This is a genomic window from Vibrio sp. AH4, from assembly GCF_030710545.1.
Classification (GTDB): Bacteria; Pseudomonadota; Gammaproteobacteria; order Enterobacterales; family Vibrionaceae; genus Vibrio; species Vibrio metoecus.
Genome location: NZ_JALAIV010000001.1, coordinates 747,022 through 977,707, shown reverse-complemented (window position 1 = coordinate 977,707; position 230,686 = coordinate 747,022). Strand labels below are relative to the sequence as shown.

The following is a 230,686-nucleotide window of genomic DNA, read 5'->3' as shown; positions in this document are numbered from 1 at the left end:
TGGTAAAGTTTTACAATACCAATGGCTAACCACGAGAAGGGCGAGAGAGGCGTTGCCATAGTTTGCCAAGCAAGTTAAACAGTTCTTCATTGCTCAAATCTTGCGCGCTCTTTTTAGCAATGACAACAAAATCTTTATGAGCTAACTGATTTTGATGTAAGCGAAAGCTTTCTCGGCAGAGACGTTTGAAGCGGTTACGACCTACGGCCGTTTTTATTTGCTTTTTAGGAACTGCAAGTCCCAAACGAGGATGAGAAAGATTATTTGCGCGTGCGATGATTGTGAGATGAGGAGAACCAGCACTGTGAGCTTGCTGGAAGACTTTTTGATAATGTTCGGGAGTTAACAAACGTAACTCCCGATTGAATGCGTACGTACTCAAAATAATTCGAGATTATTTTGAAAGGCGCTTACGGCCTTTTGCACGACGTGCATTCAGAACTTTACGACCGTTCGCAGTCGCCATGCGAGCACGGAAACCGTGAGTACGCTTGCGCTTCAGAACTGAAGGTTGAAAAGTGCGTTTAGACATGATGTTACCTTTACTGATCAGTAGTTTTAGGTTCTTGGTTAACCCGGCGTGGGCATTAAGGTCTTCACTGAAGACGCCGACGCCTCTCAACAAAGAGGCGGAATTGTAATCACTGTCACAAAAGGTGTCAATGATTGGGTTTTCCCCAGTCAGAACTTACTCAATGAGAGAGTTCATTCTGGTTGCCGCTTTATTTCCGGTCGGCCGATTATACGGACAAACCGCAAAATCTCAAGGATCCTTAACGGATCCCGACTTGATTAAGAAATTTTCTTAAGCGTGGATCCTGTGGATGGTCAAAAATATCCTGTGGAGAACCTTGCTCAACAATGTTTCCTTGTGCCATGAAGATCACCCGTTCCGCCACTTCTTTAGCAAACTGCATTTCATGGGTGACCACCAGCATGGTTTGGTGCTGAGTCGCCAATTTTTTCATCAGAGCCAACACTTCACCCACCCATTCAGGATCGAGCGCGGAGGTGGGTTCATCAAATAACAGCAGTTCGGGCTGCAGCGCCATCGCACGGCCAATCCCAACCCGTTGCTGCTGGCCACCCGACAGTGCCGCAGGGTAACTATCCCCTTTGTCACCTAAGCCAATGTCATCGAGAATTTGCTGCGCTCGTTGGTGTGCTTGATCTTTTTTCCAGCCACGTACCGTGATCAAAGCCTCTGCGATATTTTGCCGCGCCGTTAAATGAGCGAATAACGCATAGTTTTGGAACACAAAGCCAGTCTTACGGCGCAGTGCGAGCACATCGGTTTTGGTATGTTTTTGGGTATCGACGGTGAGTTCATCAATACTGATGCTGCCTTGATCGGCTTGCTCAAGAAAGTTTACGCAGCGTAGTAGAGTGGATTTACCGGTACCACTAGAGCCGATGATGACCACGATTTCTCCGCGTTGGATTTCAAGATCAATACCTTTTAGCACTTCACTGGTACCAAACCTTTTGTGGATATTCTTCAGTTTAATCATCGTGCATACGCCTTATTGAGTTTCTGCTCAGCCCAAGATTGCAAGCGAGTTAATACCAGCACCACCACCCAATAGATGAGAGCAACCGCCAAGAAGGCTTCGAAGAAGCGGAAACTGGATGAGGCTTCCATTTGCGCTTTGGCCATGATCTCTGCTACGCCAAGGGTAAACGCCAGCGAGGTTGATTTGATCATATCAATGAAGTAGTTCATCAATGAAGGTAAAGCCACCCGTGCCGCTTGCGGCAAAATGATCCGGCGCATCGCTTGTGAGGTCGTCATCCCCACCGATAAGCTGGCTTCCATCTGACTGCGATCAATACCGATGATCGCGGCGCGAATACTTTCGGCCATGTAAGCAGCAAAATGCAGGGTTAAACCGATCACTGCCGCGCTAAAAGCATCGAGCCCCACTAATGGCGGGAAAATTTGTGGTAAACCGTAGTACAGCAAAAACAGTTGCACTAACAGCGGAGTTCCACGAAAGAAGCTGATATAGAGTTGGCTGAGGGGATCCAGAACCGGCACTTTGAACACTCGAATATTGGCTAAAATCAGCGCCAGAATCAGCGCGAAAACTAGCCCCCAACTCGCCATTTCCAGAGTCGTACCCAGATATTTGAGCAAGATTGGCAGCAGCTCAAGCATGTAGTGAAAGTCAAAACCCATCTGCTTTCCTTCCTAAAATAATCAAAGGTGGGAAAGTCCCACCTTTATAGAATAGAGTCTAGCTTGGTGAAGCAGAATTATTGCGAGATATCGGTACCAAACCATTTGATTGCGATCTGGCTTAACGTACCGTCAGCACGCATGGCGGCGAGCGCTTTATTGACTTCACCTTGCAGTTGCTGACCTTTTTCGTTATTCACAAATGGCCACGCGTTTTCGATAGTTTCAAACGGTGAACCCGCGAGTTGCAGTGGTAAACCGGTCTTTTCGATCAGCTCAAGCGCAGACAGACGATCCATCACAAACGCATCGGCACGGCCTAAAGCCACATCGTGTTCAATGCCGGTATCGTAGGTTTTGATGTTGATGTTGATTTTGCCGTCTTTATCATGGTTGCGCAGGAGCTGTTCAAAGTTAGAACCTAAATTAACCGCAACGGTTTTGCCCGCTAAATCGTCAATACCTTTAATCGCTTCATTGCCTTTACGCACCGTAATTTGTGCACCATCAATCACATACGGATCGGAGAATAGATATTTAGCCTTACGCGCATCTGTGATAGTGATTTGGTTAGAAATGGTGTCGATGCGCCCAGTTTCGAGCAGGCCAAACAAACCGGAGAAGTTCGCAGTAACAAACTCAACCTTATAATCATTACGTTTACCAATTTCATTCCACACATCCACTTCAAAGCCTTGCAGCTCGTCTTGTTTCACGAAGGTGAACGGGAAATAACGGCCCGACATGCCGACTTTCACCTCGGTAGCTGCCTGAACGGTGGCAGAAGAAAGGGCTAGGGCAGCCAGAGCGATGTTAAACAAGTGTTTCATTGTGTGACTCCTGTATAAATTATGTTTATATCCTACTGGCAATTAAATCATTAAAAGAAATAACCAGTAGTTATTAACAATAACTGATCAAAATCAAAAACATGGGGATAACTACTAAAGATCTTGAGATATGTGGATCTTTATGTGGGTAGCACGGGCAAAATGTGTGAGGATCTTAGTTATCGGTCGAAAAATAATGTGAATAACTTAGATCTTATTCACTGGATCGACGATCCAGCGCTGGCGATCTGAGTTATCAACAGGTAGAATTGCTCCTCTTTACCGATCGTTGATTTTTGAGTGAGGGAATCGTGTCATCTTCGCTATGGTTGCAATGTTTGCAACGGCTTCAGGAAGAGCTACCTGCCGCAGAATTCAGTATGTGGGTGCGTCCGCTTCAAGCGGAGCTCAATGACAATACTCTCACTTTATTCGCCCCGAACCGCTTTGTGTTGGATTGGGTACGCGATAAGTACCTCAATAACATCAATCGTCTGCTGATGGAATTCAGTGGCAATGATGTGCCTAATTTGCGCTTTGAAGTGGGTAGCCGCCCTGTGGTGGCGCCAAAACCTGCGCCTGTACGTACGGCTGCGGATGTTGCGGCGGAATCGTCGGCGCCTGCGCAATTGGCGCAGCGTAAACCTATCCATAAAACCTGGGATGATGACAGTGCTGCGGCTGATATTACTCACCGCTCAAATGTGAACCCGAAACACAAGTTCAACAACTTCGTGGAAGGTAAATCTAACCAGTTAGGTCTGGCCGCGGCTCGCCAAGTCTCCGATAACCCAGGTGCGGCGTATAACCCCCTCTTTTTGTATGGCGGCACCGGTTTGGGTAAAACTCACCTGCTGCATGCGGTGGGTAACGCGATTGTTGATAACAACCCGAGCGCTAAAGTGGTGTACATGCACTCTGAGCGTTTCGTGCAAGATATGGTAAAAGCCCTGCAAAACAACGCGATTGAAGAATTCAAACGCTACTATCGCAGTGTGGATGCCTTGCTGATCGACGATATTCAATTCTTTGCCAACAAAGAGCGTTCGCAGGAAGAGTTCTTCCATACCTTTAACGCGCTGCTGGAAGGCAACCAACAAATTATTTTGACTTCTGACCGCTATCCGAAAGAGATCAGTGGTGTAGAAGATCGTCTCAAATCGCGTTTTGGCTGGGGGTTAACGGTAGCGATCGAGCCGCCGGAGTTGGAAACCCGCGTCGCGATCTTGATGAAAAAAGCCGAAGATCACCAAATTCATCTGCCGGATGAAGTGGCTTTCTTTATTGCGAAACGCCTGCGCTCTAACGTGCGTGAGTTAGAAGGCGCGCTGAACCGCGTGATTGCCAACGCCAACTTTACCGGTCGCCCGATCACGATTGATTTCGTGCGTGAAGCGCTGCGTGACTTATTAGCGCTGCAAGAAAAGCTGGTCACGATTGATAACATTCAGAAAACCGTTGCCGAATACTACAAAATTAAAGTGGCGGATCTGCTCTCAAAACGCCGTTCGCGCTCAGTCGCTCGTCCTCGTCAATTGGCGATGGCACTGGCTAAAGAGCTGACCAACCACAGCTTGCCAGAGATTGGCGATGCGTTTGGCGGCCGTGACCACACGACTGTGTTACACGCTTGCCGTAAAATCGAGCAGTTGCGCGAAGAGAGTCACGATATCAAAGAAGATTATTCGAACCTGATTCGTACGCTTTCCTCTTAATTTGCGCTATGGTTAGCGCACTTGCGTATTTCGCTTTCACCCGTTTAAGAGAAGACTATGAAATTTACCATTGAACGTAGCCACTTGATTAAACCCTTGCAACAGGTGTCCGGCACTTTAGGTGGCCGCGCCAGCTTGCCGATCTTGGGCAATTTATTGCTTAAGGTGGAAGAGAATCAACTGTCGATGACCGCCACTGATTTGGAAGTGGAACTGATCAGCCGCGTGACGTTAGAAGGTGAATTTGAAGCAGGCAGCATTACTGTTCCTGCGCGTAAGTTTTTAGATATTTGCCGTGGTTTGCCCGATAGTGCCGTGATCACTGTGCTGCTTGAAGGCGATCGCATTCAAGTGCGTTCTGGCCGTAGCCGTTTCTCGCTTGCCACTTTACCTGCCAGTGATTTCCCGAACATTGAAGATTGGCAAAGTGAAGTGCAAGTTTCGCTCACTCAAGCGGAACTGCGTGGCCTGATTGAGAAAACCCAGTTTTCCATGGCCAACCAAGATGTACGCTACTACTTAAACGGCATGCTGTTTGAAATTGATGGCACCACCTTGCGTTCTGTGGCGACTGATGGTCACCGTATGGCGGTGGCGCAAGCTCAGCTCGGTGCGGATTTCGCGCAAAAGCAGATCATCGTACCGCGTAAAGGGGTGCTTGAGCTGGTGAAATTGCTTGATGCGCCAGAGCAGCCTGTGGTGCTGCAAATCGGTCATTCGAACTTGCGTGCAGAAGTGAATCATTTTGTGTTTACTTCGAAGCTGGTTGATGGTCGTTTCCCTGATTATCGCCGCGTATTGCCGCAACATACCAGCAAAACGCTACAAGCGGGTTGTGAAGAATTACGTCAGGCGTTTTCGCGTGCCGCGATTCTGTCGAATGAAAAATTCCGTGGTGTACGGGTTAATTTGGCTGACAACGAAATGCGCATTACTGCCAATAACCCAGAGCAAGAAGAAGCGGAAGAGCTACTGGATGTGAGCTTTGAAGGCGAGCCGATTGAGATTGGCTTTAACGTCAGCTACATCTTGGATGTGCTTAACACCCTGCGCTGCGACAATGTGCGTGTTTCGATGTCGGATGCCAACGCCAGTGCCTTGGTGGAGAATGTTGGTGATGACAGCGCCATGTACGTGGTGATGCCAATCCGTCTGTAAGGTATAACCAAGTTACCATGCCGCTTTCCCGGTTAGTGATCCAACAGTTTCGTAATATTAAAGCCTGTGATATTCGCCTATCAGCAGGCTTTAACTTTCTTATCGGGCCGAATGGCAGCGGTAAAACCAGCGTGCTTGAAGCGATTTATCTGCTCGGTCATGGCCGTTCATTTAAAAGCTCGCTGACCGGACGGATCATTCAAAATGAATGTCCAGAACTGTTTGTGCATGGCCGGATTTGTGAGCATTCTTTGAGCTCTGATCAATTTGAGCTACCCGTTGGCATTAATAAGCAGCGTGATGGCTCAACTGAGGTTAAAATAGGCGGCCAAACGGGGCAAAAGTTGGCGCAGTTAGCGCAGATTTTGCCACTGCAATTGATTCATCCGGAAGGCTTTGAACTGCTGACCGATGGACCGAAACAGCGTCGGGCATTTATCGATTGGGGTGTGTTTCATACCGAGCCTGCATTTTATGATGCTTGGGGTCGGTTTAAGCGACTCAGCAAGCAGCGTAATGCGCTGTTGAAAAGTGCACAAAGCTATCGTGAACTCAGCTATTGGGATCAGGAATTAGCACGTTTGGCAGAACAGATTGACCAGTGGCGTGAAAGTTACGTCAATCAATTGAAAAGTGTGGCAGAGCAGTTATGTCGCACATTTTTGCCAGAATTCGATATCGACTTAAAGTATTATCGAGGTTGGGAAAAAGATCAGCCTTATCAATCGATTCTGGAAAAAAACTTCGAACGGGATCAGCAGTTGGGTTATACCTTTAGCGGGCCTAACAAAGCGGATTTGCGGATTAAAGTGAACGCAACCCCGGTGGAAGATGTGTTGTCGCGGGGACAACTGAAGTTGATGGTGTGTGCGTTGCGTGTAGCACAAGGGCAGCACCTCACCGAGTTGACGGGAAAGCAATGCATTTATCTTATCGATGATTTTGCTTCCGAATTGGATAGCCTACGTCGCCAACGTTTGGCAGATAGCCTAAAAGGGACGGGGGCGCAGGTTTTTGTAAGTTCTATTACCGAAAGCCAAGTGGCGGATATGTTGGATGAGTCCAGTAAAACATTTCATGTTGCCCACGGTGTAATAGAGCAAGGATAAACAGAGTGAGAGAGTAACTCATGTCGAACAATTACGATTCATCGAGTATTAAGGTACTGAAGGGTCTGGATGCGGTACGTAAGCGTCCGGGTATGTACATCGGCGACACTGATGATGGCACCGGTCTGCACCACATGGTTTTTGAGGTGGTGGATAACTCAATTGATGAAGCGTTGGCGGGTTACTGTAAAGACATCGTGGTCACCATCCACGAAGACAACTCAGTGTCAGTCAGCGATGACGGTCGTGGTATCCCGACCGAAATGCATCCTGAAGAGAAAGTGTCTGCGGCAGAAGTCATCATGACCGTACTGCATGCCGGCGGTAAATTTGACGACAACTCCTATAAAGTCTCCGGTGGTCTGCACGGGGTGGGTGTGTCGGTAGTGAACGCGCTTTCTGAAAAAGTGCTACTCACCATCTATCGTGGTGGCAAGATCCATTCACAAACTTACCACCATGGTGTGCCACAAGCACCGTTGGCTGTGGTGGGTGATACAGAGCGTACCGGAACGACCGTTCGTTTCTGGCCAAGCGCACAAACCTTTACCAATATCGAATTTCATTACGACATTTTGGCTAAACGCCTGCGTGAGCTGTCATTCCTGAATTCTGGCGTGTCGATCAAGCTGACCGATGAACGTGAAGAAGATAAAAAAGACCACTTCATGTATGAAGGGGGTATTCAAGCGTTTGTGACCCACTTGAACCGCAACAAAACGCCGATCCATGAGAAAGTCTTCCACTTTAACCAAGAGCGTGAAGATGGCATCAGCGTGGAAGTGGCAATGCAGTGGAACGATGGTTTCCAAGAAAACATCTACTGCTTTACCAACAACATCCCACAGCGTGATGGCGGTACCCACTTAGCCGGTTTCCGTGGTGCGTTGACTCGTACTTTGAACAACTACATGGACAAAGAAGGCTTCTCGAAGAAAGCCCAAGCGGCAACCTCGGGTGATGATGCGCGTGAAGGCTTAACGGCAGTGGTGTCGGTGAAAGTACCGGATCCTAAATTCTCAAGCCAAACCAAAGATAAGCTGGTTTCTTCGGAAGTAAAATCCGCGGTTGAGTCAGCCATGAATGAAAAACTGGCGGATTTCTTGGCGGAAAACCCAAGCGAAGCGAAAAACGTTTGTTCGAAGATTATTGATGCGGCGCGTGCGCGTGAAGCGGCGCGTAAAGCCCGTGAAATGACTCGCCGTAAAGGCGCGCTGGATCTTGCAGGCTTACCCGGCAAACTGGCGGATTGTCAGGAAAAAGACCCAGCATTGTCTGAACTCTACATAGTGGAGGGTGACTCAGCGGGCGGTTCAGCTAAGCAAGGCCGTAACCGTAAGAATCAAGCGATTCTGCCGCTGAAAGGTAAGATCCTCAACGTAGAAAAAGCGCGTTTTGACAAGATGTTGTCTTCACAAGAAGTCGCGACTCTGATCACCGCTCTGGGCTGTGGTATCGGGCGTGATGAGTACAACCCAGATAAACTGCGTTACCACAACATCATCATCATGACCGATGCGGACGTCGACGGCTCGCACATTCGTACTCTGCTGTTGACCTTCTTCTACCGCCAAATGCCTGAGCTGATTGAGCGTGGTTACATCTACATTGCTCAGCCACCACTCTATAAAGTGAAAAAAGGCAAACAAGAGCAGTACATCAAAGATGAAGATGCGATGAACCAGTACCAAGTGGCACTGGCGATGGATGGCGCAGAGTTGCACGTGAATGCCGATGCGCCTGCGTTAGCGGGTGAACCGCTTGAGAAGTTGGTTCAGCAATACAACGCTGCGATCAAACTGGTTGAGCGCATGAGCCGCCGTTACCCTTACGCGATGCTGCATGAGCTGATTTACGTACCACGCATCAATGCCGACCTGTGTGCTGACAAAGCGGCGGTTGAAGCTTGGACCCAGCGTTTAGTCGAACAACTGAATGCTAAAGAAGTGGGCGCGAGCCAATACAGCGTTCTGGTTGAACACAATGCTGAGCTGAATGTGTATCTGCCAAAAATTCAGGTACGTACCCACGGTGTGACTCATGAATACCTACTGAGTGCTGACCTGATCAACTCGAAAGAGTACGCGAAGTTAGCGGAACTGTCAGAAGCGTTGGACGGTTTGATTGAAGCGGGTGCTTTCATCAAGCGTGGTGAACGTGTGCAGCCAATCAGTAGCTTTGCCGCTGCACTTGAGTGGTTAATCAAAGAATCGCGTCGCGGTCTGTCTATCCAGCGCTATAAAGGTCTGGGTGAGATGAACCCAGATCAGTTGTGGGAAACCACGATGGATCCAGACACTCGTCGTATGATGCAAGTGACCATCGAAGATGCGGTAGGCGCGGATGAGCTGTTCACGACGCTGATGGGTGATCAAGTTGAACCACGTCGTGCATTTATCGAAACCAACGCACTGAAAGTGGCCAACCTCGACGTGTAAGGGGTTGGTTGATTCACCGTGACAAAAAGCAGCGCCACAGCGCTGCTTTTTTTATCTCTGCAATTTGTGCCTTCCTTGGTGCTGGATGATTGCAACTTCGCGCAAGTACAAAAGACACAATAAAAATTTTGTGTCGAATATCTTCGGTTATTGGGCTAAAGCACCAGTATTGGATCATAAGTAAGGCTTTTCTATCCTAGAAAAGCTTTTCTTAGACTTTATTTTTTTCTCTAAATTTCATGTGGTTGCATTCATTTTTTTAGTCACTATAGTGGTCTGTGAACCCTATAGTTATTCCTCATTTTTTGACTGGAGGTCAGGATGGTCGCCTTTGTGAATTGAACCGGGAGTGTATTTCACTCCCGGGCATACTCATCGATTTGTCACTATTGGTAATGGAATGAGCAAAGGAAGTATCATGCTGAACCGGTTATCTTTGAATATTCGGCGTTTTCTCGCCGGTTGGTGGCTACGTAGCCGCTTTTTCACCTATCAATCTCCGCTGTTGCTGCTCGAATTGTTCGAGAAGCTGGAGCATCCTCGCTCGCCTATTGAACGAGCTCCACAGCGCATTAAGCTTGGGGATACGGTGAGCCTTGTTGATGCTCAGCGTAAATTGTCATTCCAAGTCACCTTAGTCACGTCTGGAAATCAGGACGAAGTGCACGGTGGCGTGACGTGTGACTCCCTGCTTGGTGCCGCTCTGCTTGGCCGTCGTCAGCATGAAGTGTTTACGTTGCCTATTTGGGGCCAACACCACTGCTTTGCCATTACTCACGTTCAGCACTCAATACAGGGTAAGCCAACCAAGCTCTGCCCATGCTTGTTATGTCAGTAATTAGGAGTTTGTCATGAGTAAACAAGAGATGAAAAAACCACAACTCAGCCTCAAAGAGAAGCGCAAGCTGAAGCAAGAAAAAGCGCAAGAGAGCTCAGTGATTAAGCCACGCAAAAGCAAAGGCCGTTAATTAAGGATAAAGTGCATTATCCCAATGTTAGCCCGACTCAGTGTTGGGCTTTTTTTTCAAAAATTTTTTTGGCAAAAACTTGAAATGGTTTTGAGCGACCTTATATCTGGAAATGAAGAGGATGCCGCTAGGACCTCTGAATGAGACTAACACCCTTGCTCAATGGAGGAGTGTGTTACCTAACTGAAATCACGCCGATTCAAGTCATAAGAATGGATCGGGCGACTTAACAAGTCATTGTTAAGACTATTGCTTAATTAAAGAGGATAGGATTATGAGAACTGTCGATTTTACTCCACTGTACCGCAACGCAATTGGCTTTGACCGTCTACTGAACATGATGGAAAACAGCGCGGCGAAAAACGCCCAAGGCGGATACCCTCCATACAATATCGAGCAAAAAGAAGACAACCAATATCGCATTACCATGGCGGTAGCCGGTTTTGGCGATGAAGAGATCGATATTACTCAACAAGAGAATACTTTGATTGTGCGCGGTGAGCGTAAACCTGAAGAGAGCAAAAACTACATCTATCAGGGCATTGCTGAGCGCGATTTTGAACGTAAATTCCAATTAGCGGATTACGTGAAAGTGACTGGCGCGACTATGGAACATGGTCTGCTGCACATTGATTTAGAACGCGAAATTCCAGAAGCGATGCAGCCACGCAAAATTGCGATTAACGGCAAGCACCTGCTGGAAAACAAATAACTCAGCGCAGCGTTTTAACGCACTGAACGCTAGATAAAACGAAGCCCGCGAATTTCGCGGGCTTTTTGCATTGATCAGTTTAGGTGTTTAAACGTTAGCTTGTTGATACGCTTTTTGTACTTCTTCGGCGATGATGGCAATGCCTTGTTCCATCGCTTGCTCGTTCTGCACATAGTTCATACGCAAGCATTCATGGGTATGTGGCCACTCTTGCGGCTGGCCGATAAAGAAATATTCGCCCGGTACAATCAATACTCCACGCGCTTTCAAACGTTGGTAAAGCTCCATCGTGGTGATCGGCAGTTCCTCAAACCACAGCCAGAGGAAGATCGCCCCTTCTGGTTTATGGATGCGAAAACGCGGGTCAGTAATCGCACTTTGCAGCAGTTCCACCGCATGTTGCGCTTTTTGGCGATAAAACGGCTTGATTACCTGCTCGCTGAGTCTCAGCAGATCGCCTTTTTCTATCATACGTTGCACCAATGCAGGCCCCATACTGCCGGGTGCTAAGCTGATGATGCCATTCATGTTGGTCAGTGCTTGAGTCACCGCTTCATTGGCGATCACAATGCCGCAGCGCAGACCGGGCAAGCCCAGTTTGGATAGGCTCATGCACAAGATGGTGTTGTCATTCCAAAACGGTTCAACGTCTTCAAAAATGATATTCGGGAATGGCACGCCGTAAGCATTGTCGATAATTAAAGGCACACCGTTATCACGTGCCAGTTGGTCGAGTTTGTGGATTTCCTCTTCGGTTAACACGTTACCGGTTGGGTTGGTGGGGCGAGAAACACAGATCGCCGCCACTGATTCATCGACTCTCAGCTCAGAAAAGTCCACATGGTATTTGAACAACCCTTGATCGAGCAGCTCAATCTCCGGACGGTAGGAGACAAAAATATCTTCATCAATGCCTGCATCACCGTAGCCAATATATTCTGGCGCGAGGGGCAGGAGGATTTTTTTGTGTGAACCATCGGGCTGTTTACCGGCAAACAAGTTAAACAAGTAGAAAAAGCCACTCTGGCTGCCGTTGGTTAAAGTGATGTTTTTTTCGCTGATATTCCAGCCATACGTCTCACGCAGCAGTGTGGCGAGCGATTTTACAAACACATCTTTGCCCTGTGGACCATCGTAATTGGTCATGGCATTGAGCAGTGAACCATCGGCCAGCATTTCGGCGCTGGTGTTGTGGAAATAATCGAGCATGGCAGGGATGGCAGCAGGATTACCGCCACCAAGCATGATCGCGCCTGGTGTGCGCAGACCATCGTTTAAATCATCCATTAACTGGGTAATACCGGAGTAGCGATTAAACTTTTCGCCAAAAGAGGAATACTGCATTGCTCGACTACCTAATGATTGCTGTGTTTGCGAAACGATATACCGGTGGAATCTCCGCCGTTTAGAATAGTTCTTGAACATACCGCAATGTATTTGCGAGGCAAAGCAATATTTTTGTGTCCCCTTCCTACTTGAAGCTGCAGCGGTGTTGGCTGCGTTCGTTCACCCCAATCACATAGTTTATCTATGCTCATGGGGATGAACTCACTTGCCGCCTACCTGCAACTCCAAGTCGTTTGGGGAGCGCGAGCAAAAACAAAGCCCAACTCAAAAGAGCTGGGCTTAAAGTTTGTTGACGAAATTATCGTGCTGCAGATTATTTTTGCAGCAGCGAAATGTCGGCAATTTGCAGGAACAGGTTACGCAGCTTGTTGAGCAGCGTGAGACGGTTCTTCTTCAGTGCTTCATCGTCAGCCATCACCATTACGTTGTCGAAGAAGGCATCGACAGGCGCGCGCAGGCCAGCCAGTTTGCTCAGGGCTTCTTGGTAGTTACCAGTTGCAAAGGCTGGTTCTAACGCTTCTGCCATGATTTCGACGGCTTCGGCTAAGGCTTTTTCCGCATCTTCTTGCAGCAGAGCGAGATCAATTTCTTCACCCAATTCGCCATCGTACTTAGCCAGAATGTTGCCTACACGCTTGTTGGCAGCAGCCAGTGCTTCGGCTTCTTCAAGAGCGCGGAAGTGCGATACCGCTTTCACACGCTGATCAAAGTCAGCGGGTTTGGTTGGGTGACGCGCCAGTACCGCTTGGATGATGTCGATGCTAAAGCCCGCATCTTGGTACCAGGTTGGGAAACGGCCAAGCATAAACTCGATCACTTCCTGCTCAACGTTAACATTCGTCAGTCGGTCACCAAATAGTGATTTGGCTTTGGCGATCAAATCCACCAGATCCAACTGGTAGCCGTACTCAACCAGAATACGCAGTACACCCAGTGAAGCACGACGCAGAGCAAATGGGTCACTGCCTTTCGGCGCCTGACCAATACCAAAGATACCTACGATAGTATCGAGTTTGTCAGCCATTGCGACTGCGGCAGAAACACCACGGCTTGGCAGTTCATCACCCGCAAAACGTGGCATGTACTGCTCGTTGAGCGCAACCGCCACTTCTTCTGCTTCGCCATCGTGACGCGCATAGTGCATACCCATCACGCCTTGGGTGTCGGTAAATTCAAACACCATCGAGGTCATGAGGTCACATTTTGCCAGTAGGCCTGCACGCTTAGATTTCTCTACGTCAGCACCGATCTGTTCTGCGATGTAGCCAGCCAGTTCAGTGATGCGGTCGGTTTTGTCTTTAATCGTGCCGAGTTGCTGTTGGAAAATCGCGTTTTCCAGCAGAGATAAGCGATCCACCAGTGGGCGCTTACGGTCAGTATTAAAGAAGAATTCTGCATCCGCCAGACGTGGACGAACCACTTTCTCGTTACCTTCCACAATGTGGCGAGGCTCTTTCGATTCGATGTTTGAAACGAAGATGAAGTTAGGCAGCAGTTTTTTGCTCGCGTCATAGACTGGGAAGTATTTTTGGTCACCTTTCATGGTGTACACCAAAGCTTCTGCTGGAACTTTGAGGAATTTTTCTTCAAATTTTGCCGTCATCACCACTGGCCATTCCACCAGCGAGGTCACTTCTTCTACCAGCGCATCTTCCAGATCTGCGATACCGCCGAGCTGCTGAGCCGCTTGTTGTGAGCCTTCAATGATCATCGCTTTACGAGTCGCGTAGTCAGCAATGACTTTGCCGCGCTCTTCAAGGATCGCAGGGTACTGCTCAGCCGATTCGATGGTGAATTCTGCTTCACCCATAAAGCGGTGACCACGGATGGTACGTGCAGAAGCCACACCCAGAATTTCGCCTTGGATCAGTTCGCTACCAAACAGAATCGTCAGTGTTTTCACTGGACGGATAAATTGGGTTTCTTTATCGCCCCAACGCATCGGTTTCGCAATTGGCAGGTTAGCCAGTGCTTTAGCTGCCATTTCTACAACTACAGAAGCGGTTTGTTGGCCTTGCACTTGTTCTTTGAACAGCAGCCATTCGCCTTTGTCTGTGACGAGACGTTCTGCTTGCTCTACCGTGATGCCATTGCCACGCGCCCAGCCTTCAGCGGCTTTGGTTGGCTTGCCATCGGCATCAAACGCAACGTTGACGGCTGGGCCACGTTTTTCAACGACGCGATCCGGTTGGCTTTCTGCCAAATTGGCGACTTTCAGTGCCAAACGGCGTGGAGTGGCAAACCAAGTTACGCCTTCATGGGCGATGTCGGCGGCTGCCAGTTCTGCTGCAAAGTTCGCCGCAAAGGCTTCAGCCAGCGTGCGCAGTTGCTTTGGTGGCAGCTCTTCTGTGCCTAGCTCAATTAAAAATTCTTTTGCCATGTGACGTCTTCCCCTTACTTCTGTTCTGACTTCTTACACATAGGGAAGCCCAGAGCTTCACGGGATGCGTAATAAGCTTCGGCGACCGATTTGGTTAGGTTGCGAATGCGCAGAATGTAGCGCTGACGCTCAGTCACTGAGATCGCTTTGCGCGCATCGAGCAGGTTGAAGGCGTGTGCCGCTTTCAAAATACGCTCGTAGGCTGGCAGAGGTAGTGGCTTTTCAAGCTCTAGCAGGTATTTACACTCTTTTTCGCACTGGTCGAAGTAAGTGAATAGGAAATCCACATCCGCGTATTCAAAGTTGTAAGTGGATTGCTCAACTTCGTTTTGGTGGAAGATATCACCGTAAGTGACTTTGCCCAGAGGGCCATCGGTCCAGACCAGATCGTAAACCGAATCCACGCCCTGAATGTACATTGCCAGACGCTCAATACCGTAAGTGATTTCGCCGGTCACAGGCTTACACTCAAGACCGCCAACTTGCTGGAAGTAAGTAAACTGAGTCACTTCCATGCCGTTTAGCCACACTTCCCAGCCAAGACCCCAAGCACCTAAGGTTGGGTTTTCCCAGTTGTCTTCCACAAAGCGGATGTCATGCACACAAGGGTCAACGCCCAGTACGCGCAGTGAACCTAAGTACAGCTCTTGGATGTTGTCTGGTGATGGTTTGATGATCACCTGGAACTGGTAGTAGTGCTGCAGACGGTTTGGGTTTTCACCGTAGCGGCCGTCAGTTGGGCGGCGTGAGGGTTGAACGTACGCGGTAGCGATAGGTTCAGGGCCTAATGCTCGTAAGCAAGTCATCGGGTGAGAAGTACCTGCACCCACTTCCATGTCGAGAGGTTGCACAATAGTACAGCCTTGTTGGGCCCAATAATCCTGCAGCGCGAGGATCATACCCTGAAAGGTTTTGATGTCGTATTTTTGCATAGTCAGGTTCGCGCGATTCTTCTGTCTGAATTGATAAAAAATAACACTGAAGTATACCCAGATATTCCCTGACAAAGTAGCGGAAATCTTGCTGAATTAATCGACAATAATTTCTTTTGCGCTCATTTTTCCCGACTTTTATGCCAATTTCTCTCTGAATCAGGGAAAAGTGGGTAAGTGAGGGTTGCGATTGTCGATTTCGGTGGCTAGAATTCGCTCCGTCTTTGGGGAGTAGCTGGTCGCTAAGTTGTCAACTTGGCGATTCACACATCAACATATTTGGTACTCAATTACCATGGTGTGTGAGACTTGAGCCTTCAGGTTTAGCAAGACCTTAGACAAACAACACGAACTGGGATAGGGCGTGATTGTTTGTCTACGGTTCGATAATAATCCCTGTCCCAAAGAGCATGTCATGAGCGTTTTAGCGATTTCAATTACTACGGTGGCTTTAGCAGAGATTGGGGACAAAACCCAGCTGTTATCCTTGTTACTCGCCAGTCGTTACCGTAAACCCATTCCGATTATTGCCGCGATTTTTCTTGCGACGATTGCCAATCATGCGCTGGCGGCTTGGCTTGGCGTGGTGGTCGCAGATTATCTTTCTCCCGACATTTTAAAATGGGTGTTGGTGGTCAGTTTCCTCGCGATGGCGGGCTGGGTTCTTATTCCTGATAAATTGGATGAAGATGAATCCATTTCATCACGAGGTCCTTTTGTTGCCAGTTTTATTGCCTTTTTTATGGCCGAGATTGGCGATAAAACCCAAATTGCCACCTCAATTTTAGGCGCACAGTATGCGGATGCTTTGAGCTGGGTGATTCTTGGCACGACCTTAGGTATGTTGCTCGCGAACGTTCCTGTGGTGCTGATTGGTAAACTGTCGGCTGACAAAATGCCGCTGGGGTTGATCCGTAAAGTGACCGCCGGTTTGTTTTTGGCGATGGCTCTGGCAACGGCATTTTACTGAGCGGTGAGCGCTTGATTTAGGCTGTGCAGCGTGACTTACCACCCATCCTAGTGCGGATTATCATGCTAGGGTATGAATAGGTATCAAGAGTAAGAGGACACCATTATGCTGACTCGTTATATGGGGATGACACCAAAAAGCCAGAGTTACTTATTCAGTTTTGGTTTGGTGTTAACTTTGCTCGGTATGGCGTTAACCGATTTATGGATGCCGATGGTGGTGGGCGCGATTGTGATGACGGCATTAGCCGTCGAATCTTGGATTCGCGTAGCACATATTATCCCACTGCATGATGACGTACGGACGATGAGAAAACAGATCTCTGAACTGCAACGTCAGTTACATCAGCGCGATGAAATGATGTGATCCGCTGTGACTCCCAGTGAAAAGCATTGATGCTTTCCAATGAAAAAAGACTGCCTAGGCAGTAATGCCGTTCACTTAAGGTGAGCGGCATTGTATTTTCTAGGGTATCGGCTTGGCTTCTTCTTCACGACTCTAGGGAAGGCTCTTTCTCGCCTTGGCTCAAGTATTAAGCTTCCACTCATTGCGTAGAAGTTTTGCAGTTGCCTTGGTATTGCTCCTGGTGACGAGTAGGGAAGTCCCACTATTAGGCGCATGATGTGGGCTAAGGCTCCATTGAAGCTCAGTTGGTATGGCAAGTAGTCTCCATTCAACGTATTACACATCTGCACCATTTGATATCTGACTAAGTTGTATGTCAGGAGTATTCCCCAGAGCTCTTGTCTCACCAGCTCTGGGAGTCGGCTTCGCAGTGTAAGACGGTTACCAAGCATGTATTGCTTTTGCTCTCGGTACCCCTGTTCAATTTCCCAACGGTATTCATATAAACCGACTATATCTGATTTCGGATAACGCATCGGGTCAACCATTGAGGTGAGAACATCGTATTGTTTCCCCTCTTTAGCTCTCGTGATTAAACGTACCACTACCTCTTCTTCTAGCTCTGGCCATTTCTTACGCGCTTGCGGGTTACTCTTCAGTTTTATCAGTTTATCTTGTCGGCCAAAAGACTGAACAACTTCATAAATCAGCCCTTTTTTCATGGGGATAAGCCAATGTCGATTGATGCCTTGCGAACACCATGCTTGAAGTAAACCTAGGGAGTAAAAGCCTTTGTCGAAGAGCGTTAAGCTGTTATCGGGGGTTGTGTCGATAAGCTGCTCTGCCAGCTTCATTTCATTAACGGTATAACAGCCAAAAGCGCTGCCTGTGATTAAGTGACTGCTCAGCTCCATCTGACAGACCATACGTACCTGTGGGTACTGTGTTTCTTTACCATCCCGATTAGTGGGCTTAGCAAACGCTTCAGCGTTATCTTTTGAGTCTTCTGTTCGCCATAAAACCCCATCAACACCCAGTAACGTAAGTCCGTTCCAGTTTGGTAAGTTAGCCTGTTTGAACCAATGACGTTGCGTACACTCAAAGAGCGCTTTAGCCGCTGACTCACCAAGGTTTTTTCTTCGCTGTGTTAATGCACTTGGAGCAACGAATGGCTTGCCTGTGCGGTCAACAATATCGAGCATATTTACAATGTCAGCCATGGATTTATCGTTATAGATAGCCATGCCAACCAGTAACCATGCCATCGACTCTAAAGTGAGCTTTCGTTTTCTTAGAGTCACGGTATCCGTAAGCTGATAAGCACTATTGATGAGTTCAATGGGCAGGAGGTCTGCGAGTGTTTCAACGTGATTGGGTTTATAACTGTTGATGATGTCGAGGGCTTGAGAAACGTGCATAAAAAAATCCGATAAACAGGGTCTACCGGATTTTTACATACAGGCAGGATCGTTCAACTGATCTGCCGATTAAAGTCTTAACTGATCGGCATTACTGCCTAGGCAGTCTTTTTTGTTATGCCAACCCTTTTTTGATCAGGTATTGATAGGGTAATGCATCGGTTTTTGCGTCAAGCAACTGGTGATCCATAAAGCGGCAGAAGCTGGGAATGTCACGCGTGGTTGAGGGGTCATCCGCCGTAACCAATAACACGTCACCTTCCTGCATCGTACGAATTGTCTTCCTGACCATCATCACTGGCTCTGGGCAGCGTAATCCTTGCGCTTCTAAAGTATGGGTCGCGATATCTGGATTAAAACTCATGGTCAAACCTTATTGGACGTCACTATTTGAGGCGTAGATATTACTGGTGAAGAAAAATTATTCAATAATCACTTGGCAAAAGGATCATTTTGTTATAACTTCGTTAACAAGTTAGTAACAAGTTAAGTGAGGAAATGATGTTAACCAAACTCGATAGACTGACCATCTACGCGGTTTTGTGTTTTATTTCCTTGTGTGCCTTGGGCTTGGGAGAGACTACACAAGCCCAATTAATGCCAGTGGTAGGAACGGCAGCTTCGATTTTCGGTATTTGGCTGGAAATGCGCAGTGAGCAAGATACTACCGAGCAACCACATCGTTAACCAACGTCACTGACTACGCTCAATTACATTCCGACACTATCCCCATTTTTCTTGGGCTTCCCCGCTGAAAGGCGGGATTTTTTTTATCTATTGGTTACACTCTGGTTTATCAGCTATCAACCTCGGAATAGGGTGTGGAATTAGAAGATATCTATCGGCGCGATCTCAATCTTCTGGTCGCTCTGCGTGTGCTCGTTGAAGAGTGCAGTGTTAGTAAGGCAGCAGAGAGATTGAATTTAAGTCAATCAGCCATGAGTCGGATTCTTGGCCGCTTGCGGCATCTGATTGATGATCCTTTATTTACACGCCATGGTCAGCATCTCATCCCGACAGAAAAAGCGTTGGCATTAAATCGTGAACTTGGCGAGCCTCTAGAAACGCTGCGTCAATTATTGTCACCAGCCGAGTTCAACCCTAAGTCTTGTGATCAAACCTTTACGATAGCGACTACCGATTATGCGATGCAGACCATTCTACCTTTTGCTTTGCCGCGTATTTATCAGGAAGCACCAAATGTCGCATTTGAATTCTTGCCGCTGCAACATGAGCGACTTGTTGATCAGTTGACTTATGATGGGGCGGATTTAGCGATTTGCCGCCCAATTCGCTCGGTGGAACCATTGCAAAGTGAGGTATTGGGGCGTGTTGGGGTGCTGTGTTTATTATCGGAACGTCATCCACTAGCTCAATCGTCAATGACACTGCAGGATTATCTCGATTATCCACACTCGATGATTGCGATCAGTGATGGTGTGAAAGCACTGCTTGAACAGGCGTTGGAGGGATTACCTGCACGTCGAATGGTTCTCAGGGCTTATCATCTGGAAGCTGCGTTGGCCATTATTGATACTATGCCGCTCATCATTACGGTTCCGGCTGACTTAGCTTATTTGGTTGCCGAGCGTTACAACCTAGTGGTGAAACCTCTACCGTTTGCTTTTACACCATTTGACTATTCGATGATTTGGCATCCGCGTTGTGAGCATTCACCCGCTCAGGAGTGGCTGCGCAGTATTGTAAAAGAAGAGTGCGGCAAGCTGATTGCCAAGCGAGTAGAAGATATGGGACTCGACAATTCAAGGCCCATATAGGGCCTTGAGTGGATGAAATTACAATTTAATCACCACGCGGCCTGTCACCTGACCATTCGTGATGTCTCCTGCATATTGCACTGCTTGCTCTAGAGTAATTTCGGTACACGCTTGCTCAAAGTAACTCGCAGGAAGCAGTTCAACCAGTTTTTCCCACGCTGCAATACGTTTTTCCAATGGGCAGTTAACCGAGTCCACCCCTTGTAGGCGTACGTTACGGAGAATAAACGGCATCACGGTGGTCGGTAGATCGAAACCGCCCGCTAAACCACAAGCAGCCACTACGCCGTTGTAATCCATTTGAGCCAGTAATTTTGCCAGAACTTTGCTGCCAACAGTATCAATGGCACCTGCCCACAGCTGCTTTTCCAATGGACGAGCGGGTTCTTCAAATTCGCTGCGATCAATGATGCGGCTAGCGCCAAGTTTTTCTAACAGCGGGCCATTTTGTTCCACTCGGCCTGTGACCGCGACCACTTGGTAACCCTGTGCCGCCAACAAGGTGACAGCAACGGAACCCACGCCACCACTGGCCCCTGTGACCAATATTTCGCCATCTTCTGGTTTGATACCGCCGTCAAGCAAGGCTTGCACACACAACATAGCGGTAAAGCCCGCAGTCCCAATCATCATGGCTTGTTTACTCGTGAAACCTTGTGGCATAGGAACTAGCCAATCTGCTTTAAGACGCGCTTTCTGCGCCATACCACCCCAGTGGTTTTCACCCACTCCCCAGCCAGTCAATACGACATCATCACCCGGTTGGTAGCGTGCATCTTCTGAGCTGAGCACTTTACCCGCCAAATCTATGCCTGGAACCATTGGGAATTGACGAATAATTTTGCCTTTGCCAGTGATCGCTAAGCCATCTTTGTAGTTGAGTGAGGAATAGTCGACAGCGATAAGCACCTCTCCATCCGGCAACTGGTTTTCGTTAATCTGTTCGATGCTAGCTAAAGTGCGCTTATCTTGCTGATTTAAAATCAAAGCTTGAAACATGGGGTTCTCCACACGTGGTAAACATTAACTCTAGTCTAGTTCTGATTGTTTTATGAATTAAATGAAACTTTAGCATTATATCTATGCTTAATGTGCATAGTGTTGGTAGGGGTATTGTTTGGGGTAGTAGAAAGGAAGAAAAAGCCCCACAACAAGGTGGGGCGGAGACTATTTGGCGAGGAAGAAACGATACGCAGGGTTATCGGTTTCATCTTTATAGCGATAACCGAGTTCAACTAAATGCTCTGAAAAGCGCACCAGATCTGGTGTATCCAGTTCAAAGCCACACAGCACGCGACCGTAGTCTGCGCCGTGGTTGCGGTAGTTGAACAAGCTGATGTTCCAGTGGGTGCCGAGCATGCTCAAGAATTTGAGTAGTGCGCCGGGGTATTCAGGAAACTCAAAGCTGTACAAACGCTCGGTCAGTGGTTTAGAAGGGCGACCGCCAATCATGTAACGAATGTGCAGCTTAGCCATTTCATCATCGGAGAGATCTTGCACCGGATAGCCGGATTGGCGCAGCTCGTGAATGATGGATTTCAGCTCTTCTGGACCGCCGACTAAACGCACACCGACAAAAATATTGGCCAGTTGGTCGTCACTGTAACGGTAGTTAAATTCGGTGACGGCGCGGTTACCAATAATTTGGCAGAAGTCGAAAAACGCCCCTTTGCGCTCTGGAATGGTCACCGCGAGTAAGCCTTCGCGTTTTTCACCCAGTTCGCAGCGTTCAGAAACATAACGCAAACCGTGGAAGTTGGTGTTGGCACCAGAAAGTACCGTCCCTAACTGCTTACCTTTGAGCTGTTGCTGTTCGGCGAATTTTTTCAACCCAGCCAGCGCCAATGCGCCAGAAGGTTCAGCGATTGCTCGCGTATCTTCAAAGATGTCTTTCACCGCAGCGCAGATTTCATCACTGGAAACCGTCACGTGCCCATCAATGTACTGCTGGCAGAGGCGAAAGGTTTCATCGCCAATTCGTTTTACTGCGACCCCATCAGCAAACATGCTGACTTGGTCTAGCACCACGGGTTTACCCGCATCCAAGGCGGCTTTGAGACAGGCAGAGTCTTCTGGTTCAACCGCGATAACTTGAATCTCCGGCATCAACTGTTTGACCAGTACCGCCACTCCCGCCGCTAAACCACCGCCACCAACTGGCACAAAAATGTAATCCAAGTGGCCATTTTGTTGCAGCATTTCCATGCCAATCGTGCCTTGACCTGCGATCACCAAAGGGTGATCGAATGGCGGTACAAAGGTGTAGCCTTGCTCTTTGGATAAACGTTCTGCTTCGGTTTTGGCTTCATCGAAATTGCTGCCGTGCAGCAGCACTTCGCCGCCAAATCCGCGTACCGCTTCAACTTTAATGTCTGGCGTGGTGCGTGGCATGACGATGGTGGTTTTGATGCCAAGTTTCGTCCCCGACAGTGCCATGCCCTGAGCGTGGTTGCCTGCGGAAGCGGCGATCACGCCCGCGGCTTTTTGTGCTTCGGTTAAGTGCGACACCATGTTGTAAGCGCCGCGCAGTTTAAATGAGTGTACTGGCTGGCGATCTTCACGTTTGATCTGCACTTGGTTACCAATGCGCGCCGAAAGGCGTGGCATGGTTTGCAGTGGCGTGACGTTAGCCACTTCATACACCGGAGAGCGCAAGATCTGGCGCAGATAATCTGCGCCAGTTTGATTGGTTGATCCCATGGCTTAGCCCTCAAGTTTGGACTTATCGCGCACTGCACCTTTGTCGGCGCTGGTTGCCATGCTGGCATAGGCTTTGAGCGCCAAAGAAACGGTACGTTGGCGATCCACTGGTTTCCAGCCGAGTTTATCTTGCTCAGCGCGGCGAACCGCCAGCTCAGACTCACTGACTTCCAGTGTGATCGAGCGGTTTGGAATATCAATCGCGATGCTGTCGCCACTGCGTACCAAGCCAATCGTACCGCCATTCGCGGCTTCCGGAGAGGCGTGACCAATCGACAAGCCGGACGTGCCACCCGAGAAGCGACCATCAGTCAGTAGCGCGCACTGTTTGCCCAGTCCCATCGATTTGAGGTACGTGGTTGGGTAGAGCATCTCTTGCATGCCCGGACCACCTTTTGGACCTTCATAACGAATGACCACGACATCGCCGGCTTTGACTTGGCCGCCAAGAATGCCGCTGACCGCATCTTCCTGACTTTCAAATACCACGGCAGGGCCACGGAATTTGAGGATACTTTCATCCACGCCAGCGGTTTTTACGATGCAGCCATCCAGCGCCAAGTTGCCTTTGAGTACGGCAAGGCCGCCATCTTGGCTGTAAGCATGCGCTTTATCGCGGATACAACCCTCTTGGCGATCGTCATCGAGCGTATCCCAGCGACAATCTTGCGAGAAAGCTTGGGTGGTGCGAATACCCGCAGGACCTGCGCGGAACATAGTACGTACGGCTTGGTTTTCGCTCTGTTTCACATCGTATTGTGCAAGCTGTTCTTGCAGTGACATGCCCAGTACGGTGCGGGTTTGATCGTTGAGTAAGCCTGCACGTTGCAGCTCACCCAAAATCCCCATCACACCGCCCGCGCGGTGCACATCTTCCATATGGTATTTCTGAGTAGAAGGCGCGACTTTACATAAGTGTGGCACTTGGCGAGACATGCGATCGATATCGGTCATATCAAACGCCACATCACCTTCCTGTGCGGCTGCCAACAGGTGTAACACCGTGTTGGTGGAGCCACCCATCGCAATGTCCAGCGCCATCGCGTTTTCAAACGCCGCTTTGTTGGCAATATTGCGTGGCAGAGCCGAAGCATCATCTTGCTCGTAGTAACGTTTAGTTAGCTCAACAATGCGCTGCCCTGCGCTCAAAAATAACTGTTTGCGATCGGCATGCGTGGCGAGTAGTGAGCCGTTACCCGGCTGAGAGAGACCCAGCGCTTCGGTCAAACAGTTCATCGAGTTGGCGGTAAACATCCCCGAGCAAGAGCCGCAAGTTGGACACGCTGAGCGTTCGATCTGCTCACTCTGTGCATCCGATACTTTGGGGTCAGCGCCTTGCATCATGGCATCGACCAGATCGAGTTTGATTATTTGGTCAGAAAGCTTGGTTTTCCCCGCTTCCATCGGGCCGCCGGATACGAAAATCGCCGGAATATTGAGGCGCATCGCCGCCATCAGCATTCCCGGAGTGATTTTGTCACAATTGGAGATACACACCATGGCATCGGCGCAGTGCGCGTTGACCATGTATTCGACCGAATCGGCGATCAGTTCACGCGATGGCAGCGAGTAGAGCATACCACCGTGACCCATAGCGATACCGTCATCGACCGCAATGGTGTTGAACTCTTTGGCAATACCGCCAGCGGCTTCAATTTCGCGCGCAACCAGTTGGCCAAGATCTTTTAAATGCACATGGCCGGGAACAAATTGAGTGAAGGAGTTGACCACCGCAATGATCGGCTTACCAAAATCCTCCTCTTTGACGCCAGTGGCGCGCCATAATGCGCGCGCACCCGCCATGTTACGTCCGTGTGTGGTGGTGGCGGAACGGTACTTAGGCATGGAAACTCCTTACTTCGCTGCTGGGTAAACGTAATCCAACCAGCCCCACTTATCTTCTGTGGTGCCTTTGAACAGGCCAAAGTAAGCATCTTGTACTACCTTGGTGATGGGGCCGCGTTTGCCTGCGCCTACGGTGATCTTATCCACGCTACGCACCGGAACCACTTCGGCTGCGGTACCGGTCATGAAAATTTCGTCGGCCAGATAGAGTGCTTCACGTGAGATGTTGGCTTCGCGCACTTCATAACCCATGTCGCGTGCTAGCGTCATGATCGAATCACGGGTGATACCCGGCAGGATAGAGCTGGTGGTCGGTGGGGTCAGGATCACGCCGTTTTTCACCACGAAAATGTTTTCGCCCGCACCTTCAGAAAGATAACCATCCACACTGAGCGCAATGCCTTCCGCGTAACCGTGGCGACGTGCTTCACCGCCAACCAGTAGAGAAGATAGGTAGTTACCACCCGCTTTTGCCGCGGTTGGAATGGTGTTCGGTGCCGCACGATGCCAGCTTGAAACCATGGCATCCACGCCATTTTCTAGCGCTTCTTCGCCGAGGTAAGCACCCCAAGGGAAAGCGGCAATCATCAGATCCATTTCGGTTCCGACTGGCGGACACACGCCAAGACCCACGTTACCCACATACGCCAATGGGCGAATGTAAGCGTTATCGAGTTTGTTGACGCGTAAGGTTTCGCGCGTCGCTTCCATGATGGTCTCAATCGAATAGGGGATTGGGAAGCGGTAGATTTTGGCTGAATCAAGCAGGCGCTGCGCGTGTTCGCGATGGCGGAAGATGATAGGGCCTTTTGGAGTGTTGTAGCAGCGAACGCCTTCAAACACCGAAGTGCCGTAGTGCATTGCATGGGTGAGTACGTGAACGGTCGCATTCGCCCATGGGATCATCTCGCCATTGAACCAAATATAATCAGCAGTTTTTGTTGCCATGATTGCCTTCCTTATGCGCAAATCTTTTGTTGTAAGTTGTTATTGGGTAGCTCGTCATTTCTGATCGCTGTGACTTCCACAGTACGCACATCCCACAGTTTTTCAATTTGATTGGTCAGGGTCGTGATCGGTCTGTCACTGTCGACAATGATCTCAACGCTGGCGATTTTGCTTTCATGATTTTGGGTTGCCGCGACTTGTTTGATGACAAATCCACGATGACGCGTCACGCGCAAAACGCGCTCTAATAAAACCGGTTTATCGTCCGCTTTAATATCGAGTAGATAACGTTGCATGTGGCCTCTCCCTAGGTGTTCTCAAGCATGTCAGTGTTGGATGCGCCCGGTGGCACCAGTGGCCACACGTTCTCTTCTTCATCAATCAGCACGTGCAGTAGATAAGCGGTTTTGCTGGCGAGCATTTCACGCAGTGCAGGCTCGACTTCTTCTTTGCGGCTGATGGTTTTGCCGGGGATGTTGAAGGCTTTGGCCAGCATCACGAAGTCTGGGTTGTCATCCAAAATGGTTTCGCTGTGGCGACCATCAAAGAACAGTGATTGCCATTGGCGCACCATGCCCAAACGTTGGTTATCCAGTAGCACCATTTTGACGGGGATCTGGCGACGCTTCAGTGTGCCAAGTTCTTGCACGTTCATCATGAAAGAGCCGTCACCGCTGATCAGGATCGATTGATCGTCAGGACGCGCAACCGCAGCCCCCATTGCCGCCGGTAAACCAAAGCCCATGGTGCCAAGGCCTGCGGACGAGATGAAGTTTTGTGGTGCGCGTGGCTGAATGTGCTGCGCTGCCCACATTTGGTGTTGGCCAACGTCGGTCGAGACAATCGAAGAGTCCGGCATCATGTCCGACAGTTGCTTGAGCAGCAGTGGTGCGAAGATGTTGTCGCCCGGATGATCGTAGCGCCATTTGAATCCGCTACGTAGGCTCTCACTATGATGCACCCAAGGGGAGATGTCGTGGCTCAGTTCCAACTGCGGCAGGATGAGGTTGATATCACCGCGCAGTGCCGCATGGGCATGGCGCAGTTTGTTGAACTCAGCGGCATCGATATCGACATGGATCACTTTGGCGTGAGGCGCAAAGGTATCGAGCTTACCTGTCACGCGGTCATCGAAACGCGCGCCAACCGCGATCAGTAAATCACACTCTTGTACGATCAAGTTTGCCGCTTTGGTGCCGTGCATGCCGAGCATGCCAAGATAGTGTGGGTCGTGACGCTCAATGGTGCCCAAGCCTTTGAGTGTGCTGACTGAAGGCATAGGATTGAGGCGTAAAAACTCACGCACTGTGTCTGTGGCATTCGCCAGTTGTACACCGCCACCGACATACAATACCGGGCGCTTACTTTGCGCGAGCAGCGCTTGTGCGTTGGCTAGCTGCGTTGCATCCACATGTGGCATAGCGGGTGGGGTAAAGCTTGGCAAAGCGGAGACCGGCGCTTTGCCGAGCTGTACGTCTTTGGCGATGTCTACCAGCACTGGGCCGGGACGACCCGTTTTTGCAACTTCAAACGCTTCTGCCAGAGTCGGTGCGAGCTCATTGATGTCGGTGACTAAGTAGCTGTGTTTGGTACAAGAGAGCGACATGCCGATCACATCCATCTCTTGAAACGCATCAGTGCCGATGTGTGAGCTGGCAACTTGCCCAGTGATGGCGACGAGGGGAACGGAATCAAGAAAGGCATCAGCCAAACCTGTCACCAAGTTGGTGGCTCCGGGGCCCGAAGTGGCCATGCACACCGCGACTTGTTGAGTTGAGCGCGCCATGCCAATTGCGGCCATGGCTGCACCTTGTTCATGGCGGCAGAGGATGTGCTCAACGCCTCCGTCATACAGCGCATCATAAATCGGCATGATAGCGCCACCAGGGTAACCAAAAACGGTTTTGATGCCCTGTTGTTTTAATGCGGCAACGATTAACTGTGCTCCGGTCATCGTGCCTCCTTATGGCAACAATACGTGTCGCTGCCTTCCTGTGTGTTGTGTTTGCACTTCATGTGCCGCTCCCATTCTTCCTGCTTATTCTGGAGTTATCCCAACTGAGGGTTACCGATTCGGTATTCATCAGTTGCTGGGTGTAACTTATTCAGAATGTGCTTTTTTTGGTCTGTCTGAGTTGTAAAAAAAACCCCCGGACTTTTCAGTGCGGGGGTTTCTTGGATTCGGTTACTTATTTTTCGCCCACTCGCCCCCGCGTCGTCACTAGAATGACCACGATAATTAGGTTAATTAGAGCGTTGATGCGAGCGTTCAAGTTCATAGTAAATTCGTTGTTAAGGTTGAACTAATATCTTACCAATGTGTTTGCGCTTCTAGTGGTAACACACATCTTCGTTACATGACAAGCAAAAACTCATTCTTTTTTCACATTCCCGTTTTATCTCATCACGCTATATAACCCATTCTGTGCTTTTTATCGCCACACCTTCAGGCGCTGAATGCTTTTTGATCAAACACTAAGGGATACAATGGGACTTGCGATCATTCACAGCCGCGCCAGTATTGGTGTGCAGGCACCTCCGGTCACGGTTGAGGTTCACATCAGTAATGGAATGCCGGGGTTTACCTTAGTTGGGTTGCCGGAAACCACGGTAAAAGAGTCACGCGATCGAGTGCGTAGCGCAATCATCAATTCTCGATTTGAGTTTCCGGCGAAACGCATTACGGTCAACTTAGCCCCTGCTGATCTGCCTAAAGAGGGAGGGCGTTTCGATCTTCCGATAGCACTCGGTATTTTGGCGGCCTCGGATCAAATTGCGCGAACTAAGCTGGAAAATTACGAATTTATTGGTGAACTGGCGCTATCGGGTGAAATTCGTGGTGTGAAAGGGGTGTTGCCTGCCGCGCTCGCGGCTAATCAAGTCCATCGCTGTTTAGTGGTGCCACACTGTAATGGTGATCAGGCGGCGTTAGTCGGGAGTGAGCGGCATAAATCGGCGCAAAGCTTATTGGAAGTATGTGCCGATTTGTGTGGCCAGCAGAACCTGTCATTGTTTCAAAGTTCGCCCAGTGTGCAGGAAGTGAGTAGTCATACGCGCGATCTGCAAGACATCATTGGTCAACAGCAAGGCAAACGTGCGTTGGAAATTGCTGCAGCTGGCAATCACAACCTGCTGTTTCTCGGCCCTCCCGGGACGGGGAAAACCATGCTCGCTTCACGGCTGTGCGATTTACTGCCAGAAATGAGTGACGAAGAGGCGATGGAGACGGCCTCGATTGCCTCTCTCACTCAGCAAGAAATTAATCAACACAACTGGAAGTTGCGCCCTTTTCGTGCGCCGCACCATTCAAGCTCAATGGCGGCTTTAGTCGGGGGTGGCACCATTCCGCGCCCTGGTGAAATTTCGCTCGCCCACAATGGACTACTGTTTTTGGACGAAATGCCGGAGTTTGAGCGTAAAGTGCTTGATTCACTGCGTGAACCGCTGGAATCGGGGGAGATTGTGATTTCTCGCGCGCAGGGGAAAACCCGTTTTCCGGCGCGCTTTCAATTGGTCGGCGCGTTAAATCCAAGTCCAACGGGCTACTACGAAGGCAGTCAGGCGCGTGCCAATCCGCAGAGTATTTTGCGCTATTTGAGTCGGCTTTCAGGCCCTTTGTTGGATCGCTTTGATATGTCGATTGAGATCCCAGCGTTACCCAAAGGTACGCTCGCCAATGGGGGCGATCGTGGTGAATCCACCGCGGCTGTGCGCCAGAGAGTGTGGGTAGCGCGTGAGCGTATGTTGGCGCGATCGGGCAAAGTGAATGCTTTGCTGCAAAGTCGAGAAATTGAACAGTATTGCCCTTTGCTTAAAGCGGATGCGGAATTTCTAGAAAGCGCGCTGCATCGTTTGGGTTTATCTATTCGGGCTTACCATCGCATCATTAAAGTGGCGCGAACCATAGCGGATTTGCAAGGTGAAGCGCAGATCGCTCGTCCACATTTGGCCGAGGCGTTGGGCTATCGAGCCATGGATCGTTTACTCAAACAGCTCAGTGCGCAGAACGTCTAGTACTCTGACCTGCTGAGTTCATGTTTCATTACGATGACAAGTTTGTATAATCACACGCTGTTTTTTTACTCATCTTTGAACTGAGAACTATGTTGGCTTACTTGCTCCTTGCGCTGAATGTGACTTTCGTGGTGCTGAACTCGGCACTCCATTCGCTGCTGATCTGCTTTATTGCTTTGATTAAACTCTTGCTGCCGTCAGCGACATGGAAAGCGCAGGCCACACAAGCTGCAAACTGGGTGATGTGGTCATGGGCGAGCGTAAACGCTTGGGTTTTGCAGCTTTCCAACCGCGTGGAATGGGATATTCAAGGCGGTGAAACCCTGACTAAGCAGGGATGGTATCTGCTGATTTCCAATCACTTGAGTTGGACGGATATTGTGGTGCTGTGCTGCGTGTTTAAAGACCGCATTCCAATGCCGAAATTTTTCCTCAAACAGCAACTGCTGTATGTGCCTTTCATTGGTATGGCGTGTTGGGCGCTGGATATGCCGTTTATGCGCCGCTACTCGCGTGAGTATTTGCTGCGTAATCCGCACAAACGCGGTCAAGATTTAGCGACGACGCGCCGTTCGTGCGAAAAATTCCGTTCGGTTCCCACCACAGTCGTAAACTATGTGGAAGGGACGCGTTTTAACTCACAGAAGCAGCAACGTAGCGGCATGGGTTATCAGCATTTATTGCAGCCGAAGACCGGTGGCATTGCCTACACGTTAGCCGCAATGGGTGAGCAGTTTGAGCATATTATTGATGTGACTTTAGCTTATCCCGATAACCGAGCAAAACCGTTTCGCGATTTATTGATGGGGCGTATGCAGCGCATTGTGGTGCACATTGATTTGCTACCGGTAGATGCCCAAGTACAGGGTGATTATTTCACCGATAAGCAGTTTAAGCGTCAGTTCCAGTTATGGTTGAGTGAGATTTGGCAACGTAAAGATCAGCGCTTAGAGCAGATTTATAAGTCCGAATAATGATGAGATTTGAATAACAAGAAGGGAGCCATTGGCTCCCTTCGTTTTTCCAACACTTGAGTATCGGTTTGAATTACTGCTTTTGAGTCAGCAGGAAATTCACTAGTTCAAAATATTCATCAAGCGACTTTACCGATTGACCTTGCACAAGGTAGCGATTATTGACGATAACGGCAGGTACACCCGTTAAACCACTGTCTTGGAATAGTTTGTCAAAACGGCGCACCATAGAGTCAACCGCAAAACCGTTGTAAGCCGCATCAAATTTCGCCGCATCCACACCCTCATCGAGGAAGATTTGACGCAGTTCTTGTTCGTCTTTCGGTGGCTTACGTAGCGTGTGGATACGGTTAAACATCACAGGAACCATTTTATCTTCCACTTCCAGTGCAATCATCGTAGCGTAAGCTTTGCTCATCGCCTTACCCATCGCACCGCCCATGAAAGAGACATGGTTTTTCTGCAGCTTCACGCCTTCTGGAAGCTTTTGCTTCAACTGAGCAATAATCGGCTCGAAAGTATTACAGTGTGGACAATAGAAGGAAAAGAACTCACTGACCATCGGTGTAGAAGATACGGGCGTTTTCAGTACTTGATAATGCTCGCCTTCTTTAAATTGAGCAGCATAGGCTGAAACGCTTAACATCAGAGTTGCAACCAGTGCAAACAGCTTTTTCATGACTTTCTCCATTGAATTTTATTGTGTTTGCTTACCACTGCGGTTGCAGTGACAGCGGGGATTCTTGCAGAGCGGCAATCTGCTCTTTGAAAGCGAGAATTTGATTCTCCCAATATTTCGCATCGTTAAACCAAGGAAATGCGACAGGGAAAGCCGGATCTTGCCAGCGTTTTGCGAGCCATGCCATGTAGTGCACCATGCGTAGACCACGTAAAGGCTCGATTAGTTTCAATTCTTGGTGATTAAAATCGCAAAACTCTTGGTAACCTTCAAGCAAGATATCCAATTGCAGCAGTTTTTCTTGCCGATCGCCGTGCAGCAGCATCCACAAATCTTGAATGGCTGGGCCATTACGTGCGTCATCCAGATCGACAAACATTGGGCCATCGCGCCATAGAATGTTGCCGGGATGGCAGTCTCCATGCAGACGGATCTGAGGTTGGGTCGTGACCCAATGCTGCTTGATTTCAGCAATCAACATATCGAGATCATGAAAAAATACCCGCTGCAAATGAGCAGGAATACAGTGGCTGTACTCAAGGATGTGCCTTGGTTGATGCAGATATTCATCCAGCGAGAGCGTGGGGCGATGGATGAATGGCTTGCTTGCCCCGACTTTATGAATGCGACCAAGAAAGCGGCCGACCCATTCGAGATGTTGTTCATTATCCACTTCGTATTGGCGTCCGCCCATACTGTTGAACAGAGCAAATCGATAGCCTTGGTAGTGATGTAAGGTCGCACCATTGAAAGCTAGCGGAGGTACGATAGGGATCTCTTCTTGCTCCAATTCTAAAGCGAAATCGTGTTCTTCTTGGATCTGTTCGTTGCTCCAGCGCTGTGGGCGATAGAACTTCACCACAAAACGACGGCGTTCTTCATCGGTAAACTGGTAAACGCGGTTTTCATAGCTGTTGAGCGGCAAAAAGCCCGACTCGGCGCGAATACCGATACTTTCCAGCGCATACCAAATGAGATCTGGGGTTAAAGCATCAAAGTGAAAAGTGGCTTGGATCATTGAATAAAAAGGGCTCATTACTGAGCCCTTTTCCATACTGATGTAGGTCAGAGCTTTTGAATAAACCGGCTCTCGACTTCAAGGGTAAATTGGTGGCTTTCATCGTGCAGTATAAACTGAATTGTGATTACCGCAGAGCTAAGATTTTCGGGTTTGACACCAAGGCTCATCGGGAGATTGAGGACTTCTCCAGGTTGAACGACGATCGTTTGTTTACCGTACCAAGAGACCTGATCCAATCCTTTTACCGAGAGCTGATAGGTTTGTGGCTGCTGGGTTTTATTGATCACTTTCAGGTTGTAAGTGTTTTCAATTTCACCGGAGCCGTTGGTTCTAAACAACTGGGTACGATCACGTAATACTGAGAGCCCGGCAGGGTCAACCGAGGCAACTTGGACAAAGAACAATCCAATCATGACCAGTAGCACGGCTCCATAGCCAAGCAGTTTCGGGCGCAATACTTTGGTGTGCTTGCCTGAGAGACGATGTTCGGTTGTGTAATTGATTAGCCCTTTTTCGTAGCCCATGCGCTCCATGGTGTTGTCACAAGCATCAATACACGCACCACAGTTAATACACTCGTATTGCAGGCCATCTCGAATATCGATACCGGTTGGGCAGACTTGTACACACAGATCACAATCAATACAGTCACCAAGCCCTAATGCTTTCGGATCCGCTTTACGAGCGCGCGGGCCGCGTTGTTCGCCGCGTGCGGCATCGTACCCCACGATAAACGTATCTTTATCGAACATGGCGGATTGAAAACGTGCGTAAGGACACATGTGGATGCACATAATCGAACGCATCCAACCTGCATTTCCGTAAGTACAGATGGCAAAAAACATCACCCAAAACACGGGCCAAAAGGTGGAGTTAAAAGTGAAGAAATCAATGACAAGTTCGCGAACAGGGACAAAATAGCCTACGAAGGTAAACCCAGTGACTAGCGCAATCGCAAACCAAGCCAGATGTTTAAGGGTTTTACGTGCAACAAGTTCTGCCGTCATTGGACTGTTGTCTTGTTTGCGTCTTTTGTTGGCATTGCCTTCCAGTTTCTCTTCAAACCAGATGTACATAAAAGTCCATACGGTTTGCGGGCAGAGATAACCACACCAGACTCGGCCTAAGAAGGTGGTGATAAAGAACAGACCAAAGGCGGCGATCATAAACAGCAGCGCGAGCAGAGTGAGATCTTGTGGGTAGAGAGTGGTACCAAAGAAGTTAAATTGTTGATTTCCGATATCAAGTAAGATGGCTTGTCGATCGCCATAAGAAATCCATGGTACTAACCCAAACAGGAGCAGCAGAAACCAGCCACCATAACGGCGTAATTTCTGATAAGTACCTTTACTTTCACGAACATAGATGCGATTGCTGGGGTTAAAGCGATCTCCGCCCTGGCCTTTGTGGGTCTTGGGGTTGAACACTTTGGGAGTCACATCTTTGACATCGATTTTATCCTGACTCATGACACTATCCTTTCTGGGCATTCGGTGTGATTTCTGTTGTTCACACTCAAATACATTGCTCATTCCCTCAGTAAGAAGGCTAGAGGGGGCTGATTACTTTTTAGGGCGTAAGTATAGCGTTAATCTCCAGTTTATTTCTTTAAGGCAATCAACCTTTAACAACAAATTTCCTTACATTTCTTCACGATATTAACCAAGTAATAAAAAAGCGGCCAAGGCCGCTTTTGTGCAATTTTCTGTCGATTAAACAGGGGAGTGGGATTATTTGATTACGCCACGGGCGCGTAAAATCGCCGTTTTGAAATCATCTTCATAATCCTTTTTCAGCCCAGGAATCACTTCATCTTTGGCGCTATTGCGCATTTTTAGATGATAGATCAGCACATCGTCGGTGAGATCTTCCAGTGCACCTTGATAACCCGCTTCTTGAGCCAGCTTCAGAAGAAATTGAATCAGATTAAGTTCGGAATCTTTGTGCCACTCGGGCTCAAGTAGTTGTAGCAGTTCTTCTACGCGATGACATTTCATGACTTTCTCCACAATTTTTATAGTGATTTGTGGCTAAAGGTATCAAAAGCGTTGGGTAATACCAATTCATCGGCAAGAAAAAAGCGCAGATTAACTGCGCTTTCTGATTAAGCTGCCTGAACCACTTTGGTTTCGGGGGATGCGGTCAACGCATTTCTTTCAACCAGCGTGGGGGCTGTTGCTGTCTTTTTTGCAACTGGAGCCACTGCAAAACCACTGCGGCGACGCATTGCACTACGGTTTGTGTGTGAAAACCTGACGGTTGTTGGGCGCATGACATAACCTAACTGTCAGGCATATCCATTGCCGATGGTAAACCCTGAATCATTATGAGTGGAGCTTAGTAACAGGACGAAACCTCGATTCACTCTTTTGGCGATTGCCGATCCGAACAATGAGACAGGAATAATGATATGCGTTCATATCGTTGATAGATTAGCACCAGTTACTAGAATGATCGATAGTTGACCAATTTTGCGTAACATTTATTTTTATCTGCGTCGATTGAGTGAGATTTCGGTTCGTTTTTACTATGCAGTTCTCACTGCTGGAGGTGTGTATGTCGTTTATCAAGAAAACCCTAGCGAGTTTTGGGATTGGTTCAGCCAAAGTGGATTCAGTGTTGCAGCAAGAAGTGCTCTACCCCGGTCAGTCGGTTAAAGTGATCATCCATGTTTATGGTGGTGCCTCTGCCCAAGAGATCGATAATATCGATCTTAAACTTTGCTGCCGGTATATCGCGGAAGCCGCTGATGATCGTGGTCAGCAACAGGGACAGCAGATCCGTCGCATCCCTCACACTTACACTCTCGCCAGTTGGTCACTTCCGTATGCATTTACGATTGAGGCAGGTGAAACCCGAGATTTTGATATTGAGCTCGATATTCCTTGGAACACGCCAGTAACAATAGGGGAGGCCAAAGTCTGGTTGGAAACGGGGTTGGATATCACGATGGCGCTCGATCCGACGGACAAAGATACTCTCACTGTGCGCCCTGATCCGATGATGGATGCTATTTTTAGTGCGCTTGAAGCACAAGGTTTGCGTTTACGTCAGGTGGCGTGTGAACAAGCACAAGGCTTTGCTTTGCCCTTTGTTCAAGAGTTCGAATTTGTCCCTACCACTGGGCCTTTTCACGGTCGTTGGCGTGAAGTGGAAATTGCAGCCTATCGTGATCATGAGAAACTTCAACTTTGGTTTGAGGTGGATCGCTATCAGCGTGGGGCATCTGGTATGTTAGCGAGTTTACTTAGCCGCGGAGAATTGAAGCGTGAGTTAACCTTGTCAGCACACTCGTCACCCCATGAGGTTGGCAAGCAAGTGGTTCAATTTCTCGATCAAACGTGCTGATCAGTGTATGAATTTTTAGCTAACACATGTACGCTCAATGTGCGATACTAACGGCAACTTTCAGGCTCGGATCGCGTGTATATGTCCAATAGTTACGGTTTTAAGGAAGAAGTCGCCAACGCCATTAGCCATGGTGTAGGGCTGCTTTTAGGGATAGTGGGTTTAGTGCTGCTGTTGGTCAAAGCGCTTGATCATCAAGCGGATGCTTTGACGATTACCAGCATGAGTATTTATGGCGGCAGTATGATTGCGCTATTTTTAGCATCAACGCTTTATCATGCTATCCCTTACCGACGTGCGAAGCGTTGGCTCAAAACCTTTGACCACTGTGCTATTTATCTGTTGATTGCCGGCAGCTATACGCCGTTTTTATTGGTGAGTTTGAGAACACCATTGGCGGTTGGGTTGATGATCGTTATTTGGTCGCTGGCATTGATTGGCATCCTAATGAAGATCGCGTTTGTTTACCGCTTCAAAAAGCTCTCGCTAGTGACTTATCTGACTATGGGTTGGCTTTCGCTGATCGTGATTTACCAGCTTGCCATTCATCTTGAGGTGGGTGGGCTAACTCTGCTGGCGGCGGGTGGACTTATCTATTCGCTGGGCGTGATTTTCTACGTGGCCAAACGGATTCCTTACAATCATGCCATTTGGCATGCCTTTGTACTGGCGGGGTGTGCGTGCCATTTCTTAGCCATCTATCTGTATGTTGATCCTATCTAACCTGGGCGTGCGCTATTCTCAAAAGGCGCGCTAACGGGTTAGCGCGTCTCGACTTGCTGAATGGTTACGTGCAGCGGGTACTCAGGTTGCTGGTCAACGATGAATTCCAGAGGTTTCCCTGCCACGGAGGTGTGTGGGCGTAGATAGGTCTCGGCCATGCGTTTGATCGACTGCCAAACCGTCACTTCTTGCTCATCACACCAAACCCCTTGTGCATCTTGCACTCGCACCGTTAAACGCACGGCAATCACGGCTTGACTGCTTTGGTTGGTGATGGCGCTATCGAGTTTGAGTTTACCTTGTTCATAGCGTGGGTTGCTGAGTACCACATCCACCCCCGAATCACTCAGTTGTAATATCGGTCTATTGTCCCCCACTTTGACGGTTACGGTAGAGAGGGTTGGTTGAAGAATGACTGGCACGACAGCTACGGACGTGGTGCTGCCGGCTGGGTTTTCTGACACATAATGCCAAGTGAAATCATCATTAAGCTGCACAGAACGGCCATCTTTCAGCTGCAGTATTTCTGTGGCGAAAGCCTGTAGAGTCAGGCTGGCTAATCCAACCGCCCAAACTAACTTTTTCATCATCACTTTTCTTCTTGTTAGTGGCGCCAGAAGGCGGGGAAAAACAGCACTAAGATGGTGAGAATCTCTAAGCGTCCCATCAACATACCGAAGCTCAATAACCATTTTGCCGCATCAGGCAACGGCGCAAAATTACCGGTTGGACCGATCACGGTTCCCATTCCTGGGCCGACGTTAGCCACCGCGGTGACGGCACCCGAAATGCTAGTGATGGAATCCAAACCCATTGCGGAGAGTGTGCCTGCCAGTACCACGATAGTGATAAAAAACGTCAAGCCAAACGCAACCACCGAGCGGATGATCTCCTCGTTGACTGGACGCTTGTTATAGCGCTGGATAAAAATGCCAGAAGGGTGGATAAGGTTCAGCAGTTGCTTTTTGAGTAGTGCCATCGCGATCTGGAAGCGGAATACCTTGATCCCACCAGAGGTCGAGCCAGAGCAGGCGCCGGCCATCAATAAGAACGCAAAAATCGTTGAGGGAAGAGCGCCCCAAGCGGTGAAATCATCCAGACCATAACCGGTTGTTGTGACGACGGAAACGATGTTGAACATCGAAACTCGGAGTGCGTCTAAGATGGTATAGCCGTTATGCAGCCATAACCAAGTGGCGACAATCAAGCTCGAAACCATAAACAGCCAGAAGAAGCCGCGGACTTGCTCATCTTTAAAGAGGGCGCGAGGGCTCTGTTTACGTAACACTTGCACGAAAAGTAAAAAAGGTAAACCGCCGAGAAACATAAAGAGTGTTCCCACCCAGTGTGCACCATGCGAAAAACGATTCATCGAACTATCACTGGTGGAATACCCACCAGTTGAAAGTGTGGTAAAGGCGTGGTTGATTGCTTCAAAAGGGGTCATCCCAGTGGCGATGTAACCGACAAAACATAAGCCAGTCAGTACGAGATAGACTGCCACAATATTTTTTGCCACGGTTTTTGCGCGTGGGCTGCTTTTATCCGACCAATCTGAGGATTCGGTTTGGAACAGCTTCATCCCCCCCACATTGAGCATTGGGAGTACCGCTACCGCCATTACGATAAAGCCCACACCACCTAACCATTGCAAGATGGAACGCCACAGCAGAATACTGGGTGGCATATCGTCCAAGCCGCTGAGTACCGTGGAGCCTGTCGTGGTCAAGCCAGACATGGTTTCAAAATAGGCATCGGTAAAGCTGATGTGGTTGATAAACACAAAAGGCAGAGCGGCAAACGCGCTGGCAATCGTCCATACCAAGCTGGTGATCAAGAACATATCGCGAACATTGAGGCGAAAACTGTCCGTACGACCAATGCTTAGGCAGAGAAAGGCAACCAGATGGGTAATGATCACCGCTTGTGCGAAATCAAGGAAACCACCGCTACCGGTGAAAAAAGCGACCAGTGTCGGCACATACATAAAGAGGGCGAGTTTCGATAACACCAGCCCGATGATAAAGGTAATGGGGCGTAAGTTGAGCATGACGCCAGCCCTTACAAGAAGAATGGGCTCGGCTGGAATAGAGCTTCCACGTCGGGCACATATTTTTTATCAACCAAGAACATGACGACGTGGTCGTCTTGCTCGATAACGGTGCGGTCATGGGCAATCAGCACTTCTTCACCGCGCACAATGGCACCAATGGTCGTACCCGGTGGCAGTTTGATATCACCCACTGCGCGCCCTACGACTTTTGACGTCGCTTCATCGCCATGTGCAATCGCTTCGATCGCTTCTGCAGCGCCACGACGTAATGAAGAGACGTTAACAATGTCGGCACGACGCACGTGAGTTAACAGGGCAGAGATGGTCGCTTGCTGTGGTGAAATGGCCACATCAATCACGCCACCTTGAACTAAGTCGACATAGCCGCTGCGTTGGATCAGCACCATGGCTTTTTTGGCACCCATGCGTTTGGCAAGCATGGCCGACATGATGTTGGTTTCATCTTCGTTGGTGAGCGCGATAAACACATCAACCTGATCAATGTTCTCTTCCGAGAGCAATTCCTGATCGGCGGCATCGCCACAGAACACGATGGTGTTTTCCAACTCTTCAGAGAGCTGCTCAGCACGCTGGTAACTTCGCTCAATCAACTTCACGCTGTAAGTGTGTTCCAAGCGTTTTGCAAGGCTTGCACCTATGTTGCCGCCGCCGACAATCATGATTCGGCGATAGGGTTTTTCTAGGCGCTGCAACTCACTCATTACTGAGCGAATGTGGTTGCTGGCTGCGACGAAAAACACTTCGTCATCGGCTTCTATAATCGTGGTGCCTTGCGGACGGATGGGGCGGCCTTGGCGGAAAATCGCCGCCACACGAGTATCGATGTGTGGCATGTGATCACGCAGGGCAGAAAGGGCGTTACCGACCAGAGGACCACCGTAATACGCTTTGACTGCCACAAGGCTAACTTTCTCTTCCGCGAAGCTCACCACTTGCAATGCGCCAGGGTATTGGATCAAGCGCTCGATATAACTGGTGACCAGTTCTTCCGGTGCGATCAAGTGATCAACCGGTACAGCCCCTGATTGGAACAGTGCTTCTTTTTCTGCCAGATACTGCGGAGAGCGAATACGGGCAATTCGGTTGGGCGTGTTAAACAGAGTAAAGGCCACCTGACAAGCCGCCATGTTGGTCTCATCAGTGTTGGTGACGGCAACCAGCATATCGGCATCTTGTGCGCCTGCTTCACGCAGTACATCGGGATGGCTGGCATGACCATTGACCACCCGTAAATCATATTTATCTTGTAAATCGCGCAGTCGGTCAGCGTTTTTATCGACAACAGTAATGTCGTTATTTTCGCCCACCAAGTTTTCGGCGAGCGTGCCACCGACTTGTCCTGCACCAAGAATGATGATTTTCATAACCTGTTCTCTTTGTTTACTTACGCCCAAGGTGAGTGAAGACTCACCTTGGTTGACCGAATCAGTTCTGTTTGCTTAACACGGCGTAATAGAAACCGTCCATTGCTTCTTCTCCCGGAAGAATCTGGCGGCCGGGCTGTGCAGGATCGGAACCTACCAAGCTTGCTTCTGGCGTGCGTTCAAGGAACGCTTTGACCTGTAAGCAGTTTTCTTGAGGTGTGATCGAGCATGTTGCGTACACCAAAGTACCACCGGGTTTGAGTTGTTGCCACATCGCATCCAAAATTTCGCGCTGTAGCTCGGCTAATGCGGTGATATCGTCTGCGCGGCGCAGCCATTTGATGTCTGGGTGGCGACGAATGACCCCAGTTGCTGAGCAAGGGGCATCTAGCAAGATGCGGTCAAACTGTTCGCCTTGCCACCACTGTTGCGGGTAACGCGCATCACCACAAATCACTTGGGCATTGAGTTGCAAACGCTGCAGGTTTTCTTGCACGCGTTTCAGGCGAGTTTCATCGCAATCAATGGCCACGACTTGGCTACCAGGTGTGTGTTCCAGAATGTGCGCGGTTTTGCCACCGGGCGCGGCGCAGCAATCTAAAATCAACTCTCCGGCTTTAGGGGCGAGGTAAGTCAGTGCTAACTGCGCGGCCGCATCTTGTACTGAAACCCATCCATCCGCGAAACCGGGCAGTTGGTGCACATCGCAAGGTGTTTCCAAGCAAAGAGCGTCTTCGGCTTGGGAATGTGGTGTGCAGGTAATATCCGCTTGCTCTAGCAGGGCTTGATATTCAGCACGGGTGTGGTGTTGGTGGTTAACACGTAGCCACATTGGCGCTTTGCTATTGTTGGCTTCTACAATCTGCTGCCACTGCTGTGGGTAGCTTTCTTTAAGGAGCTTGAGTAGCCAGCCAGGGTGACCGTAGCGACCGGCATCATGACTGGTCGCTTGAGTATCCAAACGTTCTTGATCGCGCTGATAGTTACGCAGTACGGCGTTAATCAATCCACGTAGGCGCGGGCCTTTTAGATCCTGTGCGCCTTCAACCGTTTCCCCAACAGCCGCATGGGCGGGAATACGCATAAAGCTTAATTGGTATAAACCCACCAGAATCAGAAAGTGGAATACGCGTTGTTTGCCTTTCAACGGTTTTTCCATCAGAGCTTGGCTGATGGATTCCAAACGCGGTAATTGGCGCAAAACGCCGTAGCAGATCTCTTGCAGCAGGGCGTGATCTCGCGGTCTGATTTGCTGCTGAGCCGCAGGCAAAGCATTGGACAGGGATTGCCCTAAATCAACCACTTGGTAAAGAGCCGACGCAGCAGCAGCACGAACATTCATAATAAAACCTAAACAAAAAGCGGAACCCTAGCGATGATAGGCTAGGGTTCGGGATTAACTGAGTTGAGCGCCGACACGAAACCAGTCAGCACGTGCATTGAGAATATCTTGTACTGGCAAGGCTTTCTTGCCCGGAATTTGCAGGCTTTCGAGCACCAACACGCCTTGTCCGGTTGCAACGTAAATTCCGCTCTTATCCGCTTGGAGAATCGTACCCGGAGCTTGAGTAACCGCTCGGGTTTCCACTCGGGCCTGCCAAACTTTGATGCTGTTTTCTGCGACTTCAAAGTGGCTCATTGGCCATGGATTAAAGGCACGAATACAGCGCTCAATATGTGTCGCTGCATCACTCCAGTTAATACGCGCTTCTTCTTTGCTGAGTTTATGCGCGTAGTTCGCCAATCCATCATCTTGTTTGACCGCAACCGCTGTGCCTTGAGCGATATCTTGTAAGCATTCGAGCAGCGCTTGTGGACCAAGTTCTGCCAGTTTGTCGTACATCGAGGCACTGGTGTCGCTCGCTTCAATCGGCAGCGTCGCGATTTTCAGCATATCGCCCGTATCAAGGCCGACATCCATCTGCATGATGGTCACGCCAGTTTCGCTATCACCCGCCCAAATTGAACGTTGGATCGGTGCAGCACCACGCCAACGAGGCAGAATAGAACCATGCACATTAATACAGCCAAGTTTAGGCGTATCCAAAACCACTTTGGGCAGTAGCAAGCCATAAGCGACGACCACCATTAAATCGGCGTTGAGTGCGGCAAGCTGTTGCTTAGACTCTTCAGATTTAAAGTTTTCAGGTTGATACACTGGAATGTTGTGTTCTAGTGCAAGGGTTTTGACTGGGCTAGCAGTGAGTTTTTTGCCGCGACCCGCTGGGCGATCGGGCTGGGTGTAGACCGCAATGATCTCGTGCTCCGAAGACAACAACGCCGCCAAGTGACGGGCGGCGAAGTCCGGAGTACCTGCAAAGACAATACGTAGTGATTGGCTCAAGGTTACCTCACAGTAAATTATTTTTTCTCGTTGAAGCGTTTGATTTTCTCTAGCTTCTCTTTAATGCGGTTGCGTTTTAGCGGTGACAGATAATCAACAAACAGCTTACCCGCGAGGTGATCGAGTTCGTGCTGTACACAGATAGCCAGTAGGTCATCTGCATCAAACTGATACTCTTGACCATTGCGATCCAGCGCTTTTACAGTCACTTCTGCGGCGCGAGGCACTAAAGCTCGCGCACCCGGGACGGACAAACAGCCTTCTTCAATGCCATCTTCACCGCGCTTTTCGATGATCTCTGGGTTAATCAACACCATTGGCTCATCACGGGTTTCAGAGATATCGATCACGACGATACGTTGATGAATATCGACTTGGGTCGCCGCTAAACCGATGCCTTCTTCGGCATACATGGTTTCCAACATGTCATCGACAATTTGTTGGATTTCAGGGGTGACTTTCTCGACCGGTTTCGCAACGGTGCGCAGCCGATCATCTGGGAATGTTAATACTTGCAATACAGACATATACACTCGAAATGTTGAACTGTGCCGAAACAGCTTAATGCGTGTTGGCTCAATTCTAGACATTTTATGACCCAAATGACAGCATCCGGACGTGATTTCTCCAATACCCCATTATTTTTTCGACCAAGGAAGCAAGGTCATGGCACGACTAACCCGTTATATTGCCTGCGCTTTATTACCTTTCACATTACTCGGTGAATCGGTAATGGCGGATGAGCAAACTCCACTGACTCTTAAACACAATGCTCCAACCACCTATACCGTGGTGAAAGGCGATACCTTGTGGGATATTTCTGCTTTGTACCTTGATAGCCCTTGGTTGTGGCCAAGGCTTTGGCAGATCAACCCAGAGATTGATAACCCTCATCTCATTTATCCTGGCGACAAACTGACCTTAATTTGGCGTGATGGGCAACCGGTACTGAGTTTAAAACCGATGCGTAAACTGAGCCCACAAGTGCGAGTGTTGGAAAAGCAGGCCGTTCCTACCGTGCAAGAAGGGTTAGTGTTACCTTATTTGCAGTCTGACCGCTTGATTGCGCAAACCGCCTTGCAACAGAGCGTGCGTGTGATTGGATCGAGTGATGGCCGTAAATATTTGACCAAGCAAGATCAGCTGTACATTACTGGGGTACAAACCGAGAAGAAGTGGGGGATTTATCGCGAAGTCGCACAATATCAGCGTGATGATGACGTCATGGTTGCGCTGCGCTTGGTGGCGCTGGGCGAGTTGGCGATGACTGGGGGCAATTTTAGTGGCCTCAGCTTGCAAGAGCAAAACCAAGAGATTTTGGCTAACGATATTGCATTACCAGAAGTGGATATTGAAGAGCGGCAACTCTCAACGACGTTTTATCCGCAGCCAGCTCCAGTGGGGAGCGAAGCGCATATTCTCGGTTCGCTAGAAGGCAGCCAGTATGCGGGGCAGAATCAAGTTGTGGTGATGGATCAAGGCAGTAGTGATGGCCTTGCGCAGGGCAGTATGTTTGAACTGTACCAAGCGGGTGTGAAAGTCAGCGATAAGGAAGGTCAGTTTACTTACCAACAAGAAGGTTCGGATGCGGATGTGCAATTGCCGAGTCTAAAAGTCGGTACTTTGATGGTGATCCGCCCTTATGAACGCTTTAGCTTAGCATTGATTACCAATAGCTCGGCACCGATTAACCAAGAGATCATTGCGGTTTCTCCGCAGTCGACAAGCTCTGAGCCCAAAACGGAGGTTGCCCAATCGACTGAACAAGCTCAATCGGTCGATGATGCGAGTTAATGAAGGATCAGGACTTAGCCATTTGGCTCGCGCTTAGCTTTACTCCCAAACTGGGTAGCAGGACGATTTCCCATCTCCTTGCTACCCAAACGCCAACTCAGTTGCAAAGCCTGACACCTAAACAGTGGCTAGCACTTGGGCTCAAATCAGAACAATTGGTGTATTTAACCACAGAAGCCGCCAAGCAAGCAGAACAGTGTTTGCAATGGCGGGATGGTGCGAAAAACCGCTACATAGTGACGCCGCATTGCGCGCTTTATCCCCGCTTATTAAAAGAAATTTCAGTACCACCTCCAGTATTGTTTATTGAAGGGTTATGGGAAGTTTTACATGATCCCGCTGTTGCCATCGTCGGCAGCCGTGACGCTACGATTGATGGTCGGCAGATTGCGCGGCAGTTTGCAGGTGAGCTAGCTCAATCAGGGTTAGTGGTGGTGAGTGGTCTTGCGTTGGGGATTGATGGATATGCCCATGATGGTGCTTTGCAAGCACAAGGGCAAACTGTAGCCGTGCTAGGCTCAGGCTTAACTCATATTTACCCCAAGCAGCATCAAGCGCTGGCGCAGCGAATTCTCACGCAAGGTGCTTTGGTGTCGGAGTTTGCCCCTTTTGTCCCCCCTAAAGCGGATCATTTTCCACGGCGTAACCGGATTATCAGTGGGTTATCGTTGGGGGTGGTGGTGGTTGAAGCGGCGGAGAAGAGTGGCTCTCTTATCACCGCGCGTTATGCGGCAGAGCAGGGGCGTGAGGTTTTTGTTATTCCTGGTTCGATTTACAATGCTGCTAGCCAGGGCAGTAATCAGTTAATTCGCCAAGGCGCCTGTTTAGTGCAAAGTGTGCAACAAATTCATCAAGAGCTCAAAAATGCGCTCACTTGGTCACTCTCTGAGCGGGTACCTTACCAACCCACACTTTTTTCTGCTCCGCAGGGCGATGAAGAATTGCCATTTCCCGAGCTGTTAGCTAACGTAGGAGTAGAGGCTACACCTATTGATATTCTTGCAAGCCGGACCCATATACCGGTTCAAGATGTCATGATGCAGCTCTTGGAGCTTGAGCTCCTTGGGCATGTGGTTGCAGTACCTGGTGGCTATATTAGAAAGGGGAGAGGCTAGCTATGATGATGGATATTTTGATGTATCTGTTCGAAACCTATATCCATAGCGATGCTGAATTGCAAGTGGATCAGGACCAGCTAGAAGATGAATTGCTGCGTGCTGGGTTTCACCAAAAAGACATCTACAAAGCCCTCCATTGGTTGGAAGAACTGGCGGCTTTGCAACAGACCGATGCACAAACCGCGATTGCGAAAAGCGCCCCAACCTCGATGCGTATTTATGCACCGGAAGAGATGGAGCGTCTTGATCTCGAATCGCGTGGTTTTCTGCTGTTTCTCGAACACATCAATGTATTAACTCCCGAAACGCGTGAAATGGTGATTGACCGTGTTATGGGGCTGGAAACGGATGAGTTTGAGCTCGATGACCTAAAATGGATCATCCTGATGGTGCTGTTCAATGTGCCGGGTAATGAAAACGCTTATACCTTGATGGAAGAGCTGTTGTACAGCCAAGAACAAGGCATTTTGCATTAAGCCTGTGAATTGTCTATGAGCAGTAAAATCGACCCACAATTGTTTGCCGCCCATGAACATGCGCTGCAATCTTCACCTTGTCCCCAATGTGGCGCAGAGTTACAACTGCGCCACGGTAAACATGGGCCTTTTCTAGGCTGTACTGCGTATCCGGATTGTGACTACATTAAGCCTTTGCATCAAAATGATGGTCATATCATCAAAGAGTTAGGCGTGCCTTGTCCTGAGTGTGGACATGAGCTGGTGCTACGCCAAGGTCGCTACGGGATGTTTATTGGCTGTAGCCATTACCCGCAGTGCCATCATATCGAATCAATGGACTCGTCCAATCAACCAGACGCATCACTGGACATCGCTTGCCCTGAATGTGGCAAAGGTCATCTCATCGAACGTAAATCTCGCTTCGGTAAACTCTTTTATGCTTGTGATGCTTACCCTAAATGCAAGTTTGCGCTCAACGCTAAGCCGATTGCTCAGGCTTGTGCCATGTGCGGCTTTACGGTGATGGTTGAGAAAAAGAGCGCGGCAGGTATCCGTTATCAGTGCGCCAATCGTCAGTGTGGGCATATTCAGGACAGTTAACCTCGGTTTTTGCCCATCGCATAAAAATTAAAGCCGCGTTAGACGCGGCTTTATTGCATTAGTGAAGTATGGATTAAGGCTGAATTTCCTTTGCTACTGCGTGTACGGCAGGAAAAGCCTTCTCATCTAACACGGTCGCTAATTGGCACAGTTTACGTTGCAACTCACCACTGTAATCGGCGGTCACATTGATGTGTCCCATTTTTCGCCCTGGACGTTTGGCCTTACCGTACCAGTGTACATGGCAACCTTCCATTGCCAATACTGAAGAGGGGAGTTGGTCTTCACCAAGGATATTGATCATTGCGGTTTCACGAACCAGTTTGGTGCTACCCAGTGGCAAACCACATACCGCGCGTAAGTGATTTTCGAATTGGCAGGTTTCCGCGCCTTGTTGAGTCCAGTGACCGGAGTTATGAACTCGTGGTGCGATTTCATTGATCAGTAACTTGCCTTGCACTTCAAAAAATTCCAGCGCTAATACACCGACATAGTTAAGCTGCTCAGCCACCGCTTTAAACATCGCTTCCGCTTGGGTTTGCAGTTCGGGTGCATCAATCGCAGTTGACAGGCTTAGCACGCCTTGGGTATGGACGTTTTCTGCTAAAGGATAAACCACAATATCACCTGCGACGTTGCGAGCACCCACTAGTGATACTTCGCGATCAAAAGCCACAAATTCTTCTGCCACAATCGCTTGTTCTGGATTTGCTTCAAGATACTGTGCTAACTCACCCCAGATATTGTCGACCTGAGCTTGTTCTTTTAAACGCCATTGCCCTTTGCCGTCATAGCCACCGAGTGCACTTTTCAGCACCATAGGCAACCCAATCTCAGAGATGGCTAAGGTCAGATCGTCTCGGCTACGAATAATTGCATAGCGAGCATTCGCCACTTGGGCACGATCTAATAAGGCTTTTTCTAATCGACGATCGCCACCGGCTTTGATCGCTTCAGCACTTGGGTAAAGCTTGCCGCTGCGAGCACAGAGATCGAGGATCGGATGGGGAATGTGTTCAAACTCAGCCGTGATCACGTCCGCTTGCTCAATCGCTTGCCCCAATCCATGGCCGAGCACGGTTTGAGTTAAGGGATGTACAATGTTTTCGCTACCGACATCAAACGCAATCGTCTCAATATTCAATGGTGCTCCGGCTAGAGACATCATGCGCGCCAGCTGGCCAGCTCCCAGAACTAAAACACGCATCCGTTATTCCTCCGCTGGATTTGGATTGTCTAACACGGACTGTGTTTGCTTGGCGCGGAAGGCTTCTACCTTGCTCATCACTTCTGGGTTGTGAATGCCGATGATTTGCGCGGCAAGTAATCCCGCATTCGCGGCACCTGCTTCTCCAATCGCTAAAGTACCCACCGCAATACCTTTTGGCATCTGCACAATTGAGTATAAGGAGTCGAGGCCAGACAGAGCGCGTGATTGAACGGGTACTCCGAGAACCGGTAGGCTTGTAAACGCTGCCGTCATTCCCGGCAGATGCGCCGCACCGCCAGCCCCAGCGATGATCACTTGTAAACCACGTTCTTTGGCGCTTGAGGCGTAATCGGCCAGCAGATGAGGAGTACGATGTGCCGAAACCACCTTGGTTTCATAAGCGACACCAAACTGGTCAAGCATCTCTGCTGCGTGTTTCATGGTTGGCCAGTCTGATTTGGAACCCATGATAATACCGACTGTCATCTCAAACTCCTTCAGTGTTTAAATTGGTCGGGTAAACCCGTATTGCGGCGCATTATACGGGGATTCTTATCTCAAGCAAACGTTTGCTTTTTATTGGTGGCGAGAATCACTGGTCAATCGCCATACTATTTGTACACTGCTATTGAGGAATAAAGAGGAGTCAATAAAGTGGGCAATCTGCAACAAGCGGTTGATGTGCTGCAACGTGGCGGTGTGATCGCTTATCCGACCGAAGGGGTATTTGGTTTAGGCTGTGATCCGGACAACCAAGCTGCGATGCTGCGTTTACTCGCGATCAAGCAACGTCCGATTGAAAAAGGGGTGATCTTGATTGCCGCAAACTATGAGCAGTTACGCCCTTACATTGATGAAGACCAACTGACAGAACAACAATTGCTGCAAGTTTTGGCTTCTTGGCCCGCTCCTTTAACTTGGGTGATGCCCGCAAGTGTTGATACTCCAAGCTGGGTGCGCGGTCAGTTTGATACGGTGGCGGTGCGAGTGTCTAATCATCCATTAGTGCAGCAATTGTGTTTGGCGTTTGGTAAACCATTAACGTCAACCAGTGCCAACTTGAGTGGGCAACCGGCTTGCACCACACGGCAAGAAGTGGTGGCTCAGTTAGGAAATCAAATTGAGACCGTGTTGGAAGGTGAAACCAGTGGCCGTTGTGGCCCGAGCGAAATTCGCGATGCACGCAGTTTACAAGTGTTAAGACAGGGATAACCCTGCGCAGGAGAGAACGTGAAGTCAAACATAGATAAACAAGCAGTGAAGAGCTTTTTGCTGCAGTTACAAGATCAAATTTGCCAGCAATTGGAAGCCGCAGATGGCCAAGCGCAATTTATTGAAGATGCGTGGCAACGTGAGTCGGGTGAAAAGTTGGGGGGCGGTGGCCGTACCCGAGTGATGCGCGATGGTGCCGTTTTCGAACAAGGCGGTGTGAATTTCTCCCATGTGTTTGGTGAACAGATGCCGGGTTCTGCGACGGCCCATCGTCCAGAATTGGCAGGTCGTCGTTTTGAAGCCATGGGCGTTTCTTTGGTCATGCATCCGAAAAATCCGTATGTCCCAACTTCTCATGCCAATGTGCGCTTTTTTATTGCTGAAAAAGAGGGCGAAGCCCCGATCTGGTGGTTTGGGGGTGGTTTTGACCTTACGCCGTTTTACCCCTTTGTTGAGGATTGTCAGTTCTGGCACCACACTGCAAAAAATCTCTGCGCACCTTTTGGTGCGGACATCTATAACCAGCATAAAGCATGGTGTGATCGCTACTTCTACTTACCGCACCGCAATGAAACACGCGGCATCGGTGGATTGTTTTTTGATGATCTGAATGAGTGGCCATTCGAACAATGTTTCGCCTATATGCAGGCGGTCGGTGAAGGTTATACCCAAGCTTATGTGCCGATTGTCGAAAAACGTAAAAACACATCCTTTACAGAGCGTGAGCGCCAATTCCAACTCTATCGTCGTGGTCGATATGTTGAATTTAATTTGGTGTTGGATCGCGGCACGCTGTTTGGCCTGCAAACCGGTGGGCGTACCGAGTCAATTTTGATGTCGATGCCGCCTCTAGCGCGTTGGGAATACGCTTATCAACCTGAGTCCGATACCCCAGAAGCCCAGTTGAGCGAGTTTTTAGTGCCGCGTGAATGGTGACACTTGAAGTTGTGAGTGATAGGGTCGAGCAAGTGACCCTTTTGATTGTGTAGGCAAGGATATGGCTTCTCAAATCGATCAGTATGTAGTTTTTGGTAATCCCATTAACCACAGTAAATCCCCCTTTATTCATACGCTGTTTGCGCGTCAAACCCAGCAGCCCATGACCTATACCGCGCAATGTGCGCCAGTCGATGGGTTTATCGAGGCCGCGAGTCACTTTTTTGCGCAAGGTGGCCGAGGCTGTAATGTGACGGTGCCTTTCAAAGAAGACGCCTATCGTTTTGCCGGGCGACTGACGGAACGCGCTCGGTTGGCTGGGGCTGTGAACACGCTCAAAAAGTTAGATGACGGTGAAATATTGGGAGACAACACCGATGGTGAAGGCTTGGTGCAAGATCTATTTGCTCAACAAGTGCAACTCAAAGGCGCGAATATTTTGTTGATAGGCGCAGGTGGTGCGGCGCGTGGCGTGCTCAAACCACTGCTGGATCAAAAGCCCGCCTCGATTACGATTACCAATCGGACGTTATCTAAAGCCGAACAATTGGCGGAACTACTGGCACCGTACGGTGCAGTGATAGCCAAACCATTCACAGAGCTTACTCAAAGCTATGATGTGATCATTAACTCGACCTCGGCCAGTTTAGAAGGTGAGTTGCCCGCGATTCAGCCAGTGATTTTCGCTGTCCATTCAATATGTTATGACATGATGTATGGCAAAGGGCATACTGTGTTTAACCAATGGGCTCTACAACACGGCTGCGCGCAGGTGATTGATGGTTTAGGTATGCTGGTGGGGCAAGCGGCGGAAAGCTTCATGTTATGGCGTGGGTTACGTCCGGGAACCAAACAAATTTTGCGCGAACTGCGTAAAAATCTCGAAGGTGCACTATGAATCAATCCATCCTATTTCCCGATTTACAGCATTGGGATGAGGCCAAACAAGCCGTCGTATTTTTTGCTCAGCAAAACGGAGCATTAATCGAATGTCTTGTGGCTCGTCAAGTTCTGCAAGAACTCTCAGGCGAAGCCTTAGCAGAATCGCAACACGTGATGACAGTATTCAGTGAGTGGCGTTTTGACCTAGAGGAACTCGCCGAACAGGCGATAGAAGACGAAATGTTTAACGCTCTAGGTCAAATTGAGATCACTCGCGAACGGTTTTAACGTCATTCAGATAGTCATTTTTACTCTGAACGTAGTTGCTTGAGGACTTTAAGAGAAAAGCACGCTCCTTATCATTGAGTGGGCGTGCTTGTTTTACTGGGCTGCCTATATAAAGAAAGCCACTTTCGAGTTGCTTGCCTGGAGGCACTAAACTGCCCGCGCCAATCATCACATCACTTTCAATCACAGCGCCATCCAACACGATAGAACCCATACCGACTAATACTCGATCATGAATAGTGCAACCATGTAGCATGACTTTATGCCCAACCGTCACATCCTCTCCTATCAGTAGAGGATAACCATTCGGGTTTTCAGCATTTTTGTGGGTGACATGCAATACAGAACCGTCTTGAATATTAGTGCGCTTTCCAATCCGAATGTGGTTTACATCACCACGAGCGGCCACTAAAGGCCAAATGCTGGCATCATCATCCAGTTCAATGTCACCCACGATGACTGCACTGGCATCCACATAAACCTTTTCTCCCATTTTGGGCGTAATACCTTTGTAGCTACGAATTGAACTCATGATTTCCCCTTTTAATAAGCAAGTAATAGGTATAGTAGATGGCTTAATCATTAACAAATAGCCAATAATGCCTAAAACATCACCAAGTATCCGAAATCTTTAAAAAACTTCTAAAAAGTGCTTGCCAATATAACTAGCTTCTCTATAATCCGCCCTCACTGACACGGCAGACGCAGCAAGCGTTAGCAGTGATTCAGTTCGGTATTTTAGGTGGCGAAATCGCCAACGAAAATAAACTGAAAAAAGTGTTTGACACGACAGTTTATCTCGCTAAAATGGCCGCCTCTTCTGAAGCAGACCGCCAAGAAGAACGCTCTTTAACAATATAAACCAATCAATCTGTGTGGGCACTCGTTGATGATAATCAAAAAAGATTTATCAATGAACTGAGTGACCATTTGAATGAGCAATCATTCAGCACAGTCAATTCAACATTACTTCGCTTTTTATTAAGCAAAGAATGTAATCAGTATTCATTGAGCCGAAGCGAAAGCTTCAAAAAACTTTTAATTGAAGAGTTTGATCATGGCTCAGATTGAACGCTGGCGGCAGGCCTAACACATGCAAGTCGAGCGGCAGCACAGAGGAACTTGTTCCTTGGGTGGCGAGCGGCGGACGGGTGAGTAATGCCTGGGAAATTGCCCGGTAGAGGGGGATAACCATTGGAAACGATGGCTAATACCGCATAACCTCGCAAGAGCAAAGCAGGGGACCTTCGGGCCTTGCGCTACCGGATATGCCCAGGTGGGATTAGCTAGTTGGTGAGGTAAGGGCTCACCAAGGCGACGATCCCTAGCTGGTCTGAGAGGATGATCAGCCACACTGGAACTGAGACACGGTCCAGACTCCTACGGGAGGCAGCAGTGGGGAATATTGCACAATGGGCGCAAGCCTGATGCAGCCATGCCGCGTGTATGAAGAAGGCCTTCGGGTTGTAAAGTACTTTCAGTAGGGAGGAAGGTGGTTAAGCTAATACCTTAATCATTTGACGTTACCTACAGAAGAAGCACCGGCTAACTCCGTGCCAGCAGCCGCGGTAATACGGAGGGTGCAAGCGTTAATCGGAATTACTGGGCGTAAAGCGCATGCAGGTGGTTTGTTAAGTCAGATGTGAAAGCCCTGGGCTCAACCTAGGAATCGCATTTGAAACTGACAAGCTAGAGTACTGTAGAGGGGGGTAGAATTTCAGGTGTAGCGGTGAAATGCGTAGAGATCTGAAGGAATACCGGTGGCGAAGGCGGCCCCCTGGACAGATACTGACACTCAGATGCGAAAGCGTGGGGAGCAAACAGGATTAGATACCCTGGTAGTCCACGCCGTAAACGATGTCTACTTGGAGGTTGTGACCTAGAGTCGTGGCTTTCGGAGCTAACGCGTTAAGTAGACCGCCTGGGGAGTACGGTCGCAAGATTAAAACTCAAATGAATTGACGGGGGCCCGCACAAGCGGTGGAGCATGTGGTTTAATTCGATGCAACGCGAAGAACCTTACCTACTCTTGACATCCTCAGAAGAGACTGGAGACAGTCTTGTGCCTTCGGGAACTGAGAGACAGGTGCTGCATGGCTGTCGTCAGCTCGTGTTGTGAAATGTTGGGTTAAGTCCCGCAACGAGCGCAACCCTTATCCTTGTTTGCCAGCACGTAATGGTGGGAACTCCAGGGAGACTGCCGGTGATAAACCGGAGGAAGGTGGGGACGACGTCAAGTCATCATGGCCCTTACGAGTAGGGCTACACACGTGCTACAATGGCGTATACAGAGGGCAGCGATACCGCGAGGTGGAGCGAATCTCACAAAGTACGTCGTAGTCCGGATTGGAGTCTGCAACTCGACTCCATGAAGTCGGAATCGCTAGTAATCGCAAATCAGAATGTTGCGGTGAATACGTTCCCGGGCCTTGTACACACCGCCCGTCACACCATGGGAGTGGGCTGCAAAAGAAGCAGGTAGTTTAACCTTCGGGAGGACGCTTGCCACTTTGTGGTTCATGACTGGGGTGAAGTCGTAACAAGGTAGCGCTAGGGGAACCTGGCGCTGGATCACCTCCTTACACGATGATTGTCGTGATGAGTGTCCACACAGATTGATTCGGTTTAGATTTGAGCATTAAGTGGGGCTATAGCTCAGCTGGGAGAGCGCTTGCATGGCATGCAAGAGGTCTGCGGTTCGATCCCGCATAGCTCCACCATCTTTAAGCGTTTTCGCTGAGAATGTTTAAAAATGGTTTTCATCAGAAAATCTTGCTCTTTAACAATTTGGAAAGCTGACAAAACAACAATGTATTGTTGTTTGTAAAGTTCTCAATGTTTATCGAAAGATAAACACCAACAACACATTCAAGTGTGCTTGGTATCGAATAAGACTTCGGTCTTGTTCAAATTTGAGTCCGGCAAAATCTGTCTCGCACTCATGTAAATTAAACGCGAGACAACTTAGGTTGTTTAAACAACAATCCGAAACTCCTTCGGGTTGTATGGTTAAGTGACTAAGCGTACACGGTGGATGCCTGGGCAGTCAGAGGCGATGAAGGACGTACTAACTTGCGATAAGCGCAGATAAGGCAGTAAGAGCCGTTTGAGTCTGCGATTTCCGAATGGGGAAACCCAACTGCATAAGCAGTTACTGTTAACTGAATACATAGGTTAACAGAGCAAACCGGGGGAACTGAAACATCTAAGTACCCCGAGGAGAAGAAATCAACCGAGATTCCGGTAGTAGCGGCGAGCGAACCTGGATTAGCCCTTAAGCACTCGGTGAAGTAGGTGAACAAGCTGGAAAGCTTGGCGATACAGGGTGATAGCCCCGTAACCGACGCTTCATCGAGCGTGAAATCGAGTAGGGCGGGACACGTGATATCCTGTCTGAATATGGGGGGACCATCCTCCAAGGCTAAATACTCCTGACTGACCGATAGTGAACCAGTACCGTGAGGGAAAGGCGAAAAGAACCCCTGTGAGGGGAGTGAAATAGAACCTGAAACCGTGTACGTACAAGCAGTAGGAGCACCTTCGTGGTGTGACTGCGTACCTTTTGTATAATGGGTCAGCGACTTATATTCAGTGGCAAGGTTAACCGTATAGGGGAGCCGTAGCGAAAGCGAGTCTTAACTGGGCGCTCAGTCTCTGGATATAGACCCGAAACCGGGTGATCTAGCCATGGGCAGGTTGAAGGTTGAGTAACATCAACTGGAGGACCGAACCGACTAATGTTGAAAAATTAGCGGATGACTTGTGGCTAGGGGTGAAAGGCCAATCAAACTCGGAGATAGCTGGTTCTCCCCGAAAGCTATTTAGGTAGCGCCTCGGACGAATACTACTGGGGGTAGAGCACTGTTAAGGCTAGGGGGTCATCCCGACTTACCAACCCTTTGCAAACTCCGAATACCAGTAAGTACTATCCGGGAGACACACGGCGGGTGCTAACGTCCGTCGTGGAGAGGGAAACAACCCAGACCGCCAGCTAAGGTCCCAAAGTATTGCTAAGTGGGAAACGATGTGGGAAGGCTCAGACAGCTAGGATGTTGGCTTAGAAGCAGCCATCATTTAAAGAAAGCGTAATAGCTCACTAGTCGAGTCGGCCTGCGCGGAAGATGTAACGGGGCTAAGCAATACACCGAAGCTGCGGCAATGTCCTTTGGACATTGGGTAGGGGAGCGTTCTGTAAGCCGTTGAAGGTGAATCGTAAGGTTTGCTGGAGGTATCAGAAGTGCGAATGCTGACATGAGTAACGACAAGGGGGGTGAAAAACCTCCCCGCCGGAAGACCAAGGGTTCCTGTCCAACGTTAATCGGGGCAGGGTGAGTCGACCCCTAAGGCGAGGCCGAAAGGCGTAGTCGATGGGAAACGGGTTAATATTCCCGTACTCAATCAAATTGCGATGGGGGGACGGAGAAGGCTAGGTGGGCCAGGCGACGGTTGTCCTGGTTCAAGTGCGTAGGCTTAAGAGTTAGGTAAATCCGGCTCTTTCTAAGGCTGAGACACGACGTCGAGCACCTACGGGTGTGAAGTCATTGATGCCATGCTTCCAGGAAAAGCCTCTAAGCTTCAGATTTGATGGAATCGTACCCCAAACCGACACAGGTGGTCGGGTAGAGAATACCAAGGCGCTTGAGAGAACTCGGGTGAAGGAACTAGGCAAAATGGTACCGTAACTTCGGGAGAAGGTACGCTCTTGATGGTGAAGTCCCTCGCGGATGGAGCTGACGAGAGTCGCAGATACCAGGTGGCTGCAACTGTTTATTAAAAACACAGCACTGTGCAAAATCGCAAGATGACGTATACGGTGTGACGCCTGCCCGGTGCCGGAAGGTTAATTGATGGGGTTAGCGTAAGCGAAGCTCTTGATCGAAGCCCCGGTAAACGGCGGCCGTAACTATAACGGTCCTAAGGTAGCGAAATTCCTTGTCGGGTAAGTTCCGACCTGCACGAATGGCGTAATGATGGCCACGCTGTCTCCACCCGAGACTCAGTGAAATTGAAATCGCTGTGAAGATGCAGTGTACCCGCGGCTAGACGGAAAGACCCCGTGAACCTTTACTACAGCTTGGCACTGAACATTGAACCTACATGTGTAGGATAGGTGGGAGGCTATGAAGACGTGACGCCAGTTGCGTTGGAGCCGTCCTTGAAATACCACCCTTGTATGTTTGATGTTCTAACTTAGACCCATTATCTGGGTTGAGGACAGTGCCTGGTGGGTAGTTTGACTGGGGCGGTCTCCTCCCAAAGAGTAACGGAGGAGCACGAAGGTGGGCTAATCACGGTTGGACATCGTGAGGTTAGTGCAATGGCATAAGCCCGCTTAACTGCGAGAATGACGGTTCGAGCAGGTGCGAAAGCAGGTCATAGTGATCCGGTGGTTCTGTATGGAAGGGCCATCGCTCAACGGATAAAAGGTACTCCGGGGATAACAGGCTGATACCGCCCAAGAGTTCATATCGACGGCGGTGTTTGGCACCTCGATGTCGGCTCATCACATCCTGGGGCTGAAGTCGGTCCCAAGGGTATGGCTGTTCGCCATTTAAAGTGGTACGCGAGCTGGGTTTAGAACGTCGTGAGACAGTTCGGTCCCTATCTGCCGTGGGCGTTGGAAGATTGAAGGGGGCTGCTCCTAGTACGAGAGGACCGGAGTGGACGAACCTCTGGTGTTCGGGTTGTGTCGCCAGACGCATTGCCCGGTAGCTAAGTTCGGAATCGATAACCGCTGAAAGCATCTAAGCGGGAAGCGAGCCCTGAGATGAGTCTTCCCTGACAGTTTAACTGTCCTAAAGGGTTGTTCGAGACTAGAACGTTGATAGGCAGGGTGTGTAAGCGTTGTGAGGCGTTGAGCTAACCTGTACTAATTGCCCGTGAGGCTTAACCATACAACACCCAAGGGGTTTTGTAGTGGACTCAGAGCTGAGCGCATAAGAATGTGTGTGAGAACGAAAACAGCTTTCCAGATTTTAAAATTTTGCTTGGCGACCATAGCGTTTTGGACCCACCTGATTCCATCCCGAACTCAGAAGTGAAACGAAACAGCGTCGATGGTAGTGTGGGGTTTCCCCATGTGAGAGTAGAACATCGCCAGGCTTTAATTTAGCACCAAGCGCTAACCAATGCGGAGCGGTAGTTCAGTTGGTTAGAATACCGGCCTGTCACGCCGGGGGTCGCGGGTTCGAGTCCCGTCCGCTCCGCCACTTATTCGAGCTTAGGCTCAAAGATCTACAGGGGTGTAGCTCCAATTGGCAGAGCAGCGGATTCCAAATCCGCGTGTTGGGAGTTCGAATCTCTCCACCCCTGCCATATATATAACCTCAGCAGAAATGCTGAGGTTTTTTCTATCTGTAATTTTTTAAATTTTGTAAGCTAATCACTCAATAAGTGATGCATGTAACTTTTAATAATTTTTACTCTTCCCTACCTTTTCCCTTGTTCCCCTTTGATTAAATTTATTGTTTTGCTGAAATTTCGCGCTTTATTTTGATGAATGTTTAAAATGGTACCTCTAATAAGGAGGATGAACATGCCATTATCTATGTTGGGGTTTATAGCTTTGGGTGGTGCGATAGGGGCTTGTGCTCGCTTTTTGGTCTCAGAAGTGTGCATTACTCTTTTTGGCCGCGGCTTTCCTATTGGCACGTTGACCGTGAATGTGTTTGGTTCATTCGTGATGGGGGTTTTAATTGCTTGTGTTGAAAATGAGTGGTTGAGTCCTTACCCTTGGAAACAAGTGATTGGGCTTGGTTTTCTTGGCGCGTTGACGACGTTTTCGACATTCTCGATGGATAATGTACTTTTAATGCAGCAAGGCGCCTTTTTTAAGATGGGGGCGAATGTGTTGCTCAACGTGGTTTTAAGTATTTCGGCGGCTTGGCTTGGGTTCTACTGGTTAATAAAAAGTTGATGAATGAAACCGCTATTTTACTTGGTTAACTAATAACCTTTATCTATAATGCTTCCACTTGTCGGAGTGCCATTGGGCTGAGACCGTTTATTCGGGATCCGTTGAACCTGATCAGGTTAATACCTGCGAAGGGAACAAGAGAAGACTCTCTTAGATGTCCTATTTCTTTTGGGCATTCTACTTGTCTACTCATCTCTCATAGCATCTTTCCGTCAAGCATTTCTCCCTCATGATTAAAAAGGAAATGCTATGTCGAATCGTAAGCAAGCAAGACTGGAAGCCAAGCGTTTTATTGATACTCTTTCAGTTGAACCCTATCCAAACTCTCAAAAGACCTATCTTGTAGGCTCGCGTACGGATATATGTGTTCCAGTACGTAAAATTACTCTCAGCGATACTTTGGTCGGTGGAAGTAAAGAGGCGCCGATTTTTGAGCCTAATGAGCCGATTTATGTTTACGATACCTCGGGTGTTTATACTGATCCTGAGCATGATATCGATCTCTATAACGGACTCCCTAAACATAGAGAATCATGGATCGAAGAGCGTCAGGATACACAGTTCCTGCCTAGTATGAGCTCTGATTTTGCACGTGAACGTTTGGCCGATGAAACGCTTGATGAACTGCGTTATGGCCATTTGCCACGCATCAGACAGGCTCAAAATCAGCGCTGTGTTACTCAGTTACATTATGCTCGACGAGGTATCATTACTCCTGAAATGGAATTCGTGGCTCTGAGAGAAAACTCTCGTCGTCTATCTTATCAAGACCCGAATTTGACTCAGCAACATGCTGGACAGAATTTTGGGGCGCACCTTCCTGATTTAATTACCCCTGAATTTGTACGCAATGAGGTTGCGCAGGGAAGGGCGATTATTCCATGTAATATCAACCATCCAGAATCGGAGCCCATGATTATTGGCCGTAATTTCTTGGTTAAGGTGAATGCTAATATTGGGAATTCTTCTGTTAGCTCCTCTATTGAAGAAGAAGTAGAAAAGCTAGTGTGGGCGACTCGCTGGGGTGCCGATACTGTGATGGACCTTTCTACAGGGCGGAATATTCATGAAACCCGCGAGTGGATTTTGCGTAATAGCCCTGTGCCAATTGGTACTGTGCCTATGTATCAAGCGCTAGAGAAAGTGAACGGAATTGCAGAGAACCTTAATTGGGAAGTGATGCGTGACACTTTGCTTGAACAAGCAGAACAAGGGGTTGATTACTTTACCATCCATGCAGGGTTATTACTGCGTTATGTGCCGATGACGGCCAAGCGTGTGACTGGCATTGTCTCTCGTGGTGGTTCTATTATTGCCAAATGGTGCCTTTCTCACCACCAAGAGAACTTTCTCTATACCCATTTTCGTGAAATCTGTGAGATATGTGCGCAATATGATGTCGCGCTTTCTTTAGGGGATGGACTTCGTCCCGGTTCAATAGCCGATGCTAACGATGAAGCACAGTTTTCTGAATTACGTACGTTGGGTGAATTAACTAAAATCGCATGGGAATACGATGTTCAAGTCATGATTGAAGGCCCAGGGCATGTGCCTATGCATTTAGTTAAGGCGAATATGGATGAGCAACTGAAACATTGTCATGAAGCGCCATTCTATACATTAGGCCCGCTGACCACCGATATTGCACCAGGCTATGATCACATTACTTCTGGTATTGGTGCCGCAATGATTGGTTGGTTTGGTTGTGCCATGCTCTGTTATGTCACGCCTAAAGAACACCTTGGGTTACCAAATAAAGAAGATGTGAAAACGGGGCTGATTACTTACAAGCTCGCGGCTCACGCTGCTGATTTGGCTAAAGGACACCCAGGTGCACAAATTCGCGATAATGCATTGTCGAAAGCACGTTTCGAGTTCCGTTGGGAAGACCAATTTAATTTAGCCTTAGACCCAGTCACTGCTCGTGCCTTTCATGATGAAACCCTACCTCAAGAATCTGGCAAAATCGCTCACTTCTGCTCTATGTGCGGCCCAAAATTCTGCTCTATGAAAATCTCACAAGAGGTGAGGGATTATGCGAATAACCAGCAAGCAGCGGACATTTCTGTAATTAAAGTGACGGAGCCCGATCAAGTCGCGCAAAAAGGCATGCAAGAAAAGTCACGAGAATTCTTAGCTTCAGGCGCACAGATCTATCATCCACTAGTGAAAGATCTGGTTGAGGAGTGATTATGACTCGACTGGTCTTTCCCCGTGGTTGCGCTGAATGGATTGGACGCGTGCAATATGTTTTGTTGCAAGCCAAAGAGCAAGGATTCGACATTCAAAATATCAGCCTAGATGTTGCTACTAGTGATTGTTTTGTTTTAGAAGCGAAATCCACTTTGCGAATTGGTTGTGACTTGTGCCCTAGTGAGGGCACTTCTGAGCCGTTGGATTATTACTTGCAATACTTATCTGAGCATCGAGATATTGAGGCTCGCTGTAAGGTAAAAATCGGCCTTCGCTCTCACAATGACTATGGTATGGATGAATGGCAAGTTGAGGGAAACTGTTGTCAGTGTATTACTTACCCATATCCATTACTTATATCTAATTGTCAATTAGATCAGCATGTTGCTTGGCTTTTGGCTCTGTTGGCATTGGGTTTTTCTATTGAAGATGCCTTGTGCGTTGCGCGTGCTGCTGTGTCTCAGAAACAGGGTGTTTCACGTGAAACGTGGCCGACAAGTCTGGAATTTTTTCCCTCCGTCTATTCAGGCTCAGAATTACAGTCAACGAAAGGATTTCCAGCTATAGATAAAACTCTATTCACACTTTATCCGGTCGTCGATGATGTGAGTTGGATTGAATTGCTACTTAAATTAGGTGTTAAAACCGTTCAGCTGCGCATAAAAGATCCGGCGCGAGTGGATTTGGAAACGCAAATTGTTCGAGCAATAGATCTAGGTCGAAAATACAACGCACAGGTTTTTATCAATGATTACTGGCAGATCGCCATTAAACATCATGCCTATGGTGTACACCTTGGGCAAGAAGATCTCAGCACGGCTAATTTAGCGGAGCTAGCTCAAGCAGGCCTAAGACTTGGCCTCTCCACGCATGGGTATTATGAACTACTTAACGTGGCATGTTTACAGCCGAGTTATATTGCTCTTGGCCATATTTTTCCTACCACAACCAAGCAAATGCCTTCTAAACCACAAGGGTTAGTACGCTTAGCAGCTTACCAAGGATTAGCGGATCAGCTTTCTTATCATGGGCAGAAAGGAATGCCTACCGTGGCTATTGGTGGTATTGACCACTCAAATATTGAGGAAGTCCTGCGCTGTGGAGTGACTTCGGCTGCGGTCGTGCGAGCTATCACCCAATCCGTCAATCCAGCTTTTGCTGTGCATCAATTGATGTTTGCTTTCAGTGGGCAGAAAGAAAGTGAGCTTAGAAAACAAGCGAGGTCTTACAGCATGGAATGGGAGGCGAGCAATGTTGAGTGATCCACAATTTATCCGCTATCAGCGCCAGATTAGTCTTGCCGAAGTGCAAGAAAATGGCCAACAAAAATTAATCAACGCACGTGTTTTGATCGTTGGTTGTGGTGGGCTAGGTAATGTTGTTGCGTCTTATCTAGTGGGTGCTGGTATTGGGCAAGTGATAATTGCCGATGGTGATGCGTTGGAAGTACACAACCTGCATCGCCAGATCTGTTATCGCGAGGAGCAACTAGGTAGCAATAAAGCAGAAGCACTGGCACACCACTTGAGATCTTTGAATTCTGATGTTCGTGTACGGACGGTCGCTCGACGCCTAGATGAGACTATTCTAGGTCTGGAGATTGGAAATGTAGATATGGTTATTGATTGCAGCGATAACTTACCCACCCGCCATATGATCAACCGAGTGTGTTTCTCTGCTCAAGTTCCATTGGTGAGTGGAGCTGCAATTGGTTGGGAAGGGCATCTGATGGCCTTTGACCATTCGCATGATTCGCCTTGTTATCACTGTGTTGTTCCCGATATAGCTGATAGGCAGAGTTGCAGTGAGCAAGGTGTTATTGGGCCTGTAGTTGGGATGATCGGTAACGGGCAGGCTCTTCTTGCACTGCATTTCTTGCTCGATAAGACACTCTTCCCAGCAGGCCAATTGATACGTTTTGATGGCAAGCAGCTGAGTTGGCAGACGCTTCAACTCCATCAAGATAAGGCTTGCCCTGTGTGCAGAGTGGTATCAATGGAGGAAGTGACATGTCAGTAACGATTTATCTTAATCAGCAAGCCATTGAGCTCATTGCATCTAGTTCTTTGCAACAGCTACACAGTCAGCTAAATCTGCCTGCACAAGGTTGTGTGTTTAGCATTAATGGGCATGTTGTTCCCAAGAGTGAGTGGGAGCAAACCATGTTGAGTTCGGGTGATCAAATTTCCTTATTCCAAGCGATAGCAGGAGGCTAGTTATCAGATGCTTAACATTGCAGATAAGACATTCAATTCGAGATTGTTAACCGGCACTGGGAAGTTCTCCAATCGACACGTAATGGCTAAAGCACTGGCTGCTTCTGGTTCAGAGCTGGTCACTATGGCGTTAAAGCGAATTGATTTGGCCCAGCGAAATGATGATATTCTTGCTCCGCTATTGGATATGAAGATGAATTTGTTGCCGAACACATCGGGTGCAAAAAATGCGGCAGATGCAGTTTATGCAGCGAAACTCGCGCGAGAGGCGTTAGGCACGAATTGGTTGAAATTGGAAATTCACCCTGACCCCAAATATTTGATGCCCGATCCCATCGAAACGTTGTTAGCGGCTGAGCAGTTAGTGAAGTTGGGGTTTACGGTTTTACCTTACTGTCATGCAGACCCTGTGTTATGTAAAAGATTGGAAGAGGTTGGCTGTGCGGCGATAATGCCACTGGGTTCTCCCATCGGCAGCAATCAAGGCCTAGCATCGAAAACATTCCTCGAAATCATCATAGATCAAGCAAATGTACCCATTATCGTTGACGCAGGAATTGGCTCACCATCGGATGCGGCGCTGGCGATGGAATTGGGTGCGGATGCTGTATTGGTTAACACTGCTATTGCGGCAGCGAGGGATCCCATTGCCATGGCTCGGGCATTTAAGCTTGCCGTCGAGGCGGGGAGAATCGCGTATGAGTCAGGTATGCCATCCAGAGTGAAAGCGGCAGCTGCTTCGAGTCCGTTAACTGGATTTTTGGATTTCGTATCATGAGTTTCATGCAGCATTTTCAACAATTGGACTGGGATGATTGTCGCCTCTCTATCTACGCAAAAAATTCGCGAGATGTTGAACTGGCTTTGTCTTCTCGAAAGAGGTCGTTAGAGGATTTTAAAGCTCTGATTTCTCCTGCCGCTGAGCCTTATCTGGAGGCTATGGCTCAAGCTGCTTATCAAGCGACTCGACAGCGATTTGGTAATACCATGTCGATGTATATACCTCTCTATCTTTCTAATCTTTGCTCTAATTCGTGTACCTACTGTGGTTTTTCGATGGATAACCGCATCAAGAGAAAGACGCTGAATTTGGATGATGTGGAGCGTGAAATCGTTGCGATTAAAATGATGGGTTTTGATAACGTCTTACTGGTTACTGGAGAGCACGAAACTAAAGTTGGAATCGAATATTTTCGCCAAGTACTGCCTATCATCAAGAAGGCTTTCAACTACGTTGCAATGGAAGTTCAGCCATTGCAGCAAGAAGAGTATGAACAGTTAATCGGGCTTGGGTTGGATGCCGTGATGGTTTATCAGGAAACGTATCATCCATCAACCTATGCTCAGCATCATCTACGTGGCAATAAAACCAATTTCCAGTATCGGCTTGAAACTCCCGATCGGTTAGCAAAAGCGGGGATCGACAAAATTGGTATTGGTGCGCTAATCGGTTTAGAAGATTGGCGAACGGATTGCTTTTTTGTTGCTGCTCATCTGGACTATTTAGAGCGTCATTACTGGAAAACGCGCTACTCGATTTCATTTCCTCGGTTACGACCTTGTGAGGGATCGTTGCAACCCAAATCGGCGATGACAGATCGACAGTTGGTTCAGTTAATCTGTGCTTACCGCTTGTTGAACGGTGAAGTAGAGCTTTCTCTTTCCACTAGAGAATCGCCCGTATTCCGTGATCAAGTCGCAAAACTTGGGGTGACATCGATGTCGGCGGCTTCGAAAACTCAGCCGGGTGGATACTCAGACCCTAAGGTGGAGTTGGAGCAGTTTGCTGTCAGTGATGAGCGTTCTGCTGCAGAAGTGAGTGCGGCGTTAATGCAGCAAGGCTTACAAGTGGTTTGGAAAGATTGGCATCGAGCTTATTCGGGCTAATGTTTCACGTGAAACCAACATGGTTTTACTTAGTTTGTTAAAAGCCAATGCTTCTAAAAAGTTATAGATAAAAGCAAACCGCCGATTGGCGGTTTGCTTTTATTAGTAGGTTCTTGCTAAACACATCAAACCCGTCGGCATTGAGTTATGGATGGCTCAGTGGGGAAGTTGCTTGAGCAAGCCATTGATGAGTCGCTTCATCTTTGATGAGCGGACTCACTTCATCCCATACCTTTTGGTGGTATTGGTTGAGCCAGTTTAGCTCTGGTTTGGTGAGTAAATTCACCTCGATAGCACGCTTATCGATAGGGCAACGAGTCAATGATTCAAAACCCAGCACAGAGAAATCCCCCTGCGTGTCGAACTCAGTCACTAACTCTAGGTTCTCGATACGAATACCGAAAGCATCCGCGCGGTAATAGCCTGGTTCATTGGATAGCACCATGCCAGTGCGCAAAGCCACGCCATTGTGTACTTTGGCAATACGCTGTGGGCCCTCATGAACACTTAAGAAATGTCCCACGCCATGACCTGTACCGTGGTCATAGTCATAGCCATGCGCCCATAAGTGTTGCCTTGCGAGCACATCCAACTGTGAGCCTGTTGTCCCTTTCGGGAAACGCGCGCGAGCAAGAGCGATGTGTCCTTTGAGTACCAAAGTAAACTGCTGCTTCATCTCATTGCTCACTTTACCAATCGCAATAGTACGAGTGATATCGGTAGTGCCATCTGTGTACTGGCCACCTGAATCGACCAAGTACAGGCTATTCATTGAAAGTTGCCCTGGCTGAACTTGATTCTGGTGATTGTAATGACACATGGCAGCGTTGGTACCAGCAGCGGAAATGGTATCAAAGCTCAAGTCGACCAAGGTTGAATCCTGGCGACGGAACGTTTCTAGTTCATCGGCCAGTTGTGCTTCATTATGTAAACGTCCATGAGCCACTTCATTGTCTAGCCATGCTAAAAATTGCACCATGGCGGCACCATCTCGAACATGGCAAGCGCGCATGCCAGCGACCTCAACATTGTTTTTGGCTGCCTTAGGTAACAAGCATGGATCGGCTTCATTCAACAGCTCAGCGCCTGCATTTTGCAAGGTGAGAGTGAACCAAGCATTGCTAGTGGCAGAGTCCAACATGACTCGACGACCGTTTAATTGCTGTAATTGTTTTTCAAGTTGTTCTGGGTGGTGTACACGAACGATGCCATCAACATGCGCATGGAACCCATCGGCCAAACGAGCGGGATCAAGGAAGAAATCAATGCTGCTGTCTTGGTGAGCAATCGCGTGAGAAAGCAAAACAGGTAGGCGTGAAACATCTAAACCACGGATATTGAGTAACCAAGCGATCGAGTCAAGTTCAGTGAGAACGACGCAATCCGCATTTTTTTCACGCAGGGTATTGGCGATCAACTGACGTTTTTCCAGACTCGTTTGGCCTACGCTAGAAAATGGCATCAAGCGCATTTCAGACACCACTGGTGCTGGGCGGTCGATCCACAGTACATCGATCGGATTGCTCGTCACAGGAACCAGAAAGACTCGACCTGCTAACAGCTTTTGCGCTTGAATGAGCCAACTACCACGATGCATGCGAGGATCGTAGCCAACTTTAGAACCTTGAGGCAGCGTTTGCACTAGCCAAGACAAGTAAGGCTCTTCAATTAAATGGCGATATTCAAACAATTCAGGAGAGACTTGCTTGCGAACCTGAACGGTATAGCGGCCATCAACAAAAATCGCTGCGTGATTGGTCGCGACGATGGCGGCACCCGCTGAACCGGTAAAGCCCGTTAGCCAATGTAGGCGTTCGTTGTGTTCTGGAACGTATTCACCTAAATATTCATCTTCATGTGGAACGATGAACGCATCGAGTTGTTGAGTCTGTAACCAATCGCGAAAATTGGCGAGGCGCTGAGTATAAGAGTTTGGCATCTGAGATTATCCTTTTTCTAAACAGTCCTTTGTTATTGCTTGTTGTATTGAAGGGTACAGCAAGTGGACGAGAGCGAATAAGCTACTCCTTTTGCCGACACGGCGCAAATATCCCACTATGGTTTCAGCGCAAATGGAGTGTATTGGTTTGTATCAGTTCACGTAGCCAACGGATTGCCGGATCGTTGGTTCGGTCACGATGCCAAAATAGCGTATAGGCCATCGGGGGGAGCTCGAAAGGCAATGGCAGCTCTACCAAACCAAGTTGTTTAGCCACTAGCTGGGTGAAATGGCTTGGCGCAGTAAAGACAAAATCAGTGTAAGTACACAAGCTTGCCGCGCTATTGAAATCCGGAACCGTGATGGCAATATCTCGCTCAAAACCAATATCGGCTAACCGATAATCTAATAGCCAGCGATCATTACCATCACAGCGTACTTGTACATGACGCTGATTTAAGTAGGTAGTGAGGTTCCACTCCTGAGTGAGCAGTGGATGATCTCGGCGTAGTACGCAGTGCTGCCGGTCTCGAAATAGCTCTTGCTCACAAATGTCTGCAGGGGGAAGCATTGTGAGTTTGGCATCGTTAATGTCGATGTCTTTTCCTGTCAGCCCAAAATCGAGCTCTCCCACTTGGAGCTTGCGAAAGGTTTGTTCGTTCCATGAATGAGTACTGATACTGAGATGTGGACCATGACGGAAAATGGTGGGTAAAAAGTAGGGCATGATCAGTGGATAAGCACTTTCTACCGCGGCAATTTGAAAGCGGTATTCGCTCGATTGAGGGGAAAAATGGGCTGGTTGTGTGAGCAATTCAAGTTGATTGACTAACACATCTAGCTTGGGCTTTAAAAACATGGCCTTAGGAGTGGCGTTTAGCCCATAGGATGTTCGCACAAATAATGGGTCATCAAACTGTTCTCGTAGCTTCGCTAGCGATTTACTGACGGCTGATTGGCTTAAGCACAAGCGAGCGGCTGCTCGTGTAACACTTAACTCTTCGATGAGCACTTTCAAACACACCAGCAAGTTAAGATCGATGCGCGCTAATTTTTCAATTTGCATGAGTTTTTCCAAATAAGAATAACAGCAATGACGATATGCCACTGTTTAGCATATCTCGCTGCATGTATCATGCACCGATCTTTAAAATTGAGTCGGAGTGTGAAGTGAAACAAGCAGTGCCTAGCCAGGTCAGTAAACAACAAATGGTATTACTGACGCTTTTGGTTCTTTTTAGCCCCTTAGCCATCGATATTTACTTACCGGCATTGCCACAAATTTCGCAAGCGTTTCACGTGGAACATGCACTCGCGCAAGATACGATCACTTGGTTTTTGTTTGCTATGGGTGTGGGGCAGCTATTTGCAGGCCCATTAGCAGATAAGTACGGTCGTCGAACGGTTGCATTAGGAGGCATCACCATCTATATCTTGAGCGCTTTATTGGCGTGGAGCGCGCAAAGTATTGAGTGGATGTTGATGGCTCGGCTGCTACAAGGCTTAGGAGCGTGTGCAACCTCCGTAGCAGCTTTTGCAACGGTTCGCGATTTATTTGGCCCTCAGAAGAGTGGCAAGATGATCAGCTACCTCAATGGGGCGATCTGTTTTATTCCGGCTCTTGCACCCATTATGGGAAGCTGGCTTACCCAACAATTCGGCTGGCGAGCTAATTTCAGCTTCATGGCAGGGTTTGCTTTGATCGTTGGTTCAGCCATTGCGCTACGTATGCAAGAGAGTAATCCTAATACAGGGAGTCGTCCGGCGGTATTTAAGCTTTCACGCTATGTGGCGGTACTGAGAGAGCCGACATTTCTTTTCCATGCGACACTCTGTTTGTTAGCGATGGCGGTGATTTTAGCCTATGTGACTTCGGCACCAGTGATCCTAATGGAACGTTTACAGCTCAGTATGAATGAGTTTACTTTCTGGTTTGGCGTTAACGCGGTGGTTAACATTATTGCTTGCATGACCGCTCCGAAAGTCATGGATAAATTGGGTACGCGCGTTTCATTGGTTATTGGGATTGTAACGCTGATGATTGCTGGATGTTTGATGATGATTTTGCAACATCAGTCAACAGCGTTAGCATTTATGCTCCCTGTGTTTTTATCCTCAATTGGTTTTGCTTGGATTCTTGGTGGCGCAGCGGGTAAGGCGTTAGCTCCATTTGGTGACAAAGCGGGTACGGCTGCGGCACTTTTAGGCTTATTTCAAATGAGTGGATCGGGTTTACTCGTCGGGACTTTGCAACGCTTCATCTCTGAGCCTCAACCATTGATTGGTTTGACGATGTGGCTCGCTGCACCGGCATTGCTTATTTTGTTCTCTCCGATAGGTTTTCGTTGGCATACCCAAGCATCTGAGTGCTGATTCAACAAGATAAATACACGCTGAGGCTATTTTACTCAGCGTGTATCCTGTGTATATTATTTGCCTCTTCGATACTGACTAACCGTTTGGAATTCAATACCCATGTCTTTAACCACCTATGAAATGGCTCGCATTCTGGAACAGCTTGATGAAGCACCAGAAAAGGTGATGTTTGGCAAATTACTCAATGAACTGGGTAATCAAAGCAGTGAACGCATCCGTAGTGCAGCAAAGCAAGTTCCAATTACCGTGTTGCGTGATCTGGTTTATCAGTTCCAGCAAGTGATTGAATCGCGTAAGGGTGAGCAAGTTGAAATTATGGCCAAGCAACTGGCGCAACAAGGTATTTCTGCCGAAGAGCTACTGAACTACTTACAAAAACGCTAGCGTTTATTTCTTCTAAGCAGCACCGTTCTCATCTTAAGCCTTGTTTTTCTTATTGTAGATGTCGAAATGACAAGGCCGAGAGCTTGGTCAATGCCATCACGGGTTCACGTTACGGTTAATCGGATTTTGTAAGGAAATCAGCGTTTCTGTCGACTGAACTTCATCAATGGCTTGCAGCTTATCGATCAGCACATACTGTAATTCTTCGATCGAACGACACATCAATTTCACAAAGATGTTATAGGCGCCCGTGGTGTAGTAGGCTTCCACCACTTCATCCAGTGCATTCAATTTGGCGAGTGCAGAATGGTAATCTCGCGCCGCATTCAGATTAATACCAATAAAGCAGCAGACGTCATAACCGAGCTTTTTGGTATTTACCACCACTTCCGTCCCTTGAATAATATCCCCGGCTTTCATCTTCTCGATTCGCACGTGAATCGTTGCTGGACTAACATTAAATTGTTTCGCCATTTCTGCATAAGGTGTACGCGCATCATCCATGAGAATTTTCAGGATGGCACGATCCAGATCATCGAGTTTGGTGTGGTTGGTTTGCATGGTCCTTCCTGATAGTCTGCCGACACAAAATAGAGAGCGCTGATTTTATCATCATTAACAATATTCTTTAACCTTGGAGTCTGGATTGAGCCTATCGCGAATCATGAGCCTAAGACCCCGCATTCCGTTTGCTCTTATGCTGAGTTGTTTGTTTTTTGCAGCGCTGGCACAAGGTCAAACATTGCCGGTGAGCCAAGCTGAATTAACGGAGAATCGCTATCAATGGGATAGTGATTCGGTTGGTGGCACGATGTTGTGGCTTGCCGTGATCGGTGGCGTATGCCTGCTGCTGATCATTGTTGTTCGACAGTATTACTACACTGAACGCCTACGTGCGAATCAAAAGTTATTGGAATCGATTTTCGATCAAAGCACGCATTACATCGGTATTTTTGATTTGGAAGGGCGAATTATTTCTTGCAATGGAAAGTTGCAAAGCCTGTTGTACCGACATGGGGAAAGCCTACTTCGGCCGATATGGTTGCACAAAGGTTGGGAAGACTCCGCAGTCGAGCATATACAAAATTACTTTGCCGAATCCATCCCGCAGACTCGGCAATTCAATGCAGAGATCTGGCATCCCGAGCTAGGTGCTATTGTGCTGGAGTGTCAGTTTAAACCATTACCCACTCGGGAAGAGTCGCAAATTCTGCTCGAAGCTCAGGATATTACTTGGCGTAAAATTACCGAAGATAAGCTATTTCAACGTGAAGCCAGTTTACGTCATTACTACGATCAGCAGCCTGTGATGATGCTGACGTTGGATGAACGAAATCATATCCAACAAGTCAATCAGTTTGCGGAACAGCTGTTGGGGTATCCGGCCGAGGCCATGTTAGGGCACCACATTCGTGATTTTTACCAAGATGAGGACGCATTAACACCAAGGCAAGTCTTGTTGCTGCCAAGCCGGCACGCTTCCTCGGTATGGCGACGAGAAGTCAGTTATCAGCACCATACGGGGGAAACGGTGTGGGTTCGTGAAAATATCCGCCCTCTGCTTGAAACGGGTACGCTATTGATTGTGGGTGAGGACATTACGGAAACTCGCCAACTCGCGGATCAATTGGCTTATCAGGCTCGTTATGATTCATTAACGCACACACTCAACCGTAACCAGTTTGAGTTGGAGTTAGCCAAAGCACTCAAAGAGACGGAAAGTCAGCTGCGTACACATGCGATGTTGTATCTCGATCTTGATCAGCTCAAAGTCCTTAACGATACCGCAGGGCATGATGCGGGTGATGGTGCTATTCAGTTTTGTGCCAGTATGCTGGAAGATGTATTACCGTTTAGAGCCACGTTGGCACGTATGGGAGGCGATGAATTCTCCATTTTATTGCGCGATTGTACCGAGCGAGATGCCGTGCTGGTGGCGCAAAGTATCATTCATGCGCTGAGTGAAGTGCCATTTGTGTGGGAGCACATTCGATTTAATCTGACCTGTTCGATTGGCATTCGCATGATGGATCATACGGCAACATCACCACAAATGGTGCATGCGCAGGCAGATACCGCTTGTCATGCCGCGAAAGAAGAAGGTCGTAACCGGTTTAACTTGTACCGACAAGATGATGCTGATTTACGCCGACGTCAGCAGGAAATGGAATGCGTCAACCTAGTGCATGATGCTTTGGCCAATGATCGAATTGAGCTCTTTGCACAGCGCATCGTGCCTCTTAATCACCCCGATGTGCAGCTCCATTTTGAAGTGCTCGTGCGAATCAAGAACGCTGTGGGGGAATATGTCTCGCCTGGTATTTTTGTACCGGCTTCTGAACGGTATAACCTAGCACATCGCTTAGATCGGCAGATCGTGGAACAGACGTTAAGTTGGCTTGAAGCACGCCCTGAGGTGATAAAGAAACTGGGCCGAGTGTCCATTAACCTCTCGGGGAACTCGATTGGCAATCCTGATTTTGTGGCCTTCTTGCTCGATCGCTTATGTCATGGGCGCATACCGTGCAACAAAATTTGCTTTGAAATCACTGAAACTGCCGCAATGTGTAATCTCAATCAAGCGATTACGGTATTTTCTCAGCTAAAAAACTTGGGCTGTATTTTAGCGTTAGACGATTTTGGTTCAGGGCTTTCATCATTCGGATATTTACAAAAATTGCCTGTGGATATCGTGAAAATCGATGGGATTTTTGTGTGTGATATGGATAAAAACGAGATGGATCGCTTGATGGTGCGCTCAATTCACGAACTGACCAAACAGATGGGTAAAACCACCGTTGCGGAATTTGTCGAAAACGAGCAAATTCTGCAGGCCTTGCAGCAGATTGGCGTCGACTATGCACAGGGATACCTGTTTAGTCGCCCACAACCAATCGCTGATTTGGTTGCTGCGCAGCTCAAAGAGAAAGCGTAGGGTTTGCCGACAAAATCCGCTACACTGAGCGCCGTTTTATCTAGGTTTTCGGAGTTCCCTTGTTGATACAACTGATTTGCGAAGCGCCACACCGTGCGCACGAGTTAGAGCAGATTGCTGCGCGTTGGCAGCTGCAAGCCAGTGCTGACAGTGTATTTGCTTTGGTGCTCACCGAGGAACGCCTTGAACTGCGCAAATTCGATGAGCCGAAACTTGGCGCAATCTATGTTGATTGGGTGGAAGGCGCAGTGGCGCATCGTCGCAAATTTGGTGGCGGTAAAGGGCAGTCGATCGCCAAAGCCGCAGGTTTGAATAAAGGCGTCACTCCTGTGGTGCTCGATGCAACGGCGGGCTTGGGGCGCGATGCCTTTGTGTTGGCATCCTTGGGTTGCCGAGTGCAAATGGTAGAACGTCATCCCGTGGTGGCCGCTTTATTGGAAGATGGCTTACAACGCGCCAAACAAGATAGTGAAATAGGGGTTTGGGTGAGTGAGCGCATTAGCCTACTGCACGCTTCAAGCCATGATGCTTTGCAGCAATTGGCCGCTGATCCCAACTTTGTTCGCCCCGATGTGATCTATTTAGACCCTATGTATCCTCATCCTGAGAATAAAAAGAAAAGTGCGTTAGTCAAAAAAGAGATGCGAGTATTTCAATCGTTGGTGGGAGCTGATAATGATGCAGATGCTCTACTCGAACCCGCCCTGCAACTGGCGCAAAAGCGAGTGGTGGTGAAACGGCCGGATTACGCGCCGTGGCTACAACATCGTAAACCAAGCATGGCGATAGAAACCAAGAAAAACCGCTTTGATGTGTATGTGCTCGCTGCAATGGATGGTGAATAACCTCATTCAACGCAAACATTATTGGTGAACAAGCGCGAACAGAATCTGACTTGTGTTTTCAAATGAACCACGTAATATCTGCGCCTGAGAATAATTCGTATTTTAGCTGGAGCAGTCAGTGGCTAAACGTCTATGTAAACTCAGCCGCAATGAGATTGCGACTTCCCTTGGTGAGATTGAACGCTTAGTGGCTGAGCCGCAGTTTTTGTGTCGAGCTTGTGCACGAGTGGCGGGTGATAAGAAAAGCCTGTGTAAGCCGCAAGCTCTGAGTGTGAGGTCTCCTGCTGCCAATATCTCCGCGTTATCGGAAAACGAAACCAATACCGGCGTGGCGAGTCTATTGCCGAAAGGCAGTTTGAAGAAACAGCAGAAGTTTCATAAAAAACTGGAAAAAGTGCTGAAGAAGCAGCGTAAGCTGATGAAAAAACAGCAACAGCTGGAAGGAAAAGTCGCGCAGACTAATCCTGCTCTGGTTCATGAGATCGCCGCTCAAGTCAGTATGCATTAAGCTTGCAACGCCGATAAATCGTAAGACAAAGCCCATCTAATGATGGGCTTTGGTGTTTTGGGCGATAGAGTCCGCTTAGGTTAAGTTTTGGCGTTGATAATCACGTTCAACGCGACGTTTTACCCAAGTTTCGTTGATCCACAAAGAAGCGAGAATAACGGCTCCGCCTAGAGAGAGACGGATGAGGTCGACATCGCGGTTCCAAATCAGAATATTCACCACTAAACCAGCTGGCACTAGCGCATTGTTCATGATCGCTAAGGCTCCGGCATTGACCATGCATGCACCTTTGTTCCATGCAAAATAGCCAAGCCCAGAAGCGATCAACCCCAAATAGAGCAAGATTCCCCACTGCAGTGAAGTTGTCGGGAGCTTTTCAGGGTTACCAAGCAGCAAAAACGCCACGCTGGCTACCACCAGTGCACCGAGGTAGAAATAACCAAACACAGTATGTGGCGGTAAGGCGGTTTGCTCACGCTCCATCAGGTATTTATAGCCGACTTGGCCAATCGCAAAGCAGAGATTGGCCCCTTGCACCACGAAAAACCCCGTCAGGAAATGGTCATTAATTCCTGCAAATTTAATCAATACTGCACCCAAAACGGCAATCAACGCGGTGACTAAATACCAAGGGGAAAAACGCCCTTTGAGAAAATCGTAAATCAAGGTGACGTAAATCGGAGTAAATACAGTAAACAGTAAGACTTCAGGAACCGAGAGCAGCAAGAAGGATTGGTAGTAAAAACAGTACATCAAGCCAAGTTGAATGCCACCAATTGCCATCAATTTGGCAATCAGAGCTCGCGGTACATCTTTAAAACGGAGAAAAGGGATGAACACTAAGCTCGCGAGAGCCACTCGCATCCAGACTGCAAACCAAGAATCTACCTGACCGGCGAGATAAACGCCGATCAGGCTAAATGAAAATGCCCACAACAGGGTGACTGCAGAGAGATAAACCATAACGCTATCGAATGAGTGAATGGAGTGCGCAGTCTACCTGAGTATTTTCTGCTCGTCAGTCGCAGAGTGGTACGACGAGCATATCCACGGGTGAGCTATTGATCAGCTGACGAGTGGAGGAGAGCAGTTTGCTCCAAAAATCTTGGTGATGGCCGCACACCAATAAATCCACGTTAAATTCGCTGATGGTTTCGCACAGTTCATTGGTCAAATCGCCGCTACCGACCAAGGTATGCTTAATCGGGTAATTGGCATGCAGCGCCAAATCCTGCAGTTGCTTTTGTGACGCTTCCATCGCGTGATGTTGTGTTTCGGCCAAATTAATGTCGATAAGGCCGGTGTACAGCTCAGCGTAGTTCACATCAATATGAATGAACGAGACTTCTGCATTGAGAGGTTTGGCCAGAGCCACCGCTTTTTCAACCAGCAGTTTGCTGTCTTCAGACAGATCCACCGCAACCAAAAGATGTTGATAACTCATTGTATGGACTCCTTTTCGGGTGACTAAGCACAGCGTAGCACTGGATTGGTGATTTTTTTGTCGCAGCGATCTCAGTTTGATGGCGATGCTTTGGGGTGGGGCTACAATAACTAGCGAACATGCTATAGTTCGTTCAAATAGTTACAGTGAATTAGGAGTTTTCTATGTTGTCGCAAGCGATGGTTGAACATCTCAATGAGCAAATTAACCTCGAATTTTTCTCATCCAATCTATACTTACAAATGAGTGCTTGGTGTGAAGACAAAGGATTTGATGGTGCTGCTGAGTTTTTACGCGTTCATGCGGTAGAAGAAATGCAGCACATGCAACGTCTGTTCACTTATGTGAGTGAGACGGGAGCCCTGCCAATCCTTGGTGCGATCGCTGCGCCACGCCACGAATTTGCTTCACTGGGTGAAGTGTTTCGTGAGACGTACCAACATGAACAGAAGATCACGCAACAGATTAACAAACTGGCTCATGTGGCGTTCACTTCCCAAGACTACTCAACATTTAACTTCCTTCAGTGGTACGTGGCCGAACAGCACGAAGAAGAGAAGTTGTTTAAAGGGATTTTAGATAAGCTGGAACTGGTCGGTGAAGATGGTAAGGCGTTGTTCTTCATTGATAAAGATCTGGCAGCATTGGCAAAGAAAGGCTCATCTTCTGTGATGGATGCTCCTGCTGAGTAAGATCGGCAAAAAGACAAACTGAAGCGATCGTCTTTTTCTCTGGGCATTCTCAACACAAGGTGTGTAGGGAGGAAAAGATGATCAGTGGAGATACCATTCTATTTGCGCTTATGGCCGTGACGGCGATTAACGTCGCACGTTATGTGACAGCGCTGCGCTCACTTATTTACATCATGCGTGAAGCTCATCCGTTGCTTTATCAACAAGTTGATGGTCGGGGTTTTTTTACCACTCATGGTAACGTGACCAAACAGGTTCGCTTATATCACTATCTTAAAGGTCGCGAGTATCACCATCATCATGATCCCGTATTTACCGGCAAGTGTGATCGGGTCCGTGAGCTGTTTATTCTGTCTGGTTCATTACTGGTTTTGACTACGGTCGTTGCCTTTATGCTCTAATCACATCGGTTGGCCGCAGATTGGCATTGCGTTGGCAGAGTGGCCATTTGCCGTTAGAATAGCCGCCCAAGTGAGTAAGGATGTGCACTCAGCACATCCTTTTTTTATGGTATTAGGTGGCCGTGATGAGCAAGAAAGTCGATGTAGTGATAATTGGCGCAGGTGCAGCAGGTTTAATGTGCGCGGCGCAGGCGGCACAACGTGGCCGTCAGGTATTACTGCTCGATCATGCTAAAAAACCGGGGCGGAAGATTCTGATCTCTGGTGGTGGTCGCTGTAATTTCACTAACTATGATGTCTCGTCGGCGAACTACTTGTGCCAAAACCCACACTTTGTGAAATCGGCACTGTCGCAATACACCAACTGGGATTTCATCTCGCTGGTCAGCAAATATGGCATTGCTTATGAAGAACGTGATCATGGCCAGCTGTTTTGCCTTGATTCGGCCAAAGAGATTGTGGATATGCTGCTCAGTGAGTGTAATCAACCCAATATCGAGCAGCGTTATCAAGTTGAAATCAGCACGATAGCCCACACTGAACAAGGTTTTACCCTGCAAACTACCATCGGTGAGATTGAGTGTGCGTCGCTGGTGGTTGCTACCGGCGGTTTGTCGATGCCGAAATTGGGCGCGACGCCGTTTGGCTACAAAATCGCAGAGCAGTTTGGCTTGCCCGTGATCAGTACCACCGCAGGTCTAGTGCCATTTACGTTGCATGTGCAAGATAAGGAAGATTTTGCGCCGTTATCGGGTGTGGCGATTCCCGTTGAGATGCGCGCAGAGTGCGGTAAAACTTTTAAAGAAGCCTTGCTGTTTACTCACCGCGGCTTATCTGGCCCTGCAGTGCTACAAATTTCCTCTTATTGGACTCCGGGACAAACCATCACCACCAATTTAGTGCCGGACGTGGATTTGGCGGAGCTGCTGAATAGCGAAAAAGAAGCGCACCCGAATCAGAGCTTGAAAAATACCTTATCGAAAGTGTTGCCTAAGCGTTTGGTGGAAGTGCTGATTGAGCGCCAACTGTTTGCCGATAAACCGCTGAAACAGTATTCCCCCAAAGAGCTCGACGCGGTGCAAACCAGTTTAGAACAGTGGTCGATTGTGCCAAACGGCACCGAAGGCTATCGCACTGCTGAAGTGACGCTCGGCGGAGTGGATACCGACTGCCTCTCATCCAAAACCATGGAGTGCAAAACCGTGGCAGGTTTGTTCTTTGTCGGAGAGGTGATGGATGTGACTGGCTGGCTCGGCGGCTATAACTTCCAATGGGCTTGGTCGAGTGGCTACGTCGCCGGCCAGTGGGTTTAATCTGTGCAGCAACAATAAAGTTTGTACATTGCTCATAAAGTTTGTACATAAGGCGATTCTGTAACAATAAAGTTTGTACACTGATCTATACTGCATTCTGTTTTCTGTAATGGAGTGAAGTTCCTTGGGCCGACGTAGAAAGTTAGAGGCACTAGCTGATTTTCAGCGAGCATTAAAGAATAAATACGGTCTTGGCGAAGGCGACAGCTACAAGCCATGGCTTCGGGTACAAGATGTTCGCTCTCGGGGTAATAGCGGGAAGATTCAGGGCATCAAGGTCAACCGAGAGCATCACATGCTTTCTGAACACGAAAGTTGCTTTTTCTACATTGCCGAGTTTTGCGATTCCGTCATAGATATCAGGGAGCAGTTCCCTCTCTTACCTCTAGACCTATCGGTAAAAATTGCCAAAACCTTTGGGGTGGATCATCCCATTGTACCTGGATCCAAGTCGCCTAATGTCATGACCACGGACTTTGTCCTGACTCGATCTGACGGGGTGAACACCTGGTATGAAGCCGTGAGTGTCAAACCTGCAGAGAAGCTGACCGATAAAAGGATTGCGGAGAAACTGGATATCGAGCGTAACTGGTGGCAGTTGCAGGGAGTTCCGTTCCATCTGTTCGTGATGACCAAACAAAACCAAATCCAGTCAAAAAACATTCAATGGGTAACGGCTCCTGTCCGGCAAGGCCGAAAATTTCCAACTGACTTAGTCGAAAGCGCTTTAGCACTGATTTCTCCCGGAACCATGTTGACAGAGGAGATATGCGATGAGTTTGTTCGAGAATTTAAAATTGAGCATGACGATGCTTTGGTCCTGTTAAAAACCTTGATTGCGACCAAGATGGTTGATGTTGATCTCGATAAGCCCATAGCTGATACAGGTATTTTGAATATCGTCAAAGTTACAGACTTTAAAGTGGTACGGCATCATGCAAGTTGAGCGTAACAGTGTTTGGCAGGTCACTAGAATTGACGGCATTAAGGACGGTATGTACAGAGTCCTTGAGCACTATGCAAATGATGACCTCTTGATTCTTTTTCGGCTGCATGATGGAAAAGCTCTGGAAAAGCCAGTTCCAGTAGAGCTTCCCCTATTTTTAGAGTCTGCCAAGTGTGGAAATAGCAAAATATCCAGTTATCCGATACCTTTTTACCAACTAATATCTGAAGAAGAGATCTCCCCTGCTCACAGGGATAAGCGGAATCAGCGCTTCGAATTGATACATGATTTGATCAGTAATCCGGAATTTTTGCTTGATGTAGCTTTAAATCAGCGTAGCAAAACCGTAGCTAGTCATGCCAAGGAACGAAAGGTCTATGTCCAAAAAATCTATCGCTCGCTAAATCAATACTGGCGATACGGTCAAGAAATCAATGCTCTACTGCCAGCATACAAACATTGTGGTGGCTCAGGTAAACCCCGGTTGTCCGGTAAGGCGAAAAGAGGGGCACCGATCCAACTGTCGACACCCAGTATGGTGGCCCCTTCGGGAGTGAATACAACGGAAGAAGATAAGGCCAAATTTCTTCTAGGCATGAAAAAGTATGGACTAAAGGGAAAGAAGGTTTCTCTAAGTCGTGTATATGAACAAATGCTTAAAGAGTACTATGCTGATGAACTCCGATCAGCCGAAAAAGAAAATCGAGAGCCTGAGATCCCTAGCCTTAGGTCATTTCGTTACTGGATTAAAAAGCTGATTCCTGAAGCCGAGTTGATCCGTAAGCAAACGACGGCTGGGGACTTCGAACGAAACAGGAGAGGTCTGCGAGGAGCGGCCACGGATCATACGGAAGTGCCTGGTAGCTGTTTTGAGCTGGACGCGACAGTTCTGGATGTCCATATAGTTTCAGAGTTCAACCGAAACCATGTGCTTGGGCGTCCTACAATTTACTGTGTGGTGGATAAAGAGAGCCGAATGATGGTCGGCCTTCATGTATCCATGGAGTATGCTTCCTGGCGAGCAGGAAGGCAGGCACTGGTGAATAGCTTTACCTCGAAGAAAGCTTATTGTGCCCGTTTTGGCATCGAAATTGAAGAATCGGAATGGCCCTGTCATCACATTCCCCAGCGCCTCCTGTGTGACCGAGGGGAATTCATCTGTAATAAGCCGGAAGAGCTTGCGGTCCCATTGATAGGGCATCTGAGCATTGCTCCTCCCTACCGTGCAGAGTTGAAAGGTATCGTCGAGCACCGATTCCAAATTCTGAACGAAAAGCTTGTCCATGAGCTGATGGGGACGACGAAGGGGCGCCATTATATCCGTGGAGACCGCGATCCTAGGTTGGACGCCACTTTGACTCTTTCTGAGGTAACCAAGCTTCTCATTGATCAGGTTTTAGAGCACAACAGCTCTATTTTTGATGGACTGGCTGGTCAAACACCTCTGCTAGTGGAGTCAGGGCTTCCCCCTACGCCACTAAACTACTGGAATACACATCTGAAAAGACACCGCCATGCATTAAATAAAGCGGATGAAGCAGATATCAGAGCCCGGCTGCTTCCCGTTGAGCAGGTTTCTATGACCAGCAAAGGAATCCGCCTCAATGATGATATGTATTACGAATGTGACCGAGCAGAGTTTGAAGACTGGAAGGTGATAGCTCGCTCGAATGGACGTTGGAAGCTGGAAGCCAGGATTGACCAAGATAACGCCTCCTTTATCTATGTGCGCCTTCGTCCAAGCGAAGGTTTTACTCGGTGTACGCTGATGACGCGCTCGTCTAGCTTTGAGGAGCGCCATAGAGCAGATGTACTGTACTTTGAGGATTGGAAAAAGGTTTCGAAAAAACGTTCTAAACCGACCAGTAAATCCATTGAAAGGCACAATCGAAGAAAAACCATCACGGCGAATGCTAGGGAAGAACTTAAAAAAGAACCTGCTCTCAAAACAAAGGCAGAAAAAACCCTCGGCATAGAAGAGCGGCGACGAGAAGCCATAATGGAAGCCAGGATTTCCAGTGATGATAGTAACTATACGGAGCCTTCAGAAAATCAGTCATCAGTTGATAAATTAGCTGCTGATAGAGCCAGCAAGGTCGTGTCGTTGCTGAAGAGGGAGCGGGGTTCTAATAGTGAAACTTGAGAAAGCAAAATACCGGCCTGCGATTCTCCCCGAGCATCGAGGTAACCCATTAATTGAGGCGCTACCAGCGAAGCATACTGATGAGGAGCTTGTAGACAAGCTCAGTTTTTACCCACCGCACTCATTTGAGGAAACTCAACTCGCCCCCTTCGAACGAGTTGAGTATCTGACCAGACTGAAAGATCTACGGCAACCATTACCCATCTATCTGGACTGTTTTAGAGCGGTGGAAATGGCAATAAAGGAGGGGTACTCGGTCAAGAATCCGCTTTCACCGACGACGATGAATTACCTACACTATCCAACAGATCGTCGTCCAAATATTGAACCAAGAACTGGATATTTCAAGCCAAAAGGATGCGGAATCACGGTAATAGGTGAAAGCGGTGTTGGAAAAACTTGCATGCTCGAACAGATATTAGGATGTTTCCCCGACACAATTGAGCACTCGCAATATAAAAATCATTCGATACCATTACGCCAAGTAGTATGGATCAAAGTAGATTGCCCGGATGACTCCAGCGTTAGAGCTCTGTGCCACAAGATTCTGTCCGAATTGGATAGCAAGCTTGGCTTTGAGCCGACTAAGCGAGCCGGAACTATCCCTCTTCTGCTAGACCAAATCGAAGCTCGTATCAAATCCAGCTTTTTAGGGATCTTGGTCATCGATGAGATGCAGAATCTGAATCTGGCAAAAACCGGTGGTGCTGACCGCCTGCTGGGTTTCATCCACAATCTGGTTAACAATCTCGGTATTCCTATCCTGTTCTGTGCCAACCCGCCGTTCAATCAGTTGCTCAGTAGAACGCTTAAAGCGGCACGACGGGCAGAAAGCAATGGTTACTTCGATGTTGTGCTGATGGAAAACGACGGTGTATGGGAACTGTTTATAGAGGAGTTGTGGGAGCTTCAATGGACCAACGTAAGGACTCCATTGACTGTAGAGTTGAACGACAAGCTTTATGAGCTATCTGTTGGCAACATGGATCTGGCCGTTCGAATCTTCCGTGAAGCACAGCGTTATATCATAGGTTGTGGCGATGAACGCATCACAGGAGAGTTGCTTGAACATGCCGCAAGTATTGCTATCAAGGCATCCAAGGCGGTCACCGATGAAATCAGGCGAGAACGCTCAATTACTGCGTTGAAAAGAAAACGGAACATTACTTCACTTCCGGCCAGCACAGATATGGCTCGTACACAGAAGACGGAATTGGTGGCAATTGAGGGAGTGCCTCAATCAATACCCGGTGACCTGAGTCGACCTCACCATCCTGAGTTTGCCGATGCGCTTACCATATTGCAAACTGCGGATGACCTTTTTGAGCGAATCGGTAATCCTGATCTAATGCAGCATGCGGCGGCTGAGGAGAAGCCACTGGAGCTGTTGCGGCAAGAAGGCGTTTTCTGTGAACATCCGCTGAAGGTCTTCGCGTAAAGGTCTTAAGGGCGTACCGCATGAAATTGCCCGTAAGCCTACCCGATGAATTACTACTAAGTCGCCTGATCCGCTATGTTACGGTTTCAGGCGATAAAGGGGATAACTTTGCTAGCAAGGTTTTTGGATCAAGAAAGGTGTCCATCCATCCCTTTCTGACAGCGAGGCTTGAGCAGCTGGCCGGATGGGGCCTTGAGAGTGCTGAAGTAATGTTGTTTCAGCAAACGCTGGCACCGTTGTTTCTTTTTTTTCTCCCGACTTATGCTGATAGGCTTAAGCGATCAATGCTGGCAGGTGATGGCGCAGAGGCACATCGAGCAAGCCAGCTGTCTTTATTTGGTTGCGGTAATTCGCTTTGCTTAAAATGGTGCCCGGTGTGTGCTCAACAAGATTTGCGCCTGTACGGTGTTGCCTATTGGCACCGGACACACCAGATACCTGGCGTAACGGCCTGTGCATTTCATCCCGTACTCCTGGAGAAGCTGGAACTGGTTAGGCGACAGCGGATCATTGCGGAATTACTCCCCACTCTCATCGACCAGCCACGAGTTGCTTTTGATGCTGAGGTTCAGGTAGCCAGGTTTGGCTTCAAGCTTCTTCAATTGGTCACGGGCGGTATCCCCCGTGTTGACACTGTATTAACCTACCGCTCGAAGCTGTCTGAGTTGGGGTTTATTACAGCTCATCATCGAGTAAGGCGTAAAAGTTTAATGGAGGACTTCTGTGCTGATATAAAGTACTACCGTCCAGGCCCTGATACCCCATTTCCTCGCCATCCCCATGACTATCGATACCTATCCCAGCTTTTGGATCCTCACACCAGTCACCACCCATTTCGGCACCTCTTGTTTGCCTATTGGCTATTTAGAGAGCCGGAAAAAATGCTTTCTACTAAGCATCTTTGTGCAGCATCGCTACAACCAATATCTTTGAAAAGTCTCGAAGGGGAAATTAGTACAGAGCAGCAGTGTTTACAGCTACTTCGAAAGCAATACTCATTGAGTGAGATTTATCGCCTTACCGGTAAAAGCCGCTGCTACCTAAGGCGACTTGCCCTACTAAATGATATTCCACTCAAGCTTAAACCCAAGAAACTGACAGGGGAATGCCAAAAAAGGATCATTGGGTTGGCCTACGCCGGGATGCACAGAAAGGCGATATCGGAGCGGTGCGGTATCGGTATTGGCTCAGTGGAGCAGGTTATTTCCAGCCAGCCGGGACTTGTCGAACACCGTAAGCGGTGTCATTGGGAGTCCAAGCGTCGGCGTTGTCGGCTTGAGATTGCCAAATATCTAAAATCGCATCCTGGAGCGCTTCGCAGGGATTGCAAAGCTCAGTGTAATGCGGCTTTCTTTTGGTTATATCTCAACGATCCTATCTGGCTGGATTCCGCTTTACCGGAGCCGATCAAACCAGCTGGGCGATATCCAAATTGTTGACAGCGTGAATACAAAGTCATTGATACCACTCGTTATCACTTCGTCGGGCAGCAATGACATCTCTGGTCTGTTCCGACGATTTTGGGATGATATTTCCGGCAGAAGAAGTAACAAATGCACTTCAACAAAATAGATGATAAAATCAAAACGATTTTAGACGACTTTCGCATATCAAAAAAGAGTCTTACCGATATGAGCACAGAACAGTGGGTTACTGCCGAGCACGTTGCCGAGCATTTGGGAATCGCTAAGGACACTGTGTATCGATGGAGAGAACATAAAGGACTGCCTGCACATCGTGTGGGGCGGTTGTGGAAGTTTCAGTTGTCCGAAGTAGACGAGTGGGTGCGTGCAGGCGGCGCTGGTGAAGACTCTGGTGAACAAGGAGGGCACCGAGCATGATTTGTACGGCTTTGTCCGCATATGTAGCGGCCGTTGAATAGCCAGTAGGGAATTTGAGGCAAGATTTATGACGACCACAGAACAACAAATCGAACTCGATCTGATCGCCAAGCTTGGTGACCTCAAGTACACCTATCGCTCCGATATTCGCGACCGCACCACGCTCGAAGCCAACTTCCGGGCCAAATTCGAGGCGCTTAACCGCGTGCACCTGACAGACAGCGAGTTTCAACGCTTGCTCGACGGCATCATCACGCCCGATGTCTACGGCGCTGCTCAGCGGCTTCGCAATATCAACAGCTTCGAGCGCGACGATGGCACGCCGCTGAACTACACCCTGGTCAACATCCGAGACTGGTGCAAAAACGACTTCGAGGTCGTCAACCAGTTGCGTATTAACACTGAAAATAGCCATCACCGTTACGACGTGATGCTGCTCATCAACGGTGTGCCTGTGGTGCAAATCGAGCTGAAGACCTTGGCAGTCAGCCCACGCCGGGCCATGCAGCAGATCGTTGATTACAAGGCCGATCCCGGCAATGGCTACAGCAAAACGCTGCTGTGCTTCCTGCAGCTCTTCATCGTCAGCAACCGCACCGATACCTGGTACTTCGCCAACAACAACGCACGGCACTTCAGCTTTAACGCGGATGAGCGCTTCTTGCCGGTTTACCAGTTCGCCAGCGAAGACAACAAGAAAATCACTCTGCTCGATAGTTTTGCCGAGAAGTTCCTGGCCAAGTGTACCTTGGGGCAAATGATCAGCCGCTACATGGTGTTGGTGGCCAGCGAGCAGAGGCTCTTGATGATGCGGCCCTACCAAATCTATGCCGTCAAAGCTATCGTAGATTGCATCCATCAGAATTGCGGAAACGGCTACATCTGGCACACCACGGGTTCAGGCAAGACGCTGACCTCCTTCAAGGCATCCACCCTGCTTAAGGACAACCCGGACATCGACAAGTGTCTGTTTGTGGTGGACCGCAAAGACCTGGACCGCCAGACCCGCGAGGAATTCAACCGTTTTCAGGAAGGCTGCGTCGAAGAGAACACCAACACCGAGACCCTGGTGCGCCGCCTACTGTCGGATGACTACGCCGATAAAGTCATCGTCACCACCATTCAGAAGCTGGGCCTGGCTCTGGATGGGGCCAACAAGCGCAACTACAAGGAACGGCTGGAGCCATTACGCAACCAGCGCATGGTGTTTATCTTTGATGAATGCCACCGTTCACAATTCGGTGACAACCACAAAGCTATCAAGGAATTCTTCCCCAACGCCCAGCTTTTTGGCTTTACCGGTACACCCATCTTCGAGAAAAACGCCAGCTACCAGCAAATCGAAGGTCAGCAGGCCAGCTACCGAACAACCGACGACCTCTTCCAGCGTTGCCTGCATCAATACACCATTACTCACGCCATCGAGGATCGCAACGTCCTGCGCTTTCACGTGGATTACTTCAAGCCCGAAGGCAAGAATCCTCCCAAACCTGGTGAAGGCGTGGCCAAGCCCAAGGTCATTGAAACCATTCTCGCCAAACACGATGCGGCGACCAATGGCCGCAAGTTCAACACGGTGTTGGCAACGGCCAGCATCAACGATGCCATCGAGTACTTCGAACTGTTCGCGGAGATTCAAAAACAAAAGACCGAGCAAGACTCGGAGTTCCGCCCGCTGAACGTTGCCTGCGTATTCTCTCCACCTGCCGAGGGCAACAAGGATGTACAACAGATTCAGGAAGACTTGCCGCAAGAGAAAGAAGATAACCAGCAAGACCCCGATGGCAAGAAGGCAGCACTCACGCGCATCGTGACCGATTACAACACGCGCTTTGGCACCAACCATCGCATTAGCGAGTTCGACCTGTACTACCAGGATGTGCAAAAGCGCATCAAGGATCAGCAGTATCCCAACAGCGATCTCCCCGCCGCGCAAAAGGTCGACATCACCATCGTGGTGGACATGCTGCTAACCGGTTTCGACTCCAAGTACCTTAATACCTTGTACGTGGATAAGAACCTCAAGCATCACGGCTTGATCCAGGCGTTTTCGCGCACCAATCGCGTGCTGAACGACAGCAAGCCCTATGGCAACATCCTCGACTTCCGTCAGCAGCAAAAGCCGGTCGAAGAGGCGATTGCACTGTTCTCCGGGGAGAAAATCGACAACCCTCGTGAAATCTGGCTGGTAGACCCTGCGCCCAAGGTCATCGACAACCTGCAAACCGCCACCCAGAAGCTGGCTGACTTCATGCAGTCGCAAGGCGTGGGCAATGCGCCGGAAGAAGTAGCCAACCTGAAAGGTGATGCTGCACGGGCGCAGTTCGTCAATCTGTTCAAGGAAGTGCAGCGTCTCAATACCCAGCTCGATCAATACACCGATCTTTCGGATGAGCAGAAGGCGCAGATCACCCAGATTGCGCCACCCGATAAGATGCAAGGCTTCAAGGGTATGTACCTGGAAACGGCCAAGCGTCTGAAGGAACAGCAGGATCGCGACCAGACCCCGCCTGAAGTGCAGCAGCTTGATTTCGAATTCGTACTCTTCGCCTCAAGTGTGATCGACTACGACTACATCATGGGCCTCATTGCCAAGCTGACTCAGCAGAAGCCCGGCAAGCTCACCATGAACCGTGAGCAGCTCATCGGCCTGATCCAGTCCGACGCCAAGTTTATCGATGAGCGTGAGGACATTGCCGAGTACATCCGAGGGCTGCCGGTCAACGTAGCACTGGACGAAAAGCAAATCCGCAGCGGATTCGAGCGTTTCAAAGCAGAGAAAAAAGCGCGGGAACTGGCCACTATGGCTGAAAAGCACGGGCTGGATGTGGTAGCGCTGCAAGCATTTGTCGATGATATTCTGCGCCGCCACATTTTCGATGGCGAACGCCTCTCGGAGCTGATGGCCCCGCTAGAACTTGGCTGGAAAGCCCGCACACAGAAGGAGCTGGCCCTGATGGAAGATCTGACGCCACTGCTGCACAAGCTCCAAGGTCGAGAGATCGCCGGTCTGGCTGCCTATGAGGAGGAGAGATAATGGGCACCGTCTTTGCACAAGGGGCGCAGTGGGTTCGTGCGGACTTCCATCTGCACACCCGCGCGGATCGAGAGTTCAAGTACACAGGCGATGACAACTTCTACAACAGCAATTATGTGGACGCGCTGGAGAAAGCAGGTATCCATCTGGCTGTCATCACCAATCACAACAAGTTCGATTTCGAGGAGTTCAAAGCGCTGCGCAAGACAGCGCAGAAGAAGGATATTGTGCTGTTGCCCGGCGTCGAGCTGTCGGTCAATGACGGGGCCAATGGCATCCACACCCAGGTTGTTTTTTCCGACGACTGGTTGGCCGATGGCCATGACCATATTAACCCCTTCCTGAGCGTTGCGTTTGAAGGAAAAGTCCCTGCCCAGTACGAGCAGGAAAACGGGCGTTCCTCTCTGTCGCTATTGGAAACCATCAAGAAGCTGGAAAGCTATCATCGCGACTTTTTCCTTGTCTTTGCCCATGTCGAAGCACCGAGCGGGCTGTGGGCCGAACTGGACGGGGGACGTCTTGCCGAGCTGGGCCAGAACGAATTCTTCCGCCGCCGCACGCTGGGCTTCCAGAAGGTACGCACGTACAACAAGCAGCAAGAGAAGAGCAAACCCTGCCGGACCAAAACGCAGCAGCATCTAGGGGACTGGTACCCCGCCGAACTGGAAGGCTGCGACGCCAAATGCATAGAGGACATCGGTCAGGGCAAAGCCTGTTACCTCAAATTGGGCGAGCTGTCCTTTGAAGCTGTCAAGTTTGCCTTGAGCGATCCTGCTTCACGCGTCGCCATGGAGCCCCCCAAGCATCAGGGGTCGTTTATCCGCGGTATTCACTTCGACGGTGGCATCCTCGACGGAAAAACGCTGCATTTCTCGCCCGAACTGAACACGCTGATCGGCATCCGGGGTAGCGGCAAGTCATCCATTCTGGAAGCAGTGCGCTACGCCCTCGATATTCCTCGCGGGGAGAAGGCGCAGGATACCAAGTACAAGGATGAACTGATCCGCCATACCCTGGGCAGCGGCGGCAAGGTGACGCTGACGGCCTGCGATGTATACGGACAGGAATTCACCATCTCCCGCATCTTCCGCGAAGCGCCGAACGTCTACCTAGACGGCAAGTTGCAGCCCGGTGTGTCGATCCGGGAGACCGTGCTGCGCCGCCCGATCTACTTCGGGCAGAAAGACCTTTCCAGCACAGGTGAAGGTTTCGAGACCGATCTGGTGGAAAAGCTGGTGGGTGAAAAGCTGCGCATGCTGCGAGACGAAATCGAAACCCAACGCCAACATGTGCGTGATGCAGCAAGCCGCTGGCTCAAGCTCAGCAATACCGCCGAACTCAGGCGTGATCACGAGTCCCAGCTCACGGATGCCAACTTCCGGCTGAAGAAGTTTGAGGAGTATGGGGTTGCCGACAAACTACAAAAGCGCCTTGGCTATCAGCAAGATGCCACTGCGCTGACCCGCATGAAGGATCGGGCAGACAGCTTCGTAATCGCCCTCGGGCAATTGATTTCCGAGCATGAGGACGATCTGCGTAACGCCACGAGCTACGTCTCCAAGCAGAATCCCGGCTTCTTCACAGCTTATTACGCCGAATTTGCCAACCTCGTTGCCAAGGTCGATCAGCTCAAGAAAATTGAGCAGGAGGCTCGCGCCATTACCGCACGGCTTCAAGCCAAACAAGGCGAGTTCGACGACGCGCGCCAGAGTCTTCAGGAAGAGTTTGCCCAAGTCGAACGTCAACTGGCTCAGGAACTCAAGCAGACCGGCATGACGGCAATCCAGCCGGATGACTTCCTGACTCAACAGCAGCGCAAAACCAAGGCGGAACAAATGCTGGAGGCGCTGGCCAAGCAAGAAACCCAGCAAAGCAGCATCCGCGATGTGCTGTTTGCCGAGATCGACAAGCTCAACGGGCTGTGGCTGCGCGAGTTCAGCGCCATCAAGGCCGAACTGGATCGCGTGAACGCCGGCCACACCGCCCTGCAGATCGAAGCCGACTTCAAGGGCGACAAGGAAGCCGCCATCGGCTTCATGCAGCAGCTCTTCAAGGGCAGCAACATCCGCGAAACCACCCTGCGCGCCGTGATGGAGGATTACGCCGATTTCGGTGGCCTGCTGCGTGATTTGCCAAACGCCTTGAAAAAAGCGGGCAGCACGCCGGAGGTCTTCGAAAAGACCTTCATGCAGAACCTAGTGGAGTTCGTCACCTGTCAGGTGCCCAACCGCTTCGTCATCCGCTATCGCGGCAAGGAGCTCAAGCACCACTCGCTCGGGCAGCGTGCTTCCGCGCTGCTGCTGTACGTACTCAGCCAGCGCCAGAACGACGTGATCATCATCGACCAGCCGGAAGACGATCTGGACAACCAGACCATCTACGACGATGTGATCAAACTGCTGCGCGAGATGAAACCGCACGCCCAATTCATCTTCGCTACCCACAACGCCAACTTTCCGGTGCTGGGTGATGCGGAGCAAGTGCATGCCTGCCGCTATCAGGACGAGCAAGTCGCCGTACAAAGCGGCAGTATCGACGCTCGCCCGGTGCAGGACGCTATCATCAACATCATGGAAGGAGGCCAGGAAGCCTTCAACCGACGCAAAGAGGTTTATAACTTATGGAAACCACAGAGCTGATCGAGGCGTTAAGCCGTGGCGAAGACAGCCGCCATCAGTTCAAAGAGAGCTTCACTAATGCAGACGCACTGGCGGCGGAGATCGTCGCCTTCAGCAATACCGCTGGCGGGCAGATTTTCATTGGCGCGCAAAACGACGGCACGGTGTTGGGCTTGTCTCACGCGGACATCGACCGCCTGAATCAGCTCATCTCGAACAGCGCTTCACAAAACGTGCGGCCTGCGGTGAACCCGCTCACCGAAAACGTGCCGCACCCCAATGGCACCGTGATGGTGGTCACTGTTGCGGAAGGCGTCAGCAAACCCTACATGGACAAGAACGGTGTCATCTGGGTAAAGAACGGCTCGGACAAGCGCCGCGCCACCTCGCGTGAAGAAATCCAGCGCCTGTTCCAGCAGGCGGGTCTCGTGCATGCGGATGAGACGCCCGTGGCGGGCTTGGGCGCGGGCGATGTGGACCTGCCCTATTTTGAAACCTTTTTCGAACAGCAATTCGGTGAGGCGCTGGCCCAGCACAAGCAACCGCTGCCGCAGCTCCTGACCAACATGAACCTGATGAACCAGGGGCTGCTCAACGTGGCGGGCAGTCTCTTGTTTGCCAAAGCACCGCAGTATGCGCTACCTGCCTTCATCGTCAAGGCGGTGGCCTTTGTCGGCATCGACATCGAGGATCAGCGCTATATTGACAGCCGCGATATCACCGGCAAGCTGGCTGATGTGTTCCAGCAGACACTGGGCTTTATCGTTGCCAACACCCGCGCCACTCAGGGTGAACAGGGTTTTAACTCACAGGGGCAGGCCGAGATTCCGCGCATTGTCTGGGAGGAGTTGGTCGCCAACGCTCTCATCCACCGCGACTACTTCATCAGTTCGCCGGTGCGCGTGATGGTGTTTGCCGATCGCGTCGAGATCATCAGTCCTGGCCATCTGCCTAACAACCTGACCATCGAAAACATCAAGGCGGGCAACTCCAATATGCGCAACCCGATTTTGGCGTCCTTTGCCGCCAAGCTGCTGCCGTATCGCGGACTAGGCAGCGGATTGCTACGCGCTCTTCGGGCTTGGCCGCAGATTGAACTCATCGACGACCGGGCTGGGAACTTGTTTAAGGCCATCGTGACACGACCACAGGTGCAAGCGGCATGAGTGGTAATGAAAAACAACAGCTGGTGCCACGGTTGCGGTTTCCGGAGTTCAAGAATACAGCCGAGTGGCAAAGTCCTACATTGGGCGAAGTATCTGAACCGGTTGAAGAACGGGTGGGCGAGCGAAAACTCACGCCAGTGAGTATCTCTGCCGGAATTGGTTTTGTACCACAGGCAGAGAAATTTGGACGGGATATTTCCGGGAGCCAATACAAGCTATATACCGTAGTGCGTGATGGTGACTTTGTTTATAACAAGGGGAACTCTCTCAAGTTCCCACAAGGTTGCGTATACGATCTTCAAGGTTGGGGTGAAGTTGCAGCACCTAATGTTTTTATCTGCTTTCGCTTGAAAAATGGATACGAGAATGGCTTTTATCGCCAATGCTTTGAGCGGAATACGCACGGCATCCAGCTGAGAAAGCACATCACAAGCGGAGCAAGGAGCAATGGACTGCTCAATATCAGTAAGGAAGCTTTTTATAGCGTGGCAATTCCAGTACCAAGCCATGCAGAACAACAAAAAATCGCCGACTGCTTGTCTTCGCTTGATGCTCTGATCGCAGCAGAAATCCAAAAGCTCGGCACCCTTAAGACCCACAAAAAGGGCTTGATGCAGCAGTTGTTCCCCCGCGAAGGCGAAACTGTTCCACGACTACGTTTTCCAGAGTTTCGAGATAATGATGTGTGGGAATCTGACTTACTTGGAAATATTTTCGATACAACCTCAGGCGGCACACCAAGTCGTTCAACAAAGGAATACTGGGATGGTTATATTCCTTGGATCACAACTTCATTGGTTAATTTTGGCATCATTACCCATGCGGATGAGTTTATCAGTGAGGCGGGATTAAAGAATTCCGCAGCAAAACTTTTCCCTCGAGGCACGGTTCTCATTGCGATGTATGGGCAAGGAAAGACCCGAGGTCAAGTGGCATTACTCGGTATTGAAGCAGCAACCAATCAGGCATGTGCTGCTATACTGCCTCGAAAAGAAATCGATCCTAACTTTGTGTTTTTAAATTTGGCAAGTCGATATGATGAAATTCGGCAACTGAGTAATAGCGGTGGGCAGGAAAATCTGAGCCAAGGTCTGATTCGTGAGCTTTCTTTCTCCTATCCGTTAAACCCTGCAGAGCAGCAGAAGATTACCGCCTGCCTAACCTCCGTCGACAATGTCATAAATGCACAAGTCCAGAAAATCGAGACATTAATATCCAATAAAAATGGCCTAACGCAGCAACTTTTCCCCTTCCTTGGTGAGGTTTCATCATGAAGCCTGGTCAGACCTTCGCTGACCTTTTAAGGCTGGCTGCTCATTTGCGTGGTGATCTGGAGAACAAGAAAGCCATCCTACTCTATGCCTACAACGGTACGGGCAAGACGCGGCTATCCATGACCTTTAAGGACATGGGCAAGCAGGCCGAGGCCCGCGATACCCTGTATTTCAACGCCTTCACCGAAGACCTATTCCACTGGAACAATGATCTGGTAGGCGATGAGGACCGGCGTTTGCTGCTCAATAGGGACTCGCGTTTTTTTCAGGGGCTGTTCGATCTGGAGATGGACAACCGTATCCGCCCATTGTTGCGGCGTTACGCGGATTTTGACTTCCGTATCGATACCGAGGGCACAGAGTGGGCGGTACGCTTTTCGCGCTTAGTGGATGGTCAGCCCGTCGACAACATCAAGGTGTCACGCGGCGAGGAAAACATCTTCATCTGGTGTTTCTTTTTGGCCGTGGTAGAACTAGCGATGGACGCCGATATCGAGGCTTACCAGTGGGTGAAGTACTTGTATATCGACGATCCGATTTCGTCGCTGGATGAACACAACGCCATTGCTGTCGCCAATCACTTGGCGCAGTTGCTCAAGCGGCAGGACAACCGGCTCAAGACAGTGATTTCCACGCACCACACCTTGTTTTTCAATGTGCTCTGCAATGAACTGGGTAAGGCGCGCCGCTATGTGGTCAACAAGCACTCGGCCAACGGCGGCTATCTGCTGCGACCCGAAGAGGGCGATACGCCCTTTTTTCACCATGTTGCTGCTTTGGCTGAACTGTATCAGGCCGCGCAGGAAGATCGTTTGTTCACGCACCATTTCAATATGCTGCGCACGATTCTTGAGAAGACGGCGAGTTTCCACGGCCACAAAAACTTTTCGGTTTGCATCAAGCAAGACGATGACGACCCGGACGGCATTTTGCATGCGCGCCTGATCAACATCCTAAGTCACGGCAACTATTCGTTGTATGAGCCGCAGCAGATGCTCGATGAGAACAAGGCTTACTTCAAGAAGATCCTGAACGAGTTCCTGAATCGCTATCCCTTCAATCCCGATTTGTTCCCTCAAGTTCCTGAGGCCGCAACAGCAGGTACACAATGACTGAATTCGAAAAACAAAAACTGGGCAAAATCCTCTGGGCCATCGCCGATAAACTGCGTGGCGCTATGAACGCGGACGATTTCCGCGATTACATGCTGGCCTTCCTCTTCCTTCGCTATCTGTCGGACAACTACGAGGCGGCAGCTCAGAAGGAGTTGGGGTCAGACTACCCGCGACAGATTGACGGTTCGGTCTCCACGCCACTGCAGCTTTGGTACGAAAGCAACTACGAAGATGTGCCAGAATTCGAGAAGCAGATGCGCCGCAAGGTGCATTACGTGATCGAACCCCAGTATCTGTGGGGTAATATCGCCGAAATGGCGCGCAAACAGGATGACGAGCTGCTGCGTACCTTACAAAAGGGGTTCAAGTACATTGAGGAAGAGTCCTTCGCCAGCACCTTCCGGGGCCTGTTCTCGGAGATCAATCTGGCGTCTGACAAGCTGGGCAAGACCTACATCGAGCGCAACGCCCGCCTGTGCAAGATCATCGCAGAGATCGCCAAGGGGCTGGTGCAGTTCTCTACCGATAGCGACACTCTTGGCGATGCCTATGAGTACCTGATCGGCCAGTTTGCAGCAGGTTCGGGCAAAAAGGCCGGCGAGTTCTACACGCCGCAGCGTATTTCAGACATCTTGTCGGCCATCGTCACGCTGGACAGTCAGGAGCCTGCCACGGGCAAGCGCTCGCATCTGGATAGTGTTTTCGACTTTGCCTGCGGCTCAGGCTCCTTGCTGCTAAACGTGCGCCGCCTGATGGGGCCGCACGGCATCGGCAAGATTCACGGGCAAGAGAAGAACATCACCACCTACAACCTGGCGCGCATGAACATGCTGCTGCACGGTGTGAAGGACTCGGAGTTCGATATCTTCCACGGCGACACTCTATTCAACGAGTGGGACATGTTGCGCGAGACCAATCCGGCTAAGATGCCGAGGTTCGACGCTGTGGTGGCTAACCCGCCGTTTAGCTATCGCTGGGAGCCGAGTGAGGCGCTTGGCGAAGACGTGCGCTTCAAGAATTACGGCCTGGCACCAAAGTCCGCCGCTGACTTTGCCTTCCTGCTACATGGCTTCCATTTCCTGAAGCAAGACGGTGTGATGGCGATCATCCTGCCCCATGGTGTGCTGTTCCGAGGAGGTACCGAAGCGCGTATCCGTACCAAGTTGCTGAAAGACGGACACATCGATACGGTGATTGGCCTGCCCGCGAACCTGTTCTTCTCCACAGGCATCCCGGTGTGCATCTTGGTGCTTAAGAAGTGCAAGAAGCCAGACGATGTGTTGTTCATCAACGCCGCCGAGCATTATGAGAAGGGTAAACGCCAGAACCAGTTGCTCAGGACGGACGAGATGACGGATGGTGGAATCGGGCATATTGAAAAGATCATCGATACCTATCGGTATCGAAAGGAAGAGCCTCGCTACTCGCGCCGGGTTAGCATGGATGAGATCGAAAAGAACGATTTCAACCTGAACATCTCGCGCTATGTGAGCACGGTGCAAGCCGAGGAAGAGATCGACCTGGCAGCTGTACACACTGACTTGCTCGTTGTGGAGAAGCAAATTGGTGCGGCAAAAGAACGGTACAACCAATACTTAGCAGAATTGGGTCTTCCTTTACTACCTTAACTTTTTTGAAAGGGTTTGCATCGTGAGAAACTTGCGTTTTATGCATCATGCAAACCCAATTATCAGGCTTATTCCGACCCTACGCATTTAGATGCTATTGGTAGTAGATAAGCTAACAGTAGCTTGGGTTCCTTTCGTTTTTAGAAACATCTCAAACGAGTCAATAAATTGATTAATTAATGAATCAGGCTAGTGGTATATGTCCCCAATCGGATGAGTCGCTTCAGAGCTTTATTCATAGGATGATGCTTCGTGTTGGCTGGAGCGATTTTACAACCCTTATAACTCATGGAGGATGGGGGAGTAATCCGTCTGTTCCATACGAGGTGAAACAGGAATTCGATGCATTTGATGCTTCCATACTCTTGGATCTCTTTGAAAACCAGTATTATGCAAATAATAATTACAGCTTATTTGATGGAAGATTTTCACATATAAGCCTATTCCAGGAAACCTTTTTCCCTCATAAGAAGAAAACCTTTTGCGGAAGCAGAGTACCATTACGTTTCTGTAGAGCCTGCATAGAAACACAACTTCACGAAAGGGGGTTCTCGTATTTTAAGTTGGATTGGTTGTACGAAGCCTTCTGTGAAATTCATGCGACACCTCTACTCAAAGTTAAGGAAAGCTTATCTCTTTCAAAAATTAAAAACACATTGAAGTTTGTTTTTCTGGCTGATTGGCATGAAATTTTAGATGTGGTTTCAGAAGAGGTGTTGCTGGAGGATGAACATCATAAAATCGAGGAGTCAGATTTAACAAGATATAACCGAATGCTAAGCTTCTCTCCTTGCGCCAAAAGGGGGCTGGTCGAATACTTTATGAGTAGTTCTGATTATTACCCAACAGGTTGCTCTTCAATTGCTGATTATGGTTTTCTCTCCAAAATCCAGAGAGACCTCCTGTTTAAAAAAAGGAAAAGGGATTCGTTACAAAGTCACCTTGAGGAAGCTTATGAATATGAATTGAGTAATAATTATCACTCATTAATTGAGCATTGCATTAAAGATCTTGAGATCATGGCTATTCACCATTTTGGTAAAGGACACTGGGTAATTAAATCTACTAGTAGAAAATGTGTAGACTGCTTAAGACACAACGTCGACGATTTCAGGTCTTGCCCAGCGGCTGGTATTATCAGTTGCACAGGTGGATATTTATCATCGGCAGAGAATCAATGCGATAAATCACTGGATAGTCTGGAATCAGATGTTGAATTACATCAAAGGCGATTGAAAGTAACCGATGGTGAGCGGTTTGTGCGAGACAGAATTGAGAAAAGTAGGGCTATTACTGCCGCAGGAGGACCGCAAGCTTATCGCAGAGAACGTGAAGCGCGCCTAAAGGCGGCTGCGAAAGCGTTGGACCCCCTGATTTCGTAGGAATCATCGCACTGCTACAATAGCGGAAACGCCCATCTGAACAAAAAACGATCAAAAGGTGATTCTATGGCTAGAACATTGGAAGAACTTCTCCAGCAGGAGAAACCTGAGGTGGTTGAAGCAGCAAAAGATAAAGCTGAAAAAATTCTCAGGGAGCTTGAGGGTGTAGATCAGGACACTCCCCAAGACGAGCTTGATGAACCGGCTGATAACCACTCCCCCGGATCAAGTTAGTGTACAAACTTTATTGTTCCAAGCAAGGATCTAGTGTACAAACTTTATTGTCGCTGCACATAATCCTAAGATTTAAATGACAAGCCGAGCGCTGACATGGCATCGGCTTTACTTTTCACATCCAATGCCAAATCCGCAACGGATTGAGCGTCTTGCAGTGTACGAATCGAAGCATCTTTAATGTTGAGCAGGTTCTGATTGATCTCTTTAGCGACAATACTTTGCTGTTCTGCGGCGGTGGAGATTTGGGTTGCTGCATCATCAATACTGCTGATCGCCTGATTCAGGGCTTGGATTTCTGAACGGGTTTCCTGCGTAGTATGAATGCAGGCATTAGCGAGTTGTGTGCCGCTGTTCATCGTGTTTTTGAGTTGTTGCAGCGCATCCAGAATTTCTTGCATCGAGACTTGGATCCCTTCTGTCGCTTTGTGAGTGCGCTGGCTTAAGGCGCGCACTTCATCGGCGACCACGGCAAACCCTCTGCCTTGTTCTCCCGCGCGAGCGGCCTCAATTGCCGCGTTGAGTGCCAATAAATTGGTTTGATCAGCAACGCCAAGAATCTCGTTCATCACTTGCCCAATCGCGGCAATTTTCTCAGCCATCACTTCAGTATTGGCTGAGGAAGTCTCAACCTCTTTTACCAAATGAGCCACTTGCTGTTCGGTATTATCGATTTGTTTGGCGGCATGGTGGCAAAGTTGAGTCGCTTGGTGCACTTGCTCTGAAGAGTGACTGCTGTTGCGCGCGACTTCGGCGATGGTGGCGACCATTTCTTCCACCGCAGTGGAGATGGTTTCAAGTTCTCCATTTTGCACTTCGACACTTTGGCTTGAGCTGTGTGAGATCTGTTCTAGCTCTTTCACTTTATCGCGCAGTGCTCGGCTGGCATCCAGCACTCGACCTAAAATCGTGCGGTTGCGCCCTTCATCCATTAACAGATGAAACTCCGCTTGGTTGCTGGGCGTATTGCAATAAACCCAACGTGACACACTATCGTATTGTTGGCGCAGTCGATCATTAAAATGAGGCAGGTTAATCACCTCACCATAAAAAAGCAGAAAATAAAACGCGGGAAGCAATAAACACCAGTATGGGGAATAGAAAATAGAAGCCAGCGCGAGAGCCCCAGTAACCAGTAATGAAATAAGTAGCTTATGGGTTGCCGAGAGTTGCAGCCTTGGCGTAATGCGTTGGCCATGTTGAATTGCGCGATAAGCTTTTTCGGCACGCTCTCGCACCTTGGGGTCTAATTGACGACGTACAGATTGATAGCCAACCAGCTGACCTTTTTCATAGATTGGTGTAACAAACGCATCAACCCAATAGTAGCGGCCATCTTTACAGCGGTTTTTCACCGCGCCGCGCCAAGCGTGTTTGAGTTTCAGGTGATCCCACAAATCTTGAAAGGCTGCCTTGGGCATATCAGGATGACGAATAATGTTGTGATTTTTATGCTGTAACTCTTCAGCGGTATACCCCGCGACCTGACAGAATGCTTCATTGGCGTAGGTGATAATCCCACGAGTGTCGGTGGTGGAGACCAGTTCGACATCGTTGGGAAACGTCACTTCTTCGTTGATCACGGATTGATTACGGCGATTCATCATCACCTCCTAAACACTAGCCTTGTGCTTAAAGTGTAATCAATTTTGATTGTTCTGCAGGTTTTACAGTGATTCGGTTTGTGTGGCAGATGCACCGTTGGCTTTACCTTTCCATTGCTGCACGATCAAACCGGCAATAATCAGCACTAAACCGATCAAGGTGGTTGGGTGGATCGCTTCACCAATGATGGTCGCGAGCAGAAACAACGAAATAAAAGGCGAAGCAAAAATCAGGTTACTGATGCGTGCGGTGTTCTGGGTATTTTTCAGCGCGCTGAGCCAAAGTACAAACGTGATGCCCATTTCAAACAGTCCCACGTAAGTAACCGCTAACCAACCTTGGGTGGTGATGCCTTGCCAATTGAGGTTTTCGTACCAACACAGCGCCAGTGCAAACGGGATGGCGAGCAGAAAGCCGAGTAACACCCCAACGATCGGGTCAGCTTTATTTTTGGTGTTGAGAATCCAATATCCCGCCCACAGCAGAGTCGACAGTAGTGCGAGCCCAACCCCGAGTGGGCTTTCAAATTGCAGACCGAGCAGATCGCCTTTTGTGGCAATCACCACCACGCCAAGGTAACTCATGACACAAGCGATCCAATCTTGTTTACGAATCCGTTGGCCGAGAAACAGCGCCGCCATCAAGGTGAGGGTGATCGCCCAACTGTAGTTGATGGCTTGTGCTTGTGACGCGGGCAGCAGCGAATAGGCTTTAAACAAAATCAGGTAATAGGCGAGTGGGTTAATCAGCCCAAGCAGCAGGTAGTAAAACGGATTGGCCAGCAAAGTGGGGACGATCAGCTTAAGCTTGCCCATCGCAGCACAAATCACCAGTAAAGCCAGTGCAGAGACAATGCTCGCCACCGTCACCATTTGCAGCGGGTTCAACTCGGCCAGTGTTAATTTAAAAGCAGTCGCGACCGTTGACCACAACAGCACCGAAGCCAAGCCCAAACCCAACGCGCGTTTCTCATTCATCCTGAATTTCTCTTATTCCGATTTGTGGCTAGTCTAGGGGAGAATAAACGCGCAACAAACTGGACATTTATCCAGTGTCGAAATACCATTTTGATCGAGATAAATCACAGTAAGTGTTCAACATGCAATGGATTTTTGAAAATCAAAGCGCCTTGTGGTCGGCGTTAGTGAGTGCTGGTGCCACCGGGGCGGCGATCGGTTGGTGGGTCAAGCTGCGCTATCAACTGAAAACTCAATTGCTTGAGCAACAACTTGAGCAGCAAAGCCACTGGCATGTGCAGCAAATTCAGCAACTTAATGAGCAGCTCACCACTGCTCAGCAAGAGTTGGATGAGCTAGATGCCTTACGTGACAAAAACGAATTTGAACTCAAGCAATCACACGGCAAGTTAATGGCGGTGCTGGAAAAGCTGCGTTACTTTGAGGCGGTAAAACAAGAGCGCCAGCAATACGCCGATGAGCTAAACCAAGTACGCGCGGCAAAAGCCGAGTTAGAAAGCCAATTGCGTGAACAAGAAGCGCGTCATCAGCAGCAGTTGGTGGCGAGCCAAGAAAAATTGCAACTGCTTGAACGAGCCGAAGATCGCCTAAAACAGCAATTTGAGCATTTGGCCAATCAAGTGTTTGAGCACAAAACCGCGACAGTGGATGTGCAAAACCGCCAGAGTTTAGATGGTTTGCTCAGCCCACTCAAAGAGCAGCTCGAAGGCTTTAAAAAGCAGGTCAATGATAGCTTTAACCACGAAGCCAAAGAGCGTCACACCTTAGTGCATGAACTGCGTAACTTGCAGCGTCTCAATGAACAGATGGCCAAAGAAGCACTCAACCTGACGCAAGCACTGAAAGGGGATAACAAACAGCAAGGCAACTGGGGTGAAGTGGTGCTAGCGCGCGTGTTGGCAGAATCTGGGTTGCGCGAAGGGCATGAATACCAAACCCAAGTCAGCTTACAAAACGAAGCGGGCAAGCGTTATCAGCCAGATGTGATTGTCCATTTGCCGCAAAACAAGCAGGTGGTGATCGACTCAAAAATGGCCTTGGTGGCGTATGAGCGTTACTTCCATGCTGAAACGGATAGCGAGCGAGATAGTGCATTACGTGAGCACTTACTTGCGTTGCGTAACCATATTCGTGGGCTAGGGCAGAAAGATTACCATCAACTCAAAGGCATTCAGAGTCTTGATTATGTGCTGATGTTTATTCCGGTTGAGCCGGCTTTCCAAGTCGCGATTCAAGCTGACCCAAGCTTGGTTAAAGACGCGATGGAGCAGAACATTATTTTGGTCAGCCCCACCACTTTACTGGTGGCACTGCGCACCATTGATAATTTATGGCGCAACGAACGGCAGAACCAAAATGCGCAGGTGATCGCCGAACGTGCTAGCAAGTTGTACGATAAGTTGCGTTTATTCGTAGAAGATATGGAAGGGCTAGGTGGCGCGCTGGATAAAGCCAACCAGAGTTATCAAGGGGCGATGAATAAGCTGGTGACTGGGCGTGGTAACGCCATTCGTCAGGCGGAAAGCTTCAAACAGCTGGGGGTTGAGATCAAACGTTCTATCCCTCAGCCATTAGTTGAACGCGCGCAACAAGCGCCGGATCTGGAAAATGCCCCTTTAGTAGAAAGACATCCGATTGAGGATAAAGTAAACTAATCGCCCGCAGTCGCCGCAGTGATGACGGCCAAAGAGGAAAAATAATGACGGACACCAACGTGCTAGCAAATTCGGCAACAGACAATCAGGAAACGACCCACTTTGGGTTTGAAACCGTACGTAAAGATGAAAAAGTACATAAAGTCGCGCAAGTGTTTCACTCTGTGGCGGCCAAATACGACATCATGAATGACTTGATGTCAGGCGGCATTCACCGTTTATGGAAGCGCTTTACTATTGATTGTTCTGGCGCACGTCCGGGACAACGTATCCTCGATTTGGGTGGTGGCACGGGTGATTTAACCGCCAAGTTTTCGCGCATCGTTGGCGACAAAGGCCATGTTATTTTGGCGGATATCAATAACTCTATGCTCAATGTTGGCCGCGATAAACTGCGCGACATTGGTGTGGTCGGCAATGTGCATTACGTACAAGCCAACGCGGAAGAGTTACCTTTTCCAGACAACTATTTTGACTGCATCACCATCAGTTTCTGTCTGCGTAACGTGACTGACAAAGATAAAGCGCTGCGTTCGATGTTCCGTGTACTGAAACCCGGTGGCCGTTTGTTGGTGCTGGAGTTTTCTAAGCCGATCCTCGATCCGCTGTCGAAACTCTACGATACCTACTCATTCCACATTCTGCCTAAGATGGGGCAGCTGATCGCCAATGATGCAGACAGCTATCGCTATCTCGCTGAGTCGATCCGCATGCATCCGGATCAAGAGACACTGAAAGGCATGATGGAAGACGCAGGCTTTGAACAAACCACTTATTACAACCTGACCGGCGGCATTGTGGCGCTGCATCGTGGTTACAAATTTTAAGGGCTGCTATGTCATTGCTTGCAACCATGCCATTGTCTCCTCTGCTGACTGCGGTAATTGAAACCACGCTCAACACGCTCATTAATGATGATCCGGCTTTAGGCCGCAAACTGCTGCGCCTGAAAGGCAAAGTGATTTCGCTACATCTGCGTGAATTAAATCAATCTCTAACGTTTGTTTTTAGTCAGCGCATCGATGTGATGACGGGTTTTGAAGGCCAACCGGATTGCTATCTGGCACTAAACCTCTCGATTCTTCCTCAGTTGCGTGAACAGGCCAACATCACTCGTCTTATCAAGCAAGATAAGCTGGAACTGGAAGGCGATATCCAACTGGCGCAGAAGTTTGCTGAGCTGATGACCGATTGCAAACCGGATGTGGAAGAGTGGTTATCGCGTATCACCGGTGATGTGGTGGCACACAGTGTCGTGCATGGTGTGAAAAGCATCGCCGGCGCTTTAAAACAGCAAGCGCATAAGCATCAAGACCACTTGGCGCAGGTTCTGACCGAAGAGTGGCGTATCGCGCCACCGCCATTGGAAATTGCTTATTTCTGCGATCAAGTGGATGAAGTGAAAAGTCAGGCTGCGCGCTTAGAAGTGCGTCTTAGCCAGCTATTGGAAAAAGCATGAAACCTGCAGAGCTGAAACGTTTATACCGCATAGTTAAAGTTCAACTCGAATATGGCTTGGATGAGTTGCTGCCTGATCATCATCTGACCCGAGCGCCTCTGCTTGCGCGCAAATCTCTGTTCTGGCTGCGCAATCAACACACCGACAAGCAGTTAGGTGAGCGCTTACGTTTGGCACTGCAAGAACTTGGCCCGGTGTGGATCAAGTTTGGGCAGATGATGTCGACTCGCCGTGACCTATTTCCGCCGCACATCGCCGATCCCTTGGCGATGTTGCAAGATAAAGTCGCTCCGTTTGATGGCCTACAAGCCAAGCAATTGATTGAAAAAGAACTCGGCGCACCGCTGGAAACTTGGTTCGATGATTTCGACATCAAACCGTTAGCTTCCGCGTCGATTGCCCAAGTACACACTGCCAAGCTCAAGAGTAATGGTCGTGATGTGGTGCTGAAAGTGATTCGTCCGGATATTCGTCCGCAGATTGATGCTGACATTAAGCTGATGTATCGCGTGGCACGCATTGTGGCTAAAGCGCTGCCGGAAGCACGCCGTTTAAAACCGGTGGAAGTGGTACGCGAATACGAGAAAACCTTGCTCGATGAGTTGGACTTGCGCCGTGAAGCGGCCAATGCCATTCAGCTGCGCCGCAACTTCGAAAACAGCGAAGAGTTGTATGTCCCTGAGGTGTTAACTGATTTCTGTAATGAAACTGTCATGGTTTCTGAGCGAATATACGGCATCCAAGTTTCTGACTTGGCAGGACTTCATGCCAACGGCACCAATATGAAGTTACTGGCGGAACGTGGCGTGAGTGTGTTTTTCACCCAAGTGTTTCGCGACAGTTTCTTCCATGCGGATATGCATCCGGGTAACGTGTTCGTCAATCCTAACCATCCTGAAAACCCGCAATGGATTGGTTTGGACTGCGGCATAGTCGGGACACTGAATAGCGAAGATAAGCGCTATCTGGCCGAAAACTTCCTCGCCTTCTTCAATCGTGACTATCGCCGCGTAGCGCAACTGCACGTCGATTCCGGTTGGGTACCACTGGATACCAATGTTGATGAGTTTGAAGTGGCGATCCGCATGGTGTGTGAGCCGATTTTCGCCAAACCGCTGTGTGAGATTTCATTTGGTCACGTGTTACTGAATCTGTTTAACACCGCGCGACGCTTCAATATGGAAGTGCAGCCGCAGTTAGTTTTGCTGCAAAAAACACTGCTGTATGTCGAAGGCTTGGGGCGTCAGCTCTACCCACAACTCGATTTATGGCAAACCGCCAAACCGTTTTTAGAAAAGTGGATGGCTAACCAAGTGGGGCCACAAGCTTTCTTGCATGCATTGAAAGAGCGTGCGCCCTTATGGTTTGAAAAAATGCCTGAGCTGCCAGAATTGTTATATGACAGCTTAAAGCAAGGTCGTAACTTGAATCAGCGTTTAGATAATCTTTATCAAGGTTATCGCCAATCCAAACGCCAACAAGGGACGGGAAAGTTTTTGTTTGGTGTTGGAGCCACATTAGTCGTATGCTCGGCGATATGGATCTCCAACCAATTAGAACCTTTAGCGATCGGTAGCGCGACCATTGGCGTGTTATGTTGGCTATTGAGTTGGCGAGCTTATCGCCAGTAAGCGCCTTGTTGCGTCGATAAGTTCGAAGATTTGTTCACACATAACCCGAGGTAAAAGAGATGGGTGGTATCAGTATTTGGCAACTTCTTATTATTGCAGTTATCGTGGTATTGCTGTTTGGCACTAAGAAACTACGTGGTATCGGTGGTGACTTGGGTAGCGCGGTAAAAGGCTTCAAGAAAGCCATGTCGGAAGAAGAACCAAACACCACAGCAAATCAGAAAGATGCTGATTTCGAAACCAAAAATCTTGAGCAGTCAAAAACCAATGCGACTGCTGAAGTGAAAAAAGACAAAGAGCAGGCTTAAATCGTGTTTGATATCGGTTTTTGGGAACTGGTATTGATCGCTATTGTGGCGCTGGTGGTGCTAGGTCCTGAGCGATTACCGCATGCAATTCGTAGCGTGGCAAAGTTTGTCTCTGCAGCGAAAAGCATGGCGAATAGCGTGAAGGATGAGTTAGCGCATGAGTTGAAAGTGCAGGAGTTGCAAGAAAACCTGCGTAAAGCTGAGCAGATGGGGATGCAAAACTTATCACCAGAACTGCAAAAATCGGTGGAATCACTCAAGCAAGCCGCGCAGGAAGTGCAGCGTCCTTACGCGGCAACACCTAGCAGCGAAGCTACATCTAGCTCTACCAGTGGCGACAACAGTTCTGCTACTGAGCCCGATGTGCGCCTCGATAGTGCACCGCAACCGGCTGAAAAAAAGGCCGACTAAGCTATCTTTCCAAAGAGTTATCCAGGCTTTAACGCTGATGTGATAACTCTTTTTTGATCTGTCACATGAGGTTTGCATGTCTTCCGTTGAACAGACCCAACCTTTGATCAGCCATTTATTAGAGCTGCGTAATCGCCTACTCAAAGCGGTGGCTGCGGTCATCGTGGTGTTTATTGGCCTGATCTATTTCTCGAATGAGATTTACGAGTTTGTCTCAAAACCCTTAGTGGATCGGCTCCCAGCAGGAGCAACCATGATTGCTACTGATGTAGCATCGCCATTTTTCACGCCTTTAAAACTGACGTTGATTGCCGCGGTATTCCTAGCGGTGCCTTTCATTTTGTATCAGGTGTGGGCGTTTGTAGCGCCTGGCTTATACAAGCACGAACGGCGTTTAATCTTCCCGTTGTTGGTCTCTAGCTCGCTGCTGTTTTACTGCGGTGTCGCCTTTGCCTATTTTGTGGTGTTTCCGCTGGTGTTTGGATTTTTCACCGCGATTTCACTCGGTGGTGTGGAATTCGCGACCGATATCGCGAGTTATCTCGATTTTGTACTGGCGCTGTTTTTAGCGTTTGGTATCGCGTTTGAAGTGCCGGTGGCGATCATTCTGCTGTGCTGGACGGGTGCAACCACGCCTAAAAGCCTATCGGAAAAGCGCCCCTACATTATCGTTGGGGCATTTGTGGTCGGCATGCTGCTAACCCCACCGGATATGATTTCGCAAACGCTACTCGCGATTCCTATGTGCTTGTTGTTTGAAGTCGGCTTGTTCTTCGCCCGTTTTTATACCCGTGACGAAGCCGATGAAGGACAAGAGGAAGAAGAATAAAGAGCCGTGCTTTGAGCGCTGCGTAAAGTCAAGAAGGGTACCTTATCGGTGCCCTTTGTTTTTGGAATAGCACAAAGTTTGACTGACTTCGCTTTTTGATGATGTTGTCATCGCCATCTTTGATTTAAAGCAAATCTATCTTGGTTAGTGTTCGCACCGCGGCGAATTTCTACTATTCATATAAGCAGGCTCTAATTTAAAGCGATTCGTAAACGCTTAGAGCATAGATTCAGTTGCACATCAGGAGCCGTAACACATGTCAGCAACGTAAAGCCACAATAAAACCAATAACATAAAACAAGGAAGCCATTATGAAAGTCGTTCTTACCTCGCTGAGCTTAGCGATATCCCTCTCCTTCGCTGGGTATGCTTTTGCGGCATCGCCAAGAAGCGAACCCGTTTCCCCCATTTTACCTGCGCAGGAAATCCACATTGGAAAAGCCGAGTTGGGTAAAAAACTGTACTTTGATCCGCGCTTATCCAAATCAGGGTTTATCTCGTGTAACTCATGCCATAACTTGAGCATGGGCGGCAGTGATAACTTAAAAACGTCCATCGGTCATAACTGGCAACAAGGTCCAATCAACTCACCGACTGTGCTCAATTCCAGTTTGAATATCGCCCAATTTTGGGATGGTCGAGCGGCCGATCTGAAAGAGCAGGCAGGTGGGCCGATTGCCAATCCGGGTGAAATGGCTTTTACGCATACGTTAGCCATTGATGTGTTGCAATCAATCCCAGCTTACGTGAGTGAGTTTCGCCTAGTGTTTGGTAAGCCAACCCTCGATATCGATCAAGTGACCGAAGCGATTGCGGAGTTTGAAAAGACCTTAGTGACCCCATACTCACGTTTTGACCAATGGTTAATGGGGGATGATAGCGCGATAACGGCTCAAGAGCTGGCAGGCTATGAGTTGTTTAAAAACTCGGGCTGCGTGGCTTGTCATAACGGCAGTGCGTTAGGTGGCAATTCGTTCCAAAAAATGGGTTTGATTGAACCGTATCAAACCAACAATAAAGTCGAAGGACTCAGTGCGGTAACCGGCGCTGACGCCGATCGCTTTAAATTTAAAGTCCCGACACTGCGCAATGTGGCGTTAACGTATCCCTACTTCCATGACGGAGAAGCGGCCACGCTTAAAGACGCAGTGGATATCATGGGGCGTTTACAGCTAGGGCGTAAATTTACCGATGATGAAAACGGTAAGATAGTGGCTTTCTTGCATACCTTAACAGGAGAGCAACCAAGCTTTGCTTTACCCATTTTACCGCCATCCAACGACAATACACCTAAGCCTCAGCCTTTTGATTAGTTGAGGTAAGCGCCTGCTGGCTCGGTGTTTTACCTGCCAGCGGGCTTTGCTATGTTTCGGGATGGCGATATCTAAACAGCTGCTACTTAAACGATCGGAGGTGGTTTAAATGGAAAAGCGAGCCGGTAAAAAAGTCCCCGCGCGCCATTGAGTATAAAAGGTAGCCCCTAAGGTAAAACCGCGCAGTGCCATAAAGCTGAGCATGGCTAGCCACAGGGCGTGATTACCGTAGTGGGTCATGAACCCGTAAATGGCAAAGAAGGCGACGGCCGAAATAGCCATGCTATTTCGCATCTCTTTGCCTTTGGTCGCGCCGATAAACACACCATCCAATAGAAAACACCACACGGCGATTAATGGCATGGCGACGAGCCAAGGCAGATAATGTTCCGCCGTTGCTTGAACGCTCGGAATGTTAGTGATCATCTGGATCAGATCCGATCCAAAACCTAAGAAGATCAGGCTTAACAGCAAACAGATCATGGTAGCCCAAAAGGTACTGCCAATCATGGAGGTACGCAGTTGGCGATCATCCTTGGCACCAATTGCTTTACCGACCATGGCTTCCATCGCGTAGGCAAATCCATCCATGCCGTAGGAAATCATCATCAAAAAGCTCATCAATACTGCATTCGCTGCTACGGTTTCATCCCCTAGTGCTGCACCTTGGAAGGTCATAAAGCTAAACACGGCTTGTAGGCAGAGTGAGCGTAGGAAGATGTCACGATTGAGCGCCACTAAACGGGAAAGCTCTTTGGTGATAGAAGGAATGAAAGAGAAAGGGGCTGGGAGCTGATGCTGCCGCCAGTAACGCACCACACACAGGAGACCAAACAAGAGTCCGGCATAATCGGCGATAACCGATGCAATGGCGGCTCCTTCGACTTTCAGCCCCAGTCCGAGTACCAACAGCAGATCGAGCCCAATATTGGTGAGGTTGGTGATGATCACCATCCACATTGGGGCGCGGGCATTTTGCGTACCCAGTAACCAGCCCAATAGCACAAAGTTAAGGAGTGCGGCTGGGGCGCTCCACGCACGAATAGAGAAATAGGCGTGCGCGTAGATTTTGACTTCGCTACTGGCATCGCTGAAGTGAAAAATCAGTTCGGCGACAGGGCGGTGAAACAGCAAAAACAGCGCGGCTAAACCAAGAGCAATGACGCTGCCTTGCAGTAAAACTCGACCAAGCTGCTGTGGATTTTGCGCGCCGTGCGCTTGGGCGGTTAAGCCTGTGGTCGACATACGTAAAAAGCCGAGCAGCCAGAACGTCACACTAATCATAGTGCTACCGAGCGCCACGCCGCCGAGATACCAAGCGTGTTCGAGATGACCGATCACTGCGGCATCGACTAAGCCAAGTAGCGGTACAGTAATGTTCGATAGCACCATAGGCAGTGCGAGCACCAAGACTTGGCGATGCACGCTCGGTTGTTTCAACGTTTGCAAAATCAGTGACACACAGAAAACCTCAAGAACGACTTGCGGTTAGTGTAACTGAGTGCAGATGGTTGGGCTATGACATGACCGAGATGGCGGGTTACCAATCTAGGTTAACAACAACAGGAGTTAAGCGTGTTTTGTAAATGCCAGAGCGTGCAATCGCGCGTTGCCAAAATTTCCAGCGATCACAATGGCGATCCAGTGGTGAGAAAGTGCGTACTGATTTCGCCCACGGCAAGCAATTGATGATGGCATCACCTGCGCAGGTAAACCCGTGGGCATAAGCTTCACAGCCCAGTTTTTGGCCTAGATAGCTGGAGGTTTTATCTCCCGCCACCACAAGGCAGGCGCTGGCTTTGGCAAAATGTAATCCGATAGAGCGCACGAAACGCGCCACTTGTTGTGCATCACAATCGAGTAGAGCGTGTTCGCACACTAACAAAACCGGAGCAAATTCAGGGATGGGCAGTTCCGCGAGCCCTTGTGGTTGCATCACATCACCACACACCAGTTGATAGCGCTCACTACGGTGAAATAGCTTCTCACGCCATAACAGGTTTTCAGTGATATCCCACTCAATCCAGTGGCAGCGGCCGTTATCTACTCGATAAAAACGGGTGTCGAGGCCTGCGCCGACATTAATGATCCAGCCATCAGGATGGTTATCGAGAAAATGGTGAACTTGTTGGTCACAAAGCTGAGTGAGTGTGACATGCAGTAACTGCTTTTGAGCGATATCGCCCGTCAGGCAGTCTTGCGCTAACGCACAGTGACGGCAAGCATTAGCGGCAATCGGATCATACACCAAGCCATTATCGACCAAGCTTTCTCGGCTGCGCAACCAAAGTGGCTGAACCAAATTCGCAGGAACTTGGTATGGGGTTGAAGTGGGTGAATCTGAGTGGCGCATGCTCATCTTCCTATACTGGGATAGGAAGATGATAATGAATCTCAAATAAGAAGGCAAGTTGTTGAGAATTTATCTCAACAATCCTTACATCCAAGTGCTGTTGCGAATGACGCCGACTGCAATGCCTTCAATGGTGAGTGATTGCGCGGCTAAATCGACTTCGATTGGCGCAAACTCTTCATTCTCCGCATGCAGGAAAACTTTGGAACCTTTGCGCTCAAGGCGTTTTACCGTGACGTCATCTTCTACGCGCGCCACCACCACTTGGCCGTTGCGTACGTCTTGTGTTTTGTGCACGGCAAGTAAATCACCATCGAGGATACCGATGTTTTTCATGCTCTCACCATGTACACGCAGCAGAAAATCGGCTTGCGGGCGGAACATGCTTGGATCGACTTGGTAATGCGCCTCTACATGTTCTTGGGCGAGAATCGGTTCACCTGCGGCAACGCGGCCAATCAAAGGTAAGCCGGTTTCGGCTTCTTCTTCGTTTGCAGCATTATCGACGAGGATGCGGATCCCACGTGAGGCGCCGGGTACCATCTCAATCACTTGTTTACGAGCTAGCGCTTTGAGGTGTTCTTCAGCCGCATTGGCCGAACGAAAACCCAGCTCTTTGGCAATTTCGGCGCGGGTTGGGGGCATTCCGGTTTCATCGATCTTACTTCTGATCAGATCAAACACTTCTTGTTGGCGTGGAGTTAACGGCTTCATGAGTCACCTGTCTTTTTATACAGTTGACTGTGAGTATATCCAGTGCCAAGAGAATTGCAAAGCCAATTGCTTGTTTTTTGTGTGATTGTGAAGTGAACCACCGGATGGTGTATCCATTAGCGGCTCTGTGAGCAGTGGTTTTCTTCCTTCATCAAGATCAGAAATGCTGCGGATGTAAGCAATAAAATTAAAAGGTTTGACCAGTTTCTGGTATTCTTGGCGCGCAAAAAAACAATACCGCACGATGGTGAACTCTCACAGCGAGCTGTGAAAGCAGAAGTACTGTCGCGCTTATTTCAAGAATCTTGAGGCTTTGAACTCTATGTCTTCAGGACACCTATTATCCCGTTCACTACTGAAGTTGCCGATGTCGGTGCTGGTGAAAGGGACGGCGATTCCGTCTAATCCAATCCAAGATCTGGATATCGACACGCAAAAACCGGTAATTTACGCCTTACCGTTTCGATCCAACGTTGATTTGCTAACGTTGCAAACGCATGCCAAAGAGGTCGGCCTGCCTGACCCTTTAGAACCGCTGGTAGTGAATGGAAAAGCTTTCCAACGCTATGTATTTATTGCCTCACGCCCAACGTTGCTGAGTAACGATCAGCATGTTCCGAATGATTCTATTGCGCTGTTTTCTGAGCTGCTGACCGAACATAAGCTCGACAGTGAGTTGGATGTGCAGGTGATCCCAGCGACCGTACTGTGGGGACGTAAGCCGGGTAAAGAAGGGCAAGAACGACCCTATTTGCAAGCGTTGAATGGTCCGGAAAAGGCGATTGCGGTACTGGTTGCTGGCCGTGACTGCTTGGTGCGTTTTAGCCCAGTGGTTTCGATGCGTTACATGGCGGACACCCACGGTACAGATGCCTCGATTGCGCACAAATTGGCTCGTGTAGCACGCATTCACTTCTCACGACAAAAGCTGGCTGCGTCTGGCCCTAATTTGCCGCAGCGTGCACAACTGTTTGCTCGTTTAATGAACTCTCCCGCGATTGAAAAAGCGATTGCGGATGAAGCGAAATCCAAACAGATCCCACTCGAAAAAGCGCGCAAAGAAGCGCACGACATCCTAGATGAAATCGCGGCGGATTTTTCCTATTCGCTGGTGAAAAAAGGCGATCGTATCTTGGGTTGGCTGTGGAACCGCATCTATCAAGGTTTGAACATCAATAACGCCGCGACGGTACGTCGCTTGGCGCAAGATGGCCATGAGATTGTCTACGTGCCTTGTCACCGTAGCCATATGGATTACTTGCTGCTTTCTTATGTGCTTTATCATGAAGGCATGGTACCGCCGCATATTGCTGCCGGGATTAACTTGAACTTTTTCCCTGCCGGGCCGATTTTCCGCCGCGGCGGTGCGTTTTTCATTCGTCGTAGCTTTAAAGGTGCGCCTCTTTACTCAACGATTTTCCGTGAATATCTCGCGGAGCTGTTTGCGAAAGGGTATTCGGTGGAATACTTCAGCGAAGGTGGCCGCTCGCGTACCGGTCGTCTATTACCTGCTAAAACCGGCATGCTGGCGATGACCATTCAAGCCATGTTGCGTGGTTTGAATCGCCCCGTCACGTTAGTGCCTGTCTACATCGGCTATGAGCATGTGATGGAAGTGGGTACTTACGCCAAAGAGTTACGCGGCAAACGGAAAGAGAAAGAGAACGCTGGTTTAGTGCTGCGCACACTGCGTAAGCTGCGCAATTTTGGCCAAGGTTACGTGAACTTCGGTGAGCCGATCCCACTCAACCAGTTTCTAAACGAAACCGTACCGCAATGGACGCAAGATATTGACCCAATGGGCGCCAGCAAACCGCAATGGATGACGCCGACGGTGAATAAGCTCGCGACACGCATGATGACGCACATTAACGATGCTGCGGCCGTGAATGCGATGACCCTGTGCGCAACCGCTCTGCTTGCTTCACGCCAGCGTGCCTTAGCGCGTGACAACCTAATTAAGCAAGTGGATTGCTACTTATCACTGCTGCGCAATGTGCCGTATTCTGCCACTTCAACGCTGCCAAGTGAGGGTGCAGAAAAGCTGGTAGAACATGCGGAGTCGCTGGATAAATTTGTAGTCGAAACCGATACCATGGGCGACATTATTTCGCTGGATCGCAACCAATCGATCCTGATGACTTACTATCGCAACAACATCATTCACTTGCTGGCGTTACCATCATTGATCGCGCAGCTACTCATCCGTCAGCAAAGCGTATCACTGGACAAAGTCCAAGCGACGGTCGCGCAAATTTATCCTTTCCTGAAACAAGAGCTGTTTTTGCGTTTTGAGGAAGAGGAGCTTAATGATCTGGTGCTGCGCTATGTGGCGGAGCTAGCGCGCCAAGATTTGGTCACGGTGGAAGGTAAAACGATCACCTTGAATCAAGCGCAAACCCAAGTGCTGATGTTGTTGGGGCGCATTATCTCGGAAACCCTGCAACGTTATGCGATTGCTTTGAACCTTCTGGTGAGCTGCCCACATTTGGGTAAAACGGAGCTGGAAGAGAAGAGTCAGGAAGTCGCGCAGCGCCTTGGTCGTTTGCATGGGATTAATGCGCCTGAGTTCTTTGACAAAGGGGTATTTGCTTCGCTGTTCGTGACGTTGCAAGAGCAGGGATATCTCGATGAGCAGGGTCGCTGCGTATTAGAAACGGCGAAGCCGCTGTCTCGTCAGCTTTATGCGCTGATCTACCCAGAAGTGCGCATGACGATTCAAGAAAGCCTGTGTCAGGTTGACGCGTAGCGATAGTGCTCTAGCCAATCGAAAGTGCTCTAGCCAATCGAACTGAATGAAAAAGGCATCCTACGGATGCCTTTTCTTTTGCCTTAAGCTGGGATCACAAGACGCTGAGCAGGATGCCTGCGGTGATGGCCATCCCCACATAGTTGTTATTCAAAAACGCCTGAAAACAAGGCATACGCTCACGATAACGGATCAAATGTTGCTGATAGGCAAACAGTCCGGCTGCGACCAGCAGACCCCAGTAGTAGCTTGTGCCAAGCGCTAAACCTTGGCCTAAAGCAACCAGTAAGCCCAGTGTCGCCAGTTGCAGCAAACCAATGATGCGTTTATCCCAGCGCCCAAATAAGATCGCAGTCGATTTGATGCCAATCTTCACATCATCATCTCGGTCGACCATTGCGTATTGAGTGTCGTAAGCAATCGTCCACAACGCATTAATCAAAAACAGCACCCAGACTTGTGGCGGTAGTGCATTGGCTTGCGCTGACCAAGCCATAGGAATCGACCAACTGAACGCGAGGCCAAGCACCAGTTGAGGCAGGTGAGTGAAGCGCTTCATAAACGGATAAATAAAGGCTAACAGAATGCCGATAACAGAGAGCTGGATAGTTAGGGTATTCATGGTCAACACGAGTAAGAACGAGCTGACAGCAAGAAGGGCAAATAGCAGTAACGCTTCTTTGGCTGAAACTAACCCTGCGGGCAATGGACGTTGGCTCGTGCGTTTCACGTGGCCATCGACATGGCGATCGGCGTAATCGTTGATGACACAACCTGCCGAGCGCATCAAAAACACGCCTAATACAAACACCACTAAGACGCGGAGATCCGGCAAGCCTTGTGCGGCCAAAAGCAGCGCCCACAGAGTAGGCCAAAGTAAGAGTAGGGAGCCAATCGGGCGATCCATGCGCATCAGTTGCCAGTAAGCGCGCGCTTTTACAGCGGTCATTTACACTCTCTCCTTAGAGTAAATCGGGGATGTGGCGAGAAACAACTCTGTGACTAACATGGGCTTGTGGTTCATCCAGAGACGCGAGCGACGTGCTAATAGCCGCCCAAAGTCAGTTTCAACCCAGCCTACTTGCAGAGCATCTCGCTTGACATTATCCGCACTAAATACGGTTAAGCCTAGTGGAATTTTTCCTTGTTGGGCTAAATCAAACTGTTGATTATGCATCGATGAGCGCGGGATCAAGGTATGGCCAAATACCCAAGGTTGTTGGTCGCCACAAATAATGACTTGGCGCAGAAGGTAGTCTTCTGCAGTGAGTAACAGGGCTTCATCGTGATTCAATGATTCTGCCGGCATGATTTGATTACTCAGTAAATCCACGCTGAGATGCTCACAATGTGTGGCCATCCGTCGTGATAAAGAACCTTGTTCAAGTAGCCACTGTTTGGCTAGAGGATCTGGATACTCAATCTCATCAGGTTGTTGCCAAACCACCTGATAGAGCGCAGCTAAATAGAGCGAAGTTAATTGATTCATACTATTATTCAATTTGACGCTTTACCCGATTATCCTTCTTACCTGCAACGCCAAGTAGTTTGGGTATACAATAAAGCTCAGATTTTGATTCCAAACCCAAAAGTTCGAACGCGGAAAGCATTTTATTTACCAAATGGATGCTCTATTGTAACAAGACTCCGACGGTTCGAGTATTGCGAACAGAATAAAGTGCAGACAGAAATATGCTAAAACGTTACGTCGTCCAAATAATGCTCGCTTTGAGCGTCATGCTTTCCTTTGCTAGCTATGCCGAAGATCCACCCGCTGCGCCCCAACTGGCTTATTTCACTTTAGAGCCTGATCTCACTACCAACTTTTTTACCAAAGGTAATAAGCTCGGTTATATCCAAGTGCGCATCGATATTATGGTTGCCAACGCGGCGGATTTACCAATTGTCGAGCAGCATCAGCCTTTGATCCGCGATGCGGTGGTTGAGCTACTGGGCAAACAAACCGAAGATACCATCAAATCCCTGGCTGGGCGTGAGGATCTACGTAAATCGTTAGTGAATCGTCTCAATAATATCTTGTTGCCTGAGGTAGGCCGCACAGTGATCGCCGATTTACTGTTTACCAAGTATATCTACCAATAGTTTGGTTTTTTCTTCATCGATTAAAGAGTAAAAAAGCGGCTTCAGCCGCTTTTTTACTCTGGTGCGAAGGGCGGGAATTACGCTTGCTGATAGCGTTTGCTATCTATCCACGCCAACACGACACCACTGATTAAACCCGCTAAATGCGCGGTGTTGGCAATGGCCATAAACGGTTGTACATAACCCAGCACTAACCAAATCAACATAAAACCCATTAATGATCTCGGGAGCGACAAGCCAAGCTGTGGCGCTCGTTGGCCAATAATCCATAAATATCCCGCTAAAGCGTAAACTACGCCAGACAAACCACCGAAATTAGCACCTTCTACCCAATACTGCCCTGCACCGGAAAGAATGGCAGAAACGAGAAACAGCTTAATCAGCGTGACACTGCCGAGGCGCTGTTCAAGATCACCGCCAAACTGCCACCACCAGAGTAAGTTAAAGGCGATATGCATGACGGAAAAATGCAGTAAAGCGTGGCTTACCCAGCGCCAGACTTGCCATTGTTGGCTTGCCTGAGCGGGAAAATGTAAGGCGGAAAAAATAGCTTCTCCAGCCCCGAAGGTTTGCAGAGCAAAAATGATGATACACAACGCCATAATCAGTAGCGTGAATACGCCTGCTTTGGCTTTGATGAGGCTGAGTAAGTTGGGAGAGGCGTAATGAAATTGAGGGCGTTTTTGATCAGCAATTTCCCACGAAGCCGCTTGATATTTTTCATGGTAAGGGTTTTGCAAAAATGCTTGTAGTTCAGCTTGAGCGCTCTCGATATCTTGATCATGCAACACCCATAAGCAGAACTGACCACTGGCATCCGGCATCATTTGAATCTCGATTTTATGAGCGGCCATATAATCGATAAAAGCTTGTGCTGCTCGCGGATTGTTCAAGGTGGTCAGTAATTGCATTAATCATTAACTCGCTTCGATGGGAAGATTGGCGCGTTGCCAGGCGTCAAAACCGCCATCCACACTATACACCTCTTCAAAACCTTGATTAACCAGATATTGGGCCGCCCCTTGGCTGCTGATCCCGTGGTAACACATCACTAAAACCGGATGATCAAATTCAACTTGTTCCATGAACTGAGTCATAGATTGATTGGTGAGATGAAAAGCGCTTTTAGCATGTGCAAGTTGGAAAGATTGTGGATCACGAATGTCGACTAAACGAGCTTGTTTTTTCTCTATCAAGCTTTGTGCGGCATTAACATCAATGTGTGAAAATTGGTCCATTAGTTGGCTCTCATTTGGCATGCGGGTTAATGATAAGTGTAACCTATTCAATCAGGAACAAGTACGGGACAAGAGTAAGGTTATCTACTTGTGATTAAAATGACATCACCTGTGAGTAATCCTGTGAATTGCGTTGATAAAGTGGTTTTCTGAGTTTCGATCCACAACATGTAGCGATGATCCTGATTTTGTTGTGGGTAATTTCAAAAGTATCCCCAATCCATTCCTGTGAAGAAAGCCTTGAAATAGGCGGTTTGATGACAATGAGTGAAGAAATTTATCACAGAGTTATCCACAGCTGGTTTGCGCAACGCGATCGAGGTTTCGATCCTCGCAGGGATCGTGAAGTCATCATGCCGCCGTGTGGGGAGGAGAGTGAGAAAAGGGAAGTCAGACGAAAACCAACAAAATAATTCGTAAAACAAATGATTTTGTTGGTATGAAATTCTATTTACAAAAACTTTGGAAGTGGGTGATGAGAGAATTTACTTTGATATTAATGTGCTATCTCACTTTTATTAGATGACCACAATCTTTACAAAGATAGACTTCTTTGATTCCGAGTATTTTTTGCCAAAATGTGCGTCGTTTACGTTGTAGTTGATTTGTATGAGTGCAATTGTTCATAGTGTATAAGTTGAATATGAAAATTTGTTGTGCATCATACAGTTATTGATTTAAGTTAAAAGTGATCCTGCTTCAATAAAATCATATGAAATTATACTTATAAACTTGTCATTTGTTGAGTCTAAACAATAAGTTGGCATTGTTGGTGGTGATGGTGTTTATCTCATCGATACTGAGTGAGTGTAGCTGAGCTATTTTCTCGCCAACTAATTGGGTAAACATCGGTTCATTACGTTTCCCTCGGTGGGGAGCTGGCGCTAAATAAGGGCAGTCAGTTTCTAAGATAACGTAATTGAGATCGAGATGGGGGATTACCAAATCCATTCCGCTATTTTTAAACGTGCTGACACCACCTAGCCCAAGATGAAAACCTAAATCATTAATGGCTCGTGCTTCTTCGATACTGCCGCCGAAGCAATGAAAAACACCACGCAAGTTGCCATCCTGAGCCTGTGTCAATAAAGCCAATGTTTCATTTAATGAATCGCGAGTGTGGATCACGACAGGTAAATTGAATTCTTTTGCCCAGTGGAGTTGAGTTAAAAAAGCCATCTCTTGTTCTGCTTTAAAGGTTTTATCCCAATACAGATCGATGCCGATTTCTCCGACAGCAATAAAGGAATGACGAGAAAACCAGTCATAAATGGTGGTTAAAGTTTGTTGGACGTTGGCATCAACATAACAAGGATGTAAGCCCATCATCGAATGACACTGGTTCGGGTAGGCTTTTTCTGTTGCCAACATCGGTTCGATGGAGTTGAGATCAATATTGGGCATCAGGATTTTTTCAATACCCGCTTGTTTAGCTCGTTCCATCACTGCATCACGGTCGTGGTCAAATTCACTCGCATAAACGTGGGCATGGGTATCAATCATGAAATGTTCTCTCATTATGGGGGGCAATGCTGAGTATACGTGAGTGTGAGCATTCGGTCATTTTTGGCTTTTTCCTCTATTGACGCTAGCATGCCGAGCCGAGAGTGATATGATTTTGCCCAACACTTCCCCCAGAACCTGATCTTTCAGGCTCTGACAATATAAGAAGGAGAGTAGAGTGTCGGTATCCATTCAAGGCCAATTCCCAGGACGTCGTTTACGTCGCCTGCGCAAACATGATTTCAGCCGTCGACTTGTGGCCGAAAATCAATTATCGGTGAGCGATCTGATTTACCCGATGTTTATCCTGATGGGTAAAGATCGCCGTGAAAAAGTGGATTCCATGCCCGGTGTTGAACGCTTGTCGATCGATTTAATGCTAGAAGAAGCACAATACCTCGCTAATCTTGGCGTGCCTGCGATTGCTCTCTTTCCAGTTGTTAACCAAGATGCCAAAAGTTTATGTGCAACAGAAGCCTACAATCCGGAAGGCTTGGTGCAACGAGCAGTGCGTGCACTGAAAGAACATGTCCCGCAAATGGGGGTGATCACCGATGTAGCGCTCGATCCATTCACTACTCATGGCCAAGATGGCATCATCGATGAGCAAGGCTATGTGCTTAATGATGAGACTACAGAAGTGTTGATCAAGCAGGCGCTCTCTCATGCTGAAGCGGGCGCGGATGTGGTTGCACCTTCTGACATGATGGATGGTCGTATTGGCCGTATTCGTCAGGCATTGGAAGAGGCGGGATACATTCATACTCAAATCATGGCTTACTCAGCCAAGTATGCCTCGAATTACTATGGTCCATTCCGTGATGCCGTTGGCTCATCCGCCAACTTAAAAGGTGGCAACAAGAAAAACTACCAGATGGATCCCGCTAATTCTGATGAAGCCTTGCACGAAGTAGCAATGGACATCAATGAAGGTGCGGATATGGTGATGGTGAAGCCGGGTATGCCGTATTTGGATGTTGTGCGCCGTGTGAAAACGGAGTTGCAAGTACCGACGTTTGCTTATCAAGTTTCTGGTGAGTATGCGATGCACAAAGCGGCGATTATGAATGGTTGGTTGAAAGAGCGCGAAACGGTGTTGGAATCGTTACTCTGCTTCAAACGTGCAGGTGCAGATGGCATTTTAACTTATTTTGCCAAAGACGTAGCTCAGTGGTTGGCGGAAGACAGCGCAAAAGCCGCGCAATACTTACCTAAAAAGTAAAAATACACTGAACCCATAAAGCAAAGATCAAGGCTGACGTAAGTCAGCCTTTTTAATTGAGGAAAAATGATGTTAATTCGTGAAGGCTCCCTGAGTGAAGTTGTACAAATTGTTGAAAAAATTCATGAGTTTGTACAGAAGGAAACGGAACAGAGCTTACAAGCTCGACTGAACAATAAGACTGGGTTAGTGCTCGTAGCAGAAAATGATAGCGAGTTGCTAGGTTTTAAAATTGGTTACGAGCTCGATGATGAAACGTTCTACAGCTGGTTTGGCGGTGTGGCGCCAACGGCGCGAGGCTATGGCGTAGCACAGCGCTTACTTGACGTTCAAGAAACATGGGCGTTAGAGCAGGGATATCAACGTATCAAAGTGAAATCTCGCAATCAGTTCCCTGCTATGTTGCGTTTATTGATTAGAAATAACTATCTTATTGAAGAGTATGAGAAAAAAGATCAAATCTTAGAAAGTCGAATCCACTTTGTAAAATCAATTAAAAAATAAATGAGATTTTTTCTCATTTGACCATTGACTATTAAATGAGAACTATTATTATTAACCGTGTCTTAGGGAACAAACGACAGTTCGTAAGGACGTGAAATGCCCCTCGGTTGAAGAACCAATGTGTGGGATTGAACGCCTGAACTTGAGCAGGTTCTTTTTGACACGACATTGCTCACATTGCTTCCAGTGTAATTTTTAGCTTTTTGGTAAAGCGAATCAATTAATTGGCTTTCACCTTGTTTGCTAGGCGACATCCTCGGGTGTCGCTTTTTCTTTTTCTGCGCAAGTGATTTTAGTTATCCACTTCATCTCATTCAGAATCCCTAATCAGTGGACAAGTTGCGCTTTTCGCGACAATCGTCCACCGCATGGTCAGGAGCGTTTACAGGGTGAGCAAAAGGGCAGCGAGTGTCTTTTCCACAATTGACGATCCGAAAAAGATCATTTCTTTTTCCACTGATCCATTTTTTTATTTTTTAAAAACATATAGTTAGATTTTATTTTTGCATGGTTTTTATGAGTTTTGGCGGTGGGCAAATAAATCTATAAACAGAGTTATCCACAGAATGGTGCAATCCACAAGTCAATAGAATATCCCCCGAGTGGAGCAAAACGGGGAACAACGTAGAATCCAAGCAGTAGTCATGGCATCCTAGGCTCATTAACTCACGTTTGGATAATCCTCTTATGGCTCGTATACCTGACAATCCGCTGATCTTGATCGACGGCTCCTCTTATCTCTATCGCGCGTTTCACGCTTACCCAGGCACCATGAGTAATGGTGAGATCCCGACCAACGCCATCTATGGTGTGGTGAATATGGTTCGCAGCATGATGCGTCAGTTTGCTTCCGATCGTATCGCGGTAATTTTTGATGCGAAGGGAAAAACCTTCCGTGATGAGATGTACGACCAATACAAGGCGAATCGTCCACCCATGCCGGATGATTTGCGCTGTCAGGTTGAGCCTTTACATCAAGTGATCCGAGCCATGGGTTTGCCGCTGCTCGCGATTGAAGGGGTTGAGGCGGATGACGTGATTGGAACATTGGCGAGCCAAGCCTCACAAGCGGGTATGCCGGTATTGATCAGTACCGGTGATAAGGACATGGCACAGTTGGTGGATGACAATGTGACCCTGATTAATACCATGACCAACGTGGTGCTGGATCGCGAAGGCGTGATTGAAAAATTTGGCATTCCACCTGAGTTGATCATTGACTACCTTGCGTTGATGGGGGACAAGGTGGATAACATTCCTGGCGTACCAGGCGTGGGTGAGAAAACCGCGACAGCACTCCTGCAAGGTATTGGTGGCTTAAATGACTTATATGCGAACTTGGATAAAATCGCGGCTTTAGGTTTCCGTGGCTCAAAAACCATGGCGCAGAAGTTGGAAGAGAACCGCGACAATGCCACTCTGTCTTACCAGCTTGCGACGATTAAATGCGATGTGGAATTGGCAGAGTCTCCGCAAACTCTGCTGAAGCAAACTCCCGATCGTGATGCCTTGATGGCGCTGTATGGGAAATTAGCCTTCAAAGCATGGCTGACAGAATTACTTGATGGCGGCACTGGGGTCGTAGCGGCGGATGAGCAAGCGAAAGCCTCTTCAATGACCTCGTCCAATTCAGCAAGCAATGCGGTAAGTCATGCCGCAGTCATTCCGGAAAGCCCAGCGGCACAGATCGATCGCAGCCAGTATCAAACCATTCTTAACGAGCAAGATTTCAATCTGTGGTTGGAAAAATTACAGCAAGCGGATCTGTTCGCCTTTGATACCGAAACCGATAGCTTGGATTATATGGTTGCAAACTTGGTTGGAGTATCGTTTGCGGTAGCGGAAGGTGAAGCGGCGTATATTCCAGTGGCGCACGATTATTTGGATGCACCACAGCAGCTGGATCGCGCTTGGGTGATTGCCCAACTTAAACCTCTACTTGAAGATGAAAACAAAGCTAAAGTCGGTCAGAATCTTAAATATGATGCGAGCGTGATCGCGCGCTATGGTGTTGACTTGCGTGGCATTCGTCATGACACCATGTTGCAATCTTACGTATACAACAGCGTAGGCGGCAAACATGATATGGATAGCTTAGCGCTGCGTTTCCTACAGCACAGCTGTATTTCCTTTGAGCAGATCGCGGGTAAAGGTAAAAATCAGCTCACGTTCAACCAAATCGATCTGCAAGAAGCCGCTCAGTACGCCGCGGAAGATGCAGATGTTACTCTGCGTCTACATAAGCGCATCAGCCCGCTGATTGAGCAAGACAGCAAACTTGAACAAGTCTATCGTGAAATTGAAATGCCGCTCGTGCCTGTGTTGTCTCGTATTGAACGCACAGGTGTCATGATTGACGACATGCTGCTCAGTGCTCAATCACAGGAAATTGCGTTGCGTCTCGATGAGTTGGAAAAAAAGGCGTATGAACTGGCTGGTCAGCCATTTAACCTCAGTTCACCGAAGCAACTGCAAACCATTTTGTTTGAGCAAATGAAGCTGCCGGTCTTGCAAAAAACGCCATCCGGTACCCCTTCAACCAATGAAGAAGTGTTACAAGAACTCGCCTTGGATTACCCACTGCCGAAAGTCCTGATTGAGTACCGTGGTCTGGCGAAACTCAAGTCGACCTACACTGATAAGCTGCCCAAAATGATCAATCCAAGCACTGGGCGTGTGCATACTTCTTATCATCAAGCTGTCACAGCCACTGGGCGCCTTTCATCGACCGATCCTAACTTACAGAACATTCCAGTGCGTAATGAAGAAGGTCGCCGCATTCGCCAAGCGTTTGTTGCTCCGCATGGTTGGAAAATCATGGCCGTCGACTACTCACAAATTGAGCTGCGCATTATGGCGCATCTGTCGGGTGATCAGGCGTTATTGGATGCCTTCCGTGAAGGGAAAGACATTCACGCCGCAACGGCAGCAGAAATTATTGGTGTGCCGATTGAGCAAGTCAGTAGTGAGCAACGCCGTCGTGCTAAAGCGGTCAACTTTGGTTTGATTTACGGCATGAGTGCGTTTGGCCTGGCAAAACAACTGGGCATTCCGCGTGGTGAAGCACAAGAGTACATGGATAAATACTTCGAACGTTATCCAGGTGTCATGCAGTACATGGAAGACACGCGCAGTCGTGCGGCGGAACAGGGGTACGTGGAAACCATTTTTGGGCGTCGCTTACATCTGCCTGAAATTACTTCGCGTAATGGAATGCGCCGTAAAGCGGCGGAGCGAGCCGCAATCAACGCGCCAATGCAAGGTACAGCAGCAGACATCATCAAAAAAGCGATGCTGCTGGTCGATGAGTGGATTCAGCGAGAGGGCGATGGTCGTGTCAAATTGCTGATGCAAGTACACGATGAACTAGTCTTTGAAGTTGCAGAGTCATCTTTATCCGAAATTGAAATTAAAGTACAAGAATTGATGGAGTCTGCCGCAGAGCTTGCTGTTCCATTAGTCGCGGATGCAGGACATGGTGATAACTGGGATCAAGCCCATTAGTTGATTTTCTTATCGATAATCGAGTGTTTTATGAGCCAGCGCACGTTCGCTGGCTTTTTTTATGGCTGAAAAAAGTTTACCTAGCTCAGATGTTTATGTTGTTTAATGAAAGTTTAATGAAAAAAAACTACAAAAAATATTTTCAATTCTGACCAATTGTTGTACATTAAACGACGTAGGGTACAGAGGTAAGATGTTCTATCTTTCAGACCTTTTGTTTCACGTTATTGGATTAGGCTGATTCAGCCGCCCCAGTCACCATTTGACTGGGGCGTTTTTTATTGGGCGCTATTTAAGTTTTCTATCCGCTTTGATGAGTGTCTTCTTTTCGTTTTTGGGTCGTGTTTCGTACAAATCTTGTTGGCGAAAATAATCAAAAACACACCATTCTGTAATTAAACTTCATTCACACTTTTATTATTTCTGGAAGGAAACTAAGTGTGTTCGCCACTGTTTATATTCAACCATAATTCACGTGAGCCATTGCAGCGCATGGGAGCGCTCGGTAAAGAGTATGATTTTAGGTGGGTTGAGTGCTGACTTGAAATCTGTGTGGCTTTGCGGAATGCTTGGCGACATAACAATAACAACCGATTTCTCTCCCGTTGCCCCACCAGGATGGTGGGGATTTTGTTTGTGGTTCCCTTCGCTTTTTAAGCGGTCTTCATTGTGCGAATAAAAAACCCCGCCAAGGCGAGGTTTTATCGTCGTTTGAGGTTGCCGATTATTCGCTGGCAGACTCTTCAGAGGACTCTCCATCGGCTTGTTCATTCAGAGCCGCCAACATTGGAGCATACCACTCATCTAATTTGGCGCGCAGTGTATCCACTCCGATACCACTTAGTGAAGAAAACGCATCAACGGCCACATCGCCACCAAAGGTTTTTGCCTCTTCACGAACTTTTAACACTTGTGCTTTGCGAGCACCACTCTTTAACTTATCCGCTTTAGTCAGCATCACTTGTACTGGAATGCCGCACTCCACGGCCCAAATGATCAACTGCTGATCAAGATCTTTCATCGGGTGGCGGATATCCATCAATACCACCAAGCCTTTTAAGCTTTGGCGTTTTTGCAAGTATTCACCGAGTGCTCTTTGCCACTTAAGTTTCATCTCCAGCGGTACTTGAGCAAAGCCATATCCCGGTAAATCGACGATATGGCAACCCTCTGCTACTTTAAAAAGGTTAATCAACTGAGTACGACCCGGAGTCTTACTGGTTTTTGCCAGGTTTTTCTGGTTGGTCAGGCGATTAAGGGAACTTGACTTACCAGCGTTAGAGCGTCCTGCGAACGCAATTTCGATACCTTCATCTTCAGGAAGATGGCGAATATCAGGCGCACTGGTAATGAAATGCGTGTTCTGGTAATGAATTTTTACGCTCACTGTGTTAACTCCATCTCGACTTTGTGTAGTCGATTGATTACTTTTTTGTGAAATTGTGTAAAATAACCGTGCTCGGCATAAGGTCGCCTATTGTACCATGAGTGGTACCCCAGAGTGGTACTGGAAGCTTGATAATTATAAATGGAATGTCATGAAGAAATTAGCGCTAATCTTGAGTGTTTTAGCCAGCTGCTCTGTATGGGCCCAAGGTAGTATCGAAGCTGGTAAAGCCAAATCTCTAACCTGTGCTGCCTGCCACGGTGCAGACGGTAACAGCCAATTAACTATTTACCCTAAACTGGCAGGGCAACATGAGAAGTACCTTGAAAAGCAACTCAAGGAACTGAAACTGGGTGCTGCTAGCGGTGGAAAACAAGGTCGTTACGATCCGGTAATGAGTGCTATGGCAATGCCATTGAGCGATGAAGATATTGCTGATTTGGCGGCGTATTTCTCCTCACTACCGACGGCTGCGAATACCACCCCTGAAGATGTCGTGGCGCAAGGTAAGGTTCTGTATACCGCCGGTGATGCTTCGCGTGGTTTGACGGCTTGTGTGGCGTGTCATGGCCCACGTGGTGACGGTACGGAGTTGTCCGGCTTCCCGAAAATTTCTGGCCAGCATGCTGACTATGTTAAAGCACAGCTAGAGAAATTCCGTTCAGGAACTCGTGCTAACGATATGAACGAGATGATGCGTGATGTGGCGCATAAGCTGACAGATACGGATATTGATATCCTATCGAAATACGTAGGTGGCCTGCACTAATTCGGCAATACGAGCAAAAAATACCAAACAGCCCTAGTGACCTTACTAGGGCTGTTGCTTTTCTGGCGCTGAGAATCTTATCTCTCCCCCTTACTCCATGTGATTTTGCGTTTTTTGTTTAGGTTGATGAGAAAATCGCCTTTTACACTCCACTCTAAGGGGAGTTTCTGGTATGTTGCGCATCCCGTTGGAGGAGGTCAGCATGCATTCGTGCCCGTTATGTCACAGTGAAAACAGCCAAGCGTATTTTGTAGATAAGCATCGTCGCTATTTTCAATGTCAGCAGTGTGCGCTGGTGTATGTCGATCCTGAGCAACGCTTAAGTGCGGAGCGAGAAAAAGGCTTCTATGACTTGCATCAGAACATTCCTAGTGATGAAGGCTATCGACGCTTTTTATCACGAGTCTGTTCGCCTATGCTTGAGAGACTGCCTCCCCAATCTCAAGGGTTAGATTTTGGCTGTGGGCCTGGTCCCACCTTATCGCTGATGTTAGAAGAAGCCGGACACTCCGTGGCGTTGTACGACATTTTCTATCATCCGGATACTGAGGTGTTAAACCGCCAATACGATTTTATGACTGCGACTGAGGTGATTGAGCATCTGCACGATCCTCACCGAGTGTGGCAGCAATGGTTAAATTTAGTTAAGCCAGGCGGCTGGATTGGTCTGATGACAAAAATGGTCAAAGACTTGGACGCATTTGCTGGTTGGCACTACAAAAATGATCTCACTCACGTGATCTTTTTCAGTCGTGCCACATTTCAGTATCTGGCGGAGCGGGATAAGCTCGAACTTGAATTTATTGGTAATGATGTAATTTTACTGAGGAAACCCCAGTAATGAGTCGCTCAAAGAAATCGAGAAAACCGGGTACCAACAGTAACGACCAACTGGTCGTGGTACGTACACGCAGCGAATCCGAAGTGGAGAGCCGTCTGCGTAAAAAACTGAAAAAGCGCAAAGGCTTAAAGTCAGGTAGCCGTCATTCAGAAAGCACTGAAAGCCAAGTGCGCCAAGGGACGCAGAAACGTGACCCACGTTTGGGCAGTAAAAAGCCTATTCCGTTGGTTGTTGAAGCACCGAAAAAACTCAACAAGCAAGAGCGTAAACTGGCGGCAGAGCAAGAACTGGCGATGTTGGAAAAAGATGCACAACTGAATGTGTTGCTCGACCGACTCGACAACGGTGAGAAGCTAGGCATTGGCTTGCAGAAATACGTTGATGAGAAGCTGGATCGTATCGAAGTGCTGATGGAGCAATTGGGTCTACTGGACGATGAGCCAGTGGAAGAGCCAGCACCACAAGCTAAACCAAGTAAAAAACGCAAAACGGAAGAGGATTTACTCTCCGAGTTTGAACAACTGGATGTCGATAAGTACCAAGATTAAGGAGCGATGATGAACGGGATGCTACTTGCCAGCGTAGGTGGTGCCATTATCGTGGCGCTCGCCAGTTACGCGGCCTATTTGCTGTGGCAAGTGAAAAAACAGCAAACGCTGCAGTTGCAACATCAGCAGCTAGCGATTGAAAAGCGTAATGCGAACATCTTTGATAGCGTAAATATTCTTTGCATGGCGGGGATTCAAGGGCAGTGTGATCTGTCGGAGATCAGTATCCGTGTTTATTGCATTATGGATTATGTGCAAGGTGAGCAGCGCATCAATTTTGAACAAGAGTATCCTGCAATCTCTGAGCTTTATCATTTGGTGAAAGACATGGCGCGCGGTGATGCACGCCAAGCATTACCCAAACAAGAGCGAATGAAGCAGAATCTGGAACGCACCAAAGCTGAAAGCCGTCTGCAAGAGGCAATCATTGATGAACTCACTGCTCTCAAGCAGCGTATCCAGCCGCTGAATAACCAAATCGCGATTCAAATGGTGTGAAACTAACTCGAAAGGGTGAGTGATCGCGCTAGCAGAATCGAATATTTTGTTGCCAAATCCTGTTCTGCTGCCCGACGTCGGTCAATGTCGTGTGGCAGAATAGCCCGTCAAGAATTGAGCAAAACGGAAAGATTCACTATGTCGTCGTATGTCGTACCCAGCCAACAGATCGTTTGGGATCAGGCCATTTTGGATAAGTACAACTACTCCGGTCCGCGTTACACTTCATACCCGACTGCGGTTGAGTTTCATGAAGCCTTCACCATCGCTGACTTTGATATGGCTTGTACTCAGTACCCAGAGCGCCCGCTGTCGCTTTATATCCATATCCCGTTTTGCCATAAGCTTTGCTATTACTGTGGCTGTAACAAGGTCATTACTCGTCACTCGCACAAAGCAGACGAATATCTTGATGTGCTTGAGCATGAAATTCGCCAACGCGCCTCTCTGCTGACAGGAAGATATGTGACTCAGCTGCACTTTGGCGGTGGCACACCGACTTTCCTGACCAATGCACAGATTAGCCGCTTGATGACGCTGCTACGCAGCGAATTTCATTTTACGGATGACGCTGAAATCAGCATTGAAATCGATCCGCGTGAAATTCAGTTAGAGGTGCTTGACCATCTGCGCCAAGAAGGCTTTAACCGAGTCAGCATCGGGGTGCAGGATTTTAATAAAGAAGTACAGAAGCTGGTGAACCGCGAACAAGATGAGCAGTTTATTTTTGCTCTGGTAGAGCGTGCCAAACAGCTTGGTTTCCGCTCGACCAACCTCGATCTGATTTACGGCTTGCCTAAACAAACCGCAGAAACCTTTGCCCAGACGTTGCAGCAAGTGCTCACGATGAAGCCGGGGCGCTTGTCGGTGTTTAACTACGCGCATATGCCGCAACTGTTCGCGGCGCAGCGCAAGATTAAAGATGCGGATTTACCTGCCGCCGAAGAGAAACTGGCGATTTTACAGCAGACGATTGCCACTCTGACTGGCGCGGGTTATCAGTTCATCGGTATGGATCACTTTGCCTTGCCGGATGATGAGTTGGCTGTTGCTCAACGTAACGGTATTTTGCATCGTAACTTCCAAGGCTACACCACCCAAGGTGAGTGTGACTTAGTTGGCTTTGGGGTTTCCGCGATTTCTATGGTGGGCGATGCGTACGCGCAAAACCAGAAAGAGCTGAAAAAATACTATGCACAAGTCAATGAGATGCGTCATGCACTGTGGAAAGGTGTGGCGCTCGATAAAGATGATTTGCTGCGCCGTGAAGTGATTAAGCAGCTGATTTGTAACTTCAAGCTTGATAAAACCGAGATTGAGCGCGAGTTTAATCTGCGTTTCAATCACTACTTCCGTCAGGATTTAGCTCTGCTACAAACCTTCATTGACGACGAGTTGGTGACGGTGGATGAAAAAATGATTGAAGTGACTCTGCGTGGTCGTTTGTTAATTCGCAACATCTGTATGTGTTTTGATAAATACCTGCGTGAGCGGGCGCGTCAGCAGCAGTTCTCACGAGTCATTTAAGACTGCATAAGAAACAACAAGGCCACCGCATGCGGTGGCCTTGTTGTTTCTTATGCTATGTAGTATCAGGATGACTGAACGGAAGGTGACTCCAGCAAAGAGAGCGCTTTACGAGAAACATCGTGTGCGGCACGCGTGAAATTCTGCTTTTCTAATGCATCGGCTAGATAAGCATAGTCGGAGACACAGGAACGTAGAGACAGCGCTTTTTCGAGATGTTTCTGCGCATCAGCCCAATGTTTCTCACGCAGATACAGTTGACCCAAAGCGCTATGTGCTTCCGCATTATTGCTATCGCGGCGCAGGGCATCTTCCAGCACAGCGATCAGGGGATGGCGATCAGAGATATTGAGCTCTGGCAGCAGGGCATACAGCTCAGCAGTCGGCTGTTTTTTCAAGCTCTCTTTGATCACTGAGAACGCCTCATAATCGGCTTTGCGTTCAATGAGCTGAGTGATGAAACACATCAACAATTCAGGCTCAGCTTTTAACTTGCGTGACATCTGCGCCCAATGCTGCACCAAACCTTCACTGCCTTTTTGGCTGGCAATGCTTTGTAACATGCCACGCTGAGCGGTAAGTTCAAGCTGCTGCGCTTCTTCATTGGTCAAACGTTTGGCCTTCATCAGTTTGGGAAGCAGTTCCAAGAGCGGCTGCCATTGGCCTAAGGCTTGGTAGCACTGTTTAAGCAGGTTCAATACCACAGTATTGTGTGGATGGCTGTTTTGCAGTTGCGTTAAGGTGGTCAAGGCGGCGGTATTATCGCCATCGCTGAGTTGTTGTTTCGCGCGTGTTAGCTCTACTGCTAATGTGGCGTTGTCCTGCTGCGCCGCCAGTGCTAAATAGTGATCGCGTTTCGCTCGATCACCCATGCCATTCGCAGCTTCCGATGCGACGAGATAACAGAGCAGCGGCATATCGTGATGGTTAGCCCATCGAGTGACTTTTTTCTCGGCTTGTTTCCAATCACCTTCAAGCAGTTTGATGATTCCTTCGTTGGTGTAGCGGCGCGAGCGGCGTAGCTTACGCACGCTGAACCAGTTCCATGTATGAAAACTGGTATAGAGAATTTTTTTCACCAAAAATTCAAGGGCAAACAGCGCGGCTAACGCAGCGATGATAAAGATCACCAGCGTGGTGACACTCATTTCGATAGTGCGATTGGCAATTGAGATCAGCACATAACCTTGCTGGCCAGCGTATTGAGTGCCGACAAACAGGCCAAGACCGAGCACGACAAATAGGAAAATCAGTCGAATCATTGCTGCGCCTCCGTAGTGATAGGAGAAACACTGCGGCGCAAGCGTTCGGTGATCACATCGGCTAACTGCTGCTGAGTTTGCAGTTTCACGGGATAGTTAACCTGTACCTGTTGTTTTGCGAGCAAAGCTAACTCAGCATTAAACGCTTGCACAGCTTTGTCTCCACGATTAAAGAAAGAGGCTGACCACTGTTCAGCGGTATTGAGTGAGGTGACGTACAGCGTTTGTTGTTCGGTGTACACCCCTTTGATTGCCGTTTCTAACTTGGCTTGCAGGTTCTCTTTTAAATAAAAATGCTGAGTTGGGGAGAGCAGAGGGATCACATTGCCATCACGAGAACGGAAAGTAATGAAGTTATCGGCAAAGGCTTTGAGTGAGCTTTTCAGGTTCGTTTGCCAATCATTGATGTTTTCCGATACGGCTGGATTCTCCTGTGGTTGATCGGCGGGCAGGATCGCATTAGCCAGCGGTAAGCTGTCGACTTGTTGCTGCAAACTGATCAGACGCAGCACTAAACCATCACGATCAATCAGTGGAATGTTTTTCAGTGCTGTGATGTCGTTGGCCATTGCCTTACGCAGTGGTGTTAGGCTTGGGTCATTGAGTGCAGCAATGCGCTGGTCGGCACTTTCCATCAATTGGGTTGCGGTTTCCGCATCATGCTCAAGAAACAGCTTACGACCCGCCAGTTTTACCAAATAATCGGCTTCCGCGAGGAGCCAATCATTCGGGCGGCGACCTTTAATATCCGCCACTGCGAGCTGCAAACTCTCAATACTTTTTTGCTGTTGTTCCAGTACGGTTTCTGCGCGATGAGTAATTTCTGTGGCTTGCGAGGTGGCACTGGCTACGGTTTGCTTAAGCTGTTCGTTGAGTGCTTCGCGGGTTTGATTCAGTTCGGCACGTATCGCTTGCAGCTCATTATTCAATTGGGCTTTCTGTTGTTGGTGTACATAAGCAAAGCCTGCACCGAGTGCTAAAACCAGTAGCAAAGCGACACTGGCCAGTTTTTTACCCTGATTATTGGGCGTTTGAGCCGGAGTTTGTGGTTGCGGCTGCGGGTTAGCGACTTTCTCGGCTGCCAGGTCTGATTGAACGGAAGCGTCGGCTTTTGATTCATGCTCGGTCGATGAAGTCTCGATAGGCGAGGGCACACTGGCTGTGGTTTCAGGTTCTTGTTGCGGTTTATTGTTGTTGGTCATTGCTCAGAGTTCCTGTTGGTTAGGGCATTAATGCCACCATTAAATCGCGATTGGCGGCACTTGGCGTCGTCACAATGCGATGAAATCCTAGGTTATGGGCGTGTTCAGTAATGCGCTGGCTAGGCACTAGCAAGGTTAACTGCTGTGCCCACGGCAGATAGCCGTCATTTAACTGGCTAACAAAAAAAGCCAACTGTTCGCTACTGGTGATCACCAGTGAACTGACTCCAGCGTGTTGCCATTGAGGAACACACTCTGCGGCAGAAAAAGGCAGCTCACTTCGACAATACGCTTCTTGATAGCGCACCGTTGCACCTCTTTCCACTAAGGTGGAATAAATCAGTTCGCGGCCACCATTGCCCCGTAATATCAATATCCTCTTACCTGCGACATGGCGTAATGCCTCTAATGCGAGCAGGTGTTCACTATCACTTATTTCTGGATAGTCTACTGATTGTTGGCAGGCTTTGCTGAAAACATGCGCGGTTTTTTGACCAACGGCAAGGTAAACCGCATGATTTGGCCAACAAATTCGCCGATGTTGCAGAAATTGGTCACTGAAGGTCACCGCATGTTGGCTGACCGCAATGATGATATCAAATGAGGATAAATCCTCTGCCAACTCAGGAAGTTGAGGGCTAGCGGAGATAGAGATCAGAGGATGATGCAGGGCTGTGATGCCCTGCTGCTGAAGAAGTTGGCACAGTTCAATGCCTTGCTCATTGGGACGAGTGACCAGTACTGTCATAGCACCCTCAATCAGTTACAGATGGGATGAACCATCTTGCGACTTATTATTCATGCTCGCCTTTATTCGTGTTCACAATAGAGACGGTCTAGAATCTCTTTTGCGCCTTGCTCAAGTAGCTGCTCTGCCAGAGTAATGCCGAGCTGTTCTGCTTCAGAACGTGGGCCACGAATTTCACCACGAACGATTTGTGAGCCATCGGGTTCGCCGACTAGAGCGCGCAGCCAAATATGGTCACCTTCAAGTAATGCATAGCTACCAATCGGCACCTGACAGCCACCTTGTAGAGTCAGGTTCATCGCGCGCTCACAGCGCACGCGATCCGCGGTGTCGGTATGGTTGAGTGGCGCAAGCAGTTCACGCACACGTTGGTCATCCAAACGACACTCAATGCCGACCGCACCTTGACCAACCGCGGGCAGCGACTGTTCAGGTTCAATGAAGTTACGAATGCGGCTCTCAAGTCCCAGTCGTTTTAGACCGGCGGCAGCTAAGATAATCGCGTCGTATTCACCCGCATCGAGCTTACTCAAGCGGGTTCCCACGTTGCCGCGCAGCTCTTTGATGACCAAATCTGGGCGTGCTGATTTGAGTTGGCATTGACGACGCAAGCTACAGGTACCCACAACTGCGCCTGAAGGCAGATCATCAATCTTGGCGTAGGTATTGGAAACAAAGGCATCGCGTGGATCTTCACGCTCGCAGATGGTGACTAAGCCAAGACCTTCAGGAAAATCAACTGGCACATCTTTCATCGAATGTACGGCTAAATCCGCACGGCCTTCGAGCATGGCGACTTCCAGTTCTTTGACAAACAGACCTTTGCCACCCACTTTGGCGAGTGGGGTATCCAAAATCACATCACCACGCGTCACCATAGTGACCAACTCCACTTGCAGTCCGGGATGGGCGGCCATTAAGGCGTCTTTAACATAGTTGGCTTGCCATAAAGCCAGTGGACTCTGGCGGGTTGCAATGCGAATCGGCGTCTCGGTCATTATGATGTTCCTATCCATCTGTCTAAAATCGTCTAATCCTATCACTTGGGGATAAAAATACTTACAACTAGTTCTGTTACGGATGGTTTCGTATCGAAGAATGCAGCATTAGGATGGAATAGTGTGATTGGCTTCGCATTTATTCATTTGTCTATGATTACAAAGTACAATTTAGCAACAACACTGTAATCATTTAGGTGATCGTTTGCGGAGAAGTGCCAACTTGGTGTGATGTGCTTCCAAGAGCGCTTTACCAAATGGTTAAGAAGTGTTAAATTGATCACGTTTTGTTGGCATGGTCGCGTAAAACATAATCAAAAAGCGGCTTGTATCTGTTATTCAGGGAAGCAACCTTGCAGGCTTATACTCAGACCTTAATCCATCGACTTGATAAGCTAAACCGGCAACGTATTGAACGTGCGCTGGCTCTTATGGATTTGCAAAGCCAACGTGTTTTTCATTTAATTCCCGCGTTATTCCAATTTAATCATCCCCTGATCCCCGGTTATTTTTCTGCAGATACCCCTTTTGGTATTCATCTCTTTGTCGCTAATGAAATTCAGCAGCAGTTTATCGATGATGCCCAATTGACGCTCGGCGCATCGTTAACTCAATCGGTGAATCCTGAGATTTTGGGTCTGTATACGATGGGGAGTACCTCATCGATCGGTCAAAGCATCTCAAGTGATCTGGATATTTGGGTCTGTGTCTCTGCTCACATGAGTTGTGAAGCGCGCGAGAACCTCTCCAGTAAATGTCTACTCATTACCGATTGGGCGAAAAGTCAGGGTGTCGAAGCCAATTTCTTCATCATGAATGAAGAGCGTTTCCGCCATAACCATTCCGAAGCGTTAACCGGTGAAAACTGTGGTTCATCACAGCATTTATTGTTGTTGGATGAGTTTTATCGCTCTGCGGTGCGCCTAGCGGGTAAGCGACTGCTGTGGCAAATCGTGCCGCCAGAAATGGAAGAGTGCTACGACGAATATGTTCACGAGCTCTGTTCAAATGGCTATTTGAACTGCAACGAATGGATCGATTTTGGTAAGTTGAACCGCATCCCTGCTGAAGAATATTTCGGTGCGAACTTGTGGCAGCTGTATAAAAGTATCGACTCGCCTTATAAGTCGGTATTGAAGGCGATCCTGCTTGAAGCCTATTCGTGGGAGTACCCACACACTCAACTGTTGAGCATTGATAGCAAACGACGTTTCTTTGCCGATGAGCCAGACCTGTATGGGATGGACTCTTACTATCAAATGCTAGAAAAAGTGACCCGCTATTTAGTGCGGATTGGTGACACTACGCGCCTTGATTTAGTGCGTCGCTGTTTCTACCTCAAAACCCATGAGAAGCTATCGCGAGATCCTGGGATCGGTTCGATGCCATGGCGTCGCGAGGCTTTGCGTGAACTCACCAGTGAGTGGCAGTGGGACGCAGATTTGATTGCAGAGCTCGATAACCGTCGCCACTGGAAAGTGGAGCAGGTGAAAGTGGTACACCATGCCCTGCTTGATGCGTTGATGCTCAGTTATCGTAACCTGATCCAGTTTGCACGCCGCAATGACATTACTTCGGCGATCAGCCCGCAAGATATCTCAATTCTGGCGCGTAAACTCTATGCCGCGTTTGAGGTGTTGCCGGGTAAAGTCACACTGCTCAACCCGCAAATTTCGCCTGATTTGCATGAGCCCGATTTAAGTTTTATTGAGGTCTGTGCCGGACGCACCAATAAGCCCGGTTGGTATCTCTATAAACAGCCATTACAGGCACAGCGCTTGATTGGTCAGCCGTATCTTGAACACAACGAATACCTGAGTAAGTTGGTGGCATGGGCGTTTTTTAATGGCCTGATCACTGAATCCACGCGCTTGCACGCCGTGGTGCGTGAAGCTCAGTTGGATATCGACAAGTTCTATCAGATGGTGAGCGATCTGCGTAACACCTTCTCTTTGCGTAAACGTCGTCCAACCATGCAAGCATTGGCTAATCCTTGTGAAATTAGCCAGCTCGCCATGTTCATCAATTTTGAGCATGATCCGACGAGTGAGCTGAGTGGTAAAGCACTGAAAGTCGATCTGAAAAACATCGATATTTTCAGCTTCGGTGCGGAACAAAAATGCTTAGTTGGCAGTGTCGATTTAGTGTATCGCAACTCGTGGCAAGAAGTGCGTACCCTACATTTTGAAGGCCAAACGGCGATGCTCGATGCCTTGAAAACGGTTCTGGGAAAAATGCACCAAGATGCGTTGCCGCCAGAATCGGTCGATGTGTTCTGCTATAGCAAAAACTTGCGTGGTGTGATGCGTAACTTGGTTTACCAACTGTTGGCCGAGTGCATCGATTTGCGTCTCAAGCCGATGGAACAAGAGAAGCGTCGCCGTTTCAAAGCACTGCGTATGGCCGACCAAATGTATGGATTGTTCTTCGAACGTCGTGGTGTTTCGGTTCAAAAATTGGAAAACTCGGTCGATTTTTATCGCAGTATTTCGAGCAATAAACTCAAAGGTTCCCCTTTGTTGATGCTCGATCGCGATGAAGATTATCCTTTACCTGCAGTGGTGGATAGTTTTGCCAGCGAAGGCTTGGTGCAGTTTTTCTTTGAAGATACGGAAAAAGGCTTCAACATCTATGTGTTGGACGAAGCCAACCGCGTTGAGGTGTATCACCAGTTCAATGGCGAAAAAGATGAGATGATTGCCAGCGTCAACAGCTTTTATACATCGATGTTGGATGACAGCAGTAAGCTGGCGGCGAAAAGCATCAACTTCAACTTGCCGCAGTATTACCAAATTATTCACCCAGAAGAGGGTGAAACGTATGTGGTGCCGTATCGTAACGACAGCGCCGTGTATTCCAAGCCTTCGCAAGTGGTCAATGCCTAAGCTTGTTAAGCCTCTGATTTTCTGAATAATTCCTTATAAAAAAGAGCACCCATGTGCTCTTTTTTATTGCATGACAAGTGCGCCAACTTAAGCCCAATCAATTGGCTCATCGGCGTGTTTATCACACTCTTGTTTTAGCAAAGTGAGCAACTCAAGCCCGGTTTTGGAGCATATCCACTCGCCATCAATCCACTTGAAATGGTAGCCGCCGGATTTCGAGGCTAACCAAATTTCACGCATGGGTTCTTGGCGGTTAATGATGATTTGGCTGCGGTCATCAAACTCCAAGGTCATCACATTGCCTGAGGTTTCGTAGTCGATATCGGCACCGGCCTCATCAATCGCCGCTTCTATACGCTCTAGTTGGCTGTCGACGAGTTGATGAAATTCAGTTTCGTTCATCCTATCTATCCTATTGCTTTTCCTAATCGTGGTGCGATTATAGGGGGCATTGATTCAATAAGCACGATATGCAAAATGAAAAAGAAATTCACTGCACTGTTTTTGTTGTCCATGCTCGCACTGGCGGGATGTGGGCAAACTGGGCCACTTTATATGCCTGATGACGCAAAACAAAGCGAGCAAAGTCAGTAAATCACGCGACTAAGAACAAAAGGGAAAGCATTTTGGATTACTTCAATTATCAGGAAGATGGTCAGTTGTGGGCTGAGCAAGTTCCACTCGCCGATTTGGCAAACCAGTACGGTACACCACTTTATATTTATTCAAGAGCCACGCTTGAGCGCCATTGGCATGCGTTTGATAAGTCAGTCGGGGGTTACCCGCACCTGATTTGTTATGCCGTGAAAGCCAACTCTAACCTTGGTGTATTGAATACTTTAGCTCGTTTAGGCTCTGGGTTTGATATCGTTTCGGTCGGTGAATTGGAACGTGTACTGGCGGCGGGCGGTGATTCGAGCAAAGTGGTGTTTTCTGGCGTTGGTAAAACCGAAGCCGAGATGAAACGTGCGCTGCAATTGAAGATCAAATGCTTTAACGTGGAGTCAGAACCTGAACTGCATCGCTTGAATAAAGTCGCGGCAGAATTGGGTGTCAAAGCGCCAATTTCACTGCGCATCAACCCAGATGTGGATGCCAAAACGCACCCTTACATTTCCACTGGTTTGCGTGATAACAAATTCGGCATCACGTTTGATCGCGCTGCAGAAGTGTATCGCCTCGCGCACAGCTTGCCGAATCTTGATGTGCATGGCATTGACTGCCATATCGGCTCGCAACTCACCGCGCTGGCTCCGTTTATTGATGCAACTGACCGTTTGTTGGCGTTGATTGATTCGCTCAAAGCGCAAGGTATTCATATTCGTCATTTGGACGTTGGTGGTGGCTTAGGCGTAGTTTATCGTGACGAACTTCCCCCACAGCCTTCTGAATACGCCAAAGCCTTGCTGGATCGCCTTGAGCGCCATCGTGATTTGGAACTGATTTTTGAACCGGGACGCGCGATTGCGGCTAACGCAGGTGTGCTGGTGACGAAAGTTGAGTTTCTCAAACATACGGAACACAAAAACTTCGCAATCATTGATGCGGCGATGAATGATTTGATTCGTCCGGCGCTGTACCAAGCGTGGCAAGACATCATTCCACTGCGTCCACGCCAAGGTGAGGCACAAACCTATGATTTGGTGGGGCCAGTGTGTGAAACCAGTGACTTCTTAGGCAAAGATCGCGACTTAGTGCTAGAAGAAGGGGATTTGCTGGCGGTGCGCTCTTCTGGTGCGTATGGTTTTACCATGTCTTCAAATTACAATACTCGTCCCCGTGTTGCTGAAGTGATGGTTGATGGTAATAAAACCTACTTGGTGCGTCAACGAGAAGAACTCAGCAGTCTGTGGGCGTTGGAATCGGTTTTACCAGAGTAAAGTTATCTTCTATGCATTTCCATTTTTCTAAAATGCACGGCTTGGGTAACGACTTTATGGTCGTTGACTGCGTTACCCAAAACGTCTTCTTCTCTCCGGAATTGATCCGTCGTCTGGCGGATCGTCATACCGGAGTGGGCTTTGACCAACTGTTAGTGGTTGAAGCACCTTATGATCCAGAATCGGATTTCCATTACCGAATTTTCAATGCCGATGGCAGCGAAGTGGAGCAGTGTGGCAATGGTGCGCGCTGTTTCGCCCGCTTTGTGCGCATGAAAGGGTTAACCAACAAATACACCATCAACGTCAGCACCAAAAAAGGCAAGATGGTGCTCAACGTGGAAGAGGAAGATCTGATCACCGTGAATATGGGTGTGCCGGAGTTCGAACCGAGCAAGATCCCATTTCGAGCCAAACAGAGCGAAAAAACCTATATTCTGCGTGTCGGTGAACACACCCTGTTTTGCGGCGCGGTGAGCATGGGTAACCCGCATGTGGTGACTGTGGTGGAAGATATTCGCACGGCAGCGGTAGAAACCTTAGGACCGCTTCTGGAATCTCACGAACGTTTCCCTGAGCGCGTCAACGCCGGTTTTATGCAGGTAGTGAGCCGTGAAGAGATCAATCTGCGCGTGTATGAACGCGGTGCGGGTGAAACTCAAGCCTGTGGTAGTGGTGCTTGTGGCGCGGTCGCGGTTGGGATTTTACAAGGGTTGCTGGATGAGCAGGTGCGTGTGCATCTACCCGGTGGTGAACTAGAAATCAGCTGGCAAGGCCCGGGTAAACCACTCTATATGACTGGCCCTGCAACCCATATCTACGATGGCCAAATCTCTTGCTAATTGAGGTTCAATTTTGTCTCAGGTAACGGCAGATGCTCTGACCGCCCAAGTGGTGGCAGAGTATCTTTATGAACACCCCGATTTTTTCCAGCATCATGCCTATTTGGTTGAGCGACTGGCTTTGCCAACCCAAACGGGAGCCGTATCGCTTGCTCATGTGCAGTTAGCACGCCAGCGTCAGCGTATTGAAGATCTCGAAGAGGAGATTACGGCCTTGATGTCGCTTGCCGCGAATAATGATCGCACCTTCCATGAATTTATGGATCTGCAAGAGCAAATTCTGAAATGTTCGTCTCTACAAGCGGTGTTACACGCGATTGAAACCAAAGCGCGTGAGTTGAATTTGCGTGCTTACGTGCGCCTTATGCAGCGGCATGATGAGAAATATGGTTTAGCTACAGAGGATTGGCAGCGTTTTGCGACCAATCATTTTAATGGTAAGCCCGCTTATTTAGGCCGTTTACGGCAAGCAGATCGTCAGCGTTTGCTCGGCGATAGACCTGCGCCAGAAATGGGCTCATACGTTGTGTTGCCGTTATCTCGTCAGATCCCGTTGGGTATTTTGGCTTTTGCCAGTGAAGATGGCGGCCACTTTCAACCGAGCATGGATACCTTGTTTTTACGTCACTTGGCGTTAGTCTTAACACATCTGATCGAGACGTTACCTTGGGCATCACACGATGAAGAACGAAGAACTCATCCCGCTTCCTAATGGGTTAGCCCAACCGCTAGAGCGTTTTTACACGTATCTGCACACTGAAAAAGGGTTGAGTCTCTATACACAGCGTAATTACAAACAGCAGTTAGAAACCATGGCGCGTTATTTAGCGCAGATGGGATTGGCTAACTGGTCACAACTTGATGCTGGTTGGGTACGGCAATTGGTGGTGCTAGGTAAGCGAAAAGGCATGAAAGCCAGTAGCATTGCGACTCGGTTATCGTCGCTGCGCAGTTTTCTCGACTTTCTGATTTTGCGTGGCGAGTTGCAGGCCAATCCCGCAAAAGGCGTTTCCGCTCCCCGTAAGCAGCGTCCGCTGCCGAAAAATCTTGATGTGGATGAAATGGCGCAACTGCTGGAAGTGACCGATGATGATCCGCTCTCGATTCGCGACCGTGCGATCATGGAACTGATGTATGGCTCCGGCTTACGTTTGGCGGAATTGGTATCGATCGATGTGAAAGATATCAATCTGCGTGATGGGGAAATCCGCGTGATCGGTAAAGGTAACAAAGAGCGCAAAGTGTGGTTCGCTGGGCAAGCACAAGAATGGGTGGGGAAGTGGCTCAAGTTGCGTAGCCAGTTGGCGGATAGTGGTGAACCTGCTCTGTTTGTTTCGAAGTTAGGGACGCGGATTTCGCACCGTAGTGTGCAAAAACGCATGGCAGAATGGGGACAAAAGCAAGCGGTAGCGAGCCACATTAGCCCGCATAAACTGCGTCACTCTTTCGCTACGCACATGTTGGAGTCGAGTAATAATCTGCGCGCGGTGCAGGAGTTGCTCGGTCATGAAAATATTGCGACCACGCAAATCTATACTCACCTCGATTTCCAGCATCTGGCTCAGGTGTACGATCAGGCGCATCCTCGCGCTCGTAAAAAGAACAAGGATTAACCATGCTGTTTTATCGCTCACTGGCTCCGATTCAGGCGATTACGTTTGATTTGGACGATACGCTTTACGATAACCATCCGGTCATCGCACAAGTGGAAGCCAAAGCCACTGAGTGGTTATTGACCCATCACCCATTGGCAGTCACACGATCTATGGAGTGGTGGCAAGCACTCAAGCGCGAAGTGGCGCAGGCTTTTCCTGACCAGTGTCATGATGTGAGTGAGTGGCGTTATTTGCAGGTAAAGCTGGGCTTGATGCAATTGGGGTATGCCCAACCTCAGGCGGAACAAGCTGCGCGTGAGACTCTGACCGAAGTGATGTATTGGCGCAATCAAGTGAATGTGCCAGCAGAAACCCACCGCGTGTTGGCTGAATTGGCGGCTAAGGTGCCGCTGATGGCAATCACCAATGGCAATGTGCAGGTGGAGAAAATCGGTTTAAGTGGTTATTTCCAATCGGTACTGCGCGCAGGTCCAGATGGACGAGCCAAACCTTATCCAGAACTCTTTGCGAAAGCAGCACAGCAGCTTGATCTTGAGCCCCATTCAATCCTGCATGTGGGTGACCATTTACAAACCGATGTGCTAGGGGCGCGGCAAAATGGTTTTCAAGCCTGTTGGTTTAACGATCAAGGGCAGAGTATTCGTCGGCTAGCTAAAGCGAGCGTACTGCCAGATGTAGAGATTCATCGCTTATCTCAGTTGTTGTTCATAGTTGACTGAGTGCATATTTTCGAGTCACAAAAATTACATTGCTTAAATATTGAGTATGGTCTGCGGTAAGGTTTGCGTTGCATAATGCTTAAACATTTCACCGACTTATCAGCTCTTTATGTTTACGGCATCTCGTCTCATCTCTGATTTAGCCTCCGCACGGGCGGTGCTTGAGACTCTGGATCTTCCTTATGGACAGTCGGTTCTTGTCCAAATCTTTTCGCCACTGAGTGCTGAGCAAGTTTTGGTGCTCGCCGAATGTGTTCGTGCTCAATATCCACAGGCTTGTTTGCTCGGTTGCAGTACCGAAGAGGTGATCTTTCAAGGCGAGATCCATTATCACACCACTTTGCTGCAGGTAACGGTTTTTGAACAGACGTATCTTAGTCGAGCGGTGGTCACTTATAGCGACGACTGTATTGCGGATGGTCAGCATCTGGCTCGCCGCTTGGAACTGAATGAATCTTCCAAAGCGGTGGTCTGTTTCTCTGAGCAAATGGATACCTTACAAGCCCCACGATTTACGTTACACACGGAGCATGGCACGGCAGTGCCGGTTGCTGGTGGTGCGGCGAAACAAACCGCTACTGGGCGTTGGATACTGCTGGATGACGCTTGCTACCAGCAGGCGAGCGTTGCGGTCGCGTTGCATGGTGAGGGCTTGTTCGTGGACATCGGTGGATACACCGAGTGGCAACCTGTTGGGCGAACTTATCGCGTGACTGCAGTGGAGGGAAACCGAGTCCTGAGTCTTGATGATGAGCCGATTGAAGTGGTGTATGAGCGCAATCTTGGGGCGCAGCTTGATCTCTGCCACGAGTGGCTGAACAGCTTCCCCTTAATGAAGGGCGAATGCCGCCAGCAAGATGTTTTCCTGCCACTGAGCTTAGATGTGCAAGGTGGGCTGCATTTTGATCGGCCGCTGGCGGTGCAAGATGAAGTGCGCTTTTGTTTTGACCATCCGTCACTCACGCTGGAAAAGGTTTACCTTAAAGCGCAACAACTGCAAGCTAAACAATGCCAACAGGTATGGGTGTTTAACTGCGCGCTACGCCTAAATTTCATGAACGAGAATCATGAGTTGAAACCATTTCAGGCAGTGGCTCCTACCGATGGTTGTTACTGTTGGGGGGAATTGCTGCATGTGCAGGGGCAGCAGCAGGTGATGCACCATAGCATGACGTTTCTGGCATTGCGCGAGGGGGAATTGCGCGATCTTGAACTGGCACCGCTACCGAATTATCCGGTAGGGATGACTTCACCGTTGTTCAATTTGATCCGTCATGCTTTTCACGACCTCGATATCATGACCGATAACTTGGCGCAGCAGATCCGTGCACAAACCTCATTGCTTACCGCGAGTTACCGTCGCGATCGTCGTACAGGCTTACCCAATCGGGTTGTGTTGCGTGAGCGCCTACAGCAGTTTGCTGAGCATGAGCACCTCATTGCGATTAAAGTCACTAACTTCAATCAGATTAATGAAAAGTATGGCTACCCCGTTGGCGATAAGCTGCTGCGCGATTTAAGTGATCAATTTCAATCGTATCTCGACCAACAACTGGCTGGTCGCAGTGTGTTGTACGCGATCGGTGTTGGGGAGTGGGCTACCGTCTTTTGTTCTCAAGTCGATGAGCAAATCATTCACAGCCATTTCTCTCAGTTTGTTGAGCAGCTGGAACACGTTAACTTCGAACCGTGGGGGTTGCCGAACGTCGATTATCTGTCAATTTCCTTATGTGCTGGTTTAGTGAGTCAACGTGATTTTGCTGAACACACGCCGGATGATTTGTTACTGCGAGCCATCGAAGCGCGGCGCAACGCCTTCAATAACAATCGTCATTTCTGTAATGCTTCACGGCTCAAATCACAAGAAACCGTGCGTCAGGATCGTCTGAACTGGTTATCGCGCGTGAGCCGAGCGGTTCTGCGTGATGATGTGGTGGTGTATGCGCAGCCGATCTGCGAGGCGCGCAGCCACGTGGTGGCTTCGTATGAATGTTTGGTGCGGATTGAAGATGAAGGCGAAATTATTCTTCCCGGTCACTTTCTGCCCATCATCACCGATACGCACCTGTATACCCGCTTAAGCCGCCAGATGATTAGCCATACCTTTACGATGATGCGCCATCGTCCGGAAGCCTTTTCCATCAATCTTTCTCCGCAGGATTTGATGAGTGAGCGTACCTTACAGCACTTGGAGGCTGCGATAAAATCGATGGCTGACCCTTCTCGCGTGGGCTTGGAAGTGCTGGAAAGTGAACAGATCAAAGACTACGGGCGTATGATCGAAGTGTGTAATCACTTTCGCTCACTCGGTGCGACCATCATCGTCGATGACTTTGGCAGTGGCTATTCCAATATTGATGAGATTGTAAAGCTGGAGCCGCAAGTGATTAAGCTCGATGGCAGCTTGATCCGCAACATTGATCAGGACATCAAGCAGCGCCGAATTGCTGAACAACTGGTGAAGTTGTGTCAGGTACTGAATGCGAAAACTGTGGCGGAGTTTGTGCATAACCAGACGGTTTGTCGCATCAGTGAAGATATGGGAGTGGATTACTTACAAGGTTACTTCCTTGGCCGTCCCTCACGGTTAGGTTAGGCCAAGTGTGATTTAGCGTTCAATCCAACGATGGCCGCTTTTGTCGGCTTGAAACGCGTTCATAGAATAGTGGTAAAACTGTTCTAACGCGTCAGCTTGAGGATCGGCGTGAAATTGGCGCAGCAATACGAGCCCCACTTCGAGCGTACACAAATGACCAGCTTGCTGATTGCGTCTTAGCCGATAAGCTGAAAGTGTTTGGGTTGATAGATGCACTCGCGGTAGGTCGGCAAGCCAAGGGCTTTTTCGCTCCATCTTTCTGGCTTCCTGCCAAGTGGCATCCAACACGATAAAGTGCGCACTCTCATCGCAAGTTAGGGTAGACAGTGCGTGCTCTAACTCTACGCTCTCTTCACTGGGATAAATCAAAAATGAGCGGGTATTAGGTTGCCTGATACGAGCCTGTAACTCTGGGTTGGCGGCGACTCGACTCCACGTGTAAGCATGACATTCGGTGAGTGATTGAGTAAGCCAGCGTCCGGTATTGGTCTCACGCTGCCACTCATTATCGTGAGTGAGCAGCGAGAGTTGAAAGGGCGCGCAAAGTTTTGGTATCGCTGCGCACACACATTGGAACTTAAGACCACAGTTTGGGCAGGTGGTACTCACAGTTTGACACCGGATTGTTGGGGAGATAACCCATCAGAAAACAGTACCACTTGGCTCATTTGTTCGATTGACGCTTCTGGGGCAATGCTCGGATTGGTCGGATAGCTGATGCCGTTATACTGCAAGCTGTGCAAGGCCGGTTTCGCTCCGCCACCACTGACGGTGAGCAGTAAATCTTGCCAGCCGTGGTGAGTTTGTTTGCCTAGCCGAATCGGATTTTGCACGAGAGTGATGCGGCTATTGAAGCGCCATTGCTGATTTTGCTGCTCAAAAATCAATAAAGTACAGCCACCGGTACCACACCAATCCAGTTGGACGAACAGTTCTGGCTGCTCATCGCCATTGAGATCGTATTTCAACCAGCGATATTGAGTATGGTCTGGCGCGGTTTGGTGTAGGGTAAAGTAGCGGCGAATTGCTTGATCGACCTCTTCTTCATAATCGGCACGTCCAGCGACTTGTTGTGCGTGGATTGCCGCTTGTCCTACGGCTGCGGGGGCGCCACTCTCACTGAGTTCAACCATAGAGCGAAAGAGCACCAAGCCGCCGTCTGCGATGTGATAAACCGACTGGCCGACCTTCTCTTGTTCGGCAGTGATCTGGTAGCCATCACGGGTAAAAATGCGCTCTGAAATCAAATACTGTTGTTGGTGGCGTGTCATGACCACTTGGATCTGATTGGGATTCAACTGTTGCCAGTAACCTTGCTCAATCACCGCCGGTTCACCATTGGCGTACTCATAGCGAGTTTGAGCGGTGTGGTCATTCTCCAGCGTGAGGCTAACACTAAACCCGGTTTGCTCGGTGGAGCTGGCAAAATAAACACCGCTCCATTCTAAGGTTGGGTCAATATTGGCGAGTGTTGCACAGCCCTGATATTGGCCACCTTTGAGTGAGAGTTTGGCCTGCCACTGGTAAAGATTATCGCTCATGCCATCTTGGCATTGACCCTGTTCAAGGCGTAGTTCTCCCTCTTCAAACTGGTAGCGGCGTTGATCGGGGCTCAGTTGAGTGCGGGTAATCGAATAGTGCTGTTTCTCGCCACCCATAGGTTGGAACTGTAATCCACCGTCTACAAAACGCATTGACCAAAATGGCTCATTGCCAAACGCTCGGGTGGCGGTGACGGGCTGCTCACAGCCACGACTTTCATTGCTTAATTGATTGATGCTTTGCACCTGAATGCGCGCGACATAGTCGCCATTAAACCCAGTTTGGCTAGGAGGCAGCAGAGTACCGACGATTTCTCCGTACAGCGGTTGATAAGGGCTACGGCTGAGTGCAAGGGCATCGCGTAGCTGCTCAGGAGAGAGGTTGAGCCAATATTGTTGATGGCTGCCACAAGGCGTAAAGCGCTGGACTTCATGGCCGACGACTACTTCACCCCGCAGCATAAAACTTTGTGGCTGAATGGTTTCGGGCTTATCGAGTGTCGCAGGGATAATCGGAGCTGGCTCTGGTTCATTACTGGGTAAGGAAAGGTGACTACAGGCTTGCAGCAGCATAGTGAGTGAAATAGCGCAGAGGGGTAAAGCTCTCATGGATCATTTCCTTTGGCTCGATATCAATGAGTGACAGAAAGGTTCAGTGGCCGAAATTATGGCATAAAGCGTCAGACAAGCTAAACCACCATCGGGTTCAATTGACAGAGTGCGGACACAAGTATGGGGTGGTTGCGAAGTGTTTCGCACTTTTCCCAACACTCAGGGGGATATAAAAAGTAAAGGCAGCCATAGCTGCCTTTTGGGGGGACGAATGAGCCCTAAGATCTACACCGGTTTAAAACAGATGCTGATGTAGGTAATGCGCCACCGCATCATCGGCGTTACTGCCGATCACTTCATTATTAGGAAGGGCGTTAAAGACTTTTGGGTGGGCGGTACCCATCACCAAGCCTTTACCTGCCATTGAAAGCATCTCAACATCGTTCATGCCATCACCAAAAGCAATGCAGTTTTCCAAGCCCAGCTGTAGTGACTCGGCCACGGCTTGCAGTGCATCCCCTTTTGATACGCCAGCACACATCACCTCCAAGCACCAAGGAGTAGAGAATGCCACGTTGATCTTATCGCCAAAACGTTGATTGAGCAGGGTTTCGTATTGAACCAGATGTTCATGGTCTTGATTTTCTTGAGTAAAGAAAATCTTAGCGATACCGTCGGTTGGTGCGTTATTGATATCAAAAACTCGGTAGGTAAACCCCGAGTCTTCATGGAAGTCGCGCAGAATGTCATCTTCTTTATTCAGCATCCACTCATCATCACGGTACAGATGAACGAACAGCTGTGGATCTTCTTTCACAACATCGATGATCGCTTGTACCAGCTCTTGCGGTACGTTTTTGCTGTACATCAACTGATCATTTTGGTCATGCACACGTGCGCCGTTTGCGGTGATCATATACGCGGGAATGCCCGCAATTTCACGAATTCCCGCCACATCAACATGGTGACGACCAGTGGCGAAAATAAAGGTAAACCCTTGGTCATGAAGCTGTTTCAGGGTCTGTTTAGAAAATTCGCTCAACTGATGGTTAGGGGCGAGTAAGGTACCGTCGAGATCCGACGCCACGATTTTATAAAGCTGTTTTTGTACTGAAGTGGTCATAAAACTCTCATGTTTCACTGTAGGCAGGATGACCCGTCACCCTAAGGCCTATTAGTGTAGTGGAATTAAATGCGGAAAAAGAGGGTAAACCTCTCTCACCGCTTTTCCTCAATTTTTCTGATTCACCGAGTGTGTGGTGAAAAAGCGTAAAATATGTGCCAATGCCTGATTTCGGTAAGCATCTTGCTCAAAAAGAAGTTCATGCCGCGCGCCCGAGATAACCTGTAAAGCGGCACTCTTTTGGGTTCGGATGAGTTTTTTAAACAACCGGTTTTGAGCGTGGTTACACACAATCGCCTCTTCACCGGCTTGCAAAATCAACATTGGGATTTTGATTTGGCGGGTTAATTGTAAGCATTGCTTGGTCGCGAGCAGACTTTGCCAAACCCAGCGATGGCTCGGGCCACCAATTTGTAGTTCAGGATGCGCTTCATACAGTTCACGAAATACGTGATAACGTCGCTCGCTGTGTGTGAGCAAGTTAAGAGGAAATGGTTTGGGATGATAAGGACCATAACCCGGGGCATAGCTAGGTTTAGTTGAGAACGCGGCCATCAGTTGAGTGATCAACACCGCAAGCGGCCGCAAATACCAAGGCATCGCTACGCCAAACATCGGAGCAGTGAGTGCTACAGCATGAAAAGGGTGATGGGGGGTCGTTTGAACATAGCGGGTTACCACCGCGCCGCCCATGGAATGCGCTAATAAAAAACGGTGTGAGTAACGTTCTAGGTGAAAGTGCTCGACTAAGCCGGCTAAGTCGGCGACATAATCTTGAAATTCGTGCACGTAACCGATTTGTCGATCCTCAGTCAGGCGTTCCGACAACCCTTGCCCGCGGTGATCATAGGTATATACATCAAAACCTTGGCGAAACAGGTCATAGCACAACTCTTGGTATTTCCAGGCCGACTCAATGCGCCCATTCACCACCACTACCGCTTTTTGGTGAGTTGGATGTTGCAGACTACACCAATAAATGTGCTTTTTATCAAAACTGCGATAAGTTCCTTCGTGGCGAGTGTGCCACACTTGAGCTATCTCAAAGTTGAGAGCTTGCTCCAAACTCGACTCTTGCGTATAAGGGGTAAGGTTTTTTTCAAGGTTCATAAGTTGGCGATGTGGTTGTGCGCGGTTGCGTTTAGCCTCTGTTGGCTAGCATAAGTCAGGAATGAGGAATTGCAATGGATATCCAAGTTTGGCTTGCCTATTTGCTTACTGCGGTTGTGTTTAGTCTGGCGCCCGGTTCTGGTACGGTCAACTCAATCAGTAACGGTTTAAGTTATGGTACTCGTCATTCATTAGGGGCCATCATTGGTCTGCAGATAGGCCTAGCTTGCCACATTGTATTAGTTGGGGTCGGTATTGGTGCTTTGGTCGCTCAATCGGCATTGGCTTTTACCATCATTAAATGGGTGGGCGCGGCGTATTTATTGTGGCTAGGGATTCAAAAGTGGCGCGATCGAACGCCATTGGCAGCGGTGACACCGCAAGCGGAATTATCACAATTGGCACTGTTGCGTAAAGCCGTGCTGATCAATTTGACCAATCCCAAATCCATCGTTTTTCTCGTGGCACTATTCCCTCAATTTATTGATCCACAAGGGAATCATTTGTCACAATTCTTGGTTCTCGGCCTGACAACCGTTACCATTGATGCGATTGTGATGTTCGGCTATACCGCATTAGCGGCGCAACTAGGCCGTTATATCCGTTCACCAAACGTGATGAGTCGAATGAATAAACTGTTTGGTTCGATGTTTATGGGCTGCGGAATGCTACTGGCTACCGCCAAAGCTTAAGTCTCGTAGCCTTTGAGGAATCCATGCACACTACTTATGTCGCACGCCAGCCAATACTCAACGCCAAGCGGCACACGCTAGGCTATGAGTTACTATTTCGCGATGGAGAAAGAAACGCGTTTCCTGAGTACATGGATGCGGATCGGGCGACATACCGCTTGATTGTGGAAAACTTTTTATCAATGGGCACCAATCCGCGTATTGCTCGTTCACGTTGTTTTATTAACTTTCCTCATAAAAGCCTGATTCGGCGTTTGCCCTTAACGCTGCCACGTGAGCAGATTGTGGTGGAAATTCTGGAAACGTGTCAGCCAACGGATGATCTATTCGAGGCAGTACAAGAACTGAGCCAACGCGGTTACTTATTGGCGTTAGATGATTTTGTTTACTCCCCTGCGTGGGAGCGTTTTCTGCCTTATGTGCAGATCGTCAAAATCGATATCATGGCGATGGGGCTCGATAAAGCGTGTGAATTTGTGCGTGGTCGCTTAGCTCAAGGGAGCCGCCGGCGCTTTTTAGCTGAGCGCGTAGAAACAGAAGATGAATTTCATCAAGCTCGTCATGCAGGGTTTACTTTCTTCCAAGGCTATTTTTTCAGTAAGCCAGAAATCATCAAGCAGCGCTACATCAGCCCCGAACATGTGATTGCGATGCAACTGTTTCGTGAAGTTTGTCAGCCTGAGGTCGATTATGTGCGGGTTGAGCGGCTGGTGGCGCAAGATATTGCCCTGTCCTACAAGCTACTGCGCTTTGTGAACACGATGTCGGATCGGCTCTCGGTGTCGATTTCATCCTTTCGGCAAGCATTGGTTTATCTGGGGCAAGACAAGCTACGCATTTTTGTTTCTTTGGCGGTCGCCTCCTACATTTCATCGAAAAAGCCTAAAGAACTGTACAACTTATCACTGCAAAGAGCGCAATTTTGTCAGCTGATGTCGACCCACCCACATTTTAAAGCTCACCGTGATCAGGCGTTTTTGATTGGCATGTTTTCAGTTTTGGACGCCTTGTTGGATACGTCTATCGAACAATTAGTGGAACAGCTTCCTTTGGCTGATGAAGTGAAACAAGCGTTGCGGGATCGTGACGGCCCGCTAGGCATGCTACTCGATCTTGAGGAGTGTTTTGAAAAAGCGGATTGGCAAGGGGTTGAAGAACGTTGTGATTTACTTGGTTTTGATCTAGAAGATGTTCGCCAAGAATTGATTGAAGCCCAGCGTTGGAGCCAGGACATCAATCGGTTTATTTAATGATTGGCCGGCCAGCCCGACTCTGAGGGTGTAGGTAATAAAGGCTGACCGACCAAATTCATTAACCTTCCTGCACCTTATGCTTTGCCTGTTTATCGCTCCGAGTATTTATTTCAGCCAAGCGTTAAGCATCCAAACCAGTTTCTCTTGTTCGCGGATGTAATCGCTCATCAGCGCGGAAGTTCCTTCATCGCCAGCATTTCCAGCCAATTCTAGAATCTCGCGTTGTTGATGAAGCAGAATACTAAATCCCTCTAACAGTCCTTGCATACTGCTGCGACCATCGATGGAGTCGGTATGTTCTTTGATTTGTGCTGTTTTGAGATAACCGCTAAAACTGTGCATGGGTTTGGCGCTGAGTGTCAGAATACGCTCTGCCAATTCATCAATTTTCAGTTGTAGGTCGGTGTAGATTTCTTCAAATTTGGCGTGCAATTCAAAAAACTCTTTACCTTGAATATTCCAGTGGTAACCACGAGTGTTCATGTAAAACACTTGGTAGTTTGCTAATAAGTGGTTGAGCGCATTCGCCAGTTTTTCGCTCTGTGTGGTATCAAGACCAATTAAATTCGTATTCATAGTACACCTCTCAGTTATGTGTTTTACCTTTCGGCTTGAGGAAAGAATAAGCGCATCGAGAGGTGAAGAAAATTTGCTTTTCTTGATTTATTCAATAGCCACAGACTATCAAGGGAGAATGTAGTGTGACCTTTGACAAGAGATTGACTCACCATTCACTCACTGCACTCAAGAGTCTTTATAGTGCAATGAAAAAGTAGGAACTGAATGTGCCGCAACGAGTCTTTTTCTTCGATTTATTAAGAGCGATCGCTGCTGTTGCTGTGATTGCTATCCATGTATTGGCCCCTTATCGAGATAGATTAGGCGAGATCCCTTTCGTGGAGTGGCTCATCGCGGTGACGGTTAATGGAGCAAGTCGTTGGGCGGTACCGGTATTTATTATGATTTCTGGAGCGCTCATGTTGAGCGATCGTCGGCCGTTTGAGCTGCGTTATTACCTAGAGCGTCGACTGGGCAAAGTGCTTATCCCTTTTCTGGTTTGGTCGCTGTTCTACGCTTTTTTATCTGGTTGGAGTCCGACGGGGTTTGATGGTGCCATGATATGGCAAACCTTACTCTCCAGTCCCCAGCATGAAACCTACTACCACCTAGGCTTTTTTTATTACTTTATTCCACTTTATTTCGTGATCCCATTTCTGCAGTGGGGCGCGCAACGCTGGGATAGTGCGGCACTTTACGCTTTCGTGGCGGTGTGGTTGCTAACCACTATGCTTTATTTGTTAAGGTTAGATGGACCTTGGAGTCATGATTTATGGTTATTCTCAGGCTATTTACCGCTTGGGTATCTGCTTTATCAAAAATGCTCATTAAAGCGCGGAAGTGTGTTGGTTATCACCTTAATGGGGCTAGTCTCACTTTATATCACGGTACAGGCTGTGGTGACGCTGAGTTTGGTCGAGCATGCATACCGCGTTGGGCGTTGGTTTTCATATAAGACGATCAATGTGGTATTGATGGCGAGCATGGTGTTTATTTTGGCGCGTGCCTTTGCTTCTAAGTTGCCGCTGAGTTGGCAGCAAGGCGTCAGCTTTGTCAGTCGATACAGCTTAGGCATTTATCTATTGCATCCCATTTTTCTATGGCCCATGAAAGCCTATGGCTGGTGGCAAGGCCATCCCGCATGGGTGATCCCACTTTGGGTATTGCTAAGTGGAGTGGGATCGTTATGGGTCAGTTGGTTGGTTTCACGCAGCCCGAAAACACGCTGGTTGCTGCCTTAGCGTTTTAGAGCAAAATGCAAAAATTGCGTGCCACGATAAGTAAGAGTGCCTTTATCGCCCGGATTTAAGGCATGAAAATAATGCACACCGACCTGAAACTCTCGTTTAGGCCCAATGTGGCCTTTTTGTACATAGATCCAAAACTCTTGATCGTCTTGACCGGGAAGCGGATTAGGAATGTCGATAACCTGTTTATCAAGAATCGTCACCTCGGCCGTTTTTTCCGGTGCATTTTCTCCATGAATGTGGCGACGGTAAAAGTGGCTGAAAAGCCAAAGTGCAGCAATAATCAATAAAGCTAAACAGATCAACAGAGTGTAGGGCATGTCCGCCTCCTATAGAAACTGGCTGTCATTTTAGCGAATGGCGTATTTTTCCAAGCAGTTTGTGACTAGAAAGAGAACTCCGGCAGCCGTCAGATGGAAATTTTCGGCGGATCTCACATTTTATCGGTCATCCAATGGCTAACAATTGGATAATGCAAGGCTGGCTGTTAGAAAGGAAGCAATTAACGAATAAAGTGCAGGAGGGCGCAAATGTCAGAAATTGAACAAGTTGTTCTACGTACACGCAAGCTCGAAACTTTATTGCGTGAACAATATCATGCCGACGGAAAGGGACTGCATCAACTCGTGACGAGCTGCGAAGAGCGTTTACCACATGATGTGATTAAAAAGCTTCGTTATGTGGCGACAATCCGCAATAAGATTGTGCATGAAGACGATTACCGCTTAGAAGATCGCAAAGCCTTCCTAGCGGTATGCCAAGAGTGTGAAGATGAGTTAACACCAAGAAGTGGAAAATTTGTTTGGCGATTGGCTTTTATGCTGATGACCTTGATGACTCTAGGCGCCATGCTGTTCTATTACTGGCATTGGGAAGAGTTGTCGCAGCATTTTCAATAAATAGAAAGACCGATAATAAAAAAGGACGCATTGCGTCCTTTTTTATTTATAAACAGCGACTTAGTACATCATGGGCAGTGTCATTAGGCCAATGATTACTGCGATCATAACGAGTCCTTGTTTCTGAGATGAAGAAATCATAACACTGCTCCTGTATTGGTTTCTGATTCTATGAAAAAAGAATAGAACATTTATCAGGCCTGATCAATAGATCTCAGGCTAAACTTTAAAAAAACACAGTTCTTTTGGCTTAATGTTGGTTTTTATCGAAAGAAAAGGCATGATTTTGAGGTGTTTTAATCATAATCAGTGTGAGTGTTTATTGTTCTTTTGTTTGTTTATATTATTGTTTTTAATGTATTTTAATGTTTTAACCTGTTGGTTTATCTTTGTTCATATTGCTCTTATGGGGCGTTGTGTCTACTTGGTGCTTAGGTTTTTGTAAATTACCACTTTGTGAGAAAATAGCATTGTCTGTTGATAGTTGTTCTCATCTTAAATCTGGTCTGATGAGGTTGTTTTTAACTTTACTTATTAAATATAACTATTGGTTTTAATTTTCATTAGATATTGCTTTTTGTTGTTGTTTTTTGTTTTATCTTTATGTTTTTACTTGTTTATTTTATTCTTTAATTTTATTTATATTGGTTATTTTTTTGTTTTTTTTGTTCTTTTTGTTTTGCTTATTTGGCTTTTGAATTTATTTTGTTTTTTGTTATGTGTTTGTTCTGGTTTTCTTCATTTTGTGTTCTGTGGAGATATTGGGGTTTTCGATAATGGTGAAGAGAATGATTCGCTAGCAAGATCCAATTTTTTACTTCGGCAACTGGACATCAAAAGTAAGATCCCTACACTGGCGGCAGTTTGAGTTAAGGGGATGTGCATGTTGAGCTGGATTTCTGTCGTGTTGTCGGGGTTTATCAGCATTTCTGCTTATGGACATCAGAAAGTGAAACAAGCGGTGTTCTTCCGAGTTCTCAGCCTGCTTCTATTGGTGCTGATCATTTGGACGCAGAACGTGAATGCTACGTCAGAGCTTATTTGGATCTCTTTGGGACTGATGGTTTCCATGTTAGCGCATGGAGCGCGTTTGAATGTTCGCTACCATCGAGCCAGTTTTGTCCTGTTTTTAGCTGCTCAACTGTTTTTTAGTAAAGCGTTTTGGGTTCAATTATCAGGAGCCATGGTGTGGTGGTTGCCTGCCTTGTTAGTTGCAGCGAGCATTGTGGCGTTTTTCTTGTTGTTGCCTCAAATCGATACCTTAATTTTTCCTGTCACTATCATGGGATTAATGTTGGTTCAAATGACGTGGGCGGCCGGTGAGCTGTGGCTACAAGAAGCAAGCTTGGCATCTGGTGCAGGTTTTTTAGGGTGCCTGTTGTATATCCTTTCGGCCACCTTACTGGCGATTCATGATTATCGCCGGCCACTACCTTTGGGGCATGCGCTTATCTCTAGCACTTATCTCGCGGCGCAAGCTCTTATCTCTGCTTCAATCATTCTCTAGCGCTGAAATTAAAAAAACCGCCTTGCGGCGGTTTCTTTACATCATATATTTACGGCGAATGTCCAACAGGGCAAAAATGCCGAAGATCAGTATCGACCATTTCTCCCAGCGTTTCAGCGGCACTTTATCGCCAAAGGCGCCAACGAAAATCAGCATTTGTAAGCCATGCATGAAGAGCAAGAATGCGGTCATGATGTAGAGTGCAATCGCCGCATTGCCCGGAAATGGGGTAATGATGTTGACTAGCAGAACCAGCCACACAAAACCGATAGCGGTTTTGGCTAACCAGAGTAGTGCTTTCATTGTTCTTCCCTTATAAACAGCCGATAACAGACTTGTCCGGCACTCTTTTCACGGTGCAGATGCCAGTGAGGCGGTAATTCCGTCAGTGGCAGCTCTTTTTCGCACTCAATATAAATCATTGCTTGTGGCGTGAGCCAACCGTTTTGCTCAAGTAACTGAGTGGTTTCCTGTAACAAACCTTGTCGGAATGGGGGATCGATAAACACCACGTCATAAGGTTTGCCTGATTGTCGCAGAAAGGCGAGTGCATCCATGTGAATAAGCTCAATATTTTCCGCTTTCAAGCTCTGTACATTGGTTTTCAACTGGTTAAATGCGAGAGGATTCAATTCCAGCATTGTCACTTGACTGGCTTGGCGTGATGCGCACTCAAAGCCTAAACCACCCGAACCGGCAAAAAGATCAAGACAGCGAGCCTTTGGCACTTCCTGAGCGAGCCAGTTGAAGAGCGTTTCTTTCACTCTATCGGTGGTTGGGCGTAGCCCTTCCGCATCATGTACGGGCAGTTTTCGGCCACGCCACAGGCCGCTGATGATCCGAACTTGCCCTGTAGGGGCCTTTTTTTGTGATGGGTTTGGCTGGCGACGTCTTTGCATAGATTTTTTGACCGCTAATTAAGTGTTACTATAACTCGCTTGTCTGCCATTGGCGGGACAACCCGAGTTAACATAAAAAATTGGGCAAAGTGTACCAAGCGAAGCAAAAAGTTTTCACTGCTTTGTCATTTTTCTTTTCTGGCCCGCGATAATGGCCAAGAAAAGTCTGTATTCAAATAAAGCGATTCAGGATAGCTCCAGATGACGGAAAAAAAGAAGCGTGGCTTGTTGTCATGGCTTGGATTTGGTGATGAAGAAAAAAGCCAAACCACTGCAACGGATACTCAAACGCAGGATGAACCTCAAAGCCAACCCGATGTTGAACCTATCGAGATTCAGGCTGAAACTGCGTTAACAGAAACAGAAACAGAAACAGAAACAGAAACAGAAACAGAAACAGAAGAAATTACGGCGGTTGAGCCTGCACGCATTGTGGAACAAGAGAAACCGACCGAAAGTTTCTTCGCTCGCTTAAAGCGCAGTTTGAGTCGTACCAAAGCCAATATTGGTGCAGGTTTCTTTGGCCTGTTTAAAGGCAAAAAGATTGATGATGATCTGTTCGAAGAGCTCGAAGAGCAGCTGCTGATTGCGGATGTGGGGATGGATACCACCACCAAAATCATCACCAACTTGACCGCGAAAGCCTCTCGTCAACAACTGCGTGATGGTGAAGCACTGTATGGCCTGCTGAAAGAAGAGATGGCTGAGATTCTCTCTCAGGTCGAGCAACCATTGGTGATCGATACTGAGAAAAAACCTTACGTGATCTTGATGGTGGGCGTGAATGGTGTGGGTAAAACCACCACGATTGGCAAACTTGCCAAACAGTTCCAAGCACAAGGCAAGAAAGTGATGCTGGCTGCGGGCGATACCTTCCGGGCTGCAGCGGTTGAGCAGTTACAAGTGTGGGGAGAGCGTAACCAAGTTCCGGTGATTGCTCAGCATACTGGCGCAGACAGCGCTTCGGTTATTTATGATGCGATTGAAGCGGCGAAAGCGCGCGGCATTGATGTGGTGATTGCAGATACCGCAGGCCGTTTGCAAAACAAAAGTAACCTGATGGAAGAACTGCGCAAGATTGTGCGCGTGATGAAGAAGATTGACGACAGCGCACCACACGAAATCATGTTGACGCTGGATGCGGGTACCGGACAAAACGCGATCAGTCAGGCCAAGTTGTTTAGTGATGTAGCGCCTATCACGGGCATTACCTTAACCAAGCTTGATGGTACCGCTAAAGGTGGCGTGATTTTCGCGATTGCCGATCAATTCCAGATCCCAATCCGTTATATCGGTGTCGGCGAGAAAATTGACGACTTACGTCCATTTGCAACACAAGAGTTTATCGACGCGCTGTTTAGCCGCGAAGAATAACCAAATCTGAGTTGGCATAGTGTGCCAGCCTTGTCAGGGGGAGACGGCGTGATCAGATTTCAGCAAGTCAGTAAAGCGTATCGAGGTGGGCGACAAGCGCTGCAGAAAGTGGATTTCCACTTGCGGCGTGGTGAAATGGCCTTCCTCGGCGGTCATTCTGGGGCGGGGAAAAGTACCCTGCTCAAGCTGATTTGTGCCATTGAGCGGCCAACCGACGGCAAAATTAGCTTCAATGGGCATGACATTACCCGAATCCCAAACAAGGATATTCCGTTTTTGCGCCGCAATATTGGGATTGTGTTCCAAGACCATCGCTTGCTGATGGATCGCAGCATCTATGACAATGTTGCACTGCCTATGCGCATTGAATCCATTTCGGAAAATGATATTAAGCGCCGTGTTTCGGCGGCGCTCGATAAAACCGGCTTACTCGATAAAGCCCGCTGTTTGCCAAGTCAGCTCTCTGGCGGTGAGCAACAGCGAGTTGGGATTGCTCGTGCGGTGGTTAACCGTCCAACACTACTACTGGCGGATGAGCCAACCGGTAACCTTGACCCTGAGCTTTCTAACCGAGTGCTGCGTTTGTTTGAAGAGTTTAACCGCGCTGGGGTCACAATACTACTGGCGACGCACGATATTCATCTGGTGAATTCGCGTCCGCAATATCGTCATCTGGAACTCAATCAGGGCTTTTTAAGTGAGGTCGCGGATTATGGCCGTTAAGCAGGGCAATAAGAAAATCAGCAAAGCCACCAAAAGCAAACCGCGCGATGTCAAACGAGCCAAAACCGATAGTTTTCTCGCGATTCATTTCAAGCAAGCCAAAGCTTCCTTTGCTGCTTTGTGGCGACGTCCACTGGGCAACATTTTGACCTTAGCGGTGATCTCCATGGCGTTGGCACTGCCCGCAAGCTTGTATTTGCTAAGTAAGAATATTGCTTCGGTTGCCGAGCGAGTCGCAGGGCCCTCTCAGCTGAGTGTTTACTTACAAACGGATATTGCAGAGCCCCGCGTGATTGTGCTGAAAGATGATCTTGAGCGGCGTGATGAAATTGCCAAGGTGAAATACATCTCGCCCCAGCAAGGTCTGGATGACTTAAGTCAGTACGCGGGTTTTGAGCAAGCGATCAGTCTGCTCGATAACGCGACCTTGCCAGCGGTGTTAGTGGTGACGCCTAAAGTGGATAGCCGAGAGCAGATCAAAGCTCTGGCAGAAACGCTGCAAGCAGAACAAGGTGTGACGGATGTGCGCATGGATGAGGATTGGTTTGCCCGCTTAGATGCGATTCGCCACTTGGCGACCATCGTGGTGATAAGTTTATCCAGCTTAATGCTGATGTCGGTATTTTTGATTGTGGGCAATACGCTACGTTTTAACGTACAAGCCAACAAAGAAGAGATCCAAACCATGAAACTCATCGGCGCGACCGATGCGTATATTCTGCGTCCTTACCTTTATTCGGGGATGTGGTTTGGTTTGCTCGGTGCCGTGGCGGCATGGCTATTGACAGCATTAATGACGGTTTTACTCAATGGCGCGGTGGAAGCACTCGCTCAGTTGTATGACAGCCGTTTCCGTTTGATCGGCCTTGGCTGGGATGAATCACTACTGCTGTTGATGCTCGGCGTATTTCTAGGGTGTGTGGCGGCAAACGTGTCGGCGAAACGACATCTGAAAGAAATTGAACCTGTTTAAGTGATGATGGTCATAAATGGGCGGCTGATTCAAAGTTGAGGCAGTGCTTAACTTGAGTTGCCCTTTTGTTTATGCATAATGACCAGTCAAACTTGAAACCTGTTCATTTTAGGTTCAAGCTTGTTGCGGTAAAACAGCGTATCCAGATCAGAGAATGATGAGGAATTGAATGACTAACCAAGCGTATCCAATGGCTCTTGTTTCCCAAGACAGCTTAGATAGCTACATCCGCTCAGTAAACGGTTACCCGATGCTGACTGCTGATGAAGAGCGTGAGCTGGCAGAGCGATTACATTACAAAGAGGATATCGAGGCTGCGAAAGGTCTGATTTTGTCGCACCTTCGATTTGTTGTTCACGTTGCTCGTGGTTATTCCGGTTATGGCCTGCCAATGGCGGATTTGGTGCAAGAAGGCAATATTGGTCTGATGAAAGCGGTTAAACGCTTTAACCCTGAGATGGGAGTAAGACTGGTATCGTTTGCGGTGCATTGGATTAAAGCCGAAATCCATGAATACGTTTTGCGTAACTGGCGTATTGTGAAAATCGCGACGACCAAAGCACAGCGCAAACTGTTCTTTAATCTGCGTAAATCGAAAAAACGCCTTGGCTGGTTTAATAACGGCGAAGTTGAAACGGTGGCGCGCGAATTGGGTGTTGAACCTTCTGAAGTGCGTGAAATGGAATCTCGTCTGGCGGCGCAGGATGCTGCATTTGAGATGTCCGCCGAGGATGATGAAAACGGCATGGCCTACACTGCGCCAGTGCTGTATCTCGAAGATAAGCATTCTGATTTAGCCGATAACCTAGAAGCCGAAAACTGGGAAGCACATACCACGCAGCGCCTCAGTATGGCTCTGGCGAGTCTTGATGAGCGTAGCCAGCACATTGTGCGTGCTCGTTGGCTGGATGATGACAACAAAACCACACTGCAAGATTTAGCAGAAATGTATGGTGTTTCTGCTGAGCGTATTCGTCAGCTTGAGAAAAACGCGATGCGTAAGCTGAAAGAAGCGGTGGGTGAGTTCTGATTTCACATTGTGTAACGGCTTGATAAGAAAAGGTCTGGTTAATACCAGACCTTTTTTGTCTTTATCCAGTCTCTTCCTACTCTAAGCGGTCACTCCAAGCAGGAAAGGGATAAACGCGAGTCTATTAAAACAGTCGGTTTAGGCCATTTAAGGCCGCGACGCGGAAGGCTTCGGCCATCGTCGGGTAGTTAAAGGTGGTGTTCACGAAATACTCAATAGTATTGGCTTCACCTTTTTGTTCCATGATCGCTTGGCCGATATGAATGATTTCTGCAGCTCGTTCACCAAAGCAGTGAATACCTAAAATCTCTTTGGTTTCGCGATGGAACAAGATTTTTAAGCTACCAATGTCTTTGCCAGCAATTTGTGCACGCGCCAAATGTTTGAAAGATGCACGCCCCACTTCATAAGGCACTTTAGCCGCCGTCAGTTCTTGCTCGGTACGGCCCACGGAGCTGATTTCCGGAATGGTGTAGATGCCGGTTGGGATATCTTCGGTCAGCAAATGGGCCGCTTGACCATGAATAATGGCTTGCGCGACAAAGCGTCCTTGATCGTAAGCGGCGCTAGCAAGGCTAGGGTAACCAATGACATCACCTACTGCATAAATGTGTTCAACTTGAGTCTGGTAGTTGGTGTTTACAACTAACTGACCGCGTGAATCGGCTTGTAAGCCAACCGATTCTAAATTGAGCTTATCGGTATTACCGGTGCGCCCGTTGGCGTATAACAAGCAATCGGCACGCATTTTTTTACCCGATTTGAGATGGATGATCACGCCATCACTGGTGCCTTCCACCTTCTCATAGGTTTCATCATTACGGATCACGACGCCGCTGTTCCAAAAGTGGTAAGACAGGGCATCGGAGACTTCGTTATCCAGAAATGACAACAAGCGATCACGGGTATTGATCAAATCCGTCTTCACATCTAAGCCACGAAAGATTGAGGCGTATTCGCAACCGATAACCCCAGCGCCGTAAATAATGATATGACGAGGGTCGTGCTCAAGACTTAAAATCGAATCGCTGTCATAAATGCGCGGATGACCAAAATCGACATCTTTCGGGTGATAGGGGCGTGATCCTGTGGCGATGACAAACTTATCTGCGCTGTAAGTGTCGATGCTGCCATCGGCTTTTTTTACCGCAACAGTATGAGCATCGATAAAGTGCGCGGCACCAAAAATCAGTGTGCATTGATTGCGGTCGTAAAAGCCTTGGCGCAGACGTGTTTGTTTATCGATCACGCTCTTGGCGTGGCCTAAGATGGTTGAAAACGTAGCGTGGACACTGGAATTATTTTTGCAAAAAAGTGGGTTGCTGTTGAATTCTATAATACGGCTCACCGCGTGACGTAGGGCTTTCGAGGGAATGGTTCCCCAATGGGTACAACCGCCGCCGACACTGCTCTCTTTTTCTATGATAGCGACATTTTTTCCCCCTTTGGTGAGCCCCATCGCAGCACCTTCACCGCCTGGGCCACTGCCGATCACAATGACGTCAAAGTGGCTTTTCTGTCCCATAGTTGATCCTTGTTATATTTGCTTAACATTGCTGTTGCGAGATTTTAACGCATTCTCGGTTCTGGCAACACGATGCAAGGCGCAGAGAGTGGGGAGGATCACGCCTTCGTTGTAAAAGCCTTGTTCCTCATTACTTTATTTCAATCGCTTTTCATTACATTGAGTTAGCGATAATTCGCAGATCCATCCCGTTGGAGTTTACGAAAATGGTGGCTGTCTCATAGCGGTGTACTTTGTTGCTTAGACAAGCCTGCCAATCAGGTTATAGTATGAACCAAATTATTCGACTTAGCTGAGAACTGACTGGGTATGAAATCGTTGGGAATCCGAGCACAACAAAAAGAAAAGACGCGACGCTCTCTAATTGATGCCGCTTTTAGCCAACTGAGCGCCGATCGGAGCTTCTCTAACTTGAGTTTACGTGAAGTGGCGCGCGAAGCAGGTATTGCGCCAACCTCATTTTATCGCCACTTTAAAGATATGGATGAACTCGGTTTAACCATGGTCGATGAAGGGGGCTTGCTGCTGCGGCAATTAATGCGTCAAGCTCGCCAGCGCATCGTCAAGGAAGGCAGCGTGATCCGCACCTCTATTGAAACGTTTATGGAATTCATTGAGAGTAGCCCCAACGTATTTCGCCTACTGTTGCGTGAACGTTCTGGTACTTCCTGTGAGTTTCGCGCGGCTGTCGTGCGTGAAATCCAACATTTTGCCGCTGAGCTCACCGAATATCTGGTTGCGACCGGTATGACGCGTGAAGAGGCGATGACTCAAGCAGAAGCTTCCGTCACCTTGGTCTTTAGTTCAGGCGCAGAAGCGCTCGATTTAGATCGCCGTGAACGCGATGAACTAGCCGAGCGCCTGATCATGCAGCTGCGTATGTTAGCGAAAGGGGCGCATTGGTATCGTAAAGAGCGTGAACGCAATCGCTTGAAGAGTACATTAGAATAGATCCATGTCGAAAAAGGAAAGGAAGATGCCGATGGAAAAAGAGATTCAATCAATGGGAGCGGAGCGTAAAACCTTAATTTTGGCATTGATCGCTGGCCTGTGTAGTGATGCTTTGCTTTCATGGCTCACCATGAGCTCGGTGCCGTTTTCTCTATTCGCTGTGATTGCTTTGGTGCTTTCAGTGCAGATGCTTTATCAAGAATATTTAACGCATCCAGTGGCAGAAGAAGTGCCATTAGTTGGTTTGGCTTGTTTTTTCGTCGGAGCCTTTGGTCATTCGGCTTTTATCAAAGCACAGTACCCGCAAGAGGGTTCTAACTTCTTATCGATTGTGATTGTGTTACTGCTGATCTTTTGGATTGGCCGCAAGCTCGGTTACATTGGTAGGCAGCCATAAACAAAAAACGAGCCTAATGGCTCGTTTTTTTATGCACTTACTTTTTACGCTCTAACATCACACCCGCTTCCATATGGTGGGTAAATGGAACTCTGAATCTTACAGCGTCCTATAAAATCCAAGTTAAAACTATAAATTATTGTTTTTGTTTGATTTTTAATTTCACTTTGTCCAATGGTGTCTTTCGCCGTACAATGAAAACTCGTCTTTTCCCGTACCCCGCGCCGTACCCAGAGCCGTACCCAGAAATGCAGAGGTTTTTGAACATGACCAAGCGAATTAGCACCAATGCCACGTTGCAATCATTGAAAGTACAAGACAAAGAATACTCAGTTCCAGATAAGAAAATTGAAGGATTGAATATTCGTGTTCGCCCGACTGGCACAATGACTTGGATCTTTCGCTTTCAGGTCGGCAAAAAACACGAAAGAATCACCATGGGGCGGTATGTTAAGTTGAAACCGGAAACGGGGATGACACTTGAACAGGCTCGAACAGAAGCGGGGCGTTACCGTAGCTGGCTGGAAAACAATAAAAATCCGAAGCAGGAGCTGGTACGTGAACAGCGTGAGCAAGATGAAGCAAAAACTTTTGATGATGCTTTTGCCAGTTTTGATGAGAAGCGTTTGTCCAAGCAACTACGAGGTGAACAGGCGAGGACAATCTACATCCGGGATATCAAACCATTTATTGGTCACATCAAACTAGAAGAGTTGAGAATTAATCATCTTAACAAAGTGTTTGATGCCAAGGTTGATGAGAATGGTAAGAGAAAGGCTGGTGCGATTGGTGCATGCCACAAAATCATCAATCAGGTGATCAACCATGCGCTGGCTTTGAATATGCTCGGCGCTCACCCTGCACCACATTTGAAATCCAAGGATGTCGGTGGTGGTTCTAAGGTCACAAAACGCAATTTGAGCTTTTCAGAGTTAAAGACTTTGCTAACCAGTTTGCCTTCCTGGCGTACAGAGCCCTCTAACGTCCGTTTAATGCAGTTTTTGCTTGGGTGTGGGCAACGTATTAGTGCTGTGCTTGAAATGCGCTGGAGTGAGGTAGATTTGCAAGAAAAGGTATGGTTGCTACCTGCCAGCTCAGAGGATCGTCACACCAAAAGCCAGGAGAGCCGAAAAGTGCCATTAAGCGATTATCTTCTGGCACTTCTTAAAGAGCAGCGTGAGAGTGTGCCAAGCAAATGGAAATTTGTTTGGCCTCAGCTTTTGGCCGATAAGGTTCAAGAACCCGCAGCAGTACGTGCGCTAATCAAACGTAACTTACCGGATGATTTTGAGCGTTTCTCACCACACGATCTGCGCCGCACCTTTATCAGTCGTTGCAGTGAAATGGGATTAGATATTGTGGCGATTGAAAAGACAGTCGGCCACCAGCTACCAGGTATGCTGAGGGTATATAACCACCACGATTACTTTGAAGAGCAGTCAGTGGTATTAGAAGCTTGGGGTGAGAAGTTGCAAGCGCTTGCACTACTTAACGTAGTGCCGTTGTCTCCTATGAAATCGGCATAGCTATACCTGAGTTCTTAACCACTTCGACGTGTAATGTCGAAACTATCACGAACACATCTTATTGATTATGCTACCTTATGCCCATTATTAGACGATGGGCATATACAGCTTGACCATACACACTCTTCAAGAACGGCATCGGTTTTTAGAAATGCTAGCCTTGTGGCAAGGCTATGTTCGGAACAAAGATCTGGTCGATCAGTTTTCGATTACCCGCCAACAAGCCTATCAGGATATCCGAGCCTACCAAGAGCAACATCCTGAACGGTTAAAGAAGATGGTGACTGGCCCTTATCAATTTAGCGCGCAATATCTCTTTGAAGCCCCCAAACACTCGCTTGAGCATTATTTGCAATGGTTCAGTACGGGTCAGTTTTATGCGCCTCAGTCATCATTCAATGCCGCGCTGGGTGAGCACTGCTGCGTTCCACAGCGCTATGTTGCACCACAGGTGATTGCAGTTCTAACGGCAGCGATTCGTCAGCAAAAACGCCTTGAGCTTGGCTATGTGTCACTGTCCAATCCCGAATGGGAAGGGCGAATTTTCCACCCCCATACCTTGGTTAAAACTGGTTTGCGTTGGCATGTTCGTGGCTACTGTGAAAAATCGCAGGACTATCGCGATTTGGTCTTAAGCCGTTGCCGCGGTGATGCAGAATTACTCGATACTTCAGATCACACCAAAGAGGACGATCTGGTTTGGAATACTCAGGTGGGTTTAATTTTCGCCCCTGATCCACGCTTAAATGACGAGCAAAAAGAAGTCATCGCCCACGATTACCAAATGGAAAACGGACAACTGCGTATAACCACACGTGCCGCATTGGTTGATTACCTACTCAAAGAGATGCAAGTCAAAACCCACTATCTCGAAGGCACGCCAGAAGCACAACAACTGATTTTGCTTAACCCATGTGACGTTAAACCTTGGCTATTTGAACGCGAGGGCAAGGGGCGCTTAGGTAAAGTTACTTTACCTGAATAAATGCGCAGGATTGAGCTTAGGAAACAGATGCATAAAGTAGATGCATGAACGCTAAGCATGGAGCAAAAAATGGACGATCTCTCACCCTCTGATCTTAAAGTCATCCTGCACTCAAAGCGCGCCAATATGTATTACTTGGAATATTGCCGCGTGATGCAAAAAGATGGCCGCGTGCTCTACTTGACCGAAGCCGACAAAGAAAACCTCTACTTCAATATTCCGATTGCCAACACCACCGTACTCATGCTCGGCAATGGCACCTCCATTACTCAAGCCGCCATGCGCATGCTCTCACAGGCTGGCGTATTGGTTGGATTTTGTGGCGGCGGCGGTACGCCACTGCACATGGCTTGCGAGGTCGAATGGTTCACGCCTCAGAGCGAATATCGCCCAACAGAATACTTACAAGGCTGGCTCTCATTCTGGTTTGATGATGAAAAGCGCTTGGCCGCCGCCAAACAATTTCAAAACGCACGGATTGATTACTTGCAGCGTGTTTGGCGATCCGACCGAGAATTAACGCTTGAGAAATTTAATCTACAAGATGAAGTAATAAAGCAATCCCTTGATACCTTTCACCAACGTACTGAAGCCGCGAGTAAACCAGCCGATCTGCTCCTCACGGAAGCGCTGCTCACCAAAGCCCTGTACAAGTACGCCGCCAATAACACAGGCAAAGAAGGCTTTACGCGTCAGCATCAGCCGGATAAAAAATGCACCGACAAAGCCAACGATTTTCTCAATCACGGCAACTATTTAGCCTACGGGCTTGCGGCAAGCTGCCTGTGGGTGCTTGGTATTCCGCACGGCTTTGCTGTCATGCATGGCAAAACCCGCCGAGGCGCTTTGGTATTTGATGTCGCGGACTTAATCAAAGATGCCATTGTGCTGCCGTGGGCTTTTGTTTGCGCCAAAGAGAACGCCAGCGAACAAGAGTTTCGCCAGCAAATTCTGCAAGCCTTCATCGAACACAAAGCGCTCGACTTCATGTTCGATACAGTGAAACACGTCGCACTGCAAGGTAAAGAGGAAGAAGAGCGCGAGGCACACCAATTATGATGGTCACCTTTGTGAGTCAATGCGAGAAAAACGCCCTCAAGAAAACCCGCCGTGTACTGGATGCCTTCGCCAACCGCATTGGTGATAACACCTGGCAAACCCTTATCACCGAAGAAGGGCTACTCACGGTGAAAAAAATGCTTCGCCAAACCGCCAGCCGTAGTACCGCAGTCAGTTGCCACTGGATCCGCTCTCGCTCAAGAAGTCAGTTGTTATGGGTAGTGGGCAATAAAAAGAAATTTAATAGTGAGGGCATTGTGCCGGTGAATTACACAGAAAAAGAGGTTTTTATGGATGTAGCAACAGACAAACCCAAGCAAAGTGTGTTGTATGCCAATACCCAATTACAGCCACTGAGTGAGCATTTATTTGCGGTGGGCTATGTTGCCGAGCAACTGCACCGTCAGTTATTTCCAGACAATACACAGCTTTCACTGACAAATTTTATTGCAGGTTGTTTGCATGATTTAGGGAAAATTGATCCTAAGTTTCAAGAGTGGGTAACCAATCCTAAAAAGAAAGAGTACATAGCAGACGATGGTCAGCATATTGATGATGCTAAATTTAGCTTCGACAAGCACCCAAGGCATAACGAAATCTCTCTGTTACTCTATCAATTGCTTGATAGCGCTGAACTTAAATTCCTAAACTCAAGTAATAAACGTTCAGTAAAGCATGCGGTGTATTGGCATCATGCGAAGCCATTTCGTAAAGAAAAAAATGGCTTTGACACCTATAAAGACATCAGCAAAAAGTTCTTGGCAAATCAGAAGAATATGGGTCTATGCGCTATTTTAGGTCAAGCTCAAACACTGCTTAAGCAGGTTATAGGTATTGATAAAAAATATCGTGATTTAACTGATAGTTTTCTTGAAAAAGTCTTCTTAGCTGAAGTTGAACAGGATGTAGAGGCGAATTTACCTGATGCACCAGCCCTGCCAAATTACAAAGAATATGAATTTGAAGAGTCGGTATCGGCTAATAGCGGCAATGTTAAAGTCAATGCACAAAACAACATTGTACGTGCTTGTTTGATCACCGCTGATCGTGCCATATCGGCATTAAGTGCAGAAGAGCTACACACTGCCATATTTGAGCGCCAGTTAGATCAAATAGTAACCAAGTTACTGGAAGTGGAAACCACACTTACCTCTGATATTGATACTTGCTTAAGTGCCTTTTTCCCAACGAGTGATCGCAGTAAAAAGCAACACGATATCGCCAAGCAGCTTACCTCAGCCGAAGATATTGCAGTGCTTGCGGGGGCCGCAGGCAGTGGTAAAACTAAAATTGCCTTAGAGTGGGCCAAATTGCAGGGCGCTAAACGCATTATTTGGGTTTGTCCACGCGTACAAGTTTGCCAAGGATTGTTTTATGAGTTGACCTCAGAGCAGTACCTACCTAACAGCCTCATTGAAATAAATACGGGTGAATTTAAATTTCATAATCAGTGGGATAACCCTATTGCGGATGACAAAAACTTTTCTGGCGATATTGTTATCACAACCATAGATCAAATACTTGGCTCAGTAATAAGTCACACTAAAGCGAATACGCTTATTGATTTTTTAAATGTGCATGTTGTATTTGATGAGTTCCATGAATACGTCAATATGCCAGCGTTTAATTTGCTATTTGCAGAATTAATTGCGGCAAAAAAAATGCAACAAGATCAAGCTAAGACCTTATTAGTGTCGGCAACGCCACATTATGTCTTTGTTGAAGATTTACTCGGTATTCATCCTGATGATATTAAAGTCATGCCCTCGTTCAACCCAAGCCAGTATCAGATTGATTTTAAAATCTTTGATGATACTAATTTAAGCGAGCTAAACCCGCTATTTGCTCAGCAAAGTGGGTGTACTTTTGTGATCAGTAATATGGCGCTCACTGCACAAAACAGTTTTATTGCAAATCAGCATAACGAGAATGCGGTATTGCTACATTCAAAATTTATCAAAAGTGATAAGCGTAAATGGTTTGCTGAAGTATACGAGGCATACAAGCGCGGGGGTACTCGTAAATATGAAGTGCTACGCAGTGGGCCTATAGTACAAGCATCGCTTAACATCAGCTGTGATTATATGGTGGCCGAAATCACCAGCGCTGAAGATTGCTTACAGCGTTTAGGCCGTTTAGATCGCTTTGGTGAAAATAGTCATGTCAATACTTATACGTTAGCCGTGCCAGAGACCATCGCTAATGGCAAAGGTAAGAGTCCGGCAGCGGGATTTCTATCAAAAATGTATACTTTGAGTTCTGTTCGGGCTTGGTATCAGTTTTTACAGAACGAATTGGCAGGCAAGACTTTTACGTTGCCAGAGATTTATCAGCTTTATTTTGCATTTCATCACACTGAACGTAATCGAGAGTTTATTGCGAGTGACTTAGTGTCCGCCCTAAAAAATAGTGTGCAGCAAATTCATTTAAAAGTAGTTGATCCTATAACCGTTCCACCCAAAAACAGCAAAGATAAAAAACGCACCAAAATCAGCAAAGTTTCACTGCGCGGTGATAATCGGTTTGTGCAATTGGCAGTGGTAGATTTAACTCAAGCTAAGCCGGAATATATCGAAGCTTACGCTTATTCAATTCCACTGGATGATATAAGTAATATCGACAATCTTACATACCCGACTGGTGCTATTTGTGGTTACGGCCAAAGTGATAAAGACCTTTTAGCACATATGTTTAAAAAGCATCACAATATTATTGGGGGCACGAGTAAAGCGTTTACCGATAAGATTTTACTCAATGAAGCGCGAGACCCTGAATCACCGATCTATTTAAGTTATACCTCCAACGATTTACTGCAAGTAGGCGGCGAAAGTGCTCGCCATCCTCATGCAATTTATTACGCCATTTGCGAGAAGCAAGCTATTGGCGCTATGTCCATTACACAAATTAATCAAACCACAGAAGATGAGGAATAAATTATGCAAAAAGTAACAGGAATTAAAAGTGTTGATTTTAAAATTAAAGCATTAGGTCATGGTGTAGTGAATTGGAATGGGCCTACAACCTTAACTGGAGATGATGGTAAAACAGTCGATAATCATACCTTGCCAAAATTGCGCGGCTATACCAACTTAACCGGTAAAGTGAAAGATGAAACTGGCTATAAATATAAAAAACAAGCAACTGACATTAATTTCAAAGAAACGCCACTGTATATAAGTCAAAATTGTATTCGACATCATTTGTTTCGTGAGCAAGCTTTTGATTTACATTTTGCTAGTGACAAAAACCTAAAAAACGTTCTGGCTTCAATTACGGGGTTGATCCGAGGTTATGTAGTTCCTGCAAGTCAATGTAAGCGCACCAGTCCACTATTGTTAGAAGATTTTGTTGATCAATTGGGGAATGGCAACTTTGAACAATATGGACAGGCAGGTGCTAGAGATAGCACATCATTTTTTTCAAAGACTACTTTTGGTGATACTGAATATATCTCTTATGGTTCCATCAGTATTGAACAGTTGCAGTTTATATCGTTGGATAAGAAGTTTGATCGTGCCGCAATGGTTATCAAAGAAGGCGAGGGTGAGGTTATTGCCGCTGAACTACAAAGCTATATTAAGTCACTTAATCCCTGTTTAAACCCACAGGCTATTTTTCACGGAAATTACGTCAGAATAGGCACGATATTTGAAGAGGGAGAGTGTGGAATTTTACTTAATGATGACGCAGTGAAAGCTTTAGTTGACGAAACATTAGATCGTTTGGCTAATTTGTCTATTCGTCAAGCGAAAGGTTATATGTATGTTGACGAAATTACAGTTGATTATAATGATAGTCATAAAATGATGCGCATTAAGCGTGATGAATCAGAAATTATCAATCAACAGTACACGTCATTTGCACAGTATTTTTATGCAAAATAGGAGGTTGCATGAAAATAACCGTTGAATATGACTCTTGTTGGCGTAATTCTTTTTTAGGTGGTTCAAATAATGAACCAGTACCTAAAAAGGGACGTGAATATTTAGGGTCAATGACGAGCTTAAAAAAAGAAGGGAACTTTAAGGTTTGTGAAACTACCTTAGATACAGTAATGGGTATTCTAAATCGTTTGATTGGTGATCAACGAAAGCTTTATCAGGCGCGCAGTAAAATGCACGAATCCACTTATTATTTCGAAGCACTTGAAGATAAAGTTAGCTTTATAGATAGGCCGCAGTTGACCAATGAAATATCATTTATTCGTAATATGAATGGTAGCACTGACCAGAATGCATTTACTGGAATGATCAAAGTGTCTGATCCTATCTTTACTTCGGAGTATTCACTGCAATTTTGGGGGGTGTTGGCTTTAGATTTTAAGCAGCTTTGTGATTTTATTATCATGCGATCAGAAGTTGTAGAGTTTATTGAGTTAAACCCGTTGAGTATTATCAATCGCTTAGAGAAGCTTAATCAGGAAAAAGCAGTAGAAAATAGTGAAGTTTTAATTCAAGTATTAAAAGTCTTAAATGAGAATTTTCCAGATATTGAATATTTAAATAACAAAGGCTTAATTACACCTATTAGCATTTATTGCTCAGCGCTTTATCTTCAGCTCGCCCGCTTAGAAGCCAGATTTAATATGAGTAAAGCTAAAACGAAGGCTGGTGGAATCAGTGGGATATCCAAACGAGGTTTCACTAAAAAAGACTTTATGGATAGATATACAACTGGACCCAAAAAAACAATTTGGGGTAACCCTTTTATCAAAAAAGAAAAGGTAAAAGGGCAAGGTGAAGTGACCTCTATGATGACCAAAGCTAGTGGGCAGTTGGAAATTACTATTGACGTGGATCGAGACAAAGCTCAAGAAATTAAAACGTTGATTGAAAATGCTGGGGTATCAAGCTTTTACCTTGGAAAAAAAGGGCTAGCTTACGTTTCAAGCATTCGACTTTAGGAGCAATGATGGACGCATACATTGATATACGGCTGATGCCTGATGCTGAAATGCGCGAGGCAGAATTAAGTAGTAAAGTCTTTATTAAATTTCACAAAGCACTGGTGAAGTTACAGAGCAATAAAATTGGTATTAGCTTTCCAGAAGCAAATATTAAACTAGGGCGATTATTTCGTTTACACAGTGAAATGAGCGCACTGCATGATTTGCAGGGGTTAAATTGGTTAGGCCCTTTGGCTGGATATTGCAAGATTTCTACGGTTAAGAATGTGCCAGACCAAGTGCAATATCGCATCATTTCAGTTAAACGCAGTAATTTAAGCAAAGCAAAATTAATGCGTTTAATTGCCAGAGGTAGCATAGATAAAGACGGTGAGAAACGTTACAAAGTAAAAATGCTTAGCCAAGGGTTTGATAATCCATACCTTGATCTGTGTAGCAGTTCAACAGGGCAGGTATACCGAAAATTCTTTGAGTTTAGTGATATTCAAGCTGACCCAGTTGATGGTGAGTTTGATAGTTATGGTCTTAGCAAAACAGCTACAGTACCTTGGTTTTAACCCTTTATTTTTGCTCTTTAAAAATGTGCTTTTAAAACAAATGGTTGCAACGGGTTGTTTTTAACAAGGTAAAAAGATGTTTTTTACCCTAACAGCTTGTTGCAGCTTATTTTTATCGGTTTATTCTATAGTTCACTGCCGCACAGGCAGCTTAGAAATTGCCCAAACAAGAAAGCATCTAGCCGTACCTGTTCACTGCCGCACAGGCAGCTTAGAAATTCAACGATAGACTTCATTGGTGTGTATGGTTGTTCACTGCCGCACAGGCAGCTTAGAAATTAAAGGGTGGCGGCTGGTCAGGCCGCCAAGTGTTCACTGCCGCACAGGCAGCTTAGAAAGTAACATGCGGTGCTGTTCCTAGCGCAGAACAGTTCACTGCCGCACAGGCAGCTTAGAAATGATCAATATCTAGGCTTTGATCCAGACGAACGTTCACTGCCGCACAGGCAGCTTAGAAAATTCGCTCTCTCGATGTGTACAACAACGTTGAGTTCACTGCCGCACAGGCAGCTTAGAAATAAATTAACCTTGACGGTTACTGATTTTCTGTGTTCACTGCCGCACAGGCAGCTTAGAAATGCAATCTTGCTAGCGTTTACCTGCTTACCAAGTTCACTGCCGCACAGGCAGCTTAGAAATTTTATTTATAAACATGCTAAAAATACGACCAGTTCACTGCCGCACAGGCAGCTTAGAAATCTAAACACTCAAAGTCGATCCACTTCATTCCGTTCACTGCCGCACAGGCAGCTTAGAAATTTGTGACCATCCAGTTAACCTCTGGTGTTTTGTTCACTGCCGCACAGGCAGCTTAGAAAATACAGCTCGACGTATGGCCATACCATGACTTGTTCACTGCCGCACAGGCAGCTTAGAAATAAATTAACTTTGATCTTGAGGGTTTATGTTTGTTCACTGCCGCACAGGCAGCTTAGAAAAACAAGGGAAACCACTGACAGAAGCGAAGGGGGTTCACTGCCGCACAGGCAGCTTAGAAATTTGGAAAATTGATAAACGTCTGACCATTTTAGTTCACTGCCGCACAGGCAGCTTAGAAAACAGTTAACACCACCATTCCGAGCATGACTTCGTTCACTGCCGCACAGGCAGCTTAGAAATTAATTAAGCTACTAAGCTAAATACATTGTCTGTTCACTGCCGCACAGGCAGCTTAGAAAAACCGAATCCTTGGCGCGCTGTAAGCGATCAGGTTCACTGCCGCACAGGCAGCTTAGAAAAAATATAAAAACCAGATTACGGCCATTGAGCAGTTCACTGCCGCACAGGCAGCTTAGAAAGTGCCATTAATTTCACGCTTCACCCAACGCATGTTCACTGCCGCACAGGCAGCTTAGAAAACAACAGGCCAATCAGACCCAACAGACTCAAAGTTCACTGCCGCACAGGCAGCTTAGAAAAGTGTTAACCAAAACCATTCAACTGACGGTTCGTTCACTGCCGCACAGGCAGCTTAGAAATCTCTCATCAAACGCAAGCTTGTACTCTTGCTGTTCACTGCCGCACAGGCAGCTTAGAAATGTTGAAATTGCAGCGGCAGCAAAAGCTCACCGTTCACTGCCGCACAGGCAGCTTAGAAAGGCCAACTCTTCACGCAGCGATTGCAGGGTGCGTTCACTGCCGCACAGGCAGCTTAGAAATGAGCGGATCGACTGTTTAGCCTAACGGGTGTGTTCACTGCCGCACAGGCAGCTTAGAAAGTTCTCTTTGCGCACAGGCACAGAGGCTTTGGGTTCACTGCCGCACAGGCAGCTTAGAAATGTTTGCCCTGCCGCCGCCAGTGCTTCCTGTGGTTCACTGCCGCACAGGCAGCTTAGAAAGTTGAACACCTTCGCCTTATCTTCTGGCGAGTGTTCACTGCCGCACAGGCAGCTTAGAAACAATCAAAAAAGTTCCATCAAAGAATGGGACAGTTCACTGCCGCACAGGCAGCTTAGAAATGTACCAGCTGGATCTGGCCATCTTTATATTCGTTCACTGCCGCACAGGCAGCTTAGAAATATTTATGCTGATTATCATAAGATGTACGGTTGTTCACTGCCGCACAGGCAGCTTAGAAACTTCGTTTCAACAAACGTCAGCTTAAACTCAGGTTCACTGCCGCACAGGCAGCTTAGAAAGATCCAAGACATTATTGACGACCTGGCTAAACGTTCACTGCCGCACAGGCAGCTTAGAAATATTCCTATATTTTTTGGCATTATTCCACCTCGTTCACTGCCGCACAGGCAGCTTAGAAAAATTCTAGGCTTAGTTTTCCAAGCTTTTGGGTGTTCACTGCCGCACAGGCAGCTTAGAAAACTCTTAGAAATCTACTCGATGAAAAAGGACTGTTCACTGCCGCACAGGCAGCTTAGAAAAGCCTTTCTCTAGCTCTGAAACCAAGCTTTCTGTTCACTGCCGCACAGGCAGCTTAGAAAGAGAGTGAACTTAACCCATGCATCGAACATGTGTTCACTGCCGCACAGGCAGCTTAGAAATCGTTATTTTCCAGACAAAGGCCGTTGCCATGGTTCACTGCCGCACAGGCAGCTTAGAAAGTATTTTTTAACGTTGCCCTCACCAGCGTTATGTTCACTGCCGCACAGGCAGCTTAGAAATCGATGAGATATCAGGCACTCAACGCAATGCCGTTCACTGCCGCACAGGCAGCTTAGAAAAAATGCCTAGTTGTTTAGCTTCGCGTTCAATTGTTCACTGCCGCACAGGCAGCTTAGAAATCTCCAGCGCAAACCGTGGGCGGCATAAAAGCGTTCACTGCCGCACAGGCAGCTTAGAAAAATCGGGTGGCGGCGCATCCTCAAGATATATTGTTCACTGCCGCACAGGCAGCTTAGAAATTACCTCTCGCGCTATGTGTGAGAACTGGCTCGTTCACTGCCGCACAGGCAGCTTAGAAATAAAAGGCAGCTTTGGTATTGTTGGAAAATGTGTTCACTGCCGCACAGGCAGCTTAGAAATCCCTGCATCTCTCTGCCATCATCAAAAACTCGTTCACTGCCGCACAGGCAGCTTAGAAATGGCGGGTACTTGGTTGCAATATGAGCAATACGTTCACTGCCGCACAGGCAGCTTAGAAATGTCGGCTCTGGCAAATCGGTAGGTTGTGTAAGTTCACTGCCGCACAGGCAGCTTAGAAAGTGACGGGTGGTTTGTCTCGATCTATCGTGAGGTTCACTGCCGTACAGGCAGCTTAGAAATTATCCAAAAGAAGCGCAACAGAGAATAAAACGTTCACTGCCGTACAGGCAGCTTAGAAATGTTGCTGGGTTAGCTGCTGCTGGAATACCTTGTTCACTGCCGTACAGGCAGCTTAGAAATTTTCGGAAATTATATCTAATATCTGAGATTTGTTCACTGCCGTACAGGCAGCTTAGAAAACCCCTCGAAAATTGGCGCTGCTGTCGCTGGGGTTCACTGCCGTACAGGCAGCTTAGAAAATCAAGTGCGAGCTTGAGCTTTTCAGGTAACTGTTCACTGCCGTACAGGCAGCTTAGAAAAGAGCTTTGCGTATGAGACTGATAAAAACCGAGTTCACTGCCGTACAGGCAGCTTAGAAATGCAAAGGGTAATTATCAAATTGTCACACACTGTTCACTGCCGTACAGGCAGCTTAGAAAACTGAAATTCACTGGTCACAAGATTGCGCTCAGTTCACTGCCGTACAGGCAGCTTAGAAATTGAGCGAGAGAGATTGATTACACAACAAACCGTTCACTGCCGTACAGGCAGCTTAGAAATTACAGGTTTGCGTACAACGCCGCCACGCCTGGTTCACTGCCGTACAGGCAGCTTAGAAATCACGAGCCTGTTTATCGACCATTGAGACATTGTTCACTGCCGTACAGGCAGCTTAGAAAGTAACCGACAGCATCGGTCGCAAACATCATCAGTTCACTGCCGTACAGGCAGCTTAGAAACAATTAGTGAGGCGATTTTGTGTTAACGGTAGGTTCACTGCCGTACAGGCAGCTTAGAAATCCGAGGAGGCCGCCGATGACTCCGCCAAATAGTTCACTGCCGTACAGGCAGCTTAGAAAGTGACGCTCGATGTGACGTCAGCCATTTACGCGTTCACTGCCGCACAGGCAGCTTAGAAAAGTATCAAGAATATCGTTGACGATGTCGGTGAGTTCACTGCCGCACAGGCAGCTTAGAAATCATCCAAAATAATTGTGTGGTTGACAGTTATGTTCACTGCCGCACAGGCAGCTTAGAAAAAAAGTAGTAGTTGTAGCTGCCATTTGCGTTTGTTCACTGCCGCACAGGCAGCTTAGAAATAATGAGTATTTCGGTTCAGCATTCACGCCAAGTTCACTGCCGCACAGGCAGCTTAGAAATCAAGGTTAGGGTTATCTGGGTCTGGAGATGTGTTCACTGCCGCTCAGGCAGCTTAGAAAATGCTTAAACTCACCACCTCTGGCCTGTAGACGTTCACTGCCGCACAGGCAGCTTAGAAATAACTTCTATTTACTAAAGGGCGGAAGCAAGCGTTCACTGCCGCACAGGCAGCTTAGAAATTGTGAAGTTTTTGGGCAGTGTGATAAGTCCAGTTCACTGCCGCACAGGCAGCTTAGAAATGGTACTAACACTGTTTCTCAAGATGCGGGTTGTTCACTGCCGCACAGGCAGCTTAGAAAAGAAGTCGTCAGCGAAGACATTCCACGCCTAAGTTCACTGCCGCACAGGCAGCTTAGAAATTTGAGCGCAAGATGGTTCTAATTCCTTTAGCGTTCACTGCCGCACAGGCAGCTTAGAAATCGATCTGCGGTGATGGTTTTAACCATTAAATGTTCACTGCCGTACAGGCAGCTTAGAAAAAGAAGTTTACTGCACCAGCTAAATATCCTGTGTTCACTGCCGTACAGGCAGCTTAGAAATTGTGCAGCAAATCACGATGCTCTGTTAGCGAGTTCACTGCCGTACAGGCAGCTTAGAAAGCGAACAAGCAATGCCGGATCGACAACTTCTCGTTCACTGCCGTACAGGCAGCTTAGAAATTGCGTTTCAAGTCATCCAATTGGAATTGAACGTTCACTGCCGTATAGGCAGCTTAGTTAGAAAGTGAACCAAACGATGCAGTTCACTTTCAACATTTTAATGAGGTTCCTACTTTATATTGTGCATATTCATTATGACCTGCCTAATGGTGCTTTCGATATCAGGAGTCACCTCTTTTCGAGGTGTTGCGAGTTTTTTCAAGAGTTCTGCCTGGCGGTAGTCGGAAACATCACCATAGCTGTAAAAAGTAGTCAGTACGCCTTCATGACCTAAGTTTTGGCTCCAAGCTTTAAACTCTTCCGCGTTGCTACATAATTGCTCCCCTAAACGAGCTAGTGTGTTGCGAAAGCTATGTGGGTTGTAATAAGGCAATCCTGCTAGTTTGAAACTTTGCTTGAAGATTCTTCTGATTGGGTTTGCTGTTGTCCAATGCTCTTTTGTTAATCCCATGGCTTCAAACTGAAAGTTGGGGCTGTTCTTCACTTTCGTTTTTGGGAAAAGGGGAGCTTCTGGGCCGAATGAAAGCTCATTTGTTAGATAACTCACCCATTCGGTAACTATTTGCAAAGGGAGCTCTCCCACTGGAAAGAAATAAGTGGTGAACGTTTTGCTGAACTTGGTTTTTACTTCCCTAGCATCTTGATACAAGCTGTGTTCTGCAAGGCTAATATGCTTGAGTTTTAGTGAGGCGATAGCACTATCTCGTGCGCCAGTGAGCAAGGTGAAAGCCACCAGCGCGCGATCTCGCATTTCAACATTGGTTGTACTTGGCATCGCTTGCAAAACTTGCGTGACTTGCTCAATGGTTGGTATGGGCTTTTTACGTTTCGCATTAGCAATACGCGCATCTTTTTCTGACAGGTTGAAATATTCGGTATCACTGTAATTAATGCGGGAACGGTAATGGCTTTGTAAAGCTAGCCATTGAAAGAAGGCTTTCAGGTGACGCAGTGTTGTATGGACGGTCGCTTTACTTAATCTTTCACCGGTAGCGATACTTTTTTGCTCCATCAAGTGCTTTTTAAATCCCACCGCCTGTTGGCGGTGAAACTGCTTAAAATCTTTGTACTTTGTGTATTCTTCAAAGCGATTAATAGCTTTGGATACGCCATCCACAGAAACGTCACTTTGCCGTTTGGCCTCTTTCAAAAATTCATAGTATTGACGGGTCACTCGTACGTTATTGGTATTGTGTTTATTCATGTTCTTCAATTCTCCAATCAAGGGATAACTTAAGAGAGGATTAACGCTCATACTTATGTGTTTTTGTGCCGCCGGTAATGTCCACCTGTAATGCTCGGCTAATTGTGGTTAATTGCCTCCAGCTAAAGTATTTATTGGACTTTGAACCACAGTCATTACAGGTTGCAAAAGCGCGTCCAGCGCCGTTAGGTAGCTGCAAAAAGTGAGCACTGCCTAGTGCAGGTATTCTTGGGGCTCTGCACTTAAGGCAATAGAGTTCATTGGGTTGGCAATGCTGTTGGTTTGCTTTTCGCTGCTGGCGAATGAAGAGTCTTAAATCCGTGCCTAATACGATGAGTGGTCGAGCACTGTCATAAACTGGCAAACCATTGGTTATCCAGTTGCGAACTGTTTTCTTGTGGACTTTGAATAAAGCTGCAATTTCCTCCACCGTATAGCTACGGTGGATTTTGCATAAGTTGGGATTTAGGCGCTTTTTCATTTCTCGTTCTCCTGGCTTTTGCTAGCAGAAATGCGCTCATCGAGCCATTGCTCAATGTCTTGTTCTAACCAACCAACAGCACGTACACCTAATGAGATTGATTTTGGAAAATCGCCTTGTGCAATGCGCAAGTAAATACTACTGCGTGATAGCCCCGTCTTTTGGATAACGGATGGAAGACGGATAATTCTGTGAGACATAAAAAAACCTCTTTGTTGCTTCTTAAACAACGAAGAGGTTAAAAGAAAAGATGAAAACGAATTCCTTATAAGGAAAAGCAAATTCCTTATAAGGAAATTAATTTGTGATTACATTTGTTTTTTCTCAATCGCATCATCGACTTGCATTAAGACGTTACGGATCGCCTCGTTGGATAGCTTAACGCCTATTTGTTCAACCATTTTTTCAACTGAGCTTGCGACACCGCGAGTTTTGGGATTGATATTCACTTGATTACATAGTGCTCCAATTATCGTAAGAAGGGTGGTGCGTTCTCTGGGATCTAAGGGCTTATCACAAGCTGATACAGGTTTATCGCTCAATTCGTGAATAAAGCGATTGAGCTCCTCGGTTCGTATAACAAGCTCATACTGACATTGTTCAAGAGGTACCACGTCAGTAACATCATGCCATTTGGAGTGTTTTTGTTGATGCGTGCAATTTGTTGTCTCGTCATATAGAGATAGTGCATCCACAATGACCATTACTCTTTCCATCTCAATGACATCAAGGTTGTCCATCACGGCACCACTTTCTTCATTCATCAGTTCATCTAGGCTGGAGCCCTTTAACTTCAGAAGGCTATTTAGCCTTGTTGCTAATGCATCGTAAGTATCATGATTTGCGGGTAACGGTAAATTATTCAGAACTTGGTATACATAGCCCTCTCTCAGAAGGTAGAGCTGGTGCTGAGTTGTCAGATCTGGCCATTCACCGAGTTTGCTGTGAAGAAGCGTTCGCAAATGGTTAACCCCTGAACCAAACATAGCAAGATCCCATACTCCTTGAAGCACTTCGATGTACTTATCAAATTCGATTTTGGTTTTGCTTTCTGTTTGATATTCATCAAACAGCTGTTGTGGCGAGAATGCCTGTGTACTTTTGATTGCGTACGTAACATTGATTAATTGAACGGAAGCTTGTAAGTGGCCATCAAGAATGAGCTGATAAAGATCAGCTAGTGAGACGTGTTCTTCTAGAGTAGTGGATAAATGATCAATGGCATCGGGAAAGGACAGAAACTTTTTTAACGTTAGTAGCTTGCTCATTGGAACCTGACTAAGGTAACTAGGTAATTAACAGAAGTCACTATGTTACTTAGCCATGCGGTAAAAACGATCAATTCAAGGAAGTATGATCGGAATTGATAGTCGGAGTCACACAATTCTGTGTGATGTTGAGTAAAAACTTAACGCTTGCGCATTAATGAAATGTAGTTGGATGTGCATCTTATCTTATAAAGACTGACAAGATGAAACATTGTTAAACTACTCATGAAAACAAAAACGCCACGAGCAAAGCTGGTGGCGTTAACATTAAATCCAATCATAGCAATCGAGCATCTTAGGTGCTCCCGTACCCCAAGCCGTACCCAGAGTGATTTTTACTATAATCGAAATGCCTTTAAATCCTTATTTAATGCGCTCTAGCATCACACCCGCTTCCATATGGTGGGTGTAAGGAAATTGGTCGAAGAGAGCAAAGCGCACCACTTGATGGGTTTCCCCTAGGACTTGTAAGTTCTCTTGCAGCGTTTCTGGGTTACAAGAGATGTACAGAATGCGCTCATAACCTTGCACCATTTTACAGGTGTCAATATCCATGCCTGAGCGTGGCGGGTCGACAAAAATGGTGTTGCAACGGTAGCTTTGCAGATCAACTCCCGCATCCTTCAAACGATTGAATTCGCGTTTACCTTCCATCGCCTGAGTAAACTCTTCTGCCGACATACGGATGATTTGTACGTTGTCGATCTGGTTAGCGGCAATATTAAATTGCGCGGCTTCTACAGAAGGTTTTGCAAGTTCAGTCGCCAGCACACGCTCAAAGTTTTGTGCTAACGCGAGTGAGAAGTTGCCGTTACCGCAGTACAGTTCAAGCAAATCACCGTTGCTCTCTTGAGTGCAATCGACCGCCCATTCCAACATTTTTTCGGCGACCTTTGCGTTAGGTTGGGTAAAGCTATTTTCGACTTGTTTATAAATGTATGGCTGACCGTTGACCTGTAATTTCTCGACCACGTAATCACGATCCAACACCACTTTCATTTTGCGAGCACGGCCGATTAAGTTCAGGTTGAACCCTTCATCGTTTAGGCGCTGTTTGAGTGCTTGCGCCGCGGTGGTCCATTCTTCGCTGAGCTGACGATGGTACAACAGTGAAACCAAAATCTCACCACTGAGGGTTGAGAGGAAATCGACCTGAAATAGCTTGTGGCGCAGAATAGGGCTGCCCTTCATGGCATCCATCAGCAGAGGCATCAAATCATTAATCAGGCGGCTCGCCGCCGGAAATTGGTCCACTCGGTACTTTTCGCGCGTCTCTTGATTAAACATGATGTAGTACATGTCATCGCCTTCATGCCAAATCCGAAATTCAGCACGCATGCGATAATTCGCCACCGGCGACTCAAACACTTCCAGCTCAGGCATCGAGTAATCAACAAACATCGCTTTTAAACGGGCGATTTTGTCTGCCAATTGAGCTTGGTAGAGTTCAGGGTTTACATCAAGAGTCGCCATTGGGGTACCTTTTTATGGGCTATTACAGAAAGAGCGCAGATTTTATTCAATCTCGGCCGCTTGTCCAGTTTTGCCCTAACATTGGTGGGATATTCAGTGTAAAGCCTAGCGGATTGGAATCTGTACTGGACAATTTTTCATTCACTCAATACTATCTGCGCCAAGCTGGTGCTATTTAGATGCCTGGATGGCTAAAAATGGCTGAAAAGGGAATCCGGTGTAAATCCGGAACTGACGCGCAGCGGTAAGAGAGAACGAACGCTCAAACGACACTGCTTTTCGAGTGGGAAGTCGAGCCAGTAGGCCAACAGTGCTCTCAAGTCCGAAAACCTGCCAGCAACTGAGTCATGCAGTGGTATTGCACTCAGTAGGATTCACGCGATTTAGGACAACATAATGCAAAAATCAGCACTGGCGATCGCTCTAGTATCGCTGCTTACCCCTATCTCTTATTTACACGCGAACGAAGCACAATCACAAGAAACGCTGGTTGTGACGGCGAATCGTTTTGAGCAAAAACAAGCTTCTGTTCTATCCGCGACCACGGTGATTAGTCGTCAGGAAATCGAACAGTACCAAGCTAATTCGCTCACTGAAGTGCTGCGTCGCGTTCCTGGTGTCGAAGTTGCCCAGAATGGTGGCCGTGGTCATAACGCGTCAGTGTTTATGCGCGGCACTAATAGCGGCCATGTGCTGGTACTGGTCGACGGTGTGCGTATTGACTCTGCAGCTGGTGGCGTGGCAATCAACCGTTTCCCTCTCGGGTTAGTTGAACGCCTTGAGGTTGTTCGTGGTCCGGGTGCTGCCGTGTATGGTTCTGATGCGGTTGGTGGGGTGATCAATATTATTACCCGCTCTCATCGTGGCAATAATCTTAAGCAAGTGACGGTTGGCATTGGTAGCAACCAGAGCCGTAAAGGCGATGTGGTTGCTAAGGCGGATGTGAATGAGCAAGGTCATCTGCAACTGGCGGCTGGTTTTGAGAAAACCGACGGTTACGATATCAAAAGCACACAGACGGGTATCGATTACGGTTATGAAAGCCAGAATCTGATGGGTGGTTACGAGCATCGCTTTAATGACAACTGGCTGGGTTATGTGTCGGCGAGTTGGTTTGATAGTGATGTGGAATATAACTCATCCGGTGCGCTTTACCACGGTTTCTCCGACAATCAGAGTTTTACTGGCCAGTTGAATTATGAAGGAAGCAAGTTAAAGAGTCTGTTTTCTCTTAACTATCAAAAAACTGATAAGCGAGATTATAGCCAGAGTGAGGGGAAGGATAATGCCAGCACACTAGCCAACATCGATCTGACCCAGATTCAGTGGGCTAACATGTATCAACTAAATGAGTACGTTGAGTTGGGTGGTGGTGTTGATGGGCGTCGTGAATCACTGGGTGATAATGCGTTAAGTTATGGCTATGCACATGCTCTTGCAGGAGAGAGCCGAGATACCAAAGGAGCATTCGGTTCGGGTCGAATTAGCGTGAATAACTGGGTTATCGAAGCAAACGTGCGTTATGACAAGCATGATAAGTATGATGACTACACCACGTGGTCGTTAGCAACGGGTTATCAAATCAACTCGAATTACCGACTCAGAGCGAACTACGGAACGGCATTCAAAGCGCCGACGTACACCAACTTGTCAACATCGCCAGACCTTCAGCCGGAAAAGTCGAAGAATATCGAAGTGGGTGTCGATGCAACATACTCTCTGGCTAGAGTTAGTTTGTCGGCATACGACAACAAAGTGGATAACTTGATCATCTGGTATTCCGATCCGAACGGTAATATTTGTGATGTGGTGAGTTACGGCGGCTGTTCATTGAATACGGACGCGCGTATTAAAGGTGTGGAATTGGAAGTGAACTTTGACACTGGCCCGATCAACCATACGCTAGTTGCAGAGTACAAAGATCACAAAGATGACAACGGCATTCAACTGGCTCGTCGTGCGAAAGAAAACTATAAGTGGATCACTTCGGCACAATTCGGTGACTTCGATATGAGCACTACCTACACTTTCACCGGTAAACGTCTGGATCTGCCAAAAACAGGGGCGACCGATGAGGATTACATTCCAGCTACTAATTTATGGGATGTGTCATTGGGTTATTGGGTCAGTGATGCTTTTGTAGTTCGCTCTCGTGTTGAAAACCTGTTCAACGAGCAATACGAGACAGCCCAAGGTTACCGCTCTCCAGAAAGAACATACTACCTGAACGCGAGTTACCAGTTCTAACCTTAAACCGCCTTCGGGCGGTTTTGTTTTGGGAATAACACAGTGAATAAAATGAAGGTCATCATCAGTTGGTCATCAGGTAAAGATTCGACCCTCACCTTAGAGCGATTACGTGAAAGAGCGGATGTTGAAGTCGTTGGCCTCGTTACCACGTACGTAGGTAATGAAGTTCCTTTCCAAGCGACACCCATTGAAGTGCTTGAGCTACAAGCTCAGCTCGTTGGTCTTCCTTTGATTAAAATTGAATTACCTACGGTCTTTCCATCTAATCCGATTTATCAAAGCCAAGTTGTGGAAGGGATACAGAACTCAGGCGTGAGATTTGATGCAATCGCTTTTGGTGATCTGTTTTGTAATGGCATTGCTGAGTATCGCAAAAGTTATCTAGAGCCAGCAGGATGGGAATGTCTGTTTCCTCTAATGGGTGAAAATTCAATGCAACTAGCTCAGGAAATTATAAATCGAGGTATTCAAACCTTGGTAGTGACTACGGATGGTGAGCAGATCAGTCCAGACTATTGTGGGCAATGGTATACCGCAGAATTTATACAAGCATTGCCACTCAGCGTCGACCCATGCGGAGAAAATGGAGAATTCCACACATTAGTAACACAAGCCCCATGCATGTCAGGACACTTAGAATTAGTGTTAGAAGGGAAAAGCCAAACCGAACGTTTCTGTTATCAAAGGTATCGGGCGTGGATTGCCTAATTTAGCAGAGAGAGTATGATCGACCCGTTTTTTCTAGCTAGGTTGTCGCACTCGTGTCATCTCAATCCTTTCCTCGTGTTCTGATTTTCGATTCTGGTGTGGGTGGTCTTTCCGTATATCGGGAAATTGAAGCTCGTTTGCCGCAACTTAGCTACATCTATCTATTCGATAATGCCGCGTATCCCTACGGCGAATTGGCTCAAGAGACCTTGATTGCGCGAGTCGATGCCTTAGTCACTCGTATGGTTGAACAAGAGCAGATTGATCTCGTGGTCATCGCTTGTAATACCGCAAGCACCATAGTGCTGCCAGTGCTACGTGCCAAACTCACGATACCCGTAGTGGGGGTTGTGCCAGCTATCAAGCCAGCCTCATTAATTGCCAGTAAAGCGATTGGCCTCATTGCCACCCCCGCAACAGTCAAGCGCCAATACACGCAAGAACTCATTCGAAACTTCTCTGCCAATAAAAATGTCGAACTATTGGGTTCAACTCGACTGGTCAATATGGCAGAAGAGAAGCTACGCGGTAAATCACTGGATCTCGAAGAGTTAGAAAACATACTGCACCCACTCAAACATACTATTGATGTTGCCGTGCTAGGCTGCACTCATTTCCCTCTAATAAAAGAAGAAATTCAGCAAGTGCTCGGAGAGCAAGTCCAACTGATTGATTCGGGTGTTGCGATTGCGCGAAGAGTTCAAGAGCTATTGGGAATAGACAAAGGAGCTAGGACAAATCAGAAACATCAAATTTATGCTAGCGCACCCCCTTGGGAGGAGAGTGCGCTAAATATCAAGCTCGAACAGTTAGGGTTTAATCCTGTTCAGCCATTTCCTCATCCGATTTAGGATCATTAGCAATTCGAACCTTTAATGTCCGCTGCATATATTCCTTTTCATTGAGAGCATCGATTGCGCTTTGAGCCTGGCTTGCAGCGATAACCACAAATCCAAACCCCCGCCGTTTACCCGTTCGCTTATCCTTCATAAGACGCACCGCAAAGACCTCACCATGCTCGGCGAACAACTCTTTAACGTGCGATTCATTGGCTTTATAGGGTAGGTTGCCCACATACAATGTTTTCGTTGTAGAAGAAGCCTCTTCATCTTGGCTTGAAATGGTGGATTGAGTAGAAAGTTTGCAAATTAAAGTCGTTGCAACCACACCAATTAAAAAAGCGAAAGAAGAGTGTAGAGTCAATTGAGATAAAATCCCGGCACCAATAACCGCAAGCAGGGCAATCCATAATATAGATTTGTCAGATTTCATATTGAATTACTACGCATCAGAGAAAAAGAAGAGTCACTGTCTATCGATGAATTAACAAAATAGACACAGGAATCTTACGTATATGCTTGATATTTTTCCAATCGAATGGTGTGACCCCCCTCAATATGTTGGAATTTTATTCGAAAAACAGCTCGTTGTTGGCTTTTTGAGCGAACGATTTTTTTTTAATAAAAAAAGCTTGTCATAAAAATCAACCTCCCTATAATGCGCCCTCACTGACACGGCGTGAGGTTCAATTCACAAAGTGGAAAGAAAATGAGAAGAAAAAGTTTGAAAAAACATTTGACACTCAAATGAATAAGCGTAATATACGCAGCCCTAGCGAACGAAGCTGAAAGGCGATTTCGATAGGTAAAGCTCTTTAACAATATAAACCAATCAATCTGTGTGGGCACTCGTTGATGATAATCAAAAAAGATTTATCAATGAACTGAGTGACCATTTGAATGAGCAATCATTCAGCACAGTCAATTCAACATTACTTCGCTTTTTATTAAGCAAAGAATGTAATCAGTATTCATTGAGCCGAAGCGAAAGCTTCACAAAACTTTTAATTGAAGAGTTTGATCATGGCTCAGATTGAACGCTGGCGGCAGGCCTAACACATGCAAGTCGAGCGGCAGCACAGAGGAACTTGTTCCTTGGGTGGCGAGCGGCGGACGGGTGAGTAATGCCTGGGAAATTGCCCGGTAGAGGGGGATAACCATTGGAAACGATGGCTAATACCGCATAACCTCGTAAGAGCAAAGCAGGGGACCTTAGGGCCTTGCGCTACCGGATATGCCCAGGTGGGATTAGCTAGTTGGTGAGGTAAGGGCTCACCAAGGCGACGATCCCTAGCTGGTCTGAGAGGATGATCAGCCACACTGGAACTGAGACACGGTCCAGACTCCTACGGGAGGCAGCAGTGGGGAATATTGCACAATGGGCGCAAGCCTGATGCAGCCATGCCGCGTGTATGAAGAAGGCCTTCGGGTTGTAAAGTACTTTCAGTAGGGAGGAAGGTGGTTAAGCTAATATCTTAATCATTTGACGTTACCTACAGAAGAAGCACCGGCTAACTCCGTGCCAGCAGCCGCGGTAATACGGAGGGTGCAAGCGTTAATCGGAATTACTGGGCGTAAAGCGCATGCAGGTGGTTTGTTAAGTCAGATGTGAAAGCCCTGGGCTCAACCTAGGAATCGCATTTGAAACTGACAAGCTAGAGTACTGTAGAGGGGGGTAGAATTTCAGGTGTAGCGGTGAAATGCGTAGAGATCTGAAGGAATACCGGTGGCGAAGGCGGCCCCCTGGACAGATACTGACACTCAGATGCGAAAGCGTGGGGAGCAAACAGGATTAGATACCCTGGTAGTCCACGCCGTAAACGATGTCTACTTGGAGGTTGTGACCTAGAGTCGTGGCTTTCGGAGCTAACGCGTTAAGTAGACCGCCTGGGGAGTACGGTCGCAAGATTAAAACTCAAATGAATTGACGGGGGCCCGCACAAGCGGTGGAGCATGTGGTTTAATTCGATGCAACGCGAAGAACCTTACCTACTCTTGACATCCAGAGAATCTAGCGGAGACGCTGGAGTGCCTTCGGGAGCTCTGAGACAGGTGCTGCATGGCTGTCGTCAGCTCGTGTTGTGAAATGTTGGGTTAAGTCCCGCAACGAGCGCAACCCTTATCCTTGTTTGCCAGCACGTAATGGTGGGAACTCCAGGGAGACTGCCGGTGATAAACCGGAGGAAGGTGGGGACGACGTCAAGTCATCATGGCCCTTACGAGTAGGGCTACACACGTGCTACAATGGCGTATACAGAGGGCAGCGATACCGCGAGGTGGAGCGAATCTCACAAAGTACGTCGTAGTCCGGATTGGAGTCTGCAACTCGACTCCATGAAGTCGGAATCGCTAGTAATCGCAAATCAGAATGTTGCGGTGAATACGTTCCCGGGCCTTGTACACACCGCCCGTCACACCATGGGAGTGGGCTGCAAAAGAAGCAGGTAGTTTAACCTTCGGGAGGACGCTTGCCACTTTGTGGTTCATGACTGGGGTGAAGTCGTAACAAGGTAGCGCTAGGGGAACCTGGCGCTGGATCACCTCCTTACACGATGATTGTCGTGATGAGTGTCCACACAGATTGATTCGGTTTAGATTTGAGCATTAAGTGGGTCTGTAGCTCAGGTGGTTAGAGCGTACGCCTGATAAGCGTAAGGTCGGTGGTTCGAGTCCACTCAGACCCACCACTAACGATGGGGTTATAGCTCAGCTGGGAGAGCGCCTGCCTTGCACGCAGGAGGTCTGCGGTTCGATCCCGCATAGCTCCACCATCTTTAAGCGTTTTCGCTGAGAATGTTTAAAAATGGTTTTCATCAGAAAATCTTGCTCTTTAACAATTTGGAAAGCTGACAAAACAACAATGTATTGTTGTTTGTAAAGTTCTCAATGTTTATCGAAAGATAAACACCAACAACACATTCAAGTGTGCTTGGTATCGAATAAGACTTCGGTCTTGTTCAAAATTTGAGTCCGGCAAAATCTGTCTCGCACTCATGTAAATTAAACGCGAGACAACTTAGGTTGTTTAAACAGCAACCCGAAACTCCTTCGGGTTGTATGGTTAAGTGACTAAGCGTACACGGTGGATGCCTGGGCAGTCAGAGGCGATGAAGGACGTACTAACTTGCGATAAGCGCAGATAAGGCAGTAAGAGCCGTTTGAGTCTGCGATTTCCGAATGGGGAAACCCAACTGCATAAGCAGTTACTGTTAACTGAATACATAGGTTAACAGAGCAAACCGGGGGAACTGAAACATCTAAGTACCCCGAGGAGAAGAAATCAACCGAGATTCCGGTAGTAGCGGCGAGCGAACCTGGATTAGCCCTTAAGCACTCGGTGAAGTAGGTGAACAAGCTGGAAAGCTTGGCGATACAGGGTGATAGCCCCGTAACCGACGCTTCATCGAGCGTGAAATCGAGTAGGGCGGGACACGTGATATCCTGTCTGAATATGGGGGGACCATCCTCCAAGGCTAAATACTCCTGACTGACCGATAGTGAACCAGTACCGTGAGGGAAAGGCGAAAAGAACCCCTGTGAGGGGAGTGAAATAGAACCTGAAACCGTGTACGTACAAGCAGTAGGAGCACCTTCGTGGTGTGACTGCGTACCTTTTGTATAATGGGTCAGCGACTTATATTCAGTGGCAAGGTTAACCGTATAGGGGAGCCGTAGCGAAAGCGAGTCTTAACTGGGCGTTCAGTCTCTGGATATAGACCCGAAACCGGGTGATCTAGCCATGGGCAGGTTGAAGGTTGAGTAACATCAACTGGAGGACCGAACCGACTAATGTTGAAAAATTAGCGGATGACTTGTGGCTAGGGGTGAAAGGCCAATCAAACTCGGAGATAGCTGGTTCTCCCCGAAAGCTATTTAGGTAGCGCCTCGGACGAATACTACTGGGGGTAGAGCACTGTTAAGGCTAGGGGGTCATCCCGACTTACCAACCCTTTGCAAACTCCGAATACCAGTAAGTACTATCCGGGAGACACACGGCGGGTGCTAACGTCCGTCGTGGAGAGGGAAACAACCCAGACCGCCAGCTAAGGTCCCAAAGTATTGCTAAGTGGGAAACGATGTGGGAAGGCTCAGACAGCTAGGATGTTGGCTTAGAAGCAGCCATCATTTAAAGAAAGCGTAATAGCTCACTAGTCGAGTCGGCCTGCGCGGAAGATGTAACGGGGCTAAGCAATACACCGAAGCTGCGGCAATGTCCTTTGGACATTGGGTAGGGGAGCGTTCTGTAAGCCGTTGAAGGTGAATCGTAAGGTTTGCTGGAGGTATCAGAAGTGCGAATGCTGACATGAGTAACGACAAGGGGGGTGAAAAACCTCCCCGCCGGAAGACCAAGGGTTCCTGTCCAACGTTAATCGGGGCAGGGTGAGTCGACCCCTAAGGCGAGGCCGAAAGGCGTAGTCGATGGGAAACGGGTTAATATTCCCGTACTCAATCAAATTGCGATGGGGGGACGGAGAAGGCTAGGTGGGCCAGGCGACGGTTGTCCTGGTTCAAGTGCGTAGGCTTAAGAGTTAGGTAAATCCGGCTCTTTCTAAGGCTGAGACACGACGTCGAGCTACTACGGTAGTGAAGTCATTGATGCCATGCTTCCAGGAAAAGCCTCTAAGCTTCAGATTTGATGGAATCGTACCCCAAACCGACACAGGTGGTCGGGTAGAGAATACCAAGGCGCTTGAGAGAACTCGGGTGAAGGAACTAGGCAAAATGGTACCGTAACTTCGGGAGAAGGTACGCTCTTGATGGTGAAGTCCCTCGCGGATGGAGCTGACGAGAGTCGCAGATACCAGGTGGCTGCAACTGTTTATTAAAAACACAGCACTGTGCAAAATCGCAAGATGACGTATACGGTGTGACGCCTGCCCGGTGCCGGAAGGTTAATTGATGGGGTTAGCGTAAGCGAAGCTCTTGATCGAAGCCCCGGTAAACGGCGGCCGTAACTATAACGGTCCTAAGGTAGCGAAATTCCTTGTCGGGTAAGTTCCGACCTGCACGAATGGCGTAATGATGGCCACGCTGTCTCCACCCGAGACTCAGTGAAATTGAAATCGCTGTGAAGATGCAGTGTACCCGCGGCTAGACGGAAAGACCCCGTGAACCTTTACTACAGCTTGGCACTGAACATTGAACCTACATGTGTAGGATAGGTGGGAGGCTATGAAGACGTGACGCTAGTTGCGTTGGAGCCGTCCTTGAAATACCACCCTTGTATGTTTGATGTTCTAACTTAGACCCATTATCTGGGTTGAGGACAGTGCCTGGTGGGTAGTTTGACTGGGGCGGTCTCCTCCCAAAGAGTAACGGAGGAGCACGAAGGTGGGCTAATCACGGTTGGACATCGTGAGGTTAGTGCAATGGCATAAGCCCGCTTAACTGCGAGAATGACGGTTCGAGCAGGTGCGAAAGCAGGTCATAGTGATCCGGTGGTTCTGTATGGAAGGGCCATCGCTCAACGGATAAAAGGTACTCCGGGGATAACAGGCTGATACCGCCCAAGAGTTCATATCGACGGCGGTGTTTGGCACCTCGATGTCGGCTCATCACATCCTGGGGCTGAAGTCGGTCCCAAGGGTATGGCTGTTCGCCATTTAAAGTGGTACGCGAGCTGGGTTTAGAACGTCGTGAGACAGTTCGGTCCCTATCTGCCGTGGGCGTTGGAAGATTGAAGGGGGCTGCTCCTAGTACGAGAGGACCGGAGTGGACGAACCTCTGGTGTTCGGGTTGTGTCGCCAGACGCATTGCCCGGTAGCTAAGTTCGGAATCGATAACCGCTGAAAGCATCTAAGCGGGAAGCGAGCCCTGAGATGAGTCTTCCCTGACGGTTTAACCGTCCTAAAGGGTTGTTCGAGACTAGAACGTTGATAGGCAGGGTGTGTAAGCGTTGTGAGGCGTTGAGCTAACCTGTACTAATTGCCCGTGAGGCTTAACCATACAACACCCAAGGGGTTTTGTAGTGGACTCAAAGCTAAGCGCATAAGAATGTGTGTGAGAACGAAAACAGCTTTCCAGATTTTAAAATTTTGCTTGGCGACCATAGCGTTTTGGACCCACCTGATTCCATCCCGAACTCAGAAGTGAAACGAAACAGCGTCGATGGTAGTGTGGGGTCTCCCCATGTGAGAGTAGAACATCGCCAGGCTTTTAATTTAGCACCAAGCGCTAACCAATGCGGAGCGGTAGTTCAGTTGGTTAGAATACCGGCCTGTCACGCCGGGGGTCGCGGGTTCGAGTCCCGTCCGCTCCGCCACTTATTTGAGAAACCCAGTCTTAGGACTGGGTTTTTTGCTTTGGGGCAATCCCTATCTCTGCTTCCTAGCATGCCCCCTCTCTCAAGTTCTATGCTTCTGACTTCTTATTTACTGATTTTGGGCTGATTCCCACCTTGGTTATCTTCGCCTTGGCGCTGTATCGTGACTCAAACTTCAAACTTCAAACTTCAAACTTCAAACTTCAAACTTCAAACTTCAAACTTCAAACTTCAAACGAATGTAGCGCTTTTGCTATTCGTGGTTGGGTGCGTACCGTGTTTAACTCTCTGCAGTTGGGCTGCAGAGTGAGAAGTGAATATGAGTGCAGGGTCTCATGCGAATTGGTCGTAGAGCGATAAGAAAAAGCCGACGCACAGGGCATCGGCTTCTTTTGTATCATTGATTGGTTCTAACCGCGTAGTGCTGCTTTGGTTAAGAGCGCTTTCTTATCTGAATCAGAGAGGAATGCCAATTCCAAGCCGTTGATTTGTGCTTGGCGGATCTGTTGCTGACTAAGTCCTGCTTGAGGTGCTGCCACTTCGTACTCATAAGGCAACTCGATCCCTTCAACGGCAGGATCGTCGGTGTTAATACACGCTAAGATCCCATGCTCTAAGAAGCGTTTGAGTGGGTGGGCTGCTAGACTTTCGACAGTACTGGTTTGCAGGTTGGACGTTAGACAAGACTCAATACCGATGCGATGTTGGGCAAGGTAGTCCATCAATTTCGGGTCATGAATGGCTTTTACTCCATGGCCAATACGTGTAGCGCCAAGCTCTTTAATCGCCTGCCACATGCTCTCTGGACCCGCAGCTTCGCCTGCATGAACGGTAACTTGTAAGCCTGCATTTTTGACTTGTCTAAAGTGCTGGATAAAACGATCGCCAGGTTGACCCAATTCATCGCCCGCTAAGTCAACGGCGACGATATGATTTTTCTGGCTCAGGATGGCCTCTAATTCTTGTTGGCAGGCATCAGTGCCGAAAGTGCGGCTCATAATACCAATGAGATTGGCTTTGATGCCAAAATCACGCACACCGGCCTGTACGCCATCAACGACCGCTTCTACTACCCCTGCGATTGGTAAACCATGTTTCATCGCCATGTAGTAAGGCGAAAAACGCAGTTCGGCGTAATCAATCCGAGCGTTCAGTGCATCTTCTACGTTTTCATACGCGACACGACGACATGCTTCAAGATCACCTAAGACAGCAACCCCCCAATCTAATTTAGAAAGAAACGCAACGAGTGAGGGTTCAGTTTCAACAATTTGCACATAAGGAGTGAGGGTTTCAATGGTGTTAGCGGGTAATTGAACCCCAAATTTTTGCCCTAATTCTAATATGGTTTGCGTGCGAATGTTCCCATCAAGATGACGGTGCAAATCAGTTAAAGGGATCGATGAAGTTATCATTATTGTTGTCCTTATCAGTATTTGCCGTTAAGTATAAAAACCAATCCATGAGCTGTCAGCTAACGAAAGGCAAGAAAAGGACATATTTTGTTTAACTTTACTTCATGTTAACCAGATTTGTTGGCCAATCATGATAGGCGATTGGTTTACTGAATAGAAAGCCCTGACCATGTGGGCAATTTAATTGAGTCAGTAAATCTACCTGCTCTTGAGTTTCTACTCCTTCGGCCACGAGCTCGACTTTAAATCCGCGAGTCATGTTAACGATGGCCGCCACGACACTGTTCTCAATATTCTGTGCATTGAGTTGTGCAATGAACTCTCGGTCTATTTTCAGGCAATCAAAAGGCAGTTTATGCAGATAAGCGAGGGAGCTATAACCCGTGCCAAAATCATCGATAGCGATGTGGATGCCGGCTTTTTTTAACTCCAGCATGTTATGCAAAATCACTGGGTCATTATCAACGATACGTGATTCTGTAATCTCCAATGTGAGATTTGACGGTGGTAGTTGGGATTTTTCGAGGATGCGATATAGCTGATCCATGAAATCAGGATGTGAGAGCTGATTGACGGAGAGGTTAACATGCATGTGGAAGCTAGCAGGCCATTTGTTTTCTTGTATGCCACGCACGGTATCGATGCAGGCTTGGCGGAGAATTTGTTCACCAATTGCGTTGATTAAGCCACTTTCTTCGGCGATAGGAATAAACTCCATCGGCGGAATCAAACCAAGTTCTGGTGAGATCCAGCGAGCCAGTGCTTCAGCACCTAAAACTTCACCACTATGTAAATCGACAATCGGTTGATAGAAAGGCACAAACTCGTGGTTATCGAGTGCCAATTTAATTTGAGTGACCATTTGCATCCTCTTACGGGATGCATTCGCCATTTCTGGGGAATAGAAACTGATTCGAGTGTGGTCAACTTTCGCATTGCTAAGTGCAATGCTGCCGTTGCGTAGCCATACGGTCATGTTCGTTTCTTCTAAAGAGACGATGCCAATCGAAACGTTCACGGCAATATTGTCACTAGGCATACTGAAAGGGGATGCAAACAGCTTGAGAATGTTGGTTGCAATCAGTTTTAAATCGTCTTGTTGATTCGTTTCTGGGAGATAAATTGCAAACTCATCTCCACCAATCCGTGCGATCCGAGCTGGGTATGGGAAGGTCAAATTGAGTCGTTGGGCTATTGCGATAAGTAATTGATCTGCCTGATGGTGTCCTAAGCTATCGTTAATATCACGGAATTTATCTATCCCAATCAGGATCAAGCCACCATTGAGTTGAGGAAGCTGATTACAATTTTCAACCAAGCCCTCTCTGCTCAGTAATTGGGTTAATGAGTCATGCACTAATTGAGATCGCAGAGCTTTAAACGATGTTTTTAAGTTATTGGTCATTTCGACAAAGGCTTGAACCAATAGACTAGTTTCGTAGATTTGTCCGGGTTTGGGCATGTTGGCTGCCCAGTTGCCATTTGCGAGCTGCCGAGCGGCAGATGCAGTCGAAATGATAGGATTTGCCACGCGATTTAACGTCATTAAGCCGATCAGTAGCCCAATAAGACTGACGGCAAGGCCAATCATCCAACTGGTTTTTTGGTTTTCAGGCAAGCTACCCAAAAGATCGGTTTCGGCAATAGAAACGCTGATGTACCAAGCTAAACCATACTGATCGGTAAAGGCTGAAACTTTATTAAAGTAGCGCTGGTTGGCGATGTGTGTCGTAAACATGCCACTATTGAGGTTTTGTTCATTGAGTTGTTCTGCGCTGCTTTTAATGACTGGATTGGGGTTTTCAACAGCAAGCAACCTTTCTCCTTTTGGGCTGAGTTCAGTCCCCCATGACACAACACTGCTGTCGTTGGAATGGGCAATTAAGCGATGTTGACTGTCGATGACGGACACATCGGCATTAATTCTTTGTTTAAGTTGGGCAAGAAATTGATTAAAAGTGTTGAGTTTGACATCCGAAACCATCACACCTACAAAGGAGTCATCTTGAAAAACAGGGCTGAGAGCGGAAAGCGTGATCTCTTGTTTTTCATCCACATTGGTATACACCGCAGACCATTGTGCTGACGGTTTTTCAGCAATAGGGACATACCAAGGACGAACCCGAGGATCGTAGTTATCGATGACCGTATGGTATTTTTCATCGATGATTGGGCTTTGATAAATAACCAATTTATTCTCAGTGCGCCCATCTTTAAGCATCAAGCTGTACTGATTGGGTGCATCTTTTCGTAACCCCACGTACTCGCCATTGATGCCACCAAAGCCAAGGACATCGATTTGTTGAATATTCTTGCCAATCGGTTGGGAGGCTGCACGGATAAAATCTTCGATTTTGCTCGCATCGTCCGCTTGGTAAAGGTGATGAAAGCCAACGTTATACGCGATCATTTGATTAGCAAAAAAGGGACGATCTAAAAAGTCCGACAAGCGTTGTGAGATACTGTCGGTCAAATAGGATAACTGTTTGGTACTGAGCTCTTTTACGGTCTGTTCATAGCGGTAAGTTTGAACAGCCGCCATAGCCAAAATTGTGAACAAAAAAATCAGTACAAACGGCAGTATGATGGCGGTTTTTAAACGAATTTGGCGTTTTAACGGCATACCCTTCTCTAGTCTCACTTCCTGTGCAGTAAAGTTGGGTAGGCCGTTCAGCTGACACTTAATATAACTCTTTGAGTTTACGTGTTAGCGTATTCCGTCCCCAGCCCAATACTTTGGCGGCTTCTTGTTTATGCCCATTAGTATGGTTAAGTGCCGCTTCTAAAAGTATACGTTCAAATTCTGGGAGTGCGTAGGCGAGTAATTCGGTTTCACCAGAAGCCAACGCAGACTTTGCCCATGTTTCTAATTGTTTCTGCCAACTTATATCATTATCAAAATGACTGGCTTTTCTTTCTGATAATAATTCGGGAGGAAGATCACTTGGCAGCACCTCACTACCGCTTGCCATCACTGTTAGCCAACGGCACATGTTTTCAAGTTGGCGAACATTACCCGGCCAGTCAAGTTTAGTGAGGATATCAACGGTTCGTGGGTTGAGTGTTTTCATCTCCACGCCCAACTCTTTCGCCGCTAAGGCTAAAAAGTGCTTCGTCAATTTCTCGATATCTTGTCGACGTTCACGCAGTGACGGGATGTGGATGCGGATAACATTCAGACGATGGAATAAGTCTTCACGGAACTTGCCTTGATGGACCAACTTCTCAAGGTTTTGATGTGTCGCCGCGACAATTCGCACATCGACTTTAATTGCGACATGACCGCCAACGCGATAAAACTGGCCATCGGCCAAGACTCGTAATAGTCGGGTTTGAATATCCAGTGGCATATCGCCAATTTCATCGAGAAATAAAGTACCGCCATTGGCTTGTTCGAAGCGCCCTTGACGTACCGTATTAGCTCCGGTAAATGCCCCTTTTTCATGACCAAACAGCTCTGATTCGATCAGATCTTTCGGAATCGCAGCCATATTGAGTGCAATAAACGGTTTCTGCGCGCGAGGACTATGTCGATGCAGTGCATGAGCGACCAATTCTTTCCCTGTACCCGATTCGCCGTTGATCAGTACCGAAATGGAAGAGCGAGATAAACGACCAATTGCGCGAAACACTTCTTGCATTGCTGGAGCTTCGCCAATGATTTCGGGGGCGGAATAGTTTTCGCTTGGGCGATGTGATGCCTTTCGCTGCTCTTGTCCGTGGGCAATCGCTCGTTCGACTAACGTAAGCGTTTCATCCACATCAAAAGGTTTAGGGAGATATTCAAAGGCCCCTTGTTGGTATGCGTTCACGGCTGCATCCAAATCGGAATGAGCCGTCATGATAATCACGGGAAGTTCCGGGATCTGCTGATGTACTTGATTTAGCAGAGCAATGCCATCCATTCCGGGCATACGGATATCGGACACTAAGACATCGGGAGTTTCTCGCTCAAGTGCAAGTAGCACACTTTCCGCATCGGCGAAAGTTTCGCATTTTATATTGGCGGAAGAGAGCGTCTTCTCCATCACCCAACGGATGGAGCTATCATCATCGACGACCCAAACGTATCCTCTACTCATAGACAATCCTTAACAGCAATTCAAAATTGGCAAATAAATGGTAAACATGGTGCGTCCTGGCCAGCTTTGCACCTCTATTTTTCCCTGATGTTGATCGATCAGATTTTGTGAAATAGATAAACCCAACCCCGTGCCGCCCTCACGGCCGCTCACCATGGGATAAAATAAGGTGTCTTGGAGTTCAGGAGGTATTCCGGGACCATTATCGATAATCTCAATACTGGCAACGAGCTTATAACGTTGACCATGGATATTCGCTTGGTGCACGGTTCTGGTGCGTAAGGTAATCACGCCATGCGGTTGATTCGCTAAAATCTGTGCCGCATTGCTGACAATATTCAACAAGGCTTGCTCGATCTGATCGGTATCCATCAAAATATTTGGCAGGCTTGGGTCATAATCCCGTTCAAAAACCAAATTGGATCCCGCTTCAAGAACCACGAGTTGACGCACTTTTTCTAAAATGAGGTGCAGATTCTCCCATTTCTTTTCACCAGGACGCTGTGGTCCTAATAAGCGATCGACCAAGCTACGTAACCGATCGGCTTGTTCGATGATAATTTGGGTATATTCTGTGAGTGCGGGATCCGGCAGCATACGCTCTAAGAGTTGTGCAGCACCTCTTAAACCACCGAGGGGATTTTTGATTTCATGGGCTAACCCTCTAACCAAAAGTTTCGCCGCTTGTTGCTGCGCGTGTTGATTCAACTCTTGGGTTAGGCGACGTTGCTGGCCAATCGTGCGCATTTCTGCCAGTAACAATAACTCTTTTTGCCATGACACCGGACTGACGGTGACCTCAAGCAACAAGGGTTTTCCATCGACGACTAAAGTGACATCACTATCGGTAATACTTTGCCCACTTTGCAATGGTTGTGTCAGCAGTTGCAGATCCAGTGATGAGTGCTGAACAAGTTGCCGTAAGCTTTGATGCATTAAGCGTTTCATGCTTTGCGAAAAGAGCTGCTCGGCCGCAGGGTTCGCATAGCGAATCATCAGGGACTCATCGAGAATGAATACCGATGTGACCTGATTATTAATAATGGTTTGATTCAGTTCTGCACTCACACTCATTCTCGCTCGATAATCACTTCACTACCTATGCACAAGTTTGGTGCATTAAGCATTAAGTATGGCGCAAGGGAGTGCAAACCCAAAGTGGAACTCCCTACGCAATCGAGCGAACGGTCACATCTTTTCGTTATTTCACCGTTGCTCGATGCAGATGCACCGTGATAATCGATGAAGATGCAATAATCTTGCCGTTTTCAATAGCTTGAATGGTGAAGGTGTGAGTCCCTCTGTCAATATTTTTTAACTCCCAATTCGGTTGATTGGTGGGGGCGCCATAAGGTCGGCCATCCATCAACAGTTGAAGCTGTTCGCCAATCGAGAGCTTTCGGTTGAGCTCGGACCGAATGTTGATCGTACCGCTATTGCTGCGCACCGTATCATCATGTTGAGGAGAAATCATGGTAACGGTGAGAGGGGGGAGTTGTTGTGGGGGGATGGGAGAGGCAACCTCACTCAACTCAGTATCTGTTGAGGTCGCTTCGCTTAATGTAGACGCGGTGCTTGTCTCCTCCACAGGTTGGGATGAATCGAAGCTGGGAGCTGGAGCTTGCGCTTCATAATCCGGTAAATGGATGGCTTTTGCTTTGTCACTCTGTGGGCTATCACTAAAGTTCAGGACACCTTTTTCATCAACCCAAGTGTAGATGTTTTGTGCTGTGACTTGCGGTACCCATAATAAACTGATGAGCAACCATAAGGGACGAGACGATGGCATATATCACCTCAATTACATGAAGTTTCACTCTATAGATCATGAGTTTATACCCATGACTGAAATTGTAAGCCACATGTTAAAACGAACCATGAAAGGACTAAATATGCAAAAGGCCCGCCTGCGAGGCGAGCCTAAATATTGATGTAACCTAAGTTACCTTTTACACAAGCTGAGAATTAAACTGAGTAGTACAGTTCGAATTCAAGTGGGTGTACAGCAACGTTCACGCGCTCTACATCTTTGGTTTTCAGCTCGATGTAAGAGTCGATGAAATCATCAGAGAATACGCCGCCAGCGGTTAAGAACTCACGGTCAGCATCCAAGTATTGCAGAGCTTGTTGTAGAGACTCTGCCACTTTTGGAATTTCAGCTGCTTCTTCTGCTGGTAGATCGTACAGATCTTTGTCCATCGCTTCTCCTGGATGGATCTTGTTCTTGATACCATCAAGACCTGCCATCAGCATAGCTGCAAACGCCAAGTATGGGTTAGCTGCTGGATCTGGGAAGCGAACTTCGATACGACGAGCTTTCGGGCTTGGTACCACTGGAATACGGATAGAAGCTGAACGGTTACGCGCAGAGTAAGCCAACATTACTGGTGCTTCGTAGTGAGGAACCAGACGCTTGTAGGAGTTGGTAGATGGGTTAGTGATTGCGTTCAGCGCACGTGCGTGCTTGATGATACCACCGATGTAGTAGATCGCCATTTCAGACAGGCCGCCGTACTTGTCACCCGCAAACAGGTTAACGCCATCTTTCGCCAGAGATTGGTGAACGTGCATACCTGAGCCGTTGTCGCCAACCAGTGGTTTAGGCATGAAAGTCGCTGTTTTACCAAATGCGTGAGCCACGTTGTGAACCACGTACTTGTAGATCTGGATTTCATCCGCTTTCACCGTTAGGGTGTTGAAGCGAGTTGCGATTTCGTTTTGACCCGCAGTAGCAACTTCGTGGTGGTGAGCTTCCACAACCAGACCCATTTCTTCCATGATCAAACACATCGCTGAACGGATGTCTTGTGATGAGTCAACCGGAGCAACTGGGAAGTAACCGCCTTTTACGCCAGGACGGTGACCTTTGTTACCATCTTCGTATTCAGTACCTGTGTTCCATGCCGCTTCTACGTCGTCAATCTTGAAGAATGAACCAGACATGTTAGTGGCGAATTTCACATCGTCAAACAGGAAGAATTCTGGCTCTGGACCGACAAGAACCGTGTCTGCGATACCCGTAGAACGCATGTACTCTTCAGCACGCTTTGCAATAGAACGTGGGTCACGATCGTAACCTTGCATAGTCGCAGGTTCTAAGATGTCACAACGGATGTTCAGTGTAGCATCTTCAGTAAATGGATCGAGCACAGCAGTCGATGGATCTGGCATCATTACCATGTCGGATTCGTTGATACCTTTCCAGCCTGCAACAGATGAACCATCGAACATTTTACCGTCTTCGAAGAAGTCAGCATCGATTTGGTGAGCAGGGATAGAGATGTGCTGCTCTTTACCTTTAGTATCGGTAAAACGCAGGTCAACAAACTTAACTTCGTTTTCTTGGATCAGCGATAGAACATTTTCTACTGACATCTTGGATAACCTCCGGTGTTTTTAAGCGGTATGGGCTCGAGTCTTAAATAAAGTCGGCAAAGATTACTACGTTGTACTATGGGTAACCGATGCTGAAATTACTAAAGCGAAAAGCGTGCCATGTTTATAAATCCAATATAAATCATGGTTTTGGTCGGGGTGCTGCTGGTTTTTGATGTTTCTTTGCACCAAAACGATCCCTTTGTGCACTGTTATGGTGCGCTGTGTTGTTGCTCTGCACCATGTTTTACCAAAACGTTTGCTATTTCGCGCTCAATTGCAGGGGTTGTCAATGACTCTTGAGCCTGAAACTGCTGGGATAAGGAAAGATGCGCAGCAAAATGAAGAAAAAGTGGGCTATTTCAGCGCGACAGATCACATATTTCTAGGTTTTCCGCTAAAATCTGGTACATTATTGGCCGTTTTTGAACCATGTTCGGCGACTGCTTTAGCAGTCCGCCTCAATGAAAAAGTGAAGCAAACCCCGATGACCACTCCGCAAATTGAAAAATTAAGAAACATCGCGATTATCGCGCACGTTGACCACGGTAAAACCACCCTGGTTGACAAACTGCTCCAGCAATCCGGCACGTTAGAGTCTCGCGGTGATGTTGAAGAGCGAGTCATGGACTCGAACGACATTGAAAAAGAGCGTGGTATCACCATCCTGGCGAAAAACACCGCCATCAACTGGAATGATTACCGTATCAACATCGTAGACACCCCAGGACACGCGGACTTCGGTGGTGAAGTTGAGCGTATTATGTCAATGGTAGACTCAGTGCTACTGATCGTTGACGCTGTTGATGGCCCAATGCCACAAACTCGCTTCGTAACCCAAAAAGCATTTGCTCATGGTTTGAAGCCAATCGTTGTTATTAACAAAATTGACCGTCCTGGCGCACGTCCTGATTGGGTTATGGATCAGGTATTTGACCTGTTCGACAACCTAGGTGCGACGGATGAACAGCTAGACTTCCAAGTGGTCTATGCTTCAGCTCTGAACGGTTGGGCAACTCTGGTTGAAGGCGAAACTGGCGAAAACATGGAACCTCTGTTCCAAGCCATCGTGGATAACGTTGCTGCGCCACAAGTTGACCTTGATGGCCCACTGCAAATGCAAATTTCTCAGCTCGATTACAGCTCTTACGTAGGTGTTATCGGTGTTGGCCGTATCAAGCGCGGTAAAGTAAAACCAAACCAACAAGTGACCGTTATCGGTGCGGATGGTAAGAAACGTAACGGCAAAATCGGTACGGTTCTGGGCTACCTTGGTCTGCAACGTTCTGAAACTGACCAAGCTACCGCTGGCGACATCGTTGCGGTAACCGGTCTGGGTGAGCTGAAAATCTCTGACACCATCTGTGATGTGAATGCACTAGAAGCGCTGCCACCACTGAGCGTTGATGAGCCAACCGTAACCATGACGTTCCAAGTGAACACCTCTCCATTCGCGGGTAAAGAAGGTAAGTTCGTGACTTCACGTAACATCCTTGAGCGTCTGGAAAAAGAACTTGTACACAACGTAGCACTGCGTGTTGAACAAACTGAAGATCCAGACAAATTCCGCGTTTCAGGTCGTGGTGAACTTCACCTATCGATCCTGATCGAGAACATGCGTCGTGAAGGTTTTGAACTGGCAGTATCTCGTCCTGAAGTTATCCTGAAGCACGAAGATGGCCAACTGATGGAACCGTTTGAAACGGTCACCATCGACGTGCAAGAAGAGCACCAAGGCGGCATCATGGAGAAAATCGGCATGCGTAAAGGCGAGCTGAAAGATATGTCTCCAGATGGCAAAGGTCGTATCCGTCTAGATTTCGTGATGCCTTCTCGTGGCTTGATCGGTTTCCAAACGGAATTCATGACTCTGACTTCAGGTTCAGGTCTGCTGTACCATACTTTTGACCACTACGGCCCACACAAAGGCGGTGTAATCGGTCAACGTGTGAACGGTGTTCTGGTTTCTAACGGTACAGGTAAAGCACTAACGAACGCACTGTTCAACCTGCAAGAGCGTGGTCGTATGTTCATTGGTCACGGTGTGGAAGTTTACGAAGGTATGGTTATCGGTATTCACAGCCGTGATAACGATCTGACAGTAAACCCTCTGAAAGGTAAGCAGCTGACTAACGTTCGTGCTTCTGGTACTGATGATGCGCAGGTTCTAACGCCGCCAATCATTATGTCTCTAGAGCAAGCTCTGGAGTTCATCGATGATGACGAACTGGTAGAAGTAACCCCAGTAAGCATCCGTATCCGTAAACGCTACCTGACTGAAAACGATCGTAAGCGTGCTTCTCGTGATGCGAAATAATCGCTGATTCTAGTCTTCTGACTCGATAAGTTATTTAAGCCCTTAGCTGTCACCAGTTAGGGGCTTTGTTTTTACGGTAAAGAGAAAGGGCAGACGATGTCGGTCGTGATTATTTCTGGTGGCCCAGGTGCTGGAAAAACTACTTTGTTGGATGCTTTGGCAGGACGCGGTTATCGCGTATATCCCGAGGTTCCCCGTCTACTGATTGAACGTGAGAGTTCAAAACAGGACGGTATTTTACCTTGGCATGATTTGCCCGCCTTTGCCGAACTCTGCTATGACGCCATGTTGGTGCAAAAACAGTCTGCGCAGAGTGAGACGATGGTGTTTTTGGATCGCGCGATCCCTGATATTTGTGCGTACTTATTGGGGGCAGAGTTGGCGGTGCCTGAGAAATATTGGTCAGCAAGCTCGGGCTATCATCCACACATATTGATGTGTGAACCCAACGCCATCACTTATCAACAAGATGATGTTCGCCCGTATTCGCTAGAAGAAGCGCGGCAAATCCATCATCGGTTAGTGCAGACTTACTCAGAACTAGGCTATCAATGTATTGAGGTGCCCATGATGAGTGTTGAGCATCGTGTGGAATTTGTATTGAACACCTTATCCGTGGCAGGATAACCGCAACGAAATGACAAGGATGAGCTATGAAATTGACTCACTCTTTTATTGAGCAGAAAGCTCGGCAAGGGCTGCATTTTTTCCGCTATCTACTGTCTCGGATGAACCATGACCGAGTCAATGTGAATGCGGGCTATCTGGCTTACATCACCTTATTATCAATGGTGCCAATGCTTACCGTGCTGCTGTCGATCCTCTCTTCCTTCTCTATTTTTGCCAGTGCTGGGGAGGTGATCCAAGATTTCGTGATCACCCATTTTGTGCCGGCAGCAGGGGAAGTGGTGAAAACCGCCTTGGTGGAGTTTGTGGCGAATACTGGAAAAATGACTGCGGTTGGTGGCGCTTTCTTGTTTGTTGCAGCCATCATGCTGATTTCCAATATCGATAAAAACTTGAATTATATCTGGCGAGTGCAGCAGAAGCGTCGCGCGGTGTTTTCATTTTCAATGTATTGGATGATTTTGACGCTCGGCCCCATTTTGGTGGGAGCAAGTATTGCGGCAACCTCGTACATTACTTCCTTAAAAATCTTAGATAACGAGACCCTTTCGGGGGCGTACAACCTATTTTTGCGCTGGCTGCCTTTTGCGCTCTCCTACTGTGCCTTCGTCGGGTTGTATCTATTGGTGCCGAATAAAAAAGTGCATTTACAGCATGCTATGACAGGGGCTTTAATTGCTGCCGTCTTGTTTGAACTGAGCAAAAAAGGCTTTGCCGCCTACATCACTCAGTTTCCTTCTTATCAGTTGATATACGGTGCACTTGCCGCGATTCCTATCCTGTTTGTTTGGGTGTATTTATGTTGGCTGATTGTGTTGGTGGGGGCGGAAGTCACCGCTGCGCTTGGCGAGCGTGAGCACTGGAGTGACGCACAAGACATGCTACACTTTGCGCCATCACCACAGAATGAAGTAGAGGAAAAACAGAGTGATAGCCCTGATCCAAAGAGTAAGTGAAGCCGCGGTGCGTGTTGATGGCGAAATCGTGGGAGCCATTGACAAGGGACTTTTAGTGCTACTTGGTGTCGAACGTGAAGATGATGAAGCGAAAGCCAAGCGATTGGTTGAGCGAGTGACCAGCTATCGAGTGTTTGAAGATAGTGAGGGCAAGATGAATTTAAGCGTGAAAGAGGTGGGGGGCAGTGTGTTAGTGGTGTCGCAATTTACGCTTCCCGCAGACACGAAAAAAGGTACTCGTGCCGGATTTTCGCGTGGCGCAGCCCCACAAGAGGCTGAGCGGTTATATGATTATTTCTCAGACCTTTGCACGCAAGTTTTACCGACGGAGCGCGGCCGTTTTGCGGCAGATATGAAAGTATCACTGATCAATGATGGTCCGGTGACTTTCTGGCTACAGGCCTGATCTGCCACCTTATCCAAGCAACCACCAAGCGTGCCTTGAATGAATTAAGGCACCTATTCAGGGATTGAGTATGTTCAAACTTATTACGCCGACTACGGATAACCAGCTCAATAAGTATTTCCATTTTCGTTGGCAGATGTTGCGTGAACCGTGGCGAATGCCGATTGGCTCTGAGCGTGATGAATACGATTCGATGAGTCACCACCGAATGATTGTCGATAGCCGTGGCTATCCGATGGCGATTGGCCGTCTTTACATTACCCCTGACAGTGAAGGGCAGATCCGTTATATGGCGGTGAAAGCCAATCGTCGCTCCAAAGGCATGGGTTCACTGATCCTTGTTGCGCTTGAATCCTTAGCACGCCAAGAGGGTGCGAAGCGATTAGTGTGTAATGCTCGTGAAGATGCCATTCCGTTTTATGCCAAAAATGGCTTCGAGCGACGCGGTGAATTGACGGATGAACGCGGCCCCGTGCGCCATCAGCAGATGGTGAAACCTCTCGACCCGATGGCTAATGTGCTACGTAAACCGGAATGGTGTACCGAGCTGCAAGATCGCTGGGGGAAGCAAATTCCGATCAGCGATAAAATGGGCATTAAAATTCAGCAATACACGGGTTATCAATTCCAGTGTTGTGCGCAGCTCAATCCCAATCTTAATCCGCACAATACCTTGTTCGCCGGTTCAGCGTTTACCTTGGCAACATTAACGGGATGGGGCATGGCTTGGCTATTAATGCGCGAGCGCGATCTGCATGGCGATATTGTGTTGGTGGATAGCCATATTCGCTATCGCCACCCTGTGGTGCAAAATCCGCTGGCATCGACTTCGCTTGATGGGATCAGTGGCGATTTAGACCGTTTAGAATCGGGCCGCAAAGCACGTATTGTGGTGCGTGTCATCATCTCTAGCGGTGACGTGGAAGCGATCGAGTTTATCGGTACTTATATGCTGATCCCGAACTATAAAGCGTTGTTGGCACAAAAATCCTGATGGTCACGCAGCGCATTATGGTGCGCTGCGACAGTCTTTACCAACCAGTCCCGCCTGTTTGAAATCCCATTGTAATTCCATGCATTGATCTGCCCAGCGCTGTGTGATCGCCAATAACCATTGGCCATGCTCCGGTTCGATAAGGTCGGTGCTGCCACTGAGTTGAGCTTGTAGCGTTGGCCCTTTGAGTGGCGTGGGAGTGATGGTTATCCGTCCTCGGTCTGCGTTCACTTTGAGATCCTCTAACTCAAACGGTTGGGTGATGAAAGTATGCTCACCGCGCAGTGAAAGTAATCCTTGGCGTAAACTCAATTGTAATTGTCCATCAAGTGAATGAGCGAGCATGTTGCGATCACCCGCCATACCTTGCGCTGTCAGGCTGACATCCGCCAATGCTTCAAGGCCAAACGGCAGCTTGAACCAAGGTTGCAGTGGGCCAATAGGTAGAGAATCAGTGTCGAGTGAGAGCTGCCAAGGCGAACTGAGTGACGATAAATCCCAGCTAGCACGAGCTTCAATATAACCGTGTTCCAGCGGTAAAAAGGCGCGAGTCAACTGCCATACACCCTGTTCACTGTGCATATTGAGCACGCTTTGGGTGCTCAGAATACCGGCATAACTGGCACTGTTGGCCGTTACTGCGAGTTTACCTTGCCAAAATCCCCATTGGCCATCCTTCGCCCATTGCAGTTGTTGTCCATCGGCATTTAGCCCCGAGGCTTGCCAAAAAGGCGGTTGAACGGTTTGGATGAGTTGTAGATTATTGACATCCAGCTTAGCAATGCTGACGTTCTGCCAATCGGGTAAGGCTTGGGTGAAGATCTGCCAATCTTGTGGCTGCTCTGCAATCCACTTCACGCCGCTGATGGAGAGTTGGGAGAGTGCGATACTCGTTTCGGAGAGCTTGCCCTTAAGTTGCACATCCCCTTGCCATACTTGAGTATGCCCTTCAATCTCGATGCCTGAGGGGGTGAAAGTCAACTCGGCACTAGGCTCCACCCACTGTGTGGCACGCCATTGTGCTGAATCAGCATTGAGTGATAGGTAACCTTGTGGTTGTTGCCAAAGGCTCTGTTGAAGACGGTAATCCTCAATGGAAAGGTTGAGGTTTTCCCACGCCACACCATTTATGGTCAGTTGGCTATTCAGCAGGTCTAAACTGTTAATGTGTTGAATATTTGGCGATATCTTTTGCCATAGCGGGTGGGTTTGCCACTGATCAAGATTGAGTTGAAGTCGGCTGATGGTCACATTGACCAGTGACCAGCCTTGCGGATATTGCTCTGCTTGTCCTGAAATTGGGCTCTGATGCCAGTTGAAAGAAAAACCATACACTGTGCTGTCTTGCGCTTGGTAATTGGCATCAACCAATACTTGGTTAAAGGCCTCACCATCAACGCTGATCTGTTCGGCAGAAAGCTGGATTTTACCGTAAGGTAACAACTGCTGTGGTGAAGCCCAAACCGGCTGTTTGATCTGTAAACTCACCCCACGCGCGATAATACCTTGGTCAGCCCAGTCAATATTGTGCAGCGCCAACTGGTTGAGATGGACGGAATCGGGCAAGGTGAAAGCAGGCAAGCCGTGGGCGAGGTTCGCACCATCAATCAAAACACTGTCGATTTCGAGTTTTTTCTCAAGTAATCCATAAGGGTTTACCCACAAATCCATTTGCTGTAATTCAATGGCGGGTTCCGAGGCAATTTGTACATCACTTAAGCGCAGCTTAAATGGGTACAGGTATTCTATCTTGGCAAAGCGCAGTGTTTCCGGCCACAACTGCTGCACTATCCATTGCGCAGAAGGCGTGAAATAGCGGGTATGCATAATGCCAAACCCCGCTAATACGAAAATCAGTAGCAGTGCGATACCCGCTACGCCCATGGCCAGTAGTTTTCTCATAATCTCTGCGTTGCCATCATTCAATGTTACTCATCAATCCACACCCAAGCTTGGAGTAAAGCACGAGAGACAGCAACAAAAAAAGCCCCTCGAAAGAGGGGCTTGCTACTCAGTTATCACTTTTACGCCAATTTGGCATTAATCGAGCTTAGGACCTGCCGCCACCAAGGCTTTACCTTCGGCGTTATCGGTGTACTTGTCGAAGTTGTTGATAAAGCGTGTTGCCAAGTCTTTGGCTTTGCTTTCCCATTGTAGTGGGTCGACATAAGTATCACGTGGGTCAAGGATCATCGGATCGACACCTGGCAATGCAGTTGGCACTTGCAGATTGAAGATCGGGATATGCTTGGTTTCCGCTTTCTCGATGGAACCATCCAAAATCGCATCAATGATGCCGCGCGTATCTTTAATCGAGATACGTTTGCCGCTGCCATTCCAGCCAGTGTTGACCAGATAGGCTTCTGCGCCCGCCGCTTCCATACGTTTCACCAACACTTCCGCATACTTGGTTGGGTGCAGAGTGAGGAACGCTGCGCCAAAACAGGCTGAGAAAGTTGGAGTCGGTTCAGTAATACCACGCTCAGTACCTGCCAGTTTGGCGGTGAAGCCAGACAAGAAGTGGTACTTGGTTTGCTCTGGAGTCAGTTTGGATACTGGAGGCAATACGCCAAAGGCATCCGCGGACAGGAAGATCACTTTTGTCGCATGACCGCCTTTAGAAACCGGTTTTACGATGTTGTCGATGTGATAGATAGGGTAAGAAACACGAGTGTTTTCTGTTTTAGAACCATCATCAAAATCGATTGAGCCATCGCTGCGTACGGTCACGTTTTCTAGCAAAGCATCACGGCGGATTGCGTTGTAAATGTCCGGTTCTGCTTCTTTAGACAGCTTGATGGTTTTTGCGTAGCAGCCACCTTCAAAGTTGAACACGCCATCATCATCCCAGCCGTGCTCATCGTCACCGATCAAGGCACGTTTAGGATCAGTTGACAGAGTGGTCTTACCGGTACCTGATAGGCCGAAGAAGATCGCAACATCGCCCGCTTTGCCCATGTTGGCAGAGCAGTGCATAGAAGCAATACCTTGCAGCGGCAGGAAGTAGTTCATCATCGCGAACATGCCTTTTTTCATCTCACCGCCGTACCAAGTACCGCCGATGAGCTGCATGCGCTCAGTCAGGTTAAACACGGTGAAGTTTTCTGAGTTCAGACCCTGCTCTTTCCAGTTCGCATTGGTGCATTTCGCGCCGTTCATGACTACGAAGTCTGGCTTAAAGTGTGCCAATTCGTCTTCGTTAGGGCGGATAAACATGTTTTTCACAAAGTGCGCTTGCCATGCGACTTCGGTAATAAAACGTACGCTCAGACGGGTATCTGCATTCGCGCCACAGTAACCATCTAATACGAATACGCGTTTACCTGAAAGCTGTTTGGTAACTTGTGCTTTCAGGTCATTCCAGACCTCTTGATTAATCGGTTTGTTATCGTTTTTTGCTTTATCTGATGTCCACCACAGAGTATCGCGGGTGGTATCGTCTTTTACGATAAACTTATCTTTTGGTGAGCGGCCAGTGAAGATGCCAGTATCAACCGCAACCGCGCCTAATTCGGTGACCACACCACGCTCATAACCTTCGAGGTCTGAACGGGTTTCTTCAGCAAATAACAATTCATAGCTCGGGTTACGAACTATTTCAGTTACGCCGGTGATCCCATATTGGGCTAGATCGAGTTGTGCAGCCTTAGTATGTTCCATAACGGTCATAGGTGCTCCTTGTAGGATTTTGTAGGGATTTTGTAATAATTTATGTAATTGTTATCTGCTCACCATGCTAGCAACGGACCTAGGAGAAAACAGGGAGGCAGTTCAAATATTGCCCACCGAGTTTCTGTGGTTTTAGGTAACTCGTCACATATATTGGCATTACTATTTTATCGTGCGCGCAAACCTTTGCGCCAGAGGCCAAAGATTAATACTTCTCAGAAATTAAGTACGGCGTACTGTGATTTGGATCGTTGATTTTATTGGTTTTTTATAAAGAAAAAGCCAGCGGGGAGCTGACTTTTTGGCGGTTTTTACGTGCTTGTTAAACGCGGCGAATTAATGCAGTACGGGACCATTTCCGCCTTGGGGCGCATACAATTCAGCCACTTGCGCAGCATCGAATGAGTAAGTGGTGCCACAATAATCGCAATGTAGAGCCACTGCACCCTCTTGGGCAAGGATGTCATTAATCTCATCACGTGCGACGGTCATGATCGCCGCTGCACTGCGCTCACGTGAGCAACCACAACGGAAGCTGACCGGATGCGGTGCGAACAACTGAACTTTCTCTTGGTTGTATAGACGGTACAGCAGTTCTTCGGCAGGTAGAGCAAATAACTCTTCGTTCTTAATGGTGTCAGTTAATTGTTCTAAATGTTCGAAATCATCGGCAGAGCCTTTACCATCGGGTACGATTTGCAGCAACATGCCAGCCGCACAGGCTTTGCCCGCATGCTCACCGACACGGATCCACAAACGAGTTTTGAGCTGCTCTGAACGTAGGAAGTAACCTTCGAGTACATCGGCAAGAGTCTCGCCTTCCAAACCGACTACCCCTTGATAGCGCTCGCCTTGTTTAGGTTCAATCGTGATCACTAGGTGACCTTTGCCCAGCATGTCATGCAGATTGGCATTGTCGGCAATATCGCCTTGCCAACGTGCTACACCACGCACTTGTTGGTTGTTATCACCGTTAATCACAACCAGAGAGACTGGACCATCGCCTTGCAGTTGCAGAGTGATAGAGCCTTCAAACTTCAGCGTTGCCGTGAGCAGCGATGTGGCAACCAGCAATTCGCCGATCAGGTGTTTTACCGCAGCAGGATATTCCTGACTGGAAATCATGTGCTGATAAGTATCGTCCAGTTGAACTAACTCACCACGTACGGAGAGGTCTTCAAAAAGATAGCGATGTAGCATGTTGTTCGCCATTGAGCTTGTCGTCATAAGGAATTGTCCGGCTAATTACTGATGGATAAATTTGAGTAGATCTCGGCGCTGTTTCTTGTCTGGACGTCGATCCGGACTCGGGTTGAGCTGGCGCATCATGGCATTGCGTTCACGCTTAGCGATGCTTTCAGCCGTTTCACGGTAGAGCTGCTGCGCTTCTGGTGCTCCACGGCGTTGGTCAGAGATCTTCTCGATAATGACAGTTTTCTCGTCATGTCCCTGACGTAGCGTGATCTGTGCACCAAGTTCTACCGATTTACTGGGTTTGGTGCGCTGGCCATTATAGTGGACTTTGCCACCTTCGACCATATTTCGCGCGAGCGAGCGAGTTTTGTAAAATCTTGCCGCCCACAACCATTTATCCAGCCTTACGTCATCTGCACTGGAACTCATTGCTCCTTTTCCTCTCTAACCTTGTTACGTTTTGGCCAATTTTCTTGATTAACAATGGTGTTTGCGGGGCAGTTTTTCAAGCAAGTCGACAATTTAACGTTTGAGACGGATCTCTTAATAAGGCTTGTGCTATATTGCCATGCCTGCATAAAGTCTTGAAAAACATCTGTACGGGCGAATTTGCGCGAAATGAAGCGTAAAAGTACAGAAAGGAATAACGTGGAAATTTATGGAATTTAAACAACTTCCTCCGCTTGCAACGTGGCCGCGTTTGATTAGCCAAAATGCACAGCGGTGGCAAAAGCCAATCAGTGAAGGATTGACGCTAGTGCTGCTGGTGGCCTCGGCTTGGACGTTGGGCAAAATGGTGTGGTTAATGCTGGGCGAACAAGCACAAGCGCCGAGTTGGAGCCCAACCCTATCAGGCTTAAAGCCGGATCGTCAGCCGCTGGATATTAGCGTATTGCAAAAAGGTGATCTGTTTGGTGTGTTTACTGAACCAAAAGAGCCTGTGGTTGAGCAGCCCGTGGTGGTTGATGCCCCCAAAACTCGTTTGAGCCTTGTTTTATCTGGCGTGGTCGCTAGCAATGATACGCAAAAAAGCTTGGCGGTGATTGCAAACCGTGGTGTGCAAGCCACCTACGGGATCAATGAGGTGATTGAAGGCACACAGGTCAAATTAAAAGCGGTGATGCCAGATCGTGTCATTCTGAGTAATGCTGGCCGTGATGAAACCTTGATGCTTGAAGGATTGGACTATTCTGCGCCAGCTGTACCGTCTACGCCTAACGCACCGATCCCACGTCAAGGTCAAGCCTCGACGCCTGCACCTCAGTTGGAAGAGAAGCTTGATGCTATTCGTGAAGCGATTACCCGAAATCCGCAGGAAATTTTCCAGTATGTGCGCCTGTCTCAGGTAAAGCGGGATGACAAAGTGCTCGGTTATCGAGTGAGCCCCGGAAAAGATCCGGCACTCTTTGAATCGATTGGTCTGCAAGATGGCGATGTCGCAGTGGCGATTAATGGCTTGGATTTGACCGATCCCAATGTAATGAACACCGTGTTTCAGTCAATGAATGATATGACTGAAATGAATCTGACAGTTGAACGTGATGGTCAACAACATGATGTATATATTCAATTTTAACGCTGAGGCGGGTGACAACGCGTTAGTGAGGCAAGGGAGTTCCCAGTGAAATTTTGGCTGAAAAAAAGTTCATGGCTGTTGGCAGGCAGTTTACTGTCCACACCTCTAGCGATGGCAAATGAGTTCAGTGCCAGCTTCAAAGGCACCGACATTCAAGAATTTATCAATATTGTTGGGCGCAATCTTGAGAAGACCATCATTGTCGACCCTTCGGTGCGCGGCAAAGTGGATGTGCGCAGTTTTGATACCTTAAACGAAGAGCAGTATTACAGTTTTTTCCTCAGTGTGCTTGAAGTGTATGGCTTCGCTGTGGTCGAAATGGACAACGGCGTGCTCAAGGTGATCAAATCCAAAGATGCGAAAACCTCAGCGATTCCAGTTTTGAGTGGGGAAGAGCGTGCCAGTGGAGACTCTGTCATTACCCAAGTGGTGGCGGTGAAAAATGTGTCGGTACGTGAACTGTCACCGCTACTGCGCCAACTGATTGATAACGCAGGCGCGGGTAACGTGGTGCACTACGACCCAGCTAACATCATCTTGATCACCGGTCGCGCTGCGGTGGTGAACCGTTTGGCGGAAATTATTCGTCGCGTTGACCAAGCGGGCGACAAAGAGATTGAAGTGGTTGAACTCAATAACGCGTCAGCAGCAGAAATGGTGCGGATTGTCGAAGCACTCAACAAAACGGCTGATGCGCAAAACACACCGGAATTCTTAAAACCTAAGTTTGTGGCCGATGAGCGCACTAACTCAATTCTGATTTCTGGCGATCCCAAAGTGCGTGAGCGCTTGAAGCGTTTGATTAAGCAACTGGATGTCGAAATGGCAGCCAAAGGCAATAACCGCGTGGTGTATTTGAAATATGCCAAAGCGGAAGATTTGGTTGAAGTGCTGAAAGGCGTTTCCGATAACCTACAAGCTGAAAAAGGTACTGGGCAGCAAACAACCTCAAAGCGTAATGAGGTGATGATTGCGGCACACTCCGATACCAACTCGTTAGTGCTCACTGCGCCGCAAGACATTATGAATGCGATGCTCGAAGTGATTGGCCAGTTAGATATTCGCCGTGCACAAGTGTTGATTGAAGCCTTGATTGTGGAAATGGCCGAAGGGGATGGCATCAACCTCGGAGTGCAATGGGGTTCGCTAGAAAGCGGCTCAGTCATTCAATACGGTAATACAGGCGCATCGATTGGTAATGTGATGATTGGCCTAGAAGAAGCGAAAGACACCATAGAGAAAAAGCCGATCCGTACTAGTGATACGGGGGAAATTAAGTATTACGAAGAGACCACAACGAAAGGTGACTACTCAACCTTAGCTTCGGCACTGTCCGGTTTGCAAGGTGCCGCGGTCAGTATCGCTCTGGGGGATTGGACGGCACTCATTAGTGCGGTGTCGAACGACTCTAAATCCAACATCCTGTCATCACCGAGCATTACCGTCATGGATAACGGTGAAGCCTCATTCATCGTGGGTGAAGAAGTTCCGGTGATCACCGGTTCCACCGCTGGCTCGAATAATGACAACCCATTCCAAACCGTGGATCGTAAGGAAGTGGGTATCAAGCTCAAAGTGGTACCACAGATCAACGAAGGCAACTCAGTCCAGCTCAAGATTGAGCAAGAGGTTTCCAACGTATTGGGGGCCAATGGTGCGGTAGACGTACGTTTTGCCAAGCGCCAACTCAATACCTCGGTGATGGTGCAAGACGGGCAAATGCTAGTGCTGGGTGGTTTGATTGACGAGCGCGCTTTAGAAAGTGAATCCAAAGTACCGCTACTGGGTGATATTCCATTGCTAGGACAACTGTTCCGTTCAACCAGTTCGCAAGTGGAAAAGAAAAACCTGATGGTGTTTATCAAGCCAACCATTATTCGTGATGGCATGACTGCCGACGGTATCACTCAACGTAAATACAACTACATTCGCGCTGAGCAGTTGTTCCGCGCCGAAAAAGGCTTACGTCTGCTGGATGATGCCAGCGTGCCGGTCTTGCCGAAATTTGGCGATGACCGTCGTCATCCACCTGAGATTCAAGCCTTTATTGATCAGATGGAAGCCGAGCAATGACCGAAATGGTGATCTCTCCAGCTGAACGGCAGTCGATTCGTCGTCTGCCTTTTAGCTTTGCTAACCGCTTCAAGTTGGTGCTGGATTGGAATGAAGATTTCTCGCAAGCCAGCATTTACTTCTTGCCGCCGCTTTCTATGCAAGCGTTGGTCGAAACCAAGCGGGTAGTGAAACATGCCTTTGAGCTGATTGCTTTGTCGCAAGCAGAGTTTGAAAGCAAGCTGACCCAAGTCTATCAACGCGACTCTTCAGAAGCGCGCCAACTGATGGAAGATATTGGGGCTGACAGTGATGACTTCTTCTCACTGGCAGAAGAGCTGCCACAAAACGAAGATTTGCTAGAAAGCGAAGACGATGCGCCGATCATCAAACTGATCAACGCCATGTTGGGTGAAGCGATCAAAGAAGGTGCGTCAGATATTCACATTGAAACCTTTGAAAAAACGCTGTCGATCCGTTTTCGAGTCGATGGTGTGCTGCGTGAAGTGCTGGCCCCTAGCCGCAAGCTCTCGTCGCTACTTGTTTCTCGCGTTAAAGTGATGGCCAAACTCGACATCGCAGAAAAGCGGGTGCCGCAAGATGGGCGAATTTCACTGCGTATTGGTGGGCGTGCGGTCGATGTGCGGGTTTCAACCATGCCTTCATCTCACGGTGAGCGAGTGGTAATGCGTCTGTTGGATAAAAACGCGACCCGACTTGATCTGCACAGCTTAGGCATGACCCCCAAAAACCATGACAACTTCCGTCGCCTGATCAAACGGCCGCACGGGATTATCTTGGTGACCGGCCCAACCGGTTCGGGTAAATCAACCACCTTGTACGCCGGCTTGCAGGAGCTTAACAGCAGCGAGCGCAATATTCTCACCGTGGAAGACCCGATCGAATTTGATATCGATGGGATCGGCCAGACTCAAGTCAACCCACGGGTGGACATGACCTTTGCGCGTGGTTTACGCGCCATTTTGCGTCAAGACCCCGATGTGGTGATGGTGGGGGAAATTCGTGACTTGGAAACCGCGCAAATTGCGGTGCAAGCTTCGTTGACCGGTCACCTCGTGATGTCGACGCTGCATACCAACACTGCGGTGGGGGCGGTAACGCGGCTACGTGATATGGGGATCGAGCCATTTTTGATCTCCTCTTCACTGCTTGGGGTGCTTGCACAACGCTTGGTGCGCACTTTGTGTTCAGATTGTAAAGAGCCATACGAAGCCGACAAAGAGCAGCGCAAGCTGTTCGACAGCAAGAAAAAAGATCCGCTGATTCTTTATCGCGCCACGGGTTGCCCTAAGTGTAACCACAAAGGTTACCGAGGCCGAACCGGCATTCATGAACTGCTGTTGGTCGATGAAGCACTGCAAGAGTTGATTCATAGCGAAGCGGGTGAGCAGGCGATGGAAAAACATATCCGTGCGACAACACCGAGTATTCGTGACGATGGCCTAGATAAGGTTCGCCAAGGCATTACTTCGCTAGAAGAAGTGATGCGGGTGACTAAGGAGTCCTAATGGCGGCGTTTGAATACAAAGCACTGGACGCCAAAGGACGCCATAAAAAAGGCGTGATTGAGGGTGATAATGCGCGTCAAGTGCGCCAGCGTCTGAAAGAGCAAGGCCTAGTACCCATGGAAGTGGTGGAAACGCAAGCCAAAGCCGCGCGCAATCGCAGCCAAGGTTTTGCTTTCAAACGTGGTATTAGCACTCCTGATTTAGCGCTGATCACACGCCAGTTATCGACCTTGGTGCAATCCGGCATGCCATTGGAAGAGTGTTTACGCGCGGTTGCCGAGCAATCGGAAAAGCCGCGCATTCGCACCATGTTGGTTGCAGTACGTGCCAAAGTCACCGAAGGTTATACCCTCTCCGATAGCTTGGGAGATTACCCGCACGTGTTCGATGAGCTGTTTCGTTCTATGGTTGCGGCGGGTGAAAAATCCGGCCACCTAGATTCGGTGTTAGAGCGACTGGCGGATTACGCTGAAAATCGCCAGAAAATGCGCTCCAAACTGCAGCAAGCCATGATTTACCCTGTGGTGCTGGTGGTGTTTGCCGTCGGTATCGTGGCATTTTTGCTGGCAGCGGTAGTGCCGAAAATCGTGGGTCAGTTTGTACAAATGGGGCAAGCCTTGCCGGCTTCTACTCAGTTTCTGCTCGATGCCAGTGATTTCCTGCAACATTGGGGAATTTGGCTGCTGATCGGGTTCATGTTATTGATTTACCTCGTGCGTTGGTTGTTAACCAAGCCGGATCTTCGCTTACGTTGGGATCGCCGAGTGATTTCGCTACCGGTGATTGGCAAAATTGCCCGCGGTTTGAACACCGCTCGTTTTGCGCGCACGTTGTCAATTTGTACGTCGAGTGCCATTCCCATTCTGGACGGTATGCGCGTTGCGGTTGATGTGATGACCAACCAGTTTGTGAAACAGCAAGTGTTGGCGGCGGCAGAAAACGTACGTGAAGGCTCTAGCCTGCGCAAAGCCTTGGAGCAGACCAAGCTCTTTCCGCCAATGATGCTGCACATGATCGCCAGTGGCGAGCAAAGTGGTGAGCTAGAAGGCATGCTGACGCGTGCCGCCGATAACCAAGACAACAGTTTTGAGTCAACGGTCAATATTGCGCTCGGTATCTTTACCCCAGCCTTGATTGCGTTGATGGCAGGCATGGTGCTGTTCATTGTGATGGCCACGTTAATGCCAATTTTGGAAATGAATAATTTAATGAGCCGTTAAGTCGTCACGCGCGGCAAAAACGGAATAGTGTGGAGTAACTATGAAAAAAATGCGTAAACAAACGGGTTTTACCCTTCTCGAAGTGATGGTCGTGGTCGTTATTTTGGGCATTCTTGCCAGCTTTGTTGTGCCTAACTTGCTAGGTAACAAAGAAAAAGCAGACCAACAGAAAGCCGTGACCGATATCGTAGCGCTAGAAAATGCGCTAGACATGTATAAGCTCGACAACAGTGTTTACCCGACAACCGATCAAGGGCTGGAAGCGTTGGTAAGCAAACCCACCAATCCAGAGCCACGCAACTACCGTGATGGTGGCTATATCAAGCGTTTGCCAAAAGATCCTTGGGGCAACGATTACCAATACTTGAGCCCTGGCGATAAAGGCACGATTGACGTGTTCACGCTAGGCGCGGACGGTCAAGAAGGCGGTGAAGGTACCAGTGCTGACATCGGTAACTGGAATATTCAAGACTTCCAATAAGCCCAGTTCTTCCCTTTTGGCATATTCGCTCAGAAGGGAAGAGTGATCCACAAACGGATGCCTGATTGAACTTATGACAGCGACACGCGGTTTTACTTTGTTGGAAATTTTGCTGGTGCTGGTGCTGATTTCGGTCAGTGCGGTGGCGGTGATCGCGACCTTTCCGGTGTCGGTGAAAGACGAAGCCAAAATCAGTGCGCAGAGCTTCTATCAGCGTCTGTTGCTACTGAATGAAGAAGCCATTTTGAGTGGACAGGATTTTGGGGTGCGAGTTGATGTGGATGCTCGGAGTTTGACCTTTTTGCAACTGACGGCTGATAAAGGTTGGCAAAAGTGGCAAAACGATAAGATGACCAACCAAACCACGCTCAAGGATGGCTTACAACTCGATTTTGAACTCGGTGGTGGCGCGTGGCAAAAAGACGATCGCTTGTTTAATCCCGGTTCACTGTTCGATGAAGAGATGTTTGCCGATAAGAAAGAAGAAAAACAAGAGCCCCCGCCGCAACTGTTTGTGCTTTCGAGTGGTGAGGTGACTCCCTTTGTGCTGAGTGTTTTCCCCAAAGGGCAACCACGTGATGAGCAGTGGCGAGTCGAAGCGCAAGAAAATGGCACTTTGCGTTTGTTAGCTCCGGGAGACAGTGATGAAAAGTAAACGTGGTTTCACCTTGCTTGAAGTCTTGGTTGCACTGGCTATTTTTGCTACCGCGGCGATCAGCGTGATCCGCTCGGTCAGTCAACATATCAATACCGTTAACTATCTAGAAGAAAAGATGTTTGCTTCCATGGTGGTGGATAACCAAATGGCGCAAGTCATCCTTAGCCCGCAATCCTTAGCGGCGCGAGAAGGCAGTGAGCAGATGGCCGGACGAACGTGGTACTGGAAACTCAGCCCCGTTAAAACTGCCGACAATCTGCTCAAAGCCTTTGATGTGAGTGTGGCCACAGAAAAAGGCGCGACCCCCGTCGTGACGGTGCGTAGCTATGTTCCGAACTAAGCCAAAACGCACTTTACAGACGTTGGCTCGCTCAAAAAGAGCAGGATTCACCCTGATTGAAGTGCTGGTGGCGATTGCGATTTTTGCGAGCTTGAGTATCGGTGCCTATCAGGTGCTCAATCAGGTGCAACGCAGTAATGAGATTTCTGCCGAACGCACAGCGCGATTGGCTGAATTGCAACGTGCGATGGTGATCATGGATGCCGATTTTCGGCAAATGGCACTACGCCAGTTCCGTACGGATGGTGAAGCACCGAGTGAGCAGATCTTGCAATGGAAAGAATCGCTGCTCGATTCGGATCAACACGGTTTGTTGTTTGCGCGCTTAGGTTGGCACAACCCACAGCAACAATTTCCACGCGGTGAAGTGGCGAAAGTGGGCTATCGCCTGTTTGAGCAGCGTTTAGAACGAGTTTGGTGGCGTTATCCAGATACGCCCGCAGGTCAACAGGGCTTGATTTCCCCCTTATTAACTGGGGTGGAAGATTGGAAAGTCCAGTTCTATTTGCAAGGACAATGGAGCAATGACTGGGTGCCGACCAATGCTTTGCCCGACGCGGTAAAAGTGACCTTGAGATTGAAAGACTACGGCGAGATCGAGCGAATTTATCTCACTGGCGGTGGCTCATTGAATATGCCTGAAGAGAGTGTTGAAAATGGTAGCTAAACAGCGCGGTGTTGCGCTGATTGTCGTTCTACTGTTGCTTGCGGTGATGGTTTCAATCGCGGCGACCATGGCTGAGCGGTTGTTTAGCCAGTTTCAGCGAGCTACGCATCAACTCAATTACCAACAAGCCTATTGGTATAGTGTTGGGGTGGAAGCGTTAGCCAAAAAAGGCATCGAGCAGAGCTACCAAGACAGCGAAACCGTCAATTTAAGCCAACCTTGGGCGCTTAAGGAGCAAACCTATCCGCTCGATTATGGGCAAGTGCGCGGTAAAATTCGTGATATGCAAGCCTGCTTTAACCTCAATGCGTTGGCCAGTGTAAAGTTCACGCCAGAGAGTGTGAAAAAACCGTATCTGTTGACGGTGCTGCAAGCCTTACTGGAAGGGTTGAACGTGGAGAGTTATCAGGCGGAAACCATCGCCGATTCGACGTTTGAATTTATTGATAAAGACGATGCCGTACGAACGGCGTATGGCGTGGAAGATAGCTATTACGAATCGATGTTGCCAGCGTATATGGCGCCCAATACTTGGTTGGCGGATGCCAGCGAGTGGCGTGCAGTACAGCAAGTGGGAGGGAAAGTGATGAACGATGCTTTGCCCTACCTCTGTGCCTTGCCAACCGATCAATGGCGTTTGAATGTGAACACCTTGCCTGCCGAGCAAGCCGCACTTTTAGCCGCGATGTTCAGCCCAACCTTGAGTGAAGAGAGTGCCAAAACCTTGCTCCAAGGTCGACCTTTCGATGGTTGGGCAAGTGTGGATGACTTTCTGGCGCAATCCGCACTCACTGGGGTAGACAATGCGGTGCGTGAAGAGGCAAAAAAATACTTGAGTGTGGATAGCCACTATTTTGAATTAGATGCACAGGTGCTGGTCGATACGTCCCGCGTACGGATCCGCAGCCTGTTTTACAGTAACGATAAGAAAACTGCGACGGTGATACGCCGCCGCTTTGGAGGGATCAGTGAGCGAGTTTCTGACCGTTCGACTGAGTAGTCAAAAAGAGACCACTATTCCTTGGTTGGTTTGGTCTGCCGAGCAGCAAGAAGTGATTGCCAGCGGTGAAGTGGCAGGTTGGGAAGCCTTGCATGAGCTTGAGTCCTATGCTGAACAGCGCAGCGTATTGCTGCTGCTGGCGGCAAGCGATTTAATCTTAAGTTCTGTCGAAATCCCACCCGGTGCCACGCGCCAACTTGAGAATATGCTGCCGTACCTGCTGGAAGATGAAATCGCGCAGGATGTCGAAGATTTGCATTTCTGTGTGCTCAGCAAAAGCCGTGAAACGGCCGATGTGGTTGGCGTCGATCGCCTATGGTTGCGTGCTTGCCTAGATCATCTCAAAGCTTGTGGTTTTGAGGTAAAACGCGTATTGCCAGATGTTTTGGCCATTCCACAGCCAGAGCCAGGCTTGGCGGCCATGCAACTTGGGGATGAGTGGTTAGTGCGCAAAAGTGCAACGCAGGGTATCGCCGTAGATGCACAATGGCTCAGCTTGCTTGCCGCTTCGGATTGGGTCAAGCAAGAGGATGAATTCCTTCCTCTACAGGCGTTCACACCATTGCCAGAATTGGCTTTGGCTGAAACACAAGTGTGGCGTAATGAACCAAGCGGCCTCGTTATGCAATTGCTGACGCAGGAGGCACTGAGCAACAAAATTAACTTGTTAACGGGCAGCTTTAAACCGAAATCATCGTGGCTACGCCACTGGCAAGTTTGGCGCAAAGTGGCGGTGGTAGCGGTGTTGTTTATGGCGGTATCCATCAGCTATTCGCTGTTTCAATCTCATCAATATGAAGCACAAGCGGACGCTTACCGTGCGGAAAGTGAACGTATTTTCCGCAGCCTCTTCCCCGATAAGCAGAAAATTCCAACCATCACTTATTTGAAAAGACAGATGAGTGATGAAATGGCTCGCTTGTCCGGTGGATCGAGTGTGGGCAGTGTGTTGAAATGGCTCAGCCCGTTGCCAGAAGCCCTGAAAGGGGCCAATTTGCAAGTACAAAGCATCAAGTTTGACAGTAATCGCAGTGAAATCCGTCTTGAAGCCACAGGGCGAGACTTCCAAGGTTTTGAACAGGCGCGAACTCAGCTTGAACAGTATTTTTCAGTCGAACAGGGACAACTCAATAAAAATGGCGAGCAAGTGTTTGGCGTTTTTGTGGTGAAACCCAAGTAAGGAGAAAGGATGAAAGAACAATTCGCTCCTGTGCAGGCTTGGTGGCGTAGCGTAACCCCGCGTGAACAGAAAATGCTCATGGGCATGGGCGTGCTGACGGTGCTCTCTACCGCCTATTGGGGCATATGGCAGCCACTGAGTGAGCGCACCGCCCAAGCCCAAGCGCGTGTACAAACCGAGAAGCAACTCCTCAGTTGGGTGAGTGACAACGCTAATAATATTGTGACCTTACGTGCGCAAGGTGGCAGTGAAGCTCCAAGCACTCAGCCACTGAATCAGGTGATAACCAATTCGACGCGTCAGTTCAATATTGAACTGATCCGTGTACAGCCACGTGGTGAAATGATGCAGGTGTGGATTCAGCCATTGCCTTTCTCGCAACTGGTGGCTTGGATTGCGTATCTGCAAGAGCGCCAAGGTGTGAGTGTTGACGCGATCGATATCGACCGCGGTAAAGTCAACGGCGTCGTTGAAGTAAAACGCCTGCAACTGAAGCGTGGAGGCTGATATGAAGCGTACCGTTGGGTATGGTCTCTTATTTGCTACGGTGTTAATCACCAGTGTGGTCGTGCATTTGCCTGCGCAAGTGGTGCTCAAGCCTTTACCTCTGCCTGAAGGCTTAGAGCTGAATGGTGTTGAAGGTACGCTGTGGCAAGGTAAAAGTGCTCAAGTACGCTGGCAGGGCATGAATTTAGGCGATCTGAATTGGGATTTGCATCTGTCTGCTCTATTGATGGCTCAGTTAGAAGCCGATGTTCGTTTTGGGCGTGGTAGTAACATGCAACTGCGTGGCAAAGGCGTACTCGGCATGGGAATCAATGGCCCGTATGCACAGAATTTCCTTCTTTCGTTGCCAGCCTCGCAAGCCGTACCTTGGTTGCCGCTGCCTTTCCCTTTAATGGCGCAGGGGCAACTGGAACTTACCGTACAACAATATCGCTTTGATGACCCTTATTGCCAACAAGCCACAGGCAATTTGGTGTGGTCTGCTGCACAGGTGGAATCACCACTCGGGGCGTTGGATCTCGGCACTGTGGTGTCGGATTTTTCTTGCCAAGAGAGTGTGCTGAATTTGCAAGGTGGGCAGAAAACTGCGCAGGTGAGCAGCGAGTTTACCTTGAACTTGCAGCCGGATAGTCGTTACCAAGCGCAAGCGTGGTTTAAACCAGAAGCGGGCTTTCCAGAGAGTTTAAATGAGCCGTTGAAATGGTTACCACAGCCAGATGGACAAGGTCGCTATCAGTTCAATCAGCAAGGTCAACTCTAGGATCATTCATTTCACGCCCGATTGGGCGTGAAATTTTATTGGCTAATCTTTGATTTTTAGGATCTCATTCCAAGGTAAATCCGCATCACCGAGCACGATGAAGTTCGGATTTTCCAAGGTTTCTCGTTCATTGTAGGAGAGGGGCGCTAATTGAGTGCTCAGGATGCGTCCTCCTGCTTCTTCGACAATGCACTGCGTTGCGGCAGTATCCCATTCACCGGTTGGGCCAAGGCGTAGATAGCAATCCACCGCACCTTCCGCCACCAAACAAGCTTTGAGCGCCGCAGAGCCGAGTGGAACTAGGTCATAATTCCATGCACTGCTTAAGCGGCTGGTGACTTTATTGATGTCTTGGCGGCGGCTGATAGCAATCGCAATCGAGCTACTCGGCAACTCGTGCTTGTGAGTCTGAATTTTTAGGCTCTGCGCCATGTCGGGAATCTTCCACGCCCCTTTGCCTGAGTAAGCGTAGTAAGTAACACCAGAAACGGGGCCATACACCACCCCCATCACCGGATGATTATTTTCCACGAGTGCAATGATGGTCGCGAAGTCGCCACTGCGTGCGATAAACTCTTGAGTGCCATCGAGCGGATCCACCAGCCAATAGCGTTGCCATTTCTCGCGAGTCGCAAGGTCGATATTGGCCTCTTCCTCGGAGAGAATAGGAATGTCTGGGGTGAGTTCGCGTAGCTGCTCGCACAAAAACTTATGTGCAGCCAAATCCGCACTGGTTACGGGCGTTGAATCACTTTTGGTGAACGCTTCGTACGATTTGTTTTGATAGATATCGAGGATGAGTTGTCCTGCTGCTCGCGCAATGCTAATCACATCGGGCAGTAGGTGAGAGAGATCCTGTGGTGTAGACATAGTGACTCCGAAGGCGCGCGATTTACGCCTGAAGAAAACGCAGGGCCAACAGTAGAGCAGTGATGCTGCGCGCTTCACAAAAATCGAGATGGGTGAGCAGATCTTCTGCTTGTGCTAAAGGCCAGCGAATGATCTCCAATGGCTCTGGCTCATCCCCCTCTAACTGTTCTGAGTATAGATCCTGTGCAACAAAAAGAACCATTTTGCTCGAAAAGTAAGAAGGGGCCAGCACCACCTCTTTGAGTGGAGTTAACTGGTGTGCACCAAAACCAATTTCTTCTTTTAACTCGCGATTAGCCGCTTGCTCGGCGGTTTCACCATGATCGACCAAGCCCTTTGGAAAGCCTAATTCGTAACGCTCAGTACCCGCAGCGTATTCACGCACCAGTAGTAGGTCACCTTGCGCGGTGATTGGCACCATCATGACAGCATGCCGGCCGCTAGGCTTCATGCGCTCGTAGGTTCTGTGTTCTCCGTTTGAAAAACGTAAATCCAAAGCTTCAATAGTAAACAGGCGCGATTGGGCGACCGTTTCACGCTCCAGAATTTCTGGTAAAGATTTGGATGGCATACGCGGCTCCCGAGCAAAAAAAGTTTTCTTAATATATGAGAAATAATCGCAGTTTGAAATGCTCAATATGCAGACACCAATAAAAAAGCTGATGTGGAGACATCAGCTTCAAATAGGAAGTCTATGCAGACTAAGTGCTTAGTAGTAAGAGTGCTCACCACGATCGTGCTCGGTGGAGTCACGTACCGCAGTCAGTTCACCAGCAAATTGAGCCAGTAGCTCTTTTTCAATGCCCTCTTTAAGCGTCACATCGACCATAGAGCAACCGTTACAACCGCCACCAAATTGCACCAGAGCCACACCATCATCCGAAATGCTGATCAGACTAACATGGCCGCCATGGCCTGCCAGTTGTGGGTTGACTTGAGTTTGTAGTGCGTATTCGACACGCTCCATCAGCGAGGCATCGTCAGAAACTTTGCGCATTTTCGCGTTAGGGGCTTTCAGGGTCAGTTGTGAGCCCATTTTGTCGGTGACAAAGTCAATCACTGCCTCTTCCAAAAATGGCAGGCTGAGTTCATCAACGTAAGCTGAGAAACTACTGAAAGGGTATTCCGTATCGGTGGCTTCTACCGCTTCTGGTGGGCAGTAAGAAACGCCGCATTCAGCGTTTTGTGTACCTGGGTTTACCACGAACACACGAATATTAGTCCCTTCTGGCTGCTGTGCTAGCAGCTTAGCGAAGTGTGATTGGGCAGATTCAGTAATAGTAATTGGATTTGACACGACGAATACCTGAGTAAAAGAATAGGTTATTGCTCACCATTCTACTCCTGAGTTAGCGATGATCCAGCCCTTTTGCGTTAAAAAACGTCAACCTTGGTTGTCTTTCGGCTCGGGAGTGCGGCAGATGCAGTAAATATCGATGCTTTGTACGCCGACATCAAGCAGTAAATCACATAAATGTCGGATGGTGCTACCCGTAGTGACAACATCATCCACAATCGCTACATGTTGTTGGTTTGGTGGATGATTTAGTGTAAATGCATCACGCAAATTTTTTATTCGCTGCGCTTTGCTGAGCCCTTGTTGGTGGGGTGTGGCTCGGCGGCGTGCAAACAACAAAGGGTCATAGTGAGTATTGAGTGAGCGTGCTAACTCGCGCGCCAGCAGATCACTTTGATTGAAACCGCGTTGCCAACGTCGCCGCCAATGTAGCGGAACACTGCACAACAAAGGGGCGGGCTCGCTAATTTTTGTTGCGAGCAGATTAGCCAAGCGTGGCGCTTGCCAAAACTGGCGCTGATATTTGAGTTGATGCACCGCATCACTGAGTGGAAAGCGGTAATCACCGACACACATCAGTTTTCGCCACGGCGGAGGCTGATGCAGACACTGTCCGCACTGTTCGACTGGGGTAAGAGTCGGTAAACCGCAGCAAGCGCAGCGATAACCGTGTTCAAGCCAAGCTTGGCAGGCGGTGCAGATCCCAAACGGCGAATTTTTATCGAGCGTCAGTCTGCAGAGATGGCATTCCGGAGTCAGTAGTGGTGTGGTGGTTTTTCTGAGCCAATTGGTTAACATAGCGAGCCAAGAATCAGAGCAATTTACTCCATCTTGCCGATTGGCAGCAGTGATGAAGATGGAAATAGACGGAGAAACTGTGACCATGGCGTTGTATTGGCAAGTCAGTGGGCAAGGACAAGATTTGGTGTTGGTGCATGGCTGGGGTATGAACGGTGCCGTGTGGCAGCAAACTGCAGAAGCCTTGAGCAGCTATTTTCAAGTACATGTAGTGGACTTACCCGGTTATGGCCATAGTGCCGAGCAACATGCTGCGAGCTTGGAAGAGATCGCTCAAGCCTTGTTAGAGCATGCACCGCACAACGCGATTTGGGTAGGCTGGTCGCTAGGGGGTTTAGTCGCCACGCACATGGCGCTCCACCACCCAGACTATGTCAGCAAATTGGTGACGGTCGCTTCCTCGCCCAAATTTGCGGCGCAGGGAAACTGGCGTGGTATTCAACCGGATGTGCTGACCGCGTTTACCGATCAGCTGGTGGCCGATTTTCAGCTGACCATTGAACGTTTTATGGCGCTGCAAGCTATGGGTAGCCCAAGTGCACGCCAAGATGTGAAAGCGCTTAAACTGGCCGTGTTGTCGCGCCCTATGCCTAACCCGCAATCCTTGTTGGCGGGGCTGACTATGCTCGCCGAAGTAGATTTGCGTGACGAGCTACAACACATCAACGTGCCTATGCTGCGGCTATATGGTCGGTTGGATGGGTTAGTCCCCGCGAAAGTTGCCCGTGATTTGAACCATTTAGCGCCTTACAGTGAAGCGTTCATTTTCGACCAATCTTCTCATGCGCCGTTTATGACTGAGGCGGAGGCGTTTTGTCAGCAACTTGTCGAGTTTGCGACTCGTTAGAGGCATATCCCCTTCCTACTTGAAGCTGCAGCGGTGTTGGCTACGTTCATTCACCCCAATCACATAGCTTGTCTATGTTCATGGGGATTCACTCACTTGCCGCCTACCTGCAACTCCAAGTAGTTTGGGTATAGTGTGAATTTTGTCGCGCTGACCAAAATTTGACTTAATCATTTTCTCGACTGGTCGATAAATAGACTAACCCGGAGTGAAAGCCGAGGGTGGGCGAAGCTGAGGAGGTTTCGGCTATGCTAGTGTCACCGACCAATGTCAGTGTGCCGCTGATCGCCCCATCAGTGAACGTGCAAACGGAGCAGGCCGCACGCGACAACCGCGTTCGCGAGCCAGTGACGCCAACCGTACAACTGGCCAAATCGAACGCTGAACGTAAGATCAAAGAGGATGATAAGCGTCGCAAGCAACCATCGTGGGATCCTGCTGAGCACCCACGTTACGAAGTCGGCGGCGAAACGGAGGCGCATACCTCCCACCACGATGAACCGAAAAGTGAGCTCGAGCGATTGTTTGATCTGCTCGCTCTCGCTTCGTACAGCCAAGAACAAGGCAAAGGTTATGCGATGCGTTTTCGCTTACCTAAGCACATCATTGATGCGGCGATAACAGAAGGCAAAATGGCGCGCCGGCGTGTCGTGATCAAATACTATTATGGTCACGCAGTGGCACCCAACACACCTTCAGAGGTGATTGCAGTTTTGTAGGTGAGTTATCTCGCGCAATAAAAATCCCCACTTCGGTGGGGATCTTTTTATGCGGCCTAACGGCTACATCATGATGAAATGCGTTTATCGCTGCTATTTCTTCGCTTTAGCGAAAGCGGCAGCAAACGCACCGCCCATCGCGCCACCCAGTGTATTACCTTGCGGTTCATCACGGCGCGGCGCGCGGCGCTCTTGCCCTCCCCGTGGTGCAGCGCTGCGTTGGCTACGGTTATCTTGTCCCGGCTCATCGTTTAAGCGCATCGAAAGAGCGATACGCTTACGCTGTACATCCACTTCCATCACTTTGACTTTGACGATGTCACCGGCTTTAACCACTTCACGCGGATCCGAGATAAAGCGATCGGTCAACGCAGAAATGTGCACTAAGCCATCTTGATGGACGCCGATATCCACGAACGCGCCAAAGTTGGCGACGTTAGAGACCACGCCTTCCAACACCATGCCCACTTCCAGATCCGACACCTCATGGATGCCTTCAGCAAAGGTCGCGGTTTTGAATTCCGGACGCGGGTCACGCCCCGGTTTATCCAGCTCCTTGATGATGTCGGTGACGGTGGGTACACCAAAGTTTTCATCGGTGTAATCGACCGCGCGCAGAGTGCGCAGGAACTCGGTATTGCCAATCAGCGCTTTCAGATCTTTGCTGTTTTTCTCGGCGATAGTTTTCACTACCGGGTACGCTTCTGGGTGCACCGCTGAAGCGTCGAGCGGGTTTTTGCCATCCATAATGCGCAGGAAGCCAGCACACTGTTCGAACGCTTTAGGCCCCAAACGCGGTACTTTTTTGAGGGCGCTGCGTGACTCAAAACGACCGTTTTCATCACGATAATCGACCACGTTTTGCGCCAGTGCCGCAGAAAGTCCCGCAACGCGAGTCAGTAGCGCTGCCGAAGCGGTATTCACATCCACACCCACGGCGTTTACACAATCCTCAACAATCGCATCAAGACGTTTCGCAAGCAGGGTTTGGCTTACATCATGTTGATACTGGCCAACTCCGATCGATTTCGGGTCGATCTTCACCAGCTCCGCTAGCGGGTCTTGCAGACGACGCGCGATAGAGACTGCGCCGCGCAATGACACATCCAGATTCGGAAACTCTTTTGCCGCCAGTTCAGAAGCAGAATACACCGATGCTCCCGCTTCGCTGACCATGATCTTTTGTACTTTGAGGTTGCCGCGCTTGATCAAATCCGCCGCAAAAGCGTCAGTTTCACGCGACGCAGTACCGTTACCAATCGCAATCAGATCCACGTTGAACTTTTTCACCAGCAGAGCGATAGACTGCATGGCACGATCGTACTGATGCTGTGGTGCGTGTGGGTAAATGGTGTCGGTTGCTAGCACTTTACCGGTTGCATCAACCACGGCGACTTTGCAGCCGGTGCGCAGACCCGGATCGAGGCCCAGTGTCGCGCGAGGACCCGCCGGGGCCGCCATCAGCAGATCTTTTAAGTTGGTGGCGAAGACTTCAATCGCTTCGATTTCCGCGCGCTCTTTCATCGCGCTCATCAGTTCGGTTTCCATGTGCATGGAGATTTTGATCTTCCATGCCCAGCTGATCACCTGCTTGCGCCACGCATCGGCCGTCGCTTGACTCAAATGAATGCCGTAATGTTCAGCAATCAGAGTTTCGCAGTAGGATTGGCGAGCACTCTCTTCCAATTCAGGATCGGCATTCAGCGTCAGAGTTAAGAAGCCTTCGTTACGGCCACGTAGCATCGCTAATGCGCGATGCGAAGGTGCTTTGCTGATCGGTTCGCGGTGATCAAAGTAATCTTTAAATTTCTCGCCTGCTTGCTCCTTGCCTTCGACCACGCGCGACACAATTTCCGCGTTGCGATTGAGATGTTGGCGGATTTTTTCCAGTAGGTTGGCATCTTCCGCGATGCGTTCCATCACGATAGCGCGTGCACCATCCAGTGCGGCTTTGCTGTCGGCGACGCCTTTCTCGGCATTAATGTATTTTGCTGCTTCGCTTTCAGGGTCAGTGTTAGGCTGTGTCCACAGCGTATCGGCCAGCGGCTCAAGACCCGCTTCAATCGCGATTTGACCTTTGGTGCGGCGTTTCGGCTTGTAAGGCAGATAGAGATCTTCAAGGCGGTTTTTGCTGTCGGCACTTAAAATCGCCTGCTCCAGCTCAGGGGTGAGTTTGCCTTGTTCTTGAATCGATTTGAGGATGGTTTGGCGACGGTCATCCATCTCACGCAGATAAGCAAGACGGCTATCCAAGTTGCGCAGTTGGGTATCATCCAACCCTCCGGTTACCTCTTTACGGTAACGGGCGATAAAAGGAACGGTATTGCCATCGTCGATCAGGGTGACGGCAGCGATAACTTGCTCAGGGCGAACATTCAGTTCTTGAGCAATCTGGTGGCAGATAGCTTTGCTCATCCGTGGTGGTCTCTTTTTGACATTTTCGGTTTATATGGGGGCAGTTACGCCTGACTCCAGCTCAAAGCTCGAATGGACGAGGAGTTTGAGCCATGGATCACGCTCTGCCCGCAGCAGGCGGCTATTAATACCATGTCTACCGCTGGCTTTTGAGAGCTTTCAGTCAAATCTTTTGCCCTGACTGGCAAAGCGCGCGAAAAATCGGTACTTTTCGCGCAACCCTATTTTGTTGAGAATCCCGTGTGAAAACTAAGCTGATTACCCGAGCTGGCTATAACAAGCTCAAGCAAGAACTCGACTATTTATGGAAAGAACAACGTCCCGAGATCACCCAAAAAGTCTCTTGGGCGGCGAGCCTTGGCGATCGCTCAGAAAACGCCGATTACACTTATAACAAACGTCTGCTGCGCCAGATTGACCGTCGTGTACGCTTCCTGAGTAAGTTGCTGCCAGAGCTGAAAATCGTTGATTATTCACCGCAGCAAGAGGGCAAAGTGTTTTTCGGTGCTTGGGTGGAAATTGAAAACGAAGCCGGAGAAGTGAAGAAGTTTCGCATTGTCGGCCCCGAAGAGATTTACGGCGATGCCAAAGATTACATCTCGATTGATTCCCCGATGGCGCGTGCGCTACTCAAAAAGCAAGTGGATGAAGAGTTTCAGGTGCACACCCCAACGGGCATGAAAGAGTGGTTTATCAATTCGATTGAGTACGAGAAAGGGGAGTGATTCCCCTTTTTCTTTTGTGTGCTGAGAGGTTAAAGGCGTAATTAACGCTTTTCCAGACTCAGTAGGTAGTTACGTAAGTTCACTCCGCGATTGGTGATGCCCAGCTTATTACGCAGACTATTGCGATGATTTTCGACCGTTTTCCGCGCCACATTGAGCGTGCTGGCGATCTCTTGGCTCGACATGCCACTGCGAATAAATTCAGCCACTTGCAGCTCGGATGGGGTCAAAACTTCCAGAAGACGACTGTTCATGCCGCTGTGGTCATCTAGCAAGTTTTCCATATTGGATTTGACGATTTCCAAGCACAGCTTGAGGCTGGGATCCTGCAATTGTTGCCAGCGCTTTTCGACTTCCGGCAAGTGTTTATCGCGAATTTCCTGCTGCACATGCTCTGGAAGTTGAGTTTCTCCGGCATGACTGAGCAGATTGAGTGATTCGGAAAGCTCATGGATGATCTGATAATCCTGTTCGATCGCCGAGAGCTTAGGTTCAAGAGGCTGTTTCTCTTTGGCCTCAATCTGTAGGCAGTAGATTAAAGCGTGTCCTGCATCACTCAGTTTGCACATGCTGAAGTGCAAATTGGCCACATCAAACTCCAGTGTTTCACGCTCATGGCGCAAAAAAGCACGAATTTGTGCGCTGTACATGGGGCCAACCAAGAACACCAAATCATCCAGACTTTCCAAGGTTAAGGTTGCGACAGGGTAGTTGCTGGCAACAATCTGCTCCTTGGCATCAAACGCGACAAAATAGATGTCATGCTGCGCCAACAGTTGATGATACATACTGCTGGTCAGACTCATGCGTTGTACTTCAAGGGAGCTCATAAACCGAAATAGTCTCTGTGGTGGTGAGGGGGCTTGGCAAATAATACCTATCTTTTACCTAGTCAGCATCTTTCTTTTTGCGCTTTGTGATTTTCACTCTGAGTGATCGGGGTGTGATTCCATTCATCATGCTGATACTTCGCGTCCAAACAACAAAATGCTCAATTATTACTCAGGGTTGTGATTGTTATCACTTTGTGATCGTTGCATGTCGCGATCTTGATCGCACTAAATACCTACAAAACACCTATATTAATACTCACATAATACCTAATTAAGGTGAAGGGAGATGAACAAACAAGGAATCGTTAATACCTGTCGAGTCGCGAGTATCAGTCTATTAATGGCGTTAAGCAGCAATGCGATGGCTGTGACAGAAACCAAAGGCCCGATGGGGGAGGCCGCAACGCCGTATACCGATGTGGTGTTATCGACTGAACAAGAGCAGCAAGTGCGCGCGGCAGGTTATACCGCTGCGATTTTGATGCACAGCACGTCGGATTGGTCGAACGCTCTGATTGAAGGTGCTAAGGACAAGTTCTCCGATCTCAACATTAAAGTCGTGGCGGTGACCGATGCGGAATTTAATGCCAACAAACAAAAAACCGATGTAGAAACCACGATGGCCATGAAGCCCGATATTTTGATCTCCTTAGTGGTGGATCCGGTATCCGGTGCTGCGGCATTTCGTCCGGCGGTGGAACAAGGTAGTAAGTTGGTGTTGATCAGTAACCTGCCGAGTGGTTTTGAGCATGGCAAAGATTACGCCGGTATCGTGACCGACGATTTATCACAGATGGGCAAAATCGCAGCGGATCTCATCGCGGATGCAGTGGATGAAAAAGGCAAAGTCGGTTTTATCTACCACGAAGCTAACTACTACGTGACCAATCAACGTGATGAAGCGGCATTGGCTAATTTGCAACAGAGCTACCCGAACATCGAAGTGGTCGCAAAACGCGGCATTGCTAACGCCAACGACGGCGAAGTCATCGCCTCGGCCATGATTACTCAATATCCTGACATTAAAGCTATTTATGCCCCTTGGGACAGCATTGCTGAAGGTGTGGTCGCGGCGACTCGTGCTGCGGGTCGTAAAGACATCAAAGTGATCACCATGGATCTAGGCGCAGCGAATGCGTTGGACATGGCTAAGCAACGTAATGTGGCGGGCATTGTGACTGACTTGCCTTATGACTTAGGCCAAACGTTGGCGCGAATGGGTGCATTAGCAAAACTCGAACAACCCACACCACCGTTTGTGACCGTGGGAGCCAGTGCGGTAACGCGTGACAACTTGTTGGAGGCTTGGCCGCAGGCTCTGCGTCGTCCTGCGCCAGAAGCGGTGCAAAAAGCGTTGAAGCAGTAAGTGTACAAGCGGTCTGCCAGATGGCTGGCAGACCGAGTTTGACTCAAGACAGGGAGAGTCGATGTGAGCAATGCAATTGAAGCCCGCGGCGTCAAAAAAGGGTTTGATGGTACTCCGGTTTTGAAAGGTGTCGATTTCACCTTAAAACAGGGGGAAGTCCATGCGCTGGTGGGACAAAACGGAGCTGGGAAATCCACCTTAGTGAAGCTGATTAATGGTTTCCATGCTCGTGATGGTGGTGAAATTCGTCTCTTTGGACAAGCGGTAACCTTTTCATCGCCCAAAGCGGCGCAAGCGGCGGGGATTGCGATGGTCTATCAGGATCTCAGCCTCGTCCCGACGTTGAGCATCGCCGACAACATTTTTCTGAACCATCCAACCGCTCGCCGCAGCCTGATTTCTAACCGTGCTCGTGAGCGCCAATCCAAACCGCTGTTAGAGCTGTTGGGGCTTGAAATAGACCCGAGCCAACGAGTGGAAACATTGAGTTTGGGTGAGCAGCAATTGGTGGAAATTGCCAAGGCACTTGCGTTGGATGCCAAAATTCTCGTGCTCGATGAACCTACCGCTTCACTGTCTAACAATGAAATTAATGAGCTGTTTCGAGTGATCGAAAAACTCAAAGCGAGTGGGATCAGCATCATCTACATCACGCACTATTTGGCGGATATTCTGCGGATTTGCGATGCAGTGACTGTGTTGCGTGATGGCTATAGCGTATTGGAAACGCCTACATCAAAAACATCCGTCGATGCTTTGGTGGAAGCCATGTTGGGCAACAAAAGTGATACCCAAATTGAGTGGCAGCGCCCGGCGATTGATGGCCAAAAAACACCACTCCTT

Annotated in this window: 201 protein-coding genes, 6 tRNA genes, 6 rRNA genes, 1 pseudogene, 1 CRISPR repeat array and 3 riboswitches (2 of these 218 running past the window's edge); of the genes and pseudogenes, 132 read left to right on the top strand and 82 right to left on the bottom strand. The window is 48.3% G+C overall.

The window, feature by feature from the left end; all coding sequences use genetic code 11:
- From yidD to MKA69_RS04625, 6 genes are all read right to left on the bottom strand, one after another.
- Positions 1 to 59: the start of a membrane protein insertion efficiency factor YidD gene (yidD, locus tag MKA69_RS04650; RefSeq protein ID WP_001886301.1), read on the bottom strand. Its footprint begins 199 nt before the window's first position; the window shows 59 of its 258 coding nt (coding positions 1-59); it begins with the start codon at positions 57 to 59; its stop codon lies beyond the left edge, outside the window.
- On the bottom strand, positions 26 to 349 hold the full coding sequence (rnpA, locus tag MKA69_RS04645) for a ribonuclease P protein component (RefSeq protein WP_000957258.1): 324 nt from the start codon (positions 347 to 349) through the stop codon (positions 26 to 28). Before rnpA ends, yidD begins: the two co-directional genes overlap by 34 nt.
- A gap of 45 nt (positions 350 to 394) precedes the next feature.
- Positions 395 to 532, bottom strand: coding sequence for a 50S ribosomal protein L34 (gene rpmH, locus MKA69_RS04640; protein WP_000044781.1), 138 nt, complete (start codon positions 530 to 532; stop codon positions 395 to 397).
- Between the two features lie 241 nt (positions 533 to 773).
- Complete coding sequence (locus MKA69_RS04635) at positions 774 to 1,511, bottom strand: amino acid ABC transporter ATP-binding protein (protein ID WP_305847588.1); 738 nt, start codon at positions 1,509 to 1,511, stop codon at positions 774 to 776.
- Positions 1,508 to 2,179, bottom strand: a complete 672-nt coding sequence (locus tag MKA69_RS04630; protein WP_158120156.1) for an amino acid ABC transporter permease — start codon at positions 2,177 to 2,179, stop codon at positions 1,508 to 1,510. The genes MKA69_RS04635 and MKA69_RS04630 overlap by 4 nt, the downstream gene beginning before the upstream one ends.
- A gap of 77 nt (positions 2,180 to 2,256) precedes the next feature.
- A complete protein-coding gene (locus tag MKA69_RS04625; RefSeq protein WP_305847587.1) occupies positions 2,257 to 3,009 on the bottom strand; it encodes an amino acid ABC transporter substrate-binding protein in 753 nt (250 codons plus the stop codon).
- A gap of 311 nt (positions 3,010 to 3,320) precedes the next feature.
- Here MKA69_RS04625 and dnaA point away from each other — a divergent pair, with 311 nt between their 5' ends.
- The 6 genes and pseudogenes from dnaA (at position 3,321) to MKA69_RS04595 (ending at position 11,109) form a co-directional block, all read left to right on the top strand.
- Positions 3,321 to 4,724: a chromosomal replication initiator protein DnaA gene (dnaA, locus tag MKA69_RS04620; protein WP_188963016.1), complete on the top strand. Its 1,404-nt coding sequence runs from the start codon at positions 3,321 to 3,323 to the stop codon at positions 4,722 to 4,724.
- Positions 4,725 to 4,781: 57 nt separating this feature from the next.
- Positions 4,782 to 5,882: a DNA polymerase III subunit beta gene (gene dnaN, locus MKA69_RS04615; protein ID WP_305847586.1), complete on the top strand. Its 1,101-nt coding sequence runs from the start codon at positions 4,782 to 4,784 to the stop codon at positions 5,880 to 5,882.
- A 17-nt stretch (positions 5,883 to 5,899) separates the two neighbouring features.
- On the top strand, positions 5,900 to 6,991 hold the full coding sequence (gene recF / locus MKA69_RS04610; RefSeq protein WP_001131360.1) for a DNA replication/repair protein RecF: 1,092 nt from the start codon (positions 5,900 to 5,902) through the stop codon (positions 6,989 to 6,991).
- 20 nt (positions 6,992 to 7,011) lie between these two features.
- A complete protein-coding gene (gyrB, locus tag MKA69_RS04605) occupies positions 7,012 to 9,429 on the top strand; it encodes a DNA topoisomerase (ATP-hydrolyzing) subunit B (RefSeq protein ID WP_055029887.1) in 2,418 nt (805 codons plus the stop codon).
- A gap of 418 nt (positions 9,430 to 9,847) precedes the next feature.
- Positions 9,848 to 10,271, top strand: a pseudogene (locus MKA69_RS04600) (GreA/GreB family elongation factor).
- Positions 10,272 to 10,671: 400 nt separating this feature from the next.
- Entirely contained in the window at positions 10,672 to 11,109 is a 438-nt protein-coding gene (locus tag MKA69_RS04595) for an Hsp20 family protein (protein ID WP_001261062.1), read from the top strand.
- Between the two features lie 87 nt (positions 11,110 to 11,196).
- On the opposite strand, the gene MKA69_RS04590 is transcribed toward MKA69_RS04595, so the two are convergent.
- The 3 genes from MKA69_RS04590 to glyQ form a co-directional block, all read right to left on the bottom strand.
- Positions 11,197 to 12,453, bottom strand: coding sequence for a valine--pyruvate transaminase (locus MKA69_RS04590; protein ID WP_305847585.1), 1,257 nt, complete (start codon positions 12,451 to 12,453; stop codon positions 11,197 to 11,199).
- Between the two features lie 316 nt (positions 12,454 to 12,769).
- Positions 12,770 to 14,836 carry a glycine--tRNA ligase subunit beta gene (gene glyS / locus MKA69_RS04585; RefSeq protein ID WP_305847584.1) on the bottom strand — a complete coding sequence of 689 codons (2,067 nt, stop codon included), beginning with the start codon at positions 14,834 to 14,836 and terminating at the stop codon, positions 12,770 to 12,772.
- Between the two features lie 14 nt (positions 14,837 to 14,850).
- Positions 14,851 to 15,768: a glycine--tRNA ligase subunit alpha gene (gene glyQ, locus MKA69_RS04580; protein WP_305847583.1), complete on the bottom strand. Its 918-nt coding sequence runs from the start codon at positions 15,766 to 15,768 to the stop codon at positions 14,851 to 14,853.
- Between the two features lie 214 nt (positions 15,769 to 15,982).
- A riboswitch (yybP-ykoY riboswitch) is annotated at positions 15,983 to 16,092 on the top strand.
- A gap of 91 nt (positions 16,093 to 16,183) precedes the next feature.
- Here glyQ and MKA69_RS04575 point away from each other — a divergent pair.
- Entirely contained in the window at positions 16,184 to 16,738 is a 555-nt protein-coding gene (locus MKA69_RS04575) for a TMEM165/GDT1 family protein (RefSeq protein WP_000114368.1), read from the top strand.
- Between the two features lie 105 nt (positions 16,739 to 16,843).
- Positions 16,844 to 17,104 carry a hypothetical protein gene (locus MKA69_RS04570; protein WP_000957997.1) on the top strand — a complete coding sequence of 87 codons (261 nt, stop codon included), beginning with the start codon at positions 16,844 to 16,846 and terminating at the stop codon, positions 17,102 to 17,104.
- Between the two features lie 71 nt (positions 17,105 to 17,175).
- On the opposite strand, the gene MKA69_RS04565 is transcribed toward MKA69_RS04570, so the two are convergent.
- Positions 17,176 to 18,501, bottom strand: a complete 1,326-nt coding sequence (locus MKA69_RS04565) for an IS4 family transposase (RefSeq protein WP_305847582.1) — start codon at positions 18,499 to 18,501, stop codon at positions 17,176 to 17,178.
- A 115-nt stretch (positions 18,502 to 18,616) separates the two neighbouring features.
- A complete protein-coding gene (gene tusA, locus MKA69_RS04560; protein WP_000009548.1) occupies positions 18,617 to 18,865 on the bottom strand; it encodes a sulfurtransferase TusA in 249 nt (82 codons plus the stop codon).
- Between the two features lie 137 nt (positions 18,866 to 19,002).
- On the opposite strand from tusA, the gene MKA69_RS04555 reads away from it, so the two are divergent.
- Positions 19,003 to 19,188: a hypothetical protein gene (locus MKA69_RS04555; protein ID WP_305848224.1), complete on the top strand. Its 186-nt coding sequence runs from the start codon at positions 19,003 to 19,005 to the stop codon at positions 19,186 to 19,188.
- 134 nt (positions 19,189 to 19,322) lie between these two features.
- Positions 19,323 to 20,279, top strand: coding sequence for a LysR family transcriptional regulator (locus MKA69_RS04550; RefSeq protein WP_305847581.1), 957 nt, complete (start codon positions 19,323 to 19,325; stop codon positions 20,277 to 20,279).
- A gap of 18 nt (positions 20,280 to 20,297) precedes the next feature.
- Here MKA69_RS04550 and MKA69_RS04545 read toward each other — a convergent pair whose 3' ends face one another.
- The 6 genes from MKA69_RS04545 to ilvG form a co-directional block, all read right to left on the bottom strand.
- Positions 20,298 to 21,278 carry an MDR family oxidoreductase gene (locus MKA69_RS04545; RefSeq protein WP_305847580.1) on the bottom strand — a complete coding sequence of 327 codons (981 nt, stop codon included), beginning with the start codon at positions 21,276 to 21,278 and terminating at the stop codon, positions 20,298 to 20,300.
- Between the two features lie 168 nt (positions 21,279 to 21,446).
- Positions 21,447 to 22,979, bottom strand: a complete 1,533-nt coding sequence (gene ilvA / locus MKA69_RS04540; RefSeq protein WP_055035551.1) for a threonine ammonia-lyase, biosynthetic — start codon at positions 22,977 to 22,979, stop codon at positions 21,447 to 21,449.
- 3 nt (positions 22,980 to 22,982) lie between these two features.
- Positions 22,983 to 24,824 (bottom strand): dihydroxy-acid dehydratase, encoded by a 1,842-nt coding sequence (ilvD, locus tag MKA69_RS04535; protein WP_001127452.1) that lies wholly within the window; start codon positions 24,822 to 24,824, stop codon positions 22,983 to 22,985.
- Positions 24,825 to 24,833: 9 nt separating this feature from the next.
- Positions 24,834 to 25,772: a branched-chain-amino-acid transaminase gene (gene ilvE, locus MKA69_RS04530; protein ID WP_000201999.1), complete on the bottom strand. Its 939-nt coding sequence runs from the start codon at positions 25,770 to 25,772 to the stop codon at positions 24,834 to 24,836.
- 11 nt (positions 25,773 to 25,783) lie between these two features.
- Positions 25,784 to 26,068, bottom strand: coding sequence for an acetolactate synthase 2 small subunit (ilvM, locus tag MKA69_RS04525; protein WP_001190201.1), 285 nt, complete (start codon positions 26,066 to 26,068; stop codon positions 25,784 to 25,786).
- An 11-nt stretch (positions 26,069 to 26,079) separates the two neighbouring features.
- Positions 26,080 to 27,726, bottom strand: coding sequence for an acetolactate synthase 2 catalytic subunit (ilvG, locus tag MKA69_RS04520; RefSeq protein ID WP_305847579.1), 1,647 nt, complete (start codon positions 27,724 to 27,726; stop codon positions 26,080 to 26,082).
- 533 nt (positions 27,727 to 28,259) lie between these two features.
- Here ilvG and MKA69_RS04515 point away from each other — a divergent pair.
- Positions 28,260 to 29,786 carry a YifB family Mg chelatase-like AAA ATPase gene (locus tag MKA69_RS04515; protein ID WP_305847578.1) on the top strand — a complete coding sequence of 509 codons (1,527 nt, stop codon included), beginning with the start codon at positions 28,260 to 28,262 and terminating at the stop codon, positions 29,784 to 29,786.
- An 89-nt stretch (positions 29,787 to 29,875) separates the two neighbouring features.
- Positions 29,876 to 30,760: an acyltransferase gene (locus MKA69_RS04510; protein WP_305847577.1), complete on the top strand. Its 885-nt coding sequence runs from the start codon at positions 29,876 to 29,878 to the stop codon at positions 30,758 to 30,760.
- A 73-nt stretch (positions 30,761 to 30,833) separates the two neighbouring features.
- Here the strand turns inward: MKA69_RS04510 and MKA69_RS04505 are convergent, their stop codons facing one another.
- The 4 genes from MKA69_RS04505 to MKA69_RS04490 form a co-directional block, all read right to left on the bottom strand.
- Positions 30,834 to 31,439: a thiol:disulfide interchange protein DsbA/DsbL gene (locus MKA69_RS04505; RefSeq protein ID WP_305847576.1), complete on the bottom strand. Its 606-nt coding sequence runs from the start codon at positions 31,437 to 31,439 to the stop codon at positions 30,834 to 30,836.
- A 31-nt stretch (positions 31,440 to 31,470) separates the two neighbouring features.
- The gene (locus MKA69_RS04500; RefSeq protein ID WP_158120755.1) at positions 31,471 to 32,457 is read right to left on the bottom strand and encodes a serine/threonine protein kinase; all 987 of its coding nucleotides are present in this window, start codon (positions 32,455 to 32,457) and stop codon (positions 31,471 to 31,473) included.
- 47 nt (positions 32,458 to 32,504) lie between these two features.
- Positions 32,505 to 33,929, bottom strand: coding sequence for a cytochrome c oxidase accessory protein CcoG (ccoG, locus tag MKA69_RS04495; RefSeq protein WP_000076157.1), 1,425 nt, complete (start codon positions 33,927 to 33,929; stop codon positions 32,505 to 32,507).
- A gap of 261 nt (positions 33,930 to 34,190) precedes the next feature.
- The gene (locus MKA69_RS04490) at positions 34,191 to 34,457 is read right to left on the bottom strand and encodes a DUF1040 family protein (protein ID WP_000649656.1); all 267 of its coding nucleotides are present in this window, start codon (positions 34,455 to 34,457) and stop codon (positions 34,191 to 34,193) included.
- 559 nt (positions 34,458 to 35,016) lie between these two features.
- On the opposite strand from MKA69_RS04490, the gene MKA69_RS04485 reads away from it, so the two are divergent.
- Positions 35,017 to 35,808 (top strand): sporulation protein, encoded by a 792-nt coding sequence (locus MKA69_RS04485; protein ID WP_305847575.1) that lies wholly within the window; start codon positions 35,017 to 35,019, stop codon positions 35,806 to 35,808.
- An 81-nt stretch (positions 35,809 to 35,889) separates the two neighbouring features.
- Positions 35,890 to 36,531 carry a hemolysin III family protein gene (locus MKA69_RS04480; protein WP_167517872.1) on the top strand — a complete coding sequence of 214 codons (642 nt, stop codon included), beginning with the start codon at positions 35,890 to 35,892 and terminating at the stop codon, positions 36,529 to 36,531.
- Between the two features lie 38 nt (positions 36,532 to 36,569).
- Here MKA69_RS04480 and MKA69_RS04475 read toward each other — a convergent pair whose 3' ends face one another.
- From MKA69_RS04475 to def, 6 genes are all read right to left on the bottom strand, one after another.
- Positions 36,570 to 37,118, bottom strand: coding sequence for a DUF3157 family protein (locus MKA69_RS04475; protein WP_055043456.1), 549 nt, complete (start codon positions 37,116 to 37,118; stop codon positions 36,570 to 36,572).
- A gap of 17 nt (positions 37,119 to 37,135) precedes the next feature.
- Positions 37,136 to 38,581 carry a TrkH family potassium uptake protein gene (locus MKA69_RS04470; protein ID WP_055064190.1) on the bottom strand — a complete coding sequence of 482 codons (1,446 nt, stop codon included), beginning with the start codon at positions 38,579 to 38,581 and terminating at the stop codon, positions 37,136 to 37,138.
- A gap of 11 nt (positions 38,582 to 38,592) precedes the next feature.
- Positions 38,593 to 39,969, bottom strand: coding sequence for a Trk system potassium transporter TrkA (gene trkA / locus MKA69_RS04465; protein ID WP_000691365.1), 1,377 nt, complete (start codon positions 39,967 to 39,969; stop codon positions 38,593 to 38,595).
- 61 nt (positions 39,970 to 40,030) lie between these two features.
- Positions 40,031 to 41,311 carry a 16S rRNA (cytosine(967)-C(5))-methyltransferase RsmB gene (rsmB, locus tag MKA69_RS04460; protein ID WP_055034010.1) on the bottom strand — a complete coding sequence of 427 codons (1,281 nt, stop codon included), beginning with the start codon at positions 41,309 to 41,311 and terminating at the stop codon, positions 40,031 to 40,033.
- A 54-nt stretch (positions 41,312 to 41,365) separates the two neighbouring features.
- Complete coding sequence (gene fmt / locus MKA69_RS04455) at positions 41,366 to 42,313, bottom strand: methionyl-tRNA formyltransferase (RefSeq protein ID WP_305847574.1); 948 nt, start codon at positions 42,311 to 42,313, stop codon at positions 41,366 to 41,368.
- A 17-nt stretch (positions 42,314 to 42,330) separates the two neighbouring features.
- Positions 42,331 to 42,840 carry a peptide deformylase gene (gene def / locus MKA69_RS04450; RefSeq protein WP_055029901.1) on the bottom strand — a complete coding sequence of 170 codons (510 nt, stop codon included), beginning with the start codon at positions 42,838 to 42,840 and terminating at the stop codon, positions 42,331 to 42,333.
- Positions 42,841 to 42,979: 139 nt separating this feature from the next.
- Here def and MKA69_RS04445 point away from each other — a divergent pair, with 139 nt between their 5' ends.
- The 4 genes from MKA69_RS04445 to MKA69_RS04430 are packed head-to-tail and all read left to right on the top strand — an operon-like array spanning position 42,980 to position 46,283.
- On the top strand, positions 42,980 to 44,107 hold the full coding sequence (locus MKA69_RS04445; RefSeq protein ID WP_305847573.1) for a LysM peptidoglycan-binding domain-containing protein: 1,128 nt from the start codon (positions 42,980 to 42,982) through the stop codon (positions 44,105 to 44,107).
- Positions 44,107 to 45,222, top strand: coding sequence for a DNA-processing protein DprA (gene dprA / locus MKA69_RS04440; protein WP_305847572.1), 1,116 nt, complete (start codon positions 44,107 to 44,109; stop codon positions 45,220 to 45,222). Before MKA69_RS04445 ends, dprA begins: the two co-directional genes overlap by 1 nt.
- Before the next feature lie 2 nt (positions 45,223 to 45,224).
- Complete coding sequence (locus tag MKA69_RS04435; protein ID WP_305847571.1) at positions 45,225 to 45,701, top strand: DUF494 family protein; 477 nt, start codon at positions 45,225 to 45,227, stop codon at positions 45,699 to 45,701.
- A 15-nt stretch (positions 45,702 to 45,716) separates the two neighbouring features.
- Positions 45,717 to 46,283 carry a type I DNA topoisomerase gene (locus tag MKA69_RS04430; RefSeq protein ID WP_000095517.1) on the top strand — a complete coding sequence of 189 codons (567 nt, stop codon included), beginning with the start codon at positions 45,717 to 45,719 and terminating at the stop codon, positions 46,281 to 46,283.
- Positions 46,284 to 46,356: 73 nt separating this feature from the next.
- Here the strand turns inward: MKA69_RS04430 and MKA69_RS04425 are convergent, their stop codons facing one another.
- The gene (locus MKA69_RS04425) at positions 46,357 to 47,490 is read right to left on the bottom strand and encodes a 5-(carboxyamino)imidazole ribonucleotide synthase (RefSeq protein ID WP_001265404.1); all 1,134 of its coding nucleotides are present in this window, start codon (positions 47,488 to 47,490) and stop codon (positions 46,357 to 46,359) included.
- Positions 47,491 to 47,493: 3 nt separating this feature from the next.
- A complete protein-coding gene (gene purE, locus MKA69_RS04420; protein WP_000215768.1) occupies positions 47,494 to 47,979 on the bottom strand; it encodes a 5-(carboxyamino)imidazole ribonucleotide mutase in 486 nt (161 codons plus the stop codon).
- 168 nt (positions 47,980 to 48,147) lie between these two features.
- Here purE and MKA69_RS04415 point away from each other — a divergent pair, with 168 nt between their 5' ends.
- The 4 genes from MKA69_RS04415 to MKA69_RS04400 all read left to right on the top strand — a co-directional run bounded on the left by MKA69_RS04415 (position 48,148) and on the right by MKA69_RS04400 (position 50,811).
- Positions 48,148 to 48,705, top strand: a complete 558-nt coding sequence (locus MKA69_RS04415; protein ID WP_000527473.1) for an L-threonylcarbamoyladenylate synthase — start codon at positions 48,148 to 48,150, stop codon at positions 48,703 to 48,705.
- Positions 48,706 to 48,723: 18 nt separating this feature from the next.
- Entirely contained in the window at positions 48,724 to 49,641 is a 918-nt protein-coding gene (gene hemF, locus MKA69_RS04410; protein WP_305847570.1) for an oxygen-dependent coproporphyrinogen oxidase, read from the top strand.
- A 61-nt stretch (positions 49,642 to 49,702) separates the two neighbouring features.
- Positions 49,703 to 50,539 (top strand): shikimate dehydrogenase, encoded by an 837-nt coding sequence (aroE, locus tag MKA69_RS04405; protein WP_305847569.1) that lies wholly within the window; start codon positions 49,703 to 49,705, stop codon positions 50,537 to 50,539.
- Positions 50,536 to 50,811 (top strand): DUF1488 domain-containing protein, encoded by a 276-nt coding sequence (locus MKA69_RS04400; protein WP_001076443.1) that lies wholly within the window; start codon positions 50,536 to 50,538, stop codon positions 50,809 to 50,811. The genes aroE and MKA69_RS04400 overlap by 4 nt, the downstream gene beginning before the upstream one ends.
- Here MKA69_RS04400 and MKA69_RS04395 read toward each other — a convergent pair.
- Positions 50,792 to 51,343: a gamma carbonic anhydrase family protein gene (locus tag MKA69_RS04395; protein ID WP_000095094.1), complete on the bottom strand. Its 552-nt coding sequence runs from the start codon at positions 51,341 to 51,343 to the stop codon at positions 50,792 to 50,794. The genes MKA69_RS04400 and MKA69_RS04395 overlap by 20 nt on opposite strands.
- 188 nt (positions 51,344 to 51,531) lie before the next feature.
- On the opposite strand from MKA69_RS04395, the gene MKA69_RS04390 reads away from it, so the two are divergent.
- The 14 genes from MKA69_RS04390 (at position 51,532) to thiH (ending at position 64,023) form a co-directional block, all read left to right on the top strand.
- Entirely contained in the window at positions 51,532 to 51,672 is a 141-nt protein-coding gene (locus tag MKA69_RS04390) for a hypothetical protein (RefSeq protein ID WP_000613996.1), read from the top strand.
- A gap of 178 nt (positions 51,673 to 51,850) precedes the next feature.
- Positions 51,851 to 53,393: ribosomal RNA gene (locus tag MKA69_RS04385) — 16S ribosomal RNA — on the top strand.
- A 62-nt stretch (positions 53,394 to 53,455) separates the two neighbouring features.
- Positions 53,456 to 53,531 (top strand) — tRNA-Ala (locus tag MKA69_RS04380).
- A gap of 287 nt (positions 53,532 to 53,818) precedes the next feature.
- Positions 53,819 to 56,705: ribosomal RNA gene (locus MKA69_RS04375) — 23S ribosomal RNA — on the top strand.
- Positions 56,706 to 56,797: 92 nt separating this feature from the next.
- Positions 56,798 to 56,913 (top strand): 5S ribosomal RNA (gene rrf / locus MKA69_RS04370).
- Together the 16S, 23S and 5S rRNA genes with 3 tRNA genes alongside form the textbook arrangement of a ribosomal RNA operon.
- A 30-nt stretch (positions 56,914 to 56,943) precedes the next feature.
- Positions 56,944 to 57,020: transfer RNA gene (locus MKA69_RS04365), tRNA-Asp, on the top strand.
- A 29-nt stretch (positions 57,021 to 57,049) separates the two neighbouring features.
- Positions 57,050 to 57,126 (top strand) — tRNA-Trp (locus MKA69_RS04360).
- A gap of 220 nt (positions 57,127 to 57,346) precedes the next feature.
- The gene (gene crcB, locus MKA69_RS04355) at positions 57,347 to 57,727 is read left to right on the top strand and encodes a fluoride efflux transporter CrcB (RefSeq protein WP_001131285.1); all 381 of its coding nucleotides are present in this window, start codon (positions 57,347 to 57,349) and stop codon (positions 57,725 to 57,727) included.
- Between the two features lie 52 nt (positions 57,728 to 57,779).
- Positions 57,780 to 57,878: riboswitch (TPP riboswitch) on the top strand.
- Positions 57,879 to 57,976: 98 nt separating this feature from the next.
- Entirely contained in the window at positions 57,977 to 59,917 is a 1,941-nt protein-coding gene (gene thiC / locus MKA69_RS04350) for a phosphomethylpyrimidine synthase ThiC (RefSeq protein ID WP_305847568.1), read from the top strand.
- 2 nt (positions 59,918 to 59,919) lie between these two features.
- The gene (locus tag MKA69_RS04345; protein WP_305847567.1) at positions 59,920 to 61,182 is read left to right on the top strand and encodes a thiamine phosphate synthase; all 1,263 of its coding nucleotides are present in this window, start codon (positions 59,920 to 59,922) and stop codon (positions 61,180 to 61,182) included.
- On the top strand, positions 61,172 to 61,939 hold the full coding sequence (locus MKA69_RS04340; protein WP_305847566.1) for a HesA/MoeB/ThiF family protein: 768 nt from the start codon (positions 61,172 to 61,174) through the stop codon (positions 61,937 to 61,939). The genes MKA69_RS04345 and MKA69_RS04340 overlap by 11 nt, the downstream gene beginning before the upstream one ends.
- On the top strand, positions 61,930 to 62,136 hold the full coding sequence (gene thiS, locus MKA69_RS04335) for a sulfur carrier protein ThiS (RefSeq protein ID WP_055028129.1): 207 nt from the start codon (positions 61,930 to 61,932) through the stop codon (positions 62,134 to 62,136). The genes MKA69_RS04340 and thiS overlap by 10 nt, the downstream gene beginning before the upstream one ends.
- A 7-nt stretch (positions 62,137 to 62,143) precedes the next feature.
- Positions 62,144 to 62,914 carry a thiazole synthase gene (locus MKA69_RS04330; RefSeq protein WP_305847565.1) on the top strand — a complete coding sequence of 257 codons (771 nt, stop codon included), beginning with the start codon at positions 62,144 to 62,146 and terminating at the stop codon, positions 62,912 to 62,914.
- Positions 62,911 to 64,023: a 2-iminoacetate synthase ThiH gene (gene thiH, locus MKA69_RS04325; RefSeq protein WP_305847564.1), complete on the top strand. Its 1,113-nt coding sequence runs from the start codon at positions 62,911 to 62,913 to the stop codon at positions 64,021 to 64,023. Before MKA69_RS04330 ends, thiH begins: the two co-directional genes overlap by 4 nt.
- 145 nt (positions 64,024 to 64,168) lie before the next feature.
- Here thiH and MKA69_RS04320 read toward each other — a convergent pair whose 3' ends face one another.
- Positions 64,169 to 65,962, bottom strand: coding sequence for an aminopeptidase P family protein (locus MKA69_RS04320; protein ID WP_305847563.1), 1,794 nt, complete (start codon positions 65,960 to 65,962; stop codon positions 64,169 to 64,171).
- A 124-nt stretch (positions 65,963 to 66,086) separates the two neighbouring features.
- On the bottom strand, positions 66,087 to 67,028 hold the full coding sequence (locus tag MKA69_RS04315; protein WP_176467603.1) for a LysR substrate-binding domain-containing protein: 942 nt from the start codon (positions 67,026 to 67,028) through the stop codon (positions 66,087 to 66,089).
- A gap of 116 nt (positions 67,029 to 67,144) precedes the next feature.
- On the opposite strand from MKA69_RS04315, the gene MKA69_RS04310 reads away from it, so the two are divergent.
- Positions 67,145 to 68,335 (top strand): multidrug effflux MFS transporter, encoded by a 1,191-nt coding sequence (locus tag MKA69_RS04310; RefSeq protein WP_305848223.1) that lies wholly within the window; start codon positions 67,145 to 67,147, stop codon positions 68,333 to 68,335.
- Positions 68,336 to 68,437: 102 nt separating this feature from the next.
- Complete coding sequence (locus MKA69_RS04305; RefSeq protein ID WP_055028130.1) at positions 68,438 to 68,722, top strand: hypothetical protein; 285 nt, start codon at positions 68,438 to 68,440, stop codon at positions 68,720 to 68,722.
- A 96-nt stretch (positions 68,723 to 68,818) separates the two neighbouring features.
- On the opposite strand, the gene asnC is transcribed toward MKA69_RS04305, so the two are convergent.
- Positions 68,819 to 69,283: a transcriptional regulator AsnC gene (gene asnC / locus MKA69_RS04300; protein ID WP_001194279.1), complete on the bottom strand. Its 465-nt coding sequence runs from the start codon at positions 69,281 to 69,283 to the stop codon at positions 68,819 to 68,821.
- A 250-nt stretch (positions 69,284 to 69,533) separates the two neighbouring features.
- On the opposite strand from asnC, the gene MKA69_RS04295 reads away from it, so the two are divergent.
- The 3 genes from MKA69_RS04295 to MKA69_RS04285 all read left to right on the top strand — a co-directional run bounded on the left by MKA69_RS04295 (position 69,534) and on the right by MKA69_RS04285 (position 73,010).
- Complete coding sequence (locus MKA69_RS04295; RefSeq protein WP_032469698.1) at positions 69,534 to 71,657, top strand: EAL domain-containing protein; 2,124 nt, start codon at positions 69,534 to 69,536, stop codon at positions 71,655 to 71,657.
- 59 nt (positions 71,658 to 71,716) lie between these two features.
- Positions 71,717 to 72,502 carry a class I SAM-dependent methyltransferase gene (locus MKA69_RS04290; protein ID WP_305847562.1) on the top strand — a complete coding sequence of 262 codons (786 nt, stop codon included), beginning with the start codon at positions 71,717 to 71,719 and terminating at the stop codon, positions 72,500 to 72,502.
- Between the two features lie 118 nt (positions 72,503 to 72,620).
- Positions 72,621 to 73,010: a hypothetical protein gene (locus tag MKA69_RS04285; protein WP_055035353.1), complete on the top strand. Its 390-nt coding sequence runs from the start codon at positions 72,621 to 72,623 to the stop codon at positions 73,008 to 73,010.
- Positions 73,011 to 73,085: 75 nt separating this feature from the next.
- Here MKA69_RS04285 and MKA69_RS04280 read toward each other — a convergent pair whose 3' ends face one another.
- Both MKA69_RS04280 and MKA69_RS04275 read right to left on the bottom strand, forming a co-directional pair.
- On the bottom strand, positions 73,086 to 73,973 hold the full coding sequence (locus MKA69_RS04280) for a carboxylate/amino acid/amine transporter (RefSeq protein WP_055030422.1): 888 nt from the start codon (positions 73,971 to 73,973) through the stop codon (positions 73,086 to 73,088).
- Positions 73,974 to 74,028: 55 nt separating this feature from the next.
- Entirely contained in the window at positions 74,029 to 74,454 is a 426-nt protein-coding gene (locus tag MKA69_RS04275; protein WP_305847561.1) for a universal stress protein, read from the bottom strand.
- A gap of 164 nt (positions 74,455 to 74,618) precedes the next feature.
- Here MKA69_RS04275 and ftnA point away from each other — a divergent pair, with 164 nt between their 5' ends.
- The 16 genes from ftnA to MKA69_RS04195 all read left to right on the top strand — a co-directional run bounded on the left by ftnA (position 74,619) and on the right by MKA69_RS04195 (position 95,682).
- Positions 74,619 to 75,146 carry a non-heme ferritin gene (gene ftnA, locus MKA69_RS04270; protein ID WP_000951039.1) on the top strand — a complete coding sequence of 176 codons (528 nt, stop codon included), beginning with the start codon at positions 74,619 to 74,621 and terminating at the stop codon, positions 75,144 to 75,146.
- A 77-nt stretch (positions 75,147 to 75,223) separates the two neighbouring features.
- Positions 75,224 to 75,547, top strand: coding sequence for a universal stress protein UspB (uspB, locus tag MKA69_RS04265; RefSeq protein ID WP_305847560.1), 324 nt, complete (start codon positions 75,224 to 75,226; stop codon positions 75,545 to 75,547).
- A gap of 125 nt (positions 75,548 to 75,672) precedes the next feature.
- Positions 75,673 to 76,860 (top strand): NAD(P)/FAD-dependent oxidoreductase, encoded by a 1,188-nt coding sequence (locus MKA69_RS04260; RefSeq protein WP_055031825.1) that lies wholly within the window; start codon positions 75,673 to 75,675, stop codon positions 76,858 to 76,860.
- A 124-nt stretch (positions 76,861 to 76,984) separates the two neighbouring features.
- The gene (locus tag MKA69_RS04255; protein ID WP_068814602.1) at positions 76,985 to 77,806 is read left to right on the top strand and encodes a TnsA endonuclease N-terminal domain-containing protein; all 822 of its coding nucleotides are present in this window, start codon (positions 76,985 to 76,987) and stop codon (positions 77,804 to 77,806) included.
- Positions 77,796 to 79,949: a transposase gene (locus tag MKA69_RS04250; protein WP_305847559.1), complete on the top strand. Its 2,154-nt coding sequence runs from the start codon at positions 77,796 to 77,798 to the stop codon at positions 79,947 to 79,949. The genes MKA69_RS04255 and MKA69_RS04250 overlap by 11 nt, the downstream gene beginning before the upstream one ends.
- Entirely contained in the window at positions 79,939 to 81,387 is a 1,449-nt protein-coding gene (locus tag MKA69_RS04245; protein WP_305847558.1) for an ATP-binding protein, read from the top strand. Before MKA69_RS04250 ends, MKA69_RS04245 begins: the two co-directional genes overlap by 11 nt.
- Positions 81,388 to 81,407: 20 nt before the next feature.
- Positions 81,408 to 82,826, top strand: coding sequence for a TnsD family Tn7-like transposition protein (locus MKA69_RS04240; protein ID WP_305847557.1), 1,419 nt, complete (start codon positions 81,408 to 81,410; stop codon positions 82,824 to 82,826).
- Positions 82,827 to 83,018: 192 nt separating this feature from the next.
- A complete protein-coding gene (locus MKA69_RS04235) occupies positions 83,019 to 83,228 on the top strand; it encodes a helix-turn-helix domain-containing protein (RefSeq protein ID WP_015058217.1) in 210 nt (69 codons plus the stop codon).
- Between the two features lie 67 nt (positions 83,229 to 83,295).
- Positions 83,296 to 86,265, top strand: a complete 2,970-nt coding sequence (locus MKA69_RS04230) for a type I restriction endonuclease subunit R (protein WP_305847556.1) — start codon at positions 83,296 to 83,298, stop codon at positions 86,263 to 86,265.
- Positions 86,265 to 88,904, top strand: a complete 2,640-nt coding sequence (locus MKA69_RS04225) for a TrlF family AAA-like ATPase (protein WP_305847555.1) — start codon at positions 86,265 to 86,267, stop codon at positions 88,902 to 88,904. The genes MKA69_RS04230 and MKA69_RS04225 overlap by 1 nt, the downstream gene beginning before the upstream one ends.
- On the top strand, positions 88,886 to 90,049 hold the full coding sequence (locus MKA69_RS04220; RefSeq protein WP_015056404.1) for an RNA-binding domain-containing protein: 1,164 nt from the start codon (positions 88,886 to 88,888) through the stop codon (positions 90,047 to 90,049). The genes MKA69_RS04225 and MKA69_RS04220 overlap by 19 nt, the downstream gene beginning before the upstream one ends.
- Positions 90,046 to 91,323, top strand: coding sequence for a restriction endonuclease subunit S (locus MKA69_RS04215; protein WP_305847554.1), 1,278 nt, complete (start codon positions 90,046 to 90,048; stop codon positions 91,321 to 91,323). Before MKA69_RS04220 ends, MKA69_RS04215 begins: the two co-directional genes overlap by 4 nt.
- Positions 91,320 to 92,435, top strand: a complete 1,116-nt coding sequence (locus tag MKA69_RS04210) for an AAA family ATPase (protein ID WP_305847553.1) — start codon at positions 91,320 to 91,322, stop codon at positions 92,433 to 92,435. Before MKA69_RS04215 ends, MKA69_RS04210 begins: the two co-directional genes overlap by 4 nt.
- Positions 92,432 to 94,066 carry a type I restriction-modification system subunit M gene (locus MKA69_RS04205; protein WP_068814612.1) on the top strand — a complete coding sequence of 545 codons (1,635 nt, stop codon included), beginning with the start codon at positions 92,432 to 92,434 and terminating at the stop codon, positions 94,064 to 94,066. The genes MKA69_RS04210 and MKA69_RS04205 overlap by 4 nt, the downstream gene beginning before the upstream one ends.
- 179 nt (positions 94,067 to 94,245) lie before the next feature.
- The gene (locus tag MKA69_RS04200) at positions 94,246 to 95,448 is read left to right on the top strand and encodes a hypothetical protein (RefSeq protein WP_305847552.1); all 1,203 of its coding nucleotides are present in this window, start codon (positions 94,246 to 94,248) and stop codon (positions 95,446 to 95,448) included.
- Between the two features lie 66 nt (positions 95,449 to 95,514).
- Positions 95,515 to 95,682: a hypothetical protein gene (locus MKA69_RS04195; protein ID WP_305847551.1), complete on the top strand. Its 168-nt coding sequence runs from the start codon at positions 95,515 to 95,517 to the stop codon at positions 95,680 to 95,682.
- 65 nt (positions 95,683 to 95,747) lie between these two features.
- Here MKA69_RS04195 and MKA69_RS04190 read toward each other — a convergent pair whose 3' ends face one another.
- Together MKA69_RS04190 and MKA69_RS04185 are read right to left on the bottom strand one after the other, a co-directional pair.
- On the bottom strand, positions 95,748 to 97,286 hold the full coding sequence (locus MKA69_RS04190) for a PAS domain-containing methyl-accepting chemotaxis protein (RefSeq protein WP_055028132.1): 1,539 nt from the start codon (positions 97,284 to 97,286) through the stop codon (positions 95,748 to 95,750).
- 63 nt (positions 97,287 to 97,349) lie between these two features.
- Positions 97,350 to 98,264 carry a DMT family transporter gene (locus MKA69_RS04185; RefSeq protein ID WP_055033091.1) on the bottom strand — a complete coding sequence of 305 codons (915 nt, stop codon included), beginning with the start codon at positions 98,262 to 98,264 and terminating at the stop codon, positions 97,350 to 97,352.
- A 122-nt stretch (positions 98,265 to 98,386) separates the two neighbouring features.
- Here MKA69_RS04185 and rmuC point away from each other — a divergent pair, with 122 nt between their 5' ends.
- The 8 genes from rmuC (at position 98,387) to MKA69_RS04145 (ending at position 105,870) form a co-directional block, all read left to right on the top strand.
- Entirely contained in the window at positions 98,387 to 99,919 is a 1,533-nt protein-coding gene (gene rmuC, locus MKA69_RS04180) for a DNA recombination protein RmuC (protein WP_305847550.1), read from the top strand.
- 44 nt (positions 99,920 to 99,963) lie between these two features.
- The gene (gene ubiE / locus MKA69_RS04175; protein ID WP_000132701.1) at positions 99,964 to 100,746 is read left to right on the top strand and encodes a bifunctional demethylmenaquinone methyltransferase/2-methoxy-6-polyprenyl-1,4-benzoquinol methylase UbiE; all 783 of its coding nucleotides are present in this window, start codon (positions 99,964 to 99,966) and stop codon (positions 100,744 to 100,746) included.
- Positions 100,747 to 100,772: 26 nt separating this feature from the next.
- On the top strand, positions 100,773 to 101,378 hold the full coding sequence (locus MKA69_RS04170; RefSeq protein WP_025987768.1) for an SCP2 domain-containing protein: 606 nt from the start codon (positions 100,773 to 100,775) through the stop codon (positions 101,376 to 101,378).
- Positions 101,375 to 103,009: a ubiquinone biosynthesis regulatory protein kinase UbiB gene (gene ubiB, locus MKA69_RS04165; protein ID WP_305847549.1), complete on the top strand. Its 1,635-nt coding sequence runs from the start codon at positions 101,375 to 101,377 to the stop codon at positions 103,007 to 103,009. Before MKA69_RS04170 ends, ubiB begins: the two co-directional genes overlap by 4 nt.
- A 59-nt stretch (positions 103,010 to 103,068) precedes the next feature.
- A complete protein-coding gene (gene tatA, locus MKA69_RS04160) occupies positions 103,069 to 103,317 on the top strand; it encodes a Sec-independent protein translocase subunit TatA (protein ID WP_000508968.1) in 249 nt (82 codons plus the stop codon).
- A gap of 3 nt (positions 103,318 to 103,320) precedes the next feature.
- Positions 103,321 to 103,728, top strand: coding sequence for a Sec-independent protein translocase protein TatB (gene tatB / locus MKA69_RS04155; protein WP_000459625.1), 408 nt, complete (start codon positions 103,321 to 103,323; stop codon positions 103,726 to 103,728).
- 76 nt (positions 103,729 to 103,804) lie between these two features.
- Positions 103,805 to 104,557 (top strand): twin-arginine translocase subunit TatC, encoded by a 753-nt coding sequence (gene tatC, locus MKA69_RS04150; protein ID WP_019828626.1) that lies wholly within the window; start codon positions 103,805 to 103,807, stop codon positions 104,555 to 104,557.
- Positions 104,558 to 104,868: 311 nt separating this feature from the next.
- A complete protein-coding gene (locus MKA69_RS04145; RefSeq protein WP_000869717.1) occupies positions 104,869 to 105,870 on the top strand; it encodes a cytochrome-c peroxidase in 1,002 nt (333 codons plus the stop codon).
- 105 nt (positions 105,871 to 105,975) lie between these two features.
- Here MKA69_RS04145 and dinF read toward each other — a convergent pair whose 3' ends face one another.
- The 3 genes from dinF to lexA all read right to left on the bottom strand — a co-directional run bounded on the left by dinF (position 105,976) and on the right by lexA (position 108,937).
- Entirely contained in the window at positions 105,976 to 107,331 is a 1,356-nt protein-coding gene (gene dinF / locus MKA69_RS04140) for an MATE family efflux transporter DinF (RefSeq protein WP_305847548.1), read from the bottom strand.
- 79 nt (positions 107,332 to 107,410) lie between these two features.
- Positions 107,411 to 108,223 (bottom strand): class I SAM-dependent methyltransferase, encoded by an 813-nt coding sequence (locus MKA69_RS04135; protein WP_032472916.1) that lies wholly within the window; start codon positions 108,221 to 108,223, stop codon positions 107,411 to 107,413.
- An 84-nt stretch (positions 108,224 to 108,307) separates the two neighbouring features.
- On the bottom strand, positions 108,308 to 108,937 hold the full coding sequence (gene lexA, locus MKA69_RS04130; protein WP_000803696.1) for a transcriptional repressor LexA: 630 nt from the start codon (positions 108,935 to 108,937) through the stop codon (positions 108,308 to 108,310).
- 322 nt (positions 108,938 to 109,259) lie between these two features.
- On the opposite strand from lexA, the gene plsB reads away from it, so the two are divergent.
- Complete coding sequence (plsB, locus tag MKA69_RS04125; RefSeq protein WP_305847547.1) at positions 109,260 to 111,686, top strand: glycerol-3-phosphate 1-O-acyltransferase PlsB; 2,427 nt, start codon at positions 109,260 to 109,262, stop codon at positions 111,684 to 111,686.
- A 94-nt stretch (positions 111,687 to 111,780) separates the two neighbouring features.
- Here plsB and ubiA read toward each other — a convergent pair whose 3' ends face one another.
- Both ubiA and MKA69_RS04115 read right to left on the bottom strand, forming a co-directional pair.
- Positions 111,781 to 112,635, bottom strand: a complete 855-nt coding sequence (ubiA, locus tag MKA69_RS04120; RefSeq protein WP_305847546.1) for a 4-hydroxybenzoate octaprenyltransferase — start codon at positions 112,633 to 112,635, stop codon at positions 111,781 to 111,783.
- Positions 112,636 to 113,175 carry a chorismate lyase gene (locus MKA69_RS04115; RefSeq protein ID WP_305847545.1) on the bottom strand — a complete coding sequence of 180 codons (540 nt, stop codon included), beginning with the start codon at positions 113,173 to 113,175 and terminating at the stop codon, positions 112,636 to 112,638.
- Between the two features lie 203 nt (positions 113,176 to 113,378).
- Between MKA69_RS04115 and MKA69_RS04110 the strand changes: the two genes are divergently transcribed.
- Positions 113,379 to 113,789, top strand: a complete 411-nt coding sequence (locus tag MKA69_RS04110) for a flagellar basal body-associated protein FliL (protein ID WP_032469687.1) — start codon at positions 113,379 to 113,381, stop codon at positions 113,787 to 113,789.
- Between the two features lie 77 nt (positions 113,790 to 113,866).
- Here the strand turns inward: MKA69_RS04110 and glpG are convergent, their stop codons facing one another.
- The 3 genes from glpG to MKA69_RS04095 all read right to left on the bottom strand — a co-directional run bounded on the left by glpG (position 113,867) and on the right by MKA69_RS04095 (position 116,530).
- Positions 113,867 to 114,700: a rhomboid family intramembrane serine protease GlpG gene (gene glpG / locus MKA69_RS04105; protein ID WP_055033087.1), complete on the bottom strand. Its 834-nt coding sequence runs from the start codon at positions 114,698 to 114,700 to the stop codon at positions 113,867 to 113,869.
- 6 nt (positions 114,701 to 114,706) lie between these two features.
- A complete protein-coding gene (gene glpE, locus MKA69_RS04100) occupies positions 114,707 to 115,027 on the bottom strand; it encodes a thiosulfate sulfurtransferase GlpE (RefSeq protein WP_055033086.1) in 321 nt (106 codons plus the stop codon).
- Between the two features lie 735 nt (positions 115,028 to 115,762).
- Positions 115,763 to 116,530 carry a TatD family hydrolase gene (locus MKA69_RS04095; RefSeq protein ID WP_000567368.1) on the bottom strand — a complete coding sequence of 256 codons (768 nt, stop codon included), beginning with the start codon at positions 116,528 to 116,530 and terminating at the stop codon, positions 115,763 to 115,765.
- Positions 116,531 to 116,708: 178 nt separating this feature from the next.
- Between MKA69_RS04095 and hemB the strand changes: the two genes are divergently transcribed.
- From hemB to polA, 3 genes are all read left to right on the top strand, one after another.
- Positions 116,709 to 117,752 (top strand): porphobilinogen synthase, encoded by a 1,044-nt coding sequence (hemB, locus tag MKA69_RS04090; protein ID WP_055030435.1) that lies wholly within the window; start codon positions 116,709 to 116,711, stop codon positions 117,750 to 117,752.
- Positions 117,753 to 117,821: 69 nt separating this feature from the next.
- Positions 117,822 to 118,256: a GNAT family N-acetyltransferase gene (locus MKA69_RS04085; protein WP_305847544.1), complete on the top strand. Its 435-nt coding sequence runs from the start codon at positions 117,822 to 117,824 to the stop codon at positions 118,254 to 118,256.
- A 687-nt stretch (positions 118,257 to 118,943) separates the two neighbouring features.
- On the top strand, positions 118,944 to 121,760 hold the full coding sequence (gene polA / locus MKA69_RS04080) for a DNA polymerase I (RefSeq protein ID WP_305847543.1): 2,817 nt from the start codon (positions 118,944 to 118,946) through the stop codon (positions 121,758 to 121,760).
- A gap of 724 nt (positions 121,761 to 122,484) precedes the next feature.
- On the opposite strand, the gene yihA is transcribed toward polA, so the two are convergent.
- The gene (gene yihA, locus MKA69_RS04075) at positions 122,485 to 123,147 is read right to left on the bottom strand and encodes a ribosome biogenesis GTP-binding protein YihA/YsxC (protein ID WP_000111637.1); all 663 of its coding nucleotides are present in this window, start codon (positions 123,145 to 123,147) and stop codon (positions 122,485 to 122,487) included.
- A gap of 151 nt (positions 123,148 to 123,298) precedes the next feature.
- On the opposite strand from yihA, the gene MKA69_RS04070 reads away from it, so the two are divergent.
- From MKA69_RS04070 to hemN, 5 genes are all read left to right on the top strand, one after another.
- Positions 123,299 to 123,916 (top strand): cytochrome c, encoded by a 618-nt coding sequence (locus MKA69_RS04070; RefSeq protein ID WP_000731849.1) that lies wholly within the window; start codon positions 123,299 to 123,301, stop codon positions 123,914 to 123,916.
- A 202-nt stretch (positions 123,917 to 124,118) separates the two neighbouring features.
- Positions 124,119 to 124,757 (top strand): class I SAM-dependent methyltransferase, encoded by a 639-nt coding sequence (locus MKA69_RS04065; RefSeq protein ID WP_000555166.1) that lies wholly within the window; start codon positions 124,119 to 124,121, stop codon positions 124,755 to 124,757.
- A complete protein-coding gene (gene yihI, locus MKA69_RS04060; RefSeq protein WP_055028139.1) occupies positions 124,757 to 125,305 on the top strand; it encodes a Der GTPase-activating protein YihI in 549 nt (182 codons plus the stop codon). The genes MKA69_RS04065 and yihI overlap by 1 nt, the downstream gene beginning before the upstream one ends.
- 9 nt (positions 125,306 to 125,314) lie before the next feature.
- The gene (locus tag MKA69_RS04055; protein WP_055033080.1) at positions 125,315 to 125,803 is read left to right on the top strand and encodes a DUF2489 domain-containing protein; all 489 of its coding nucleotides are present in this window, start codon (positions 125,315 to 125,317) and stop codon (positions 125,801 to 125,803) included.
- A 138-nt stretch (positions 125,804 to 125,941) separates the two neighbouring features.
- Positions 125,942 to 127,330 (top strand): oxygen-independent coproporphyrinogen III oxidase, encoded by a 1,389-nt coding sequence (hemN, locus tag MKA69_RS04050; RefSeq protein ID WP_305847542.1) that lies wholly within the window; start codon positions 125,942 to 125,944, stop codon positions 127,328 to 127,330.
- A gap of 65 nt (positions 127,331 to 127,395) precedes the next feature.
- Here the strand turns inward: hemN and MKA69_RS04045 are convergent, their stop codons facing one another.
- From MKA69_RS04045 to hemC, 4 genes are all read right to left on the bottom strand, one after another.
- Positions 127,396 to 128,592 carry a heme biosynthesis protein HemY gene (locus tag MKA69_RS04045; protein WP_305847541.1) on the bottom strand — a complete coding sequence of 399 codons (1,197 nt, stop codon included), beginning with the start codon at positions 128,590 to 128,592 and terminating at the stop codon, positions 127,396 to 127,398.
- The gene (locus MKA69_RS04040; protein ID WP_305847540.1) at positions 128,589 to 129,794 is read right to left on the bottom strand and encodes a uroporphyrinogen-III C-methyltransferase; all 1,206 of its coding nucleotides are present in this window, start codon (positions 129,792 to 129,794) and stop codon (positions 128,589 to 128,591) included. The genes MKA69_RS04045 and MKA69_RS04040 overlap by 4 nt, the downstream gene beginning before the upstream one ends.
- A gap of 19 nt (positions 129,795 to 129,813) precedes the next feature.
- On the bottom strand, positions 129,814 to 130,542 hold the full coding sequence (locus MKA69_RS04035; protein ID WP_000217504.1) for a uroporphyrinogen-III synthase: 729 nt from the start codon (positions 130,540 to 130,542) through the stop codon (positions 129,814 to 129,816).
- A 62-nt stretch (positions 130,543 to 130,604) separates the two neighbouring features.
- On the bottom strand, positions 130,605 to 131,540 hold the full coding sequence (gene hemC, locus MKA69_RS04030) for a hydroxymethylbilane synthase (protein WP_000141027.1): 936 nt from the start codon (positions 131,538 to 131,540) through the stop codon (positions 130,605 to 130,607).
- Between the two features lie 353 nt (positions 131,541 to 131,893).
- Here hemC and MKA69_RS04025 point away from each other — a divergent pair, with 353 nt between their 5' ends.
- The gene (locus tag MKA69_RS04025; protein WP_305847539.1) at positions 131,894 to 134,425 is read left to right on the top strand and encodes a class I adenylate cyclase; all 2,532 of its coding nucleotides are present in this window, start codon (positions 131,894 to 131,896) and stop codon (positions 134,423 to 134,425) included.
- Positions 134,426 to 134,512: 87 nt separating this feature from the next.
- Here MKA69_RS04025 and cyaY read toward each other — a convergent pair whose 3' ends face one another.
- Positions 134,513 to 134,827: an iron donor protein CyaY gene (cyaY, locus tag MKA69_RS04020; protein WP_001005954.1), complete on the bottom strand. Its 315-nt coding sequence runs from the start codon at positions 134,825 to 134,827 to the stop codon at positions 134,513 to 134,515.
- On the opposite strand from cyaY, the gene MKA69_RS04015 reads away from it, so the two are divergent.
- The 7 genes from MKA69_RS04015 (at position 134,807) to MKA69_RS03985 (ending at position 142,078) form a co-directional block, all read left to right on the top strand.
- On the top strand, positions 134,807 to 135,019 hold the full coding sequence (locus MKA69_RS04015; protein ID WP_170938038.1) for a lipoprotein: 213 nt from the start codon (positions 134,807 to 134,809) through the stop codon (positions 135,017 to 135,019). The two genes, cyaY and MKA69_RS04015, sit on opposite strands and share 21 nt — an antisense overlap.
- A 32-nt stretch (positions 135,020 to 135,051) precedes the next feature.
- Complete coding sequence (lysA, locus tag MKA69_RS04010; RefSeq protein WP_305847538.1) at positions 135,052 to 136,305, top strand: diaminopimelate decarboxylase; 1,254 nt, start codon at positions 135,052 to 135,054, stop codon at positions 136,303 to 136,305.
- A gap of 11 nt (positions 136,306 to 136,316) precedes the next feature.
- Positions 136,317 to 137,147 carry a diaminopimelate epimerase gene (gene dapF / locus MKA69_RS04005; protein WP_000545412.1) on the top strand — a complete coding sequence of 277 codons (831 nt, stop codon included), beginning with the start codon at positions 136,317 to 136,319 and terminating at the stop codon, positions 137,145 to 137,147.
- Between the two features lie 13 nt (positions 137,148 to 137,160).
- Complete coding sequence (locus MKA69_RS04000; protein ID WP_055028144.1) at positions 137,161 to 137,859, top strand: DUF484 family protein; 699 nt, start codon at positions 137,161 to 137,163, stop codon at positions 137,857 to 137,859.
- Positions 137,828 to 138,760 carry a tyrosine recombinase XerC gene (gene xerC, locus MKA69_RS03995; RefSeq protein ID WP_000786970.1) on the top strand — a complete coding sequence of 311 codons (933 nt, stop codon included), beginning with the start codon at positions 137,828 to 137,830 and terminating at the stop codon, positions 138,758 to 138,760. The genes MKA69_RS04000 and xerC overlap by 32 nt, the downstream gene beginning before the upstream one ends.
- Before the next feature lie 2 nt (positions 138,761 to 138,762).
- Entirely contained in the window at positions 138,763 to 139,482 is a 720-nt protein-coding gene (gene yigB, locus MKA69_RS03990; protein ID WP_305847537.1) for a 5-amino-6-(5-phospho-D-ribitylamino)uracil phosphatase YigB, read from the top strand.
- Between the two features lie 109 nt (positions 139,483 to 139,591).
- Positions 139,592 to 142,078: an EAL domain-containing protein gene (locus tag MKA69_RS03985; protein ID WP_305847536.1), complete on the top strand. Its 2,487-nt coding sequence runs from the start codon at positions 139,592 to 139,594 to the stop codon at positions 142,076 to 142,078.
- 12 nt (positions 142,079 to 142,090) lie between these two features.
- Here MKA69_RS03985 and MKA69_RS03980 read toward each other — a convergent pair whose 3' ends face one another.
- From MKA69_RS03980 to MKA69_RS03965, 4 genes are all read right to left on the bottom strand, one after another.
- Positions 142,091 to 142,687 carry a tRNA-uridine aminocarboxypropyltransferase gene (locus tag MKA69_RS03980; RefSeq protein ID WP_055035367.1) on the bottom strand — a complete coding sequence of 199 codons (597 nt, stop codon included), beginning with the start codon at positions 142,685 to 142,687 and terminating at the stop codon, positions 142,091 to 142,093.
- Positions 142,684 to 144,228 (bottom strand): COG3650 family protein, encoded by a 1,545-nt coding sequence (locus MKA69_RS03975; protein ID WP_001202336.1) that lies wholly within the window; start codon positions 144,226 to 144,228, stop codon positions 142,684 to 142,686. The genes MKA69_RS03980 and MKA69_RS03975 overlap by 4 nt, the downstream gene beginning before the upstream one ends.
- A gap of 238 nt (positions 144,229 to 144,466) precedes the next feature.
- A complete protein-coding gene (locus tag MKA69_RS03970) occupies positions 144,467 to 145,294 on the bottom strand; it encodes a Cof-type HAD-IIB family hydrolase (RefSeq protein WP_055030446.1) in 828 nt (275 codons plus the stop codon).
- Positions 145,295 to 145,402: 108 nt separating this feature from the next.
- Positions 145,403 to 146,404: an alpha/beta fold hydrolase gene (locus MKA69_RS03965; protein WP_305847535.1), complete on the bottom strand. Its 1,002-nt coding sequence runs from the start codon at positions 146,402 to 146,404 to the stop codon at positions 145,403 to 145,405.
- 74 nt (positions 146,405 to 146,478) lie between these two features.
- On the opposite strand from MKA69_RS03965, the gene rhtB reads away from it, so the two are divergent.
- Complete coding sequence (gene rhtB, locus MKA69_RS03960; protein ID WP_055028149.1) at positions 146,479 to 147,096, top strand: homoserine/homoserine lactone efflux protein; 618 nt, start codon at positions 146,479 to 146,481, stop codon at positions 147,094 to 147,096.
- Between the two features lie 23 nt (positions 147,097 to 147,119).
- Positions 147,120 to 148,346, top strand: a complete 1,227-nt coding sequence (locus tag MKA69_RS03955) for an EAL and HDOD domain-containing protein (protein WP_000557639.1) — start codon at positions 147,120 to 147,122, stop codon at positions 148,344 to 148,346.
- Positions 148,347 to 148,454: 108 nt separating this feature from the next.
- Here MKA69_RS03955 and MKA69_RS03950 read toward each other — a convergent pair whose 3' ends face one another.
- Entirely contained in the window at positions 148,455 to 148,925 is a 471-nt protein-coding gene (locus tag MKA69_RS03950; RefSeq protein WP_001095476.1) for a Dps family protein, read from the bottom strand.
- 209 nt (positions 148,926 to 149,134) lie between these two features.
- Here MKA69_RS03950 and MKA69_RS03945 point away from each other — a divergent pair, with 209 nt between their 5' ends.
- Positions 149,135 to 150,148 (top strand): acyltransferase, encoded by a 1,014-nt coding sequence (locus tag MKA69_RS03945; RefSeq protein ID WP_305847534.1) that lies wholly within the window; start codon positions 149,135 to 149,137, stop codon positions 150,146 to 150,148.
- Here the strand turns inward: MKA69_RS03945 and MKA69_RS03940 are convergent.
- A complete protein-coding gene (locus MKA69_RS03940; RefSeq protein WP_055052245.1) occupies positions 150,145 to 150,474 on the bottom strand; it encodes a DUF2500 domain-containing protein in 330 nt (109 codons plus the stop codon). The two genes, MKA69_RS03945 and MKA69_RS03940, sit on opposite strands and share 4 nt — an antisense overlap.
- A 210-nt stretch (positions 150,475 to 150,684) precedes the next feature.
- Here MKA69_RS03940 and MKA69_RS03935 point away from each other — a divergent pair, with 210 nt between their 5' ends.
- Positions 150,685 to 151,053: a hypothetical protein gene (locus tag MKA69_RS03935; RefSeq protein WP_055052246.1), complete on the top strand. Its 369-nt coding sequence runs from the start codon at positions 150,685 to 150,687 to the stop codon at positions 151,051 to 151,053.
- 877 nt (positions 151,054 to 151,930) lie between these two features.
- Positions 151,931 to 152,560, top strand: coding sequence for a lysoplasmalogenase (locus MKA69_RS03930; RefSeq protein ID WP_305847533.1), 630 nt, complete (start codon positions 151,931 to 151,933; stop codon positions 152,558 to 152,560).
- Between the two features lie 36 nt (positions 152,561 to 152,596).
- On the opposite strand, the gene MKA69_RS03925 is transcribed toward MKA69_RS03930, so the two are convergent.
- On the bottom strand, positions 152,597 to 152,863 hold the full coding sequence (locus tag MKA69_RS03925) for a DUF1145 domain-containing protein (protein WP_000645844.1): 267 nt from the start codon (positions 152,861 to 152,863) through the stop codon (positions 152,597 to 152,599).
- Positions 152,860 to 153,459, bottom strand: a complete 600-nt coding sequence (rsmD, locus tag MKA69_RS03920; RefSeq protein WP_001189761.1) for a 16S rRNA (guanine(966)-N(2))-methyltransferase RsmD — start codon at positions 153,457 to 153,459, stop codon at positions 152,860 to 152,862. Before rsmD ends, MKA69_RS03925 begins: the two co-directional genes overlap by 4 nt.
- 201 nt (positions 153,460 to 153,660) lie before the next feature.
- On the opposite strand from rsmD, the gene ftsY reads away from it, so the two are divergent.
- The 4 genes from ftsY to rpoH all read left to right on the top strand — a co-directional run bounded on the left by ftsY (position 153,661) and on the right by rpoH (position 157,559).
- Positions 153,661 to 154,833: a signal recognition particle-docking protein FtsY gene (ftsY, locus tag MKA69_RS03915; RefSeq protein WP_305847532.1), complete on the top strand. Its 1,173-nt coding sequence runs from the start codon at positions 153,661 to 153,663 to the stop codon at positions 154,831 to 154,833.
- Between the two features lie 48 nt (positions 154,834 to 154,881).
- The gene (ftsE, locus tag MKA69_RS03910; protein WP_000617862.1) at positions 154,882 to 155,556 is read left to right on the top strand and encodes a cell division ATP-binding protein FtsE; all 675 of its coding nucleotides are present in this window, start codon (positions 154,882 to 154,884) and stop codon (positions 155,554 to 155,556) included.
- A complete protein-coding gene (ftsX, locus tag MKA69_RS03905) occupies positions 155,546 to 156,529 on the top strand; it encodes a permease-like cell division protein FtsX (RefSeq protein WP_154173115.1) in 984 nt (327 codons plus the stop codon). Before ftsE ends, ftsX begins: the two co-directional genes overlap by 11 nt.
- A 169-nt stretch (positions 156,530 to 156,698) precedes the next feature.
- Positions 156,699 to 157,559: an RNA polymerase sigma factor RpoH gene (gene rpoH / locus MKA69_RS03900; RefSeq protein ID WP_000184362.1), complete on the top strand. Its 861-nt coding sequence runs from the start codon at positions 156,699 to 156,701 to the stop codon at positions 157,557 to 157,559.
- A 124-nt stretch (positions 157,560 to 157,683) separates the two neighbouring features.
- Here rpoH and sthA read toward each other — a convergent pair whose 3' ends face one another.
- A complete protein-coding gene (sthA, locus tag MKA69_RS03895) occupies positions 157,684 to 159,084 on the bottom strand; it encodes a Si-specific NAD(P)(+) transhydrogenase (protein WP_000529910.1) in 1,401 nt (466 codons plus the stop codon).
- A 309-nt stretch (positions 159,085 to 159,393) separates the two neighbouring features.
- On the opposite strand from sthA, the gene fabR reads away from it, so the two are divergent.
- The 9 genes from fabR to cas6f all read left to right on the top strand — a co-directional run bounded on the left by fabR (position 159,394) and on the right by cas6f (position 169,465).
- Positions 159,394 to 160,035: an HTH-type transcriptional repressor FabR gene (gene fabR, locus MKA69_RS03890; protein WP_000838358.1), complete on the top strand. Its 642-nt coding sequence runs from the start codon at positions 159,394 to 159,396 to the stop codon at positions 160,033 to 160,035.
- Positions 160,036 to 160,060: 25 nt separating this feature from the next.
- Entirely contained in the window at positions 160,061 to 160,432 is a 372-nt protein-coding gene (locus MKA69_RS03885) for a YijD family membrane protein (RefSeq protein ID WP_001131966.1), read from the top strand.
- 266 nt (positions 160,433 to 160,698) lie between these two features.
- Positions 160,699 to 161,958 carry a site-specific integrase gene (locus tag MKA69_RS03880; protein WP_305847531.1) on the top strand — a complete coding sequence of 420 codons (1,260 nt, stop codon included), beginning with the start codon at positions 160,699 to 160,701 and terminating at the stop codon, positions 161,956 to 161,958.
- A gap of 151 nt (positions 161,959 to 162,109) precedes the next feature.
- A complete protein-coding gene (locus MKA69_RS03875) occupies positions 162,110 to 162,943 on the top strand; it encodes a WYL domain-containing protein (protein WP_305847530.1) in 834 nt (277 codons plus the stop codon).
- A 69-nt stretch (positions 162,944 to 163,012) separates the two neighbouring features.
- Complete coding sequence (gene cas1f, locus MKA69_RS03870) at positions 163,013 to 164,002, top strand: type I-F CRISPR-associated endonuclease Cas1f (RefSeq protein WP_305847529.1); 990 nt, start codon at positions 163,013 to 163,015, stop codon at positions 164,000 to 164,002.
- Complete coding sequence (locus MKA69_RS03865) at positions 163,999 to 166,935, top strand: CRISPR-associated endonuclease Cas3'' (RefSeq protein ID WP_305847528.1); 2,937 nt, start codon at positions 163,999 to 164,001, stop codon at positions 166,933 to 166,935. Before cas1f ends, MKA69_RS03865 begins: the two co-directional genes overlap by 4 nt.
- Before the next feature lie 3 nt (positions 166,936 to 166,938).
- On the top strand, positions 166,939 to 167,886 hold the full coding sequence (cas7fv, locus tag MKA69_RS03860; RefSeq protein ID WP_305847527.1) for a type I-Fv CRISPR-associated protein Cas7fv: 948 nt from the start codon (positions 166,939 to 166,941) through the stop codon (positions 167,884 to 167,886).
- Between the two features lie 8 nt (positions 167,887 to 167,894).
- Positions 167,895 to 168,905, top strand: a complete 1,011-nt coding sequence (gene cas5fv / locus MKA69_RS03855) for a type I-Fv CRISPR-associated protein Cas5fv (RefSeq protein ID WP_305847526.1) — start codon at positions 167,895 to 167,897, stop codon at positions 168,903 to 168,905.
- Positions 168,906 to 168,913: 8 nt separating this feature from the next.
- Positions 168,914 to 169,465, top strand: coding sequence for a type I-F CRISPR-associated endoribonuclease Cas6/Csy4 (gene cas6f, locus MKA69_RS03850; protein WP_305847525.1), 552 nt, complete (start codon positions 168,914 to 168,916; stop codon positions 169,463 to 169,465).
- Between the two features lie 130 nt (positions 169,466 to 169,595).
- Positions 169,596 to 174,543: a CRISPR direct-repeat array (repeat unit 28 nt; unit sequence GTTCACTGCCGCACAGGCAGCTTAGAAA).
- 49 nt (positions 174,544 to 174,592) lie between these two features.
- Here the strand turns inward: cas6f and MKA69_RS03845 are convergent.
- The 5 genes from MKA69_RS03845 to trmA form a co-directional block, all read right to left on the bottom strand.
- Entirely contained in the window at positions 174,593 to 175,687 is a 1,095-nt protein-coding gene (locus tag MKA69_RS03845; protein WP_055033055.1) for a site-specific integrase, read from the bottom strand.
- A 40-nt stretch (positions 175,688 to 175,727) separates the two neighbouring features.
- On the bottom strand, positions 175,728 to 176,168 hold the full coding sequence (locus MKA69_RS03840; protein ID WP_055033054.1) for a helix-turn-helix domain-containing protein: 441 nt from the start codon (positions 176,166 to 176,168) through the stop codon (positions 175,728 to 175,730).
- Entirely contained in the window at positions 176,165 to 176,368 is a 204-nt protein-coding gene (locus MKA69_RS03835) for an AlpA family transcriptional regulator (RefSeq protein WP_055033053.1), read from the bottom strand. The genes MKA69_RS03840 and MKA69_RS03835 overlap by 4 nt, the downstream gene beginning before the upstream one ends.
- Before the next feature lie 108 nt (positions 176,369 to 176,476).
- Positions 176,477 to 177,436: a hypothetical protein gene (locus MKA69_RS03830; RefSeq protein WP_055033052.1), complete on the bottom strand. Its 960-nt coding sequence runs from the start codon at positions 177,434 to 177,436 to the stop codon at positions 176,477 to 176,479.
- Positions 177,437 to 177,799: 363 nt separating this feature from the next.
- Positions 177,800 to 178,909: a tRNA (uridine(54)-C5)-methyltransferase TrmA gene (gene trmA / locus MKA69_RS03825; RefSeq protein WP_305847524.1), complete on the bottom strand. Its 1,110-nt coding sequence runs from the start codon at positions 178,907 to 178,909 to the stop codon at positions 177,800 to 177,802.
- A gap of 149 nt (positions 178,910 to 179,058) precedes the next feature.
- Positions 179,059 to 179,262, top strand: a riboswitch (cobalamin riboswitch).
- A 43-nt stretch (positions 179,263 to 179,305) separates the two neighbouring features.
- Here trmA and MKA69_RS03820 point away from each other — a divergent pair.
- The 3 genes from MKA69_RS03820 to murI are packed head-to-tail and all read left to right on the top strand — an operon-like array spanning position 179,306 to position 182,718.
- The gene (locus MKA69_RS03820) at positions 179,306 to 181,156 is read left to right on the top strand and encodes a TonB-dependent receptor domain-containing protein (RefSeq protein WP_305847523.1); all 1,851 of its coding nucleotides are present in this window, start codon (positions 179,306 to 179,308) and stop codon (positions 181,154 to 181,156) included.
- Between the two features lie 51 nt (positions 181,157 to 181,207).
- The gene (locus MKA69_RS03815; protein WP_305848222.1) at positions 181,208 to 181,867 is read left to right on the top strand and encodes an ATPase; all 660 of its coding nucleotides are present in this window, start codon (positions 181,208 to 181,210) and stop codon (positions 181,865 to 181,867) included.
- A 53-nt stretch (positions 181,868 to 181,920) separates the two neighbouring features.
- Positions 181,921 to 182,718, top strand: a complete 798-nt coding sequence (gene murI, locus MKA69_RS03810) for a glutamate racemase (protein WP_305847522.1) — start codon at positions 181,921 to 181,923, stop codon at positions 182,716 to 182,718.
- Here the strand turns inward: murI and MKA69_RS03805 are convergent.
- Complete coding sequence (locus MKA69_RS03805) at positions 182,684 to 183,139, bottom strand: RNA-binding protein (protein WP_055052257.1); 456 nt, start codon at positions 183,137 to 183,139, stop codon at positions 182,684 to 182,686. The two genes, murI and MKA69_RS03805, sit on opposite strands and share 35 nt — an antisense overlap.
- Before the next feature lie 572 nt (positions 183,140 to 183,711).
- On the opposite strand from MKA69_RS03805, the gene MKA69_RS03800 reads away from it, so the two are divergent.
- From MKA69_RS03800 to MKA69_RS03775, 6 genes are all read left to right on the top strand, one after another.
- Positions 183,712 to 185,254 (top strand): 16S ribosomal RNA (locus MKA69_RS03800).
- Positions 185,255 to 185,316: 62 nt separating this feature from the next.
- Positions 185,317 to 185,393 (top strand) — tRNA-Ile (locus MKA69_RS03795).
- Between the two features lie 8 nt (positions 185,394 to 185,401).
- A tRNA-Ala gene (locus MKA69_RS03790) sits at positions 185,402 to 185,477 on the top strand.
- A gap of 288 nt (positions 185,478 to 185,765) precedes the next feature.
- Positions 185,766 to 188,652, top strand: a 23S ribosomal RNA gene (locus MKA69_RS03785).
- 92 nt (positions 188,653 to 188,744) lie between these two features.
- A 5S ribosomal RNA gene (rrf, locus tag MKA69_RS03780) occupies positions 188,745 to 188,860 on the top strand.
- A gap of 31 nt (positions 188,861 to 188,891) precedes the next feature.
- Positions 188,892 to 188,968: transfer RNA gene (locus MKA69_RS03775), tRNA-Asp, on the top strand.
- Between the two features lie 410 nt (positions 188,969 to 189,378).
- On the opposite strand, the gene add is transcribed toward MKA69_RS03775, so the two are convergent.
- The 6 genes from add to glnA form a co-directional block, all read right to left on the bottom strand.
- Positions 189,379 to 190,383 (bottom strand): adenosine deaminase, encoded by a 1,005-nt coding sequence (add, locus tag MKA69_RS03770; protein ID WP_304572372.1) that lies wholly within the window; start codon positions 190,381 to 190,383, stop codon positions 189,379 to 189,381.
- A 97-nt stretch (positions 190,384 to 190,480) separates the two neighbouring features.
- Positions 190,481 to 193,006 (bottom strand): GGDEF and EAL domain-containing protein, encoded by a 2,526-nt coding sequence (locus MKA69_RS03765; RefSeq protein ID WP_305847521.1) that lies wholly within the window; start codon positions 193,004 to 193,006, stop codon positions 190,481 to 190,483.
- A gap of 58 nt (positions 193,007 to 193,064) precedes the next feature.
- A complete protein-coding gene (glnG, locus tag MKA69_RS03760; RefSeq protein ID WP_000086395.1) occupies positions 193,065 to 194,465 on the bottom strand; it encodes a nitrogen regulation protein NR(I) in 1,401 nt (466 codons plus the stop codon).
- Between the two features lie 9 nt (positions 194,466 to 194,474).
- Positions 194,475 to 195,533, bottom strand: a complete 1,059-nt coding sequence (gene glnL, locus MKA69_RS03755; protein ID WP_167517952.1) for a nitrogen regulation protein NR(II) — start codon at positions 195,531 to 195,533, stop codon at positions 194,475 to 194,477.
- Between the two features lie 133 nt (positions 195,534 to 195,666).
- Positions 195,667 to 196,254 carry a DUF4124 domain-containing protein gene (locus tag MKA69_RS03750; RefSeq protein WP_305847520.1) on the bottom strand — a complete coding sequence of 196 codons (588 nt, stop codon included), beginning with the start codon at positions 196,252 to 196,254 and terminating at the stop codon, positions 195,667 to 195,669.
- A 176-nt stretch (positions 196,255 to 196,430) separates the two neighbouring features.
- The gene (gene glnA / locus MKA69_RS03745; RefSeq protein WP_000110153.1) at positions 196,431 to 197,840 is read right to left on the bottom strand and encodes a glutamate--ammonia ligase; all 1,410 of its coding nucleotides are present in this window, start codon (positions 197,838 to 197,840) and stop codon (positions 196,431 to 196,433) included.
- Positions 197,841 to 198,327: 487 nt separating this feature from the next.
- Here glnA and typA point away from each other — a divergent pair, with 487 nt between their 5' ends.
- The 5 genes from typA to MKA69_RS03720 all read left to right on the top strand — a co-directional run bounded on the left by typA (position 198,328) and on the right by MKA69_RS03720 (position 203,140).
- Positions 198,328 to 200,157, top strand: coding sequence for a translational GTPase TypA (typA, locus tag MKA69_RS03740; RefSeq protein ID WP_032469963.1), 1,830 nt, complete (start codon positions 198,328 to 198,330; stop codon positions 200,155 to 200,157).
- 96 nt (positions 200,158 to 200,253) lie between these two features.
- Entirely contained in the window at positions 200,254 to 200,784 is a 531-nt protein-coding gene (locus tag MKA69_RS03735) for an AAA family ATPase (RefSeq protein WP_305847519.1), read from the top strand.
- 26 nt (positions 200,785 to 200,810) lie between these two features.
- A complete protein-coding gene (locus MKA69_RS03730; RefSeq protein ID WP_305847518.1) occupies positions 200,811 to 201,740 on the top strand; it encodes a virulence factor BrkB family protein in 930 nt (309 codons plus the stop codon).
- On the top strand, positions 201,712 to 202,146 hold the full coding sequence (dtd, locus tag MKA69_RS03725) for a D-aminoacyl-tRNA deacylase (protein ID WP_055027457.1): 435 nt from the start codon (positions 201,712 to 201,714) through the stop codon (positions 202,144 to 202,146). Before MKA69_RS03730 ends, dtd begins: the two co-directional genes overlap by 29 nt.
- A 70-nt stretch (positions 202,147 to 202,216) precedes the next feature.
- Positions 202,217 to 203,140 (top strand): bifunctional GNAT family N-acetyltransferase/hotdog fold thioesterase, encoded by a 924-nt coding sequence (locus MKA69_RS03720; RefSeq protein WP_258462864.1) that lies wholly within the window; start codon positions 202,217 to 202,219, stop codon positions 203,138 to 203,140.
- 15 nt (positions 203,141 to 203,155) lie between these two features.
- On the opposite strand, the gene MKA69_RS03715 is transcribed toward MKA69_RS03720, so the two are convergent.
- The 4 genes from MKA69_RS03715 to hslR form a co-directional block, all read right to left on the bottom strand.
- Positions 203,156 to 205,042, bottom strand: a complete 1,887-nt coding sequence (locus MKA69_RS03715; RefSeq protein ID WP_305847517.1) for an AsmA family protein — start codon at positions 205,040 to 205,042, stop codon at positions 203,156 to 203,158.
- Between the two features lie 138 nt (positions 205,043 to 205,180).
- Complete coding sequence (gene pckA, locus MKA69_RS03710) at positions 205,181 to 206,809, bottom strand: phosphoenolpyruvate carboxykinase (ATP) (protein WP_000217618.1); 1,629 nt, start codon at positions 206,807 to 206,809, stop codon at positions 205,181 to 205,183.
- A 336-nt stretch (positions 206,810 to 207,145) separates the two neighbouring features.
- The gene (gene hslO, locus MKA69_RS03705) at positions 207,146 to 208,021 is read right to left on the bottom strand and encodes an Hsp33 family molecular chaperone HslO (RefSeq protein ID WP_009355370.1); all 876 of its coding nucleotides are present in this window, start codon (positions 208,019 to 208,021) and stop codon (positions 207,146 to 207,148) included.
- A 33-nt stretch (positions 208,022 to 208,054) separates the two neighbouring features.
- Entirely contained in the window at positions 208,055 to 208,432 is a 378-nt protein-coding gene (gene hslR / locus MKA69_RS03700; protein ID WP_000098848.1) for a ribosome-associated heat shock protein Hsp15, read from the bottom strand.
- Between the two features lie 229 nt (positions 208,433 to 208,661).
- Here hslR and gspC point away from each other — a divergent pair, with 229 nt between their 5' ends.
- The 12 genes from gspC (at position 208,662) to MKA69_RS03640 (ending at position 219,973) form a co-directional block, all read left to right on the top strand.
- Positions 208,662 to 209,579 carry a type II secretion system protein GspC gene (gene gspC, locus MKA69_RS03695; RefSeq protein WP_055027454.1) on the top strand — a complete coding sequence of 306 codons (918 nt, stop codon included), beginning with the start codon at positions 208,662 to 208,664 and terminating at the stop codon, positions 209,577 to 209,579.
- A gap of 45 nt (positions 209,580 to 209,624) precedes the next feature.
- A complete protein-coding gene (gene gspD / locus MKA69_RS03690) occupies positions 209,625 to 211,652 on the top strand; it encodes a type II secretion system secretin GspD (RefSeq protein ID WP_305847516.1) in 2,028 nt (675 codons plus the stop codon).
- Positions 211,649 to 213,160 carry a type II secretion system ATPase GspE gene (gene gspE, locus MKA69_RS03685; protein WP_000138170.1) on the top strand — a complete coding sequence of 504 codons (1,512 nt, stop codon included), beginning with the start codon at positions 211,649 to 211,651 and terminating at the stop codon, positions 213,158 to 213,160. Before gspD ends, gspE begins: the two co-directional genes overlap by 4 nt.
- Positions 213,160 to 214,380 carry a type II secretion system inner membrane protein GspF gene (gene gspF / locus MKA69_RS03680; protein ID WP_000718690.1) on the top strand — a complete coding sequence of 407 codons (1,221 nt, stop codon included), beginning with the start codon at positions 213,160 to 213,162 and terminating at the stop codon, positions 214,378 to 214,380. Before gspE ends, gspF begins: the two co-directional genes overlap by 1 nt.
- Positions 214,381 to 214,420: 40 nt before the next feature.
- Positions 214,421 to 214,861 carry a type II secretion system major pseudopilin GspG gene (gene gspG, locus MKA69_RS03675; protein WP_000738785.1) on the top strand — a complete coding sequence of 147 codons (441 nt, stop codon included), beginning with the start codon at positions 214,421 to 214,423 and terminating at the stop codon, positions 214,859 to 214,861.
- Between the two features lie 73 nt (positions 214,862 to 214,934).
- A complete protein-coding gene (gene gspH, locus MKA69_RS03670) occupies positions 214,935 to 215,516 on the top strand; it encodes a type II secretion system minor pseudopilin GspH (protein WP_055027453.1) in 582 nt (193 codons plus the stop codon).
- The gene (gene gspI / locus MKA69_RS03665) at positions 215,506 to 215,859 is read left to right on the top strand and encodes a type II secretion system minor pseudopilin GspI (protein ID WP_000837702.1); all 354 of its coding nucleotides are present in this window, start codon (positions 215,506 to 215,508) and stop codon (positions 215,857 to 215,859) included. The genes gspH and gspI overlap by 11 nt, the downstream gene beginning before the upstream one ends.
- Positions 215,846 to 216,526, top strand: a complete 681-nt coding sequence (gene gspJ / locus MKA69_RS03660; protein WP_095469662.1) for a type II secretion system minor pseudopilin GspJ — start codon at positions 215,846 to 215,848, stop codon at positions 216,524 to 216,526. Before gspI ends, gspJ begins: the two co-directional genes overlap by 14 nt.
- On the top strand, positions 216,516 to 217,526 hold the full coding sequence (gene gspK, locus MKA69_RS03655) for a type II secretion system minor pseudopilin GspK (protein WP_000226059.1): 1,011 nt from the start codon (positions 216,516 to 216,518) through the stop codon (positions 217,524 to 217,526). Before gspJ ends, gspK begins: the two co-directional genes overlap by 11 nt.
- Positions 217,495 to 218,706 (top strand): type II secretion system protein GspL, encoded by a 1,212-nt coding sequence (gene gspL, locus MKA69_RS03650; protein WP_305847515.1) that lies wholly within the window; start codon positions 217,495 to 217,497, stop codon positions 218,704 to 218,706. The genes gspK and gspL overlap by 32 nt, the downstream gene beginning before the upstream one ends.
- Positions 218,707 to 218,715: 9 nt before the next feature.
- Positions 218,716 to 219,213 (top strand): type II secretion system protein M, encoded by a 498-nt coding sequence (locus MKA69_RS03645; RefSeq protein WP_305847514.1) that lies wholly within the window; start codon positions 218,716 to 218,718, stop codon positions 219,211 to 219,213.
- Position 219,214: 1 nt separating this feature from the next.
- Positions 219,215 to 219,973 carry a type II secretion system protein N gene (locus MKA69_RS03640; protein ID WP_095457732.1) on the top strand — a complete coding sequence of 253 codons (759 nt, stop codon included), beginning with the start codon at positions 219,215 to 219,217 and terminating at the stop codon, positions 219,971 to 219,973.
- A 42-nt stretch (positions 219,974 to 220,015) separates the two neighbouring features.
- On the opposite strand, the gene cysQ is transcribed toward MKA69_RS03640, so the two are convergent.
- The 4 genes from cysQ to MKA69_RS18185 form a co-directional block, all read right to left on the bottom strand.
- The gene (gene cysQ, locus MKA69_RS03635; RefSeq protein ID WP_000106803.1) at positions 220,016 to 220,843 is read right to left on the bottom strand and encodes a 3'(2'),5'-bisphosphate nucleotidase CysQ; all 828 of its coding nucleotides are present in this window, start codon (positions 220,841 to 220,843) and stop codon (positions 220,016 to 220,018) included.
- Between the two features lie 22 nt (positions 220,844 to 220,865).
- Positions 220,866 to 221,414 carry an ADP compounds hydrolase NudE gene (nudE, locus tag MKA69_RS03630; RefSeq protein WP_095469660.1) on the bottom strand — a complete coding sequence of 183 codons (549 nt, stop codon included), beginning with the start codon at positions 221,412 to 221,414 and terminating at the stop codon, positions 220,866 to 220,868.
- 138 nt (positions 221,415 to 221,552) lie between these two features.
- Positions 221,553 to 222,140, bottom strand: a complete 588-nt coding sequence (nfuA, locus tag MKA69_RS03625; protein WP_305847513.1) for a Fe-S biogenesis protein NfuA — start codon at positions 222,138 to 222,140, stop codon at positions 221,553 to 221,555.
- Between the two features lie 87 nt (positions 222,141 to 222,227).
- Entirely contained in the window at positions 222,228 to 223,088 is an 861-nt protein-coding gene (locus tag MKA69_RS18185) for a phosphoribosyltransferase family protein (protein ID WP_371131853.1), read from the bottom strand.
- Between MKA69_RS18185 and bioH the strand changes: the two genes are divergently transcribed.
- Together bioH and MKA69_RS03605 are read left to right on the top strand one after the other, a co-directional pair.
- Complete coding sequence (bioH, locus tag MKA69_RS03610; RefSeq protein ID WP_305848221.1) at positions 223,024 to 223,785, top strand: pimeloyl-ACP methyl ester esterase BioH; 762 nt, start codon at positions 223,024 to 223,026, stop codon at positions 223,783 to 223,785. The genes MKA69_RS18185 and bioH overlap by 65 nt on opposite strands.
- A 248-nt stretch (positions 223,786 to 224,033) precedes the next feature.
- The gene (locus MKA69_RS03605) at positions 224,034 to 224,504 is read left to right on the top strand and encodes an ATP-dependent Lon protease (protein ID WP_305847511.1); all 471 of its coding nucleotides are present in this window, start codon (positions 224,034 to 224,036) and stop codon (positions 224,502 to 224,504) included.
- A 93-nt stretch (positions 224,505 to 224,597) separates the two neighbouring features.
- Here MKA69_RS03605 and MKA69_RS03600 read toward each other — a convergent pair whose 3' ends face one another.
- The gene (locus MKA69_RS03600; RefSeq protein ID WP_305847510.1) at positions 224,598 to 226,919 is read right to left on the bottom strand and encodes a Tex family protein; all 2,322 of its coding nucleotides are present in this window, start codon (positions 226,917 to 226,919) and stop codon (positions 224,598 to 224,600) included.
- Between the two features lie 242 nt (positions 226,920 to 227,161).
- Between MKA69_RS03600 and greB the strand changes: the two genes are divergently transcribed.
- Positions 227,162 to 227,644, top strand: coding sequence for a transcription elongation factor GreB (gene greB / locus MKA69_RS03595; RefSeq protein WP_000850497.1), 483 nt, complete (start codon positions 227,162 to 227,164; stop codon positions 227,642 to 227,644).
- 41 nt (positions 227,645 to 227,685) lie between these two features.
- Here greB and MKA69_RS03590 read toward each other — a convergent pair whose 3' ends face one another.
- Positions 227,686 to 228,474 (bottom strand): helix-turn-helix transcriptional regulator, encoded by a 789-nt coding sequence (locus MKA69_RS03590; protein ID WP_000096333.1) that lies wholly within the window; start codon positions 228,472 to 228,474, stop codon positions 227,686 to 227,688.
- A gap of 289 nt (positions 228,475 to 228,763) precedes the next feature.
- On the opposite strand from MKA69_RS03590, the gene MKA69_RS03585 reads away from it, so the two are divergent.
- Both MKA69_RS03585 and MKA69_RS03580 read left to right on the top strand, forming a co-directional pair.
- Entirely contained in the window at positions 228,764 to 229,843 is a 1,080-nt protein-coding gene (locus MKA69_RS03585) for a substrate-binding domain-containing protein (RefSeq protein ID WP_305847509.1), read from the top strand.
- Between the two features lie 63 nt (positions 229,844 to 229,906).
- A protein-coding gene (locus MKA69_RS03580; RefSeq protein ID WP_305847508.1) for a sugar ABC transporter ATP-binding protein crosses the window boundary here: on the top strand, positions 229,907 to 230,686 show its 5' portion. The gene runs 702 nt beyond the window's last position; only the first 780 of its 1,482 coding nucleotides appear in the window; its start codon is at positions 229,907 to 229,909; its stop codon lies off the right edge, out of view.

Excerpts from the sequence above, each read along its gene's own strand:
- MKA69_RS04135 (WP_032472916.1), bottom strand. The coding sequence starts at position 108,223 with ATGCGCCACTCAGATTCACCCACTTCAACCCCATACCAAGTTCCTGCG.
- gspE (WP_000138170.1), top strand. The coding sequence starts at position 211,649 with ATGACCGAAATGGTGATCTCTCCAGCTGAACGGCAGTCGATTCGTCGT.
- trkA (WP_000691365.1), bottom strand. The coding sequence starts at position 39,969 with ATGAAAATCATCATTCTTGGTGCAGGACAAGTCGGTGGCACGCTCGCC.
- MKA69_RS04295 (WP_032469698.1), top strand. The coding sequence starts at position 69,534 with ATGTTGTGGCTTGCCGTGATCGGTGGCGTATGCCTGCTGCTGATCATT.
- glnG (WP_000086395.1), bottom strand. The coding sequence starts at position 194,465 with ATGAGTAGAGGATACGTTTGGGTCGTCGATGATGATAGCTCCATCCGT.
- ilvD (WP_001127452.1), bottom strand. The coding sequence starts at position 24,824 with ATGCCTAAGTACCGTTCCGCCACCACCACACACGGACGTAACATGGCG.
- thiH (WP_305847564.1), top strand. The coding sequence starts at position 62,911 with ATGAGTTTCATGCAGCATTTTCAACAATTGGACTGGGATGATTGTCGC.
- xerC (WP_000786970.1), top strand. The coding sequence starts at position 137,828 with ATGAAGAACGAAGAACTCATCCCGCTTCCTAATGGGTTAGCCCAACCG.
- rsmD (WP_001189761.1), bottom strand. The coding sequence starts at position 153,459 with ATGCAAAGACGTCGCCAGCCAAACCCATCACAAAAAAAGGCCCCTACA.
- MKA69_RS04110 (WP_032469687.1), top strand. The coding sequence starts at position 113,379 with ATGCTAAAACGTTACGTCGTCCAAATAATGCTCGCTTTGAGCGTCATG.
- ubiA (WP_305847546.1), bottom strand. The coding sequence starts at position 112,635 with ATGACCGCTGTAAAAGCGCGCGCTTACTGGCAACTGATGCGCATGGAT.
- MKA69_RS03750 (WP_305847520.1), bottom strand. The coding sequence starts at position 196,254 with ATGCCATCGTCTCGTCCCTTATGGTTGCTCATCAGTTTATTATGGGTA.
- MKA69_RS04065 (WP_000555166.1), top strand. The coding sequence starts at position 124,119 with ATGCATTCGTGCCCGTTATGTCACAGTGAAAACAGCCAAGCGTATTTT.
- ftsY (WP_305847532.1), top strand. The coding sequence starts at position 153,661 with ATGACGGAAAAAAAGAAGCGTGGCTTGTTGTCATGGCTTGGATTTGGT.
- MKA69_RS04045 (WP_305847541.1), bottom strand. The coding sequence starts at position 128,592 with ATGATTCGACTGATTTTCCTATTTGTCGTGCTCGGTCTTGGCCTGTTT.
- MKA69_RS04590 (WP_305847585.1), bottom strand. The coding sequence starts at position 12,453 with ATGCAGTATTCCTCTTTTGGCGAAAAGTTTAATCGCTACTCCGGTATT.
- thiS (WP_055028129.1), top strand. The coding sequence starts at position 61,930 with ATGTCAGTAACGATTTATCTTAATCAGCAAGCCATTGAGCTCATTGCA.
- MKA69_RS04555 (WP_305848224.1), top strand. The coding sequence starts at position 19,003 with ATGTTAACCAAACTCGATAGACTGACCATCTACGCGGTTTTGTGTTTT.
- recF (WP_001131360.1), top strand. The coding sequence starts at position 5,900 with ATGCCGCTTTCCCGGTTAGTGATCCAACAGTTTCGTAATATTAAAGCC.
- hemN (WP_305847542.1), top strand. The coding sequence starts at position 125,942 with ATGTCGTCGTATGTCGTACCCAGCCAACAGATCGTTTGGGATCAGGCC.
- MKA69_RS04040 (WP_305847540.1), bottom strand. The coding sequence starts at position 129,794 with ATGACCAACAACAATAAACCGCAACAAGAACCTGAAACCACAGCCAGT.
- thiC (WP_305847568.1), top strand. The coding sequence starts at position 57,977 with ATGTCGAATCGTAAGCAAGCAAGACTGGAAGCCAAGCGTTTTATTGAT.
- aroE (WP_305847569.1), top strand. The coding sequence starts at position 49,703 with ATGGCTTCTCAAATCGATCAGTATGTAGTTTTTGGTAATCCCATTAAC.
- gspG (WP_000738785.1), top strand. The coding sequence starts at position 214,421 with ATGAAAAAAATGCGTAAACAAACGGGTTTTACCCTTCTCGAAGTGATG.
- trmA (WP_305847524.1), bottom strand. The coding sequence starts at position 178,909 with ATGGCGACTCTTGATGTAAACCCTGAACTCTACCAAGCTCAATTGGCA.
- MKA69_RS03820 (WP_305847523.1), top strand. The coding sequence starts at position 179,306 with ATGCAAAAATCAGCACTGGCGATCGCTCTAGTATCGCTGCTTACCCCT.
- MKA69_RS03805 (WP_055052257.1), bottom strand. The coding sequence starts at position 183,139 with ATGAAATCTGACAAATCTATATTATGGATTGCCCTGCTTGCGGTTATT.
- cas5fv (WP_305847526.1), top strand. The coding sequence starts at position 167,895 with ATGAAAATAACCGTTGAATATGACTCTTGTTGGCGTAATTCTTTTTTA.
- MKA69_RS04490 (WP_000649656.1), bottom strand. The coding sequence starts at position 34,457 with ATGAAATGTCATCGCGTAGAAGAACTGCTACAACTACTTGAGCCCGAG.
- MKA69_RS04220 (WP_015056404.1), top strand. The coding sequence starts at position 88,886 with ATGGAAACCACAGAGCTGATCGAGGCGTTAAGCCGTGGCGAAGACAGC.
- MKA69_RS04275 (WP_305847561.1), bottom strand. The coding sequence starts at position 74,454 with ATGAGTTATCAACATCTTTTGGTTGCGGTGGATCTGTCTGAAGACAGC.
- lexA (WP_000803696.1), bottom strand. The coding sequence starts at position 108,937 with ATGAAGCCGTTAACTCCACGCCAACAAGAAGTGTTTGATCTGATCAGA.
- MKA69_RS04435 (WP_305847571.1), top strand. The coding sequence starts at position 45,225 with ATGATGATGGATATTTTGATGTATCTGTTCGAAACCTATATCCATAGC.
- MKA69_RS04055 (WP_055033080.1), top strand. The coding sequence starts at position 125,315 with ATGAACGGGATGCTACTTGCCAGCGTAGGTGGTGCCATTATCGTGGCG.
- MKA69_RS04475 (WP_055043456.1), bottom strand. The coding sequence starts at position 37,118 with ATGAAAAAGTTAGTTTGGGCGGTTGGATTAGCCAGCCTGACTCTACAG.
- MKA69_RS04230 (WP_305847556.1), top strand. The coding sequence starts at position 83,296 with ATGACGACCACAGAACAACAAATCGAACTCGATCTGATCGCCAAGCTT.
- MKA69_RS04085 (WP_305847544.1), top strand. The coding sequence starts at position 117,822 with ATGTTAATTCGTGAAGGCTCCCTGAGTGAAGTTGTACAAATTGTTGAA.
- crcB (WP_001131285.1), top strand. The coding sequence starts at position 57,347 with ATGCCATTATCTATGTTGGGGTTTATAGCTTTGGGTGGTGCGATAGGG.
- MKA69_RS04225 (WP_305847555.1), top strand. The coding sequence starts at position 86,265 with ATGGGCACCGTCTTTGCACAAGGGGCGCAGTGGGTTCGTGCGGACTTC.
- MKA69_RS03885 (WP_001131966.1), top strand. The coding sequence starts at position 160,061 with ATGCCGATGGAAAAAGAGATTCAATCAATGGGAGCGGAGCGTAAAACC.
- MKA69_RS04630 (WP_158120156.1), bottom strand. The coding sequence starts at position 2,179 with ATGGGTTTTGACTTTCACTACATGCTTGAGCTGCTGCCAATCTTGCTC.
- MKA69_RS03950 (WP_001095476.1), bottom strand. The coding sequence starts at position 148,925 with ATGAATACGAATTTAATTGGTCTTGATACCACACAGAGCGAAAAACTG.
- MKA69_RS04145 (WP_000869717.1), top strand. The coding sequence starts at position 104,869 with ATGAAAGTCGTTCTTACCTCGCTGAGCTTAGCGATATCCCTCTCCTTC.
- ftnA (WP_000951039.1), top strand. The coding sequence starts at position 74,619 with ATGTTGTCGCAAGCGATGGTTGAACATCTCAATGAGCAAATTAACCTC.
- rhtB (WP_055028149.1), top strand. The coding sequence starts at position 146,479 with ATGGATATCCAAGTTTGGCTTGCCTATTTGCTTACTGCGGTTGTGTTT.
- MKA69_RS04330 (WP_305847565.1), top strand. The coding sequence starts at position 62,144 with ATGCTTAACATTGCAGATAAGACATTCAATTCGAGATTGTTAACCGGC.
- MKA69_RS04315 (WP_176467603.1), bottom strand. The coding sequence starts at position 67,028 with ATGCAAATTGAAAAATTAGCGCGCATCGATCTTAACTTGCTGGTGTGT.
- gspJ (WP_095469662.1), top strand. The coding sequence starts at position 215,846 with ATGTTCCGAACTAAGCCAAAACGCACTTTACAGACGTTGGCTCGCTCA.
- dnaN (WP_305847586.1), top strand. The coding sequence starts at position 4,782 with ATGAAATTTACCATTGAACGTAGCCACTTGATTAAACCCTTGCAACAG.
- MKA69_RS03730 (WP_305847518.1), top strand. The coding sequence starts at position 200,811 with ATGAAATTGACTCACTCTTTTATTGAGCAGAAAGCTCGGCAAGGGCTG.
- MKA69_RS03815 (WP_305848222.1), top strand. The coding sequence starts at position 181,208 with ATGAAGGTCATCATCAGTTGGTCATCAGGTAAAGATTCGACCCTCACC.
- MKA69_RS03735 (WP_305847519.1), top strand. The coding sequence starts at position 200,254 with ATGTCGGTCGTGATTATTTCTGGTGGCCCAGGTGCTGGAAAAACTACT.
- MKA69_RS04320 (WP_305847563.1), bottom strand. The coding sequence starts at position 65,962 with ATGCCAAACTCTTATACTCAGCGCCTCGCCAATTTTCGCGATTGGTTA.
- MKA69_RS04575 (WP_000114368.1), top strand. The coding sequence starts at position 16,184 with ATGAGCGTTTTAGCGATTTCAATTACTACGGTGGCTTTAGCAGAGATT.
- glyS (WP_305847584.1), bottom strand. The coding sequence starts at position 14,836 with ATGGCAAAAGAATTTTTAATTGAGCTAGGCACAGAAGAGCTGCCACCA.
- MKA69_RS04445 (WP_305847573.1), top strand. The coding sequence starts at position 42,980 with ATGGCACGACTAACCCGTTATATTGCCTGCGCTTTATTACCTTTCACA.
- MKA69_RS04430 (WP_000095517.1), top strand. The coding sequence starts at position 45,717 with ATGAGCAGTAAAATCGACCCACAATTGTTTGCCGCCCATGAACATGCG.
- MKA69_RS04480 (WP_167517872.1), top strand. The coding sequence starts at position 35,890 with ATGTCCAATAGTTACGGTTTTAAGGAAGAAGTCGCCAACGCCATTAGC.
- MKA69_RS04035 (WP_000217504.1), bottom strand. The coding sequence starts at position 130,542 with ATGACAGTACTGGTCACTCGTCCCAATGAGCAAGGCATTGAACTGTGC.
- MKA69_RS04260 (WP_055031825.1), top strand. The coding sequence starts at position 75,673 with ATGAGCAAGAAAGTCGATGTAGTGATAATTGGCGCAGGTGCAGCAGGT.
- MKA69_RS03845 (WP_055033055.1), bottom strand. The coding sequence starts at position 175,687 with ATGAATAAACACAATACCAATAACGTACGAGTGACCCGTCAATACTAT.
- MKA69_RS04400 (WP_001076443.1), top strand. The coding sequence starts at position 50,536 with ATGAATCAATCCATCCTATTTCCCGATTTACAGCATTGGGATGAGGCC.
- gyrB (WP_055029887.1), top strand. The coding sequence starts at position 7,012 with ATGTCGAACAATTACGATTCATCGAGTATTAAGGTACTGAAGGGTCTG.
- MKA69_RS03865 (WP_305847528.1), top strand. The coding sequence starts at position 163,999 with ATGATGGTCACCTTTGTGAGTCAATGCGAGAAAAACGCCCTCAAGAAA.
- rsmB (WP_055034010.1), bottom strand. The coding sequence starts at position 41,311 with ATGAATGTTCGTGCTGCTGCTGCGTCGGCTCTTTACCAAGTGGTTGAT.
- MKA69_RS04500 (WP_158120755.1), bottom strand. The coding sequence starts at position 32,457 with ATGATCCAAGCCACTTTTCACTTTGATGCTTTAACCCCAGATCTCATT.
- MKA69_RS03880 (WP_305847531.1), top strand. The coding sequence starts at position 160,699 with ATGACCAAGCGAATTAGCACCAATGCCACGTTGCAATCATTGAAAGTA.
- MKA69_RS04425 (WP_001265404.1), bottom strand. The coding sequence starts at position 47,490 with ATGCGTGTTTTAGTTCTGGGAGCTGGCCAGCTGGCGCGCATGATGTCT.
- MKA69_RS04305 (WP_055028130.1), top strand. The coding sequence starts at position 68,438 with ATGTCTTTAACCACCTATGAAATGGCTCGCATTCTGGAACAGCTTGAT.
- MKA69_RS04625 (WP_305847587.1), bottom strand. The coding sequence starts at position 3,009 with ATGAAACACTTGTTTAACATCGCTCTGGCTGCCCTAGCCCTTTCTTCT.
- tatA (WP_000508968.1), top strand. The coding sequence starts at position 103,069 with ATGGGTGGTATCAGTATTTGGCAACTTCTTATTATTGCAGTTATCGTG.
- sthA (WP_000529910.1), bottom strand. The coding sequence starts at position 159,084 with ATGGGACAGAAAAGCCACTTTGACGTCATTGTGATCGGCAGTGGCCCA.
- fabR (WP_000838358.1), top strand. The coding sequence starts at position 159,394 with ATGAAATCGTTGGGAATCCGAGCACAACAAAAAGAAAAGACGCGACGC.
- gspK (WP_000226059.1), top strand. The coding sequence starts at position 216,516 with ATGGTAGCTAAACAGCGCGGTGTTGCGCTGATTGTCGTTCTACTGTTG.
- MKA69_RS04485 (WP_305847575.1), top strand. The coding sequence starts at position 35,017 with ATGTCGTTTATCAAGAAAACCCTAGCGAGTTTTGGGATTGGTTCAGCC.
- MKA69_RS03645 (WP_305847514.1), top strand. The coding sequence starts at position 218,716 with ATGAAAGAACAATTCGCTCCTGTGCAGGCTTGGTGGCGTAGCGTAACC.
- MKA69_RS04470 (WP_055064190.1), bottom strand. The coding sequence starts at position 38,581 with ATGCTCAACTTACGCCCCATTACCTTTATCATCGGGCTGGTGTTATCG.
- MKA69_RS03715 (WP_305847517.1), bottom strand. The coding sequence starts at position 205,042 with ATGAGAAAACTACTGGCCATGGGCGTAGCGGGTATCGCACTGCTACTG.
- glyQ (WP_305847583.1), bottom strand. The coding sequence starts at position 15,768 with ATGCAAAAATACGACATCAAAACCTTTCAGGGTATGATCCTCGCGCTG.
- MKA69_RS03835 (WP_055033053.1), bottom strand. The coding sequence starts at position 176,368 with ATGTCTCACAGAATTATCCGTCTTCCATCCGTTATCCAAAAGACGGGG.
- rpoH (WP_000184362.1), top strand. The coding sequence starts at position 156,699 with ATGACTAACCAAGCGTATCCAATGGCTCTTGTTTCCCAAGACAGCTTA.
- yihI (WP_055028139.1), top strand. The coding sequence starts at position 124,757 with ATGAGTCGCTCAAAGAAATCGAGAAAACCGGGTACCAACAGTAACGAC.
- def (WP_055029901.1), bottom strand. The coding sequence starts at position 42,840 with ATGTCTGTATTGCAAGTATTAACATTCCCAGATGATCGGCTGCGCACC.
- MKA69_RS03840 (WP_055033054.1), bottom strand. The coding sequence starts at position 176,168 with ATGAAAAAGCGCCTAAATCCCAACTTATGCAAAATCCACCGTAGCTAT.
- cysQ (WP_000106803.1), bottom strand. The coding sequence starts at position 220,843 with ATGTCTACACCACAGGATCTCTCTCACCTACTGCCCGATGTGATTAGC.
- MKA69_RS04345 (WP_305847567.1), top strand. The coding sequence starts at position 59,920 with ATGACTCGACTGGTCTTTCCCCGTGGTTGCGCTGAATGGATTGGACGC.
- tusA (WP_000009548.1), bottom strand. The coding sequence starts at position 18,865 with ATGAGTTTTAATCCAGATATCGCGACCCATACTTTAGAAGCGCAAGGA.
- cas1f (WP_305847529.1), top strand. The coding sequence starts at position 163,013 with ATGGACGATCTCTCACCCTCTGATCTTAAAGTCATCCTGCACTCAAAG.
- MKA69_RS04250 (WP_305847559.1), top strand. The coding sequence starts at position 77,796 with ATGCAAGTTGAGCGTAACAGTGTTTGGCAGGTCACTAGAATTGACGGC.
- gspC (WP_055027454.1), top strand. The coding sequence starts at position 208,662 with ATGGAATTTAAACAACTTCCTCCGCTTGCAACGTGGCCGCGTTTGATT.
- purE (WP_000215768.1), bottom strand. The coding sequence starts at position 47,979 with ATGACAGTCGGTATTATCATGGGTTCCAAATCAGACTGGCCAACCATG.
- MKA69_RS03975 (WP_001202336.1), bottom strand. The coding sequence starts at position 144,228 with ATGAGAGCTTTACCCCTCTGCGCTATTTCACTCACTATGCTGCTGCAA.
- MKA69_RS04635 (WP_305847588.1), bottom strand. The coding sequence starts at position 1,511 with ATGATTAAACTGAAGAATATCCACAAAAGGTTTGGTACCAGTGAAGTG.
- tatC (WP_019828626.1), top strand. The coding sequence starts at position 103,805 with ATGTCTTCCGTTGAACAGACCCAACCTTTGATCAGCCATTTATTAGAG.
- MKA69_RS03955 (WP_000557639.1), top strand. The coding sequence starts at position 147,120 with ATGCACACTACTTATGTCGCACGCCAGCCAATACTCAACGCCAAGCGG.
- MKA69_RS04240 (WP_305847557.1), top strand. The coding sequence starts at position 81,408 with ATGAAATTGCCCGTAAGCCTACCCGATGAATTACTACTAAGTCGCCTG.
- cas7fv (WP_305847527.1), top strand. The coding sequence starts at position 166,939 with ATGCAAAAAGTAACAGGAATTAAAAGTGTTGATTTTAAAATTAAAGCA.
- MKA69_RS04095 (WP_000567368.1), bottom strand. The coding sequence starts at position 116,530 with ATGATTGATACCCATGCCCACGTTTATGCGAGTGAATTTGACCACGAC.
- MKA69_RS04115 (WP_305847545.1), bottom strand. The coding sequence starts at position 113,175 with ATGAATCAATTAACTTCGCTCTATTTAGCTGCGCTCTATCAGGTGGTT.
- rmuC (WP_305847550.1), top strand. The coding sequence starts at position 98,387 with ATGCAATGGATTTTTGAAAATCAAAGCGCCTTGTGGTCGGCGTTAGTG.
- ftsX (WP_154173115.1), top strand. The coding sequence starts at position 155,546 with ATGGCCGTTAAGCAGGGCAATAAGAAAATCAGCAAAGCCACCAAAAGC.
- ubiE (WP_000132701.1), top strand. The coding sequence starts at position 99,964 with ATGACGGACACCAACGTGCTAGCAAATTCGGCAACAGACAATCAGGAA.
- typA (WP_032469963.1), top strand. The coding sequence starts at position 198,328 with ATGACCACTCCGCAAATTGAAAAATTAAGAAACATCGCGATTATCGCG.
- dapF (WP_000545412.1), top strand. The coding sequence starts at position 136,317 with ATGCATTTCCATTTTTCTAAAATGCACGGCTTGGGTAACGACTTTATG.
- MKA69_RS04015 (WP_170938038.1), top strand. The coding sequence starts at position 134,807 with ATGAAATTCAGTTTCGTTCATCCTATCTATCCTATTGCTTTTCCTAAT.
- glpG (WP_055033087.1), bottom strand. The coding sequence starts at position 114,700 with ATGCAATTACTGACCACCTTGAACAATCCGCGAGCAGCACAAGCTTTT.
- MKA69_RS04565 (WP_305847582.1), bottom strand. The coding sequence starts at position 18,501 with ATGCACGTTTCTCAAGCCCTCGACATCATCAACAGTTATAAACCCAAT.
- MKA69_RS04570 (WP_000957997.1), top strand. The coding sequence starts at position 16,844 with ATGCTGACTCGTTATATGGGGATGACACCAAAAAGCCAGAGTTACTTA.
- MKA69_RS03585 (WP_305847509.1), top strand. The coding sequence starts at position 228,764 with ATGAACAAACAAGGAATCGTTAATACCTGTCGAGTCGCGAGTATCAGT.
- rpmH (WP_000044781.1), bottom strand. The coding sequence starts at position 532 with ATGTCTAAACGCACTTTTCAACCTTCAGTTCTGAAGCGCAAGCGTACT.
- ilvE (WP_000201999.1), bottom strand. The coding sequence starts at position 25,772 with ATGGCAACAAAAACTGCTGATTATATTTGGTTCAATGGCGAGATGATC.
- MKA69_RS04510 (WP_305847577.1), top strand. The coding sequence starts at position 29,876 with ATGTTGGCTTACTTGCTCCTTGCGCTGAATGTGACTTTCGTGGTGCTG.
- add (WP_304572372.1), bottom strand. The coding sequence starts at position 190,383 with ATGATAACTTCATCGATCCCTTTAACTGATTTGCACCGTCATCTTGAT.
- MKA69_RS04280 (WP_055030422.1), bottom strand. The coding sequence starts at position 73,973 with ATGGTTTATCTCTCTGCAGTCACCCTGTTGTGGGCATTTTCATTTAGC.
- MKA69_RS04505 (WP_305847576.1), bottom strand. The coding sequence starts at position 31,439 with ATGAAAAAGCTGTTTGCACTGGTTGCAACTCTGATGTTAAGCGTTTCA.
- asnC (WP_001194279.1), bottom strand. The coding sequence starts at position 69,283 with ATGCAAACCAACCACACCAAACTCGATGATCTGGATCGTGCCATCCTG.
- MKA69_RS04200 (WP_305847552.1), top strand. The coding sequence starts at position 94,246 with ATGAATCAGGCTAGTGGTATATGTCCCCAATCGGATGAGTCGCTTCAG.
- MKA69_RS03830 (WP_055033052.1), bottom strand. The coding sequence starts at position 177,436 with ATGAGCAAGCTACTAACGTTAAAAAAGTTTCTGTCCTTTCCCGATGCC.
- MKA69_RS03600 (WP_305847510.1), bottom strand. The coding sequence starts at position 226,919 with ATGAGCAAAGCTATCTGCCACCAGATTGCTCAAGAACTGAATGTTCGC.
- glpE (WP_055033086.1), bottom strand. The coding sequence starts at position 115,027 with ATGGACCAATTTTCACACATTGATGTTAATGCCGCACAAAGCTTGATA.
- yigB (WP_305847537.1), top strand. The coding sequence starts at position 138,763 with ATGCTGTTTTATCGCTCACTGGCTCCGATTCAGGCGATTACGTTTGAT.
- hslO (WP_009355370.1), bottom strand. The coding sequence starts at position 208,021 with ATGGCGAACAACATGCTACATCGCTATCTTTTTGAAGACCTCTCCGTA.
- ilvG (WP_305847579.1), bottom strand. The coding sequence starts at position 27,726 with ATGACCGGAGCACAGTTAATCGTTGCCGCATTAAAACAACAGGGCATC.
- MKA69_RS03590 (WP_000096333.1), bottom strand. The coding sequence starts at position 228,474 with ATGAGCTCCCTTGAAGTACAACGCATGAGTCTGACCAGCAGTATGTAT.
- MKA69_RS04340 (WP_305847566.1), top strand. The coding sequence starts at position 61,172 with ATGTTGAGTGATCCACAATTTATCCGCTATCAGCGCCAGATTAGTCTT.
- pckA (WP_000217618.1), bottom strand. The coding sequence starts at position 206,809 with ATGACCGTTATGGAACATACTAAGGCTGCACAACTCGATCTAGCCCAA.
- MKA69_RS03765 (WP_305847521.1), bottom strand. The coding sequence starts at position 193,006 with ATGCCGTTAAAACGCCAAATTCGTTTAAAAACCGCCATCATACTGCCG.
- gspI (WP_000837702.1), top strand. The coding sequence starts at position 215,506 with ATGAAAAGTAAACGTGGTTTCACCTTGCTTGAAGTCTTGGTTGCACTG.
- MKA69_RS03935 (WP_055052246.1), top strand. The coding sequence starts at position 150,685 with ATGTCAGAAATTGAACAAGTTGTTCTACGTACACGCAAGCTCGAAACT.
- bioH (WP_305848221.1), top strand. The coding sequence starts at position 223,024 with ATGGCGTTGTATTGGCAAGTCAGTGGGCAAGGACAAGATTTGGTGTTG.
- MKA69_RS03970 (WP_055030446.1), bottom strand. The coding sequence starts at position 145,294 with ATGACCACTTCAGTACAAAAACAGCTTTATAAAATCGTGGCGTCGGAT.
- MKA69_RS03940 (WP_055052245.1), bottom strand. The coding sequence starts at position 150,474 with ATGCCCTACACTCTGTTGATCTGTTTAGCTTTATTGATTATTGCTGCA.
- MKA69_RS04190 (WP_055028132.1), bottom strand. The coding sequence starts at position 97,286 with ATGAATCGCCGTAATCAATCCGTGATCAACGAAGAAGTGACGTTTCCC.
- MKA69_RS04195 (WP_305847551.1), top strand. The coding sequence starts at position 95,515 with ATGGCTAGAACATTGGAAGAACTTCTCCAGCAGGAGAAACCTGAGGTG.
- glnA (WP_000110153.1), bottom strand. The coding sequence starts at position 197,840 with ATGTCAGTAGAAAATGTTCTATCGCTGATCCAAGAAAACGAAGTTAAG.
- uspB (WP_305847560.1), top strand. The coding sequence starts at position 75,224 with ATGATCAGTGGAGATACCATTCTATTTGCGCTTATGGCCGTGACGGCG.
- MKA69_RS04215 (WP_305847554.1), top strand. The coding sequence starts at position 90,046 with ATGAGTGGTAATGAAAAACAACAGCTGGTGCCACGGTTGCGGTTTCCG.
- gspH (WP_055027453.1), top strand. The coding sequence starts at position 214,935 with ATGACAGCGACACGCGGTTTTACTTTGTTGGAAATTTTGCTGGTGCTG.
- ccoG (WP_000076157.1), bottom strand. The coding sequence starts at position 33,929 with ATGAGTCAGGATAAAATCGATGTCAAAGATGTGACTCCCAAAGTGTTC.
- MKA69_RS04205 (WP_068814612.1), top strand. The coding sequence starts at position 92,432 with ATGACTGAATTCGAAAAACAAAAACTGGGCAAAATCCTCTGGGCCATC.
- MKA69_RS04070 (WP_000731849.1), top strand. The coding sequence starts at position 123,299 with ATGAAGAAATTAGCGCTAATCTTGAGTGTTTTAGCCAGCTGCTCTGTA.
- MKA69_RS03605 (WP_305847511.1), top strand. The coding sequence starts at position 224,034 with ATGCTAGTGTCACCGACCAATGTCAGTGTGCCGCTGATCGCCCCATCA.
- MKA69_RS04235 (WP_015058217.1), top strand. The coding sequence starts at position 83,019 with ATGAGCACAGAACAGTGGGTTACTGCCGAGCACGTTGCCGAGCATTTG.
- MKA69_RS03930 (WP_305847533.1), top strand. The coding sequence starts at position 151,931 with ATGTGCATGTTGAGCTGGATTTCTGTCGTGTTGTCGGGGTTTATCAGC.
- hslR (WP_000098848.1), bottom strand. The coding sequence starts at position 208,432 with ATGAGTTCCAGTGCAGATGACGTAAGGCTGGATAAATGGTTGTGGGCG.
- MKA69_RS03925 (WP_000645844.1), bottom strand. The coding sequence starts at position 152,863 with ATGAAAGCACTACTCTGGTTAGCCAAAACCGCTATCGGTTTTGTGTGG.
- MKA69_RS03875 (WP_305847530.1), top strand. The coding sequence starts at position 162,110 with ATGCTAGCCTTGTGGCAAGGCTATGTTCGGAACAAAGATCTGGTCGAT.
- MKA69_RS03985 (WP_305847536.1), top strand. The coding sequence starts at position 139,592 with ATGTTTACGGCATCTCGTCTCATCTCTGATTTAGCCTCCGCACGGGCG.
- plsB (WP_305847547.1), top strand. The coding sequence starts at position 109,260 with ATGTCTTCAGGACACCTATTATCCCGTTCACTACTGAAGTTGCCGATG.
- ubiB (WP_305847549.1), top strand. The coding sequence starts at position 101,375 with ATGAAACCTGCAGAGCTGAAACGTTTATACCGCATAGTTAAAGTTCAA.
- MKA69_RS03965 (WP_305847535.1), bottom strand. The coding sequence starts at position 146,404 with ATGAACCTTGAAAAAAACCTTACCCCTTATACGCAAGAGTCGAGTTTG.
- ilvM (WP_001190201.1), bottom strand. The coding sequence starts at position 26,068 with ATGCAACGTTATCTACTCGATATTAAAGCGGACGATAAACCGGTTTTA.
- cyaY (WP_001005954.1), bottom strand. The coding sequence starts at position 134,827 with ATGAACGAAACTGAATTTCATCAACTCGTCGACAGCCAACTAGAGCGT.
- MKA69_RS04545 (WP_305847580.1), bottom strand. The coding sequence starts at position 21,278 with ATGTTTCAAGCTTTGATTTTAAATCAGCAAGATAAGCGCACTTTAGCT.
- gspF (WP_000718690.1), top strand. The coding sequence starts at position 213,160 with ATGGCGGCGTTTGAATACAAAGCACTGGACGCCAAAGGACGCCATAAA.
- MKA69_RS04210 (WP_305847553.1), top strand. The coding sequence starts at position 91,320 with ATGAAGCCTGGTCAGACCTTCGCTGACCTTTTAAGGCTGGCTGCTCAT.
- MKA69_RS03640 (WP_095457732.1), top strand. The coding sequence starts at position 219,215 with ATGAAGCGTACCGTTGGGTATGGTCTCTTATTTGCTACGGTGTTAATC.
- hemC (WP_000141027.1), bottom strand. The coding sequence starts at position 131,540 with ATGACCGAGACGCCGATTCGCATTGCAACCCGCCAGAGTCCACTGGCT.
- dprA (WP_305847572.1), top strand. The coding sequence starts at position 44,107 with ATGAAGGATCAGGACTTAGCCATTTGGCTCGCGCTTAGCTTTACTCCC.
- MKA69_RS04595 (WP_001261062.1), top strand. The coding sequence starts at position 10,672 with ATGAGAACTGTCGATTTTACTCCACTGTACCGCAACGCAATTGGCTTT.
- cas6f (WP_305847525.1), top strand. The coding sequence starts at position 168,914 with ATGGACGCATACATTGATATACGGCTGATGCCTGATGCTGAAATGCGC.
- nudE (WP_095469660.1), bottom strand. The coding sequence starts at position 221,414 with ATGCCATCCAAATCTTTACCAGAAATTCTGGAGCGTGAAACGGTCGCC.
- polA (WP_305847543.1), top strand. The coding sequence starts at position 118,944 with ATGGCTCGTATACCTGACAATCCGCTGATCTTGATCGACGGCTCCTCT.
- MKA69_RS04170 (WP_025987768.1), top strand. The coding sequence starts at position 100,773 with ATGCCATTGTCTCCTCTGCTGACTGCGGTAATTGAAACCACGCTCAAC.
- MKA69_RS04515 (WP_305847578.1), top strand. The coding sequence starts at position 28,260 with ATGGGACTTGCGATCATTCACAGCCGCGCCAGTATTGGTGTGCAGGCA.
- MKA69_RS03720 (WP_258462864.1), top strand. The coding sequence starts at position 202,217 with ATGTTCAAACTTATTACGCCGACTACGGATAACCAGCTCAATAAGTAT.
- ilvA (WP_055035551.1), bottom strand. The coding sequence starts at position 22,979 with ATGGGATCAACCAATCAAACTGGCGCAGATTATCTGCGCCAGATCTTG.
- MKA69_RS04395 (WP_000095094.1), bottom strand. The coding sequence starts at position 51,343 with ATGAGTTCAATTCGTAGCTACAAAGGTATTACGCCCAAAATGGGAGAA.
- MKA69_RS04185 (WP_055033091.1), bottom strand. The coding sequence starts at position 98,264 with ATGAATGAGAAACGCGCGTTGGGTTTGGGCTTGGCTTCGGTGCTGTTG.